The following is a 165,632-nucleotide window of genomic DNA, read 5'->3' as shown; positions in this document are numbered from 1 at the left end:
GTGTCTTATGCTCTAGCGGCGAAGTGGACACGCCTCAAAGAATAAGGATTGCTTGAAGCAGTCAAACTTCTTTGGAAGCCTCCACTTCAAATTTTCGCTAGAAAATTAAGTGGGGGTAGTTCACTCCCGTAAACGACCGAGTTTCGTCGCAAAGACCAATAAACTGAATGACAATCCGATCGTGACCGCCACCCATGCCCACGCGAACTCCATCCGCCCCGATTCCATGGCCATGTAGACGGCGGTCGGGATCGTTTGCGTTTTTCCCGGAATATTGCCGGCAAACATGAGCGTTGCGCCAAACTCCCCGAGGCTGCGGGCAAACGACAGCACTGCCCCGGATAATAACGCGTGTCTGGCAAGCGGCAGCGAAATATACCAAAAGACTTGGCGCTCATTCGCCCCATCGATGCGCGCCGCCCCTTCAATAGTTGGATCGACCGCTTCAAGCCCGGCTTTGGCCGCCTGATACATGAGCGGGAATGACACGACCACGGCGGCCATCACCGCGGCACCAGGCGTAAACAGTACGGTCGTATGAAACGACGCTTCGATCCACCGGCCGATGGGGCTATGTCGGCCAAACAAGACGACGAGCAAAAAACCGACGACCGACGGCGGCAACACGAGCGGCAACATAAACACCGTCTCCACCACTGTCTTGCCGCGAAACCGGCGGCGCGCCATCCGCTTCGCCGCCGCTGTCCCTAAGACCGCGACAATCAAGCCGGCGAGGAGCGATACTTTGATCGATAACCAAACCGGTGACCAAAACGTTGTCATGGGTCAGCCTCTCTTTGTTCCATCTCCATCCTAACGATACGAAAACAAGCAGGTAAACGCTGTGATGCTGCTTACATTGATTGTATCATATGGGCGGGGAAATCCGGCTTAGAAAAATTTGTGACAACCTGAACAAAAAAGCGACAAACGCTGATTTTTTTCACGCTGTCCCCACCGTGATGTTGTTTACAATAGAAATAGCCGAACAAATGGAGTTGTCGATCATGGAACGGCAGCGAACCACGATTTTTCCCGCTTGCGCTCCCCTAATCCTCGAAAATATGCGGCTTTATTTGTACTTCCATCATACACAGGTGAAGGAAACGGATTTGTGAGGTTGATCACATTCTTGTCTGTTGTCACCATTTTGTCACCGTCGTTGCCACGGTTTTGTCACCTACAAAAAAAGTCCGTCCCCCAAAAGGAACGGACATGATCGGGCAGAACGGTTTTCCCATACGAACGAGCAGAAACGCTGTTGGGGCGCACACACGTCTTTCCAAACAGCCTGTTCCCTCACCCGCTCGCCCGTATCTCTTGTCTCATAAACAACCAATAAGCGATCGCAAAGCAGACGAGAGTGGCGGCAATCAGGGCGGTCGCTTGCGGCCAAATGAGCAAGACACTTTGCGAGAACGGCAGCGGGGCGGCAACAGCGCCGGCCGTTTGTTCCACGGTGACGATCCCTAGCGTCCGAACGTCCGGCGAAAGCAAAGCGGTCGTGGATTCGTTGAACAAGTAGCTCGGCGACAATCTCATGAGACCAAGCACCAACTCTTGACGGCCGACCGCCTGCTCAACGGACGTAATCGCATCAGACTGCAAAAACGACTTCGCAAATACTTCCACGATCATCGCGTAAAAAAGGTTGAAAAACAGCCAAACGGCCAGCGCTGACAACGCGGATGTCGCCGCCTGGCGGAAGATGACGGAAAACAAAATGCCGAGATTCAGCCAAAAGGCGATATACACAAGGCATAACAACAAAAAGCAGACCATGCGGGCAAACTCTTCGAAAGTAGGCGGAATCCCCAAGACCAAAATGCCTAATGCCGTCACAAGCAGGCCGAGCGAAAGAAACAACACCGCATTCAACAACAAAGCGGCGACAAACTTGCCGTTGATGACGTAATCGCGCGGGATCGGCTGCGCCATGAGCCGGCTCAGCGTCCCGCGATTCCGCTCCGAATTGATGGCATCAAATCCAAGCGCGATGCCAAGCAGCGGTCCGAGAAAACCGACAAACGTCACAAACGATGGCAGCGTTCCGTCCGAGACAGTGAATAATTTTAAAAACAAGTAGGCGCCTTTCGCGATTTCCTTGGCCTCTTCCGACGAATCGAGCGCGTCCCGAATCGTCGTCATCGCCGTATACAGCGACCCGAAGCAAGTGAGCAAGATGAGAGCGATCAAAATGATCATGCGCCAACTCGTCAAATAATCGGCCAGTTCTTTTTTGACAATGGCCGAAAAGGCGCTGCTTGCCCCTCTTGTCCGCTTCTTCTCATCAAGCGCCCCCGCCTTCAGCCGTTCACCCCATCTTTTTGCATATGAAAAACCACCGTTTTCCCATCGCCCCTTCTTACGGGCCTTCAACGTCCATCCCTCCCTTCAAAATAGCGGTGATAAATCTCATCGAGGCCGAAATGGCGGCGGCTCAGGTGGAACAAGGAAGCGTGGGATTCGATGATGGTTTTGCTGATGGCGGCGCTCACATCCGTTTGGCAATACACATCCCATCCATTTTCCGTTTGCTCCACTTTATTGACGCCCGGAATCGCCTCGATTTTGGCCCGTAAGGAAGCGTCAAGCGGTGAAGCGGCCACATGGATGACATAGGCATCCTGCAAAAACAACTGTTGTGCGAGACGTTCCATATTCCCTTCGGCCAGCAGTTTCCCATCAACGAACAAACCGACCCGGTCGCAAATTTGCTGAACATGATGCAATTGGTGTGAGGACAGCAGTACCGTGATGCCTTCATTGCGGCTCAAATCGCGGATCAGCCGCAGCAGCTCACGCACTCCTTCCGGGTCGATGCCCAACGTCGGCTCATCCAAAATGATCACTTCCGGATGCTTCATCAACACATCGGCCAAACCGAGCCGCTGCCTCATCCCCCGCGAGTATTTCCCCGCTTTTTTATGGGCTGCATCAGTCAAATTCACCTTCTCGAGCAGCTCCCATGCCCGCTTTTCCGCCTCAGTGCGAGGGATGCCGTTTAACGCCGCCGTATACAGCAAGTTTTCCAAGCCTGTCATGTGATGGTAAAACCCGACATCATCCGGCAAGTATCCGACTTTCCGTTTGACGTCAATTGGATTTCGCACCGGATCGATGCCGCATACGCGCACCGAGCCGGATGTCGGCTCGGTAAGCCCGAGCATCATTAAAATCGTCGTCGTCTTTCCGGCCCCGTTCGGGCCAAGAAGGCCAAAAATTTCCCCCTTTCGAATGGAAAGCGACAAATGGTCAACCGCCCGATGGTCGCCATACGTTTTGCATAAGTTGTTCAGCTCGATGACGGCGGGTGCTGCCATGCTTACCTCCTCCCGTATGTTTTGATCAAATAATACAGCCCTCCGGCCACCCCGACAATGATCAACACCGCCACCACGCCCCAAACGGTTGACGTTTTGACTGAGACGCGAAACGCCGCCTCCGCCGACGTTTCCGCGGTTTGCGCCTGGAAGTTGACGACATAATCCCCGGCAATCGCTTCATCCGACGCTTTCACTTTCGCCTTGACGGTTTTGGAATCGCCTGGGTTCAGCTGGGCGATCGTGCTTTGATCGAATTCCACTTCCCAGTCAGGCGGAGCGTCAGCCGTCATGTTGATGTTCAAAAGCGGGGCGCTTCCGGTGTTTTTAACGACCAGATCGATCACCCGTTCATTCCCCGCCGTCACATCGGTGCTCAAGTTTCCTGACGGCGTCGTCAGTTTCAGCTCATACGTGCCGGTGATGACCGCCTCTAATGTCAGCTCGGCCGATGTGTCGCTCGTTTGCGCTTTGATCGGGATTTTGTACGTGCCCGCTTTCACATTTTCCGGCGGTTTGACCTCTACGGTAATGTCTCTCGATTCATTCGGCTCGAGTTTGACCGATGTCACGGAATTGCCTTCCGATTTGAACGTGACTTGCCACCCTTTTTCCGCCGCCGAACTTAACGCGTAATTTTGCGTCTTGGCGGTTCGGTTTTTCAGCGTGACATCATACGTGAAGCTCGAATCGGCATGCCCCTCAAGGTTCGTTTGATCCGACGTCAGTTCGGTTTTAAATGACCCTTGTTCCGTCACGCGGACAAGCAGCGGCAATTTCGCTGAACCGCTCTCCCCGTTGGCGACAAGCCAAAAGCGGTAATCCCCTTTGTCGACATCCAGCGGCACGTTCACTTCCAGCGTGACCTCTTCTTCTTTCCCGCCTCGGATGGAAAGCTGTTCAATCGTTCGCCCCTCCGCGGTAATCGACGTCGACCATCCTTTCGGCAGGTGGTCAAACGAGAAGGTGACGTTTTCGATGCTGGAACCGTTGTTGATGACATTAACTGTATAGTCGATCGTCTCCCCCGGCGTCACGGAAAGCCCGGTGTACGGCGTGAAAAGAACAACGCCGCTTGCCGCCGAGGCTGGACGGATCGGAAGAAAAAGAGAAAAGAGAGTCAAGATCATGGCAACCATCGCAATCATCCTGCTTCGCACGACATTCACTCCCTCCTTCTGTTTTCACTTCGTATACGCCAGAAATGGATCAATGGATTTGTTTTGCAGGAGAAAAATTCAGTTGTAGAATAGATGCAGAGCAACCATTCCAAGCATGCGTCGGGAGGTGGGCAAGATGGAAGACCGACGGGAAGACCTCGAACTGCTCGAGAAGATCGCCGAAGGCTCGCGCACCGCCTTTGGCCGTTTTTACGAAAAATACGCCCCGATGGTCTATCATATCGCTCTTCGGATCGTCGGCGACGAGGCGGAGGCGGAAGATGTCAGCCAAGATGTGTTTCTCGAAATCTTGCAAAAACCCCATCAATTCGACCCGAAACGGGGAAGCGTTCAAGCCTTTCTTGCCGTGAAAACAAAAAGCCGGTCGCTCGACCGCCTGCGCAAGAAACGGGATTTGTTAGTGAACCGCCTTGAGGAAGCGGCTTTAAAAGAAAACGGGGCGGAATTCTATTTTCTCCGCCAACTGGAACAACAAGTCCTCATCGACGCTTTGACCCATCTCCCCGAGGAGCAGCGGCAAGCCATTATTCACTTTTATTTTCACGGGGAAACCCAACGGGAAATCGCTGCCGCCATGAACAAACCGTTGGGCTCTGTCAAGTCGCTCATCCGCTACGGCTTGCGCAATTTGCGAAAACAAAAAGAGCTGTTCCGCTGGATGGAAGCTGGCCGAGGTGAAAAACAGCATGAAGCATAGCCATATTTCTGAAACCAAAATCGTGGACTGGCTGTTAGACAGGCTGCCAGAGCGAGAAAAAGAAGACGTATCGAGCCATCTAAAGCAGTGTCTGGAATGCCAACGCTTGCTTGAAGCGTGGAAAGGCATCGGGCTGAAGGCAGAAGCTCACTATGAAGCGCCTCCCCTTTCCCGTCCAGAGCGAATTTGGGCTCAGGCGGAAGCGCAAAAACAAACCAAGCGGATGGGGCGCGGTCTCCGCTTGGCAGGCGGGTGGATCGGCGCAGCTGTAGCCGTCTTCCTTTTCACCTTGCGCCTTTCCGCTCCCAACGACGGACCAGCCGCTTCCCATGACCGATCGGATGAGCCATATCGATACATGATTGTCGAACAAAAGGCCGACATTCCGATCGAGCGAATCATCCATAATCCAGAAACAAAACAAATTCCGATTGAGCCATCGGCGCTCTTTCAACAACTGGACGGCACGATTTGGCTCAACGATGATACGAAGGAAATGCTGATGGAGCTTGAAGGGTTGCCGCCGTTCACGGCTCGCGATTATCAGTTGTGGATCATTTACACCAACAACGAAGTCAAAGGGGAACTGTTGACGGTCCGCCATGGAACAGCACGCATTTTGATCACCGGCGAGGATGTCAAACGGTTCAAACAAATTAAAGCGAGCCTCGAACCAAAAGGGGGAAGCGCGACGCCGACCGGGCCGGAAACGTTTATTGTCGATCTCGAACACGAATAGACGCCAAAGCCCCCCTTTTGCCACAGGCCAGCGGCCCGTGTCGCTCGCGATCCATCCGCCGCCGCAAAAAAAGCCCCCGCTGCGTTCGAGGGCGGCAAGCCAAGCCGGGGACAGCCGCCCCATTGCCGGTGTGTTGACAGCCACGGACAAGTTTATTGACCCGTCATACGCCCAAAAAGTAAAGGAGTGGATGAAAATGAATAAAGTTTTTCGTTTACTCGTAGAAGATCTAGGAGGCTGGTGATTTAATCGTGGATACGGCTTTACGATGTTATTTCTCAATTAGAAAAACCTTGTTGCATCGGTCCTGTTTTTCACTCATTCTCCCATTGATTAAGGGAATCAGCCGTTTTTCACCAGCCTTCTAGAACAGGAAAAAGAGAAAGCGGTCAAACAAGCCGAAAAACAGAAAGCCATCGAAATTGCGAAAAACTTGCTCGACGTCCTGCCGATTCACGAAGTCGCGAAACGAACGGGGCTGACTGTCGCCGAAGTGGCGGAATTGGCGAAGGAAATGGACCAAAATCAACCTCCAGTCCAATAACGCAAAAGAGCCGAGGTCGTTCGGTTCTTTTTTTTTCGCACTGTTGCCGTTTCATCATTGACCTTTCATTGACAATGGAACGTTATTGGAGAGACAAAATGATTTTTCATCATGAGCGTCTTTCTGTATCAAGTACATTTGGTGGTGAAGAACCGGGTGGTCAAGGATCGCTCTTCCGATCAGCAAAAGATGTATCTCCCCATCTTAACGATACTCTTCCTCCGTATTGACATTGCGCCATACGGTTTCATCCGCGGCAAGCTGTTGGGCGTCAACATAGCGGACGCGGGCGCCGTCAAGAAGCGAAACCATCCGTCGTTCGCCGGCATCAAGCAGCTTGGCGATCATCGGGCGAAGCCGCCGGTGGTACAAGGCGACCAATGGCTCCGGGCGGCCGTCATGGAGCGGGACGACGGCGTCAAAGGATGGATCGGCATAGGCGGCGAGCCGTTCCGTTACGTCTTTGTCCATATACGGCATGTCGCACGGCAGGATGAACACCCAATCGGATTGGCTCCGTTCCATGGCGGTATAAATGCCGGCAAGCGGCCCAGAACCGCGGTAACGCTCCACATCAAGCAGCACCGGGATGTCCGTTCGCCGACGAAACTCGCTGACAAGCGCTGGATGGCTGATGAGATACAACTCATCGGCAATCGGAGCCAGCGCGGCGACAGACCAAGCGAAAAACGGCGCGCCTTGATGCAACGCGAACGCCTTCGGCCGCCCAAACCGGCGCGACTGGCCGCCGGCCAGCACCACTCCAGCAATCGTTTGTTTCATCACACTCCCCCTTCCGGACCTCGTCTGTTCCTACCGTACCATACGAACCGGCGAGAAAAAAGATATCCGTCTGTCGCGACAAATCTTAGACTAGGCGAACAGCCATCACCCGTTGGCGAAGAAGCATGTTTGTCGTTCCGCTTCTGAAAACGATCTGTTAATCAGCGATTGATAACGCCCGTAGTGGACCAAAAAACGTTCTCCATAAAGTCTTGACTGACTCTTAGCAGCAAATTTGCTCATAACATTAGCCTTCTTTGTAGTATAATGAATTATATACTTGCATCATAACCGCTGGAGCCTTAGGGTGCGATGGCGAGCGTCGCAGCCCGAAGGTGAACATGTGCAATCCCCATGAAAGGAGAAATGGCGGTTGGAAGAGCTTGTTGGCTTTTGCGCGCAATGCGGCAAGCCGATCCATTGTTTGCATGGGTTTTTAAACGGAGTGGTCAGTCGCGAAACAGAGATGTTGTACTGCTTTCCATGCCATGACAAACAAAAGGAGAACGAACACGCTAAGCCAGACAAATGCCACCAGTGATTGAAAACGTTCACAAAAGCTAGGCACAGCGGAATGCCGCTGTGCCTATTTGTTCTTTTTCCGCTACAGCTCTTCCCCTTCGCCGCGCGTTGAAGACAAACGTTCAACAGCCACGTCAACAAAGGAACGATGACAAAGCAGGGCAATGCGATGCACCCAAAATACCGAATCCACCTGGGAAATCCCGACTAATCGAAGACTTCCCGCTTCATCGCCCCCTCCCGCTGCTATGCGGTCCCACTCTTCGGTCAGCGAAAATACCCGATCATCCATCCGTTGTCTCTCTTCTCCCCATGGTGTTTCGTACCTTGCGTTGCTTTTTCATAGTCAGAGACCATAATGCCTCCTTCCATAGACGCCATCCTGAACCGTTTGACTTGACTAGCCGCCGCTCTCTTCACGAGCATGCGAGAGGACAAAGATCCGTTCCTCGCTGGCCATAGCCCCCTCTCATTCCTTCACCCGCAACAGGCGCATGCTGTTGAAGGTCACCAGCAATGTGGCGCCCATATCAGCGAACACCGCGAGCCAAAGGGTGAGCCAACCGGGGATGGCGGCCATGAGCGCTAACGCTTTTAACCCTAAGGCAAAGGCAATGTTTTGCTTGATGATCGAAAGCGTCCGGCGACCGAGGCGAACGGTGTACGGCAATTGGCGCAAGTCGTCGGCCATCAGCACGACGTCCGCCGTTTCCAGAGCGGCATCCGTCCCCGCTCCGCCCATCGCCACGCCGATATCGGCCGCGGCCAAAGCGGGGGCGTCATTCACTCCGTCGCCGACCATGGCCGTTATGCCATAACGTTGTTTCAGCTCGCGGATGGCCGCCAGCTTCTGCTCCGGAAGCAGCCCAGCGCGAATGGCCGACACGCCCGCTTGGCGGCCAATGGCTTGGGCGGTTTGTTTATGGTCACCGGTTACCATGGCGATCTCTTTGATCCCGAGACGCCGCAATGCCGCAATGGTCGCCGCGGCAGACGGCCGCAGTCGATCAGCCGCCGCGATCAATCCTAACAGCCGACGGGCCATGCCGATCGCCATCACCGTTTTTCCTTCTTGGCGGAAGGCGGCGATTCGCTGTTCCGCTTCATCCGACAAACGGCCGAGCACCTCGGCGAGCAAGGATGGGCGGCCGATGTAGTACGTTTCGTTCCCAACGACCGCCCTCACCCCTTGACCCGTTAACGATTGAAACTCATCCACCGGCACGTCAAAAAACGGCACCCCATCTTCTTCCGCCAGGCGGACGATGGCGGAAGCGAGCGGGTGCTGCGACCGTTTTTCGATGGCCGCCGCCACCGCCAGCAATTGTTCACGGCCCCCTTCGTACACGACGACATCGGTCACGGACGGTTTCCCTTCCGTTAACGTCCCGGTTTTATCAAAGGCAACCGCTCGCAGCCGGCCGATTTGTTCCAAATATACCCCGCCTTTGATGAGCACGCCGCGCCGGGCCGCATGGCCGAGAGCGGTGACAATTGCCACCGGTGTCGAGATGACGAGCGCGCACGGGCAGCCGATGACGAGAACAGCGAGGCCGCGATACACCCAATCAAGCCAATTGCCGCCCGCGACAAGCGGTGGAATGAAAGCGACAAGCAGCGCCGCAATCATAATGAACGGCGTATAATAGCGGGCAAACCGATCGATGAACGCTTGCGACGGCGCCCGCTCCGCCTGCGCCTCTTCAACGAGATCGATCATTTTCGCCAACATCGTTTCATCGGCCCGCTTCGTCACTTTCACTTCCAGGAATCCTTCCCCGTTCAGCGTCCCGGCGAACACCGCATCGCCCACCGTTTTTTCCGACGGCACGCTTTCGCCGGTCATCGCCGCCTCATTGACCGTGGACGCTCCGCTGACGACAACGCCGTCCAGAGGAATTTTCGCGCCTGGTTTCACGATCATGACCTCTCCAAGGCGAACGTCTTCGACCGGAACGGTCACTTCCTCCGCACCGCGCCGGATCGTCGCTTGAGCGGGCGCCATTTCCAGCAGCGACGCGATCGACCGCCGCGCTCGGTCCATCGAGTAGCGCTCGAGCGCTTCGCTTATGGCAAACAAAATGACAACGACCGCTCCCTCTTGCCATTCGCCGATCGCCGCCGCACCGAGAATGGCGATCGTCATTAACGTGTTCATGTCCAACTGCCAGCGGGCCAAATTCCGCAGCCCCGTCCAAAACAAGGAATAGCCGCCGAGCGCGATCGCCGCCAAATACATCGCGACCGCCATTCCCCCGCTGTCCGCCGCATCGGCCGCAATGCCAATCAGAAGCAATGCAGCAGAGACGAGGACGTTCCCGTTCTCTTTCTTCTTCCAAAACGGCTCCCGCCGGATAGTGCGCTCGCGTTCTTCGCGAATTTTCAGGCGTTCAAACGCTCCGGCTTGTTCCAGTTCTTCCACCGTCGTCTCGCCCCAAACCGTGATTTTGGCGGCGCCGAAGTTGACTTTCGCTTCTTTGACGCCGGGCAAAGCTTTGACGTTGCGCTCAAACTTGGCGGCGCAATTTGCGCACGTTAACCCTTGCACGCGGTATGTTTTGGCCTCGATCCGCTCCAATGTTTGTTCATTCGCCACGGTGATCCCCCTCTTTCTGGTGGGCGAGCGCGACAAGCAACAGCTCGCGAATATGGTCGTCATCGAGCGAATAAAAGGCGAGTTTTCCCTCTTTCCGATATTTCACGATGCCTTGTTTATACAAAATGCGCAAATGATGCGACGTCGTTGCCACCGTCGCCCCGATGACGTTCGCTAAGTCGCAGACGCACAACTCTTCCTCGCCGCAAAGCGCATAGACGATTTTTGCCCGGTTTTCGTCGGCCAACGCCTTGAAAAACGGCACAATCGACGCCATGTTTTCCTTATTCAGCCGGCGCTGAATCCGCCTGACCTTCTCCTCGTCATAACAGTAGACGTCGCATACATCTTGGCGATGCATTCCGTTCCTCTCCTTGCCAACATTCAAATAGTTGTTTGAATATAGAATATCATATCCCTTTTTGATATTCAAATATTCATTTGAGCGAAAAAAGTTCCCTCATGACAAAAATCCGCCTTCGTCGCAGCGAAAGGCGGATTTCGTCTGATGAATGCGCCGCAGCAATGAGGCCCATTGCCGTCGGGTTCACCTATACGTATTCGCGAAACCAACGCACCGTCTCCAAAAACGCTTCGCGCGTCACTTTATGGCCGGCGTGCGGGTCGGTGATGAATTGCAGCCGGTCTTCGTTCCCTTCATAAAGTGGTTTAATTTGCTTATAAAACTCATATGTATAAGCATACGGGACGACTTGGTCGGCTTTTCCGTGCCAGATGAACAGCGGCCGCCCGGCGAGTTTTTCCGGTTGTTTCGATAAATCATAGCGGGCAAGCTTTTCTTTTTCCAACGCCAACAACGCCGGCGGCATCGGAATGTCGATTTGGCGCCGCTTCCCTTCTTCAATCATGGCATCAAAAAAGGCGCTGAAATTCGGGCAGCCCATCAGCGCCACTGCCGCCCTCACCCACGGATAGACGGCGAGCGCTCCGAACGTGACGATCCCGCCCATCGACGTTCCGGCAAGCCCAATTCGTCCCGAGTCAGCCAGCCCGCGGCTCACAAGGTCGTTTTTCATCTCGTCGATTTCACTGATCGTGCGCACCACAATGTCCCAAAACGACAACTGCAATTTCCGTTCGCTCAACCCTTCGTCCCGCTCGCCGTGAAACAGCGCATCGGGAAGCACAACGCGATAGCCCGCCTCGGCGAGCAAGTAGCCGAAATGCAAATTATGTTCTTTGGCGCTCGTAAAGCCGTGAATAAAGAAAATGAGCGGAAGCGGTTCGTCCCGTTTTTCCGGCTGAACGACATGTAGAACGGGCACGCCGGCCAACTGTTGTTGTTCAATGATCACCATCGCTGCACAAACTCCTTTTCTTTTTCCATCGCTGTATAGTGTACCATATGGACAGCGATTTTGGAAAAGAGTTACACTATGTAATGAGAAAAACAAAGGCAAAGGAGTCAGACATGAAGCCATATTTAATTGCTTTGGATTTGGATGGAACATTGTTGAGAGAGGATAAGACGATTTCCCCGCTGACCAAAGATGTCATCCGCCGCGCCATTGACGCCGGCCATGTGGTCGTCATCGCCACCGGTCGGCCGTATCGGGCCAGCCGCATGTATTACGAGGAACTGAACCTCACGACACCGATCGTCAATTTCAACGGCGCGTTTGTCCACCACCCGCGCCAACCGTCATGGGGAATCCGCCATGTTCCGTTGCCCTTGCCTGTCGTCAAAGACATTGTCGAATTGGGAGAAACGTATCGAATCAAAAACATTTTGGCGGAAGTGATGGACGACGTCTATTTTCACGAACATGACGAAGTGTTGCTGGACATCGTTCGCCTCGGCAACCCGACGGTGAAAATTGGCGATTTGCGCCGCTCGCTCGGCAAAGATCCGACGAGCGTGCTCGTGTATACAGACAGCAGTCATGTCGAACAAATTCAATCATATCTGTCCGACGTATACGCCAACGTATTGCACCATCGGCGCTGGAATGAGCCATGGCATGTGATTGAAATCATCCGCCATGGGGTTCATAAAGCGGCCGGCTTACAACAAGTCGCCGATTCCTTGGGCATCCCTCGGGAGCGAGTGATCGCCTTTGGCGACGAAGACAACGATTTGGAGATGATTGAGTGGGCCGGATTGGGCGTCGCCATGGGCAACGCCATCGAACCGCTGAAAACCATAGCCGATGATGTGACCAAAACGAATGAAGAAGACGGCATCGGCGTGTATTTGCAAGAAATCCTGGGCTTATAGTCCCCCTTCTCCGCCTTTTCGCCGCATCCAGCCAGCGTTGGGGACAGCAGTTTGCATCCCATTTCCTAACTACCGTTCCGTGAAAATCCCGTCGGCAAGCGGTGATTTTCATCCCCGGGTGGAGGGCAGATCCCTTGCCATGGATCGTTTCCGTGAAAATGCCGTGTCGATGGGCTGCGATTTTCATCCCCGGGGAGGACAAAACCGTTGCCCGTGAACCTTTTTCGAAACAGGCTGGGCACGCACGAAACGGCGCTTTTCGTTTGTAACGAATTTCCTTACTACTGTTCCCTGGCCGCGGTTACACTATACGTGACGCAACGTGCGTCTTCACTTTTTAAAGGGGGAATCCGTCATGGGCAAACGAAACAAATCGAAGCGTTTCGTCCAGCAAAGCGTCGATGCAGTCGAACGGCATGACAAACGAATCCCTTACCATTTGACGTACGCCGAAGCGGAAGCGCGCAAAGCCGAAAAAGCGGTGGAAACATCGCTCGGAGGAGCGTAGCGATGGGCAATCGTCTATTTCAAGAGGCGCGCAAAGCGGTCGCCCAAGCGAAGCAAGCAGCCAGCGGCGAAATCGACATGAGCGTCGACCGCGCCATCGCCATTGCCAAAAACGCCTTGTCATCAGCTTACGCGCATTCCAATACGGCGGAAAAAGCGCAGTTGCGTCAATTTCAAGCTGAGCTTGATGAGCTCACCCAATAACCGCTGCGGGCTTCCCGCAGCTCTTTTTTTCGCCCGCTCCCGATTTTCCGTTGTATTCCGAACCGAAACCCGCTACACTGAACATAGAAACATGAATCGCTGTTCACCTGCGGAAACGGTTGGTTCATCCGATCGAGCCACCGGGAACGCGGAAGGAGAAAAGAGGAGGACGAAAGATGTCCATTCAAATCATCACCGACAGCGGCGCGGATTTGCCGCAATCGTACATCCGCGAACATCATATCGCCTTTTTGCCGCTCGTCGTCCATTGGAACGGCCAAGACTACGAAGATGGGGTGACGATCGAACCGAAACAAGTGTATGACGCCATGCGCCAAGGACAGGCGGTGAAAACGGCCCAACCGAGCCCGCTGGCGATGAAGGAGCTGTTTTTGCCGTACGCCAAAGAAAATCGGCCATGCCTGTACATCGCCTTTTCCTCGAAATTATCCGGCACATACCAGACCGCCATGGCCGTCCGCAGCGAACTGCTTGAGGAATACCCTGAGTTTCGCCTGACGATCATCGACTCGAAATGCGCCTCGCTCGGCCAAGGGCTTGCCGTCATGAAAGCGGTCGAGTTGGCTGAAAACAACACACCATACAACTTGCTTTGCGAAACAATCGAGGCGTACTGCCGGCATATGGAACATATCTTCACCGTCGACAATCTCGACTATTTGGCGCGCGGCGGCCGCATCAGCAAAACCGCCGCCGCCTTCGGGGGCTTGCTCAACATCAAACCGCTCCTCCATGTCGAAGACGGCGCCCTCGTTCCGCTTGAAAAGCTGCGCGGGCGGAAAAAAGTGTTGAAACGGATGGTCGAGTTGATGGGCGAACGCGGCGACGATCTTCAAAAACAAACGATTGGCATCAGCCATGCCGATGACGAAGAAACAGCGCTTGAACTGAAGCGGATGATCGAAGAAACGCACGGCTGCACGCGCTTTTTCCTCTCCGACATCGGCAGCGCCATCGGCGCCCACGCCGGACCGGGGACGATCGCTCTGTTTTTTCTGAATCGATACATTGAAATCTGACGAGAAACGAAACAGAGGCGCCTGCCCAGAACAGGCGCCTCTCCCTTCTCATTGACGACGGCCCACACTCGCCCTATCCTCCTGCGTCCCCCCCATCGCTTAAAGCCTCTCCCTTCTCATTGATGACGGTCCCCTATTCATTACAGATCCGCAAGCGAGCCATTGGTGGGGGAAAACCTTTCCGTTATTTTCCCAACAACTCCCCCTATATTTCATTTTCATTTGCTCATACTAATACTACACGATCGGAATGCAGGGAGGGCTGGTCCATGCCAAACACAAGCGACAACGACAAAAAAGCGCGCGACAACCAAGCGAAGCGCCATGAAAAAAACATGATGCGCGAGAAAAACCGGGAAGCCGGAAAGTTCGCGTATTCGAAGAAGACGGATCATCTATAAGCGAACTGACAAAAAGGCGGCCGAACGACCGCCTTTTTACCTTTGTCTTTCCATGTGCTTTTCCTCTTCGTTGACTTGAAACTGACTCATTGCCTCACGCAATTCATCTGTCAACTCGCGGAGCGTTGTTGCTTTTTCCTTCATCCGTTCAAATGCGGCAAGCTGTTCAGTCATCGATGCGGCGATTTGTTCACTGCCGGCAGCCGATTGTTGAACAACGGCACTAATACTTTCCACATTTTTGAACACTTGTTCCTCACGCCATTTTAAGTCGGAAAAAGCATCGGCAAGTGCTTGGAGATCAGTGGAAATGCTTGTGACGGTCTCGTCAATTTTCGCAAACGCCTTTGTTGTTACTTCGGCCGACTCCGATTGCTCACGCGCCATCTCCATCCCGTTGGTCACTGCATCGGTGACGGACGCAACACCGCGCTCAATCAATGAAACGGTCGCAAAAATTTGCTTCGTTGCTTGAGCCGATTGTTCGGCTAGCTTTCTCACCTCATCAGCCACAACGGCAAATCCTTTCCCCGCTTCACCGGCGCGGGCTGCTTCAATCGCCGCGTTGAGTGCCAACAAATTCGTCTGTTCGGCGATCTCAGCGACTGATGCTGCCATTTGTTGAATGTGGCTCGCATATCCAGCCAATTGTTTTGTCGCCTGTTCAATCAAGCGAGTTGCTTCTACGCTTTGGTGAATAAGGCGCATTTGCTGCTCCATGGCCGCCCGGCCGCTTTCGACCGCTTCTAACGCCGCGCTGCCATAACGGGCCGTTTGCTCGGTCCTCTCTGCCGTTTTGGCAAACGTTTCATCCATTTTTTCGATTTGTTCCACCGCTTGCTGTAATTCTTCGGCGATATTTTGTGTCCCCGTGGAAAGTTCATTGACCGACACCGTGACTTGTTCATGAATGGAAGTGAGCGTTTGTTGCTCAGCTTCCATCTCTTGAGCAAACTGTTCGACTTGTTTACTTGCTTTCCCAACTGATCCTAGCAATTGCTTTAGTTGCTCCGCCATTGCGGCAAACGCCTCGTTTAATGAGCCGAGCTCATCCTTGGCCCGATAATCGACACGAGCGACGATCAAGTTTCCGCTCGCAATTTCCCCCGCATTGGCCGCCAACTGTCGGAGCGGAGACGTAATCGAACGAGTAAGACGCCAGCTCGCCAATCCGGAGATCAGCATCAACAAGACGCTGCCGATCACAGCCGTCCCAATGACCGTTTGAATTTGTTGTTTCAAACCGCGCTGGACGGCCTGATAGTGGTCATTCGTCTCCCAGCCGAGAACAACGACATCGTTGATCGCCCCTTCAATGCGCATGGCTTGGCGCCGCACCTCTGCCGCATCCTTTTTCGCGAACGCTGTTCCGACCGCCTGTTTCACAGCGGCAAATTTCGTGCCCGCTTTCTCGATCAAAGAACGAAAACGGGGTTGTCCACCCGCTGTTTTGAGCTCCTCCAACCGTTGATCCACGATGTGAAGCTGCGCCAACGCCTGTTGTTTATTTCCTTCCGTCATATTGTAGGAAGCGCTGTTTAAGCTTTGCTTTGCCCCCTTCATATCAGCTTCCAACTGTCTTACAGAAAGCAGCACCGGAACGATATCCTCGTTTTTCTCCTGAATCGATAACATGGTGGCAATGATGTAACCAATGATGCCGATGGCGGCCACGAGTGCAACGAAAGCATGCAGCCATAGTTTTTGGCGAATCGTCATGGTCCTCCCCTTCTCTTTTTAGTTTGTTGCGATTTGTCCGTCGATGATTTTTTGCGCCCAACTGTCGACCAGACGTTGCTTTTGTTCATCCCACGGAATGACTCGGATCGGTGCCAAACCGACTCCGTCTTTGGCCAATCCTAACGTGACCGTGCCCTCGGGCCATTGTTTTTGCTTCACATAATGCTTGATCACTTGATAAAGCGCAACATCAATATTTTTCACCATCGAGGTGATCACCGCTTTTTCCGCGTAAATATATTGGTCACTGTCGACACCGATCGCATACTTTCCACGCGCTTCGGCCTCGCGAAGCGCGCCAATGCCGGTAAACCCAGCCGCTGTATAGATGACATCGCACTGCTTGGCAAACAGCGTCTTCGCCCATTGTGCGCCAAGATCATCATTGCCAAAATCACCTGCATAGACGGTTGTCACCTTTGCTTGCGGCTTGACAGACCGCACCCCTTTCTCAAATCCGTCAGCAAACTTCCGGATTAACGGCACATCGGCTCCGCCGATAAATCCGACATGATTTGTTTTCGTTGCCAATGCCGCTACCACTCCAGCCAAAAAACTTCCTTCTTCCTCTTTAAAGGTAATCGATGTCACATTGGGCAGCATCGATTCCGCATCAATCAGAATAAACCGTTGTCTTGGGTATTGTTTCGCAACGTTTTCCAAATCTTTTTGCACCATAAATCCCAGCCCAATGACCACGTCATTGCCGGCGGCGATCAATTCTTTCAACCCTTGCTCATATGTCTTTGTTTCACTAAGCTCACGATAGTCAAACTGAACACCTAATTCGTCCCGCGCCTTGATCAAACCGCGAAACGCGGCATCGCTGAACGACTGATCCCCCAGTCCGACGTCTGACAACATAATACCGACTTTTACTCTTTTTTTCTGCACAGCGGGGGCATGATGCGAACAGCCGGCTACCAATACCATAAGCCCCAACAAAAAATACCATAGTCGTCTGCACCGATTCATCTCCCTGTCTCCTTCCCATGATGTCCATTAACATATATCGGCGGAATTGGAGGATGTTTTAGCGTTTTAACCAAAAATGGCTCATCACCACAACATGTACTTGACAGACGGTTCACTTCTCTGAACAAGTGTATGCAAAACATGATTGGTTTCCTGTTCTTTCTTGGTTGAATAAGTAAGGTACGTGATGAAAAAATCAAGTACAACTTTTGGTGAAGAGCCCCAAAAATCTTCTTATTGTTCTCTTCTTCCATTTGCTGATGGTTGTGTTCGCTGCCACCTTTTTCTATAATGAAAGTACATCACACGCCCGGGAGGTTTTGTATGTCGAAGGAAAGTTCGTTTGATATCGTCTCGAAAGTCGATTTGGCTGAGGTGGCGAACGCTATCAACATCGCGATGAAAGAAATCAAAACGCGCTATGACTTTAAAGGAAGCAAAAGCGACATTTCGCTCGAGAAAGACGAGCTCGTTCTTATCTCCGACGATGAGTTTAAGCTGGAGCAGCTGAAGGACGTGCTCATCGGCAAGCTCATTAAACGCGGGGTGGCGACGAAAAACATCCAATACGGAAAAATCGAGCCGGCCTCAGGCGGCACGGTGCGCCAGCGCGCCAAGCTTGTCCAAGGAATCGACAAAGAAAACGCGAAAAAGATCAACACGATCATTAAAAACACGGGGCTGAAAGTGAAAAGCCAAGTGCAAGATGACCAAATCCGCGTCAGCGGCAAAAGCAAAGACGACTTGCAAAAGGTCATCGCCGCCATTCGCGAAGCGGATTTGCCAATTGAGGTGCAGTTTGTGAATTATCGTTAAGCGGATGAGGGAATCCTCGATCCGCTTTTTTGGTTTACAGCGGGAACGATCGAAGGCCGTGATTTCAGAAAAAATGGGGGTCTTCCAATCCTTTCTTTTGGGAGAAATAAGAACCGCACCGTTTTCTGTTCTTGCCAGCCGCACCGAGCAGAGCAAAAAACTCGTTTTTGACCAGCCTTACAGAAAAGGTCCATGGACAACTGTTTGCCCTCCACCTGAGGATGAAAATCACCACTCGCCGGCGCGGGATTTCCACCGAAAGTTTGAAAGAAAAGCTAGACGGCACGTTTCCTTTATTGCGAGGATGGATCGTCCTGGAATTGGGCAAACAACGGTCGCATGATATCGGCCACTGAGCCGGCAGACGACCCCTACATGCCAACGGCCGCCCGCCCGATCAGTACGCCAAGAACAATGATGACCAACGCCGCGCCCGCGATCGGACCGACAAGGCGCATCGCCTCTCCTTCCCCACCGGGGCGGCCGAGTGTTGAGGCAACGAGCGCGATTCGCGCCGGGGACGCCATCGTCATATTCGAAGCGGCGACGTTTTGTGCGGCGGCGTACCAGATGGCTGGTTCATGCAATTGGTCGGCCATCGCCCGCTGAAACGGGGAAAACATGGCGTTCGCCGCGCTGTTGCTTCCGCTCATCCAGCCGCCGAGCGCCCCAACGAGCGGCGACACGGCCAAAAACGCCGAACCGGTCCAGGCAGCGGCTTGTTCGGCCAATGCGCCGGTCATTCCCGCTCCGTCCATCACCGCTGACATCGCGATAAACCCCGTTGTCGCCACCGCGGCTGGGGTCACTTGTTTGACCGTTTTCTTCACGCAAGCCAGCACTTCCGCCGCGCTCAGGCGATAAAGCCAGCACGCGCTCAGCGCCGCCAGCCATAACGCAAACCCGGGGCTGTATAACAATTCAAGGCGAACACCATATAGGGGCCAGTGCAAAACGCCGAACGTCGTGGCCATACGTTGAACCCCATCGAAAAAATGAGTGATGAAAATATAGCCAATCAATATCGCATACGGCCATAATGCTTTGCCAAGCGACGGACGGACCGCTTCTTCTCCCGCTTCCCTCACATGGCCGCGGACGCGCGCTTTCAGCTGCCAATAGCCAACGAGCAACACCGCAGCGAAGCCCCCAGCCGCCGCGCCGGCCAACTCGACGGACACGTATGCGCTAGCGGCCCATGTCATGAACGCTAGACTCGCTGACACGATCAGCATATCATCGAAGTGCTTTCTCACGGAACGCCGCCCTTCGCTCACCGCAACAACCGCACCAACGTAAAACAAGGCAAGCGGAACATGAAGCCATGCGCTATATTCGCCAAGCTCCCGAAGCGAAACACCTGACAGTTCGGCATTGATCACCGTGCCGATCGCCAGCGCCCCCCACGGGACGGCGGATTGGGTCAACAGCGCCAACACCATCGCCTTGCGGGCCGGAAACCCAAGCGCCGCATACAACGGAGCGACAATCACGACCGCCAGTCCAAACCCGCTCACTGCCTCTAAAAATGGGCCAATCGCCGCCGACAACAAGAGCGCCTGCTCAGCCGGGGCCCGCCCAAAGCCGGAAAGCCAAGCAGAAAGAGCACGGACCGCCCCGCCCGCTTCCAACACATTGTGTAACAGCAAGCCAAATATGAGCACATAGACGACAATCAGCGCCAACAGCACGCCGCGGATCGTTCCGTGCATCACCTCTCCTGCGGAAGCATGAAACGGAAAAACAGCGAGCACGGCCGCCAGCGCATAACAGCGCAGCGCCGCATGCATCGCCGGCATTTTCCGCCACCCGATGGCTACACATGCCCAAGCGAGCGGCAATACAGCCAACAGTGAATGAATGATTCCCCCCATCGTTTTTCCTCTCCCCCAAACCGTTCACTATAGTGTATATAACCATCATATTTTTCCACCAAAGAATATGTCAAGACAAAATTTCCACTATGGTGTACGATACAACTAAAGAACGGGTGATTTACTGATCACCTCTGCTCTCCAACAGTATTTCTCACATCGAGAACGCTGACGAAATCAGTCTCTTCTTTCGTGAGGTCTTACATCAACTAGCGAAGAACTCCGTTTTTCACCAACTTTCGCGAAAGCTGCTGAAACATCAGCGTTGCTTCATTTAAGAAAGAGAGTGGATTGGTCCAAGCTGTTCTAATGGATCACTCGTTAGGATACGCTGCCTTTTTCACTGACATTACAATGCTGCTTAGAAGGAGGCAAAGGATGATGGATTTTGGCCAAAATGTCCGAACAGCCCGCAAACAGAAAGGTCTATCGCTGCAGGCGTTATCAGAGCGGTGCGGCGTCAGCCGATCGATGCTGTCGCAAATCGAGCGCGGCGAAAAAAATCCGACCATCCAAGTCGCCTGCCAAATCGCCGCTGGATTGGAAGTGACACTATCCGAACTGCTTGGCGAACACGAACCGAAGGAAATCATCATGATCAAAAAAGAGGAACGGTACGTGTACCGCGATGAGCAGAGCGGCTTTGAGCGCCATCTTCTTTCCCCTGTCTTTCCGGGGCAACCGATCGAATTCGTTTTGAACTTCATTCCGCCCGGCAAACAATCGGGAGTGTTTCCGCCCCACCCGAAAGGCACGAAAGAATATATTGCCGTCGTCAACGGAACATTGCGCGTCGTGTTGGGGGATCGGCACTATGACTTGCGAGAAGGAGACTCTCTCTATTACGACGCTGCTTGCGAACATCAATTTATCAACACAGGCCAAGAAGAGTGTCGCTATTATTTGATTATTCACTCGCCTGCTTCGAAAACATGATGCGGAATGATGGGCGTTCAAGGTGCTGCTGTTTTTGATTTTTTTCGTCACACGACAACGCTAGCCTCCCCAGCAAAAAGCGGGGGCGTGTCAAGTTTTTTCAGACACGCCCTCGCTCATCCGGCAATGGTTTATTTTTGCTGCATCTTAAACTGCAAAAACAACTCATTATAGTAGGCGAGCATACGTTTCCCTAAGTTTTCGTACACTTCCAAGCGCCCTGCCGAATCCAAATCCGGGTAAAAGCGCCGGTCATTGGCAATGTCTTTTGGCAAATAGCGAAGCGCCGCCCGATTCGGCGTCGAGTAGCCGACATATTCGGCGTTTTGCGCCGCGTGTTTCGGGTCAAGCATAAAATTAATAAACGCGTGCGCGCCTTCGATGTTTTTCGCTGTTTTCGGAATGACCATGTTGTCAAACCATAAATTGGATCCTTCCTTGGGCACGACATAGTCCAACGCTTCGTTTTCGGAAATGATTTCCGCCGCATCGCCCGACCAGACGACACCGACCGCCGCCTCTTCGTTGGCAAGAAGCAGTTTGATTTCATCGCCGACAATGGCCTTCACATTCGGCATAAGCCGGTCGAGCTTTCGTTTCGCCTCTTGCAGATGCTGCTTGTTTGTATCGTTGAGCGAATAGCCAAGGCTGTTTAACGCCATCCCCATCACTTCGCGCGCCCCGTCAACAAGCAAAATTTGATTGCGCAAATCCGGGTCCCATAAGTCGTTCCAGCTGGTGATCGTTTTGCCGCCCAGCATCCCGCGGTTGTAGACGATGCCGACCGTTCCCCAAAAGTACGGCACCGAATAGCGGTTACGCGGGTCAAACGACAAATCGAGAAATCGCGGGTCGATGTATTTTACGTTCGGCAGTTTGCTATGGTCGAGGGGCAAAAGCAAGTTTTCCTCGATCATCTTGCTGATGGCGTAATCGGACGGAACGGCGACATCAAACGTCGCGCCGCCTTGAGCGATTTTCGCCATCATCGCCTCGTTTGAATCGAACGTTTGGTAAACGACTTTCCAGCCGGTTTCTTTTTCAAACTTCCGGATCAGCGCCGGGTCGATGTAATCGCCCCAATTGTACACGCTGACCGTCTTGCCGCCTCCGTACCCTTCCGCTTCGTTGAGCCGATAGGTCATGAACATAAGGGCGAACGCGGCGATGAATATAGCGGCAAACCCTTGAACGAGACGTTTCATCTACTTTCGCCCCCCTATTCCGTACATGCGGCCGCCTTTTTGACTGAGCACGTAATAGCCGACGACCAGCAGCATCGTAAACAAAAACAACAGCGTTGACAGCGCGTTGATCGATAAGGAAATGCCTTGGCGCGCCCGCGAATAAATTTCGACCGACAACGTCGAGAACCCATTTCCTGTCACAAAAAACGTCACGGCAAAATCATCGAGCGAATACGTGAGCGCCATAAAAAACCCGGCCCAGATGCTCGGCGTCAAAAACGGGAGGATCACCCGCGACAGCACTTGCCGCGATCCTGCCCCCAAATCGCGCGCCGCATCGATCCATGTCGGGCTCATCTCCTCAAGCTTGGGCAGCACCATCAGCACGACAATCGGCACGCTAAAGGCGATATGGGACAACAGCACGGACACAAACCCGAGCTTGATGCCGGCCAGCGTAAACAACAATAAAAACGAAGCGCCGATGATGACGTCCGGGCTGACGATCAGCACGTTGTTGAGAGCAAGCAACGTATTTTTCATCCGCTGCCGCTTGACATAGTAAATGGCCAATGCCCCGATGACGCCCAAAATCGTGGCCACCGCCGCCGACAATAACGCGATGACCAGCGTATTGAGCACAATGATCAACAAACGGTCATCCGATAGCACCTCGCCATACCATTTCAACGTGAAGGATTGAAAATCGTGCATCGTCCCGCCGCTGTTGAACGAATAATACATCAAGTACCCAATCGGCGTGTACATGATGGCAAACACGACAAGCAAATAGACGCGCCCCCACCGATGTGTGCGTTTCATCGACTTCCCTCTTTCCTTCCGCTTCCTGTCAAAAAGACAATGACCGCCATCGCGATCATGAGCACAACCGCAATCGTCGCCCCCATCCCCCAATCTTGGGTGACAAGAAAATGCTGCTCAATGGCCGTGCCAAGCGTAATGACGCGGTTGCCCGCAATGAGGCGCGTAATCATAAACAGCGACAACGCCGGGATAAACACCGCCTGGCAGCCGGCCTTCACCCCACTGAGGGTGAGCGGGAACACGACGCGGCGGAACGTCGTCCACCCGGACGCGCCCAAATCGCGGGCGGCATCAATGAGTGACGGCGGCAATTCTTCCAGCGCATTAAAAATCGGCAGCACCATAAACGGAATAAAAATGTACACGGAGACGAACACAAAGCTGAAATCGGTGAACAACAGCTGCCGCGCCCCGAGGCCGATCGCCTGCAAAAAAGCGTTGGCCAATCCATATGTGCCGAACAGCCCTAAAAACGCATACACCTTCAGCAACAAATTCACCCACATTGGCAAAATGAGCAACAGCAGCCATAGCTGCTTATGCCGCGTTTTCGTCAGCCAATACGCGGTCGGATAGCCGATCAGCAAGGAGGCGAGCGTAATCAGCAGCGCGTACCAAAACGAATACGCCATCATTTTCAAATAAATGGGCGTCAGCACCTTTTCATAATTGGCCAGCGTCCACTGTCCATCGATATCCAAAAACGACTCATATACGAGAAAGACGAGCGGCGCAATGACAAACAACACCAGCCATGCCGCATAGGGGATCAAATACCAGTTTCGCCATGCCCGTTCCATCCTTCGTCCCCTTTCCTGCGCTCGGCTCGCATGACATGAATCGCTTCCGGTTCAAAGCGAAGCCCGATCGTTTCCCCGACTTCCGCTTTTTTCGTTGAATGAACGAGCCATTCATTGCCGTTTTCATCATAGCCGCAAATTTCATAATGAACGCCGCGGAACAGCAGCGAATCGACGCGAATGACGATTTGGCTGTCTTCCGGTGCGGCGAGCTCCAAATCTTCCGGGCGAATGACAACATCAACCGGTTCGTTGGGCGCAAAGCCGCGGTCAACACATGCAAAACGCCGGCCCGCAAATTCGACGAGAAAGTCTGCGATCATGCGCCCCGACAAAATGTTCGATTCGCCGATGAAATCAGCAACAAACCGATTGACCGGCTCATCGTAAATCTCTTTCGGCGTCCCAAATTGCTGAATTTTCCCTTTATGGAGAACAAAAATATAGTCGGACATCGCCAGCGCTTCTTCTTGATCATGCGTGACGAAAATAAACGTGATCCCCAGCCGGCGCTGCAATTCGCGAAGCTCGTACTGCATTTCCGTGCGCAGCTTCAAATCCAGCGCCGAGAGCGGTTCATCAAGAAGCAGCACTTCTGGCTCGTTCACGATCGCCCGGGCAATCGCGACGCGCTGCCGCTGGCCGCCGGACATTTCCTGAATGCGGCGGCGTTCATACCCTTCCAAGTTGACAAAACGGAGCGCTTCCTTCACCTTTTGGCGAACGTCCGCTTCTTTCATTTTTTTCACCCGCAAACCAAAAGCGACGTTTTCAAACACATCCAAATGCGGAAACAAGGCGTAATCTTGAAACACCGTATTGACTTGCCGCTTGTTGGGCGGAACGTGATTCATCGGCTTCCCGTGAAAATAAATCGTCCCTTGCGTCGGTTCAATAAACCCGGCGATCAGCCGCAAAATCGTCGTCTTTCCACATCCGGACGGACCTAGCAGCGTATAAAATTTGCCTCGCTCCATCTCAAAACTCACATCGTCCAATACCGCTGTCCCATCGTATTCCTTCGTCACATGGTCAAAGCGGATGATTGCTTGTCCGCTCACCTTCGCCCCCCCTACTCCACCTATTTCCGTCATTTCTAATGAAAGCATACTCAGCGTAAAAAAGGCAATAAAAAATCATGACAACCATGAACCGAAAGTCGCCAAAAGGAACAAAAGCCGCCGCCAATCGAGCGACAGCCCTTCCTTACCTTGAAAGCTTCACCATTCCAATCAACAAACAAATCGTCCCTGTCCCCCACGCCACTCCCGCCTGGCCGAGCAGCAGCGAAATTTCTTCCGAAGCCTGCACGTCGGTAAGATCAAATCCCGTGATCCTCCATGCCAAATAGGCAGCGACAGCGTGCAGCAGAAAATGGGCGGTTATCCATAAAAACGCCGAACGCCGCGCCCGATATTTCCGCCAAAGAAAAACAACCGTCACCATGGCGATCAACATAACAACAGAAAAACCGCCGATCAGTAGCTCCATCACTTCTTCTTCCATTGGCAGACGCTCAGGCATGTCTTGTCCCCCCATATCATTATGAGCGTTCCTTTTCCTATCTTTTTCTCCCTCTCTATGCCGCTCCCTTCTTGCTTCCTTGCATTTTTTCAAATTTTCTTCATTTACTGTATTGAACAATTTCAGAAAATGCATTAAATTATATAGTAATAATCAAAACAAGGCCTAATAATTGCATACGAACATTCTTATCAAGAGAGGGGGAGGGACTGGCCCGGTGAACCCTCAGCAACCTGGCGGGCGGCCAAGGTGCTAAATCCAGACAGGCAGCAGCCTGGAAGATAAGAAGAAGCGAACGGAAAGTCTTCTTCTTAGAAGGCTTTTTTCTTTTACTTGCGGAGAAACGGGGGAAATGGAACGTGGGATTGCTTGATGAGCTGAAACAACGCGTGCTGATCGCCGATGGGGCGATGGGGACGCTTCTCTATTCGCATGGCGTTGACCGTTGTTTTGAAGAATTGAATCTATCGAAACCGGAAGACATCGTCCATATTCACGAAGCCTATATCGCGGCAGGCGCCGACGTCATTCAGACGAATACATACGGCGCCAACTATGTGAAACTCGCCCGCTACGGCTTGCAAGATGAGGTGCCGGCCATCAACCGGGCGGCGGTGCGGCTCGCCAAACAAGCCGCCAACGGTCGGGCGTATGTGCTCGGGACCATTGGCGGACTGCGCACGTTAAACAAAAGCGCCGTGCCGCTTGATGAAGTGAAGCGGACGTTCCGCGAGCAGCTGTTTGTCTTGCTCGCCGAGGGGGTCGATGGCGTGCTGCTCGAGACGTATTACGATTTAGAAGAGTTGGAGACGGTGCTCGCCATCGCCCGCAAAGAGACCGATTTGCCGGTCATCGCCCATGTGTCGCTCCATGAAGTGGGCGTCTTGCAAGACGGCACGCCGCTCGCTGACGCCCTGGCCCGCTTAGAAGCGCTTGGCGCCGATGTCGTCGGGCTCAACTGCCGGCTCGGGCCGTACTATATGCTTCAATCGCTCGAGGAAGTGCCGCTGCCAACGCGCGCCTTTTTATCGGCGTACCCGAACGCGAGCCTCCCCGACTATCGCGACGGCCGGCTCGTCTATGAGACGAATGCCGAATACTTCGAGGAAACGGCGAAAGCGTTTCGCGACCAAGGGGTGCGGCTGCTCGGCGGATGCTGCGGCACGACGCCGAACCATATTGAAGCGATGGCGCGGGCGCTGCAAGACCGGACGCCGGTAACGGAAAAAACCGTCAAACGGCGCGCCGTGCCGGTGTCGGTCCAATCCGACGCACCATCGGCAGCGACGCCGCTTCCCGAACTTGTCCGCGCCCGCCGCTCGGTGATCGTCGAGCTCGATCCCCCGAAAAAACTGGGCATTGACAAATTTCTCGCCGGGGCGAAAGCGCTCCATGACGCCGGCATCGATGCGCTGACGCTGGCCGACAACTCGCTCGCCACGCCGCGCATCAGCAACGCTGCCGTCGCGGCCATCATCAAAGAGCGGCTCGGCGTTCGCCCGCTCGTGCATATTACGTGCCGCGACCGCAACTTGATCGGCCTACAGTCGCACTTGATGGGCCTGCATACGCTCGGCATCACCGACGTGCTCGCCATTACCGGCGACCCGTCAAAAATCGGCGACTTTCCGGGAGCGACATCGGTGTACGATTTATCGTCGTTTGATTTAATCCGCTTGATCCGCCAGTTTAACGAAGGATTGTCGTATTCGGGCAAACCGCTCGGGCAAAAAACGAACTTCTCGATCGGCGCGGCGTTCAATCCGAACGTCCGTCACTTAGATAAGGCCGTCGAACGGATGGAGAAAAAAATTCAATGCGGCGCCCACTATTTCTTGACCCAACCGATTTATTCGGAAGAGAAAATCGTGGCCGTGCACGAAGCGACGAAACATTTGGATGCGCCGATTTACATCGGCATTATGCCGCTTGTGAGCGCGCGCAACGCCGAGTTTTTGCATCATGAGGTGCCGGGCATTACGCTGTCCGACGACATTCGCGCCCGCATGGCCGCCTGCGGCGACGACCCGGTGCGGGCGGCGCGCGAAGGAATCGCCATCGCCAAAGCGCTCATTGATGCGGCGTTCGACTTGTTTCACGGCATTTATTTAATTACACCGTTTTTGCGCTACGACATGACCGTGGAGCTCGTCCGCTACATTCACGAAAAAGAAGCGGCCGCGAAAGAAAGGAAGGTTGTTCATGGCTGACCTCATCTTCGAACAACAGCTGCAGCGAAAAATTCTTGTCATCGACGGCGCCATGGGCACCATGATCCAAAGCGCCAACTTATCAGCCGCCGACTTTGGCGGCGAGGCGTATGAAGGGTGCAACGAATACTTGACCATCACCGCTCCGCACGTCATCCGCCGCATTCATGAAGCGTACTTGGAAGCCGGCGCGGACATCATTGAAACGAACACGTTCGGGGCGACGCGCATCGTCCTTGATGAATACGGGCTTGGCCATTTGGCGCTCGAGCTGAACATCGAAGCAGCGAAGCTCGCCAAGCAAGCGGCCGAGGCGTTCGCGACGCCCGACTGGCCGCGCTTTGTCGCCGGTTCGATGGGGCCGACGACGAAAACTTTGTCGGTCACGGGCGGAGCGACGTTTGACGAACTCGTTGCCGCCTATGAAGAACAGGCGCGCGGACTGCTTTTGGGCGGCGTCGACCTTCTCCTTTTGGAAACGTGCCAAGATACCTTGAATGTCAAAGCGGGATTCATCGGCATTTCCAAAGCGTTTGAAGCGGTCGGCCGCCGCGTGCCGCTCATGATTTCCGGCACGATCGAACCGATGGGCACGACGCTTGCCGGGCAGGCGATCGATTCGTTTTTCATCTCGATCCGCCACATGAAGCCGATCGCCGTCGGCTTAAACTGCGCGACCGGCCCGGAGTTTATGACCGATCATTTGCGCACGCTCGCCTCGCTTGCCGACACGGCGGTCAGCTGTTACCCGAACGCCGGCCTGCCGGACGAAGAAGGGCATTACCATGAAACACCGGAGATGCTCGCGGAAAAAATCCGCCGCTTTGCCGAAAAAGGATGGATCAACATCGTCGGCGGGTGCTGCGGCACGACGCCGGACCATATCCGGGCCATCGCCGAAGCGGTGCGCCACATTCCGCCGCGGGCGATCCCGTCTTCATTCGACGTCCACGCCGTCTCCGGCATTGAAGCGCTCATCTACGATGAAACGATGCGCCCGCTTTTTGTCGGCGAGCGGACGAACGTCATTGGCTCGCGCAAATTTAAGCGCCTCATCGCCGAAGGCAAATACGAAGAAGCCGCGGAAATCGCCCGCGCCCAAGTGAAAAACGGCGCCCATGTCATCGACATTTGCCTCGCCGATCCGGACCGTGATGAGCTTTACGACATGGAACAGTTCGTCCGCGAAGTCGTCAAAAAAGTAAAAGTGCCGCTCGTCATTGACTCGACCGACGAGCGCGTCATCGAGCGCGCCCTCACGTATTCACAAGGGAAGGCGATCATTAACTCGATCAACCTTGAAGACGGCGAAGAGCGCTTTGCCAACGTCGTGCCGCTGCTGCACCGCTACGGCGCCGCCGTTGTGGTCGGGACGATCGATGAACAAGGGATGGCGGTCACCGCTGAACGGAAGCTCGAGATCGCCTTGCGTTCGTATGACTTGCTCGTGAACCGCTACGGCGTGCCTGAGCGCGACATCATTTTCGATCCGCTCGTCTTCCCGGTCGGCACCGGCGATGAGCAATACATCGGCGCGGCGAAAGAAACGATCGAAGGGATCCGCCTCATTAAAGAGCGGCTTCCTCATTGTTTAACGATGCTCGGCATCAGCAACGTCTCGTTCGGCTTGCCGCCGGCCGGGCGCGAAGTGCTGAACTCGGTCTTTTTGTATCATTGCACGCAAGCCGGGCTCGATTACGCCATCGTCAACACCGAGAAGCTCGAGCGGTTCGCTTCGATTCCGGAAGAAGAAGTGCGGATGGCCGAGGCGCTTCTTTTTGCCACCAGCGACGAAACGTTAAACGCCTTTATCGAATTTTACCGAAGCAAAATCACCGCCGCCAAGCCGGTGCAGACGAACTTGAGCTTGGAAGAGCGGCTCGCCCGCTACGTCATTGAAGGATCGAAAGACGGGCTCATTCCCGATTTGGAACAGGCGCTGGAAACGTACTCCGATCCACTGGCGATCATCAACGGCCCGCTCATGGCCGGCATGGACGAAGTCGGGCGGCTGTTCAACAACAACCAGCTCATCGTCGCTGAAGTATTGCAAAGCGCAGAAGTAATGAAAGCGGCCGTCGCCTTTTTAGAACCATATATGGAAAAGAAAGAAGGAAGCACGAAAGGAAAAGTAATCCTGGCGACGGTGAAGGGCGATGTGCATGACATCGGCAAAAACTTGGTCGACATTATTTTAAGCAACAACGGCTATGAAGTGATCGACCTTGGCATCAAAGTCGCCCCCCAGCAGCTCATCGAAGCGGTGCGCGAGCATAAACCGGACATCATCGGCCTGTCGGGCCTGCTCGTCAAATCGGCGCAACAAATGGTCGTCACCGCGCAAGACTTGCGGCAAGCCGGTGTTTCGACCCCGATTTTAGTCGGCGGCGCCGCCTTGACGCGCAAGTTTACGGAAAACAAAATCGCGCCCGAATACGACGGCATCGTCTTGTACGCGAAGGACGCCATGGATGGGCTCGCCCTTGCCAACCAAATCCAGCAAGGCGAGATCGACTATCAAAAAAAAGAAACAGTTGGACACGAACCGGCGCGAACGGCGGCTGTCGCCGCGGCCGCCAAATCCAACGTTTCGACCGACGTCCCGGTCTACGTGCCGGCCGATCTCGACCGCCACGTGCTGCGGAATGTGCCGCTTGACCACGTGTTGCCGTACGTCAACTGGCAAATGGTGCTCGGCCATCATCTCGGCTTGAAAGGAAAAGTGAAGCGGCTGTTGGAAGAAAAAGACGAAAAAGCGCTCGCCTTAAAAGCGGTCGTCGATGAACTGATCGCCGCCGCCAAAACACACGGCTGGATTCAGCCGGCCGGCGTCTACCGCTTTTTCCCGGCGCAAAGCGACGGCAACCGCGTGTACATTTACGACCCGACCGACCGGCAAACCGTGCTTGAGACGTTTGACTTCCCGCGCCAGCCGCGGGCGCCGCACCTTTGCCTCGCCGATTACTTGAAATCGAAAGAGAGCGGGGAAATGGACTATGTCGGCTTTTTCGCCGTCACCGCTGGGCACGGCATCCGCGAACTCGCCCAACAGTGGAAAGACGAAGGCGAATTTTTGAAAAGCCATGCCATTCAGGCGTTGGCGCTCGAGATCGCCGAAGGGTTCGCCGAACGCATCCATCAAATTATGCGCGACCGCTGGGGCTTCCCAGACGACCCGGACTTCACGATGGAAGAGCGCTTCGCCGCCAAATACCAAGGCCAGCGCTACTCGTTCGGCTACCCGGCCTGCCCGAACTTGGAAGACCAAGAAAAGCTGTTCCGCCTCCTTCATCCGGAAGATGTCGGCATCCGCTTGACCGACGGCTACATGATGGAGCCGGAAGCCTCCGTCTCGGCGATCGTCGTCGCCCATCCGGAAGCGCGCTATTTCAATGTGCTGTAAAGAAAACGAGCTGGCTCAAACGAGTCAGCTCGTTTTCCTCTCTTCGTTTTTCACGCAACAAACCTCGGCCATGCCATCGTCTCGGAACAAAAAGACGAGGGGGAACGAAATCATAAAAATCCGCGATATTGGTCCACATACTAGCTTTGAGCCATTCCAATGATGGACTCCGGCATATAGCACTCCCCGCCAAGTCGACGAAAATCTTTTTCGTTCCAAGTGATGATCCCTTGAATGGATGAAGTGTGCCTGGTCAACGCCGAAAGATACGCATCAGCAAAATCGACACCGCAGCGGGCGTAATCATCCAATGCCTTTTCAACCACTTCTTGATCGATCGTCTTCACGCAAGAAGCCTCTATCATTTGCTTCAACTTGCTTGCGATTTCTTCTTTCGCATACCCATACCGTTTCGACTCCAGCACCCAACAACATTCCGCTACGACAAGAGGATGCAATAGGAACAAAAGTTCACCGTTGACCGCCTTTTCAAATAACCGATAGGCAATGGAAGATTGTTGCTCGTCGTCATTTGCTAAAAAACGAATAATTATGTTGGTGTCTAAAATATACACGTTCCATCCTCTTCTCCCGATCATCTACTCCTTGTTCTTTTCCCTCTTAACCATCCGTTCCTCTTTCGCCTGTTTGCGAATATCCGCCCATGCCATCGGACGGCTGTCTCCCCTAGGCGGCATGGTGCCGAACAAAGATAGCAACGCATCTTTCTTTTTCACCTTTAACGTTACCTCTTGATTTTCTCCATAAACAAACGCGACTTGGTCTCCCGGTTCTGCCCCAAGCACTTCTCTAATCTTCATTGGAATCGTCACTTGATTTTTCGAAGAAAGTGTAGAGTAATACGTGTGCGTTTCATGTGAGGATCGCTTCATCACGATTCCTCCTTTCCTCTTTGCTCACTATTTTATCTTTACTCAATCAAAAAGTAAAGATCATCTAACCCCCAAAGACTTTTATGGCAAGAAACGAAAAAACGAAAGAGGAAAAGAGCATGTTCCCTAAATTTCCAGATCTGCTGAACAGCGCGGTCAACCGCCCGAAACAAAGCGCTTTCGGTCAGGACGCTTCCCCCCCTTTAGCTGAAGGAGGCAGCGTTAGATGCCATCCTCTTCCAAAACCATCCGTTTCATCACGCCAATCAATGAACAAGATTCGCCGCCTTGAACCCGTTCCTTTGGCTCAACGACTATCGCCTTACCGCTTCAGAAAAAAGCATATACCGTGATCGTCGTGACCGACAAACGATCTCGATGGAAACGTGGGCGGAAAAACGATAACCGCCGGCTCCTTCATCGCCTCTCTGCACATATTTCCGCCCCTCCGTTCCATACTAACGATGACAATACCCACCAAGGAGGAGAACATATGGTCACAAAGCAACAAGCCACGCTGCCGCCGCAGCACCAGACGCGCCAGCCGGGCCTGCAAACGGAGATGAACCCGCAGCCGGTCACGATCAAAGACTCGTATCAAGGAAGCGGCAAATTGGCGAATAAAGTCGCCATCATCAGCGGCGGCGACAGCGGCATCGGCCGGGCGGTCGCGGTTCATTTCGCCAAAGAAGGGGCCGATGTCGTCATTTTGTATTTGAACGAACACGAGGACGCCGCGGAAACGAAACGGCTCGTCGAACAGGAAGGAAAACGGTGCTTGGCCATCGCCGGCGACATCGGCGATGAAACGTTTTGCAAAGAGGCGGTGAAACAAACGATCGAGACGTTCGGCAAGTTGGACATCGTCGTTAACAACGCCGCTGAACAGCACCCACAGCCGAACTTTCTCAATATCACTGCGGCACAGCTGGAAAAAACGTTCCGCACGAACGTATTCGGCTACTTTTTCCTAACGAAAGCGGCGCTCCCGCACTTAAAAAACGGCAGCGTCATCATTAACACCGCTTCCATCACCGCCTATGAAGGTCATGAACAGCTGATTGACTATTCAGCAACAAAAGGAGCGATCGTCGCCTTTACCCGCTCGCTTGCCAAAGCGCTCGTCGGTCAAGGCATCCGCGTCAACGGCGTCGCTCCAGGTCCGATTTGGACACCGCTCATCCCGTCGACATTCCAAAGCAGCCAAGTCGCCACGTTCGGCGCCAACACCCCGATGAAACGGCCCGGCCAGCCGAGCGAAGTCGCCCCGTGCTACGTCTTTTTGGCGAGCGACGAATCATCGTACATGACCGGGCAAATGCTTCATGTCGACGGCGGCAAATTCATTAGCGGCTGACCACAGCAGCCGCTGACGACAAACCTTTTACAAAATCACGTTACCTTTTCTTACAAAAATATGGCATGATGGGAAAACATCGCGTACGATAAAGCTACGATGTTCCCTACTTCTTGACAAGGTGCCCCTCTTCTCTCTGCCCGTCCCGGATGGGGCGGGTGTTTTCTTTGACTGTGAAAGGCGAACAGAGAATGCCCCTGACCAATTGAGCTTTTGTGAATCGTCCCCATCTCTCCTTGAGTGTACGTTGTCTATGACCGAGGCTTCATTTTTGGCAAATCGGATCATCAATCGAAAGAAACATAACGTACCAATCTCCACATCGTGAAAAACTTGTGGCAACAGTGGACCAATAAGCAAATGTTGATCCGCATTCCCATTGTTTGCTTTTTGCTTGGTCTGCTCCTTTATCCGACAACCGCACTGTCAGAGCGAACGCCGCCCTTGACCTCAGGCGTGGCGCTCCTTTGCTGGCAAATCGGGCATCTTTTCTACGGAGTCATAGTAAGTTTTTTCTATATGAAAAAAGACCGGAAGATCCAACGATAACTAAATGATCATACGGGAAAATCCCCCTTCTCCTCCCCGCAAAACAAGGATTCAACATTGGATTAGATGGGTATTAGATGGGTGTAGGGGGATCAAAATTCCGGTTCCTTCTGTTCCGTTTGTGCAACAAATTGTTTCTGTTTTTGATGACCTTAATACAGCTTGGGAAAAATATCAATAAAATTTAGCACACAAAGCAAAAGGAGAATTTGTACAACAATCAACAATAATGGAAAAGCAATACGGGTAGAGGAGGACCTTCTCTACCTGTATTGTTTTATCTTAATTAGGCGAGAAGACCCCCACTTCAACGAAGCGAAGCGGAGTAAGTGGGAGATGAATCGCCTTAACTATATTTTACCAATACTGAAAAAGAAGGTGACGGTCATGAAGGATCTTCACGAAACGCAAGCAACGGAGGAATATCCGAAAACAGATGACGATCAAATTTTTTCGCCCATTGAAGATTTTGAAAGAATCGTAACAGGCGGAGCATGGAAACGAGAGAGCTTGAAAGTAAAATCCGCACCCAAATGGCTTCGGTATTTCAGTTATCTTATATTAGGCTTTGTGATCGTCATCCCTTTGATTGTCTGGATCTTGAATGCATGGTTATGAGGCAAGGTTTCTCAAATGGAGAAAGGCAGATCGCGCGCTGATTGTCTTAACACATCACCGGCCTTCTAAAAGGCTGGTGAAAAACGGCTGATTCCCTTAATCAATGGGAGAATGAGTGAAAAACAGGACCGATGCAACAAGGTTTTTCTAATTGAGAAATAACATCGTAAAGCCGTATCCACGATTAAATCACCAGCCTCCTAAGCTCTATGTAGAAATAGAAAAAGATGCCCGTCTATGCGACGGACACCTTTCCCCAATAGCGCTTCCCTGATCTAGCGCCTTGCACACGACCCCCGCTCCACAAGCCGGTGCGGGATGATGATGCGCTTGATCGGTTCGGCTTCGTTTTCGATTTTTTCAATTAAACTTTTCGCCGCTTCGTAGCCGAGCTGGAAAATGCCGATGTCAATCGATGTGAGCGGCGGGCGCGACATTTCGGCGAGCAAGGTGTTGTTAAAGCTGACGATCGACACGTCTTCGGGGACGCGCAGGCCGATTTCATCGAGCGTCTTCAGCATCCCGAGCGCCATGAGATCGTCGGCGACCACCAGCCCGGTCGGCGGCTCGGGCAAAGAAAGCAGCTCTTTCATCGCCTCTTGGCCGCCTTCTTGCAAAAACTCCTCATGGATGACGTATTCCGGCCGGTACGGCAGCCCCGCTTCGCGGAGCGCCTCTTCATAGCCGGTTTGGCGGTCGATGGTCACCAAATATTGCGGATTGCCGCCGACAAAGGCGATGCGTTCATGGCCGTGGGCGATTAAATAGGTCGTGGCGTCTTTTCCCGCCTGCACGTTGTCGTTGTCGACATGGGTCACTTGTTCGGCCTTTTGGTGCGGCTTGCCGATGACGACGAATGGGAAGTCATGTTTTTGCAAGTATTTCATCAGCTTGTCGTTTTGCCTTGAATAAAGCAAAATGACGCCGTCAACGCGCCGCCCTTGCAGCATCTCGACGACCCGCTCGTAAATGTCGCTCTCTTTTTCCCCGGTCGACATTTGCAAGGCGTACCGCTTTTCATGGGCGGCTTTGCTGATGCCGCGGATGACTTCCGGGAAAAACGGGTTTTGCAGCGCTTGGTCCGCCGAGCTCGGCATGACGATGCCGATCACTTGCGTCGCTTGGCTGGCGAGGCTGCGGGCGATAAAATTCGGATGATAGCCGAGCTCTTTCATCGCCTCGCGCACCCGCTGCTTCGTTTTCTCGCTGATGCGCGGGCTGTCGGCGATGACGCGCGATACGGTCGACGGCGCGACATTGGCCCGCTTGGCGACATCTTTAATTGTAACGGTCATACGCTCCCTCCTTTCTATTTATTCATGGATCCGTTTTGCCCGTTTTTTCACCAAATATAAAAACAAAAGAAACAGCACGTAAACCGATACGATGGCGGCGATAAACGGGATGTTGATCCCCGTTTTGTCCCGCAGTTTGTACACTTCTGCCGTTTCGCGGTCCAATACAAGATCGTAGCCGTCCTCATCGCCGCGGACGAGATCGTCCAATAAAAAGCCGCGCAGCTCTTTGTTTTTCGGCAGCTGATCGTTCGTCAAATGAACGTGCTGCGTTTTGCCCGTATTGTTGATGGCGATGACAGTGGTTTCATCCCGGTAGCGCCGCTTGAACACCGCCATGCCGTCTTTTTCATACAAGAGCGTAAAATCGCCGCGCCGCAAGGACGGCAGCTGTTGACGGAGCGGGCCGATTTTTTTCAAGTAATCGATGATTTCCGGGTCGGCGCGGAAGTCCATCAACCGGCGGTTGTCCGGATCGGGGCCGCCGTTCATCGCGATTTCCGTTCCATAATACATGATCGGGATGCCCGGGGCGGTGAACAAATACGTCATGGCTAGTTTGATGCGCGAAATCGGGTTGTTGCGGTTGTCAATCGCTAGCTTCGTAAACCGCACGGTATCATGGTTGTCCAAAAACGTCCCGAGCCAATACGGGCGGTCGTAAAACGTTTTGTTGTATTCCCAGACATCATACAGCGGGCGGAGCGAGGCATCGCGCCTCGCAAGCGACTGCTTCACCGCGCCATACAGCGGGTAATCGACAAACCCGTCGATGCCATACTTCCCGTAATCGGCGATATAGCGCGGATCGTCGCTCCACACTTCACCGAGAAGGAAAACGTCTTTTTTCACCGCCTTCACTTCTTTAGAAAATTCCTGCCAAAACGATTTCGGCACATGACGCACCGTATCGAGCCGGTAGCCGTCAATGTCGGTCTCTTTGATCCACCATTTGGCGGCGTCAATGAGGTATTTTTTCACTTCCGGGTTTTCCTGCGCCAAATCGGGAAGCCCATACACCCAGCCGTTTTCTACTTGCTTTTGATTGTTCCAGTCAAAAATCTCTTTCTTCGGGTGGAACCAGTCTTTTTTCGCCGGATCCTGGAGCCACGGATGGTCGTAGCCGACATGGTTGGCAACAAAGTCCAAAATGACTTTCATGTCGCGCCGGTGCGCCTCTTTGACCAGCGTTTTCAAGTCATCGAGCGTGCCGAAATGCGGGTCGACGCGATAAAAATCTTTGATCCAATACCCATGATAGCCGCCCGGCATGTTTTCAAAAATCGGCGTCAGCCAAATGGCGGTAAACCCCATTTCCTTGATGTAATCGAGCTTCGCTGTCACCCCTTTTAAATCCCCGCCAAAATATCCTTTTGGGTCGTTGACATTGACGTCTTGGTCGTTCGTCGGATCCATATTGTTGAAACGGTCGACCATGATGAAATAAATCGCTTCGTCTTGCCACGTCCGTTCTTCTTTTTCCGCCGCCGCAGCCGGCATGGCATAAAAAAGAAGGAACGGAAGGATGAACAGCACCATCAGCCGGTTCCCCATTTCCGTTTCCCTCCTTTACTGTCCGTTTGTCTGTGTGGAAACGGGTAAGCCCACTATTTATGATAGCGGTTCTTACCCTTTTGTGCCACCCGCTGTTAAACCGGAAATCAAATATCGCTGCAAGAACAAAAAGACGATGGCAATCGGAGCGGCAATCAAAATGGAGCCGGCGGCAAAGCGAGTGAAATTGTTGGCAAACCGGTCGCTGATGAAATTGAACAACCCGACCGCCAGCGTAAATTTGTCCGGATCGCGCAAGACGATCGACGGCAGCAAAAAGTCGGTAAACGGCGCCATGAAGTTAAACAAGGCGACAACGGCCAAAATCGGCTTGGCTAACGGGAGCATGATGCGGAAAAAGACGCCGAAATGACCGGCGCCATCGATGCGCGCCGCCTCGTCCAACTCGCGCGGAATCGTGTCAAAATAGCCTTTCACAAGCCAAGCGTTAAACGGGATTTGCCCGCCGACATAAATGAGAATGAGCCCCCAGAGCGAATCGAGCAAATGGAGCATGTCAAGCAAAATATACAGCGCCACCATCGCCATGAGCGAGGGGAACATTTGCAAGACTAAAAACAAGTACAGCCCCGTTTTCCGCCCGACGAATTTGTAGCGCGAAAACGCATAAGCGATGAGCGCCGTGAAGAAAACGGATAGCGCCGCGTTCACCGCCGCGACAAACAAGCTGTTTTTATACCAAAGCAAATAATCGCTTTGCGGGCTGGTAAACAGCCATTTGTAATGCTCGAGCGTCCATTTTTCCGGAATGAGCGATGCCGAGTACAAACTTGTGCCCGGATTGAGCGACATGCTGATGGTCCAAAGAAGCGGATAAGCGATGACGACAAACATGAACGCGATAAACAAGTAAATGAGCGTGACTTCGATATGCGATTTCCATTTGCGCTTCATTAAATGTTCCCCTCCTCTTTAAAGGAACGGGTGCGCCGAAACTGATAAACAGCAAACCCGCACACAATCAAGCCGATGATGAGCGAAATCGCAGCCGCCATATTGTAGTTGTTCGTCGTAAACGTCAAATCGTACACCCACGAAATAAGAATGTCCGTTCCGCCGGCGTTTTGCCCGCGCACGGCCGGACCGCCATCGTTGAACAAATAGATGATGTTGAAGTTATTGAAGTTCCCCGCGTATTGCATAATCAACAGCGGAGCCGTGGCGTACAGCACATGCGGCAAGGTGATCGATTTGAACTTTTGCCAGCGCGTCGCCCCGTCGATATCGGCCGCTTCGTACCAATCGCGGGAAATGCTTTGCAAAACGCCGGTAAATAACGCAAACACAAACGGGAAACCAAGCCATGTCTGAATCAAGATGAGCGCCACTTTCGTCCAAAACGGGTCGGTCATCCACGGAACCGACAACCCGAACAAACTCAACACCTCACGGTTGATCGCCCCGAATTTATCGTTAAACATCGCGGCAAACACCAAAATCGTGACAAACGCTGGCACGGCCCACGGCAAAATGAGCACTGTGCGGATGAATCGTTTCAACTTAATGCGCGGATCGTTGACGAGCAGCGCCAAAAACAGCCCAAGCGCGATTTGTATCGTCGTCGCTACAACCGTCCAGACGATCGTCCACGCGAGGACGCTGAAAAACGTGCTTTTCCAAATCGGGATGGAGACTAAGTTTTTGAAGTTGTCAAATCCGACCCAATTCAACAAATGCCGCGGCGGTGAATGATACAAGTTGTAGTCCGTAAAGGCGAGCGACACCATGAACAACAGCGGCAGCACAACGATAAACAAAAGCATGACAAGCCCAGGCGTGACAAAAATGTACGGAAACCCTCGGTCCCATGCGTTCCGGCACGACTCAACAAGCGAGGGAAACGGCTCGCCGCGCTGCCGCCGACGGGCGTCGTTGCGGGCGTCAATGACGTTGGCAACGTGCAATGCAACGGCAAAAGCGATGATGATCACGGAAACAAGCCCTTGAATCAACAAGAAAATCGAGTGATCGAGCATCGGGATTTCGCCGAGGGTCACCAGTCCCCACAGCCCGATATTCAAAAAGTTATAAAAGGTGATAAGGAATGCCGCTTCGATGATGAGGAACAAGATTCCTTTGATATAGCGGCGGTTGTACAATTGTCCAAGGCCGGCAAACAGCAATGACAGCGCCATCGCCACCGCCGGCCGATGACGGACGTTCGCCTCCGGCATCGGAACTCCCTCCTATCGATGGATAAGAACGGTGGATAGGGATGATCCTATCCACCGCCATATGACGTGTTATTTTCCAGCACCGCTGGCCGCGATTTTGTCTTGAATCGTTTTGACCGCTTCGCTGAGCACCGCTTTCGGGTTATCGCCTTTCGCGATGAATTGCAGCGCGTTGCCCATCGGCTCCCATACTTGCGACATTTCCGGCACGTTCGGCATCGGTTCGCCGTATTGGATTTGCTCAGCAAAGCCGGCGATCAGCGGGTCGTTCGTGATTTTTTCGTTCGTCAACGCTTTTTCGTTTGCTGGCATTTCGCCGGCCACTTCATAGTAGTGGAGCGAGTTTTCTTCGTTCGTCACGAATTTCATGAAATCGACTGCCCACTCTTTGTTTTTCGAATAAGCGGACAACATCCATGTTTTGACACCCACAAACGATTTCGGATGTTCACCGTTGTCGAGCACCGGCAGCGGCGCCGTCGCCAGCTTGTCGCCTAACGCTTCCTTGTACGAAGCAATGTTCCACGGGCCGGTGATGGCGACCGCTACGTTCCCTTTCGTAAACAGCCCGTTCATAATATCGCCGGTGATTTCTTTCGGGATGTAGCCGTTTTTAAACCACGATTGGACGAGCTCTGCCCCCTTGACGGCTCCGTCGTTGGCCAAACCGATGTCGCTCGTATCGTATTTGCCGTTTTCATTTTTGAACACATAGCCACCATAGCCGGCGAAGAACGGATAAACGAAGTAGAAGTTCGCCGCTTCCATTAAAAAGCCGTATTGGTCTTTGGCCGCATTCGTTTTTTCTTTGGCGATCTTCATCAACTCATCCATCGTTTTCGGCGCTTCCGGCACTAAATTTTTGTTATAGAACACGCCGTATGTTTCCACGACCGCCGGCACACCGTACGTTTGGCCGTCATACGTCACCGCATTGACAGCGGTCTCGCTGTACTCGCCTTTCGCATCGCCAAGGTCAACCGGATCGGCCAGCCCCTGCAACACAATGTCGCCGATGCGGTCATGCGGTTGATAGAACACGTCCGGCCCTTTGCCGGCTGGGCCGTCAAGCGCCAATTTTTTCGTTTGGTCAAGCATGCTGACGGCTACCATTTCAATTTTGATTCCGGTTTTTTCCGTGTACTTTTGGAAAATATCCTTCAATGCTTGTTTTTGTTTTTCATCATCGTTCACCCACACGACGAGTTTCTCTGGCTTTTTGTCCTGTTCTGCCGTCTTTTGGTCGTTTCCTTTCGGCTGCTGGACATCGCGCTTAGGACCGCAGGCACCCAGCACGCCAATCAACAACACGGCCATGAGGAATAAAAATAACGCTTTTCTCATAATCCCCCTCCTGTCATCTTTCCGTTTTCGCAGCACAATCAAAAGGAAATCGTTTGCACAAACAAAACAATGAGCCCTTCTGTGAAAACGATTGCACCGCTTAACTCTATTATATCTTCTATTTCATATTTTACAAGTTTTTTTCTATAAAATTTGACTTTTCTCTCTGTTTTGCGTACTCTTTAATCGAAGGAATCCATTGGTGCAAACGATTGCCTTTATAAGGAGGTCAGGCTTCCATGTTCAAAGAAGCGATCTACCACCGTCCGACCGACCACTTCGCCTATGCCTATGACGAAAAAACCCTTCATCTTCGCCTGCGCACAAAAAAGGGAGATGTCGATCACGCGGAACTGCTTTTTGGTGACCCGTACGAATGGCACGATGGCACCTGGCAGTTTCAAACGATGCCGATGCGGAAAACAGGTAGCGATGGGCTGTTTGACTATTGGCTCGCCGAAGTCAAGCCGCCATATCGACGGCTGCGCTATGGGTTTGTGCTTCGCGCCGGGGACGAGAAACTGGTCTATACGGAAAAAGGATTTTACCATGAAGCTCCGAGCGACGACACCGCTTACTATTTTTGCTTTCCTTTTCTCCATCAGGTCGACCTATTCCAAGCGCCAGACTGGGTAAAAGACACGGTTTGGTATCAAATTTTCCCCGAGCGATTTGCCAACGGCAACCCAGCCATCAGTCCGAAAGGGGCGCGGCCGTGGGGAAGCGAGGACCCGACGCCGACGAGCTTTTTCGGTGGCGACTTGCAAGGAATCATCGATCACCTTGACTATTTGGCTGATCTCGGTATTACCGGCATTTACTTGACGCCGATTTTCCGCGCGCCTTCGAATCATAAATACGACACTGCTGATTATTTTGAAATCGACCCGCATTTTGGGGACAAAGAGACATTGAAAACGCTTGTCAAACGTTGCCATGAAAAAGGAATCCGCGTCATGCTCGATGCGGTCTTCAATCATTGCGGCTATGAGTTTGCCCCGTTTCAAGATGTGTTGAAAAACGGCGCAGCGTCTAGGTATAAAGATTGGTTCCATATTCGTGAATTTCCGCTCCAAATGGAGCCGCGCCCGAATTACGACACGTTTGCGTTCGTGCCGCAAATGCCCAAACTCAACACCTCCCATCCGGAAGTGAAGCGCTACTTGCTTGATGTCGCGACGTACTGGATTCGCGAGTTTGATATTGACGGCTGGCGGCTTGATGTTGCCAATGAGATTGACCACCAGTTTTGGCGCGAATTCCGCCAGGCGGTAAAGGAGCTAAAACCAGAGGTGTACATTCTCGGCGAGATTTGGCACGATGCGATGCCGTGGCTGCGCGGCGACCAGTTTGACGCCGTCATGAACTACCCGTTGGCGGACGCGGCGCTCCGCTTTTTCGCCAAAGAAGACATGAGCGCCAGCGAGTTTGCTGACCGATTGATGCATGTGCTTCATTCCTATCCAAAACAGGTCAACGAGGCGGCGTTTAACTTGCTGGGCAGTCACGATACCCCAAGGCTGCTCACTGTTTGCGGCGGCGACGTCCGCAAAGCGAAGTTGTTGTTTTTGTTCCAGCTTACTTTCACCGGTTCGCCGTGTATTTATTATGGCGATGAAATTGGCATGACAGGTGGAAATGATCCGGAATGCCGGAAATGTATGGTGTGGGATTCAGAGAAGCAAAACAAAGAACTGTATGAACATGTCAAGCAACTGATCGCGCTTCGCAAGCAACACCGGGCGCTTCGGCGCGGAGACATCACGTTCCACACGACCGATGGCGAAATCAATCGTCTCATTTACGAAAAGACGGACGACGGCGAATCGATCATCGTCATCATCAATCGGAGCAACGAACCAGCCGACATCCCGCTCCCCTTTGACGCGCGGAGAAAATGGCTCGTCAACTTGCTGACAGGTGAACGATTCTCCGCTGAAGCAGAAACACTTTGTGTCTCCTTGCCACCGTACGGGTTTGAGCTTTACGCGGTTGAGAACTGGCAAGTTGGCTGAGCGGGCGGTTACGGATCAGCATATCGGCTGCCGGTGCAGCGGATAAGCTGCACCGGTGTGATCTTTTGCCGGCCGTCTCCGAAGACGGAAAACGTTCGGCGAACATGTCGCTTTCCGGCTGAAAACACACTTTCCGCCCCTTTGATGAACACCGGCAGCGGCGGCATGGAAAATGCGACCGTATCCATCGGCCTCTCCCCTCTTTTGTCGGAAATGTGCAAGCAAAATCGCTTCTTTCTCTTTCCATTATGCAACAAACTAGCTAAACTGAATATATCGTTCAAGTCGGAATAAGAAAAGGAGTTGTCTCAACATGCGCCGTGAGGCCAAAACGCGATCATTGTTTTCCTTGACGTGGCCAATTTTTATTGAAACGTTGCTCTATATGGTGATGGGCAACGCCGATACACTGATGCTCAGCCAGTATTCAGATCACGCGGTTGCCGCCGTCGGGGTGGCGAACCAAATCATCGCTTTAACCATCGTGCTGTTCAACTTCGTCGCTTTAGCGACGACGGTGCTTGTCGCCCAATATTTAGGCGCCCGCCGGGAGCAAGAAGCCGTTGACGTATCGCTTGTATCCCTCGTGGCCAATTTGTTGTTCGGATTGTTGTTAAGCGCCATTCTTGCCGCATTCAGCGAGCCGATTTTGCGAATGATGGATTTGCCCGTCGAGCTGCTTGATGAAGGAACCCGTTATTTGACAATTGTCGGGGGATTTTTGTTCATCCAAGCGCTGATGATGACGATCGGCGCCATTTTGAAAAGCTATGGCTTCACCCGTGACACGATGTATGTGGCGGTTGGCATGAACGTTTTGCACGTCATCAGCAACGCGGCCCTCATTTTTGGTTTGTTCGGCCTGCCCGCCCTCGGCATCCAAGGGGCTGCTATATCGACCGCCGCCAGCCGCGGTATGGCCTTTCTCGCGCTTCTTACTTTGTTGTGCAAACGAACAAACATTCCGCTCGCACCAAGGGCGTTTCGCTGTCTTCCGTTTCACTATTTGCGCTCACTGCTGAAAATCGGTATTCCGGCAGCCGGGGAGCATCTTTCGTACAATACAGCGCAAATGGCCATTACATATTTCATTACATGGCTTGGCGCTGAGGCATTGACCGTCCGTGTATACACGCAAAACATTATGATGTTTGTGTTTTTATTCGGCATCGCTGTCAGCCAAGGAACGCAAATTCTCGTCGGCCACTTCGTCGGCGCCGGGCGATACGAGGAAGCCTACGCCCGCTGCTTGAAAAGTTTGTACAGCGCCATCGTCATTTCAGTGCTGCTGGCCGCAGCCGCCTATTGGTTTGCTGAACCGTTGCTGTCGCTCTTTACCGATGACCGCTCGATGATTGTTCTTGGCCGCAAACTGTTGCTGTTAACAATCATTCTTGAACCAGGGCGCTCCTTTAACTTAGTGATTATCAGTTCGCTTCGTGCCGCTGGCGATGTGCAATTCCCTGTCTATATGGGCATTTTGTCGATGTGGGGCATCGGCGTGACCATTGCTTACGTATTTGGCATCGCCCTCGGATTTGGCCTCGTCGGCATTTGGCTGTCGTTCATCGCTGACGAATGGCTGCGCGGACTGTTGATGCTTTGGCGCTGGCGGTCGCGCGTCTGGATGAAAAAAACGATGGTGCCACACGCCAAAATGGCGTAGCGCCACCAATCGACAAAGAGCTGCGCGTAGGCGCAGCTCTTATTCTTTAATGCGAATGCCGTAATAATCGAACCAAACGTGTACTTGGCCAAGGTAAGCGAGCAGCTGCGGACCGGTCATAAGCTGCCCGAACCACGGCACTTGGAACGACCTTCCTTCCGTTTCAACAAGCGATGACAATTTTTCTCTATCGAAAAACTCATGCAAAATCGAAGAGCGGTCATGGAGCAGCTGCTCAAGCCATTGCTTGACAAGTTTCGTATATAACGGATGGTGCGTTTTCGGATATGGGCTTTTTTTCCGGTAGAGCACCTCTTCGGGAAGCAATCCCTCGAGCGCTTTTCGCAAAAGACCTTTTTCTCGACCGCCGTACATTTTCATATCCCATGGAATATTCCAAACGTATTCGACAATGCGATGGTCAGCGAACGGCACGCGCACTTCCAAACTCGCCCCCATGCTCATCCGGTCTTTCCGATCAAGCAGTGTTGTCATAAACCAAATCATATTTAAGTAAAACAGTTCACGCCGCTTTGCCTCCTCGGCGCTTTCCCCTTCCAGGCGCGGCACTTCGGCGATCGTTTGTTCATAACGCATTTGCACATAGTCGTCAAGGCGAAGCTTTTGCCGCCACTCGTCCTTTAATAGGCCCATACGCGCATCGATCGAACGCATCCAAGGAAACCCTTTCCGCGACAAATCGTCCGGCCGATGGAACCATGGATAGCCGCCGAAAATTTCATCGGCGCACTCCCCGGATAAGCTGACGACAAACTGTTCGCGAATTTGTTTGCAAAACCAAAGAAGCGAAGAATCGACATCCGCCATGCCTGGAACATCGCGGACGATGACGGCTTCATGCAAATGGCGGAACAGTTCTTCTTGCGTGATCACGCAGCGGTGATGAATCGTTTGAAATTGATTGGACACCTGTTCGATAAATGGTGCATCCGTGTTTGGTTGAAAATCGTTGGCTTTGAAATACTGGTCGTTTCCTTCATAATCGATCGAGTAGGTGTGGAGCGGCCCTTTTCCATCTGCCGTGAAGACATTGGCGGCAATCGCCGTAATGGCGCTCGAATCAACCCCGCCAGATAGAAATGTGCAGACCGGCACATCGGAAACGAGCTGACGCGTCACCGCATCCGTCAACAGAAAGCGCAGTTTCTCGACCGTTTCCTCAAACGAATCGCGATGAATGTCGCTTTCGACATTCCAATACCGCCAAATGCGAAGTCCTTGGCGGGAAAAAGTGAGCGCGTGTGCGGGGCGCAGTTCCCGAATGCCGTCAAACACGCCGTGCCCCGGCGTGCGCGACGGTCCGAGCCCAAACACTTCGGCGAGTCCTTCATAATTGACTTCTGCCTTTACATCAGGATGGGCCAAAATGGCTTTCACTTCCGAACCGAACAGCAACCCCCCGCCATCTTCTCGATAAAACAAAGGTTTTACTCCGAGCCGGTCGCGCGCCATAAATAATAGCTCGCGCTCCTCATCCCAAACGGCAAAAGCAAAAATGCCGTTCAGCCAATCAACGCATTGTTCCCTCCACTCCATGTACGCGGCAAGCAGCACTTCTGTATCGGAGTGGCCGTCAAATCGATAACCTTTGCGCAATAGTTCCTTGCGAATCTCTTCTGTATTATACAGTTCGCCGTTGTAGACGATCGTATAACGGCATCCATTTTTTTGCCGGAGCATCGGTTGTTTGCCGCCGGCCGGATCCACAACGACGAGCCGCTTATGACCGAAAGCGACGTGTGTATCCAGCCATGTATTGGTATCATCCGGTCCACGTTTGGCGAGCGTCTCTGTCATGCTGTCAATAATCGTTCGCTCGCGGCGCAAATCGCGCCCGAAATGGACCCAGCCAGTAATGCCACACATACAAACCAATCCTTTCTTTTCATCAAAGATGGCAAGTTTTCATCCGTTCCCATCATTTCACCCGTTCTTTTTTCACAACCGCTTCTAGCGGTCGCTCCTTTGATTCACGATGGTTCTCCACATCGGCATGATTCCATTTTATGCACCCCCCGTCATTTCGATGAATTGTCCGACGCCGGTCGCCGCACGAATAAATCAGCAAAAAAATGGAAAAACAGAGGAGTACAAGGAGGATGAGGGACATTGAACATCGAAGAACGACTGCGATGCATTGCGGAACAGCCACGGGCGTATATACAAGGAACAGTGGAGTTTGTCAACAACGAATGGATCTTTTTTGATGAGGAAGAAGAGGAAGCATCCTTGATGGAAGAGATGGCGGAGCAAGACATCGAATGGTTTCATTGCGGGCATTGGCTGTCCGGGCAATGGCAGGATCAGGGCGCGGTCGCCACGGATCTTGGCGTCTTTCCCCTCGAAAACGGAGATCGCATCCGTTTCCGCAAGCGGCTGACTTATGCCTACCAACAATGGCTCGCCGCGCTTCCTGATTCAACTTTTTTCCAGTTTGTTCAATGGCTGAACAGCCTCGGATTTTCGCTGTATGACTGCTTATATTGCTACAATGGCCTATTGTTTGCCAAATCGTCTGGCGTGAATTTCATCATTTACGACAACACTGAACAAATCGGCAGCATCCACCACTATTACGAGCGCGGACGGGCATCAAGCGATCGCTTTGAAATCACATTGAACAGCGGTGAGCGAGCCATTTGCGCCCAAATCGGCTGAACCACCTGTTGATCCTCACGTCGTTTAAGTCCAACGGCGAGCTGTCAATATTTTTTACCATCCTTCCGCCCGAATCGATGATCGCAGCTGTTTTGCTTTAGGCGGAGTGCCGACGGGCGACGGCTGTCAACCGACGCGGGCGGGGGGATCACTTTTGCTTTTCCGCCACATACCGCATCACTTCTTCAGCGAGAAGCGGCGGACAAATCACATATCCTTGCGCATACGTGCATTGCAAATCACGAAGCCGGTTGAGCTGTTCCAGCGTTTCCACCCCTTCGGCGATCGTCTCAAGCCCCAACCCTTGTCCCATCGTAATCATCGCCTTGACGATGGCCTCATCGGAGGCGTTGGCATGCAATTGTTCAATAAAGGCACGGTCAATTTTCAATATTGTCGCTGGCAACCGTTTTAAATAATGGAACGAGGAATATCCGCTGCCGAAATCATCGACGGCGATGCCGACGCCAATCTTTCTTAACTCGTCCATCGCCCGCAGCGTGCTGGACAGATGGCGGAGCATCGAATGTTCGGTCAGTTCGAGATGCAGGCACGACGGCGACAGACGCGACTGCCGAAGCGCTTGTTTGACATCATCCACAAACCGCTCATGCTGAAACTGAACAGGGGATACATTGACAAAAATCGCAAGCTGATCATCCCCCGTCATTTCCTGCCACCGCTTTGTCTGTTTGCAGGCCGTTTTCAACACCCAGCGCCCAATCTCATGAATCAACCCGGTCTCTTCCGCCAAAGGGATGAATTCATCCGGCCGCACCAGCCCAAGCGTGGGATGACGCCAGCGGATTAACGCTTCCATTGCTCTTACCGCACGAGTATGTACATCCACAATCGGCTGATAGCAAAGAAACAGTTCATTCTCTTCAATCGCTTTGCGCAAATGGCCGCCCATTTCCAATCGATACATTGCTTCCTCGTTCATTCGCGCGCAGTAGCGCTCCACGCGGTTGCCGCCGCCTTTTTTCGCCATGTTGACAGCCATATCGGCGTGCCTAAGGAGCGCGTGTTCGTCCTCTCCGTCATCTGGAAACATCGCTAGACCAACGCTTGCTGTAACGAAAAATTCCTTTCCGTCGTACACAATCGGCCGCGCCACTTCGCGCACGATGCGGAGCGCCGCTTCCGTTGCCGCCTCGACCTCTGTTTTGAGCGGGAAAAGCAAGCAAAACTTGTCGCCATGAAATCGGCCAAGCTCCGCACCAAGCGGCAAGGCGCGGCGAATACGCTCGACAAGTTGACGCAAAATGTCATCTCCCGCGTAATGGCCGACACTGTCGTTAATCCATTTAAACCGGTCCAAATCGATCAAGGCAACCGCCGTCTTCCGCCGCTTCCGCTTCGCTTTTTCCAAATGCTCAGAAAGCAGCTCCATCCATTTTGTCCGATTCGGCAAATTCGTATCGGGATCGTAGTAGGCTAAATACGCAATTCTTTTTTCGGCCCTCTTCTGCTCGGTAATGTTATGGCCAATGCCGTAAATGCCAACCTTTTTCCCATCGACAATGATCGGGATGTTTTTCATTTGGAAAAGAAGTCGTTCGCCCGATTTCGTCGGCAGTTCCAAATGATATGTCTGCACATTTCCACGCAGCGCCCGGTAAAAATAGCGGGTGACGCGGGGAATATCATTCGGATGAATATACTTGAGCGAATTCGTATACAGAATTTCTTCTTTCTTGTAACCCAGCACTTGTTCAAAGGCAGGATTGACGCTTGTCAAACGGCCGTGCAAGTCCATCGAATAGACAATATCGGTGTTATGTTCAAACAACGACTTATATCGTTGCTCGGACATCTGCAGGCGAATATGCAGCTGCTCCATATCGCGTGAGGACGTGGACATGAGCCGGGCCAGCGTCATGATTCCTTCCGGTGGCGCCGGCAATGGCAATGACAAACCGTTCTCCGCTGATGCCGCTGTTTCCGTCAGCGAAACAGCGGCAAACGCAGCCGGCCGCACAGCCGTATACGCATCTTTCATCAACACCTCGACGGCTGGAAACAGCGCTGCCTGTCCAAGCGCGGCAGCCACGCCGTCCAACAGCGGGCGCGTATACCCGCTGAGCGCCGCGCTGTAGTAAAGCAACATTCCCCGAGCTGGCTGCTTGGCCATTTGCATCGCTGCATCACGCACGCTCCAGTAAAAGGACGGAGCATGAACATAGGCAAACCGAACCTTTTCTCCATTATGGACATGGCCCCTTACGACAACCGAGCCATCCCGGTTGACAGCGACAATTGGCAGGCAGACATCGCGTCCGCTCCGTTCGACAAGAAACGGGAATTCCACTCCGGAAAGCGGCAGACGTTCGATAAATTCTTTGCCTAAATATCGTTCTAAATAAAGCGACGCTTTTTGCCCGTTGAGCTCGTCAATCTGCTGATCACGGCTTTTCGTGATGGAAAACGCCAAACCAATCGGCTCCCATAAGAATGGTGCGACACAGTGGCTGCGAAGCGCTGTTCCACTGAAAGAGACGGCGATCCCTCCGCGCTTAAGCCGACCGTCGGACGAAAATAACACGCTGCCTTCGGGAAGTGCGCAACCGACGATAGCCATTCGTTTGTTTGCAAGGGGCAAGTGGCGAAGCAGGGAAGGCAAAACCGAGCGGTGATTCGTAAACAACAAAAGCAACGTCGTATCGTGATGGATGACCGCTTCCGCAATCAACGCCGCCATTCCATCCGGGCAGTCAAACTCATCGGCTGGCAGCACCAACGACGAAACGGTTGAAGACATCATCGACGCGATGCCAACAGCGAGATTCGTCTCCCCAGCCATTGGCAACGGTCCTGCCATCCCCATCATATGGGCACGCGGCCAACGACGGGCTACCGCGGCCATCGCATGGCGCACCGCTTCCTCATCGTTGCCTGCGACTTGGACAAACAACGTCTCATCCAAGGAAGAACTATGCTCCCTGATCCAACGATCCAGCTCCTCGGCGCGGCGGCAGCAGAACCAACGCATAAACGATCATGCCCCCTCCGCTGACCAATCAGGCCAGAAAATTCAAAAAATGATATTTCTTTTACCATACCATATTTTCGTCTTTAACGTAATTTCCGACAGAAGTCTCCCCCCTCAAGGAATGTGCAGGGCAAAGCCCAATGAGTAGGTGGGAGATGAATGTCGGTTGGCGATCGCCGACGGATGTGGTAATTTATTGTTAGAACGGACGCCTTCGGAGCGAAGGAAAGCGTAAAGGGTTCTTGTGTGTGGCTTACCGTTCGGCGAACACGCACAAGTCGCTTGAAGCCTCCACCTCTAAGCGAAGCGTAGGTGGCGGGTAGTTCACCAAAAGCGGCAACCAATAGAAGGCTGCCGCTTCGCTTTAGAATAAGTCAAAACCAAGCGGCAGCAACAAACCAAGAAACAGCGTCACCGCAAGGGCAATGACCCATTGCGTCCATCCTGCCGCCGCGCTTTTCCCTTTTTTTTCAGCTGCTAAAACCATTTCCATCGCTCCGATTACCCACAGCCCGGCAAGCGCCTTTAGCCAATAAAGTGCAGATATCGAAGCAATGCTATGCAGCAAAAGCCCCCCCGTCGCGATCGTGAGGATGTAAAACAGCCGCAACACCATTTGTACGATCTTGGCTTTGTCCGCCCTTTGCCGCTCCATCGACACCGCAAGGAAAAACAAAACAATCGTGATGAGCCAGCTCGTAATGTGGGCATGCGTCAACGTCCATCCCTCCAACCATTCCTTGTTCCTCCCCATCATAGCACGGCGGGCGGACGGTTGACAAACTTCGTGAAAACGAAAGCCGCCCTTTCTTTCAAGAGAGCGCCTTTCGAACACCAGTGGAAGCTTTCTCGCTTTCGCCGTTTACTCTCCCACTTTGTTGCGCAGCGTGCCGATGCCTTCCACCGTCACCTCAATAACATCACCCGTTTGCAAAAAACGCGGTGGGTTCATCCCTTTGCCAACCCCGGCCGGCGTTCCTGTAGCAATGATGTCGCCCGGCTCAAGCGTAATGCCTTTGGAGATCGTCTCGATGATCGATTCGATGGAAAAAATCAATTGTTTCGTGTTCGCTTGCTGGCGCACTTCGCCGTTGACCTGCGTCTCGATGTGCAAGGCGTTTGGATTCTTCATAAATTTACTCGGCACGATCCATGGCCCCATCGGACAAAATGTATCCAAGCTTTTGCCGAGAAAATATTGTTGATGCCGATCCTGCAAATCTCTTGCTGTCACATCGTTGATGATCGTATAGCCAAATACGTAATCTAGCGCATCCTCACGGCGGATCCCTCGCCCTTGTTTGCCGATGACCACCGCCAGCTCCCCTTCATAGTCCAGCTCATTGGTGACACCGGCATGGCGCAAAATCGTTTCCTCATGACCAATGACTGTTGTCGGCGCTTTCGTGAAGACAATCAAATGCTCCGGCACATCGGCGCCGCCGAGCTCCAACGCGTGATCCACATAGTTTTTGCCGATGCAAAAAATATTTTTTGCCGGCCGCGGAATGGGAGCCAAAAGGCGGACATCGTTGAGGCGGTAAACATATTCCGGCGTCGGATGGGCTAACGCCCAGTCAACCACTTCTTGCACCCGGCCGAGAAACTCCTCTCCTTGAGCAATTGCCGCGAGCATCGTCGTCGGCATCATCTCCGTTCCAGCCATCGCTCGTTCGGCGCGGCGCAAATGGACAACGCGGTCATCTCCTTGCGGCACGGCTCCGACAAACGTTTCTCCATCGAAAAGTGCGGTGGTCAGTTTCATCGTATCTCTCCCTTTCTTTGGTTATGCAGCAGTCGCTTCTTGGACTCTTCTCTTCCGCGCGCCTTAGCCATTTTGGCGCGTTGAGGATGATATTCGCCATCGAGGCGAAAAAGCCCTGTTTTTGTAGAATTTTGTCTAAATTAGGAAATTTATCACTTATTTTCCCGAATCGCTTCCTTTTTTCGTCATGATATGTATAATAATGTTTAGTTTCCGCTAGTGTGTCGATTGCGACTTTCGTCATACAACAAACGTCTTTTATCGACGCGTCATGCCTCAACCAACATTTCAAACGAATTGATGGTGAAGGAAATGGTTCTCTTGCAAATTGAAGAAAAACGACAACAAATGATTGAATTGGCGCTCACCTATGGATTCACGGCCAAAGAGACGATCGAGTGCAGCCAAGAGCTGGACCAATTGATCAATCAATATTTGCAGCAAACGAAGACTTTTGAATCACCATCTCCGTCCGTTCAGTAAGCGGCGGATTTTTATTGCCCCGGCCGGCGGCGAAACGGCGGCCGCGCTCCGTATGTCCCCCACCTCCACAGCCACTCGATCGGTCCGCAGCAAAACCTTGTAAACCAGTGGCGGCTCACCCATACTTCAACCGCATACAAGGCAAACGCGAGCATCGTCTCCTGCCATGCGCTTGTGCGCCCGTACCACCCAAGCCCATAACTGTAAAACAGCGAGGTGCAAACAAGCGATTGCGCCAGGTAATGGGTGAGCGACATTTTCCCAACGTCTTGCCACCACCGCCAAACACGCCTCCAACTTGGTTTCCCACAGACGAACACGGCAGCAGACGCGTAGAACACCGCCAATGCGGCTCCACCGAAGCTGTCTTGGATGTACACGGTCAAGTCGTTGGCCGCAGCCCAATACGGAATGGTTTTCAGTGCTAAACCAAAGCATAGCGCCCACCCCATCAGGCGGCGCAGCTTCGCAGGCGGGTGACGGTCGGCTTCAAGCCAACGTTCGTAAGCAGCGTAGCCGCCAAGCAAACAAAACGGCAGCACGGTCAACACCGTAAGTAGCAGCCCACCATCGCCGTTGATATACATCCAGTCGCTCCACCGTTGCCAAAATACATCACAAAACGCTCCGTTTCGATAATGGCGAACCGCCGCGGCCGCCACGGTCTCGTGGCCGCCAGCTGTCTCCATTCCTCCGGCCAACACATCGAGAGTTAACAACAGCACCATGAGGCCGTGAAAAAGAAAAAAGAACGCCGCGGCCGCCGTCCGCCACCAACGAGGCGGGGCGGCGAAAAAGAAAAGCATAATCCCCCCTGTAATTGCGTAGGGAATCAAAATATCGCCAAACCAGAGGCCAAACGCATGAACGAGGCCAATCCCAAGCAAAAAAAGGAAGCGGCGCAAAAGAATCGGAATCGGCCGCTCCCCGCGGCTGCTGAGCCGACGGAACATCATCACTGCGCTGAAGCCGAATAAAAAGGCAAACAGCGGATACGCGCTTGCTTCAAACAACACGTCGACGACCGCCGCCACCCCCGGTCAAGGGCGCTTCCCTTGGCGCCGTCGTCGTATAACGCCGGCGAGGAAAAATAACGCATGTTGACAAGCAAAATGCCGAGCAAGGCGAATCCACGCAGCACATCCGCCGCGACGATTCGCTCGGGCGATCTGATCATCACTTTCTCCCTTCTTTCCACCGACTTGCCGCATACGAATCCGAAGATGCCCCACCACCTTGCCAGTGCACGCTTGATTCATTTCACTCCATGCTTTCTCCTCTGCTCGTCTGAAGGCGCATGCCTGTATCATCAGTTGACATAGCGGCCTGATTTTCCAATTGCATCCCAATACTGGCGACGCAAATGTACTTTTTGAATTTTTCCGGAGGCTGTTTTCGGCAGCTCATCGACAAACGTGACGCCTTTAATGGCTTTGAAATGAGCCAGTTTTTCCCGAGAAAAGGCGATCAGCTCTTCTTCTGTCACGTTGTGCCCTGGACGAACGACGACAAAGGCATGCGGCGTTTCGCCCCATTTTTCGTGCGGTGCGGCAATGACAGCTGCCTCAAGCACAGCAGGGTGTTCATAAAGCGCACCTTCGCCTTCAATTGACGAAATATTTTCCCCTCCGCTAATAATAATATCCTTTTTCCGGTCAACGATATCAATAATTCTCCCATCCCCCTGTTTTATGTTTTAGAAAATTCATAATTGTATTATATAACAAAGATGGCATAAAGAAAAAGAGGGCCGTCCCAAAAGTCGTAAAATGACTTTTGAAGCCAGCCCTCTTTCTTGGCTAGTCCACTCCATTGCGCCAAAAAAGAACCTGGTTTCCTCTTTTTTCAAAAACGAACGCTAGGGGAGTCGTCTCGACAACCGCTAGTTATTTCCTTTCACCCCGGCGTCCAAGACATCCGGATCAACCGTATTCGTGACGTTGCAAAACGTATTCGTTTGCAAGAAATCGCCAGTATTTCCGCCTCCGGCACCTGAATTTGACTTCGTGGTGCTTTTCGGAGCGATTTGCAGCACATCCCCCATGTTGACGGTGCCATTGCCGCTTACGTTCGTCACTTTGATCCCACCAATGACGATTGCTGGCATCCTCTTTCCCCTTCCTTTCTGCCCGTTCCCTTTCTTTATCATACGCGGGAGCTGCTTTCCTCACTTGGACTCTCGCCCCGCATTGAACCGTTTTTTCTCTGTTTTCATACAATAACGATAGCGACACGACAAAAAAGGAGGGGGCTCTTCATGCCTTCATTTATCAGCGGTCCAATTAAAATCACCCATGTCAGCGGCGACGGCACGGTAAATTTCGGCGACGTCTTGCAAATCACACCAAAGAGCACGTTGAAATCCAACACCGGCTCAGGCGGCGGCAACAACGGCGACTTCCTGCAGACGAATACGTTCGTCAGCTTTACGAACACCGGTGATCCAGATGTGTTCGACTCAAATAATGCTGCCAACAATTAAAGCGAACGTTTCGCACCTTGCGCCCATACACTAGAGTATCATCGAAGAAAACAAGGAAGGGAGCATGCCCACATGCCGGCTTTTGTCGGAGTCGTCAAACTGAACAGCATCGGAAGCAGCGGCGTGTTCCATATTGGCGATGTGTTTGCGATTTCTCCGCAAAGCGTAACGAAAACGTTCGCTGGCGCCGGTTCGTTTAACACCGGCGACGGGCTTCATATTTATAACTATTACAGCAATACGAATACGAATGACGCCGATGTCGCCGATGAAAATGTCGTCGGAAACGTTTGAAGGAGGAGAAGAGGGTGCACGTTTACATCAGCCAAAGCATCTGCATCCACCAATTGCGGATCGGCTCGGTCACCAATTCATCCGTTTTGCAAATCGGCAGCGCCGGAAGCATTCAAGCGCTCTCGACGCTTGCCAACACCGGCGGATTCACCGGTCCGGCTCCACAGGCGACCGTGCCGCCCGGTGCATCCGCTCCTCTCGTTCCTCTCCATTCAGCCACCCGCTAAATTTAGCGAAAAAAGTGATGAGAGCGAAAGGCCGTCCATATATTGAAGTAAGAGGGCTCTTTGGAGAGGATGATGGTGCACGATGAGTGTTTACCAGTATTTCGTCCAACTGCACCGCTATTTGTCATGGCAAACAAAAAAAATACGGGGGTTGGAACGCCGCCTCCACGCACTTGAAGCCCGGCTTCGGGAAATGGAGGCTCAACCGCGTACATCGATCGAACGAATTGAATATAAATTTGACCAGCTCAAAGTAGAAACGCTTGAAGGAACGCTAAACATCGGGATCGCTCCGCCTGGAGCCGGCGGCACGATTGAAGACTTTGCCGTCGAACCGGTCAAAACGGTGATTCCAAAGCCGGAACCGGTGCTCATGCGCCCGATTCAAGAAAAAGTGGCCGCCTATCTCAACGGGGAAGCGCCGGAAACGTTAAAACGCCTTGAGCAGCAATACGGCCGCCGCCTCGACGATACGTATCGACAGTTCATTTTGCAAGACATCGCCCGGCAAACGGACGAGCGCATCCGCTTCTACTTGCAAGAGAAAGCCAACCATGGCTACGTTCCATCCGGTGACCGTGATGAGGCGGTCGAAAATGAAATTTTTCAAAAAGTGAAAGCCGATATCGAACAATCACTCGATGCGTTTTTAAAACATTTGCCTTCAGGGGAGGGAGAGACGTGAATTATACAGTGATCAATCGCCATCTGCATGTTGGCGACATCCGCCTCGTGGCCGTCGCCAGCGCCTCACTGTTTTTAATCGGCGACGCCGATGCGATCCATTTATCATCAGCGTTTGACACGCCACCCGAATCGCTCATCATCGGTCCGTTTGTCCCACTTGTGCCGACCCGAGGGGAAGCACCGTGAAACGAACGTCAGTTGTGCAAACGTTCCATGCTGAAACGCTTATCATTAGCTCTGTCCTGCAAATCGGCGACTCAGAGCGAATTTCCGCCCGCACGCGCGCCTTTGCCGTTCAGCGGCAATATGAACTGTTTTTTGGTCCAGAAGGAGAACAAATATTCCCTGTTTTTACGAAGCCGATTCCGCGCTGGACTTCTCCATCGCCGGTAGCTGCACGCCAAACGCTCCATGAGTCCCCGGTCATTTCCGTTCAGTCTGTGCGCGTGCTCGCCGTTTCTTCGTCCGCTATCATCCATATCGGCTCGACTTCGACAGCGGAGGCAGAGGCAAGAATTAAACATATCCGTCAGCTGGCCGGTTCTGAGTCAAGCGCGTCAACGAGAGGGAGGGATTCATAATGCCTTCGTTTGTCGGCCCGATTAAAATCAATAACGTTAGCAGCGGAGCTGTCGTTCAAATGGGCGACTGTCTGTACATCGCGCCGAAAGTCGCCACAAAAACGCAAGCCGGATCCGGTGGATTCAACACCGGCGATTTTGTGATGACGAACAACGCCATCAGTTTTACAAACTCATTTGATCCGGATGTGTTTGACCAAAATGTGGCCGCCAACAACTAACTGCAAAGGATGAAACCCTTTCATCACCTTTCTTCAACACGGCAAAGAGACCGCCGCATTAACGACCAAATGGGAGAAATAGGAGATCAGCCTTATCAGAGAAGGCCACCGAAACAAAAAAGAGCAAGGGAGCTGACCCAAAACGCGAATGCGTTTTGGATCAACCCTCCTTTCCTTATACATATACGCGCAAAACGCTGTTAGAACGGAGCGAAAGAACCCCACCCTCTTGAAACAGCTTTCTTTTGCCTAAAGCCCTTCCTGTTCGACGGGCACGTCAATTTACATCATTTCCAGTCGGACGCGCGTGCCGCGGCCGGACGGTTCAGCCGGTTCGACGATAAGCCGTCGCGGCAGACGGTTGCGAATTTCTTGAACATGGCTGATGACGCCGACCGCCAGCCGCTCGGTATGCAGTTTTTCCAAGGCAGAAATGACCGTCTCAAGCAGCTCAGCATCGAGGGTGCCAAACCCTTCATCCAAGAAGAAAAAGCGGAGCGGATATTCGCCGCGCAGCTGAATTTGCGCCGATAACGCCAGCGCCAACGACAGCGACGTCAAAAACGTCTCGCCGCCCGAGAGTGTCGATACGGGGCGTCTGACGCCGCCGTTGGCATCATCACGGATCAGAAACCCCCCCTGCGAATCCAATTCGAGCGAATACCGATGCCGTGTCAGCCGTTGCAGCCGTTCCGAAGCCATGGCGGTTACGTGCTCGAGCTGCTCTTCAGCCATAAATTCGACAAAGCTGTTGCCGCGAAGCAGCGCCTGCAGCTGTTTATACCGTTCGATGCGCCGGCTGAGTTCCGCCTGCTTCTCCTCAAGTTCAACAAAGCGGCTATGTTTTTTTCTCATCTCTTCCACCTTCGCTTGAGCCGCCCCGAGCTGCTGCGTCATCGCCTCCACTTGCTCCTTCAACTCGGCATATACACGTTGCATCGTCTCCCATTGTTCGGCGCTCACCGTCTCCCCCCCGATGGCGGCGGCCAGTTGGGCGAGGCGATGTTCGGCTTGCTCGATTTGGCGCCAATAGCGGCGGATCGCCTCATCCCATTCATCCCGTTGCGCTTTTTTTGCCTTCGCTTGCTTGACTTGTTCGGCATCGGCAAACATGGTGTCCGAAAGCGCGCCGCGCCAGCGAGCGAGCGCCTCTTCTTCGCGGCGGGCGCTTTCTTCCCACGCCTGCTTGGCCGCTTTGGTTTCGCTTTCAAGCATTTGATATTCCCGCTGGACCCGCTGCCAGGCCTCATACGCCTGTTGCTCGCCGTTTTGCAATCGACGCCATTCGGCCTCCACCTTCTGAAGCTGCACGGCCGCTGGGTCTGAGCCCACCTTCTCGCCCCGCTGCCGCTCATATTCATTCCATTGTTGCTGTTTGGCGCCGATCAGCGAGTCAAGACGCACCTGCTCTGTCTCAAGCTGACGCCGCTCTTCGGCCGCTTCCTCTTTCGCCCGCTGTTTTTCCTCTAAAAACGGCACGCTGTCCTCCAGCCGCTTTTGCACGTCACGCCGCATTTTTTCCCGTTCGCGCAGCTGTTCATACACTGCATCAATCGTCTCAAGCGAAAGCGAAGGATACGTCTGCCGCCATTGCTGTTCAAGTTGCCGCCGCTCTTCCTCCAGCCGCTGTTTTTCAACTTGCAACGCTTCAATGTCCGCCGCTGCCCACTGGCACGCTTTCTCTGCTTCGCGCCGCGCTGACTCAGCTTCGTTCCATTGGGCAAGCGCCCGGTAGACCGCTTCTTTCAATTCGATGACATCTTGGGCAAGCGCCCGCACTTCCACAGTGAGATCGATCGCCTCCTCCGCCGAGCGGTTTTCGGCAAACACAGGCGGCGCTTCATGTCCTACTGCCAGCTCGGCGAGTTGCTCGAGCTGCGCCTTGAACGAAATGATCGTTTGCCAATCTTGTTCATACCGCTGTCGCTCTGCCTCAAGCTCGGACAGACGCTCAAATTGGACATCGCGCGGCGCAGCGGCTGGATGCGGATGCTCGCACGATCCACACACTGGACACGGCTCACCGGGACGGAGCCGCTCAGCCAAGGCGGAAGCGAGGTGCGCCGTCCGCGCTTCTTCAGCTCGCTGTCGCTCCGCCTCTATGGCTTTCTGCAAAGTATACAATTGTTTTTCAGCGTCCTGCTGCCGCCAGCAGACGAAACGATACGCCCGCTCCACACGCCGGAACAGCTCTTGGAGTCGGGAGCTGGCAGCCGCTGATCGGCGTTCCCGCTCCAACTTTTCCTCTTTCGCCCGTCGCCAAACGCTTTCTTTTTGCCGAAGCTGAGCATCAATGCGAGCAATGGCTGATGCCGTTTGCTCAATATGCTGCTTCTGCCTGTATGCCTGCTCTACCTCATCTTTTCCAGCCAGCGCCTCCTCATGCCGTTTCAGTTCCTCTTTCAACTCCCGCTGCCGCTTTACGCCGCGCTCATACCAGACCGACGCCTCTTCAAACCGGCGGGCGGCTGCCTTCTCCCGGGCAATGAGCCGCTCCCTTTCTTCACGAAGAGCAGCGAGTTCCTGTCCAAGCACTTCCATTTGTTGCTCAAGCTGCGCCGCCTGCCGCAGCCGTTCCATCTGAACAAGCAATTCCGGTTCCCGCTGCGCCTTTTCTTGGCGCGCCCGTTCATAACGTTGCGCTGCTTCTTTATAGCTCGATTGGACTTCCTCTAACCGACGAGCGAGTCCTTCATACCGACGAAACGCCTCTGCCCGCAAACGGCTCGCCTGCTCGCACTGCTCCCAATACGGCCAAATGCGCTCCGCTTGCTCGGCGCGCTCCTTTTTCTCCTCAAGCTCGCGAATGCTGGATTCGCGCCGCCGCAGCACGGCAAGCTCTTGTTCAACCTCTTCTTTTTCTTGCTGCCGCACCCATCGTTGTTTTGTTCGTTCCACATCTGCTTCGACTTCTTCTAGTTCTTTTTTTCGCTTGGCCAACAGCCCCGCGAGCTCCCGCACGTCCATCTCTGCCTGCTCGAGCGCTGCTTTTGAAGCGTCACCGAGCCCCGCTTTTTCCGCTTCGATTTTTTCCCATTCTTGCTCAGCGGCGGCAAGCCGGTCTTTCAACTTTTTGTTCAACTGATCGCCATACCGCTCAAGATGAAAGAGGCGCTGCAGCATTTGCCGCCGCTCCGCCCCTTTAAGCGACAGAAATTCGGCAAATTTTCCTTGCGGCAAGACGACCGCCCGGGTGAAATCCTCCATCGTCAAGCCGAGCAATTGCTCGATTGCCTTGTCCACATCCGATAGTTTATCGGCGAGCACGACCGGCTCGGGCCGGTGCTCGATCAGGCGGCAAACAGCGCTGCGCGTCCGCCACTCATCCACTTTTTTTAAGCTTCGTTCGACTGTATACCGTTTCGCTCCTGCCGCATTTTCCAGTTCAAACGTAAACGAAACGAACAACCCTTGCTCCGCGTGGTTGATGATCGCCTGCGTACGGTTAGCCGCCCGCTCGACGCAGCCGAACAAGGCAAGCGTCATGGCGTCTAAAATCGTTGATTTGCCGCTTCCAGTCGGCCCGAAAATGCCAAACACCCCACCCTCGCACAGCGCAGTGAAATCGATCGTCTGCTTTTCACGAAAGCTATGAAGCCCGGCGATCGTCAGCGAGATCGGCTTCATTCTTCCTCTCCTTCCTTCTCTTCTTCCGCCGCCAGCTCCAAAAAGAGGCGGACGAGCTCTTCATCCGGCGTTTGTCCCCCGGTCTGCCGTTCGTAAAATCGGTGAAACATTTCTTCGAGTGAAAGCGGCTCGCGGCTCATTTCCATCATCTCTTCCGCCCGATCGGGAAACACCGGGCGAATGTTGACAAATCCGGGATGAAGCTTACGCAGCCGATCAATTTCTTCCATTGTCAACGGCTCGGTCACATGAATCTCCAAATCGATCCAGCCGGATCGGTCTCTTCCCTCCTCGCACCAACGATGCACTTGGGCGAGCCCCTCTGTCGCCTTCCAGCGGATAAGCGGCTTGCCCGCGGAAAGCGGGATTTCCTCCACCTTAGCCGCTTCCCTCGGATGCACGTCGACGACCGTGACCGATTTGGCATGGCCGGCTTCGGAAAAGCTGTACGCCAAAGGCGAGCCGGAATAGCGAGCCGCCGTCTTTGCCCGCTTGACGTCCTGCGGCCGGTGCAAGTGGCCAAGCGCCACATATTGCGCGGCTTTCGGCAAGCTCTCCGCCGCCACCGTATAAGCGCCGCCGACTTCAATCGGCCGCTCGGAATCGGACGTATGTCCGCCGGCGACGTAAAGATGGCTCATCGCGATATTGACGGTCTCCATCGTGAACGAGGCAGCCATCGCCGCTAATAGGGCGCGGATGCGTTCATCGTACCGATCGCGCATCGTTGTTTCCTCGCAGTCGGACGACAACAGCTCGGCAAGACGCGATTCGGACGGATAGGCCAACGGAGCGAGCATCATCGTTTCGCCGCACGATGGGACATCAATCCGGCAAACAACCGCTTGCGGGCGACCGAAAAGAAAAATATTGTGCTCAGACAGCAACGGCCGGGCGGCGCTGATCCGGTCGGGATGGTCGTGATTGCCGCTGATGATCGCCACGGGACGGCGTCCTTTGTCGGACAGGCGGGCGAGGCTTTCATAAAACAGCTGTTCCGCAGCCGCCGGCGGGTTGACGGAGTCGAACACATCGCCGGCCACAAGGATGACGTCGATTTGTTCTTTCTTGACAATCTCCACAAGCTCATCAACAAACGCCTCTTGCTCGGCCATCCGACTTCGTCCCTCAAGCGTTCGCCCAAAATGCCAGTCCGCGGTATGCAAAATGCGCATTCCTTCTCCTCCCTTGCATCACTCAACAGCCACAACAAATCTTCCATCAAACGAATACAAATAGCATTCCGCCACCGGCGCGCGCCAAATTTGTTCGATGGCCCGCCGGTACAAGCGCATTTGCGTCCCGTAGCGGCCGAGCAGAAAACGAGCCGCTTCATCCTGTTGTCCGGCAAAACGGCGGGCGACTTCATCCGTTTTATAGTCGATCATCACATAGCCGCATTCGTCGACAAAGATGCAGTCGATCACCCCTTGCACGAGGACGCACCGGCCGTTTTCCGTCCCTTCGCGGCCGTACAGTTCAGCCGCTGGAAGCCCTAAACTGAACGGCACTTCACGGTGTACTTCGCGGGCAGCGCAAAGGCGGCGGCCAAGATCTGAAGCGAAAAAGGCAGCGATGGCTGCTGGATCGACCGCCTCAGCCTGTTCTGTCGACAGCAGCTCTTTGTCAACAAGGCGGACGATTTGACTGCGGATCGACGATTCATCAAGCGGCGCCTGCAAATCGAGATGGCGCATGACGATATGGAGGGCCGTTCCTTTTTCGGCCGGCGTCAACGTTTTCCCCTGCATGAAACGCGGCCGTGAAAACACCGGAGCTGTCCCTTGGCGCGGCCGCCATTCGTCCGCTTGCTCGCCAAAAAGTGCGCGATGTTCTTTGAGTTCTGACACCGATTGCTTGGCGCGCACGGCCGTTTCTTTCTCATACGAATACCGCCACAACAAGCGGCGTTTTGCCTCCTTCTGCCACCCTCCTTCCACGGGAACGGGTCGGCCTTGTTCGAGGGCAAGAAGCACGTCGCTATTCATCTCCTCTCTTGCCGCCTCTTCGCCGCACAAATCGGCAGCCGGCACGATGGCGATGCGCCACACAGACGGATGGGAAGCGACCTCTTCAGGCGCTTTCGTTCCCGCAAGCGCTTCTCCATCGCGATGACGAATGAGCGCCCGGCCGATCCAATCCAAGTAGGAGCGAGCCGAAGCCCGCACATCGTCAGGGAGAAGCCATCCGCGTTCTGAAACAACGCTTTTCCATTTTTCAATCTCCTTGGCCGCATCGTTGACCGACGCCAGCAAATACAGCTTCTCTTTTGCCCTTGTAAGCGCGACATACAAAATGCGCATCTCCTCAGCGAGCAACTCGAGCCGCTTTTTCGCTTGAATCGCCAACAACGGCAGCGTCGGATAGCTGATGCGCAGCCGTGGGTGGACAAAGCGAGCAGCGAAGCCCAGCTCTTTATCAAGCAAATATGGGTGATGCAAATCACGTGTATGAAACGAACGCGCAAGCCCGGCAAGAAACACGATCGGAAATTCCAATCCTTTGCTGCTGTGAATCGTCATGACGCGCACAACGTCTTCCTGCTCGCCGAGCGGACGAGCTGCTCCTAAATCGTCGCCGCGCTCTTGCAGCCGCTCGATGAAGCGAAGGAAGCGGAACAACCCACGAAACGACGTCGACTCATACTGTCGTGCGCGGTCGTACAAAGCGCGCAAGTTCGCCTGTCGTTGCCTGCCGGCCGGCAGTGCGCCGACAAAATCATAAAATTGCGTATCGCGGTACAGCTGCCAAATGAGATCTGCTAATGAACGGCGGCGCGCCATCGTGCGCCAGCCGTCAAGACGGTCCAAAAAAGCCGACGCCTTTCGTTGAGCTTTGGCCTCTTCTTCCGTTTCCGCCCGTTTTTGCCGAAACGAACAGAGCGCTTCATAAAACGTGCCTTTTGGATCGGCGAGACGAATCATGGCGAGCTCATTCTCGTCAAAACGAAAGAGCGGCGACCGGAGCACCGCGGCGAGCGGAATGTCTTGGTGCGGGTTATCGATCACTTTTAACAATGAGAGCATGACGGAAATTTCTGTCGCCTGAAAGTAACCGGATGATAAATCCGCAGCCGCCGGGATGCCTTGCGCCTGCAGCTGCTCGATCATCTGCGGCGCATGCGTCATCGAACGGACAAGGATGACGATGTCACGGTACATGGCGCGCCGCGGCTGCCCGCTTGAACGATCGTATACATAAAACGGCGCAGAAACGATCTCTTTGATTTTTTTCGCCATCAGCCGCGCCTCGAGCTCCGCCGCTTCCCATTCCGCCGCTTCCTCTTCGTCCTCTTCCGACGCACGCTGCCGGTTGATGATCATGACTTCCGGCGCCGCATCCTCCCCTTCCGGGTAATCGGCTCCGTATTTCAACTGCGCCGCTTCGTCGTAAACCATTTCGCCGACGGTTTCCCCCATGAGCTGCGCGAACAGAAAGTTCGTTCCGTCCAACACCTCGCGGCGGCTGCGGAAGTTGCTCGCGAGGTCGATTTTCATTCCCCCTGCTTCCCCGTCGACGGTGAATCGTTTGTATTTGCCCAAAAACAACATCGGCTCGGCGAGGCGGAACCGGTAAATGGACTGTTTGACGTCCCCGACCATAAACAAATTGCCGGTCCGTTCACTCCCCTTTTTCACCAGTTGCAAAATCGCTTCTTGAACGAGGTTCGTATCTTGGTACTCGTCAACGAGCACTTCATCAAACTGCGCTTGGTATTCCAAGGCGACAGGAGAAGGTTGCCATGCGCCCGTTTTCGGGTCGCGCCGCCGCAAAACATGCAAACAGTAATGCTCCAAGTCGGAAAAATCGACGATGCCTTTTTCCCGTTTCGCTGCTTGGAACATGGCGGCAAAACGACGGACAAGGTTGGCAATCGTTTCAATGATCGGCTTCATCTCCCGCATATGGCGGAGCCAGACGGATGGATCAAGCGAAAATACATTGTCGCGCAGCCCCTCTATTTTCTTTTTTGCCTGATCGCGCAATGATTTGGCCTCATCGATCAGCCGCTCGTCATAATCCTTGCCGCGGCAAGCCGGAAGCCGCCCAAACGACAGCGTCTTGAGCGCGTGATGCAGCTCGACCCACGGTCCAGAAAGACGCGCTTCCAAATCAGCGATCAGATCTTGATCTTCGCGCAACCGCTCCGCATACGGCCCCGGTCCACCCGGTTCTTCTGCAAGCTCAAGCGCCCTTTCGATCAGCCGTTTGGCCGCCGCCATCTCCATCGCGGCATGTTGCGCGATATAGCGGGCTGCTGGCAGCGTCTTGATATCTGTTCGTTCGTCGACATCATACATCGCAGTCAAGCCGTCCAGCCATTCGTCCGGCTCGGGATGGGAGCGGGAAAATTCATAAAGGGCGATAATCATCTCCTGCAGCTCTGCATCGCTCCGGTCGCCCGTATAGGCATCCACCACAGCGAAAAACCGCTCGTTGTCCGGCTTTCCGTATTCCTCCTCAAGCAGCTCTTCAAGGACATCCTCTTTCAACAGCTCGATTTCCGTTTCATCCGCGATGCGAAACGATGGATCCAAATCGAGCAAATAGTAATGCTTGCGGACAACATCCAAACAAAAGGAATGAAGCGTCGAGATCGCCGCTCGGGGGAGCAGGCTGAGTTGACGCCGCAGATGGAGCGAATGCGGCCGCTTGGCGAGTTCGCGTTCAAGCGCCTCGCCGATTCTTGCTTTCATCTCCGCGGCCGCCGCATTGGTAAAGGTAACGACAAGCAATCGGTCGATATCGACTGCTCCTTCTTCCGCTGTCACTTTTTGAATGATCCGCTCAACAAGAACGGCCGTTTTCCCGGATCCGGCCGCCGCAGCGACAAGAATATCGCGGCCGCCCGCGACGATCGCCTTCCATTGTTCATCCGTCCATCGGCTCCCAGCCGGCTTCGGACGAATCGTGACGTTCATTTATTCTTCCTTCCCTTCCGCTAGTTTTTCCATCACCGCTTCCTTCGTTTGCGGAGCAAGCTTCCGGTATTCGTTGCCGGAGAGGGCCTCATCAAATTGGCAGACCGGTTTAAATGAGCAAAAATCGCATGCCGTTTTATCTTTCAACTTGTACGGGGCGATCGACACGACGCCGTCGACGATTTGTCCGCCGATGTCGATAAACAAACGGCGGACATGCTGGCGAAGCGCGGCAAAATCGGATGGACTCGCCACCGACGAACGCGAATGGATCGACCCGCTTTTCGTAAGCTGAGCAGGCACAATCAGCGACCATTGTCCGTCTTCCGTTCGGCTGTCCATCAGTCGGATCGCCTCGACATCAGCAAGCAGCAGCCCGCGCATCCGAAACGGTTCAAGCAACTTTTTTGCCATTTCGATTTCGTCATCCACCCATTGCTTCGCTTGAACGATCGGATTGTGGATATGAAAATAAAGCACCCCGGCCGGCAAGGCTGGCTGTCCGACAAGCTGTTCGGCATACGTCAGCACGATGTCCAAGTAGGTGAGCATTTGCAGCGCCAAGCCGTAATATACTTCCGTTAAATCGAGCGTTTTCGCGCTCGATTTGTAATCAATAATGCGAAGAAGCACTCCTTGGCTGCTTTCCGCCTTATCGACGCGGTCGATCCGCCCGATGAGTTCCATCACAGTGCCATCGCGAAGACGAAACCGAAGCGGCGGCAGGTCGCCGTTCGGGCCAAACGAAAGCTCAAGTCCGATCGGAACGAATCCGCTCGCCCGCGCATGCTCACTTAACACATGGGTTGTACGAGCAACAACATGTTTTAATTTTCGTTTCATATATTCATAGCGATGAGAGCTTGAGAGCACTTGCTGCTGGATGAGCGGGGCGATTCGCTCGACCGCTTCGGCCGACAGCCGTTCGCAGTCTGGTCTTGACAGTTCGCGCCAATCAAGATGCTGTTCACGCAACCGATCGGCGATTTGCTTGATGGCGGCATGGAACAATTGCCCCACATCCGGTGCCTCAAGCCGGAAAACGTTGCGCTCTTTCAACCGCAGTCCGTGCGATGCGAAATGGGCATACGGGCATTTTTGAAACTGCTCCATGCGCGAGACGCTCGCCTGAATTTTTTTGCCGTACAGCCGCTGGCTCCACTTTTTTTTGAGCGGCTTTGCTCCGTTTGTATAAAAGAGCGCGGAAACAGCATGCCGCACCTGCTCCTTCCAGTCCCGGTGGCCGATGAACGTGTTATATACATCCCACCAAAGCGGATCGATGCCGTAGTTGCGCTTCCATGCTTGGAGTTGGCTGATTAAATACGTTTGCGTCGCCCGCGGCGCGGTCACGAACGCCTCTGCTTTTTCTGCCGGGGCGTCGAACGGGTCGTTGCCGCACAGATGCACCGGAGCATGCGGAAACAGTTCAGCCAGCTGCCTGATGAGCGGTGAAGGCATCAGCGCCTTCCCTTCGCCATCAGCAAGCGGATACGTGACGTACAGCCGGCGGCTTGGGCAAACGAGCGCCAAGTAAACAAAAAACGGATCGTAAAACAGCTGCTCCCGTCCCCCCGGAGCAAGCGCTGCCCCCAGTTCGCGCAGCTGCTCGCGCTCCATTTCGGCCATCAGCCCGTCGTCCTTCACTTTCGCTGGAATAACGCCCTCATTGGCGCCGATTACAAACGCATAGTGCACCCCAATTAAACGCGAGCGATCAAGCTGTGCGACGATCACCTGGTCCATCGCCGGCGGCACGAGGGAGAATTCGAGCCGATCGAGCCCAGCCTCAATAATCTTGGCAAACTCGTTGAGCGACAGCGATTCTGTCCCAAGCATTTCAACATATTGATCAAGCAGATCGATGACAGCGTTCCATGCCTGTTCATGCTGGCGCGCTTCAACGAGGCGGCCGTCTGCTTCTGCTTGCGCGCTCATTTTCTCTAGTTTTTTTGGAATCTGCAATTCTTCCAAAAACAGATATAATGCCATGCAAAACCCTTGTCCGTCCTCTGCCCGGCGCAGACGGCGCTCCAACCGGCGGAGCGGGGCGGCCAGCGCCTCGCGCCATTCATTGAGCTTGTCCTCAAACTGGCGCTCCTCGTCTGTCTGCGGCACGTTCAAACCGTCAAGCGCCTGATAGCGCCGATACGTCCAACGCTCATTGTTTGTCCACTTATCCCCTTTGATTCCGTAAGCAAGCACATAATTTTCAAGCTTGTCGGCCGCCTCGCGCCACATATGCAGATCACCGTCCGCTGGAAAAAGCAAATCCGTTTTCACCGCCCGAAACACCGCTTCATATCGCCAACGCGTCACGACCGTCTCTAAGGCAGCGCGCACGAGTTCAATGAGCGGATGGTGGTGCATCGGCTCTTTTTCATCCATAAAATACGGGATCCCAAAATCAAAAAACACCGTTTTCACCAGATCACGGTACGCCTCCGTCTGGCGAATGATCAGCGCAATGTCGCGATAGCGGGCCCCTTCATCACGGACAAGGCGAATAATTTCGCGTGCGACCGCTTCGATTTCCGCTCGGCGATTGGACGCCTCATAAAGATGGATGGCATCGGTCTCTGCACGATATGGAAGCAACGGGCGGCGATGAAATTGCGCCTCAAGATGTACGAGAGCCCTGTCCTCATGGCGGCGGTTGGCCGAAAGCACGATCGGCTCTTCGATCGCAATATCATTGCTTAGCGCCAGCTCGCACAACTGACGGTATGTTTGCGCCGGCAAATAAAAGAGATGAAGTTCGTCCGGCATTTCGTCGTCATACGGCCGGTCGATCGTCAAACACACGGTGACGCGCCGGCAATGGCGAAGAAGCTGTTCGATGATCATATATTCTTGCGGCGCGAAATGATGAAAGCCATCGATATAAATGTCAGCATCCCGCAAATAACTTGAGCGCGGAATATGTTCAGCCAGCAGACGCAAATAATCTTCCGAATCAAGATAGTGGCCGGCAAGGCCTTTCTCAAGCTCCTCATAAACGAGCGCTACATCGCTCAACTTATCAGCCAGCAAACGGCGCCCCGGCTGGCTTGACCCGTTCTCGAGCGCTTCGGCATGACGGCGGAGTTCATCGGGCGTCAAGCAATATCGCTTACATTCAGCGATCATTTCGTTCAGCTGCTCAATAAAGCCATGTTTGTCCGCCGCGCGCCCAAACAGTTTCAGCTCTTGTCTGCGTTGCTCAATAATTTTGCGGATCATCATCTGCACGCCAACATCATGAATGTGATACCGGGTTATACCGCCTGTTTCCTGCAGCACGCGCCAAGCGAGGCGAGTGAAACTGAACACTTGAGCCCGAATCATTCCGCCCACTCCATCGGTATGTATCAACGCGTATTCACATTGAAACGTCATTTGCTCTGGAACGAGATAGACGATCACCCTTCCTTTTGGATCCTCTTGCAGCTGACGGCGAATTTCTTCGAGGCAGACAGCCGTTTTCCCACTTCCTGACCGCCCGAGCAAAAACCGCAGCGACATTGTATCCACCACCATTCGTTTCCTCTATTTGTTTTATTTTAGCACGTATGTTCGTTTTTAGGAAGAAAAAAACGCCTTCCGGCTGTGGGTTATATGGAGGCAATCTGAAACGTTAACGTTTATTTCTTTTTGTGGAGCGAGCCGACATGTCAGCGACTGTCGGACGGCTGAACAACCTCGCTTCGAAGGATCCCATTTATTGGTCTGCGAAGCTTCACTTCGTTATAGAAGCGGAAGACTTCTTTCGGACAGAGGTTAAAACTGAAAGGCGAACTGTTTAAACGGCCAGTAGCGAAAGTCCACTTTGCCGACAATTTGGTTGATTTTGACAAACCCAAAATGGCGGCTGTCCCAGCTGCTAAGCCGGTTATCGCCAAGAACGAAAATGCAGCCGGGAGGCACCCGTGTTTTCCCAGTCACCTCCTCAAGCGTAAAATCCCCGGTCAGCCTGCCATCAAGCAACTTTTGCTTATACGGGCGCAAATACGGTTCGTCAACTCTTTTTCCGTTGACATACAAGACGTCGTTTTTGTACTCGATCCGATCGCCAGGCAGACCGATGACTCGCTTAACGTAATCTTCCTTTTTGTTGGCGTGAAAAACGACAATGTCAAACCGGCGAATAGGCCCTATGTCGTAGGAAAGTTTATTGACGATCAACAAATTGCCGCTCTCTAGCGTCGGCATCATCGATTTCCCTTCCACCACGTAATTGCTGAACACGAACAACCGGAGCGCGGCGACAATGCAAGCAGCAACAAACCAAAGCCATCGGCGGCCTCGTTTTTCTTTTTCCTTTTGCTTTGTCACTCCCCGCCCTCCTCGCCGCCTTGTTTTTCCGTCAATGAAAATCGCGCTTCCACCCGTTTTCCGGCATACCAAAGCAACAGAACGACTACGGCGATCATCGCCGTGCGCAACGGCTGACGGATGAGCGCCTCTAAGTCATAGCCGATAAAACTGATGGTAAACACCATGATCATCTTTCCTAGCAGCACCGCCAATACAAACTGCTGGCGGCTGATGCGCGACAGCCCAGCAACAATATTGACGAGCGCCGATGGGGTGAACGGAAAGCAATACAACAAAAACAGCGGACCAAATCCGTGTCGCTCAATCCAATGCATAAATTGCCGCACTTTCGGGTGGCGACGGACAAAGTGAAAAAAACGCTTCTGCCCCACTTTCCGCGTCAGCCAAAACACAATGAGCGAGCCAAGTGAAGCGCCTAGCCAAGAGATCAGAAACCCTTTCCATAGTCCGAACGCCGCTGCGTTCGCCATCACGAAGACGAACATGGGCAAAATGGGAAAAAACGACTCAAGCAGCGTCGCTGCGATGCCGGGAAGCACGCCGAAAGAGCGGTATTGTTCGAGCAGGGAAAGGATGCTGTCGAGCGTGAACCATTGTCTGATTGTTTCCATATCCATGTCTATTCCCCATTCAAATGCCGTTTATATCTTTATTTTACACGTCCAGGCGCCTAATTTGAACTCATCTTTAGGAAAATCCATTTTTATCAATTTGTTCAGCTAGCTCTGTTTTTCTTGCTGCATGCGAAATATGTATTGGAGTTTGCGCTCCCTCGCTTCCATCCGCTCGGATAATTTTGTCCGAAGTTGAGCCGTTCGGTATAGCTGGTTGATGAACGATTTGCAGGAAACATCGAGGGATATGCTTTTTCCGTTGCGGAAATAAACGATGGTCCGCTCATATTTGGCAGGCTCATACCGATAGACGTGCATGTGCGAGAGCCAAACGCAGCGGGAGTCACGCGGAGAGGCGGTTGGAAATACGTAAATTTCATTGGCTGGTTCAATGGCGATCGGCGCTTTATGAGTAATGCCAATGACGGCTTTTGTTCCTTCTTTTCTTCCTTGAAAGCTGCTTCCGTAATAATCACAACTATGTTTAATAATGTCAATCGGCGTTTGTTTGATGATATATTCGCCGTCCTCTTCAATGACTTTCGCATACACATCGCTGTTTAAAAAGTATGGGAGAATCGCCATCGTATAACGGCTTACGATGAATTGCTCCAATACAATGAATTCATTGACTTTCATCCGTTCATCTCCTCTCTTAATCAACTCGCTCACTACTCCTATCATACCATCAGCAGTTATATTTTTCTATATTTTGCAAAAAATCTAATGAAAAAACCCATGACAATCGTCATGGGCGTTCTAGGAGTTTTCGAACGTTTGGCCGATTTCTTTGGATGCTAAATATTCATTCGCTTGTTCCAACGCGGTATGCTCGCCGACCGAGTCGCCAGCATACGTCTCTTCATTCATCGACCATTGCTCAAAATGAAGATCCGTGCTGACACGAAACTCGGCAGGCATCAGCTCCGGCAGGTTGCTTTTGTTTTTTTCCATCCCATCGCCTCCCTACGCCTATAGGATGCTCCATCTTTTTCCTTTTATACACAAAAAAGATCCATGGGCAACCTTTTGCCCTCCACCCGGGGATGAAAATCCGCGTCAGTCCTGCATTTTCACGGAAAAAGCCCGGTCAAGCCGGGCTTTCGTCTTCGTTTGCGATCGGTTTGCATTACGCTGTCGTAAACTGTTCCTCTTCGGTCGATCCTTTCAAAGCGACGGTTGACGATTGGCCGCCAGAGATCACTTGGGCGACTTCGTCGAAATAGCCCGTGCCGACTTCGCGCTGATGGCGCGTCGCCGTATAGCCATACTTCTCGGCGGCAAACTCCGCTTGCTGCAGCTCGGCGTACGCCGCCATGCCGCGCTCTTTGTAGCCGCGCGCCAGTTCGAACATGCTGTAGTTGAGCGCATGGAAGCCGGCCAATGTCACGAATTGGAATTTGTATCCCATTTTGCCGAGCTCTTGCTGGAATTTGGCGATCGTTTCGTCGTCCAATTTTTTCTTCCAGTTGAACGACGGCGAGCAGTTGTACGCCAGCAGCTTGCCGGGGAATTTCTCATGGATGGCTTCGGCAAATCGGCGCGCCTCATCCAAATTCGGCTCGCTCGTCTCGCACCAAATGAGGTCGGCATATGGCGCATAGGCAAGCCCGCGGGCGATCGCTTGATCCAAACCAGCTCTTGTGCGATAAAACCCTTCTGGAGTCCGTTCCCCAGTGATAAACGCTTGATCGCGCGGATCGATGTCGCTTGTGATCAAATCAGCAGCGTTCGCGTCAGTTCGTGCGATGAGCACCGTCGGAACCCCCATGACATCGGCGGCCAACCGCGCCGCGATCAAGTTACGAATCGCCGTTTGCGTCGGCAAAAGCACTTTGCCGCCTAAATGGCCGCATTTTTTCTCCGACGACAGCTGGTCTTCAAAATGGACGCCGGCCGCTCCGGCCTCAATCATCGCCTTCATGAGCTCAAAAACGTTCAGTTGGCCGCCGAATCCCGCCTCGGCATCGGCCACGATTGGTACAAAGTAGTCCACGTCCCCGCTTCCTTCTAAGTATTGAATTTGATCCGCGCGCTGCAACGCTTGATTGATTCGCTTGACGACATGCGGGACACTGTTGGACGGATACAGGCTTTGGTCCGGATACATCTGTCCGGCGAGGTTGGCGTCGGCCGCCACTTGCCAACCGCTTAGATAAATCGCCTTCAAGCCTGCTTTCACTTGTTGCACCGCCTGATTTCCAGTCAGCGCGCCAAGAGCCGCGACGTAATCTTCTGTATGAAGCAGCTTCCATAATTTTTCCGCCCCACGTCGAGCGAGCGTATACTCGATGTCAAGCGAGCCGCGCAGTTTAATGACATCCTCCGCGCTGTACGGACGGACGATTCCTTTCCAGCGCTCCTCGTTTTTCCAGGTTTCTTCTAATTGTCGGACACGTTCAGCAAATGACGCCATTTTTCCTTCCCCCATCTCTCTATTGTTATATTACATTATTTTATTTACGATTTTATTATATAACAGAGAAACAAAAGTGCAAGCATTTTTTTGAAACTTTTTTCAATTAGGAAAATGGTCTTATATTGTTCATCAATACCGCGATTTTTTCCTCATCTCGATTTCATGTCGATGAGGTATACGAGGCGATTATGGAGGAATTGTCATAACCAAGCAGCAGGTTTGCATACCTGTCGCAAAAGGAAAAGGGGGCTAACCCAAAACGCACTCGCGTTTTGGATCAGCCTCAGGTTCATGCAAAGAAAGAATACAGGCTGAGCGCCGCAACCGCCGCGAGCACGACGATCATGACGTTGGCCCCCAACCAGGCCGTGATGACGGCCGCCGCAAAGCCGACAACGCCGAACAACAAATCCTCTTGGATGAAAAATACATCCGGAATAATGAGCGCCCCAAGCACCGCATACGGCACGTTTTTCAGCACTCCTTGCCAAAACGGCGGCAGACCGACGCGGCCGAGCAACACAAACGGCAACAAGCGCGGCAAATACGTCACGATTCCCATGCCGATGATCATCCATACGATCGTGCTATTCACCGCCGTTTCCCCCTTCCTTCGTCAGCCATTGAACGATGACCGACGACAACAAGGTAGCCAACACGATCGACCAGCCTTTCGACAAGTGAAGAGCAAACGTGCCGATCGAGTTGAATAAAGCCGACAGCCCCGCCAGCCAGACGATTTTCCGCTGTTTTTTCAACGCTGGAACAAGCAGGCCGATAAACATGGCATACAAGGCAATGGACATGCTTTCTTGCAAACTTTCCGGCAAACCGGACCCAGCGGCATAACCGATGCCCGAGTTGACGATCCAACTGCCATACGCCATGGCAATGAGCCCGAACATATACGAGGCGTCGATCGTTCCTTCTTTCATCGCCGCCACCGAAAACGTCTCATCGGTAATGCCAAAGGCGTACAACGCTTTTTTCCAAAGCGCGTCCGGCTCAGCCTTTTCATTAAGGGACGCCGACATTAAAAAATGACGAATGTTTAAGATGAATGTCGTCAGCACGATTTCAAACACCCCGGTGCCAGCGGCAAGCAGACTTAACGCGATATATTGCGAGGCGCCGGCGAAGACGACGATGCTCATGAGCACGGTCTCGGCGAACGTCAGTCCGGTTGTTTTGGCGAGCAGCCCAAACGCCAGCGCGATCGGCATATAGCCGATGGCGATCGCTACTCCTGCTTGCACCCCTTGGCGAAACGGCGCCATTTTGCCGGCTGCCCATGTCGTTTCCATCCATTCATCCCCTCCATTTGACTAGATTGATAACTTTATTGTCTAAAAATTCGTCTCATTTCGCAACCCGAACGTCCATCCATTGTTTCCGCTCACGCCAAACACGAGATCAACGCCGAAAGAGACGAATCTATGATATAATCAAACTGATTCATGATTGATGGCAACAGAAAAGATCCATGGGAAAGGTGTTGCCCTCCACTCGGACATGAAAATCACGGCTTACCGATGCGGGATTTTTGCAAAAAAGGAGTGCACGTCCATGTCAGTGAAACGGTATGTATTGACCGATCGCGGCATTCTCCGTTATGAACAAGTAACGTACCCGATGGAAGAGCGCGGCTTGCAATTCGGCGATGGCGTCTACGAAGTCGTCCGTTTATATAACGGGATATACGTTTGGCTTCGCGAGCATCTTGATCGGCTGTACCGTTCAGCGGCCGCCATTCGCCTATCCGTTCCGTTTGGCTGCGAAGAGCTCATCGAACAGCTTGAGGAGCTTCGCCGCCTCAACGATGTGCAGGAAGATGCGATTTTGTATTTGCAGGTGACGCGCGGCAGTTTCCCACGCCATCATGCGTTCCCAGCCGAAAACCGGCCGAATTTGTACGCCTACATCCAGCCGATGGCGCGGAAAACCGAGGAAATGACACATGGGGTGCGCGCGATTTTGACGAAAGATGTCCGCTGGGAATACTGTTACATTAAAAGCTTGAACTTATTGCCCAACGTATTGGCCAAACAAGAAGCGGTTGAGCGCGGGGCATTTGAAGCGATTTTCCATCGCGACGGCATCGTGACCGAAGGCAGCTCATCAAACATTTTCCTTGTCAAAAATGAAACAGTGTACACCCATCCAGCCACTGAGCGAATTTTAAACGGCATTGTCCGCACGAAAGTGAAGCAGTTTTGCGCTGAGCTCGGCATCCCATTTGTCGAAGAGGCGTTTTCCACCACCGACCTTGCCAAGGCGGACGAACTGTTTTTAACGAGCACGACGTCAGCCATCACCCCGATCATCCAAGTCGACGAAACGGTAATCGGGAACGGAATTTCAGGAACGGTGACAAAGGCGTTGCAAGCCGCCTATCGGCAAGCAACGAAAACGACTTGATCAGTTTTTCCAACAAACAGAGGGAGTCCCAAAAGGATCGGGACACCCTCTTTCATCACTGTATATACGCATCGGCTTCTTGTTTCACACTTTATGTTGTGTCTGTCTTGAAGATAGACGACCGTTTGGGTCAGCCCCTCGCCTCGTTTACGAGCTGAGCACGGCGCGATCGCTCGCGAACTGGCTGCCGCGGATGCGTTGGAATGCCTCAAGCAACCGCTCGACCGTCAGCTCCTCTTTCTCCTTTCCTTCTGCAGCAAAAATGATTTGCCCGCCATCCATCATGATCAACCGATTGCCAAGGCGAATCGCCTGCTCCATGTTATGTGTGACCATGAGCGTCGTCAGGCGGTGCTCCTCCACAATTTGCTTCGTCAGCTCGGTCACAAGCTCCGCCCGCGCCGGATCAAGGGCGGCGGTATGTTCATCGAGCAACAGCACATCCGGTTTTGTAAACGTCGCCATCAACAAGGAAAGCGCCTGCCGCTCCCCGCCGGAAAGAAGGCCGACTTTGGCTGTGAGCCGGTCCTCCAATCCTAAATGGAGCGTGCTTAGCGTTTCCCGAAACCATTCGCGCTTTTGCTTTGTAACACCGAAGCGCAGTGTGCGCCGCTTCGTCCGATTGTAGGCGAGCGCCAAATTTTCCTCAATCGTCATATGCGGAGCCGTGCCGGCCATCGGGTCTTGAAAGACGCGGCCGATGTATCGGGCGCGCGCGTGTTCCTTGAGCGCCGTGACATTGCGGCCGTTGATCCACACTTCGCCGACATCCGGGGACAATCGTCCGGAAATGATGTTCATCAGCGTCGACTTTCCCGCGCCGTTGCTGCCGATGACGGTGACGAAATCGCCGGGAGCCAACGTCAGATCAATGCCGCGCAAGGCGATTTTCTCGTCAGCCGTTCCTTCGTTAAACACTTTTGTAATTCGTTTCAACTCCAGCAACGGTCTCCCCCCTCTCAAGCTCCTTGGTCCTCCGCTTTCTCCGCTGCCGTTCTTTTTGCGCCGCCAACAGATTGGGCACGATGAGCGCCATCATCACAATGAGCGCGGTAATCAATTTCACATCGCCCGTCTCCAAAAACTCGACGCGCAACGCAAGCGCCAAAATGAGGCGATAGACGATGGCGCCGCCGATGACCGCCCATGTTGCGCGTGTGACCGAACGGGCCCCAAACAGCGCCTCGCCGATGATGACGGAAGCGAGCCCAATGACGATCATCCCGATTCCCATCCCGACGTCGCTGAATCCGCCATACTGGGCGACGAGCGCTCCGGAAAGCGCCACGAGTGCGTTCGACAGTCCAAGGCCGAACACGATCAACCAATCGGTGTTGGCGGAAAAGCTCGCCACCATCGGCTTGTTGTCTCCGGTCGCCCGCAAAGCGATCCCCACCTCCGTTTTCAACAGCCAATCCACCAGCCATTTGACCGCCAGCGCCACGACCGTCATGGATACAAGCACCGCCCATGTCCGCGGCGCAAAGCCAGTGAAGGAAATGAGCTGATTGAGCGCCGCATCCAACCCAGCTTGCTTCCAGAGGGCGGTGATTTTGGTGATGACCGTTTCCTGCTGCAAGAGCGGCACGTTTGATTTGCCCATAATGCGCAAATTGATCGAATACAAAGCGATCATCATTAAAATGCCGGATAACAGTGGATTGATTTTCCCTTTCGTATGCAAAAGCCCAGTCAACACCCCAGCGGCAAATCCGGCCAACAGCGCCGCGGCTGAGGCGGCAAACGGGTTGGCCCCATTGACAATGAGCACAGCGGCGACGGACGCGCCAGTGACAAAGCTGCCGTCAACAGTCAAATCGGGAAAATCTAAAATGCGAAACGATAAATAGACGCCGAGCGCCATGACCGCGTAAATCAATCCTGCTTCAACAGCGCTAAACATGGCTGTCCACACGAACTTCACCCACCTTTTGAAGACGAGAGGGGTGTCCCAAAGCAACGGAACACCCTTTTAGATCATCGTTATATGTGCGCAAGACATATTCGCAAAACAATACATCGCATCATCCTTGAGAAAAACGATCTTCTCGATCAACCCTGTTTATTCAATGTATTCCGCTAGGGAATCCCATTCGGGATTGAGCTCGATGCCCATTTCTTTGGCGGCCTTTTTGTTGATGACAAGCTTCAATTTTTGTGGATATTGCACTGGCAAATCGGCTGGCTTTTTGCCGTCTTGCAAAATTTGCGCCGCCATTTCCCCAGCTTCGTAGCCGATGTCATAGTAGTCAAACCCGTACGCCGCAAAACCGCCTCGCTTGACGGAATCGAGTTCGCCGACAAAAAGCGGAATGTCGTGCTCATTCGCCACTTGAATGACGGACTCAAGCGCCGAGACGACGGTGTTGTCGGTGATGATGTATAGGCAATCGACTTTGCCGACGAGCGATTCGGTCGCCTGTTTCACTTCTGCCGACGTCGACACGGACACCGGGACAATTTGCAAATCTGTTCCTTGCATCGCCTTTTTCACCTGCTCGATTTGAGCGACGGAGTTTTGTTCGCCGGCGTTGTAGACCATGCCGACGCGGTTGCCTTTGATATATTTGTCAATAAACTGCACCGTTTTCGGAATGGCCTCCGGATGCGTATCGGTCGTTCCCGTCACATTGCCGCCCGGCTTTTCCATCGATTGGACAAGCTGCGCGCCGACTGGGTCGGTCACCGACGTGAACACGATCGGAATGTCTTTTGTCGCATTGAGCGCCGCCTGCGCGCTTGGCGTTGAATTGGCAAAAATCAAGTCGACGCCGTCTGAAACAAAATTGTTGGCGATCGTTTGGTTGTTGCTTTGGTCGCCTTGGGCGATTTGCACGTCATACTCAACGGACAGCCCTTTGTCTTTTAACGCTTGCTGGAATCCTTTGCGCGCCGCATCGAGCGATGGATGCTCAACAATTTGTGTCACGCCGATTTTGTACGTCTTTTCTTTCTCACTCTTCCCATTGCTTCCTTGGCTGCTTCCCGTCTCTTTCGCGCCGCTGCAACCGCTAAGCAGCAAAAAGCTGGCCGCACACACTGCGGCGAACCGCCGAATCGATTGACCCACGATCCCATCCCCCTATGTAGTGAAATTTAGTCCTTTTAAACTTTTATGCATTAAATTATATAAATTTCTCTTCTTATTTTCAATATACTATTCAAAAAAAGAAAAAAGTGCTGAAAATTCAGCACTATCAAGCATACGAAGAAGCGAACCGTTCTTTTAACGCTCTCCGCAAAATTTTTCCTGTGGCGTTTTTCGGCAGTTCGTCCAAAAAGTCAATCGCGCTCGGCACTTTATATTTCGCCAATCGCCCACGGCAGTAAGCGATCAGCTCTGCTTCCGTCAACTCTGGATTTTTCGAGACAACATACGCCCGCACCGCTTCGCCGTAGTCCGGGTCCGGCACGCCGATCACGGCGGCTTCCACGACATCTGGATGGCTGTACAGCACTTCTTCGACTTCGCGCGGATACACGTTGTAGCCGCCGACGATAATCATCTCTTTCTTTCGGTCGACGATATAGAAATAGCCGTCCTCGTCCATGCGCGCCAAATCACCGGTGTGCAGCCAGCCGTCGCGCAAGGCAGCCGCCGTTTCTTCCGGCATTTTGTAATACCCTTTCATAACGTTTGGCCCGCGGACAACGAGCTCTCCGACTTCGCCGACGGGCACTTCCTCGCCGTACTCGTTGACGACCTTATTTTCAACATTTTTAATGTTCGTTCCGATCGAACCAGGCTTGCGCGGCCGATCAAGAGGATTGAAACAGGTGACAGGGGACGCCTCCGAAAGCCCATATCCTTCTGAAATGATGACGTTGAACTTTTTCTCAAAGTTTTCAAGCAAAGCGACCGGCATTGAAGCGCCTCCTGAGATGCAAAGGCGAAGCGTCCGCAAATCGTCCGCGCTTCCACCTTCATACTGATAAAGGAAATTGTACATCGTCGGCACGCCGGCAAAAATCGTCGCCTTTTCCTCTCGGGCTAGCTGAAACAACTTTGCTGGGCTGAACTTTGGCATAATGAGCACCGTTCCGCCGTTCATTAGCGGGGCGTTGAGCGCCACAGTCAAGCAAAACACATGAAACATCGGCAACGCAGCGATGACGCGGTCATTTTCATTGATGCCTAAATAATCGGCCGTATCTTGGGCATTGCTGTATATGTTTTTATGAGTGAGCATCGCTCCTTTTGGCTTGCCGGTCGTCCCTGATGTGTACAAAATGACGGCAACATCATCATCATCCAGTTCAGGGCCGGTAAAATCCGGGCTGCCGTCCGCTAACACTTCTGCAAACGATTTCATTCCTTCCGACAGGGAAATGGCTTTTTCCTTCCCTTCCGGTGTTTCACAAACGATCACGTGCTCAAGCAGCGGAAGCCGCTTCTTCGTCTTCGCAAACAACGGGGCGAGCAGGTCGAGGCCGATCACCGCTTTGACATCGCCGTTATGCAAAATATAAAAAATTTCTTCAGGCGTGTAAATGGGATTGATGGGAATGACGGTCGCCCCAAGCCGCAGCGCCCCGTACAAACCGATGACGAACTGCGGCGAGTTGCCAAGCAGCAAGGCGACATGGTCGCCCCGGCGAATGCCAAGCTGCGCCAGCCCGTCGGCAAAACGGGAAGCCGCTTCATTCAATTGTTCGTACGTGCACCGCTCCTTCATGAAGACATACGCTTCCTTCTCCGGCAACTGTTTGGCGATTTGCGCCAATCGCGTCGTGACGTTCATATGAGCTCCTCCCCCAAAATGAATGAATGACCATTCATTTTATAAGTAAAAAAATTCGAACTATATCCATTATAAAAAAAAGAACAGCAAAGGACAAGAGAAAGCGTTTCCTTTGCTGTTCCTTTCCTGAATGCTGCTCTATTGCGCCCACGTCAATCCGGTGCGGGCGAGGCGGATGACGCCGCGAAACGTCCGGCCAGCCTCCTCAACCAGCTGCTCGTGCCGGCCAACGTGCGGCAAATGCGTCAACCATAATTCTCCGACACGTGCTCCCACCGCAATGGCCGCCGCCTCCTCGCTCGTCATATGCCCGGCCGGCGCTGCGTTTTGTCCGGCGTAAAAGTTGCACTCACAAATGAGCAAGTCGGCTCCTTTAGCAAACGGAAGAAACTCCGGTATATAGCTTGAATCGGCCGTATACACAACCGTCTTGCCGCCGGCAGTAATGCGCATGGCGTAGCATGGCACGGGATGGACCGTTTTCATAAAGGTGAGCGAAAACGGCCCGACAGCCAGCTCTTTGTCCGGATCATAGGCGATCCCCTCGGTGATGCCGCTATGCGTCAAGCGGGCAAACGCCGTCTCGTCTTCCGCATGGCCGTAAATCGGCAAAACCGGCAAGTCGGCTCCTAAATTTTTTTGAATGAGACGCGCGTATTGGAGCGGGCCGATATCAGCGATATGATCGTAATGGTAATGGGAAATGATGACGGCATCCAAATTTTCAACAGCCGTGTAATTTTGCAGCTTGGCTAGTGCTCCGCTCCCACAGTCAACGAGCAGACGAAACCCGTCATGCTCTAACAAATAGGCAGAAGTCGCTTCATTCGCCGCAGGGAATCCTCCCCAATAGCCGATGACCGTCAATTTCATGTTCCGTTCTCTCCTTCCATTCGTTTTGTCTTCATCATACACGACCACACCCATTTTTTCATCTTTGTTGATTTTTGTTTTAAAACACATATTGACATTTTTCCTTGTGTTATAATACAATGAACTTACCAAGACAACGGAGGGGATTGGAATGTTGATCAAAGTGTTAGAATTTTTCAGAAACTTACCACCTAAAAAATGCACGCACTGCGGCAAAGAGATCGACGAGCAACATGAATGCTACGGCAACACATGCTCTGACTGCCTTGGCACCGCTTACCGCCAATAGGTAAGCGGGGCATCTCTTGCGTCACGACGTCAGCTGCCCCGCTGGCGTGAAGGCTGTTCCCAATGCAGCCTGCCTTTTTTCTTGGCTGTCTCCAACAAGGAGGCATTTTTTTTGCCCCGTCTTATGGCTGTCCTTTCTTTTTTAAACCTAATCCAAACCAAACAGTCCAGATGCTTCTCCTCTCATCCGATGCAGTGAGAATTTCTTTTAAACGAAACGCTTCGCGTTGTTCCTTAATACGTCTTTCCAAATAAAAAGGTGTCCCATCGTTTTAGGAACACCTTCTTCAAACTTTATTGCGCTTGTGCGGTCTGTTCCATTTGGGCCGATGCTGTATAACGGCGGCGATACAACAGGCGGAAATACAAGAGAGTCGCAAAAGCAAAAGCTGCCGCTGTAACTATTAAGATCGCCGCTTCCTTCCACATGACCGAGAAATCTCCGCTTGAAATGACTGCTCGCAGCCCACGGATGGCATGTGTCATCGGCAACCACGGATGGAGTGACTGCAATGCACTCGGAACGAGCTCGATCGGGTACGTGCCGGCGCTTCCAACTAACTGGGCAATCAATAGCAAAATGGCAAGAAATCGCCCCGGGTTGTCAAACACGGTGACAAGGAATTGAACGATCATCATAAACGTCATGCTGATGATCCAAGTGAACAGCAGAAAACGTCCGACGCTTTCTACATGCAAATCAAGCCCATACAACAGCCATGCGTCGGCCAAGAGCGTTTGCGCCGCTGCAGCCAAAACGAGCACGCCCCATTTGCCGAAAAACCAGGCAGCGCCCGACGACGGACGTTCAGCCGGCTCGCGCAGCGGAAAGACGATCGTCAGCAGCAAGGCGCCGACAAATAATCCAAGGGATAAGAAATACGGAGCAAATCCGGTTCCATAATTGGGCACGTGATGAATCGGCTCTTTTTCTTTTTTCACAGGGTCGGCAATCATCTGATAGACATGTTCATTTGCGCGAACATTTGCCGCTTCTTTGGCGCCTTGATCCAAACGATGCGAGAGCTCGCCTGACCCTTTCTCGAGTTTCGCCAACCCCGATGATAATGACTGGCTTCCGTCAAGGAGACGGCCCAATCCTTGGTGAAGGGATGACGCGCCTGTTGATAATTGTTCGGCTCCATCGGTCAGCTTGCTTGCCCCTTCCGCCAATTGATGAGTCCCAGAGACGAGCCGTTCAGAGCCTTTTGCCAGCTTATTCATCCCCTCTGACAATTGCCCACTTCCTTGAGCAAGAGTCTGAGCCCCTTGGTAAGCGCGATCAAGCTGGCTGGTTAATTGGCTTGTTCCATCCGCTAAACGTTGTTGAGCATGTATCAGTTGATCAGCTCCTGCCGCGAGCTGTTGTTGCCCATCGGTAAGCTTATCGAACGCCGTCTGAACAGCTTGTTGACCACTCGCGAGGACTGATGCCCCATTGGCGAGCTGAGACGCACCGTCTCGCAGCTGTCCGGCAGATTCGGATAACTTTCCGATGCCGGCCGCCACCGTTTGGCTTCCTTCCAAAATGGGTTGCAACTGTTCTTCTAATGACTTCAGCACCGCTTTTTGCATCGGATCATTTGATTTTTCTTCAAGAGCCTGCAAGGCAGCATCATATCTCTGCAGACCTTCGCTCACCTTCGTTGCCCCCGTTGCCGCTTCTCCTGCTTTTTGCTGCCAAACTTCCATTCCTTGAGACAATTGTTTGGCCCCGTCTCGAAGTTGGCTTGCTCCCTCCCTTAACTGTGGAAGGCGCGATTGCAATGTTTTCATGCCATTTAACGACTCATGAAGTCCTGCAGCGAGGCGTTCTGCGCCAGCCTGCGCCTGTTGTTGCCCGTCGGTCAAACGTCGGCCTCCGTCGGCAAGTTTTCCTAAGCCATCCCGCAATGTTGTTATGCCGTCTTGAACTCGCCCGGCTCCATCAGCAGCTGATTTTAAGCCATTTTCAAACACAATGGACTGCTCGGAGAGTTCTGTTACATATTTGGCTAGTTGGGCAGAACCGTCTTTTACCTGATTGGCTCCCGCCTCAAGGCGGGCGCTTCCTTGATTGGCCGCACTCACTCCATTTTTTAATTTTTTACTCCCTGTTTCCGCCGATGCAATTCCATCGTGCAGCCGCGTTGCTCCATCACTCGCTTCCTGCAATCCCTTCCCAGCCTCTTTCATTTTCGACAATAAGGCTTCCGCATACGCTTTTGTTACATGTTTGGCAATCTCTTCTTTAATAGCAGCAATAGCCGAATCGCCAATTTTTCCGACGAGATAGTTTGCCCCTTCGTTTGGAATATACATGAGGCGAAGCGGCTTCGGCGCTTCATGTTGCACCGTCGTCGCATTGGCGGAAAAATCGCTGGGAATGATGATGGCCATGTAATACTCTCCATTTTTCAAACCTTGAAGAGCTTGTTTTCGGCCGACGAAATGCCATGCAAATGAATGTTTTTCCTTCAGCCGCTTGACGACATCATCGCCAAGATGCATCGGTTCGCCGTCAAGCTTAGCTCCTTGGTCTTCATTGACGACAGCGACCGGCAGGCGGTCCAAATGACCGTACGGATCCCAAAACGCCCATAAAAATGACCCGCTGTACAGAAGAGGAATGAGCAGAACAGCAAGGATCGGGATCAACACTTTCGGCCGGAGCACGATGGCCCGCAACTCTTTTCGCAGCATATGGCGCTCCCTCCCTTGAACATATGACCAAATTGTCCATATGGTCAATTTCCAACAAAAAAAGAGGATCATCTACCTCGACAACCCTTGCAAAAAATAAAGCGTAAACAATTCCGCAATTTGTTCTTTTGTCAACGGTTCATGATCTTTTTCCCAATCGACGATCAAGGCGATGTACGTCTTGAGCATCAAAAACGCCATAATTTCCGAATTGCACGGACGAATCTCCCCTTTTTCCACCGCCGCATCAATTTTTTGCCGAATGAACTCGACCATCGCCCGATCCAGTTTAGCAAGCACGTCTTGCACCGCCGCCGTACCGATATTGCGCACTTCTTGAAGCAGCTTCGCCGTCAGCTGATGGCGTTGACGGACTTCTAAAATGCGGTACAAAGCGCGATGGACGTTTTCGGAAAACGGCAGCGATGAATCCATCGCCATCTCTGCCTCGGCCTTGATTTCCGCAATCAGTCCAGAGACGATTTCATCGAGCAGTTCCTCTTTGCTTTTAAAAAACGTGTAGATCGTCCCTTTGCCGACATTGGCGAGCTTGGCGATCTGTTCCATCGTCGTCGCCTTGTAGCCAAACTCAGCAAACGATTGGGCCGCCGCTTCAATGATTTGCCGTTTGCGGTCGCTTGCCATACTCCTCATCCTTCAAACTGACTAAATGAACAATTTGGTCAATCCGTATTCATTATACTATCAAACAACATGGATGTAAAGGGCCGTCGCATTAGGGGAGGGAATTTCTTCCTGACCCCCGTCCTTTCCAAGCAAATGGGTAGAAGCGCCGTTCAAGCCTCTCCCTCATTCTTTTCACATCCCTTTTGCGGCGGAAACCACTTCCACGAACCAAAAGAGACAAACAAGCCATCCGCTGCTTTTCACTTCAAACGGCGGGCGGCCGCACCGATGTCCAAATGTGAGCGGCAAACGGACCAGGGCGTTGAAAAACCGTCGATTAACGGACGCTGCTGTACAGATCGGACGTCTGTTGCACTGGTGCTTGCTGCAAATACAGAAGCACGTCACGCACCGCTTTTTCGCCTTGGTCAATGCAATCCGGCAAGCCAAGCCCTTCGTACGAGCTGCCAGCTAGAAACACTCCAGGCAGCTCAGAAGCCATCTGCCGCTTAATGTGCGCCAGCCGCTCGCGGTGCCCGACCGTGTATTGCGGCATCGCTCGCTTCCAGCGCGAGATGACAGCGAACTCGGGGGGGCCGGCAATGTTCATCACTTTATTTAAATCATCCAATACGATGCGGACGATCTCATCATCAGGCTGGTCAACAATCTCCTCATCGCCCGGGCGCCCGACGTAGCCGCGCAAGAGCGCCTTTCCAGGCGGCGCGGTGTGCGGCCATTTTTTATGCGTCCATGTGCACGCCGTCATCGTGTAATCGCTGCGGCGCGAAACGACAAACCCGGTGCCGTCCATGTCCTGGCGGATCGCCTCTGCCGGGAATGCGAGCGCCACCGTCGCCACCGACGTCAACGGCACTGAACGGAACGGGGCAAAAAACGGATAATCGGCAAACAGATCCGGGACAATATGGTGCGGTGTCGTGACGATGACGCTGTCCGCTTCCCACGTTTCCCCTGTGCTTAGCCGCAGTCGATACATCGAATTCACGCGGACGATGCGCTCAACGCGCACTCCTTTGATGACGCTGCCCGGCTCCAGTCGTCTTTCCATTTCATCAACGAGCGACTGCAAGCCCGTTTTTAACGTCTGGAATGCCCCTTTTCGCTCTTTTTGCTCTTTCGGCATCGTTCGTCTCGCTCCACGGACAAGGCTTCCGTATTTCTGCTCGAGCTGAAAAAACTGCGGGAATGTCGCCATTAAACTCATCTCATCGATGTCGCCAGCATAAATGCCGGAAAGAAGCGGCTCGATGAGATTGTCCACCACTTCATCACCGAGACGGCGGCGGAAGAAGCGGCCGAGAGGCATATCACCATCGACTTTCACCGGCGGCAGCACGAAGTCAAGCGCCGCCCGCAGCTTTCCGATCGGGGAAAACAGTCCGGTCGTTAAAAACGGGGCGAGGCGCGTCGGAATGCCCATCACCGCTCCACCTGGAATTGGATAGAGTTTGCCGTTGACCAAAATGTACGATGTTCCGATCGCGTTATGAACAATCGCATGTTCAAGGCCGACTTCCTTCACAAGGCGAAATGCGCTCGTTTTCCGCGCCAAAAACGAGTCGGGGCCGCGTTCAATGACAAAGCCGTCGCGGACGACCGTCTGCACTTTTCCACCGAGCCGGTGCGTCGCCTCAACAAGTTTGCATGTAAGTGGGAGGCGTTGCTCTCGAACCGCTTTTTGCAAGTAGTAAGCGGCCGTCAAGCCAGTCATGCCGCCGCCGATGATGACGACCGTCCGTTGCCCTTCATTCATGTCGATCGCCTTCTTCCGCCCACCGCTTTAACACAACCGACGCCAATGCATCAATAAATAATGGATTCGTGTTGGGCATCTCCAGTCGGTAATAACGGGCGCCGATCTCTTCGGTCACTTGCTTGCATTCAATGTCGTTATCGTACAGCACTTCCAAATGATCGGCGACAAAACCGACGGGTGCATAAACGAACGACGTATAGCCGCGCTCTTGATGAAGCTGGCGCGTCAAGTCTTGTACGTCCGGCCCAAGCCATGGCTCCGGCGTCTGACCGGCGCTTTGCCAGCCGACGGCATAGTGGGCGACGCCGGCTTGCTCAGCGATTCGTTTCGCTGTATCTTCGAGCTGTGTTGGGTACGGGTCACCGGCTTGAATAATTTTTTCCGGCAAACTATGTGCGGATACGATCAGAACCGCTCGCTCCCGCTCATGTTCCGGCATGGCGGCAAAAGTCGCTCGCACTTGTTCCCCCCAATATTGCAAAAACTTCGGCTCATCATACCATTGATCAATCGTGTAAATGACCGGCCCACCGAGCTTTTCCGCTGCCGCTTTCGCCCGCTCATTGTACGAGCGAATGCTGAATGTGGAATAATGAGGGGCTAGGACGATCCCGACGGCTTCATGGATGCCGTCATCATGCATGCGCTCAACCGCCTCTTCAATGAACGGCTCAATATGTTTCAACCCTAAATACGCACGAAACTCCACTTCGTCCTGCATTTCGTTTAGCCGCTCCTCGAGCCTTTTCGCCTGCTCTTCCGTAATTTTCGCAAGCGGCGACAATCCACCGATCGCCCGGTAGCGCGCTTTTAAATCCTCGATTTGTTCTTGCGGCGGCTTGCGCCCATGGCGAATGTGTGTATAATACCGTTCAATATCATCTTCCCGGTACGGCGTTCCGTATGCCATCACGAGCAATCCCACCGTTTTTTTCACCATTGTGCCACCCCCTCATTTAGTTCATTGACGTATATTCGTGGATAAAAGCGGTCAGACGCTTCAGCGTCGCCGGCTGAACATCCGGAAAAATGCCGTGGCCTAAGTTGAAGATGTAGCCCGGCCGTTCCATCCCTTCGTCCAAAATGCGCTTCACCCGTTCTTCGATCACGTCCCACGGCGCAAGAAGCACCGCCGGATCCAAGTTGCCTTGAATCGCTTTCGCAATGCCTTGACGGCGCGCTTCGCGAATCGACAGCCGCCAGTCAAGGCCGATGACATCAAGCGGCAAATCGTTCCACTCATGCACCAAGTGACCGGCGCCAACGCCAAACATAATGAGCGGAGCCCCTTCTTCCCGCAAAGCGGCAAAAATGCGCACCATCGCCGGCTTGATAAACGTCCGGTAATCGTCAGCATTGACGGCGCCAACCCAAGAATCAAAAATTTGCACGGCGCTTGCCCCTGCCCGAATTTGCGCCCGCACATAACGGATGGTCATCTCAGCGAGCTTGTCCATTAAAGCGAACCACGCTTTCGGTTCAGCATACATGAACGCTTTCGTCTTATGATAATTTTTCGATGGACCGCCTTCAATCATGTAGCTCGCCAACGTAAACGGCGCCCCGGCAAACCCGATGAGCGGCACATCCAACTGTTCATTGACAAGGAGACGAATCGTTTCAAGCACATACGGCACATCATGTTCTGGATCAATCTCCCCAAGCCGCTCGACATCTTGAAGCGAGCGAATTGGATTCGCGATCACCGGCCCGACGCCGCCCTGAATCTCAACGTCCACGCCAATGGCCGGCAGCGGCGTCATAATGTCTTTATATAAAATGGCGGCATCGACGCCATATTGCTCAACTGGAAGTCTCGTGACGTACGCGCAAAGCTCCGGTTGATGCGTAATGTCAAACAGCGAATATTTTTCTTTCAGCGCCCGATACTCCGGCTGCGACCGTCCGGCTTGCCGCATATACCAAACCGGCACATACGGCGTTTGTTCGCCGCGGCAGGCGCGCAAAAATGTATCGTTGATCTGTCTTGCCATCTCCATCCGCCTTTCTATCCTCACAATCCCGTCAACGATTTCGCCTTTTCTTGCCTTCAAACATTGCCTATCTCCTTTTCACTATACAGCTTTCCGTCGCCAATGTATAGAGAAGAAGGCGAACTGTCAAAAAATCGACCGATTTTTCAGCTCATGCCCATTATAGCAAAAAAGCTGCCCCGGCCGCACGGGACAGCTTTCTGTTCAGATGAGAAACATGGCGACAACGGTCGTAACCACCAAACCGACAGCAACAGGGATGAGGTTGCGGCGCGCCAGCTCAAACGGGTCAACCCCGCAGATCGCTGCCGCTGGAATAAGCGCCCACGGAACGAGTGTGCCGCCGCCAACCCAAATGGCAGCGATTTGGCCGAGCGCCGTCAACGTCGCCGCTCCGCCGCCAATCGCTACAGAAAACAAATGAGCAACCGAACCGGCGAGCGAGATGCCGGAAAATCCGGAACCGTCAAGACCAGTAATGGCCCCGACGATCGTGAGCGTAACCGCCCCCACCTCATTGTTCAGCGGCACCGCATGAGCCAAGGCAACCCCTAAATCGTTGACGATGCCTTGCGATGCCTGCGGCAAATAGTCGCCGATGATTTTCACAAATCCCGCATCGCCAAGATAGAAAAACGCGGCGATCGGAATAACAGGTCCGAACACTTTAAACCCGAACTGAAACCCTTCAATAAAGTAATTGGTCACTTCCGCAAAACTTTCTTGCCGATGGGCGAGAACAGAGATGAGAATCAAAATGAAAATCGCCGTCCCACCGACCAAGGCGGTCGCTTCCCCGCCTTGCAATCGCAAATAAAACATCGCGATGACATCAAAGGCGAACAAAATCGGAATCAACAGCGCGAGCCATTTTTTCGTTTGCCCCGTCAGTAAATGGCCTGTTTTCTCCAGCGTCGAATCGACCGTTGCAGCCATTTCCGCCTCTCCGCTTGCAAGTCGCCCTCGCTTCATGTCACGACGCAGCAAGTAAAACGCAGTGACCGTTGTGACGGCCCCCATTACAAAAACAAGCGGCACGCTGGCAGCGATGACATCGCCGACCGGCAGCCCGGCGGCATCGGCCGTTAATTTCGGCGCCCCTTGGATGATAAAATCGCCGGAAAGCGCGATGCCATGCCCGAACAAGTTCATCGCCATCGCCGCTCCCAACGCCGGCAGACCGACGCGGACCGCTGCCGGCAACAGAACTGCCCCCATGAGAGCAACAGCTGGGGACGGCCAGAAAAACCAAGAAATGATCATCATCAAAATTCCGATCGTCCAATACGCCCAAGCTGGCGTACGAATGAAACGGACAAACGGCGAAACCATGACATCATTGATGCCGGTGGCCGACAATACTTTGCTCATCGCCACAATAATGGAGATGACTAAAATCGTCGGCAATAGCTCCGTAATGGCGTAAATAAAGCTGTTAAACACTCCGCTCACCGCTGCGCTCAACGAATGGGTAGCAACCGCCGCCAACAAAAAGATGCCGACAATGCAAATGAGTGATGTATCTTTGCGGGCGACCATAAACCCAATAATGAGCACAATGAACAGCAAGTAAATCCAGTGCAGCGCTACAAGCTCTACACCCATGAACCATTCCCCTTTCTTCCCAACTTCGAGTCCGACCCTACGGACATGCGCCCAGGCCGGCGTACTACAGCATATGAAGCGGGAAAAAAGGTGTGAAAGCTCGCATCGTCTCACGCCAAAAGAAAAAAGCAGGCGAAATCGTCGCTAGCGTCCGGCCTTCTGCCCATGCCGCAAGCGCACGTACCGCCCTGCCGACCAAAGCCCCCATATGTTTCCGCCAAACCAAGTGGCGAGCCAAAGAAGACCTGGGGAAACAGCCAACAGCACGAGATGGAATACCGTGTTCTGCCCAATGAGCAGAATGGAGAGCAACCGAACGGCCGCAGCATCGGATTGCTCCTGCGGCAACGGGTACAGCTGCGGCCATAGCGAATAGCGATGATGGGAAGGCAGCGCGGCCAGTTGAACAGCGGTCGCATAAAGAAACAGAAAGGCGATCGCCGCCCGCCCGTATTCGTGATCAACTACAGTGAGCAGAACACTTCCGAGCGCGGTGAGGCGGACATACAGGCCAATATACCCACCCACGCGCAAAAACGTGCGGGCATACAAATGAAAAAACACATGCCGCTTGTCGTACGGAATCAAAGCGAGCAGCGGATCGAGCCAGCGCCGACGCTTCGCCGCCTCCCGCCATTCCGAAACGTCGGTAAACAAGTTGGCCAGCCGATAAAACGCCGTTGCCGCTCGCTGTTCTTCGGCGATGATCCGTTCCCATTTCCACGTTTTCCCTCTCACCAGCCGTGACAAATAGATGGAAAGAGCCGCCATGAGCCCGACGACAACGACAAACAACGGCCATGGCGCCGCTGCCAGCGCCAAATAAACGAACACCGCCGCTAAGCTGAAGCGCGCGAATGCGCTAAAGCGATGAAAAGACGGATCAGCAATATAGCTCCCTTTCCAAGCGACCCATAAGCTCCATCCTTTGAAGCAGAATAGACCAAGCAAAAAAAGCGGCCATGACACCGGGGAAAAGCGAGCATGCAGTGGACCAGCCAACAACAAAAGCAAAGAAAGGCCGTACGCCTGCCATAACCATGAGACGAAAAACGCCCGCTGAATATACGGCCCCAGCCGTTCTTCCATCGGCAATAAAAACACCGTATCCGCTTCGCGGAACAACGTGCGCACCGACCCAGCGGCCTCCGCCCAACCGAACACAACAGCGGCAATAGCCGGATACGGAAACGAGTGGGGAAGCCCGGCCGCCCAGCGCTCGTACATGACCGCTAGACCACCAAGCACGACGAGCGAGCCGACGAGCAAATGGTCATTGAACATATAGCGCAAGTAGCGAATCCGTTTTCGCCATTCCGCTTGGAAACGCTGTTGCCAAAGGCGGCGTGCGTCAATCATGACGCATCATCCCTTGTCAAGGCAATATACAGTTCATCAAGCGACGCCCCCCGCAGCCCGAACTGGCGGCGAAGGTCATCGAGCGTTCCTTTTGCCCTGACACGGCCGTTGTGCAAAATCACAAACGAATCGCAATAGCGCTCTGCCGTCGCCAAAATGTGCGTCGACAACAAAATGCCCGCTCCCTTCGCTTTCTGTTCATTCATTCGCTCAAGCAGGGCGTGAATGGCAAGCGGATCGAGGCCGAGAAACGGCTCATCGATGATATAAAGCGGCGGTTCAAGCAAAAAGGCGCATACAATCATGACTTTTTGCTTCATTCCTTTCGAAAAATGAGCCGGAAACGAGGAAAGCCGCCGCTCCAAGCGAAACTCACGAAGCAACGGCGGAAGGCGGCGTTCATACTCCGCTTCGCTTAATCCGTACGCCATCGCCGCTAGACGCAAATGTTCCTCAAGCGTCAATTCTTCATACAACACCGGTGTTTCCGGGATATAAGCAAACTGCCTCCGATACGTTTCCGGTCCGTCCGCAAGCCGATGGCCGTTGATGGAAATCGTGCCGCGGCGCGGTTCCATCAAACCGATAATATGTTTGATCGTCGTGCTTTTGCCTGCTCCATTTAGGCCGATCAAGGCGACCATTTCGCCGCGATCGACCGCAAACGTCACGTCTTCAAGCACGTTTTGCGCCGTGTAGCCTCCGGATAGATCCTTCACCTGCAAAAGCGTCATCGTCTGCTCCCTTTCCGTTTCGGCGTTTATCCCCATTGTACCAAACCATAGCCTCGCTTACCAAAAAAAGATCACGCCGTTCTTTTGCATAAACTCACTCAAGCCGGGCATGATAAATAGCGAAGAGGGGATGAGGGATCAAAAAGTCGATGGACGATCCATCTGAAATGGGGTGTTCGTCAAAGACACCGTTGTGAGCCGCAAAACGTTGTAAACGTTCCTAGGGAGCGACCATCACATTCGTTGCTGGGAAGCAACGAGCCTTTCCAAAGGGGATGGTCACGTTGAACAAAGGAAGCGCTCACGCCGAAACGACTTTTGCTGCAAATGGGGTGTTCATCAAACGCACATTTGCTTGAGCCATCCTCTCCCCTTTTCACCAACCGGGATGGATCCTGCGTTGCGGGATTACATCCCGGTTTTTTTATGGTAAAATGGAGAAAACGGGAAGGAAAGGGTGACCACAGTGAGCGATTGCATTTTTTGCAAAATCATTAACAGCGAATTGCCCGCGGCGAAAGTGTACGAAGATGACCATGTGCTCGCATTTTTGGACATCAGCCAAGTGACAAAAGGGCATACGCTTGTCATCCCGAAAGTACATACGGAAAACATTTTCTCCCTCACACCAGAGGCGGCCGGCCAACTGTTTCGCGTAGTGCCGACGATCGCCAATGCGCTCAAGCGAGCATTTTCTCCGGTCGGGCTCAACTTATTGAACAACAACGGTGAGCAAGCGGGACAGACGGTGTTCCATTACCATCTTCACCTCATTCCTCGCTACGGCAAAGGGGATGGGTTTGGCGCAGTCTGGAAGTCGCATGCGAGCGACTATACGACCGCTGACCTGCAGGCGATCGCTGCCACAATCCGCGAACGGCTCGGGTGATCTCCAACAGCAGAAAGGCCAAGCCCACAAATAAAAAACGGAAGCAGGGATGTCCCGCTTCCGTTTTTACTGTTTTCCTTGCTCCCCGATCACATCTTGCAAATCTTTGTCTTTGATCTCAACACCGGCGTCTTTCACCAGTTTGTCCACTTTTGACTGCATCGTCGCAGGATCAAGCTTGTTCCGTTTGACTTCAAACGCAATTTCGTCTTTCATTTCGTTGAACGATTTTTTCTTTTCTTTGTCCGTCACTTTAATAATATGGTAGCCGTAATCCGTTTTCACCGGATCGCTCACTTCGCCGACTTTCAGCTTATAGGCGGCTTCTTCAAACTCCTTGACCATTTTCCCAGGGCCAAACCAGCCTAAATCGCCGCCGTTGGACGCCGAGCCCGGATCTTGGGAATATTCTTTAGCCAACTTGGCGAAATCCTCGCCTTTATCAAGCTTCGCCTTTACTTCTTTTGCTGTTTTTTCATCTTTGACCAAAATATGGCTGGCGCGAATTTTCGGCTTGTAGTTGTCATAATACTCCTTCAGTTCTTTCTCCGTCACTTTTATGTCTTCAACAGCCGCTTTCGTCCGCAGCAAATCGAGCTTGACCATTTCGCGGATCACTTTTTCTCCGTTCTGCTGCACGGCCAAATCATATTGCGTTCCATACGCTTCCTTGATCCGTTCGATTTCGCGGTCGATCTCTTCATCGGTTACCTTGTATTTTTTGCTCAACACTTTTTCGTCGATCAAATCACGAAGGACGGACTTGCCGACGCGCTCTTTCATCTCATTGTAAAATTCGTCTTTCGTAATATTGCCGTTTTTCGTTTCCACAATCACTTCGGAACCGTCGTTATTGCAGGCCGACAAAACCATGAGCGAAACGACGGCAGCGGCCATCATCCATTTTTTCATTCGTTTCACAACTCCTACATCTTTTTTCGATTGAACATTCCCGCGCTTTCAAGCGGCGCAGATCGAATGGCGCCCACGGAACAACATGTTCGCCTCTTCAACCACGACAATAACTATACCATATTTCCAGAGAAAAAAAAACCTCTTTCCGTTTTAGTCATCCGCCCATAACATGCACGCTTGCCATACATATGATGAGGATGAAGCGCTCGACAGGCTTCTTCTTGCCGAAAGGGGGTGTTACAATGAGCGCACCTTACTCCGGAGGCTTTGCGTTGATTGTTGTGCTGTTCATTTTGTTGATCATCGTCGGCTGCGCCTGCGTCATTTACTAAACGAAAGCGGGTGCTCCCTCAAAAAGGGAGCACCCTTTTTGCCGCCTTCCTTAAAGAAAACGGCATTGGAGCTTTCTGCGCCAGCACCGCCGCACCCACCAAAAACATCATGTAAACAACACTTCAAAGTAAGAAGAGATTAATAAAATCGTAATAAGGACATTGATCGTGCGAAAAACCGCCGGCTGCTGCTCTTCGGGGATGTCACGCTGCGCGCAAAGTGAGTGTGTGAGCTGGTTGATAAAAAATAAGACCGTAACCGCCAGGAGGATGAAATAAAACACCAAAGCTGTTCCCCTCCTCTTCGATCTTCGCCAAACGCCGCCCATGGCTTTAACTTTACATCGTTCACGTCTGGAAATCAATCATTTTTCGTTTTCCGGACCCAAACCGATTTTTCTATTGGTGAATGCGCACAAATTCGGTAAAATATACGTAAAAACGGTCACATTTTCGTCACCAAAAGGAGAACGATATATGGAATCGTTGGAAAAGCGAGTGGCCAAACTGGAATTTCACCAGTCCCTGTTGATGGAAATGATCGACGAAACGAAAAAACCATTTTATTCCCTTATCATCCGCGCTGATTTGACCAAAGAAGAAGTCGACGCCCTCCTGGCGTTTTGCCAAGAGCTTGCCGACCAATACGAACAGCAAAAAGCGGAAGGGTTGACGATTTTCACTCCCCTGCTCGTGCAGTTTGCTGGAATGCTTCATCCGAACCTTCCGCTGGAACAGACAATTGACGCTCTTTTGGCCCAACAAATGTTTGTCCCGCTGATGACCGAGCTGAAAACGCTCATTCGCACCATCAGTTAGCCTGGCTGGCCAATTCTTTCTCATGCTCTTCCGTTTTCGGCTTTCGCTTGACAAGTTTGCCGTCCTGCTCGATAAAATCTTCTTTAATGTTTTCAAACGCCCGCTCGAAAATTTCCATGAAATCATCGCCATAAATGTTGCGGACGATGCACATCATTTCTAAAATTTCTGGAAACTTCCCGTACAACTCGCGCAACGGCAACGCCCCATTGAAAACGGCATTTTTCGTCGGGTCATACGTCTCCATCAGCTTCATCAACACTTCTTCGCCTTTTTCCGTCAACTCAATGTACGTATTGCGCTTGTCATCCTGTTTTTTGGAAAACGAAAGCAATCCTTTTTCTTCTAATTTTTTTGAGAAGTTGAACGCCGTCGATACGTGCATCACGCCAAACTTGGCGATTTCCGAAATCGAGGCTCCCTTGAAATGATAGGCGATCCATAAAATGTGATGTTCGTTAATGTTCAAGTCAAACGGCTTGATCCACCGTTGCCAATCTTTTTCAATCGATTTCCATAACGCTTTGCTCAACTGGGCAATTCGTTGGCTGAATAACATCGCCTCTTTGATGGAATAATGCTGTTCTGTCGCTTTCATTGTTCCACCCACTCTTCCCTCACCGTATTTTTTACTCTCCATTATATCAATAAAACAAAAAGGAATAAAGACAAAAGTATTTATTTTTATGATTTTTTTTGCATATTCATAGTAGTAAACATAAGGCGCTTGGCGCATACAGGAGGAGAATGCCATGGTGTATATACAATGGCTGCTTATCGTCTTCGGATTCTTATTTTTCTGTCTTTTTATAAACGCATTTGTTACCTTATGGAAAGCGCGGGCGTACCCACCGAAAGCATTGCTGAAAGAACGGACTTTGCGCTATATTGGAATAGCGTCCATTTGCTTGCTCACTGCTTGGCTTCTCAGCTATGTCTAATATATATCAGAAATGAATGGAATGGGAGGAATTTTTTTCTTATCCCCTCTCTTTGATAGCAAAAAACCCGACCAGCAATGATCGGGTTTTTCGCCGTCTACACGTGCGCTGTAACGTTCATCCGTCGGAAAATCGATGATGCGATCGGATAGATGATGGCCATCGCCACTGCGTTCAACGCCGCTGTCGGCAGCACGATGGTGACAAACAGCGCCGAAAACGTCGCTCCGCCTGGCAACCCGACAAACAAGAGCGCTGCTGCCAAAAACACTGCGCCGGAAATCGCTGTGCCGACGGCTGCCAACACCGCGGCCCCGATGACCGTTTGGCTATATGTTTTCATCAAAGCCGCTAAGGCAAACACAACAAGGGCGGTGATGATTTTATCGATCATATTCGGCAGCTGCCCACCCGGAAACGTCGTCGTCATGGCTGAGATCAAACCGGTGACGACACCGACAAGGCCGACCGCTTTGACGTTTGGAAAAAGCAAAATCGCCAAAAACATCATCGCCAGCATCATATCCGGCTTCATTCCGAAAAACAATCCCGGAATAACCGCATGCAACACGGCTCCGATTCCGACTAACAGCGCCATCGATACTAATGCTCTCACATTCATGCTCATCTCTCCTCTTCTCTCCTCATCTATATGCTCAAGAATTTTTTTATCATTATATCACTTTGCAGTGTAAAAGTGAAGAAGAAATTTTCAGGCAAAACGGCGGCGGAACTCGTTCATAAATGACGCAAGCGCTTCGCACGCCTCAAGCGGCACCGCGTTGTAAATCGACGCCCGGCAACCGCCGATCGATCGGTGCCCGCCAAGCCCGACAAACCCACGTTCTTTCGCCTCGGTGAGGAACGTTTTCGTCAGCTCCGCATTGGGAAGCGTAAAGGTGACGTTCATAAGCGAACGGCTTCCCTTTTCGGCGTGCGGTTTGTAAAAGCCGCCGCTTTCATCAATCGCCTCATACAGCACGGCCGCCTTTTGCCGGTTGCGCTCTTCCATCGCCGCCACACCGCCTTGCTCTTCGACCCATTCGAGCACGAGCGACAGCATGTAAATCGCAAACGTCGGCGGCGTGTTGTAAAGCGAATTGCTCTTCTGGTGCGTCCGGTAATCGAGCATCGTCGGCAGCCCGTCCGGGATGCGTTCAAGCAAGTCATTGCGGAGAATGACGACCGTGACTCCTGATGGGCCGAGGTTTTTTTGCGCCCCGGCGTAAATGAGGGCAAACTGGCTGACGTCAAACGGGCGGCTTAAAATATCGCTCGACATATCCGCGACCAAGTCAACCGGTGTGTTCGGGAACGCCTGCCATTGGGTGCCGAAGATCGTGTTGTTTGACGTGATATGGACGTAGGCGGCGTTTTTCGGCCATTGGACGTCGTCAAGCGACGGAATGTATGTGTAGTTCGCTTCTTTGCTCGAAGCGACGACCGTTGTCAAACCGATTTTTTGCGCTTCCTTCAGCGCTTTTTCCGACCACGCCCCCGTCAGCACATAACAGCCGATTTTCCCTTCCGTCAGGAGGTTCATCGGCACCATCGAAAACTGCAAGCTCGCCCCGCCTTGCAAAAATAAAATGTCATAGCCGTCCGGCACGTTGAGAAGCCGCTTGAGCCGCTCTTTCGCCGCATTGTGCACAGCCTCGTATTCTTTGCTCCGATGGCTTAATTCCATGACCGACATGCCGGTGTTTTGAAAATTAAGCAGCTCTTTTTGCGCCCGCTCAAGCACCGGAAGCGGCAGCGCTGACGGGCCGGCGTTGAAGTTGTATGCGCGTTTCATCGTCATCCCTCACTTTGCCTCCTGGTAGTCCATGATATTATTATCCTAACACGATTCGAAAAAAAAGAAAGGGAATTTTTCGAAAAAAGCGCTTTCAAACGAAATCTTCCAAAAAAGAAAGCCCCTGCTATTGCAAGGACTTGGCCTGTTTCCGCCGTTCCCGTTCCTGGCGGATGCGTTCCATGTAAACTTCGCCTTCTTTTTCAATGAACGCCTCGTCAATTTCCCGCTCGCGCGCCGCCGTTTTTACGGTCATATAGCCGCTGAAAATAATGCCGGCAACGACCAAATACACCCACCAAGGCAAACTGAGCATCGCCATTCCCCCTTGTATGCTTGTCTTAGTACACTATACGCGCAAAAAGGGGGCAGTATGCATGGAGAAAGAGGCGGGAATGCCGCCTCTTTCTCAGGGACAACGCTTATGCATCGTTTCGTTTTGGCTTCTTTTCCACCTTCGCCTTCTTCCATTGACGGCGCAACTCTCTCAACTCTTCTTTCGCCTGTTCGTATTGGGTCTTCGGGACGATTTCAATGACCGGTTCGATCATGATCCATCCCTCCTTTTCCGCCCCTACTCTTTACTACCCGCGTTTTTTGGCTTTGAAACAGACAAAAACGCTGGTTTGTAAAACGAGCGGTTGTCAAGGGCAAAAACGCGTTCCGTAAACTCGCCCGGCTTCACCTTCTCGAGCGCGCGGTCGATCATCGTAATTTTCGCATCCAAATTGTCAATGTAATGAAGCACCTCAGCTTCTTTGACGAGCGGCGGCTTCGGGCTGCCCCACTCCGCCTTGCCGTGATGCGCGAGCACAAGATGCTGCAAAATGACGACTTCTTCACCTTGGATGCCGAGCTGCTCCGCTGCCTTGCTGATCTCGCTCACTATGATCGAAATGTGTCCGAGCAAATTTCCTTCAAGCGTATACGCCGCCGATACCGGGCCGGACAACTCGATTACTTTGCCAAGGTCATGCAAAATGACGCCGGCATAAAGCAAATCTTTATTGAGCGAAGGATACAGGCGAACGAGCGCCTTGGCGAGTTCAAGCATCGACACAACATGGTACGCTAGTCCGGAGATGAATTCATGATGGTTTTTCGTCGCCGCTGGGTACTCAAAAAACTCCTTTTCATATTTTTTTAACAAATGACGGGTAATGCGCTGAATGTTTGGATTTTCCATGGCAAATATGTATTCCATCACTTTCGCCTTCATTTCCTCACGGCTAATCGGAGCCGTCTCCAAAAAGTCATCGACGCGCACAGCATCGCCTGAATGAGCGGGACGGATCGAACGGATGCGCAGCTGCAGTTTTCCCCGGTAGTTATGAATATCCCCTGCCACTTTGACAATGCACTCCGGCACATAGCGCTGCTCATCGTCCGGAGAGACGTCCCATAACTTTGCTTCAATGTCGCCGCTTTTATCTTGCAAAATCAAAGTTAAAAACGGCTTGCCGTTGCTGGCAATGCCTTTCGTCGCCGATTTAATGAGAAGAAACAAGTCAACTTGTTCCCCGACTTCATAGTGAATGATCCCTTTTGCCACTTCGTTCTCCTCCGTTTCTCCGTACGTACCTTCTAGTATATCATAACGGGTAGAGGGCAAAAAGAAAGCCTTGCCGAAACGGCAAGGAAACATTGGTCCAAGCGTCCTGCCATGCTGTTCATTTTTTTGTTAACTGAACAGCCTGTCTCATATCCTTAAAAATGTTCATTCGTCCATACATCAGCACGCCGCCTCGATACACTTTGGCGCCAAAGTAGATCAGCAAGGCAATCGTCGCCGCTAAAAGCGCGAGGCTGAGCGCCACTTCCCATCCCGGCACGGAAACGAGGCCGATGCGCAAAAACATGAGCATCGGAGCGAAAAAGGGGACAAACGAGGCGCCGGTCACAAACGCCGACTCTGGCACATTCAAGCCAAACATCGCGATCATAAACGCAGCGACAACCAACATCATGACCGGCGTAATCGCCGGCTGCACATCTTCAACCCGGCTGACGAGCGAACCGAGCACGGCAAATAACACCGCGTACAAGAGGTAACCGAGCAAGAAAAAAACGAGTGCGTACACAAATAGCGATGCCGGCACGTGGTCAAATCCGAGAAAACGCCACACTTCCCGCCCACTCGTTTTCAACGCGGCGAAAGCGACGGCAAAAAAAACGAAGAATTGCGTCAAGCTGACCAAAGCAACGCCGATGATTTTGCCAAACAACTGTTGAACCGGGGAAACGCTCGAAACTAAAATTTCCATCACACGCGACGATTTTTCCGTCGCCACCTCCGTCGCGATCATTCCTCCATACATCAAAACAAACATATACATCGCGAAAAGAAGGACATAAACAAGAGCGCGTGCTTGATTCAACTCCTCTTCCGTCTTCGCGTTTTTTTCCAATGCCACCTTCTGGAACGGAACTGGTTTGTAAAGCTCAGCCATTTGTTCATCCGTCAGGCCGAGCTTAGCGGCTGAAAGCGCCGTTTTCAACTGGCTCAGCGCTCGTTCCAGCTCCTCCGGTGTCTGATTGTCCACAATCGTATTGGCATAATACACCGCTTCCGGCAATCCTTCCGCATCCATGGACAAGACGAGCAATCCGTCCCATTTGCCTTCTTTGACGGCTTCTTTCGCTTCGTTTTCCATATCAGTAATTTTCGTCAACGCAATTTGGTCATGGCTTACCTGCTTCTCAAGCGGACCATACAACGATCCCGTGCGATCAATGACCGCGACATGAGTCATTTCATCACCGCTGAAAAACTCGATGATCGACTGAATATTGGCCAGCCCGATGATCAACAGGCAAGTGATGGCGGTGGTCACAAGAAATGCTTTCGCCCTCAGCTTCGTTCCATACGTATGCCCCAACACAAGGAAAAACTTATTCATACGCCGCACCTACTTTTTCAATAAAGATATCATTCAGAGACGGTTCCTCCAAGGCAAACAGGCGAACCGCGACTTTTCCTGCTATATGGCCGAGTATCGCTTGTGCCGTCTCCTCATTGGCAATTTGCAGCCGCACCCCTTCCGCCGTCCGCTTCCACTGCAAAATGCCAGGAAACCGCGCCAATTCTTCAAACGGCCCATCTCCTTGAATGACAAGGATTTGTTTGCCAAACGAACGTTTCAGTTCACGGAGCGCTCCAGCCACCACCGCGCGGCCGCGGCGCAAAATGCAGACATGCTCGCACAACTCTTCCACATGTTCCATGCGATGACTCGAGAAGACAATGGTCGTGCCGTTCCGTTTTAAATCGAGCACCGCTTCTTTCAACAGCTCAACGTTCACTGGATCAAGGCCGCTGAATGGCTCATCCAAGATTAACAGCTTCGGTCGATGAAGCACAGCAGCGATAAATTGGATTTTTTGTTGGTTGCCTTTCGAAAGCTCCTCCACTCGCTTGTTGGCATAATCGCGGATATGGAAGCGCTCAAGCCAGCGGTCGATTTCCGGAAGAATATCCGTCTTCTTCATTCCACGCAACCGTCCTAAATACAAAAGCTGCTCTTGCACTTTCAGCTTCGGGTACAACCCGCGCTCTTCCGGCAAATAGCCGATCAGATGGCTTTTTGAGTAATCAATCGGTTCGCCTTGCCAACGGATCACCCCTTCCGTCGGGAGCAGAAGGCCTAAAATCATGCGAAAGGTCGTCGTTTTGCCCGCACCGTTCGCCCCGAGCAATCCGAACATCTCCCCTTCTGGAACCGTCAACGTCAAATGGTCGACGGCCGTCGCCTGACCAAACCGTTTCGTCACCTCAATGATCTCTAAACTCATCCACATTCCCCCAAAGTAAAACAAATTTTCCACTCACACTATTAAAACGTGCAGTCTCAAAAAAAGTTTCAGACAGAGGCAGGAATTTGCCGATCCGATCTCTAATGAAAGAGAAATGAATGATGATTCAGCGAAAGGAGAGGATCGCATGCCGACATATACGTTAACCGCTTTTGAACGCGACGGGGAAAAATTGCTCGATGAAACGTTTGAAGCGGCCAATGATGAAGAAGCGAAAAAAATTGGTGAACAAAAGCTGCGCGAGCGCGGCTGTTGGGACAAAACACACCGCTGCGTCAATGCCAGCGGCAAGCTCATTTTATTTCACCGCTAATCCAAACACCCCGGGGTTGTTCCCGGGGTGTTGCCATTCAACCAAATATTTCCTTTAACATATTGATTTTTTCTTCCGTATATTCAGCGAAATGCTCATTGTACACTTTCGGCTCTTTCGGGTTCGCCTGGCGAGTGATTTTCCGCGTTTTCGGATCAACGAATTTGCTTGACGCCCCGCAGCCAAGGCCGATGATCGACTGCTGCTCTTCCATGATCATAATGTTGTATATGCTCTCTTGCCCTGGCAGCGCGTAGCCGACGTTTTCAAGGTTGCCGAGAATGTTTTTTTGTCGATACAAATAGTAAGGGACATAACCGTGTTCCTTTGTCCATTCTTGGGCCGCCTTCATCATCGCCTGCACTTCCTCGCGGCTGGCGACTTTGTACTTTTGTTTGTTCTTTGTCATTTCCGACGCCCGCTTAAACGACAGCGTATGGATGGTGAGCGATTCCGGCATGAGCCGCTCCGTCTCGGCGAGCGTATGCGTAAATTCCGCCAGCCCCTCGCCGGGCAGTCCAATGATTAAATCCATATTAATGTTGTTCATCCCCATTTGCCTTGCTAAATGAAACTTGTTGATCGTCTCTTCGACCGTATGATGGCGGCCGATCGCTTTTAATGTTTCCTGAATGTAGGACTGCGGGTTGATGCTGATGCGGTCGATCCGCCATTTTTTCAACACGTCAAGTTTCTCTGGTGTAATCGTATCCGGACGCCCGGCTTCGACCGTGATTTCGCGGACGCGATCGACATCTGGAAAGACGTCATACATATGGGCGTACAGCCGATCCATCTCGTCGGCCGTAATGCTCGTCGGCGTCCCGCCGCCGTAGTAAATCGTTGTGATGCGGATGCCGCGCTCGCGCAAAAAGCGGCCGACTGCCTCCATTTCATAATGGAGGCCAGCCAAAAAGGCGTCAACCGACCCTTGGCGGCCGTTGATGGCGTACGCCGGAAATGTGCAATAGGCGCATTTCGTTGGGCAAAATGGAATGCCGATATAGATGCTCACTTCATGGGCCAAATCGTATAAATCCGGAACGACCGCGAGCTGACGATCCACGATCGCTTGCATTAATTCGATTTTTTCGTTTGTCACTAAATACTCTTCAGCCAGCTTCCGGTGCGCCTCTTCTTTCGAAAGGCCTGAGCGCAAAAGCTGATGAAGCAGCTTGACCGGACGGACGCCGGTCAGCACGCCCCACGGCTGAATGAGGCCGGTAAATCGCTCCAACAGCGTCAAATAGACATGCAAAACGGCGTTTTTCAGCTGCTTTTCGTACATTTTCCCGTCAGCGCCCGCCGGCGCGCTTCGTTCATGGCTCGCCTCTTCGACGCGCCCGGACGTCTTGTCGAGAAGCGTCCCAAAAACAGCGATGCACCCGTTTTCTTTAACGGAAAACATAGCGGCCATATCAGCCTCGGGAAGCGGCTCCAACGACAGCTCCGGCGCTTCGAAAAACAGCTCAGTCATCACTTCGAGCGGGCGCTGAAATCGTTCCGGATGCGGCAGTCCTTGAATTTCGATCCGCACGTTCATCACCTTTTCTTTCAAACTTCTTTCAGTGTACTGAACGGCTGTTTCCTTCGTCAAGCGGAAGAATGCACCTTTCGTCGACTTTACGGAAATGCCTCCAGCCCCACCAACCAAATAAAAAAGCCGGGCATTCGCTCCCGGCCTCATTTTGAAACAGTCAACTCCCATCGACGGCTCACCGTTTTGTTTTTAGTTTTTGCAAAAACTCGATTCGCTGTTGTTTGCGAAAATGCTCTTTTACCATATAAGCAACGCCGAGCTGTTCATTCGAACGCGTCACCCAATCGGCCGCCCGCTTTACCTCGAGCGGCGCATTGCCCATGGCAACGCCAAGCCCAGCCGCTTCAATCGCCGGCAAGTCATCAAGCCCATCGCCAATCACCACCGTTTCTTTCAACGATACGCCGATATGTTGAGCAAGCCGGCGCAATCCAGCAAGTTTGGACACTCCTTGGGGGACAACTTCCATTTTTCCGTTTGACTGCATAATCATATCAATGCCGGGAATCGCTTTGCCCAGCAGGACCGCGGCTTCATCCCGTTCGGCATCGCTGGCAAAATACACATCTATTTTCGGAACGGCAATCGGTTCGTCCATCAACACGTCGCCAAGCGAGTCGACAAATTGGGTCGGATAGAAAAACGGATCGCTTGAGGAGAGAACCGTCTGCACAACAAGGTTTTTTTTCACTTTCTTCCGATTGCCGAGCGAATACCGCTCATGCATGAGACGGATGTTGCAGTTGAAGTTCTCCAAAATTTGCACAATGTTAAACGTTCTTTCTTCAGGAATCGCGGCGTCAAACAGCCGATCATCAAGCGTTCGGGCAATCATCGCTCCTTGGAATGCAATGAGCATCCCATCAAGCCGCAGTGCTTTCGCCACTTTGCGGGCGGAAAGTAAATTGCGGCCCGTGATTAACGTAACATAAACGCCTTTTTTCTTGACGTAGTCGACCGCCTCTTTCGTTTCGCGCGGCAGGCGGCCGTTGTTTTTTAAAATCGTTCCGTCAATGTTGAGCGCCAACAGCTTATACACGGCTGTCTCCCCCTTTTGTCCGTCTCAACCTCTCTTGCCGCCGCAAGCTTGCTGGCGGCTTTGCATTCCTTATCATTTTCATGACTATGATGAGACAGACAAAAAAAGAACACCCGACCGGGTGTTTTTCCTATCTTCTTTCCATGAATGAACGGTGCAACTCCTCAAGCGGCTTCATGGCGATTTGCTGAACCTCGGCGATGGTCATGCTCATCCGCTGCTCAAGCGCCATCAGGCGGGCGAGTTTCTCATGTTGCTGGGCGAGCGCCATCGCCTTTTGCGCCTGATCGATTTCATCCGGCGAAATGGCCGCTCCGCGCATCTGTTTTTCATGGAGCCGGAGCTGGATGTCGCGGACATCAGCGAACATCCGATAAGCGGTTTCATCCCGTCGGACGTCCTCGTACGCCCGTTTCAGCTGCTGAAACGGCTCACTTGCCCGAATCGCCTGCTCGAGCTGCCTAGCGAGCGCATGAAGGGTTTCAGACATAAAAAGTGCCTCCTATACAAATATCATTCACGTTCTAACGTATGCACCACCCGGCGGAGATATTACAGCCATAAGCTGATGAGCCCTTGGACAGCGCCGATCAGTCCGCCAAGCAAGGCGCCCAAATACGTAATCATCTTTAGTTCACGGCGGGCGATCGATAAAATGATCGCTTCCAACCGTCGCAACGAAAATGACTCTACTTGTTCACGGACGATATCTTCAAGCTCAAGCTGCGCCACGATTGCCTCAATCTTGCCGCTAAGCAGGCGGCTGACTGCTTCCGCCGCCTGCGGGATGAGACGACCAAACAAGGGCTGTTCGTATGGGGCGAGCAGTTCGGCAAGCGGACGGTTCAGCCATCCGCCGCTTTGCACCAAGCGGCGGACAGCGGACCGCACCGCCTCATCGATGCGCCGGCGACCGATCATCTCTTCCACGGTGGCGAGCGGACAGTCTAACCATTTGTTCCACTCCGTCCAAAGGAGGCGGGAGAGCGCCTCTCTTGTGGCAGCATGGCGTAAAACTTTATCGAGCTCCGCCTGCACTTTGTCGACGAAATTGACATTGCCAAGCAACATTTGCAACATATTTCCAACCATCCCGCGCTCTTGGAAAAAGCGCTGAATCATGCCGGAAAGCTGTCGTTTTCCTTCCTCTGTCCGAAAATAGTCCAACGCCCGGTCAGCCAAATAGCCAGCCAAACTCTCGATGCGCACTTCCATCGTTTGTTTCAACTCCGCCGGCAATACATCGCGGATCGGCCGCAAACGCCACGTTTCGCTCCACCGCTCATACACCCGCTCGGCTTGCGCAGCCGCCAATGCCTCCAACCGCTCAGCCGGAGAGCGGACACCAAAGCGTTCAAGCAACTCGACCAGCGTTTCACGACGCGCCAGCCACTGCCGAAGCCGCTCCTCTCCCCAATCGGCCATATGCGCCGTAAAGGATGGATCCATGAGTTTGCGCCGCAATCCTTCCGGCGTCACCAAATGCTCAACGACCGTTTTCCCGAGCTGTTCGGCAAGCTCCCGCCGCCGCTTTGGAATCAATCCCGGCGTAAACGGCAATCGTTTTCCAAACACGTACATCGGCTCATATGGGCGAAACAGCATCACGATGGCGATAAAGTTCGTCACCCCGCCGATGAGCGCCCCGACCGCCACCATAAACAGCAAATAAACGAATGTTTCCATCCTCTTCTCCTTCCGTCTCCGCCGCTGTCACCAAACGGCGTGCGTCATCATACGATGGCGATATAAACGTTTGCCTAATTGTTCATTATAGATCTTGCCTGACGAATGCGCAAATGAGGGACTGCGATGAGCAAACAACGAACGATGGCCGTGCTGACGGAAATCCATGAAACAAGGGAACGGGCTGCCTTTGGATCCATCCATCATTTTTGTGAGGAATTGGCAGAATATGCTAGAAAGCGTGGTCTCTTTTTTTACGTGTCTTCGCCGCCGCTTTACTTAGAGGGAGTCGGCTATCAGTGGACCGGAAGCGGATGGGACAAAGGAGACGTGCCTCCAGCCGATGTTGTTTACAATCGCCTTCACTCGCGCAAGTTCGAACGCTCCCCTTTGTTTGCTGAGCTGCTCGCGCGACTGGCTGAGGAAAACGGAGTAATGTTCAACCATCGCTTTTTGCATAAATGGGAAGTACATTGCCATTTTGAGCGGCACGAGTACTTGCACCCGTACTTGCCGAAAACGGCGCTCTGGAGCGGTCCAAATACGCTTGAGGCGTTTCTTGACGCTTTCCCATCCGTCTTTCTCAAGCCGATCTATGGCAGCCAAGGGCGAGGGATTTTCTGCCTCCAACATTCGGACGACGGAATTTGTCTTCGCCATTCCACTTCTGCTTCAATGGCCGTATATCGTTCGCTAGACGCTTTCGTCTCCGCTTTGCGGCAACAAATCCGAACGCCGATGATCATCCAACAAGGGCTTGAGCTTCGCACCCTCGACGGCCGACCGGTCGATTTTCGCCTGCTTTGTCATCGCGTCCGCCACAATGATTGGCGCGTCACTTCCGCCGTCGCCCGCGTAGCGCCGCCCGACCAGTTTGTCGCTAACCTTGCCCGCGGCGGAGAACTGATGGCGGTTAATGATGTCTTGCGAACGTGGTATCCGAGAGCTGACGCGTTCCAGCAAAAACAGCTTTTGAAAGAAATCGCACTGGAATCCGCCGCCGTTCTCGCCTCGGAAGCGGAAGGACTGTATGGAGAGTTTGGTGTTGATCTTGCCATTGACATCCATGGCCAGCCGTGGATCATCGAGGTGAATACGAAGCCGTCGAAACAGACGGATATGACCGCTTCCTACCAATCAGTCCGCCCGTCGGCGAAGGCGATCATCGACTATAGTTTGACATTGATGGAAGAAAAGGAGTGAACCGTTTTGCTTTCACTCGGTTTTGTCACCCTTGAGGAACAGCAAGACTACACGTATTGCACTGAGGTAGCGAAACGCGCCGGACGCTACGGTATTTCCGTCTGCCGCTTTTCACCGCTTGACATCGATCCACAGACGGAAAACGTCCGCGGCTTTCTCTTTCAAGAGGAAACGAACGAATGGACAAACGCCGTCTTTGCCATTCCGCCATTTTTATATGACCGCTGCTTTTACGGCAATGATGAACGGTCCAAAAAAGCAAAACCGATTATGAGCTGGTTGAAGCAGCGACCTGACCTCACGTTTTTAGGCTATGGCCTGCCGGGCAAATGGGACGTATATGAAGCACTCTCCTCACACCCGCTCTTGTCCGCATACGTGCCGCCGACTGTCCGTCTTGAGCGCGCCGGTGATGTGCTTGCGCTTCTCCGCCGCGAACAAGCCGCCATCGCCAAGCCGGTGCACGGCTCCGGGGGACGCGGTATTTGCATCTTTCAAAAGAAAGGGAAGGCGCTGTCCGTCCAAGACAGCCACGGTCAAGAACAGGCCGTCATTGCCCGCCGAAGCGAGCTGGAACAGCTCCTCGCCTCTTGGATCCGCCGCGGCGAGTATGTTCTGCAGCCATTGCTTCAGCTATCGACCCCGGATGGTGAACCGTTTGACTTCCGCATTCTTTTGCAAAAGGATGAAAACGGACGCTGGGTGGAACGAGTGCGGGCCGTGCGAGTCGGCCGACCGGGGGCATGGGTGGCCAACGTCCGTGCCGGGGCGGACATTCGTCCTTTTGCCGAGTGGCTCGATCGCCTTTCCTCTTCAAAACGCCTCTTCGTGCTCGATGGTGTTGAGACGATCATCCGCACACTGCCAGCTTATGTAGATCGCACGTTCGGTCCTTTGTTCGAAATCGGTTTGGATCTTGGCGCGACCGACAACGGGGCGGTGTGGATTTTGGATGTCAATTCCAAGCCAGGGAGAAAAGTGGCGCATCTTCTCTCCACAGAGCAACAAAACGAACTGTACGAAGCGCCGCTTCGATATTGCCTGTTTTTAGCCAGAGGAGTGAAAAGTCAATGACCTACACGCTGATCATTGACGAACAACAAACGAATACGGTGATCCTTCCCGCCACGATCCAAGCATCTGGGCAAACATCGGCCGCGTTCGGCAGCCTTGTCGCCCCATGCCGGGTCATTTCTTCCCCTCGCCTCACCGACCGTGTGATTGTGGCACATGACGTCGCTCGATGCTTGTCGATCCCGTTTGCCGCTGATGTCCATGTCTTTTTGACCGATGAGGTCGTTCACTTCGGTCCGCTTGTCGGCATTTTGACCGCCGGATTCACAAAGTCGTCCCACCGACCGGTTGGCAGCCGGAGCTTCTTTTTCGCCAAGCTGCTGGCGCAAGAAAAGCAAGTCGGCGGATTTGCCTTTTTGTTTGGCGCGCCCCATATTGATTGGGAAAACGGCATGACGAACGGCTATTTTTACACAGAGCGCGGTTGGGAACGCCATACGGTGCCGCTGCCAAATGTTGTTTACAATCGTCTACCGAATCGACGCATTGAAAAAGAAGAAACGTTTCAGACGATGACAAAGAGGCTGCAAACCATCTACGGCATCCCGATCTTTAACGAGTGTTTTTTCAACAAATGGGACATTTACCGCCGGCTCGCCGCCCATCCGAAGGCGCAGTCGTATTTGCCGGCGACGTCCGCCCACGTGACACAACACACCATTGAGCAGTTTCTTGCCCGCTACCGTGAAGCGTACATCAAGCCGGCCGATGGCAGCCTCGGCCGCGGCATTTATCATTTAGCGAAAAAAAACAATGCCTATGAATGTCGGTTTCGCGACGAGAGTGGAGAAATACAAACAGCGCTGTTTCCGACCTCCATGGCGGCGTGGCATCATTTGCTCGCCCATGCGCCGCTTCACCGCTATGTCATCCAACAAGCGATTCCACTTCTTGCCGTCAACGGCCGACCGGCTGATTTCCGCGTTCACGTTAACAAAAACGAACACGGCATATGGCAAGTGAGCGCCATCGCCGCCAAAATCGCTGGAAAACAAAGCATCACGACCCATATGAACAGCGGAGGCATCGTCAAAACGCTGGAAGAAATTTTCCCGGATGCCGCCGAGCGCGAAATCATGCTCGTCCGTCTTTCCGACGCCGCCCTTACGCTCAGCCGTTCCCTTGATGAAGCATCAGAAACGTTGATCGGCGAAATCGGTTTTGATCTTGGCGTTGACCAACAGGGAAGGATTTGGATGTTTGAAGCCAATTCGAAACCTGGACGGTCGATTTTTAAGCATCCAAAATTAAAGGACGCAGACGAACGAACAGCGCGGCTGCCGCTCGCTTACGCCGTCCACCTCAGCAAAACAGCCATCACCGAACCCGGGGCGCTTTGGCCATGCTGACGATCGGCTACCATCCCGACACCAGCGAGTGGGTGTGCAACAGTCCGGGCGGCCCTTATCGGTTCGGCTGCGGTTGGGTGGCTCCCGCCGCTTCCCTTCCCGATCTTGTCTTTCCCGTCCGCGAGCAAGACGGACGGGTGGGGCCGCTCGTCGGCGTGCTGGTCAGCGCCTCGTCCCTTTCCGCTTTGTTGGCTGGGAAAAAGCCGTGGCTTGAAACCGTCATCCGCTCCATCCACGCCGCCGGCGGCATCTCCGTCGTCAGCGCGGCCGCCGGCATTAGAGAGAAAAGGATCTGCGGATATGTATTCGTTCCAACGCTTCATCGTCTCATCGAAGCGGTCGCTCCACTGCCTGATGTCGTCTACAATCGAGTCAAAAGCCGCACAGAAGAAGAAAGCGAGCTGTTTCAAACGGCGGCTGCCCAGTTGAGCGCCCATGGCGTTCCACTTGTCAACCGCTCTTTTTTCCGCAAATCGGACGTTTACGACGCGCTGCGGTCCGACCGCCGGCTTTGGCCGCATCTATTGCCGACGTCGCCTGTCCAAACAGTGACCGATATTCGCGCTTGGCTCCGCCAATACAGCTGTATTTATTTGAAACGAGATGACGGTTCCAGAGGAATGGGGCTGTTTCGTCTCACCGCCTTGTCGGAGACGAAGGCCATTTGCGAATATCCGGGCGGCCAAAAACGGCTCTGCTCGCTCGATGCGCTCGCATCCCTCATTGAGTCTGGCCGCTACATCGCCCAAGCATTGGCTGAAACGGACGAGTGGAACGGACGCCGCTACGATTTGCGCGTGCTCGCCCATTGGCAAAACGGCCGCCATACGATCACCGGCATCGGCGTTCGTTCGGCCGACGTCGAGTCGGTGACGACCCATGTGTTTCACGGCGGGACCATCCTGCCGTACAAAGAGGTCAAGGAACGCATCGATGAGGCGGCGCTCGATCGGCTTATTGCCTTGAGCGGCGCGCGCCTTGGCGAACGATTTGGCTTTGTCGGTGAGTTTTCCGTCGACATCGGTGTCGGAAGCGAGCGGCAACTTTACATCTATGAAATCAACGCCAAGCCGATGGTGTTTGACGAGCCGGAGATTGAGGCACGGCGGCTCGAGAGGCTCAATCAGCTGTTTGCTGAGCTCGCTCATCGTGCGCCATAGCTAGAAACTGGCCACTGTAACGGAGCGCCTGGCGGAACACAGCATCTGCCGCTTGTTTGGCGGCTCCATTTAGGCTTTGGCAGACGTTCTGGCATAACATCGCTTTTTCCCACTCAGCCGCCGCCATGGCTTGCAAGAGCTCAAAACGAGATGTGCCTGCTTTGCTTTGCTCTCTTTCCACTCGACCGTCAGCGTTAGCCCCAGCGGCTAAATAATACACGTACTGCCAAAGTTTACGCTGCCGCTCGGCTTCAGCCAAGTAGACCGCCCATGTTTCATCCGTTTCCATCCCAGCGAGCTGACGGGCTTTGTCTTCCGCCGCGGCGGTCGTTTCGAGCAATCTTTTGATCAGCATGATCATCTCTTGCCACCCCTTCTTCCCGCTTGTCCTCTTTCATCCATATGAATGGAATGGATAGTGTATGCCTCTTTTGGGCAAACTTTAGGAAAAACGACGAGAGGAAGGAGCGAGATGATGGAACGAAATGAAGCCGAGCGCCGGGATTCGTTGTACGAAGGGCGCGATGAATACTATATGGACATCGACCGCATGATCAACGAAGGAATGGCTGGAGGTGCCGTGTACGGCCACGGCGACGACGTCAACATTGAGGAAGCACGCGATCTTGTCAAAGAAGAGCCGCCGTACGAAGCCGGCCAGTAAACGGAGCCGATTTTCCCTCCTCGGGAAAGTCGGTCTTTTGTTCTATGGAGCCTCTCGGCCGATGCGCTGGAAGGCTGGTGAAAAACGGTTGTTTCTTTTGAACGATGGGGGAGCGTGTGAAAGGCGATCCTGATGCGACAGGGCTTTTCTATTTGAGAAACGAAGGCTGATAAGCGGCCTGCTTCCTTAAATCACCGGCCTTCTAGGCAGAGATCGTTCGAAACGACCGCTGTTGACCACGCCGCCCGTTCATCCCGCGGTTGGGCCGCTTTCCTCCATTGTCTTTCTTTCCATTCGCGAGGATTTGGTATAATGAAAACAACGCTGATTCCTTTTCGGCGTGACATCCATCCTTGACGAAAAGGGGTGCGCCGCAATGCTAAAAGAGCTCGAATCGCTTTATGAAGGGGACATCATCATTAACGGTCAGCCGGAACACCCCGAAGATTACGAATGGTTTTATACCGACGATGGTGATGAGATCGGCATCGCCAAACATCGATTGACAGAACAGGAGCGGCGATTGCTGTCGCTTTTTTTCACCCCCGCCGAGCGCCGGCGCGAACCGGAAAGCGAAGAGGAGCGGGCATGGAAACGATGGATGGCAACCGGCGATCCAGCCGCGCTCGCTCGGCTCGCTGCTCCGTATTGCCGGTTCATTCATTTTACGGCCAGCCGGCCGATCGCCAACAAAGAAGAGTTCACTGACGCTGTTCGCGGCTTGTTTTCCTCCCCAGTCACCATCGTCTGGGAGCAAGATCGGCGCGGGCTGATCGTCGAAGCGAAACAAAAGCAGACGACGGATCCTCCTTCGTTAGCGGACATGGCTGAGGCGCTCGCCGCTGATTTTTATACTGCCATTCATTTATTGATCGGCCCGATCCGCCCCGTCGATGAACGGCTATATGAATCATTTCTCCTTGAAAAAGAGTGTTTTTCCGCCGCTCGGCGCTTTTGGCCGAAACGAACGGTGTACGAATGGGAAGACGTCATTCCGCTTCCGCTCTTTGAAGAAGGGGCAGTCAGTGAGAAAGCCCACCGGACCCTCTCGTTTCTTGACGAATTCGACGAGGAGGAAGTGCGGGCGATGGAGACGTTTTTGCAATGCAACTTAAACGTCTCGATGGCGGCGAAAAAGCTGTATATGCACCGCAACAGTTTGCAATATCGAATCGATAAATGGACGGAGCAAACCGGAGTCGACATCAAACGGTTCAAAGGGGCGGCAGCCGTCTATTTGGCCATCTTGCACCGGCGCCATTCGTAATCCCCCCGCTTTTTTGTCATGTCGCCGAAAATCGGCGGCATTTTTTGTGCATCTCGTCCATTTACGAATGTTGCCATTTTTCTATACACTAATGACAAGAAAACGATTTCGGCGATAAGGAGGATGGTTATGGCAGAACTCATTCTTGATCATATTTACAAAATTTACGACAACAATGTGGTCGCCGTCAAAGACTTCAATTTACATATTCAAGACAAAGAGTTTATCGTCTTCGTGGGCCCGTCCGGCTGCGGCAAATCTACAACGTTGCGGATGATCGCCGGCCTTGAGGAAATTTCCAAAGGTGATCTTTACATCGACGGCAAACGAATGAACGATGTGCCGCCGAAAGACCGCGACATCGCCATGGTGTTCCAAAACTACGCTCTGTATCCCCATATGAGCGTCTATGACAACATGGCGTTCGGTTTAAAACTGCGCAAATTCCCGAAAGCGGAAATTGAAAAACGCGTCCGCGAGGCGGCGCGCATTCTCGGGCTGGAGCAATATTTGGACCGCAAGCCGAAAGCGCTCTCCGGCGGGCAGCGGCAGCGCGTGGCATTAGGACGAGCCATCGTCCGCGATGCAAAAGTGTTTTTAATGGACGAGCCGCTCTCGAACTTGGATGCGAAATTGCGGGTGCAAATGCGCTCGGAGATCGCGAAGCTCCATCAGCGCTTGGAAACGACGACGATTTACGTCACCCACGACCAAACGGAAGCGATGACAATGGCCACCCGTCTTGTCGTCATGAAAGACGGCGTCATCCAGCAAGTCGGAACGCCGCGCGAGGTATACGAAAAACCGGAAAACATTTTTGTCGGCGGCTTTATCGGTTCACCGGCCATGAACTTCCTCCGCGGAACGTTGCAAGACGGCAAGTTTGTCGTTGGCCAAACATCGTTTGGCGTTCCCGAAGGAAAAATGAAAGTGTTGCGTGAGCAAGGGTATGTCGGCAAGGAAGTGATTTTAGGCATTCGTCCGGAAGACATTCACGACGAACCGCTCTTCCTTGAAGCATCGCCGGCGACGAAAGTTACCGCTCTCGTCGAAGTCGCCGAGTTGCTCGGCGCTGAATCGATGATCTATTTTAGCATCGACGGCCAAGAATTGATCGCTCGCATCGATGCCCGCACGGAAATCAAGCCGGGCCATCGGATTGACCTAGCGCTTGATATGAACAAAGCGCACTTCTTTGACGTTGAAACGGAGCGGCGCATCCGGGCGGCGGATGAAAAGTAACCCCCCATTGTTGTTCATATAGATTCATTCGAAGGCGTTCCGAAACAAATGGAGCGCCTTTCCTTTCCACTCCATCAACAGCCTTATTCCTTGATAAAACGCACTTCCTCCTCATGGCAGGACGGACAGTAAAACAAATGAACACATTCATGATTCGTATACGTTCGCAAATAGCCGTCGACAAGTTTCATGACATCCGCATCCATATACGGGCTGTAGTCATCGAAATAATCCGTCACTTTTCCTTTATCCTCCATTGGTTGCCGACAGTAGCTGCAATACACCGTCACCCGGCGCAACCCGTTGCACAGCGGGCATACATTCATGCTGCTTCCTCCTCTAAGCTGTTCCTTATCTTTACATATTCCCTAATGGTGACAGGAGTAAAACGTTAAAAATTTCCACATTATCACCATGAATAACAGGCAAAAAACGTCCCAAACTATGAGTACCGCCAGCGAAATCACCCATCCGTTCCGTTGCGACGGGGACGCTGGCGAAGCCAAAAGCGGGTGGGCCGGTGGGTTCAGCCAAGCTTGGCACACGCCTTGTAGCGTGAAGTGTTAGTGCAAATCCAACCACCCCAACCATCAAAAATTTTTAAGAGGAGATGATCAACGATGGCACGCAACAATAACAACAACCAACTGTTAGTCGCTGGTGCTCAACAAGCCATTGATCAAATGAAGTACGAAATCGCCCAAGAATTTGGGGTGAACCTCGGCGCTGACACGACTTCTCGCGCGAACGGTTCGGTCGGTGGCGAAATTACGAAACGTCTTGTCGCCATGGCTCAGCAACAACTTGGCGGCCAATTCGGCAACGCTCAATAACCGTCTTACGAACAACTTTATATAGATGGCAAACGCCCCGGGCAGTCAGCCCGGGGCGCTTTCATATGGGAACGGGGAGCGCATCAGACGCCTCCCGCCTGCTCGGCAAGCGGTTGGCTCAATGAGACAAGCACTTTGCGAATGCGCCGATTGTCGACTTGGCGGACGGTGAACGTCAGCGGTCCATATTGCAGCGTTTCGCCGACGGCTGGAATGCGCTCAAACATCTCAAAAATCCAGCCGCCCAACGTATGCGATTCACTCTTTGGCACGTCGATGTTCATCACTTCGCAAAACTCATCCAACGGCAGTTCGGCGCTGAACTCGAAGCTGTGCTCGTCGATTTGGCGCACCGTTTTCACCGCCTCATCATGCTCATCCCATATTTCGCCGACAATTTGCTCGAGAATATCTTCGAGCGTAATCAAACCGGCGGTGCCGCCAAACTCGTCGACGACGATCGCCATATGCACTTTGCTTTTTTGCAGCTCCGGCAGAAGATCGGACACTTTCATGGACTCGACAACGAACAACGGCTGGCGCAACAAATCGCGGATGCGCACCTCCCGCTTTTGCACAAGCTCGCTGAAAAAGTCGCTTTCCGACAAAATGCCGATTACGTTGTCAATATCCCCTTCATAGACCGGGATGCGGGAATATTTCTCTTCCAAAAACACGTCGCGAATCTCTTCAATCGGCTGGTTCACTTCCACCGCCACCATATCAGCGCGCGGGGTGAAAATTTCTCCGACCAAAATTTCATCAAAATCGAGCGAACGTTGGATCAATTCTTTTTCTTTGTTGTCAATGACCCCTTCTTCTTCACTCAGCTCAACCATCACTTTAATATCTTCCTCTGTCACAGCCGGCACGGCCACCCCATTGGCGAACCGCCTGGTGATTCGATCTTTTATGGCTTGGAGCGACGCCGTAACCGGCGTCATCAACTTCATCAGCCCATAGGCAAGGCCGGCGTATCGGATGGCGAGCTGCTCCGCATGCTCTTTCGCCATCGATTTTGGCAAAATTTCACCGAAGATGACAAATAACCCTGTCATCACCGCCAATGTGGCAAACAAACCCATCTGTTCCCCAAGCAACGAAACGGCGATGTCCGTAAAGAGCACGACCGCTACGACGCTGGTAAGGCGGGTGGTTACAGCAAGCGCCAACAACACGCGGTCAAGCTGACCGATCACCGCCTGGAGGCGCTTATTGTGCAGATGCTCTTCCGCGTAATGCCGCAACCGTGTCTTGCTTGCCGAGGAAAACGCGGCTTCCGCTGAAGCGAACAGCGCATTCGCGAGCAGGGAGAGGAAAAACCACCCGAACAACCTTAACGGCCACTCTTCCAACGAATCTTCACACTCCTATGGATGGTGACTATGTTATTCATATCCATTTTTCCGCCGAATCATGCTTTTGACACTCCACACGGCTAAAGCCGCGGGATTCTTGGGAGCACTCCCGCACCCGGGAGTTCTGCCTTACGGCGCCAAGCGATCCCCGTGTGTCCCACGGTTGAGCCGGCTTAAGCGAACAACATACGCAATCCTTCGTAGAGAATGTTTCTTGCAACATTGACATCCCGCTCATGAGTCTCGCTGCACACCGGGCGCGTCCACTGCCGGACAGACAGGTCTTTCATCCCGGTGTTTCGGTGTCCACAGCAGGAACAAAGCTGGCTGGACGGGAAAACAGACGACACAATCACCACCTGCGACCGTACCACTTCGCTTTGTACTCCAACTGCCTCTGGAATTCCGACCAACCGGCGTAGGCGATGCTTCCCGCCAGCCGGTGGTTCTTTTGCATGTTTCGCACCTGCAGATTCTCCAGGGCCGATCACTTGGTTTTCGCGAATCAGCCGGGAGGACAGCTTGTGCAGCAAGTCCAGCCAGGCGCTTTTCACCTTCTCATGAAGCCAGGCCGCTTTTAGCCGGGCCTTCTTCCGGTTCTTCCCACGCGGCTCCCAGCGGGAAAGAATCTGTTGCCAGCGTTTCAGTTTCTTTTTCTTGTTTTCGCAGATGCCGGGGATTCGGGATCATTTCCCCGGTGCTGAGCACGACGATATTCTTGTCCCATACCATGATTGTATCAGTTTGATGAAGAAACGGCAACGCGCTTCATCCCCCTAAAGAGCGGGCTTTCGCGCGGGATTTCTGTAAAAACCACACTTGCCGCGCTAAGCGGAAACAAAGCGATGCGGCCGGCAGCAGCCGTTTTCGCTCTTCCTATCTTAAATATAACAAATTTTTCGCCAACTGACTATAGCTGGGGAGTTGTCCTTCCATATAAATCCAGACAACCAAAAAGAAAAATGCGCCGGATGAACGGAGGCGCATCATGATTCAAGCCAACAGGAACCAATCAAATACAAAAGAACAAGCAATGAGGCAATGTTGAAGGTCACCGACCACTCGGCCATTCGTCTTCCCCTCCCTTTTCTTCCCCTCTTTCATTGTACCCTATTGACGGCGGGAAAAGCAGGAGGAGAAGGGGGGGTTTTGACCGTTTGCTGAACAAAACAAGGACGTCCTCCCATCAACAAACGCGCTCATTTCCTGTCTTTTCAACCTAAATAGCGGTAATAGATCGCCTTTGCCTCCTGCACATCTTTCGTGCCGTGCACAAGCGCACGGCCATCACGAAAGACGACCAACCGTTTTTCGCCGAGCGAAACGGAGACAAGATACGGGTTCGCTTCCGCTTGAAGCCCTTGGCGGCGAAACAGCTCCGCCACTTCATTCAAGTCGTACTCGCGTCGGGCAGGCGGACGGATTTGCACAGAATCGCGCCCGCACAAGACGGCCGTCTTCGTCCGTTGTTCATACGAAAGAAACGGATAAGATGGATGACGTCCGCACGTCGGGCAATCATCCTTTTTCACTCCGTCAAGGCGAATGGCGGCATATTCGTTCGTCCAAAGGTCAAACGAAACAAGCTTGCCGCGGAGCGCCGACCAATCCCCCACTAACATTTTTAACGCCTCAGCCATCTGATAGCTGACAACCATTTGCACCGCTGGGCTGATAATGCCGGCCGTATCGCACGTCAATCCCCCTTGCGGCACCGTTTCAAGCAAGCAATACAAACAAGGCGTGCGGTTCGGAATGAAGGTGCAGCTTAAACCGTAACTGCCGACACAAGCGCCATAAATCCACGGAATGTTGTACTTGTAGGCAACGTCATTGATGACAAGGCGCGTATCAAAATTGTCTGTCGCATCGATCCATAAGTCAGGGCGTTGCTTGACAGCGATCGTTTCCAATTCTTCCGGGCCGGCGTCGCCGACAATGGCCTCGATCTCAACTTCGCTGTTGATTTGTTCAAGACGCCGTTTGGCGGCGATCGCCTTTGGCAGCCGCTCCTTCGCATCCGCTTCGCTGTACAGCTGCTGGCGCTGCAAGTTGCTCCATTCGACGTAATCGCGGTCGATGATTGTCAATTTGCCGATGCCAGCGCGCACGAGCGCTTCGGCATTGCCCGTGCCGAGCGCTCCAGCGCCGATCAGCACGACATGTTTTTCTCGTATTTTCTTCTGCCCTTCTTTGCCAATCGGCGCAAATAGTTGCTGCCGGGAATATCGTTCGTTCAAACAACACTCATTCCTTCCATCGGGCTGCTCGCTGACGCGTACCGTTTTTTCGGGATGCGTCCGGCTTCATAGCCGAGCCGGCCCGCTTCTACCGCCAGCTTCATCGCTTTTGCCATTTTCACTGGATCGGCCGCACCGGAAACAGCGGTGTTCAAAAGCACCCCATCCGCACCAAGCTCCATCGCCAGGGCCGCGTCCGCCGGTCCGCCGATGCCGGCGTCGACAATGACCGGCACGTTCGCCTGCTCAATGATAAAGCTCAAATTGAGCGGATTGATGATGCCTTGTCCGGACCCGATCGGCGAGGCGCCCGGCATGATCGCATGGCAGCCAAGCTCCTCTAGCCGCTTCGCCAGCACGACATCATCGGATGTGTACGGCAACACGATAAATCCTTCCTCAAGCAGCATTTCCGCCGCTTTCAACGTCTCGATCGGGTCTGGAAGGAGCGTTTTGTCGCAGCCGATCACTTCTACTTTTATCATATCACACAATCCGGATGCCTTGGCGAGCCGGGCGATGCGCACCGCCTCTTCCGCCGTTTTCGCCCCAGCGGTGTTCGGCAAAAGCTTATATTTGCTTAAATCGAGCTGCTCTAAAAAGTTCGGCTGCTCCGGAGAAAAGATGTTCATCCGCCGGACAGCGAACGTTAAAATTTCCGCCCCTGATGCTTCCACCGCTTCTTTTTGCACGTCCAAGCTCGGATATTTGCCCGTGCCGAGCAACAGACGCGAAGAGAATTCATATGGACCAATTTTCAACATCTCAACCGCCTCCTACAAAATGAACGATTTCCACGCGATCGCCATCGCGCAACGCCGTCGTCCCATACTCATGTTTTTGGATGATGCGGACATTGACTTCGACGATGCAAAGCTTATTCTCAAGCCGGAAATGGGCAAGCAAATCGCCCACCGTTTTCACCTCGTCGGGCACGGCGACCGTCTCCCCGTTAATCACTAACGTCATTCCACCCCCACCTTTCCGATATGGCGTGTCAACGAAAATGGCGCAAGGTCAAACGCCGTTTTTTTCCGCTCCACTAAGTCGGCGACAAGCAGACCGGTCAACGGGCTGAGCAAAATGCCGTTCCGGTAATGGCCAGCAGCGACAAATAAGCCGCGCCGCTCCGGATGCTCACCTAGATAAGGCAAACCGTCTTCGGTCTGCGGCCGAATGCCGCTCCATGCCGTTACCCACTCCGCCTGTTCAATGTTTGGAACAAGGTGGGCGGCGCGATGCAACAAACTCATCACCCCGCCGACCGATACGCGCCGGTCAAACGTGTTGGGCGTGGACGTCGCTCCGATGAGCAGCCGGTTTCCCGATTTTGGAACGATATAGCAGCCGTTTTTCGCAAATACCGTCGTTTGCAACAGCGGAACCGGAGTGCGCACCATGACGCACTCCCCTTTGACCGGATAAACGGAAAGCGAAAGCCCGACCCGCGCGCCAAGCCGCGCCGCCCAAGCTCCGGAAGCGATGACGACCGCCTCGGCGGAAAACGTTCCGCTTATTGTGTCTAACACATGACCGCTGCTGTCAGAACGAATGTCGAACACTTCCGTATACTCGTACAGACAAGCGCCGGCGGAGGCGGCGGCATAGGCGAGAGCGGCGGCGAAATCCGAAGCGCTCACTTGCCCATCGCCGGGAATGTACATCGCACCGGCAAGCGCTTCCGTCGCAAGACGCGGCTCGATGTCAAGCGCCTCCCCTTTCGTGAGCCACTGCACCGGTTCGCCTATGCTCCGCCAAAATGCATAATGGCGATAAAGATCGTCCGCTTCCTCCTCCGTTGTCGCTAGTTTGATCATTCCTTTTTCGACAAGGCCGATATCAATGCCGGTTCTCTCCTTCAGCTCTTCAGCCAAGGACGGCATGAGCGCCCGGCTTTGCAAGGCAAGCGGCACGAGCGGGCTCGGCGCCGAAAACTCCGATTGCGCCCCGAGCATGCCAGCCGCTGCGCTTGATGCCCCGCTTCCCATCGTTCCTTTTTCGAAAATGGCGACGCGGTGCCGCCGTTTGGCGAGTTCAAAGCCGATGGCCGCCCCAATCACTCCGCCGCCGATGATGGCGACGTCATACCGACGCGTCATCCCCTATCCCCTCCCTTTCACTATGTCTGCCAGCCGTTTGGCCTCAGCAACGGGGTCGGCGGCGAAAAAAACAGCCGACAATACCGCCACCCCGGCTGCGCCCGCTTCCAGCACCCGACGAGCGTTGCCGGCGTGAATGCCGCCGATGGCGATGACTGGAATGGACACGGCGGCCACGATTTCCGCAAGCGAGTCCAGACCGCGCGGTGGCAAACCGGGCTTGCTGTCCGTCGGAAAAATATGACCATACAAACAAAAGTGAGCGCCATCCTGTTCGGCTTGTTTCGCCTCCTCCGACCCGTGCACCGAGCAACCAACCGTCAAGTCCGGAAACGAGCGGCGGACGGCGCGCACCGGCAGGCTGTGATAAGCAAGCTGCACACCTTTGACACCGTAGACAGCGGCGACATCAACCCGGTCATTGACGATGATTTTTTGGGGCGGCACCCCGACGCGAAGCAGTGCCGCGACAAACGCCGCCGCTTCGCGCGCTGTCTTTTCCTTTTCACGAATATGAATGAAATCGGCGTACGGATGAACATGGGCGCAAATCGCCGCGAACTCGTCAGCTGTCTGCCGTCCCGTCGAAATGAAATGAAGAATCCCCATTGCCATCCCTTTCCCTCTATCGGACATCGCTGATCGGGATATATGGATAATGCATGCCGGCATAATAAGCCACCAACATCAAGGCGGCGAACAGGGCGACAAACAGGACATCATATTTGCCAAACCCCATTTCATAGTAAAACGTGCGCCGTCCATCCCCGGAAAATCGCTTTGCCTCCATCGCGACCGCAATGCGCTGGGCGCGGCGGATGCTTTGCGACAACAGCGGAACGGCGTAGCGCTTGATTTTGCCAAGGCCGCCCTTGTTCGGCACGCCGCGCACGGTCAAGGCGTAGCGGACTGTTTGAAACTCTTCGAGCATCATCGGCAACAACCGAACCGCCGCTAAAAAGCTGTATGCATACTTTGGTTTCAACTTTAGCTGCTGCATGAGCGAATAAAACAGATGCACCGGGCGAGTCGTCAGCGAAAAAATCAGCCCGAGAAGCCCAAGCGCCAAAGCGCGAACCCCAATGTGCACCCCGCGCCAAAAACTTTCCGCCGTAATATGGATGAGCCCCCAGCGAAACCATGTCGTCGTTCCTTCACCAAACATCATCATCGATGAGGCCGTCGAAACAAAGACAAGAAAAAACGGCAAAAACAACCAAAACAACACGCCCGCCGGATAGCCGGTGCCAAAGCAAAACAAAGCAAACAAAGCGAGCGAAACATTGATGAGCACGTTCGGATTGTGAATGAACAACACGGCAAAAAAAAGCACAACAAGCACAATGAGCTTTAAGCTCGGGTTCGTCTCATGAAGCCATGTCTTGCGGCAGCGAACCTCCCATTTCATCGCCCTGATCCACCTTCCGCCAACACGGGCTCTCGGATGTCAAGCCGTTCGTCCCGAACGAGCGCCCCATCTTCAATCACCCACCGTCTCGTCGCAAAGCGGCGGACGATTTGTTCATCATGTGTGACCATCATGATCGCCGCCCCTTGTTCACGGTATGCTTCAAGCATTTCGAGCAACGCGAACGTATTTTTTGCATCTTGCCCAAATGTCGGCTCATCAAGCAAAAAGAGGCGCTGGCCGGCGACGATCGACGCTGCGACGCTCAACCGCCGTTTTTGCCCAATCGACAGCTGATACGGGTGTTGGTCTTGTTGTCCAACAAGGTCAAATTCACGCAACAGACGGTCGACGATTCCCTCAATTTCCTCTTTCGGCCGCCCCTCAAGCCGAAGCGAGTAGGCGAGTTCATCACGAACCGAATGGGTGACAAATTGCCACTCCGGGTTTTGAAAAACAAAGGCGATATGGCGATAAAGCGGCCGCTTCTTTTTCACGTCCTCCCCCAACAGCGCATACTCGCCGTCTGTAAAGATGAGCTGCATGAGCGCGTGCAGCAGCGTGCTTTTGCCAGCGCCGTTCTTTCCCGTGATGGCAATCCATTCGCCGGCGTACACCGCTGCTTCAGGAACATAGATTTTCGCCTCCCGGCCGCGGAACCCGCGAAAACAGCTGAGGCGAAGAAGCTCCTCGCCTTGATGGCGAGCTTGCCGCCTTGCCGTCCGGTCATAGTCATCCCAGACGCCTGGATACCAAATCCCTTCAGCGGCAATGACGTCTTTATAATCGGAAAACACCGCCTTCGCCTCGCCGTCGGCGATGATGCGCCCATCGCGGTCAAACAACACGATCCGATCCACAAAGTCGAGCACATGTTCAATTTTATGCTCGACGATGATGATCGTTTTGCCGCGGCCCACCTGCTTCACCGTTTGCCATACCGCCTTCGTCCCTTCTTCATCGAGCAGCGCCGTCGGCTCATCCAAAAACAAGACATCCGGCTCAAGCGCCAGCACCGAAGCGAGCGCCAACCGCTGCTTCATCCCGCCGGAAAGCGTATGAATATCCGTATGCGGGGCGATCTCCAAACCGACCTGGTCCAGCAGGGCGCGGATGCGGGCGGGCATCTCGCGGCGCGGCACGCCCTGATTTTCAAGGGCAAAGGCGATTTCCTCGTCCGCATACGGCATGCAAAATTGCGCATCGGGGTCTTGAAAGACATAGCCCCACCGCTCCGGCCTCTCAAGGCGCTCCGCTTTCATTGGCACATCGATCGAGTGGGGAATGATGCCGGCCATCACTTGCAATAATGTCGACTTTCCGCATCCCGACGGACCGAGGAGAAGCACTTTCTCTCCCTCGGCAATCGAAAGCGACAAATCGCGAAACAGCAGTCTGTCGCCCCCGGGAAATTTCAGGCGAAGCCGGTCAACCGCAATTGCTTGTTTCATCGCCATTCGCCGCCTTACCGGTTCAACGCATCGTAATCATCTTTTGAAGCCGACCGCCACATTTGCGTCACTCCGGTTTTTTCGAGCGCTTTTGCCAATGAAACAGCAAACACACCGGAGATGAGGATGGCGCCAATAAAACGCGCCAGCAAAAAGAGCGCCATATTCCATGGAGCAAGCGCCTCAATATAGCCTTTGTAAAAGTCCATGATGAGCGAGCCGACCGTCGCCCCGACCGCACCGAGCGAGACAACGAACGCATCGAAGCGCCGATAGCGGAAGGCGGCAAAGACAAGCTCGGCCAACAGCCCTTGTACAACCCCGTAAATGAGCACTTCAAGCCCCCATTGCGATCCCATGATCAGCTCGCCGGACGAAGCGGCAATCTCCGCGAGCAACGCCACCCCTGGTTTGCGGATCAACAAATAGGCAAGCGAAGAAGCGATAAACCACATGCCGTAAATGAGTTGATCGAGATGAAACCCTACTGCTCCCACCGCGCTATATAGTGGGCCCCATAATTTGTAAATCACGCCAAACACAATCGCAATGACGATCGTCGTTAAAATATCCGCCAATTTTAACCCTTTTGCCTTCGCTTCCATCCTGTTCTCCTCCTTGTCTCACGTCAACGGCTTACCGCCAATTCAACCGACGGCCACTGCTCAAGCCGGTACGCCATCTCCCAAAACTCGTACTCATATTCGCTGCTGATGAGGAAATGCCGCTTCATCCGATGGCGATCCTCTTCGGTGACCGCGTCAGCGATGGCGTCAAGCCGCGCGATTTGCTCTTCTACAAGTGAGCGGAACCAGTCGGAACTGTAGGTGCTGATCCATTTTTCATAAATCGGATCATTCGGGCGGCACGTTTTCAAACGCTCGCCAATTTCGTAATACAGCCAGTAGCATGGCAAAATGGCGGCGATGACATCACCGAGATGCCCTTCATACGCAGCACGGTACATGTGCGACGTATAGGCGTACGCCGTCGGCGCCGGAATGAACGCCGCCCTCTCTTCCTCCGTAATGCCTAGCAGCTTGGCGAACGTTTCATGCAGCGACAGCTCGGCTTCGCACGTGCTTTGTGCATGGTGCGCCATCCGGGCCGTTGTCGCCAAATCCGGCGATTTCGCCGCTCCGATCGCCTGCACGCGGGCAAAATGGCGCAAATAATAGGCATCTTGCATCACGTAATAGCGAAATTTCTCGCGCTCCAGCGTCCCCTGGCCAAGCTCCTGAACGAACGGATGGCGAAAACTCGCCTGCCAGATTGGATCGGCCGCCTGGCGCAATTGTTTGGCAAATGACATTCGTCCTCCCCCTTTTTGGCAAAATAAAAACGCCGCTTCCTTTGCCCTTGGGCGTAAAGAAAGCGGCGTGGGCATGCGACGACGTTGGCAAGGCAAAGCCTAGCCTTACTGTGCTGCTCCTCCACTTCCCTACGCTGGCATTACCCAGATCAGGTGCTAAGGGTCTCAAAGGCACACTTTGATCTCAGCCTTTCTAAAGGCCCCCCTAGTGGATGATGATGGTGCAATTTTCAGTTTTCTTTACCACTTATCATACCACGACGGCGGCGGTTGTCAATCTTTTTTTCGCCGACGTTGCGCCGCACGTTTCAATCCGCTATGATAAAAACGCAGCAATTGACGATTGGATGGGAGTGGAAACGATGGCGAAAGTGATCCTAAAACGGAAACGGAAAAAACGACTTGAGCAAGGGCACCCATGGATTTTTCAAAGTGAAGTCGACCGCATCGAAGGCGATGTAGCGCCGGGCGACTTCGTTGACATTTACAATCATCAAGGGTATTGGCTGGCGAAAGGATATATCAACCCTGCTTCGCAAATCATCGTCCGCGTCTTGACACAAAACCCAAACGATGAACTCGATGAGCGCTTTTTCATCGACCGCATCCGTCAGGCGTGGGCGTACCGTGAACGGATGATTCCCGGCGTTCGCTCCTGCCGCGCCGTCTATGGCGAGGCCGACTTTTTGCCCGGATTGATCGTCGACAAATATGAAGATGTGCTGGTTGTGCAAATTTTGGCGCTCGGCATGGAAAAACGGAAAGACTGGATCTTGCGCGGCTTGCTTGACGTGTTTGCCCCAAGGGCCATTTATTTGCGCAACGATGTATCTGTTCGGGAGCTTGAGGGTCTCAAACAAGAAAAAGGCTTTTGGTACGGGGAATCGGAAACTGAAATCGAAATTGAGGAAAACGGCGTGAAATACATCGTCGATATTGAGAACGGGCAAAAAACGGGCTTTTTCTTCGACCAACGGCAAAACCGCGCTGCCCTTCGTCCGCTCATCGGTCCGGAGACGACGGTGCTCGACTGCTTCACCCATACCGGCTCCTTTATGCTGAACGCTTGTCTGTATGGAGCAAAACATGCTACTGCCGTCGATATTTCTGAACATGCCATCGAGACCGCGAAACGGAACGCTGCGTTAAACGGATTCACGAACGTTGAATTTGTCGTCGCCAACGCCTTCGACTATTTGCGCGAGTCGGTGCGCGCTGGCAAACAGTGGGATGTCGTCATCATCGACCCGCCGGCGTTCGCGAAATCGGCCCATGCCGTCCCGAAGGCGCTGCGCGGCTATAAAGACATTAACTTAAACGGTTTGAAGCTTGTCAAAGACGGCGGCTTTTTCGTCACATCAAGCTGCTCGTACCACGTCCGCCCGCACCTATTTCAAGAGATGATTGCTGATGCGGCATTTGACGCGAAAAAAGTGCTTCGTCAAGTATATTGGAACGGCGCCGGCTACGACCACCCGAAACTCCTTGCCGCGGAAGAAGGCGACTACTTAAAATTCGCCATTTACGAAGTGTATTCCCGGCGGTGACGAGCCGCGCTCAAAGGCCGTTTCGATGCGCCGCTGGGCAGAAAAAACGCCTAGGGGCTATCCCTAAGCGTTTTTTCGTTCCCTGGGGCGAAGCGATTGTTTTTTGTGCAAAACCGACAAATAGACAAGCATCGAAAGGAGCACCGAACCGCTAGCAGCTAAATAAATGCTCGGATAACCGAACCAATGGCTGATTTGCCCAAACACCATCGCCCCGACGCCGACCCCTAAATCAAAAAATGAGAAAAATGTCGCGTTCGCCATTCCCTTGCGGTGGGCAGGAGCCCGCTCGACCGACCACGCCTGCAGCCCCGGCTGCACCATGCCAAAGCCGAAACCGTACAGCACCGCCGCCAAAAGCAACGCCCATTCTCCCGGCAGCCAAGCGAGAAGAAGCATCGCCAACAAAATCAGCCCCGCGCCAGGGAGAAAAACGGCCCGATGCCCTTTTCGGTCATACAACTGGCCAGCGAACGTTCGCGTCACCATCAAGGCAAGCGCATAAAGCAAAAAGTACAGCTGCAGGCCACCGATCTGTTTTTGCGCCGTATACAGAGGCAAGAACGAGGCGATGCCGCCGAACGTCACCGTCAAGAAAAACAACAATACCGACGGAGTCAAGGCACTTTTTTCGTACAAATCCCATTTATTCATTCCTTTGCCATGCACGGCTTCCGCTTTTTTATACGTAATCGCGGCGGCAAACAGCACCGAAGCCACTCCAAGCGCTGCACAAATGGCAAACAGATGGCTAAACGAAATCATGGCGGCAAGCACAAGTCCAAGGGACGGACCAAACGCCAAGGCGATATTCCCAGACAGCCCGTAATAGCCCATCCCTTCCCCGCGTCGGCTCGCTGGAATGATGTCCGTCGCTACCGTTCCGGATGCGGTTGTCGAAAACCCCCAGCCGATTCCTTGGACGATCCGCATCAAAAAGAGAAGGAAAATGCTTGAGATCAAGCTGTAGGAGCCGACAGAAATGACGAAAATGAGAAGCCCTAATAAAAACACAAACCGGCGCCCTTTCGTCTCAAGCGCATGGCCGGCGAACGGACGGACGATGAGCGCCGAAAACGTAAACACGCCGACGACAACGCCAATCAGCTGATCGTTGCCGCCCAAATGCTCGACAAACAGCGGAATGGTCGGCAGCGTCATTTGAAACCCAAGAAACACAAAAAAATTAGCCAAACAAATCAAAACGAAATCTTTCGTCCATATTTTTTCTTTTTGTTCTTCAATAAGCGGCTGCTGCTCCGCTCCCATACCGATCCCCCTTGCGAACTATGTATTTCGTGTCCCTTAATATTTGTTAGTATAACATAATCATATGCCGCCATTTAAGCAAAATGCTATTTCATTGTTCTCCCGGCAGGATGACGACAAAACGGCCGCCCAGCCGACAGGGTTCCCGGTGTTGTTTGCGCAGCATCATCCTTCCATTGTGCGTAAGAAAAAAGCCGCCGAAGAATCGGCAGCCTTTACCATCCTTTTCGTTTGCGCAACGACGTAATTTGCGCGGTATGATGTTTCCCATGCCATGCATACAACGCGGTCAATACATACAGAGGCATCTCACCAACCGCCCCTTCCGGCCGAACGGTTCGGTGAAAATCTGCTTCCGTCATCGATTCAAGCAACGCCGTCCATCGCGCATGCAGCCCGTCAAGCATTAAAAGCGACGGTTCAATGGGCAACGAGCGGGCATCAACTGTTTTCGCCCATTCGCTTTCTGCAAACGACTTCACCGTCGGGCCGTCTTCCGTCATCCCCCATTTCGTGCGCAAAAACGCATTCATGCTTGCATCAGCCAAATGATGGACGACTTGGGCGACCGTCCAGCCGCCGGCGCGGTACGGCGTGTTCAGCTGTTCATCGTTCAAGCCGGAAACAGCGGTTCTTAAGGCATTCGGCAACTCGCGCACAGCGGCGATCCATTCTTGCACTTCCTCGGAGCGAAACCGCTCCGGCGCTTGAAACGTTCCGATCGGGTAGCGAATCGGATCGACCGTTGCCATGTTGATCATCTCCCTTCCGTATTCATTCATTCCACACGGAAAGGCCAATTCCTTCTTATTCTTTCCAGATGTATACGCGCGCCTCGTACGGCTTCAACTTAAAGCGCGTTGCGTTTTGATGCGGACGAACCGGGTAGTTCGAGAGCGCCAAATCGCTTGACTGAAGGCGGAAGCCGTCATAGTGGTAAAACGAAGGTCGATCGGATACATTGACAATGACAAGCGCCCGATCGCAGCCGAGCGTTCTTGTGTACGCATAAATGGATGGGTGGTTTTCCAAAAGCAGATCGTACGTTCCGTAAATAAACAGCTCGTTCGCTTTCCGAAGCTGAATCATTTTCCGATAAAACGACCACACCGAGTTCGGGTCGCGCCGTTCGGCCTCGACATTGATCGTACGATAATTTTCGTTCACTTTGATCCATGGCGTACCTGTCGTGAATCCAGCGTTCGGGGCATCAGACCATTGCATCGGGGTGCGCGAGTTGTCGCGCCCGGTTTTCCAAATGATCTTCATCACTTCCTCATGCGTCCGGCCGTTCGCCCGTTCGAGCTCATACAGACGCAAGGCAGCGACATCGCGGTAGTCGCGAATGTCGGAAAATTGCACGTTCGTCATCCCGATCTCCTGCCCTTGGTAAATGAACGGCGTCCCTTGCATGAAAAAGTAGAGCGCCCCGAGCGCCTTCGCGCTTTCCGTCCAATACTCGCGGTCGTTTCCCCATGTCGACACCGATCGAGGCAAGTCGTGGTTTTCCAAAAAGAGCGCGTTCCACCCACGGTTTTCCAATCCTTTTTGCCATTTCGTCAACGTCCGCTTCAACCGGCGGACATCGATCGAACCATCCGCTCGCCTTTTCCATAGCCCTAAATGCTCGAACTGAAAAATCATATGAAATACGCCGTTTTCTTCTCCGACCCATTGTTCGGCCTCATCAACCGTTACTCCATTCGCCTCGCCAACCGTCACAATGTCATACCGCGCAAACGTTTGCTCTTTCAACTCTCGCAAATACTCCATAATCCCCGGCTGGTTCATATGGGCGGCAAACGACGGCACATACTTCAACCCTTTCGGATTCGGAAGATCAGGAAGGCCTGGCTTTTTCTTAATATGGGAAATCGCGTCGATGCGGAATCCATCGATGCCTTTATCCAGCCACCAGTTGACCATCTCGTACAACGCCTGGCGCACTTCGTGGTTTTCCCAGTTCAAATCGGGCTGTTTCACATCAAAAATATGCAAATAGTACTGTCCTGTCTGCTCGTCATACTGCCATGCCGAGCCGCCAAAAATGCTTTCCCAGTTGTTCGGCTCGCGCCCATCCTTGCCGTCGCGCCAAATGTACCAGTCGCGCTTTGGATTGTCCCGCGATGAACGCGATTCAATAAACCACGGATGCTCATCACTCGTATGGTTGATGACCAAATCCAAAATGATTTTCAACCCGCGCCGATGCGCTTCAGCAAGCAATTCATCGAAGTCGTCCATCGTTCCAAACTCGTCCATAATGGCATAATAGTCGCTGATGTCATATCCATTATCGGCGTTCGGCGATCGGTAAATCGGACAAATCCAAACGATGTCAACCCCTAGTTCTACCAAATAATCCAATTTTTCTCTGATGCCACGAAGATCGCCAATGCCGTCGCCATTCGCGTCCATGAAACTACGCGGATAAATTTGGTAGGCGACGCCCTCTTTCCACCACGCTTTTTTCACCGCAGTTCCTCCTCTGTGCACACGTTTTCACTATTAACTGTACACTATATTGGTGCGGCAAACAACTTCTCTTTTTCTCAAAAAAACAGCCGTCTGGCGGAGCTGCACGCTCCTGCCAAACGGCTGGGATGGATCAACTTGTTGCGCGGCCCGCTTCATAAATTTTTAAATTGTGATACACCGCCTCAAGCAGCGGAGCCTCGATGCCGCACCGCTTCGCCAACGTCAACAAATACCCTTGTAGATGGTCGGCTTCGATGAGTTGCCCTTTTTCCATATCACGCTGCATGGACGATTTCATCGTCGGGGCGATTTGCTCCAGCTGAGCACGCTGCCGTTCAGCCATTTCATCCGTCAACGGCGCCCCATGTGCCTGAATGATCGTTTTGATTTCTCGAAACAGCCGATCGATGATGACGCTCCCGTACTCGCCGGAACGAATCGGCCCGATCGGGGCGCGGAACAGCGTCGTCACGCCCGACATCGTCGCAATGAACAAATATTTATTCCACATATCAGCGGCAATTTGTTCACTTAGGCGAAAACGAGCATTGGCGCCGGCAAACAGCGATTCGAGCAACTCGACTCGTTCAGTCCGTCCTGCAGGCCATTCGCCGAAACGCACCTCATGCACCGGGCTCGTTTGGATGATCTCCCCTCTCTCGTTTAGCGTCGTTTCGATAAAGCAAAGCCCGCCTAAGACATTCTCTCGGCCGAACGCTCCCCACAACGCATCCATATGAGCCATGCCATTTAGCAGCGGCAAAATCATCGTTTCCTTGCCGACATATCGTTTGGCGTCGGCGATGGCACCGTCTAAATGGTACGCTTTGCTTGAGAACAAAACGAGATCAAACGGCTCGGCCGATTCGCCAGCAACAAGCAATTTCGGCGCCAATACCGCATCACCATGGACGCTGTGGATGACAAGTCCGTATCTCTCCAATTCCTGTTTTCTCCGCTCGCGGACAAGAAACGTTACGTCCACCCCTTTTTCAAGGAGACGGCCGCCGAAATACCCACCGACCGCTCCCGCTCCGACAAACAGAACGCGCATCGTATGTACCGCTCCCTTCTCCACTGAGGGTTGATCCAACGCTCCCAACGTTTTTCGCAAAAACCATGCCGCCAACCGAACATTTTCCCTAGCGATGATGAACAAGAAGAAAAAAGGAAGAAGGGGACGCGCCCCTCCTTCCTTCCCGGCCGCTAGCAGCAACGCGACACTTTGCCGCCTTTGGCATTGTAGCGCGCCTCTTGCGCCTCGCAGAAAAACTCTTTCCGCGACTTGATCGGCTCGCCAGGATGATGGGTTTTCATATGCTCCACATATTTTTCATAACTCGGCACGCCGACAAGCAAGTCAAGAAACTGTCGGCGATAAGCCAAAACGTTTTGCAGCCATTTAGGCATAGTGCTTCGCTCCCTCTCCATTGCGCGGCACATACGGCGCTTCCTTGAGCGGCACATGTTTGTTTTGCAACACTTTGATCCAGATGTTCAACGCCGAGATCAACATCGCAATAACAACGAGCATGAAAATCGCGCACAATGTCGCATCAATGTAGTCGTTCATAATAATTTGCCGCATTTGCGCCTCATTCGTTGCCGGCGCTAAAATTTTGCCTTGGCTCAAGCTGTCTTGGAACAGTTTCGCATGCGACAAGAAACCAATTTTGACATTTTCATGGAACAGTTTTTGATACCCGGCCGTCAGCGTGACGACAAGCAGCCACGTCGTCGGCACGAGCGTCACCCAGACATACGCTTTTTTCCCCATTTTGAACAGCACCGTCGTAGCAAACAGCAAGGCGATGCCAGCCAACATTTGGTTGGCGATGCCAAACAGCGGCCATAGCGTGTTGATGCCGCCGAGTGGGTCGACGACACCTTGGTACAGGAAGTAACCCCATGCCAGTACGCAAAGGGTCGTAGCGATCAAGTTCGAGACAAGCGAATCCGTTTTGCCGAGCGGTTTGTAGAAGGTACCCATAATGTCTTGGATCATGAAACGGCCGACGCGCGTGCCGGCGTCAATGGTCGTCAAGATGAACAGCGCTTCAAACAGAATGGCAAAGTGATACCAGAACGCCATAAGCGCCTTGCCGCCGATGACGCTTGATAAAATGTGCGCCATCCCGATCGCCAACGTCGGCGCCCCGCCCGTGCGCGACAACACCGTTTGCTCGCCGACGTCTTTCGCCAGCTGCGCAAGCATATCCGGCGTGACGGTGAAGCCCCATGACGATACCACTTTTGCCGCCTGCGCCACATCGGTTCCGATGACAGCCGCCGGGCTGTTGATGGCAAAATACGCCCCTGGCGTCAAGACGCAAGCCGCCACCATCGCCATGACAGCGACGAACGACTCCATCAGCATCGCACCGTAGCCGATCGGCCGCGCATGGCTTTCAAGCTCAATCATCTTCGGCGTTGTGCCGGATGAAACGAGCGAGTGGAATCCAGACACCGCGCCGCAAGCGATCGTAATGAACAAGAACGGGAACAGATTGCCGGCAAACACCGGCCCAGTGCCATCGATAAATTTCGTCACCGCCGGCATTTGCAAGTCCGGCATGACGACGAAAATGCCAAGCGCCAGTCCGACGATCGTGCCGATTTTCAAGAACGTGCTCAAATAGTCGCGCGGCGCCAACAACAGCCATACCGGCAGCGCCGAAGCGACAAAGCCATAAATGATCATTAAGATGGCGATCGTTTCCCCTTTTAGCGTAAACATCGCCGAGAGCGTCGGGTGCTCCGCGACATATTGCCCGACCACGATCGACAAAATCAACAGCACAAATCCTCCAAGCGACGCTTCAGCAACGCGCCCCGGACGGATGAAGCGCATGTAAATGCCCATCAAAATCGCAATCGGAATCGTCGCGGCGATCGTAAACATCCCCCACGGGCTTCCGATAAGCGCTTTCACAACGACGAGCGCCAACACAGCCAATAAAATAATCATAATGCCCAAAATACCAAGCGCTGCGATAAAGCCCGTCACCGGACCCATTTCCTCTTTAATCATCTCGCCGAGCGACTTCCCGTTGCGGCGCATCGAAGCAAACAAAATCACAAAGTCTTGCACCGCTCCGCCGAGCACAACGCCGATCACAATCCAAAGCGTCCCCGGCAAATACCCCATCTGCGCGGCCAAAATCGGCCCGACAAGCGGTCCAGCGCCGGCGATGGCGGCGAAGTGATGCCCGAACAACACCCATTTGTTTGTCGGAACATAGTCTTTTCCGTCATTGAACACTTCCGCCGGCGTTTTCCGGTTATCATCAAGACCAAACACGTTGCGGGCGATAAACCGGCTGTAAAATCGATAGGCGACCGCATAGGTGCAGACGGCAGCGACGATCAACCACATGGCGTTGACCGACTCGCCGCGGCTTAAAGCCAAAATGGCAAACGCTGCGGCCCCAAGGACGGAAATCAGGCCCCATAACAAAATCGATTTTAGCCCTTTCACACGGCTTCCTCCTTTTTGATTTGTCAAAATTCTTTACGCTATTATTATATTCATTATTCTAAAAAATTTAAAGTATTTTTTCATCTTCAGCTAATGTATGGTTTGGTTCGATAGGGAGGTTTTTCTGCATTCCTATTTCACAAAAGTATAAAACAAGTCTTTGGCGCAAAAAATGTAATTGCACCCATCGGCTTAACCAGCAACTGACCAATGAAGCACCCATCGATTGTCCCCAGCTCCATCTGACGGTGCAACGGACGAAGCAACGATCAACTAATATTATCTCAGTAAAGGGTTCGAGAAGGTGAAGGCGATCGAAGCGTTGTTATGGAGCATTGCTTTGCCTGGATTTGGGCAACTGTTGAACAAAAAATATATAAAGGGAATTTTGTTTATCGCGTTGGAATTTGTGATTAACACCCAATCCCGATTCAATGAAGCCATCCGCCTCAGCTTTTTGGGACGTACGGATGAGGCCGCCCGCATTGTCGATATCGGATGGCTGATGTTTTATCCATGTTTATACTTTTTTGCCATGTGGGATGCGTTTAAAGACGCTGGCGGCGGGCGAACGCCGTACTCATTTTTGCCGTTTGTCGTCTCCGCCTACTTTGTGACGGTCGGCTTGATGTATTCATCGCACGTGACGATCGGCAGCGTGTTGTTAGGGCCGATTTGGCTGCCGATCTTATGTGTCATCCCCGGGCTTTCCATTGGGTGGCTGCTGCAATTTCTGCTGCTGAAATGGAAATAGCCATCCACTTAGCGATGGCTCCCACTACAAAAGCCGCCAATTATTCATTGGCGGCTTTCGGTTGCGGCTCTTTGGCGCTTTTTCGTTTTCTCATCTCTCCCGCCGCAATGACAACCACAACAACGAGCAGCTCAAATCCATACTTCACGACAGGGTTAGCAAAATACGCCTTTAAAAACGGCTCATCGACAATCATTTTCGCCGCCGTCCAGGCGAGGACGCCCGCTCCGATCGTAATGATGATCGGGAAACGCTCGATCCATTTTAAAATGAGCGTACTGCCCCACACCATGATCGGAACGGAGATGAGCAACCCGAGAACAACAAGGAAAAAACTTCCATGCGCCGCACCAGCGACCGCCAATACGTTGTCCAGCCCCATCAACGCATCGGCAATAATGATCGTGCGGATCGCCTCCCATAAACTTCCCCCAGCTTCGACATCGTCGTGGCTCTTTCCCTCGATCAACAGCTTATAGGCAATCCAGACAAGCAACACGCCACCGACAAGCAAGAGGCCCGGAATTTTCAGCAGCCAGACGACGAAGATCGTCGCCAACGCCCGAATGACAACGGCGCCGACCGTCCCCCAGACAACGGCCTTTTTTTGCTGGTGTTTAGGTAAGTTGCGGGCCGCAAGTCCGATGACAATCGCATTATCCCCTGCCAACAAAAGATCAATAATGACGATCGACAGCAACGCCGTCCAAAACTCTGCTGACAACAGATCCATGGAGGAATCCCCCTTTACAGATTATATTTTTCTTTTAATGAAATCGGAGCCATCTTCATGATTTGCTGCAAAATAAATAGGAAGACGGCCAAATCATCGATCAAACCAAACAACGCAAGCCAATCGGGAATGAGGTCAAGCGGCAGCGCTATATACAAAAGCAGCAAACCGACGGAAAACAATTTTTTTCGCCTTGGCACTTCATGTGAAACGAAAAATTCGAACAAAAACGGAAGAAAGCGCCGGACATGAATGATGAAGCGGAGCCGTTTCCACCATTTGTGCATGCCATCCCCTCCACTTTTTGTTCTTTTGAAACCGAACCTATCTTCCTTTACGATTATCTTCCCCCCTTTTGTTTCATGAAATGAAAGAAGGCCCTTACCATCCTTGGTAAAGGCCTCCATAAATAAAATAGACCTTTACCAACATCGGTAAAGGTCTCGCTAACAACGTCGCCGTTGCCAACAAAGCCGAGGGTGTGCACCCTGAACTGACGACTTTGCTGTTAAAGCTACTCCCCTTTAACAAAACGATATCGCTTTGTTCAACTTTATCATATTCAATGTTGATACGCCCTGTCAATCCATTTGTGCCGAAGCATCACACAAAAAAGGCGATGTTTCCACGCCGATCAAGAGCCAACATGGTGTTGCACGTTTGACGTCTCCCATTTTTCGCCTTACTGCCCAGCGGTGAATTTCAGCCCTATGATCCCAACGAGGATCAACACTAAAAAGGCGATCCGCGGCGCGTTAACAGGCTCATGTAAAAACAGCATGCCGATGACGACCGCCCCGAGCGCTCCGATTCCCGTCCATACCGCGTAGGCAGTGCCGATGGGCAATGTTTTGGTGGCCATCGATAAAAAGTAAAAGCTGGCGACCATCCCTAAAACGGTGACGACAGAAGGCCAAAGGCGAGTAAACCCCGCCGTATATTTCAGCGCAATGGCCCAAACAACTTCAAATACGCCGGCGACAACTAAGTATATCCACGCCATGTTCCATTCCTCCTTTCGAAAAAGAAAAAAGCCGTGAGAAATATCAACATGATACTCCTCCTGGGCTTTTGTCCCTCCGTGCACGCGGCGATGCCGCGCGTTTTCTCTCGGTCGCAGGCCGGCCGCAAAGCAGCCGCGGAACCCTAGAAAACCTGTTTCTTCGTTTTTCCGCTGTTATTGTACCATGTTTGTGGCCAATCGGCTACTGATTTGACCATCGTGCCGCCCGCACAGCAAGAAAGCAGATGGGACATTCCCACCTGCCTCATACGGGATCGTTATCAACATCGCTGTACGACTCAATCGCTTGATCGAGCGCCCGATAGGCTTCAGCGAAAGCGTTCGTCGCCGATTCATCTCCCGCCTCGGCAAGCTCCATTCGCGCATTGCGCGCGTGAGTCACCGCACGGATGACATCCTCAATCATTTGTCGTTTTTCTCCGGCGTTCGCTTTCAACTGTGCAAGCTCATGGAGCGCCCCGTCCAGGCTTGTCGAGCGCGGTTCGCCAAACGCCTGCTCGAGCTGTTCCTTTACCCGTTGCAACACTTCTTTCATGATCACCCATCCTTTCTTCACGTCTTGTCATCCGCTAGTGTGGGCGATTGGCGGCAAACTATGCATTGCTAAGACGCTGGCATTGTGTTTATTCATTTACGTGCACATCTCTCCAACCAGCCCAAAACGCGGCGATGATCGACAGGGCGACGATGATCGCCGCCGCACATGACCCAAAAGCTTGCCTCCCCTTTCCGTCCCGTATTCCTTTGATGGACCCTTTATGGCGGCAAACAAAAAAAGCAGGATGTCCCTGCCTTTCGTCATCACAAATATTTTCGATGCACCGTCTTCCCGTCATACGTAAACAACATCGGCTTTTCCTCGACGACCGTCTCCATATGGACCGGACGGCCCCACAACTGATAAATGTATGGGAGCACTTTTTCTAAATACTTCAGATCGAGTTCAATCCCTTCATACCAATGTTTTAAATACAACTCTCCGTTGCGCATATAATCGCCGTCATTGACCGTGATATACGGGAATCCGCCGTTGACCCGCATGCTGACGAGTTGGTCGCGGATATGCTCCCAGTTTTTGTCGACGATTTTATATTCTTTTCCTTGTTTCTGGAACAAATACATATCTTCGCGCATGACGAGCTCTTTCGTCAAATAGTTGCGCAGAAACGAAATGTCCGACTCCAGTTCGCGAACTTCAAAAATTTTCGCCCGCCCCGACCCCGGCTTGACGCCGTATTTTTTCATCTCTTCGGTCGGGTTGTTCCAACGCTCTTCAATGTCTTCGAAAATTTTCAACCCCAAATAGTAGGGGTTAATGCCCGTGCGCGACGGCTGCACGACGTTGGCGTTCAGTTTCGCAAATTCAATCGCCTCATCGCTCGTCAAATCCATCTCGCGCAAAATGCGCTGATGCCAATACGTCGCCCAGCCTTCGTTCATGATTTTCGTCTCGAGTTGGGGCCAAAAATAAAGCATTTCCTCACGCATCATCGTTAAAATGTCGCGCTGCCAGTCCTCAAGCTCACGGCTGTATTCTTCAATGAACAACAGCACATCTTTTTCCGGCTGCGGCGGGAATTTGCGCCGTTTTTTTCGCGGCGGCGTTTTCAGCTTGTTTCGCTCGTCGAGCGACCATAAATCATCGTACGGCGTCGATGTCTTCGGAGGCTCTTCCTCTTCGTACACTTCCGTATCTTCCCACGTCCATGACAGCTTCGGCCGCAGGAGCGAGGGGTCGATATGCTCTTGAATAGCCAAGACAGCATCCAAAAATTTTTCCACTTCCAATTTTCCGTATTGATGTTCATAATGCTTGATCCGCTCTGCTGTTGCCGCCATGCTTTCCACCATATCGCGCTTCGTGTTGCTGAAGCGGACGTTGTTTTTGAAAAAGTCGCTGTGCGCCAACACATGGGCGACGATCAGTTTATTTTGGATCAGCGTATTCGTATCAAGCAAAAATGCGTAGCAAGGATCCGAATTGATGACGAGTTCGTAAATTTTGCTTAGCCCTAAATCATAATGGAGCTTCATTTTGTAAAACTGTTTCCCAAAGCTCCAGTGGGAAAATCGCGTCGGCATTCCATAGGCGCCAAACGTATAAAGAATGTCCGCCGGGCAAATTTCATAACGCATTGGATAAAAATCAAGGCCAAATCCTTCGGCAATTTCCGTAATCTCCGCAATGGCCCGTTCCAGCTCTTTCAGCTCGTCCTGCCGCATCACAATCCCCCCTTTTCTCCTTTATCACAATGTATGAGGGAAAGGACATTTTGATACGTTCAATCACCGACGCTTTCCCATCTTGCGTCGCCTCCCATTTCCATTCGGCGTTGAATGGATTATAATGATAATGATTTGGACACGACATCGCAGCAAAGCGTGGTGATCATTTGCAACATTATTTGCATCATCTTATCGAACACTTCGGCTACATCGGCATTATGGTCGCGCTGATGCTTGGCATCATCGGGCTGCCGATTCCGGACGAACTGCTGTTGACCTATGCCGGCTATCGCATCTCAACCGGCGCTTTTTCGTATCCACTCGCCTTTCTTGCGTGCTGGATCGGCGCCATAGCGGGCATTTCGCTTAGCTACGTTCTCGGGATTACGCTCGGGCTGCCGTTTTTGCATAAATTCGGTCCCAAGCTCCATCTTACGGAGAAGCGGCTCGAGCAAACGAAAGCGCTGTTTGCGAAACTCGGCCCAGCGGTATTGTTCATTTGCTATTTCATCCCCGGCGTTCGGCATCTCGCCGCCTTTTGGGCCGGCATGAACGCCTACAGTTGGAGAAAATTTGCTTTGTTCGCTTACAGCGGGGCCATGATGTGGGTCGCTGTCTTTTTGACGATCGGCGCCTATTTCGAAAGCCGCTGGATGGCCGTCAAGCAGTACATCCATGCCTACCGCCCATTCTTATTTCCTGCCTTTCTAGCCGTTCTCAGTTTCGCCATCTTCTATTGGTACATCCAACAAAAACGAAAAACACCGGAATAATCACCGGTGTTTTTTATTTCGTTACGTGCGCCATACATTCTCGCGCGGGCCGCGATGGTACGTTTCCGTCAGCAATCCCATAAACAAGCCGAATCCAAATATCACCATCGACGCCCCCATAATTCCCAAGCTGACGATCGTCAAGAAAAAGTCTTTGTTGTAAGCGTTTGCGATAAAACTAAGCAAAAACAGTGCAACTCCGACAATCAATCCCACTGACGCCATCCATTTGCACATGTTGATCATTTCTTGCCCTTCATGCCGTTTGTTCATTCTCATCATCCCCTTATTTTGAGGATACTATCCTTGTCACAAAATTGCAACATTTATTTTTCCTTTTTCGCTTTCCTTTCGGTTATAATTTATATTTTGCCTTCTGTCGCAACATTTACAGGGCAACAAAACGCCCTGCCGTCATACACTAACAGTGACTCCTTCTCGATAAAGGAGGCATGCCGCTTGAACACCGTCGACTATGATAAGGCGCTCTATTACACGCATCGCTCCGAATGGGACAATTTGCTCATTTTAATGGTGCGTACACCTGATGATATTTTATCGAAAAAAATTGAAAAATTTCTCCACGCTTACAATTTTGAGCACGACTACTCCGTCATTCAGGAACGGCTGCACGCTTTGCTGCGCTACATCGATCATGCGCTGGAAGTGAGCGAACAAAAAATGGGAGTCGAGCAGTACGTGCAGTTTTACTCGTAAAATAAACGGGGAATTGGCATCATCCAATTCCCCGCAGATTGTGCTGATCATTGCGCATAAGAAGGCGAAACGGTACTGAGCACGTCCTGAACGCGTTGCATGACGGCGTCTGCTAAGCGCGCTAGTCTTTCTTCGCTGTCCTCCAGCGACGTCCCTTTGACGCCGAAATACACCTTTATTTTCGGCTCCGTCCCTGATGGACGCAGACAAAACCACGAGCCATCCTCCAAGATATACTTGAGCACATTGGATGCTGGCAAATCAATGGCCGTTTTTTCGCCGGTCAACGTGTTCGTCCGCTCTTTCGTTTTGTAATCCTCAATCACCGTCACCTTTTTCCCCGCGGCCTCCACCGGCGGCTGTTGACGGAACGAGGTTAAAATCGCGGCAATCGCCTCTGCTCCTTCCTTGCCTTTCAGTGTGAGCGATCGTTGTCCCTCGCGGTAATAGCCGTACTGGTCAAACAATTGCAAGAGCGCCTCATACAGCGATAGCCCTTGCTTTTTATAAAACGCGCACACTTCCGCCGCGAGGACAGCCGCCTGCACGGCATCTTTGTCGCGGACAAAATCGCCGATCAAATACCCATAGCTTTCCTCATATCCGAACTGGAACGCATATTGCCCTGTTTGCTCATATTCCTTGATTTTTTCCCCAATGAATTTGAATCCCGTCAGCGTATCGATCGTCTCCAAGCCGAACGAGGCGGCAATCGCCCGCCCGAACTCGGACGTGACAATCGTCTTTAAGACGACCCCATTGGGTGGAAGCAAGCCCTTTTCCTTGCGCTGCGACAATAAATAATGAAGCAGCAACGCGCCCGTTTGGTTGCCGGTTAAAACGATGTACTCCCCGCTCCCATTTTTTACCGCAATACCGAGCCGGTCAGCGTCCGGATCGGTGGCGATGAGCAGATCGGCGTTCACTTGTTCGCCAAGCTCCATCGCCATGGCAAACGCCGCATGCTCTTCCGGATTGGGCGAAGCGACAGTTGAAAAGTTCGGATCCGGCCGCTCCTGCTCTTTGACAACAAAGACGTTTTGGTAGCCGAGTTCAGCGAGGGCGCGGCGCACCGGTTTGTTTGACGTGCCGTGAAGCGGCGTAAACACAATGTTGATCGCCGTTTCCCTTGCGAGCTCTGGATGAATGGACATCGTTTTGACCGCATGGATATAAGCATCATCGACTTCGCTTCCGATGATGCGAATAAGACCTTTTTCTCTTAACGTTTTCTCATCTTCCACATGAATGGCGAGCTCGTTTTCGACTTCATTGACATAGCGGATCACTTGGTCGGCGACAGCAGGGGGCAGCTGTCCCCCGTCCTCTCCATACACTTTATAGCCGTTATATTCCGGCGGATTATGGCTGGCGGTGATGACAATGCCGGCAAACGCCCGCAAATAGCGAACAGCAAACGACAGTTCCGGCGTCGGGCGCAATTCATCAAACACGTATGTTTGAATGCCGTTCGTGGCCAACGTTTTCGCCGCCTCCATCGCAAATTCCGGCGATTGATGCCTCGAGTCGTAGGCGATGACGACCCCGCGCCGCTTCGCCTCATCACCAAACGATCGTATGTATCGCGCCAATCCTTCCGACGCTTTGCGAACAGTATAAATGTTCATTCGGTTCGTTCCCGGGCCGATCTCGCCGCGCATGCCGCCGGTGCCAAATTCGAGATTTTTGTAAAAGCAATCCTCCAGCCATCGTTCATCATCGCGGCGTTGTTCCAGCATCCGTTTCAATTCCGGATCGAGCTGCGGCTCACGCAGCCATTGTTCATATTTTTGTCTCCATTCCATGGCTGTTCCCCCTTGCTTTTCATCTTCCCTGTTTATGTATTCGCTCCCATCATACAATATACCTGCCAAAAGAAAAAGGATGTCCGGGAAAAGATGGACATCCTTTTTCTTCCATTACCCTTGCGGCTGCGAAGGCTCAGAAATGTTTGTCAACGCTTGTTCAGCCGCTTCGTTTGATGCGCTGTTCGTCGCAATATCGCCTAGCGCAACAATGCCTTGAAGCTGGTTGTTTTCCACGATCGGCAAACGGCGAACTTGATGTTGGGCCATGACATTCGCGGCTTCCTGTACGCTCATATTCGGCGTACCGGTGACGACTTGGTTCGTCATGACCTCTGCTACTTTGACGGTCGACGGGTCTTTTCCTTGGGACGAAACACGCAACGTAATATCGCGGTCCGTAATCATCCCTTTGACTTGCCCGTTTTCCACAACCGGAAGCGCACCAATATTTTTTTGGCTCATGATTTGCGCTGCTTCTTGCACCGTTTGGTTCGGCGAAATCGTTGCGACGTTTTTCGTCATAATGTCCTGCACTTTGTTTCCGCTGTTGTTCGTCAATGTGATCCTCCCCTTTCACCGATTAGTATGGCTCGTTTGTTGAGCGATATAGATAGAAAATGTTGTTTTCTTTCCTGCCCTTTGCCGGTTATGAATGGACGCGCCGTTTCCCATCCCTTATAATGAAGCTGAACAGTGTAAGATCGGGCAACGGTGTCTGCAACAGAAGAAGGGGAGAAGAATGGAACAAGAAAAACGCGCGGAACACTTGCTTTTGGCCGCATGGGCGACTGCGCTCATCGCCACCCTCGGAAGCCTTTATTTTTCGGAGGTGCTTGGGTACATTCCGTGCGACCTGTGCTGGTTTCAACGCATTTTTATGTATCCGCAAGTCATCATTTTAGGAATCGCCATCGTGTGCAAAGACGCTGCGGCAGCTCGTTATAGCTTCACACTGTCATTGATTGGCGGGGGCATTTCCTTGTATCATTATGGACTGCAAAAAATCCCGCTTCTTCAAGAATACGCCATCAGCTGCGGCCGCATTCCGTGCACAGGGCAATATATCAACTGGCTTGGGTTTATCACCATTCCATTCTTGGCGCTAACTGCCTTTATGATCATTATGTTGCTAAGTTGGACCATCATGCGCCAACAAAGAAAGGGGAGCGAACATTGAAAAAATTGCTCACATTTGGCGGCATCATCATCGCCCTATTTGCCGCCATCGCCTTTGTTACCTCCTATGAGCAAAACGAAGCAGCAAAAGGAAACCCTTACCATAAAAACAAGCTGCATCCGGCCACCATTGCCCAACTTGACGACCCGAACTACCGCAACATTATTTTGCCCGCGGAGTTGAAACAACAGCTGGCTGAGAAAAAGACGCTCACCGTTTACTTTTACAGCCCGACATGTCCACACTGCCAGCGGACAACGCCGATCGTCGTGCCGCTAGCAAAGGAGCTCGGCATCGATTTAAAGCTGTTCAACTTGCTTGAATTCGAAGACGGATGGGATGCATACCATATTGAAGCCACCCCGACCATCGTCTATTACGAAAACGGAAAAGAGAGGAAACGCATCGAAGGATATCATGATGAACAAGCGTTCCGAAACTGGTTTTCCTCATTGCACAGTGACAAGTGAAGTGGGATAAAAGCGAGCATTTTTATATTGAATGCTTCTGAAAAAATGGTAGCCTGCAATCTGGAACCGTCAAACAAGGGACAGCAAAGCTCTACAAAAAGAGAAAGAAATGGTATTTCGCCATCACCATCACGTTTGAAGTGGAACCGCGACACGAAACCAGGGTGATGGGTGTTGACTTGGGACTTCGCTATATTGCCGTTGCCAGCGTAGGAACGAAATCGTTGTTTTTCAAAGGGAATCAATGCGCCTTCATTCGCCGACGATATGCGGCTCTGCGGCGAACATTGGGTAAAGCCAAGAAGCTCCAGATGATTCGCAAAATCGGCCATAAAGAATCCCGCTGGATGAAGGATGTGAACCACAAAATCAGCTGTCAAATTGTCTATTTTGCCCTCGCCAACGGTGTTGGCGTGATTCGGATGGAAGAGTTGACGGGGATTCGAAAGCGGGCAACATCGGCCAAAGAAGCCGGTCGAAGCCTTCATTCATGGGTGTTTCATCAACTGCAAACGATGATTGCCTACAAAGCCGAAATGGTCGGCATCCGGGTGGAATGGGTGAATCCGACCTACACAACTCAAACATGCCGATGCGGGCATCGAGAGAAAGCGAACCGAAACGGCATCCGCTTCCGATGCCAAAAGTGCGGATACACCCTCCACGCCGACTTGAATGGCGCGATCAACATCGCCAAAGCGATTTCGGGCTTCGCCGCCTAACCTAGCGCACTGGTCGCAGGTGCGCCGCCCATTGGGGTACATCCTAACCCGATGGGACGGGGTGATGACACACCCCCGAACTTGGGCGTTGTCCGAACCAGAAATGGATGAGGGCGTTAACGACCCAAGAATCCCACACCTTTAGGCGTGCGGATTGTCAAATCACCCATTGGCTCGTCGCAGGCGCATACACGCTGCACGGCCAAAGCCGCCTGCAAGTGAATTGCTTGGCATGAAAAGGAAAGGCAATGCCATGGCGAGCCAAAATCTTTTGATTGCGAACAAACAGCCATTCATACTGTTCCAAATCCCCATGCTCCCCGATATATTCGATGACGGTAATGAGCGACTGCAACGCCGAAATGATTTGGAAAGCCTCTTTCATCGTTCCATTATATTTAACGTGTTCGTGGTCCAGTGAAAGAATGCCCCATTCCTCAAATTGACGGATTTGTTCATCATCGAAGTAATACGGAAACACATCGGTATAAAAGTAGTTGAGCAAATACTGCATGTAATGCTCTTGCTCTGGAGTCGCCGCATACATCATTTTCAACGTCCATACCACCTTTTCTCGCCGCAATGCTTGCGTTCTCCATCAGTAAGACGATACTATGAGTGTACCATATCTCGCGCAAGGATAGGGGTAGAAAGTGTTTCCACAGCTAACAAACAATTGGGAGTGTGACAACTTTTGTGGACAAGAAAAGGCGATTGGCTGGAATGCATCATCCCTAGCTGGTGGAGCGGTTTGACGATTGAACAGCTCCTGAAAGACGTATGGGCCGCCTCGAAAAAGCTCGCCCACCGTTGGCGGATGGAACACGGCGTCAAACTGAACGGCCAGGCTGTTCCCTGGAAGACGGTGCTCAACGAACGCGACCGGCTTCAGCTTTACGCATATGAGCCGGAGCCGTCGTTCATCGTTCCAGAATATCGGGAGCTTTCGATTTTATGGGAGGACGACCATCTGCTCGTCTTGAACAAAGAAGCCGGCATCGACATTCATCCGTCCGAACCGGGGCAAACCGGCACGCTCGCCAATGCGGTCGCGTTTTATTTGCAGTCGCAGGCAATTTTAACAAAAGTGCGCCACATTCACCGACTTGACCGCGACACGTCGGGAGCGATTTTATTTGCCAAACACCCGCTCGCCGGTGCGACGCTCGATCGGATGCTCGCCCACCGCGCCATCAAGCGGACGTACGTCGCCCTTGTTCACGGTCGTTTGTCCCCGAAATCAGGAACCATTTCCGCGCCAATCGGCCGTGACCGCCACCATCCAACGCGCCGTCGCGTCTCGAAAACGGGAGCAAAAGCGGTGACACACTATCGCGTCATCAAAACATTCTCGTCAACATCGCTTGTCGAGCTTTCTCTCGAGACCGGACGGACGCACCAAATCCGCGTCCATTTGGCCCATCTCGGCCATCCACTCGTCGGCGATGTGCTTTATGGCGGCAAACCAGTGTTTCACCGCCATGCGCTTCATGCCGCTAAGCTAACGTTCCGCCATCCGTTTACAAACGAAGAGGTCATTTGCCTCGCGCCAACAAGCGATTTTCCCACCGACCTTTCGCGCATTTACCATTGATCTCCTCCGCCCTCCTTCGATGGGGGAGGAGATTTCTCGCCCAAAAGAGAAAAGGCAGACATCCCTGTCTGCCTTACAAACGCAATCCCTCCTCTTCGACGCCTGCCGCCTCCTCCTCTTTACTGAGCTCTTTTTTTGCCACTTCCAGCGATTTCACATGATGGCCGTCCATTTCCTTCACCGTAAACAAGTAGCCATCGATTTCTACACTCTCGCCTGGTTTGATATCATAATGCTTCGTTAAAATCCAGCCGCCGATTGTATCGACGTCATCATCATCAATGTCCAGCCCAAGCAAGTCATTCACTTCGCTGATCAGCACTTTGCCATCCAAGACAAATCGATCATCGTCCATTTTTTGAATCAGCGGCGTTTCATCAATATCAAACTCATCTTGGATTTCGCCAACGATCTCTTCCAAAATGTCCTCAACTGTAACCAGTCCAGACGTGCCGCCGTATTCATCAACCAAAATCGCCATATGGATGCGTTCTTTTTGCATTTTGACCAACAAATCGTGAATGGCGATCGATTCAATCACTTGAATGATTGGGCGGATATAGTCTTTCATTTGCTTTTCGTTGGACGGATTGGCGATAAAGTCCGTAAACACCTCTTTGACGTTGATGAGTCCAAGCACATGGTCTTTATCACCGTCAATGACCGGATAGCGCGTATACTTTTCTTCGCGAATGATGTCCATGTTTTCCTTGACGCTTTTGTTAATATCGAGCGCCACAATTTCTTTGCGCGGCACCATAATTTCTTTCGCTATGCGGTCGTCAAAACGAAAAATGTTATTGACATAGCGGTACTCTGACTGATTGATCTCCCCGCTCTTGTAGCTTTCCGATAAAATTAGGCGCAACTCCTCCTCAGAGTGGGCGATTTCATGCTCCGAAACCGGCCTGAGGCCAAACAGGCGCGTCACAAGCCGCGCAGAGTTGTTGAGTGTCCAAATGAACGGATACATGATTTTGTAAAACCAGATGAGCGGCTGAGCCGTAAACAGCGTAATCGCTTCCGCCTTATGAATGGCAAACGTCTTTGGCGCTAATTCACCGACGACGACATGCAAAAAGGTGATGAGCGAAAACGAAATGATAAACGCTAAAAAATGGGAGACGGATTCCGACAAATGGAGGCGTTCAAACAGCGGCAGCAACATCCGCGCCACCGTCGGCTCCCCAAGCCAGCCAAGGCCAAGCGAGGTGAGCGTAATGCCCAGCTGGTTCGCCGATAAATAGCCGTCCAAATTCGAAATCACTTTTTTCGCCGCGACCGCCCGTCGATTCCCTTCATTGACAAGCTGATCGATGCGCGAGCTGCGCACTTTGACGATCGCAAATTCCGAAGCGACAAAAAAGGCGGTGCAAGCGATGAGAAACGCCACCAACAGCAAACTGGCTATATCCAATTCGTCTCCGAGCGCGGATGAAGCGCCCAGGTTACACCTCCTGCACACAAAAGTTTCCATTGCAGCTGATAGACGATGATGCCGCTGGGCTGTCTTAGACAGCCCAATATGTTACGATTCCTCATTATTGTTCCCTTGGGTAAAAATGAGCACATATTTCAGCAGTTCAAACACGGCGATCAACGTTGCCGCAACGTATGTCAGCGCCGCCGCGCCAAGCACTTTGTTCACGCCGCGCGTTTCGTTTGGAGCGATGATCCCTTCAGCGAGCATAAATCGTTTCGCCCGCGCGCTCGCATTAAACTCGACCGGCAGCGTAATGACTTGGAACGCCACCGCCAGCGAGAAAAACAAAATGCCGAGACCGATCAATGAAAATTGATGGAGCAAAAACCCAACCAGCAGCAAAAACGGAGCCACGCCGGAAGCCAAGTTCACAACGGGAAACATCCGGTGGCGAAGGACGAGTGCAGCGTAGCCTTGCTGGTGTTGAACAGCGTGGCCGACCTCATGAGCGGCAACAGAAATAGAAGCGATCGAACGCCCATAAAAGACCGGCTCCGACAAACGGACCGTTCGGGAAATCGGATCGTAATGGTCCGAAAGCCGCCCTGGCACGACCTCCACCGGCACATGGTGCAACCCATGACGGTCTAAAATCATGCGCGCCACTTCCGCCCCCGTCAATCCCGATGAGGCTGGAACTTCAGACCAGGCATTGAAATTGCTTGATACCTTCCACTGCGCCCAAAGCGAGATCAAGAAGGCGATAAAAATGAAAATATCCATCGGATGGAATAGCATGGCAGCACCCTCCGTTTTTTCGTTTGTCAAATGTGTATACTATTATTTATTGTACTTGCCCGCTATTTCATACGTCAAACGGCCCGCTCCGGTTTCAAAAAAAAGAGCGCCTGCATCGAGGCGCTATTTAGCTGATGGGGACATCAAAAATTGAAATTGTCTGGGTCAGGACCGACCCGTTTGTTCAAGTTCAACGCGTCGATCTGTTTCATTTCTTCATCGGTCAGCGAGAAATCAAAAAGATCAGCGTTTTCTTTGATCCGCGCCGGCGTCACCGACTTTGGAATCGTGACAACGCGGTGCTGCAAGTCCCAACGCAGCACGACCTGCGCCGGCGTTTTTCCGTATTTGCGCCCGATGTCAACGATCGTCGGCTCGTTTAAAATTTCCCCGCGCATGAGCGGTGACCATGCTTCAAGCTGGATGCCGTTTTCTTGGCAAAACGCATGCAGCTCTTTTTGCGTCAGGCGCGGATGGTACTCGACCTGGTTGACCATCGGCTTGATTTCACAATCGGCCAATACATCTTGCAAATGGTGAATATGGAAGTTGCTCACTCCAATCGCACGCACATAGCCGTCTTTATACAGCTTTTCAAGCGCCCTATACGTTTCTTTGTATTTTCCTTTCACCGGCCAATGAACTAAATACAAGTCGACGTAATCAAAACCGAGCTTTTTCAAGCTTTTGTCAAACGCCTTTAGCGTCGTTTCATACCCCTGATCGGTGTTCCACACTTTCGTCGTCACAAACACTTGCTCACGCGGGATGCCGGATTCTCGGATCGCTTGACCGACCCCTTCTTCGTTTTCATAAAAAGCGGCTGTATCGACATGGCGGTAGCCAACCTCGAGCGCGGTGCGCACCGCGCTTCTTACTTCCTCCCCTTCTTTGACTTTATAAACTCCAAGGCCGACCCAAGGCATTTTCACCCCGTTATGCAAGGTGGCACAATCTTGCAGACCGTTCATATCCTCTCCTCCTCGAGCGTCATTATAGTTTCATTATGGGAAAAGAGGGAAAGAAAATCAAAATATATGCTTGCTATCCTTTCTCACTTTTCCACGTCCTTCTTGTTCTTTGCTTTAGGGGAAAATCAACGAAAAAACGAGGGGAAACGTTCCCCTCGCGCTATCATTGCATCCCTTTTTCATCCACTCGGCAATTGGCGGCGTGCGGCGCCTTTCCTGACACAGCCAGAAACGTGCGGACGGAAAAGCTGTCAATTGGACTTGCAGAGCGCTCCTGCCACTTATTTGGCCACGCTCACCGAGGAGCGCTCCACTTCAGCTTCGTTCGGATGAAACTCGTTTTCCATTTTCGAAACAACCACCGTCGCTACAGCATTGCCGATAATATTCGTAATCGCCCGCGCTTCCGACATGAAGCGGTCAACCCCAAGGAGCAAGGCGATGCCTTCAACCGGAATCATCGGGAACGCCGCCAAAGTCGCTGCCAACGTAATGAATCCCGAACCGGTAACCCCCGCTGCCCCTTTCGAGGTGAGCATTAAGACGCCAAGTAACGTCAACTCTTGCCAAATGGTTAAATCAATACCGTACGCTTGGGCGATGAAAATAGCTGCCATCGACAAGTAAATCGATGTGCCGTCTAGGTTGAACGAATACCCTGTCGGAACGACAAGACCGACAACCGATTTGGAGCACCCATATTTTTCGAGCCGCTCCATCAGCCGCGGCAGCGCTGATTCAGACGAAGAGGTGCCCAAAACAAGCAACAATTCCTCTTTAATATAAGCAAGAAACTGAAAAATGTTGAATCCGTAAAACTTGGCAATCCCGCCAAGCACGACGAAAATGAAGAGGGCCATCGTAATGTAAACAGACCCCATCAATTTGCCGAGCGACACGAGCGAACCAAGGCCGAACGTGCCGATCGTGTACGCCATCGCGCCGAACGCAGCGATCGGCGACACCTTCATCACCATGTTGACGACGCCGAAAAAAATTTCCGCCAGTCGTTCAAATAAGGAAATCACTGGTTTTGCTTTTTCCCCAAGCGCGGCAGCCGCTAAGCCGAACAACACAGCGAAGAAGAGCACCGGAAGCAGTTGGCCGCTCGCCATCGCGGCAACGACGTTGTCGGGAATGATGCTTAAGATGAAATCAACAAAACTGTGGCTGGTTTCTGCTGCTTGTTTTGTGTATTGCGAAATGTCGCCGCCTTTTACTGCATCGGTATGAAATCCGACCCCTGGTTTCACAAGGTTGACGACGACAATCCCGATCGCCAACGCAAACGTCGTTACAATTTCAAAATAAATAAGCGCCTTGCCGCCGATGCGGCCGACCTTTTTCAAATCGCCCATGTTGCCGATTCCGATGACGACGGTGAAGAAAATGATCGGGGCGATCACCATTTTAATCAGCTTAATAAATCCGTCTGCTAATACTTTTAATTTCGCGCCAAATTCCGGAAATACAAATCCGACGATAATCCCCAAAATGATGCCGATGATGACTTGTACCGTCAAGTTTTTCAGCTTTCCCCGCATTTCTCCCACTCCTTTCAATGTATTGACAACGCTTTCAATACTATCATAAAGAAAAATCATTGAAATCAAAATATTATGGTGATAATGGTCGTTTTGGTCTTTTTGGTCTTAACGCTCGCATGGGTGTTTCCCTTAAACGCCCCTTCCGCCTGCACCAAAGGCGCAGCGGGGAGAGAGTCTTGGAAACATCCGTCCCGCGACAAACTGTCAGCCAAGCTCTCCCCATGCGTCCGACGATTCAGCCGCCTTACAAAGACCACTGATTCATTTCCTGCCTGCGCTGATTGCGTGGAAATGAGGGCTTTCTTAGCTGGAGATGATCAAAAGAGGCTGATTCAAAAATTTGGTGAAGGAAAGTTACGCATTTATACGTTGATAAGAAAAGGGCGTCCCGTTATTTTTCGGACCCCCTCATTCACACGATTGTTTCACTTCATTCAACAGCTTGGAACCAAACTGCCGCGTAAATTCCTCATACAGCGGCGTAAACGTTTGCTTCCATTTCTTTTTGTCCATTTCCGACAACATGTACAGATGGACCCCGCCCCGCCGTTCAAGCTGCCTAAGCTCCTGTTCGTTTTGTTCCGTTGACTGTTGCCAATTCCAATGCGTCGCTTCAGCCATGGCTTCCTCAATGCTTCGTTGGATATCTTTCGGAAGATGATCCCAAAACGATTGGTTCATCATGACGACATAACCGAGATACCCGTGGTCGCTGATCGTAATATACGGTTGGAATTTGTAAAACCCTTTCGAATAAATATTGGAAATCGTATTTTCCTGTCCGTCAAACTTATGCTGTTCAAGCTCCTGATAAACACGGTCAAATGAAACGGCAACCGGTTCACCGCCAAGCAAACGAAACTGCTTTTCGATCACTTCGCTTGGCATAATGCGAAAGCGCAAGCCTCGAAAATCGTCCGGTTCAATCAACGGGCGGTTCGTGCCCATCATTTGCTTAAACCCGTTGCTCCAAAACGCCAACCCTTTAATCCCTTTCGCCTCGAGCATCTGAAGCAGCTCAACTCCCACCTTGCCGGTAAGCACGCAGCGAACATGTTCATCATCGCGGAACAAAAATGGCAAATCGAGCACTTGCCACTCAGGGATCAACTCCGTCACTTTCGAAAACGATGGCGCGATCATTTGCACGTCGCCGCGCAGCAGTGCATCAAGCTCTTCCCCATCCGAATAAAGCGAGCCGTTTGGGAACACTTCGACTTTGACGCGGCCGTTTGTTTTTTGCTCAACGAGTTCGGCAAACTTTTGCGCCGCCAGCCCTTTTGGCGTATTCTCTGCTACCACATGGCTGAAATAAATAATGATTTGCTTTTTCAACCCCTTTTGCTCGTCGTCATAAACCAGTGGTTCACGTCCCAGTTGACGGCTCGCTGCCCAGCCGATCAGACCGAAGCCGACAAACAAAAGGATTGCCCATGGTCTCCATCTTTTCCCCATTGTTCACACCGTTCTTTCATCCATCCTATTGCTAAAATGGCACTTCAGCACAATGCTCCCCGCCGACTCGAATCATTGGAGCAAAAAAGCAGCTGGAGCTCACGGATTCGGTTTGAGAGCAGCAATCGCCACGCCTTACGTATGCCCCATCTGCGATGCTGGCGGGAAGAATATTTGTTCCCCACCGCCATTTTACACCTTTCGTTTCTTCCTATTCAAGAAGATTTGGTATAATGAAAAAAACATTGATTCATTCCTTTCCCATTCATATGGCATGACCAACAGCCATCACGACTGACAAAAAGGAGTTCCGCCATGAGCCGGCTGCCGATTCGCTGGAAAATTACGATTTTAATTTTCACCATCGTCAGCTTTTCCCTGTTGCTGAGCGGTGTATTCATCATCAGCGACTTTTTCCATACAAAGGAGGAGGAACTCAGCCAGCGTGCCTTATTGACCGCGCGCACCGTCTCCGAGCTGCCTGAAATCAGGAGCCATATGGTCGGAAACAAACAAAGCCGGGCGCTGATCAATCCGGTCGTCGAACGAGTGCGCGTCATTCACAACGCCGACTATATCGTCGTTCTCGATATGAACAAAGTGCGCCTCTCCCATCCGCTTCCGGCGATGATCGGCACGATCTCCCACGGCGCTGATGAAGGGCCGGCGTTTGCCGAACATACGTACACTTCCAAAGCCCGTGGGGAAATCGGTACAGTCGTTCGCGCCTTCGTTCCAATTATGAACAGCCATCACGAACAAATTGGCGTCGTCATCGCCGCCTACCGGCTGCCAACGTTTTTTGAAGCCATTGATTCTTTGAAAGAAGAAGCTGCCGTAGCGGTTGTTTTGTCGCTCGTTGTCGGTGGAATTGGTGCATGGCTGCTGGCCTCTCATATCAAGCGGCAAATGTTTGAGTTGGAACCACATGAGATCGCCAAGCTGCTGATCGAACGGACGGAAGCGTTTAACGCCATGCACGAAGGTGTCATCGCCATTGACAGCAATGAAAAAATTACCATTTTCAATGACCGGGCAAAACAAATGCTCGGCGTCAAAGGGGATGTCATCGGCCGTTCGATCCGCTCCATCATTCCGGACACACACCTTCCGGAAATCTTGGAAGTAAACAAACCGATTTACAATAAGGAGCTGCAGATCGGCAACTTAACAATTTGGAGCAACCGCATTCCGATCAAAGTCAACGGAAAAACGGTCGGCGCCATCGCCATTTTCCAAGACCGCACGGAAGTGAAACGACTGGCTGAAGAACTGACGGGCGTAAAGGCGTTTGTCCATGCCTTGCGCGTGCAAAATCATGAATACATGAACAAGCTTCACACGATCGCTGGCCTTATTCAGCTCGGCCACATCGAAAAAGCGCTCGAGTACGTGTTTCAAGTTACAGAGGAACAAGCAGAACTGACGCAGTTTTTAAGCCGCAACATTAAGGACGAAAGCATTTCCGGGTTGCTCTTAAGCAAAATCCGCCGCGGCAAGGAGCTCGGCATTCGCGTGACGATCGACCGACATAGCCGGCTGCACCGCTTTCCGCCGCATCTCGATCACCATGATTTCGTTGTTCTCCTTGGCAATTTAATTGAAAACGCCTTCGACGCGTTCCGTGATGTAACCGACCGAGAAAAAGAAATTTACATCAGCATCGAACAAAACGAAGACCTTTGTTCCCTCTCGGTCGAAGACAACGGCCAAGGCATTGCCCGCGAGCATATTGACCGCATTTTTGATGAAGGTTTTTCGACCAAAGGGGAGAACGGACGAGGCATCGGCTTGTATTTGGTGAAGCAAATTGTGGAAAAGGGAAACGGGCGCATCGATGTGCAGTCGGAAGAAGGAAAAGGAACGGTGTTTACTGTTACCTTTGACATGTGATCCCCATTCATGCAACGGCGGCCGCGAAAGTCCCCCACCGAGACGAAGGAGGTACAGGCTATGTATCGCGTGTTGTTGATCGAAGACGACCCGATGGTGCAAGAAGTAAATCGGCAAATGATTGAACAAATAGACGGTTTTACCGTCATCGGCCTCGCTCGAAACGGTGAAGAAGGACTCCGCCTCATTCAAGAGCTCCGTCCGGATTTAGCGATGGTTGATATTTACATGCCGCAGTTAGACGGCCTTGAAACATTAAAACAAATCCGCGCCCACGGCCATGAAGTTGATATCATCGCCATTACCGCGGCAAGCGACATTGAAACGGTGCGCCGCGTCCTGCAAAACGGCGCGTTCGATTACATTGTGAAACCGTTTAAATTTGAACGGCTCAAACAGGCGTTGGAGCATTATCGGACGTTCCGCCGGTCGCTTGCGGAAAAGGAATCGCTCACCCAGGTGGAACTCGATGCCCTAAGGCGGGCGACTGAACAACCGGCCGGACCGTCCTCCGAGCTTCCGAAAGGACTGAATGAGGTAACATTGGAAAAAGTGATCGCCTATTTACGCCAACACCGCTTCCCCGTTTCCGCTGAGGAAGTGGCCGAAGGAGTCGGCATCGCCCGCGTTACCGCCCGCCGCTATTTAGAGTACCTTGAGAAAACAGGGGAAGTCGTGCTCGATGTTCAATACGGCGGCGTCGGACGCCCAGTGAATCGGTACCATCTGAAAGCAACATAACACGATGCCATTTCGAGCGGCTTCAAGCTAATTGTCAGAGACGGAAAGCCAGGCCCTATTATGCCGTATCCCGCACCAACAACCGGGCAGGCAGTTCTTCCTGCTTTCGCGTCACATTGCCTGTCTCCCGCCAATGGTGAAGAAGGCGGAACGCTCTTTCTCCGAGCGTAAAATGGGGGAGTGCCACGGTTGTCATGCCCAGCATTTCAGCCAACGGATCATTATCAAACCCAGAAAATAAAGGAAATGAGTCTGTTTGTTTCCACCGTTTCAACTGCTATAATGAATGGTATATGGAAAGCAAGGAGGAATCAAGATGCTTCGATATTGGAAATCGTTTTTCTCCATCGCTGTCACCGCCGCCTTGCTTGCCGGTTGCGGTACAGAGACACCTGCATCAAAAGAGACAGAAGCGAAAACCAAACAAACGGCAAGTTCAGACGAGAATCCCAGCAACGCGCAAACAGCAGAGCCAGCCGCTCAAGAAACTCCCCCTGCTGACGAACAAAATCAAGCAGGAAGCGGACAAAGTGGGTCGACAGGGGATGAATCCGCTTCTTCCCGTCCAACAACTTCCTTGTCTTACCAAATGGGAAATCAAACAGTCACAGGGACAGCAACGTTGACCACAAGTGACAACCAGCATTTCTCGCTCTATGTCCTAGACGGGTGGACGCTCGATGCTGAAGAACCGCATTCTGATGTATTGCTCCATGGGGACACGTTCGCCCGCATCCGCCTTCTTCATAACGAGGAGACGAACTATGAGCAGTTGGCCAAAGAACATGCCCAAGCGGTCGATGCCAATGCCGCCCGCCAGCAAACGGATCAACTTCCAAAACCGTTCGCTGATGCCGTTTGGTACACTGCCCAAGCCGATGGCGTTACCGTTCACGTCATCGCCAGCGCTCACCCAGCGCCGATGCTCTTGACAGTGCACGCTCCTAAAGAGCGCGATGTACTTGGCGCTGTGCTCGCCATGGTGGCGACGCTGCAAAAGCAATAACTTATTTTAGGGAGGGCCATCGCCCTCCCTTTCCAAAAAGAAAAACCCCCTTTTTTTCAGCTGCAAGAGGGTCAGACGAGCTGTTTGCTCTCTTCTTTGCGGAAAAACGTTCTCATGGCATGAAAGACATCCGATTTTTGCTTTAGGATATAATAGCGGAACTTCTCATCTTTAATATTGCGGTACGCCGACATGAGCGTGGAATGGCGATTATACTGGTTGACTTCCCCGTACCCAAACATGTTCGATACTTTCATCAGCTCCTGAACAAGCTTGACGCAGCGGGCATTGTCCGATGTCAAGTTGTCGCCGTCAGAGAAATGGAACGGATAAATGTTGTAGCGCGACGGTGGATATTTTGTCTCAATAAGTTCAAGCGCCTTGCGGTAGGCCGATGAGCAAATCGTTCCACCGCTTTCCCCTTTCGTGAAAAACTCTTCCTCACTGACGACTTTCGCTTCCGTATGATGGGCGATAAAGGCGATGTCCACCGTTTCGTATTTCGTACGCAAAAATCGGGTCATCCAGAAGAAAAAGCTGCGTGCCATATATTTTTCCCACATGCCCATCGATCCGCTTGTGTCCATCATCGCCAAGACGACCGCCTTCGATTCTGGTTTGACGACTTCGTTCCACGTTTTAAACTTCAAATCTTCGCGGTAAATCGGATAAAATCCTGGTTTGCCGTTCATGGCATTGCGCTTGAAGGCAGTGAGCATCGTCCGCTTTTTATCGATGTTCCCCATCAGCCCGGTGCGACGGATGTCGTTAAATTCGATATGCTGGGCTACATTTTGATCCAGCTCTTTTCGTTGCAAATTAGGCAGCTCCAATTGGCTAAAGAACGCTTCCTCAATCTCCATCAGCGACACTTCAGCTTCGTAATAATCTTGACCCGGCAAATCGCCAGCACCTTGGCCTTTTCCTGGCCCCTGCCCCTCCCCGCTTCCATCTCGGGCCACCACATCACCGACTTGGCTGTCTCCATCTCCTTGGCCGACGTGCTTGTTTTTCTCATAATTGTAGCGGATTTTGTATTCATCAAGCGAGCGGATCGGAATTTTAATCACATCGCGCCCGTTGGACATGATAATGCTTTCTTCGGTAATTAAGTCGGGCAAATTGTTTTTGATCGCTTCCTTCACTTTTTCTTGATGGCGCTTTTGATCATCATATCCTTTGCGGTGGAGGGACCAATCTTCTTTCGATACAACAAAATTCCCCTTCATGTTTTCCCCTCCTTTGAAAAAATCATTTTCACACTTTTCGCTTTCCCGCATATACTTATGTTGGCGTCATCAAAACGGACCATCGCTATGCCAAGTTGGTTTATTTTATCGTATGCAACAATTTAAAATAATTGACAAATGAATGTGGAAAACAAACAGGTGGACAAGCCCGATTGTCGATTTCACATCTCCTTTAAGCAAAAGCACCGCTCCTAGGGCCGTCCTCTTCTTCGCATGAAGTGCGCTAAAAAGAGGAGAAAAAGCATGCCTCAGCGCTTGAGGCATGCCTAGCGGTTCAACAAGCTGCCGACATAGCGGAGCAATTCGTTGGCTGACGTGGAATTGTACCCGTATTCATCAATGAGGCGGGCGACGACTTCGTTAATTTTTTTCAACTGCTGCTCATCCGGTGTTTTTGTCGACGTTGTAATTTTTACAATATCTTTTAAATCAGCGAACAGTTTTTTCTGGATTGCCTCGCGCAGCCGTTCATGCGAGTTGTAGTCAAATCGTTGCCCTTTGCGCGCATAGGCGGAAATGCGGATTAAAATTTCTTCACGAAACGCTTTTTTCGCATTTTCGGAAATGCCAATTTGTTCCTCGATCGAGCGCATCAGCTTTTCATCTGGATTCATTTCCTCACCCGTAAGCGGGTCCCGCAATTTCGTCTTGTTGCAGTACGCCTCGACGTTGTCCAAATAGTTATCCATCAACGTTTTCGCTGACTCTTCATACGAATAGACGAACGCCTTTTGCACTTCTTGTTTGGCGATTTCATCATACTCTTTGCGCACGAGCGAAATGAAATTCAAATACCGCTCACGGTCTTCCTTCGTGATCGACGGATGCTGATCCAATCCTTCTTTCAACGAACGAAGCACGTCAAGCGCATTGATCGACGGCACTCCTTTGCGGATGATGCAGGCAGAAATGCGGTTGATGACATAGCGTGGGTCGATGCCGCTCATCCCCTCATCCGGATGCTCCTTTTTCAGCTCCTCCACATCGACCTCACTGAATCCTTCGATCATTTCGCCATCATACAAGCGCATTTTCTTCAATAAATCCACATCCGGCCGCTTGGATTCTTTCAGCCGCGTCAAAATCGTAAACATAGCTGCAATCCGCAATGTATGTGGAGCGATATGCACGTCGGCGACGTCGCTTTCGCGGATCATTTTTTCATAAATGCGCTCTTCTTCCGAGACGCGCAAGTTGTACGGAATCGGCATGACGATGATACGCGAATGGAGCGCCTCGTTCTTTTTGTTAGCAATGAACGACCGATATTCCGTTTCGTTCGTATGCGCGATGATCAATTCATCGGCGCTGATTAAAGCAAACCGTCCAGCTTTGAAATTGCCTTCTTGCGTCAGCGATAACAAATGCCAAAGAAATTTTTCATCGCACTTTAGCATCTCTTGAAATTCCATAATCCCGCGGTTGGCTTTGTTCAGTTCGCCGTCAAACCGATACGCGCGCGGGTCAGACTCGGAACCGTATTCCGCGATCGTTGAAAAATCGATGCTTCCCGTTAAATCGGCAATGTCTTGCGATTTGGGGTCAGACGGACTGAACGTCCCGATACCGACGCGACGGTTCTCAGAGAAGAAAATGCGCTCCACTAGCACGTCTTCAATGCGTCCGCCGTATTCTTTCTCCAGCCGCATCATATTGAGCGGCGACAGTTCACCTTCAATGCGAATGCCATACTCACGGTAAAAATCTTCGCGCAAATGGTGAGGAATAAGGTGAAGCGGATCTTCATGCATCGGGCATCCTTTAATGGCATACACCGCGCCGCGCTCTGTTTTTGAATACTCTTCAAGCCCGCGCTTTAGCAAAGTCACAAGCGTCGACTTTCCGCCGCCAACTGGTCCCATCAGCAGCAAAATCCGTTTCCGCACATCCAACCGCTTCGCCGCCGGGTGGAAATATTCCTCAACGAGCCGCTCAAGCGCTTCCTCGAGCCCGAACAAGTGCTGGCTGAAAAACGTATATCGTTTCCGTCCATTCACCTCTTCGACCCCAGCATCTTTGATCATATTATAAACACGCGAATGAGCCGACTGGGCCACCCACGGCTTTTCTTTTAAAATCTTTAAATACTCGGCAAACGTTCCTTCCCATTTCAACTTTTCTTCTTCTTCCCGATATCGGGCGATTTTTTGCAAAATATCCATAAAGGACCTCCTCACCCTTGGATGTCTAACAGCAAGATTATTACAATTTATGCGAGGATGTCCCGTATCATTCGCCGCAAAAAAAATTTTGTCTCCTAACAACCAGCTGCGGTCATTCACATGCTTGACGATATTCGCTATAATAAAGAGGGAAACGCCTGCCACTTTCATGATGAAGGAGGAACAAACGATGCGCACTTTGCTTGTGCTAGGGGTCATCATTGCGTTTTTGACGGCTATTTTCACCGCTGGTTACGAAGACAAACCAGGTGTCAGACAATAATCCCAAAAAAAAAACGACCTCCGATGCGAAGGTCGTTTTTTTGTTTACGACAGCCCGTGAAACCGCTGTTGGCGCAGCGCTTCGTACACTAAGATGGCTGCCGTGTTCGACAGGTTTAACGAGCGCACTTTGTCATTCATCGGGATGCGAAGGCAACGGTCCATATTGGCCTCAAGCAGCTCCTTTGGCAGTCCGGTTGTTTCGCGTCCGAACACAAAAAAAATGTGTTTTTCTGTATCGCTGAAATCAAACGAATCATAATACCGGCGCCCGAATTTCGTAATGAAATAAAACTCCCCTTCCGGAAAGCGGGCGAATAGTTCGTCAAGCGAGTCATAATACGAAATATTAACATATGGCCAATAATCAAGCCCGGCGCGCTTTAACATTTTATCATCCGTAGAAAAACCGAGCGGGCGGATCAAATGGAGCGACGTATCGGTCGCCGCACACGTACGGGCGATGTTTCCTGTATTGGCTGGAATTTCTGGTTGGTATAGTACAACATGGAGTGGCATTGGCTTCACCTCAACAACATTTATTTGCCATCGATGATGTGAAAAAACTTATAGCGAATGTTCGGCGTATAAGCACTTGAGTCTTCATACGACCAATAGCGCATTCGGCTGTTTGTCGTATGGGCGTTCACAAGCGGCATCCCGTTCTGATCCTTCGCCACCACAATCGTCGAATGGTCGAAGCGTCCGTCCCCTTGAAAATCATAACAGATGACATCGCCTGCCATCAATTGCTCTGGCTCGGCCACTTCCACCGCCTGCAAGCCAATGCGCGACCCGCTCAAGTACCAACGAAAGGCATGAGCGACAGCCCAGCTGTAACTCCAACTTCCATTTTGACACCACCATCCCCTCGTCCGGTTCGGATAGCCCGTCATCGGCGCCCCACCCGCATACAAGCATTGGGAGACAAAATTCGTGCAATCCACCGGAAACGATGGAAACGCCGGGTTGTGTCGATTCCACCACGTTTCCGCATACCGCACCGCCCGGGCGCGGTCATACTGGTAAGAAAGACGCTCCCCCGTCCATTGCTCTCGTTCGACGCGCGGCGCCTCCATATAGCCCCCCAACTGGCTGATCGGTTCATCAGCGACAAGTTCACCGCGGACAAAACAAGCGCATCTCTCCTCAACCTGTTCTTCCATATATAATGAAGCCCCTTGCTTAATTAAAAATTGATGGTGGGCCATATACATGACTTTGGCTTCCCGCTCGATAGTCTGCCTGCCGACAATACGCCCGTGGATCGTGCAACGAACAATCTCCGCACCGCGCTTTTGGCAAAGCTGTTGCTTTCTTGCCGCCTCTTTGTTCCGGACGTTGCTTTCCGATACAAATGAGCGGGCCCGCTCATCCAACCATGCGCGCAACTGTTTCTTCATGCTGCTTTCCACCACTTTCGTTTTTGTTACTACCTTATGTGGGGAAGCTGCGTTTTTTTCCCTATTCTTTTGCCTCGGCCAACAGTTTCAATCCTTTTTCAATCTCCTCAATCACACCCTCATCCGTCTCCGTTTGGCGTGCAGCCTCTAAATAAGGTTTGGCGCTTGGATCCCCAATTTTCCCGAGCGCCCACGCCGCCGTTCCGCGAATAACGGGACGGCTATCCTCTTTCAGCAAACGCAGCAAATGCGGCACTGCGGTCCGATCTTTGTAATGAGCCAGCGCCAAAATGGCATTGCGCTGAATCGGTTTTTTTCCACGCCATGAACCCGCCATGGCTCCAAATTTCTCTTTAAACTCGCGGTTGCTCATCCGAAGCAATGGAATGAGCTTTGGTTTCACCGCTTCTGGATCTGGCTCGAATTCCGGATGCAAATGGAAGTCTTTCCCCTTATTTTCCGGACAAACTTGCTGGCATGTATCGCAACCGTACAGCCGGTTCCCGATTTTCTCCCGAAACTCGTCAGCCAAAAAGCCTTTCGTCTGCGTTAAAAAGGAAAGACATCGCTGCGCGTTCAGTTGTCCCCCTTGCACAAGCGCCCCTGTCGGACAGGCGTCAATGCATTTCGTGCACGCGCCGCATCGGTTTTCAACCGGCTCATCAGGGGGAAAAGGAATATTCGTAATCATTTCTCCCAAATACACATACGATCCAAATTCCGGTGTAATAATGGAGCAATTTTTACCACTCCAACCGATCCCTGCCCGTTCCGCCACCGCCCGATCGGCGAGCTCTCCGGTATCCACCATTGAGCGAACGCGAGCATGGGGCACTTTGGCCAACAAAAACGCCTCAAGTTGCTGCAAACGTTGCCGCAACACATCGTGGTAGTCCTTTCCCCATGACGCGCGGCAAAAAACGCCGCGTCGTTCCGTTTTTGTCCCCCGTGGCGCATTTTTCATTTTGGACGGATAGGCAAGGGCAATGGCAATGATCGATTTGGCTTCCGGAAGAAGCAATGAAGGATTGGTCCGTTTTTCAATATCCGGTTCCTCAAAACCCGACTGATAGCCAAGCTCCTGCTGACGACGCAATCGTTCCTTTAATTCGACAAACGGATCGGCGCTTGCAAAGCCAATTTTATCAATGCCGATTGACCGACTGTACTCGATGACTTCCTGCTTTAATGCCATAACATCCATCGTTTTCCCTCCTTTCGTCATATATGGTAAAATGAAACCCGAGGTGATCAAGATGAAATGCGTGATATCGGAACAACTAAAGCAACGCCTTCCTTCTGGTAAATTCGGCGTCATCCGCTATCATCATATCGAGATCAGCGATTCACCGCAAATGTTGAGAGGACGATTGGAGCTGTTTCAAGAATCTCTTTACATTGAGCTGCAGGAAAAGCCGATTGCCGACATTCCTGAGATCGCCGAATGGCGCCGTTCGTTCAAACAAATCGGAACGGACCCAAGCCGCTATCGACCATCAAGTGAAAGCCTGTACCGACGCATCCAGAAAAAAAGCTTCATTCCGCCTATCCATTCAGCGGCGGACATAAACAACTTTTTTTCACTCTATTATAAAATCCCGCTCGGTATCTATGATCTAGACCGCATCGACGGAACAGTGACGCTCACGATCGGCGCGGAACAAGACGAATACACCGCGTTAAACGGCCGCACAGTCAACTTTGCCAACAAACTTGTCAGCAAAGATGAACGAGGGCCGTTTGGCAGTCCCATCGTCGATTCAGAGCGAACCGCTGTGACGAGAGAAACGAAAAACGCTTTGCAAATCGTTTACTTTCTCCCATCAATGCCAGAAGAAACCGCCAAGCGCCAACTTCAAGCCATCCAAACGATGTTTGTGCAAATCCATGGCGGTGAAGCCGAGGCGCAATTGCTCGTTTGATCCCCCGCTTGCCTACCGTGGAAAACGGGGGACTCCTCCCTACATAAACAAAAAACGCAATGCCTCGTTCTTTAACGAAACGAAACACTGCGTTGTCCCCAACTTCGTAATACCATTTTGAAACTAACGAGAAACATTATAACAGATTTCCACACGCATCACAAGAAAAAACGCAAAAATCGACAAAAGAAATTGTATAAAAGGGCACCAGAATCTCTGGTGCCAGCAACCAGTGACCCGTACGGGATTCGAACCCGTGTTACCGCCGTGAAAGGGCGGTGTCTTAACCACTTGACCAACGGGCCATCATGGCGGAGAAGGCGGGATTTGAACCCGCGCGCCGCAAAACTGCGACCTAACGGTTTAGCAAACCGTCCCCTTCAGCCACTTGGGTACTTCTCCGTGACATGGCTCCGCAAGTAGGATTCGAACCTACGACCTACCGGTTAACAGCCGGTTGCTCTACCGCTGAGCTATTGCGGAATAATTAAGAAACATTCTTCAAACTTATTCTATCCCTTCCTCTACCAGCTGATTCAAGGATAACGGATGCGTCGGAGCAATAATGCAAATGCTCGTCGCCCGCTGTTGCTGTGGAACGATGGAACATTATTCGCACACTATTATAACAAATAGTCAAAAAACACTCAATGGGAAATAATGGGCCTAAGTGGACTTGAACCACCGACCTCACGCTTATCAGGCGTGCGCTCTAACCAGCTGAGCTATAGGCCCACCATCAAAAGCGGGTGATGGGAATCGAACCCACGACATCAGCTTGGAAGGCTGAGGTTTTACCACTAAACTACACCCGCACATGATTTTGATTGAATACCCACCACGCTTTTTCCATGCCTCTTCCTCTTCCAGCCTATTCAAGAAAGCTGGATGCGTCGAGGCAACTCGAAGCCAATTCGATGATGCCGATGCTCGTGGCTGAGGTTTTACCACTAAACTACACCCGCATATAACGAATAAAATATAAAGAAAAGGGCGACTAGTGGGAATCGAACCCACGCATGCCAGAGCCACAATCTGGTGCGTTAACCACTTCGCCATAGTCGCCGTAGCCGTATACTGGTGCCGGCTGCAGGACTTGAACCCGCAACCTACTGATTACAAGTCAGTTGCTCTACCAATTGAGCTAAGCCGGCATGATTCAAACACATTCACACTTCATCCGACACAAAGCATGGCGGAGGAGGAGGGATTCGAACCCCCGCGCGCCTTGCGGCGCCTCTCGGTTTTCAAGACCGACCCCTTCAACCACTTGGGTACTCCTCCAAAAAAGCAACAATAATAATGGTGGACCTTGTAGGACTCGAACCTACGACCGGACGGTTATGAGCCGTCTGCTCTAACCAGCTGAGCTAAAGGTCCGACAATAGTGGCGGTGGAGGGGATCGAACCCCCGACCTCACGGGTATGAACCGTACGCTCTAGCCAGCTGAGCTACACCGCCAAATTGAATAAGGTTAAAAGGTGGAGCCTATCGGGATCGAACCGATGACCTCCTGCGTGCAAAGCAGGCGCTCTCCCAGCTGAGCTAAGGCCCCATGATAAATCGGGAAGACAGGATTTGAACCTGCGACCTCACGGACCCGAACCGTGTGCTCTACCAAGCTGAGCTACTTCCCGATAAAACGCGCTCGAGAGGATTCGAACCCCTAACCTTCTGATCCGTAGTCAGATGCTCTATCCAATTGAGCTACGAGCGCACAAGTGCCGAGGGCCGGACTCGAACCGGCACGGTAGTTACCTACCCCAGGATTTTAAGTCCTGTGCGTCTGCCAATTCCGCCACCCCGGCGGAAGTGGAGCGGAAGACGGGGCTCGAACCCGCGACCCCCACCTTGGCAAGGTGGTGTTCTACCGCTGAACTACTTCCGCAAGACGATGAGCCATGGAGGACTCGAACCTCCGACCCTCTGATTAAAAGTCAGATGCTCTACCTACTGAGCTAATGGCTCGTGGTTAGGTATACACTTCAGATATTTGACGATGTCCCTTCCTCTGCTAGCTGATTCGACGGTGTCCAGTGCGTCGGGACAACTCGAAGCAATCCCGAAGATGCATCGCTCGTTACTGAGCTAATGGCTCACGATTGCTGGTTTAATGGCTTAAGGATTTAGTAAGGAATAGAATGCCGGCTGCAGGACTTGAACCCGCAACCTACTGATTACAAGTCAGTTGCTCTACCAATTGAGCTAAGCCGGCATGTATATCTTATATGGTGGCTCGGGACGGAATCGAACCGCCGACACAAGGATTTTCAGTCCTTTGCTCTACCGACTGAGCTACCGAGCCATATGTTATTTTTTAACTCGCTCGTTGAATTTCTCTGTGCCTCTTCCTCTACTAGCCGATTCAAGGAAGTGTAATGCGTCGAGGCAACTCGCAGCTGACTCGATGATGCTGATGCTCGTCTCTACCGACTGAGCTACCGAGCCATATTTTCCTTTTCATCGATTGCCGAGTCAATTCTCCATCTTTCACGATTTTGAAGCAATGGCGGTCCCGACGGGACTCGAACCCGCGATCTCCTGCGTGACAGGCAGGCATGTTAACCACTACACTACGGGACCATATTGGTTGCGGGGGCAGGATTTGAACCTGCGACCTTCGGGTTATGAGCCCGACGAGCTACCGGACTGCTCCACCCCGCGACGATAAAAGATAAATTTGTTTCGATCATGCACTGAGTATCGTTTAAACGTTTGTTGCCTCTTCCTCTGCCAGCTGATTCAAAGATGCCCGATGCGTCGAGGCAACTCCCGGCATATTCGATGAAGCAAATGCTCGTTGCTCCACCCCGCGACGATAGAAGATGAACTTATTTCAATAATGCGCTGAGTTTTGTTTTGTATGTTTGAAAGTGGTGGAGGATGACGGGATCGAACCGCCGACCCCTTGCTTGTAAGGCAAGTGCTCTCCCAGCTGAGCTAATCCTCCACATGATTGCCTAGCAGCGACCTACTCTTGCAGGGGCGCTGGCCCCAACTACCATCGGCGCTGGAGGGCTTAACTTCCGTGTTCGGGATGGGAACGGGTGTTTCCCCTCCGCCATAGCCACTAGGCAACGATGATCATCTTGGACAGTCATTATTATATCTATCCTGTTGGATTTGTCAATAGGAATAATTCATTCCCTCAAAACTAGATAACCGTCGGAAGAAGCCGCTCGCCTGCGCTTTTCTATTGTCCAGTTCCAGCGCCTAGCTCTCTTCTGCCAAATAACCTTCCCCCTCGGGGCGCGAGCGCCCCTGCGGGTGAAGAACATTTGGCTTCGAGAGCGAAACGCGGC

The 165,632-nt window shown here is 52.5% G+C and carries 157 protein-coding genes, 21 tRNA genes, 1 rRNA gene, 7 pseudogenes and 3 riboswitches; of the genes and pseudogenes, 53 read left to right on the top strand and 133 right to left on the bottom strand.

Annotation, left to right across the window (positions count from 1 at the left end):
* Positions 1-120 precede the first annotated feature (120 nt).
* From modB to ETC05_RS10405, 4 genes are all read right to left on the bottom strand, one after another.
* The gene (modB, locus tag ETC05_RS10420) at positions 121-783 is read right to left on the bottom strand and encodes a molybdate ABC transporter permease subunit (protein ID WP_171660955.1); all 663 of its coding nucleotides are present in this window, start codon (positions 781-783) and stop codon (positions 121-123) included.
* Between the two features lie 516 nt (positions 784-1,299).
* The gene (locus ETC05_RS10415; protein ID WP_171660954.1) at positions 1,300-2,379 is read right to left on the bottom strand and encodes an ABC transporter permease; all 1,080 of its coding nucleotides are present in this window, start codon (positions 2,377-2,379) and stop codon (positions 1,300-1,302) included.
* A complete protein-coding gene (locus ETC05_RS10410; RefSeq protein WP_031405172.1) occupies positions 2,376-3,323 on the bottom strand; it encodes an ABC transporter ATP-binding protein in 948 nt (315 codons plus the stop codon). The genes ETC05_RS10415 and ETC05_RS10410 overlap by 4 nt, the downstream gene beginning before the upstream one ends.
* Before the next feature lie 2 nt (positions 3,324-3,325).
* Entirely contained in the window at positions 3,326-4,492 is a 1,167-nt protein-coding gene (locus ETC05_RS10405) for a COG1470 family protein (RefSeq protein ID WP_171660953.1), read from the bottom strand.
* A 127-nt stretch (positions 4,493-4,619) separates the two neighbouring features.
* On the opposite strand from ETC05_RS10405, the gene ETC05_RS10400 reads away from it, so the two are divergent.
* The 4 genes and pseudogenes from ETC05_RS10400 to ETC05_RS18305 all read left to right on the top strand — a co-directional run.
* Positions 4,620-5,201, top strand: a complete 582-nt coding sequence (locus tag ETC05_RS10400) for a sigma-70 family RNA polymerase sigma factor (RefSeq protein ID WP_171660952.1) — start codon at positions 4,620-4,622, stop codon at positions 5,199-5,201.
* Positions 5,191-5,940, top strand: coding sequence for an anti-sigma factor domain-containing protein (locus ETC05_RS10395; protein WP_171660951.1), 750 nt, complete (start codon positions 5,191-5,193; stop codon positions 5,938-5,940). The genes ETC05_RS10400 and ETC05_RS10395 overlap by 11 nt, the downstream gene beginning before the upstream one ends.
* Positions 5,941-6,061: 121 nt before the next feature.
* Positions 6,062-6,169 (top strand): annotated as a pseudogene (locus ETC05_RS18310) (transcriptional regulator); the annotation flags it as partial.
* 138 nt (positions 6,170-6,307) lie between these two features.
* Positions 6,308-6,484 (top strand): annotated as a pseudogene (locus ETC05_RS18305) (transcriptional regulator); the annotation flags it as partial.
* Positions 6,485-6,688: 204 nt separating this feature from the next.
* Here ETC05_RS18305 and ETC05_RS10390 read toward each other — a convergent pair.
* The 5 genes from ETC05_RS10390 to ETC05_RS10370 form a co-directional block, all read right to left on the bottom strand.
* Positions 6,689-7,267 (bottom strand): molybdenum cofactor guanylyltransferase, encoded by a 579-nt coding sequence (locus ETC05_RS10390; RefSeq protein WP_171660950.1) that lies wholly within the window; start codon positions 7,265-7,267, stop codon positions 6,689-6,691.
* A 604-nt stretch (positions 7,268-7,871) separates the two neighbouring features.
* A complete protein-coding gene (locus tag ETC05_RS10385; protein ID WP_253263993.1) occupies positions 7,872-8,081 on the bottom strand; it encodes a hypothetical protein in 210 nt (69 codons plus the stop codon).
* A gap of 177 nt (positions 8,082-8,258) precedes the next feature.
* Complete coding sequence (locus ETC05_RS10380) at positions 8,259-10,385, bottom strand: heavy metal translocating P-type ATPase (protein ID WP_368668035.1); 2,127 nt, start codon at positions 10,383-10,385, stop codon at positions 8,259-8,261.
* Positions 10,375-10,746 (bottom strand): ArsR/SmtB family transcription factor, encoded by a 372-nt coding sequence (locus ETC05_RS10375; protein WP_171660948.1) that lies wholly within the window; start codon positions 10,744-10,746, stop codon positions 10,375-10,377. The genes ETC05_RS10380 and ETC05_RS10375 overlap by 11 nt, the downstream gene beginning before the upstream one ends.
* Before the next feature lie 190 nt (positions 10,747-10,936).
* On the bottom strand, positions 10,937-11,704 hold the full coding sequence (locus ETC05_RS10370; RefSeq protein ID WP_031405191.1) for an alpha/beta fold hydrolase: 768 nt from the start codon (positions 11,702-11,704) through the stop codon (positions 10,937-10,939).
* 113 nt (positions 11,705-11,817) lie between these two features.
* Between ETC05_RS10370 and ETC05_RS10365 the strand changes: the two genes are divergently transcribed.
* The 5 genes from ETC05_RS10365 (at position 11,818) to ETC05_RS10345 (ending at position 14,776) form a co-directional block, all read left to right on the top strand.
* Positions 11,818-12,624, top strand: a complete 807-nt coding sequence (locus tag ETC05_RS10365) for a Cof-type HAD-IIB family hydrolase (protein WP_031405194.1) — start codon at positions 11,818-11,820, stop codon at positions 12,622-12,624.
* 355 nt (positions 12,625-12,979) lie between these two features.
* Complete coding sequence (locus ETC05_RS10360; RefSeq protein WP_015374103.1) at positions 12,980-13,132, top strand: hypothetical protein; 153 nt, start codon at positions 12,980-12,982, stop codon at positions 13,130-13,132.
* A gap of 2 nt (positions 13,133-13,134) precedes the next feature.
* Positions 13,135-13,335: a DUF3813 domain-containing protein gene (locus ETC05_RS10355; protein WP_031405196.1), complete on the top strand. Its 201-nt coding sequence runs from the start codon at positions 13,135-13,137 to the stop codon at positions 13,333-13,335.
* A 176-nt stretch (positions 13,336-13,511) separates the two neighbouring features.
* Positions 13,512-14,375, top strand: coding sequence for a DegV family protein (locus tag ETC05_RS10350; protein ID WP_171660947.1), 864 nt, complete (start codon positions 13,512-13,514; stop codon positions 14,373-14,375).
* 269 nt (positions 14,376-14,644) lie between these two features.
* Entirely contained in the window at positions 14,645-14,776 is a 132-nt protein-coding gene (locus ETC05_RS10345) for a DUF3941 domain-containing protein (RefSeq protein ID WP_008879040.1), read from the top strand.
* 36 nt (positions 14,777-14,812) lie between these two features.
* Here ETC05_RS10345 and ETC05_RS10340 read toward each other — a convergent pair whose 3' ends face one another.
* Positions 14,813-16,495, bottom strand: coding sequence for a methyl-accepting chemotaxis protein (locus ETC05_RS10340; RefSeq protein ID WP_171660946.1), 1,683 nt, complete (start codon positions 16,493-16,495; stop codon positions 14,813-14,815).
* Positions 16,496-16,513: 18 nt separating this feature from the next.
* A complete protein-coding gene (locus tag ETC05_RS10335) occupies positions 16,514-17,491 on the bottom strand; it encodes a BMP family lipoprotein (protein ID WP_171660945.1) in 978 nt (325 codons plus the stop codon).
* Positions 17,492-17,815: 324 nt separating this feature from the next.
* On the opposite strand from ETC05_RS10335, the gene ETC05_RS10330 reads away from it, so the two are divergent.
* Positions 17,816-18,307, top strand: a complete 492-nt coding sequence (locus tag ETC05_RS10330; protein WP_033843246.1) for a YajQ family cyclic di-GMP-binding protein — start codon at positions 17,816-17,818, stop codon at positions 18,305-18,307.
* A 371-nt stretch (positions 18,308-18,678) separates the two neighbouring features.
* Here the strand turns inward: ETC05_RS10330 and ETC05_RS10325 are convergent, their stop codons facing one another.
* Positions 18,679-20,181, bottom strand: coding sequence for an L-lactate permease (locus tag ETC05_RS10325; RefSeq protein WP_171660944.1), 1,503 nt, complete (start codon positions 20,179-20,181; stop codon positions 18,679-18,681).
* A 381-nt stretch (positions 20,182-20,562) separates the two neighbouring features.
* Here ETC05_RS10325 and ETC05_RS10320 point away from each other — a divergent pair, with 381 nt between their 5' ends.
* The gene (locus tag ETC05_RS10320; protein WP_171660943.1) at positions 20,563-21,117 is read left to right on the top strand and encodes a helix-turn-helix domain-containing protein; all 555 of its coding nucleotides are present in this window, start codon (positions 20,563-20,565) and stop codon (positions 21,115-21,117) included.
* 131 nt (positions 21,118-21,248) lie between these two features.
* Here ETC05_RS10320 and ETC05_RS10315 read toward each other — a convergent pair whose 3' ends face one another.
* The 5 genes from ETC05_RS10315 to ETC05_RS10295 form a co-directional block, all read right to left on the bottom strand.
* On the bottom strand, positions 21,249-22,322 hold the full coding sequence (locus ETC05_RS10315; protein ID WP_171660942.1) for an ABC transporter substrate-binding protein: 1,074 nt from the start codon (positions 22,320-22,322) through the stop codon (positions 21,249-21,251).
* Positions 22,323-23,126, bottom strand: coding sequence for an ABC transporter permease (locus ETC05_RS10310; protein WP_171660941.1), 804 nt, complete (start codon positions 23,124-23,126; stop codon positions 22,323-22,325). It abuts the gene before it with no gap.
* Positions 23,123-23,929 (bottom strand): ABC transporter permease, encoded by an 807-nt coding sequence (locus tag ETC05_RS10305; protein WP_031405231.1) that lies wholly within the window; start codon positions 23,927-23,929, stop codon positions 23,123-23,125. Before ETC05_RS10305 ends, ETC05_RS10310 begins: the two co-directional genes overlap by 4 nt.
* Entirely contained in the window at positions 23,899-24,990 is a 1,092-nt protein-coding gene (locus ETC05_RS10300; RefSeq protein WP_171660940.1) for an ABC transporter ATP-binding protein, read from the bottom strand. Before ETC05_RS10300 ends, ETC05_RS10305 begins: the two co-directional genes overlap by 31 nt.
* A gap of 145 nt (positions 24,991-25,135) precedes the next feature.
* Complete coding sequence (locus ETC05_RS10295) at positions 25,136-25,453, bottom strand: hypothetical protein (protein ID WP_031405235.1); 318 nt, start codon at positions 25,451-25,453, stop codon at positions 25,136-25,138.
* 185 nt (positions 25,454-25,638) lie between these two features.
* Positions 25,639-25,741, top strand: a riboswitch (SAM riboswitch).
* 71 nt (positions 25,742-25,812) lie between these two features.
* On the opposite strand from ETC05_RS10295, the gene ETC05_RS10290 reads away from it, so the two are divergent.
* Entirely contained in the window at positions 25,813-27,663 is a 1,851-nt protein-coding gene (locus ETC05_RS10290) for a bifunctional homocysteine S-methyltransferase/methylenetetrahydrofolate reductase (RefSeq protein ID WP_171660939.1), read from the top strand.
* Positions 27,656-31,066, top strand: a complete 3,411-nt coding sequence (gene metH / locus ETC05_RS10285; protein ID WP_171660938.1) for a methionine synthase — start codon at positions 27,656-27,658, stop codon at positions 31,064-31,066. The genes ETC05_RS10290 and metH overlap by 8 nt, the downstream gene beginning before the upstream one ends.
* A gap of 140 nt (positions 31,067-31,206) precedes the next feature.
* Here metH and ETC05_RS10280 read toward each other — a convergent pair whose 3' ends face one another.
* Entirely contained in the window at positions 31,207-31,641 is a 435-nt protein-coding gene (locus tag ETC05_RS10280) for a type II toxin-antitoxin system VapC family toxin (protein WP_171660937.1), read from the bottom strand.
* A gap of 24 nt (positions 31,642-31,665) precedes the next feature.
* Positions 31,666-31,959, bottom strand: coding sequence for an AbrB/MazE/SpoVT family DNA-binding domain-containing protein (locus tag ETC05_RS10275; protein WP_171660936.1), 294 nt, complete (start codon positions 31,957-31,959; stop codon positions 31,666-31,668).
* A gap of 493 nt (positions 31,960-32,452) precedes the next feature.
* Here ETC05_RS10275 and ETC05_RS10270 point away from each other — a divergent pair, with 493 nt between their 5' ends.
* Together ETC05_RS10270 and ETC05_RS10265 are read left to right on the top strand one after the other, a co-directional pair.
* Complete coding sequence (locus tag ETC05_RS10270) at positions 32,453-33,316, top strand: SDR family oxidoreductase (protein ID WP_171660935.1); 864 nt, start codon at positions 32,453-32,455, stop codon at positions 33,314-33,316.
* 885 nt (positions 33,317-34,201) lie between these two features.
* Entirely contained in the window at positions 34,202-34,483 is a 282-nt protein-coding gene (locus ETC05_RS10265) for a hypothetical protein (protein ID WP_171660934.1), read from the top strand.
* A 275-nt stretch (positions 34,484-34,758) separates the two neighbouring features.
* Here ETC05_RS10265 and ETC05_RS10260 read toward each other — a convergent pair whose 3' ends face one another.
* The 5 genes from ETC05_RS10260 to ETC05_RS10240 form a co-directional block, all read right to left on the bottom strand.
* On the bottom strand, positions 34,759-35,778 hold the full coding sequence (locus ETC05_RS10260) for a LacI family DNA-binding transcriptional regulator (protein ID WP_171660933.1): 1,020 nt from the start codon (positions 35,776-35,778) through the stop codon (positions 34,759-34,761).
* Positions 35,779-35,796: 18 nt separating this feature from the next.
* Complete coding sequence (locus tag ETC05_RS10255) at positions 35,797-37,332, bottom strand: alpha-amylase family glycosyl hydrolase (protein WP_031405337.1); 1,536 nt, start codon at positions 37,330-37,332, stop codon at positions 35,797-35,799.
* A 72-nt stretch (positions 37,333-37,404) separates the two neighbouring features.
* Positions 37,405-38,247, bottom strand: a complete 843-nt coding sequence (locus ETC05_RS10250; RefSeq protein WP_033019707.1) for a sugar ABC transporter permease — start codon at positions 38,245-38,247, stop codon at positions 37,405-37,407.
* Complete coding sequence (locus ETC05_RS10245) at positions 38,247-39,527, bottom strand: carbohydrate ABC transporter permease (protein WP_171660932.1); 1,281 nt, start codon at positions 39,525-39,527, stop codon at positions 38,247-38,249. The genes ETC05_RS10250 and ETC05_RS10245 overlap by 1 nt, the downstream gene beginning before the upstream one ends.
* 69 nt (positions 39,528-39,596) lie before the next feature.
* Entirely contained in the window at positions 39,597-40,871 is a 1,275-nt protein-coding gene (locus tag ETC05_RS10240; protein WP_171660931.1) for a sugar ABC transporter substrate-binding protein, read from the bottom strand.
* A gap of 239 nt (positions 40,872-41,110) precedes the next feature.
* On the opposite strand from ETC05_RS10240, the gene ETC05_RS10235 reads away from it, so the two are divergent.
* Positions 41,111-42,886, top strand: a complete 1,776-nt coding sequence (locus ETC05_RS10235; RefSeq protein ID WP_171660930.1) for an alpha-glycosidase — start codon at positions 41,111-41,113, stop codon at positions 42,884-42,886.
* Positions 42,887-42,966: 80 nt separating this feature from the next.
* On the opposite strand, the pseudogene ETC05_RS10230 reads toward ETC05_RS10235, so the two are convergent.
* Positions 42,967-43,101, bottom strand: a pseudogene (locus ETC05_RS10230) (AraC family transcriptional regulator); the annotation flags it as partial.
* A 98-nt stretch (positions 43,102-43,199) separates the two neighbouring features.
* Here ETC05_RS10230 and ETC05_RS10225 point away from each other — a divergent pair.
* Entirely contained in the window at positions 43,200-44,552 is a 1,353-nt protein-coding gene (locus ETC05_RS10225) for an MATE family efflux transporter (protein ID WP_171660929.1), read from the top strand.
* Between the two features lie 39 nt (positions 44,553-44,591).
* On the opposite strand, the gene asnB is transcribed toward ETC05_RS10225, so the two are convergent.
* Entirely contained in the window at positions 44,592-46,439 is a 1,848-nt protein-coding gene (gene asnB, locus ETC05_RS10220; RefSeq protein ID WP_171660928.1) for an asparagine synthase (glutamine-hydrolyzing), read from the bottom strand.
* 243 nt (positions 46,440-46,682) lie between these two features.
* Here asnB and ETC05_RS10215 point away from each other — a divergent pair, with 243 nt between their 5' ends.
* Complete coding sequence (locus ETC05_RS10215) at positions 46,683-47,231, top strand: DUF2777 domain-containing protein (protein WP_031405354.1); 549 nt, start codon at positions 46,683-46,685, stop codon at positions 47,229-47,231.
* 148 nt (positions 47,232-47,379) lie between these two features.
* Here the strand turns inward: ETC05_RS10215 and ETC05_RS10210 are convergent, their stop codons facing one another.
* From ETC05_RS10210 to ETC05_RS10200, 3 genes are all read right to left on the bottom strand, one after another.
* Complete coding sequence (locus ETC05_RS10210; RefSeq protein WP_171660927.1) at positions 47,380-50,223, bottom strand: EAL domain-containing protein; 2,844 nt, start codon at positions 50,221-50,223, stop codon at positions 47,380-47,382.
* A 364-nt stretch (positions 50,224-50,587) separates the two neighbouring features.
* On the bottom strand, positions 50,588-50,941 hold the full coding sequence (locus ETC05_RS10205) for a YisL family protein (protein WP_171660926.1): 354 nt from the start codon (positions 50,939-50,941) through the stop codon (positions 50,588-50,590).
* 144 nt (positions 50,942-51,085) lie between these two features.
* Positions 51,086-51,988 (bottom strand): fumarylacetoacetate hydrolase family protein, encoded by a 903-nt coding sequence (locus tag ETC05_RS10200; RefSeq protein WP_171660925.1) that lies wholly within the window; start codon positions 51,986-51,988, stop codon positions 51,086-51,088.
* Between the two features lie 312 nt (positions 51,989-52,300).
* On the opposite strand from ETC05_RS10200, the gene ETC05_RS10195 reads away from it, so the two are divergent.
* Positions 52,301-52,471, top strand: coding sequence for an aspartyl-phosphate phosphatase Spo0E family protein (locus ETC05_RS10195; RefSeq protein ID WP_031405362.1), 171 nt, complete (start codon positions 52,301-52,303; stop codon positions 52,469-52,471).
* 11 nt (positions 52,472-52,482) lie between these two features.
* On the opposite strand, the pseudogene ETC05_RS10190 reads toward ETC05_RS10195, so the two are convergent.
* The 3 genes and pseudogenes from ETC05_RS10190 to ETC05_RS10180 form a co-directional block, all read right to left on the bottom strand.
* Positions 52,483-53,648, bottom strand: a pseudogene (locus ETC05_RS10190) (DUF418 domain-containing protein).
* A 132-nt stretch (positions 53,649-53,780) separates the two neighbouring features.
* Positions 53,781-54,140 (bottom strand): annotated as a pseudogene (locus ETC05_RS10185) (AMP-binding enzyme); the annotation flags it as partial.
* Positions 54,141-54,353: 213 nt separating this feature from the next.
* Entirely contained in the window at positions 54,354-54,578 is a 225-nt protein-coding gene (locus ETC05_RS10180; protein WP_171660923.1) for a spore germination protein, read from the bottom strand.
* Positions 54,579-54,728: 150 nt separating this feature from the next.
* Between ETC05_RS10180 and ETC05_RS10175 the strand changes: the two genes are divergently transcribed.
* The 7 genes from ETC05_RS10175 to ETC05_RS10145 all read left to right on the top strand — a co-directional run bounded on the left by ETC05_RS10175 (position 54,729) and on the right by ETC05_RS10145 (position 56,963).
* Entirely contained in the window at positions 54,729-54,953 is a 225-nt protein-coding gene (locus ETC05_RS10175; RefSeq protein ID WP_011230194.1) for a spore germination protein, read from the top strand.
* A 72-nt stretch (positions 54,954-55,025) separates the two neighbouring features.
* The gene (locus tag ETC05_RS10170) at positions 55,026-55,247 is read left to right on the top strand and encodes a spore germination protein (RefSeq protein WP_011230193.1); all 222 of its coding nucleotides are present in this window, start codon (positions 55,026-55,028) and stop codon (positions 55,245-55,247) included.
* Between the two features lie 14 nt (positions 55,248-55,261).
* A complete protein-coding gene (locus ETC05_RS10165; RefSeq protein WP_013146201.1) occupies positions 55,262-55,474 on the top strand; it encodes a spore germination protein GerPB in 213 nt (70 codons plus the stop codon).
* Between the two features lie 82 nt (positions 55,475-55,556).
* Positions 55,557-56,159 (top strand): spore germination protein GerPC, encoded by a 603-nt coding sequence (gerPC, locus tag ETC05_RS10160; RefSeq protein ID WP_031405372.1) that lies wholly within the window; start codon positions 55,557-55,559, stop codon positions 56,157-56,159.
* Positions 56,156-56,347, top strand: a complete 192-nt coding sequence (locus ETC05_RS10155; protein ID WP_020755034.1) for a hypothetical protein — start codon at positions 56,156-56,158, stop codon at positions 56,345-56,347. The genes gerPC and ETC05_RS10155 overlap by 4 nt, the downstream gene beginning before the upstream one ends.
* Complete coding sequence (locus ETC05_RS10150; RefSeq protein ID WP_171660922.1) at positions 56,344-56,742, top strand: spore germination protein GerPE; 399 nt, start codon at positions 56,344-56,346, stop codon at positions 56,740-56,742. The genes ETC05_RS10155 and ETC05_RS10150 overlap by 4 nt, the downstream gene beginning before the upstream one ends.
* Positions 56,742-56,963, top strand: coding sequence for a spore germination protein (locus tag ETC05_RS10145; protein ID WP_031405378.1), 222 nt, complete (start codon positions 56,742-56,744; stop codon positions 56,961-56,963). The genes ETC05_RS10150 and ETC05_RS10145 overlap by 1 nt, the downstream gene beginning before the upstream one ends.
* A gap of 282 nt (positions 56,964-57,245) precedes the next feature.
* Here ETC05_RS10145 and ETC05_RS10140 read toward each other — a convergent pair whose 3' ends face one another.
* The 11 genes from ETC05_RS10140 to ETC05_RS10090 all read right to left on the bottom strand — a co-directional run bounded on the left by ETC05_RS10140 (position 57,246) and on the right by ETC05_RS10090 (position 74,166).
* Positions 57,246-60,590 (bottom strand): AAA family ATPase, encoded by a 3,345-nt coding sequence (locus ETC05_RS10140; protein ID WP_171660921.1) that lies wholly within the window; start codon positions 60,588-60,590, stop codon positions 57,246-57,248.
* Positions 60,587-61,765 (bottom strand): exonuclease SbcCD subunit D, encoded by a 1,179-nt coding sequence (locus ETC05_RS10135; RefSeq protein WP_031405382.1) that lies wholly within the window; start codon positions 61,763-61,765, stop codon positions 60,587-60,589. The genes ETC05_RS10140 and ETC05_RS10135 overlap by 4 nt, the downstream gene beginning before the upstream one ends.
* Positions 61,766-61,783: 18 nt before the next feature.
* Positions 61,784-65,512: a helicase-exonuclease AddAB subunit AddA gene (gene addA, locus ETC05_RS10130; protein ID WP_171660920.1), complete on the bottom strand. Its 3,729-nt coding sequence runs from the start codon at positions 65,510-65,512 to the stop codon at positions 61,784-61,786.
* Positions 65,513-69,016, bottom strand: coding sequence for a helicase-exonuclease AddAB subunit AddB (gene addB / locus ETC05_RS10125; RefSeq protein ID WP_305792249.1), 3,504 nt, complete (start codon positions 69,014-69,016; stop codon positions 65,513-65,515).
* A gap of 255 nt (positions 69,017-69,271) precedes the next feature.
* Positions 69,272-69,826, bottom strand: a complete 555-nt coding sequence (lepB, locus tag ETC05_RS10120; protein WP_031405388.1) for a signal peptidase I — start codon at positions 69,824-69,826, stop codon at positions 69,272-69,274.
* Positions 69,823-70,446, bottom strand: coding sequence for a TVP38/TMEM64 family protein (locus tag ETC05_RS10115; protein WP_031405389.1), 624 nt, complete (start codon positions 70,444-70,446; stop codon positions 69,823-69,825). Before ETC05_RS10115 ends, lepB begins: the two co-directional genes overlap by 4 nt.
* A gap of 102 nt (positions 70,447-70,548) precedes the next feature.
* Complete coding sequence (locus ETC05_RS10110) at positions 70,549-71,082, bottom strand: competence protein ComK (protein ID WP_031405391.1); 534 nt, start codon at positions 71,080-71,082, stop codon at positions 70,549-70,551.
* Between the two features lie 120 nt (positions 71,083-71,202).
* Positions 71,203-71,397: a hypothetical protein gene (locus ETC05_RS10105; RefSeq protein WP_031405394.1), complete on the bottom strand. Its 195-nt coding sequence runs from the start codon at positions 71,395-71,397 to the stop codon at positions 71,203-71,205.
* A 175-nt stretch (positions 71,398-71,572) separates the two neighbouring features.
* On the bottom strand, positions 71,573-72,859 hold the full coding sequence (aceA, locus tag ETC05_RS10100) for an isocitrate lyase (RefSeq protein WP_031405396.1): 1,287 nt from the start codon (positions 72,857-72,859) through the stop codon (positions 71,573-71,575).
* A gap of 292 nt (positions 72,860-73,151) precedes the next feature.
* On the bottom strand, positions 73,152-73,457 hold the full coding sequence (locus ETC05_RS10095; RefSeq protein ID WP_031405398.1) for an AzlD domain-containing protein: 306 nt from the start codon (positions 73,455-73,457) through the stop codon (positions 73,152-73,154).
* A complete protein-coding gene (locus tag ETC05_RS10090; protein WP_031405400.1) occupies positions 73,450-74,166 on the bottom strand; it encodes an AzlC family ABC transporter permease in 717 nt (238 codons plus the stop codon). Before ETC05_RS10090 ends, ETC05_RS10095 begins: the two co-directional genes overlap by 8 nt.
* 262 nt (positions 74,167-74,428) lie before the next feature.
* Here ETC05_RS10090 and dat point away from each other — a divergent pair, with 262 nt between their 5' ends.
* Positions 74,429-75,280, top strand: coding sequence for a D-amino-acid transaminase (gene dat, locus ETC05_RS10085; RefSeq protein ID WP_031405402.1), 852 nt, complete (start codon positions 74,429-74,431; stop codon positions 75,278-75,280).
* Between the two features lie 147 nt (positions 75,281-75,427).
* On the opposite strand, the gene ETC05_RS10080 is transcribed toward dat, so the two are convergent.
* From ETC05_RS10080 to ETC05_RS10060, 5 genes are all read right to left on the bottom strand, one after another.
* Positions 75,428-76,225 (bottom strand): ABC transporter ATP-binding protein, encoded by a 798-nt coding sequence (locus ETC05_RS10080; RefSeq protein ID WP_031405404.1) that lies wholly within the window; start codon positions 76,223-76,225, stop codon positions 75,428-75,430.
* Positions 76,191-77,183: an ABC transporter permease gene (locus ETC05_RS10075; RefSeq protein WP_171660958.1), complete on the bottom strand. Its 993-nt coding sequence runs from the start codon at positions 77,181-77,183 to the stop codon at positions 76,191-76,193. Before ETC05_RS10075 ends, ETC05_RS10080 begins: the two co-directional genes overlap by 35 nt.
* 159 nt (positions 77,184-77,342) lie before the next feature.
* Positions 77,343-78,350 (bottom strand): ABC transporter substrate-binding protein, encoded by a 1,008-nt coding sequence (locus tag ETC05_RS10070; RefSeq protein WP_031405409.1) that lies wholly within the window; start codon positions 78,348-78,350, stop codon positions 77,343-77,345.
* A 127-nt stretch (positions 78,351-78,477) separates the two neighbouring features.
* The gene (locus ETC05_RS10065; RefSeq protein ID WP_171660918.1) at positions 78,478-80,022 is read right to left on the bottom strand and encodes a fatty acid--CoA ligase family protein; all 1,545 of its coding nucleotides are present in this window, start codon (positions 80,020-80,022) and stop codon (positions 78,478-78,480) included.
* Positions 80,023-80,160: 138 nt separating this feature from the next.
* Positions 80,161-80,895 (bottom strand): MBL fold metallo-hydrolase, encoded by a 735-nt coding sequence (locus ETC05_RS10060; RefSeq protein WP_031405412.1) that lies wholly within the window; start codon positions 80,893-80,895, stop codon positions 80,161-80,163.
* Between the two features lie 151 nt (positions 80,896-81,046).
* On the opposite strand from ETC05_RS10060, the gene yhfH reads away from it, so the two are divergent.
* On the top strand, positions 81,047-81,184 hold the full coding sequence (gene yhfH, locus ETC05_RS10055) for a protein YhfH (protein ID WP_071880150.1): 138 nt from the start codon (positions 81,047-81,049) through the stop codon (positions 81,182-81,184).
* A gap of 293 nt (positions 81,185-81,477) precedes the next feature.
* Here yhfH and ETC05_RS10050 read toward each other — a convergent pair whose 3' ends face one another.
* The 8 genes from ETC05_RS10050 to ETC05_RS10015 form a co-directional block, all read right to left on the bottom strand.
* Positions 81,478-83,865 (bottom strand): YhgE/Pip domain-containing protein, encoded by a 2,388-nt coding sequence (locus ETC05_RS10050; RefSeq protein ID WP_171660917.1) that lies wholly within the window; start codon positions 83,863-83,865, stop codon positions 81,478-81,480.
* Positions 83,866-83,937: 72 nt separating this feature from the next.
* Positions 83,938-84,510, bottom strand: coding sequence for a TetR/AcrR family transcriptional regulator (locus ETC05_RS10045; protein WP_031405416.1), 573 nt, complete (start codon positions 84,508-84,510; stop codon positions 83,938-83,940).
* Positions 84,511-84,829: 319 nt separating this feature from the next.
* Complete coding sequence (gene hemY / locus ETC05_RS10040) at positions 84,830-86,269, bottom strand: protoporphyrinogen oxidase (protein WP_031405418.1); 1,440 nt, start codon at positions 86,267-86,269, stop codon at positions 84,830-84,832.
* A complete protein-coding gene (gene hemH / locus ETC05_RS10035; protein ID WP_031405420.1) occupies positions 86,262-87,212 on the bottom strand; it encodes a ferrochelatase in 951 nt (316 codons plus the stop codon). The genes hemY and hemH overlap by 8 nt, the downstream gene beginning before the upstream one ends.
* 16 nt (positions 87,213-87,228) lie before the next feature.
* Complete coding sequence (gene hemE / locus ETC05_RS10030; RefSeq protein WP_171660916.1) at positions 87,229-88,266, bottom strand: uroporphyrinogen decarboxylase; 1,038 nt, start codon at positions 88,264-88,266, stop codon at positions 87,229-87,231.
* A gap of 204 nt (positions 88,267-88,470) precedes the next feature.
* Complete coding sequence (locus ETC05_RS10025) at positions 88,471-89,871, bottom strand: hypothetical protein (protein ID WP_171660915.1); 1,401 nt, start codon at positions 89,869-89,871, stop codon at positions 88,471-88,473.
* Between the two features lie 144 nt (positions 89,872-90,015).
* A complete protein-coding gene (locus tag ETC05_RS10020; RefSeq protein ID WP_031405427.1) occupies positions 90,016-91,230 on the bottom strand; it encodes an ABC transporter permease in 1,215 nt (404 codons plus the stop codon).
* Positions 91,227-91,964, bottom strand: coding sequence for an ABC transporter ATP-binding protein (locus ETC05_RS10015; RefSeq protein WP_031405429.1), 738 nt, complete (start codon positions 91,962-91,964; stop codon positions 91,227-91,229). The genes ETC05_RS10020 and ETC05_RS10015 overlap by 4 nt, the downstream gene beginning before the upstream one ends.
* 466 nt (positions 91,965-92,430) lie before the next feature.
* On the opposite strand from ETC05_RS10015, the gene ETC05_RS10010 reads away from it, so the two are divergent.
* Entirely contained in the window at positions 92,431-92,853 is a 423-nt protein-coding gene (locus ETC05_RS10010) for an HIT family protein (RefSeq protein ID WP_171660914.1), read from the top strand.
* Between the two features lie 66 nt (positions 92,854-92,919).
* Here the strand turns inward: ETC05_RS10010 and ETC05_RS10005 are convergent, their stop codons facing one another.
* Complete coding sequence (locus ETC05_RS10005) at positions 92,920-93,765, bottom strand: peptidylprolyl isomerase (protein ID WP_171660913.1); 846 nt, start codon at positions 93,763-93,765, stop codon at positions 92,920-92,922.
* Positions 93,766-94,010: 245 nt separating this feature from the next.
* On the opposite strand from ETC05_RS10005, the gene ETC05_RS10000 reads away from it, so the two are divergent.
* Positions 94,011-94,100, top strand: a complete 90-nt coding sequence (locus ETC05_RS10000) for a YjcZ family sporulation protein (RefSeq protein ID WP_021322511.1) — start codon at positions 94,011-94,013, stop codon at positions 94,098-94,100.
* Positions 94,101-94,207: 107 nt separating this feature from the next.
* Here the strand turns inward: ETC05_RS10000 and ETC05_RS09995 are convergent, their stop codons facing one another.
* The gene (locus ETC05_RS09995) at positions 94,208-94,387 is read right to left on the bottom strand and encodes a hypothetical protein (protein WP_031405435.1); all 180 of its coding nucleotides are present in this window, start codon (positions 94,385-94,387) and stop codon (positions 94,208-94,210) included.
* A 190-nt stretch (positions 94,388-94,577) separates the two neighbouring features.
* Here ETC05_RS09995 and ETC05_RS09990 point away from each other — a divergent pair, with 190 nt between their 5' ends.
* Positions 94,578-94,919 (top strand): YhaI family protein, encoded by a 342-nt coding sequence (locus ETC05_RS09990; RefSeq protein WP_031405438.1) that lies wholly within the window; start codon positions 94,578-94,580, stop codon positions 94,917-94,919.
* On the opposite strand, the gene ETC05_RS09985 is transcribed toward ETC05_RS09990, so the two are convergent.
* Positions 94,912-95,517, bottom strand: coding sequence for an HTH-type transcriptional regulator Hpr (locus ETC05_RS09985; RefSeq protein ID WP_011230156.1), 606 nt, complete (start codon positions 95,515-95,517; stop codon positions 94,912-94,914). The genes ETC05_RS09990 and ETC05_RS09985 overlap by 8 nt on opposite strands.
* 154 nt (positions 95,518-95,671) lie before the next feature.
* On the opposite strand from ETC05_RS09985, the gene yhzF reads away from it, so the two are divergent.
* The gene (gene yhzF / locus ETC05_RS18220; protein ID WP_031405440.1) at positions 95,672-95,860 is read left to right on the top strand and encodes a membrane protein YhzF; all 189 of its coding nucleotides are present in this window, start codon (positions 95,672-95,674) and stop codon (positions 95,858-95,860) included.
* A gap of 97 nt (positions 95,861-95,957) precedes the next feature.
* Here yhzF and ETC05_RS09980 read toward each other — a convergent pair whose 3' ends face one another.
* From ETC05_RS09980 to ETC05_RS09950, 7 genes are all read right to left on the bottom strand, one after another.
* A complete protein-coding gene (locus ETC05_RS09980) occupies positions 95,958-96,482 on the bottom strand; it encodes a tryptophan transporter (protein WP_031405443.1) in 525 nt (174 codons plus the stop codon).
* A 90-nt stretch (positions 96,483-96,572) separates the two neighbouring features.
* The gene (serC, locus tag ETC05_RS09975) at positions 96,573-97,655 is read right to left on the bottom strand and encodes a 3-phosphoserine/phosphohydroxythreonine transaminase (RefSeq protein ID WP_031405444.1); all 1,083 of its coding nucleotides are present in this window, start codon (positions 97,653-97,655) and stop codon (positions 96,573-96,575) included.
* A 127-nt stretch (positions 97,656-97,782) separates the two neighbouring features.
* A complete protein-coding gene (locus tag ETC05_RS09970; protein WP_031405446.1) occupies positions 97,783-97,971 on the bottom strand; it encodes a sporulation YhaL family protein in 189 nt (62 codons plus the stop codon).
* A gap of 106 nt (positions 97,972-98,077) precedes the next feature.
* On the bottom strand, positions 98,078-98,206 hold the full coding sequence (locus tag ETC05_RS09965; RefSeq protein ID WP_031405449.1) for a hypothetical protein: 129 nt from the start codon (positions 98,204-98,206) through the stop codon (positions 98,078-98,080).
* Positions 98,207-98,229: 23 nt separating this feature from the next.
* The gene (yhaM, locus tag ETC05_RS09960) at positions 98,230-99,207 is read right to left on the bottom strand and encodes a 3'-5' exoribonuclease YhaM (RefSeq protein ID WP_171660912.1); all 978 of its coding nucleotides are present in this window, start codon (positions 99,205-99,207) and stop codon (positions 98,230-98,232) included.
* A 118-nt stretch (positions 99,208-99,325) separates the two neighbouring features.
* Positions 99,326-100,555, bottom strand: coding sequence for an ABC transporter permease (locus ETC05_RS09955; protein ID WP_031405453.1), 1,230 nt, complete (start codon positions 100,553-100,555; stop codon positions 99,326-99,328).
* A complete protein-coding gene (locus tag ETC05_RS09950) occupies positions 100,548-101,447 on the bottom strand; it encodes an ABC transporter ATP-binding protein (RefSeq protein WP_031405455.1) in 900 nt (299 codons plus the stop codon). Before ETC05_RS09950 ends, ETC05_RS09955 begins: the two co-directional genes overlap by 8 nt.
* Before the next feature lie 148 nt (positions 101,448-101,595).
* Here ETC05_RS09950 and ETC05_RS09945 point away from each other — a divergent pair, with 148 nt between their 5' ends.
* Complete coding sequence (locus ETC05_RS09945) at positions 101,596-101,781, top strand: YhzD family protein (protein ID WP_015374028.1); 186 nt, start codon at positions 101,596-101,598, stop codon at positions 101,779-101,781.
* Between the two features lie 37 nt (positions 101,782-101,818).
* On the opposite strand, the gene ETC05_RS09940 is transcribed toward ETC05_RS09945, so the two are convergent.
* The 4 genes from ETC05_RS09940 to ETC05_RS09925 form a co-directional block, all read right to left on the bottom strand.
* Entirely contained in the window at positions 101,819-103,324 is a 1,506-nt protein-coding gene (locus ETC05_RS09940; protein WP_031405461.1) for a coproporphyrinogen III oxidase, read from the bottom strand.
* A gap of 172 nt (positions 103,325-103,496) precedes the next feature.
* Entirely contained in the window at positions 103,497-104,360 is an 864-nt protein-coding gene (locus ETC05_RS09935) for a Cof-type HAD-IIB family hydrolase (RefSeq protein ID WP_031405462.1), read from the bottom strand.
* Between the two features lie 130 nt (positions 104,361-104,490).
* Positions 104,491-104,850, bottom strand: a complete 360-nt coding sequence (locus tag ETC05_RS09930; protein WP_031405464.1) for a YlbF/YmcA family competence regulator — start codon at positions 104,848-104,850, stop codon at positions 104,491-104,493.
* 62 nt (positions 104,851-104,912) lie between these two features.
* Positions 104,913-106,046 (bottom strand): DUF445 domain-containing protein, encoded by a 1,134-nt coding sequence (locus ETC05_RS09925; RefSeq protein WP_031405466.1) that lies wholly within the window; start codon positions 106,044-106,046, stop codon positions 104,913-104,915.
* A gap of 126 nt (positions 106,047-106,172) precedes the next feature.
* On the opposite strand from ETC05_RS09925, the gene ETC05_RS09920 reads away from it, so the two are divergent.
* The 4 genes from ETC05_RS09920 to ETC05_RS09905 are packed head-to-tail and all read left to right on the top strand — an operon-like array spanning position 106,173 to position 110,832.
* Positions 106,173-107,249, top strand: a complete 1,077-nt coding sequence (locus ETC05_RS09920; protein WP_031405468.1) for a YheC/YheD family endospore coat-associated protein — start codon at positions 106,173-106,175, stop codon at positions 107,247-107,249.
* Between the two features lie 6 nt (positions 107,250-107,255).
* A complete protein-coding gene (locus ETC05_RS09915) occupies positions 107,256-108,323 on the top strand; it encodes a YheC/YheD family endospore coat-associated protein (RefSeq protein WP_031405470.1) in 1,068 nt (355 codons plus the stop codon).
* Positions 108,320-109,672, top strand: coding sequence for a YheC/YheD family endospore coat-associated protein (locus ETC05_RS09910; RefSeq protein WP_031405473.1), 1,353 nt, complete (start codon positions 108,320-108,322; stop codon positions 109,670-109,672). Before ETC05_RS09915 ends, ETC05_RS09910 begins: the two co-directional genes overlap by 4 nt.
* Positions 109,666-110,832, top strand: a complete 1,167-nt coding sequence (locus ETC05_RS09905; protein WP_031405475.1) for a YheC/YheD family endospore coat-associated protein — start codon at positions 109,666-109,668, stop codon at positions 110,830-110,832. The genes ETC05_RS09910 and ETC05_RS09905 overlap by 7 nt, the downstream gene beginning before the upstream one ends.
* Here ETC05_RS09905 and ETC05_RS09900 read toward each other — a convergent pair.
* A complete protein-coding gene (locus ETC05_RS09900; protein ID WP_031405477.1) occupies positions 110,792-111,193 on the bottom strand; it encodes a hypothetical protein in 402 nt (133 codons plus the stop codon). The two genes, ETC05_RS09905 and ETC05_RS09900, sit on opposite strands and share 41 nt — an antisense overlap.
* A gap of 114 nt (positions 111,194-111,307) precedes the next feature.
* On the opposite strand from ETC05_RS09900, the gene ETC05_RS09895 reads away from it, so the two are divergent.
* The 3 genes from ETC05_RS09895 to ETC05_RS09885 all read left to right on the top strand — a co-directional run bounded on the left by ETC05_RS09895 (position 111,308) and on the right by ETC05_RS09885 (position 114,005).
* The gene (locus ETC05_RS09895) at positions 111,308-111,496 is read left to right on the top strand and encodes a hypothetical protein (RefSeq protein ID WP_011230137.1); all 189 of its coding nucleotides are present in this window, start codon (positions 111,308-111,310) and stop codon (positions 111,494-111,496) included.
* Positions 111,497-111,872: 376 nt separating this feature from the next.
* Entirely contained in the window at positions 111,873-112,763 is an 891-nt protein-coding gene (locus ETC05_RS09890; protein WP_031405480.1) for a PucR family transcriptional regulator, read from the top strand.
* A 129-nt stretch (positions 112,764-112,892) separates the two neighbouring features.
* Positions 112,893-114,005, top strand: coding sequence for an ABC transporter ATP-binding protein (locus ETC05_RS09885; RefSeq protein ID WP_031405482.1), 1,113 nt, complete (start codon positions 112,893-112,895; stop codon positions 114,003-114,005).
* Positions 114,006-114,088: 83 nt separating this feature from the next.
* Here ETC05_RS09885 and ETC05_RS09880 read toward each other — a convergent pair whose 3' ends face one another.
* Positions 114,089-114,331, bottom strand: coding sequence for a hypothetical protein (locus ETC05_RS09880; RefSeq protein WP_031405483.1), 243 nt, complete (start codon positions 114,329-114,331; stop codon positions 114,089-114,091).
* A gap of 294 nt (positions 114,332-114,625) precedes the next feature.
* Here ETC05_RS09880 and ETC05_RS09875 point away from each other — a divergent pair, with 294 nt between their 5' ends.
* The gene (locus ETC05_RS09875) at positions 114,626-114,838 is read left to right on the top strand and encodes an alpha/beta-type small acid-soluble spore protein (protein ID WP_031405485.1); all 213 of its coding nucleotides are present in this window, start codon (positions 114,626-114,628) and stop codon (positions 114,836-114,838) included.
* 83 nt (positions 114,839-114,921) lie between these two features.
* On the opposite strand, the gene ETC05_RS09870 is transcribed toward ETC05_RS09875, so the two are convergent.
* The 12 genes from ETC05_RS09870 to tenA form a co-directional block, all read right to left on the bottom strand.
* Positions 114,922-116,193, bottom strand: coding sequence for a hemolysin family protein (locus ETC05_RS09870; protein ID WP_031405487.1), 1,272 nt, complete (start codon positions 116,191-116,193; stop codon positions 114,922-114,924).
* 176 nt (positions 116,194-116,369) lie between these two features.
* The gene (locus tag ETC05_RS17860) at positions 116,370-116,825 is read right to left on the bottom strand and encodes a zinc ribbon domain-containing protein (RefSeq protein WP_237746936.1); all 456 of its coding nucleotides are present in this window, start codon (positions 116,823-116,825) and stop codon (positions 116,370-116,372) included.
* Positions 116,755-116,958 carry a hypothetical protein gene (locus tag ETC05_RS17855; RefSeq protein WP_031405489.1) on the bottom strand — a complete coding sequence of 68 codons (204 nt, stop codon included), beginning with the start codon at positions 116,956-116,958 and terminating at the stop codon, positions 116,755-116,757. The genes ETC05_RS17860 and ETC05_RS17855 overlap by 71 nt, the downstream gene beginning before the upstream one ends.
* A 452-nt stretch (positions 116,959-117,410) precedes the next feature.
* On the bottom strand, positions 117,411-118,436 hold the full coding sequence (locus tag ETC05_RS09855; protein WP_171660911.1) for a thiazole biosynthesis adenylyltransferase ThiF: 1,026 nt from the start codon (positions 118,434-118,436) through the stop codon (positions 117,411-117,413).
* Complete coding sequence (locus tag ETC05_RS09850; protein ID WP_014194971.1) at positions 118,433-119,200, bottom strand: thiazole synthase; 768 nt, start codon at positions 119,198-119,200, stop codon at positions 118,433-118,435. Before ETC05_RS09850 ends, ETC05_RS09855 begins: the two co-directional genes overlap by 4 nt.
* 1 nt (position 119,201) lies before the next feature.
* The gene (thiS, locus tag ETC05_RS09845; RefSeq protein WP_171660910.1) at positions 119,202-119,405 is read right to left on the bottom strand and encodes a sulfur carrier protein ThiS; all 204 of its coding nucleotides are present in this window, start codon (positions 119,403-119,405) and stop codon (positions 119,202-119,204) included.
* The gene (gene thiO / locus ETC05_RS09840) at positions 119,402-120,535 is read right to left on the bottom strand and encodes a glycine oxidase ThiO (RefSeq protein WP_031405497.1); all 1,134 of its coding nucleotides are present in this window, start codon (positions 120,533-120,535) and stop codon (positions 119,402-119,404) included. The genes thiS and thiO overlap by 4 nt, the downstream gene beginning before the upstream one ends.
* Positions 120,536-120,538: 3 nt before the next feature.
* Entirely contained in the window at positions 120,539-121,144 is a 606-nt protein-coding gene (gene tenI / locus ETC05_RS09835; protein ID WP_031405498.1) for a thiazole tautomerase TenI, read from the bottom strand.
* A 16-nt stretch (positions 121,145-121,160) separates the two neighbouring features.
* Entirely contained in the window at positions 121,161-121,943 is a 783-nt protein-coding gene (locus ETC05_RS09830) for an energy-coupling factor transporter transmembrane component T family protein (protein WP_031405500.1), read from the bottom strand.
* Positions 121,940-123,394 (bottom strand): ABC transporter ATP-binding protein, encoded by a 1,455-nt coding sequence (locus ETC05_RS09825; protein WP_171660909.1) that lies wholly within the window; start codon positions 123,392-123,394, stop codon positions 121,940-121,942. The genes ETC05_RS09830 and ETC05_RS09825 overlap by 4 nt, the downstream gene beginning before the upstream one ends.
* Before the next feature lie 14 nt (positions 123,395-123,408).
* Positions 123,409-123,999, bottom strand: coding sequence for an ECF transporter S component (locus ETC05_RS09820; protein WP_031405504.1), 591 nt, complete (start codon positions 123,997-123,999; stop codon positions 123,409-123,411).
* Between the two features lie 23 nt (positions 124,000-124,022).
* The gene (gene tenA, locus ETC05_RS09815) at positions 124,023-124,706 is read right to left on the bottom strand and encodes a thiaminase II (RefSeq protein WP_031405506.1); all 684 of its coding nucleotides are present in this window, start codon (positions 124,704-124,706) and stop codon (positions 124,023-124,025) included.
* Between the two features lie 109 nt (positions 124,707-124,815).
* A riboswitch (TPP riboswitch) is annotated at positions 124,816-124,923 on the bottom strand.
* 145 nt (positions 124,924-125,068) lie between these two features.
* On the opposite strand from tenA, the gene ETC05_RS09810 reads away from it, so the two are divergent.
* Positions 125,069-126,253, top strand: coding sequence for a class I SAM-dependent rRNA methyltransferase (locus tag ETC05_RS09810; protein WP_031405509.1), 1,185 nt, complete (start codon positions 125,069-125,071; stop codon positions 126,251-126,253).
* A 63-nt stretch (positions 126,254-126,316) separates the two neighbouring features.
* On the opposite strand, the gene ETC05_RS09805 is transcribed toward ETC05_RS09810, so the two are convergent.
* The 6 genes from ETC05_RS09805 to ETC05_RS09780 form a co-directional block, all read right to left on the bottom strand.
* A complete protein-coding gene (locus tag ETC05_RS09805) occupies positions 126,317-127,522 on the bottom strand; it encodes an MFS transporter (protein ID WP_171660908.1) in 1,206 nt (401 codons plus the stop codon).
* Positions 127,523-127,737: 215 nt separating this feature from the next.
* Positions 127,738-128,274: a YfiT family bacillithiol transferase gene (locus ETC05_RS09800; protein ID WP_031405513.1), complete on the bottom strand. Its 537-nt coding sequence runs from the start codon at positions 128,272-128,274 to the stop codon at positions 127,738-127,740.
* 55 nt (positions 128,275-128,329) lie between these two features.
* Positions 128,330-129,997, bottom strand: coding sequence for a glycoside hydrolase family 13 protein (locus ETC05_RS09795; RefSeq protein ID WP_171660907.1), 1,668 nt, complete (start codon positions 129,995-129,997; stop codon positions 128,330-128,332).
* A gap of 133 nt (positions 129,998-130,130) precedes the next feature.
* Positions 130,131-131,054 carry a ketopantoate reductase family protein gene (locus ETC05_RS09790; protein WP_171660957.1) on the bottom strand — a complete coding sequence of 308 codons (924 nt, stop codon included), beginning with the start codon at positions 131,052-131,054 and terminating at the stop codon, positions 130,131-130,133.
* Between the two features lie 152 nt (positions 131,055-131,206).
* On the bottom strand, positions 131,207-131,410 hold the full coding sequence (locus ETC05_RS09785; protein WP_011230117.1) for a YbdD/YjiX family protein: 204 nt from the start codon (positions 131,408-131,410) through the stop codon (positions 131,207-131,209).
* Positions 131,403-133,478 carry a carbon starvation CstA family protein gene (locus tag ETC05_RS09780; RefSeq protein ID WP_171660906.1) on the bottom strand — a complete coding sequence of 692 codons (2,076 nt, stop codon included), beginning with the start codon at positions 133,476-133,478 and terminating at the stop codon, positions 131,403-131,405. The genes ETC05_RS09785 and ETC05_RS09780 overlap by 8 nt, the downstream gene beginning before the upstream one ends.
* 304 nt (positions 133,479-133,782) lie before the next feature.
* On the opposite strand from ETC05_RS09780, the gene ETC05_RS09775 reads away from it, so the two are divergent.
* Positions 133,783-134,232, top strand: coding sequence for a hypothetical protein (locus ETC05_RS09775; RefSeq protein ID WP_171660905.1), 450 nt, complete (start codon positions 133,783-133,785; stop codon positions 134,230-134,232).
* A 40-nt stretch (positions 134,233-134,272) separates the two neighbouring features.
* On the opposite strand, the gene ETC05_RS09770 is transcribed toward ETC05_RS09775, so the two are convergent.
* From ETC05_RS09770 to ETC05_RS09750, 6 genes and pseudogenes are all read right to left on the bottom strand, one after another.
* Positions 134,273-134,965, bottom strand: a complete 693-nt coding sequence (locus ETC05_RS09770; RefSeq protein ID WP_171660904.1) for a TerC family protein — start codon at positions 134,963-134,965, stop codon at positions 134,273-134,275.
* A gap of 14 nt (positions 134,966-134,979) precedes the next feature.
* Complete coding sequence (locus ETC05_RS09765) at positions 134,980-135,252, bottom strand: YkvA family protein (RefSeq protein ID WP_171660903.1); 273 nt, start codon at positions 135,250-135,252, stop codon at positions 134,980-134,982.
* 395 nt (positions 135,253-135,647) lie between these two features.
* On the bottom strand, positions 135,648-135,968 hold the full coding sequence (gene sugE, locus ETC05_RS09760; protein ID WP_031405526.1) for a quaternary ammonium compound efflux SMR transporter SugE: 321 nt from the start codon (positions 135,966-135,968) through the stop codon (positions 135,648-135,650).
* A 55-nt stretch (positions 135,969-136,023) separates the two neighbouring features.
* A riboswitch (guanidine-I (ykkC/yxkD leader) is annotated at positions 136,024-136,126 on the bottom strand.
* A 107-nt stretch (positions 136,127-136,233) separates the two neighbouring features.
* Positions 136,234-136,524, bottom strand: coding sequence for a hypothetical protein (locus ETC05_RS09755; protein ID WP_171660956.1), 291 nt, complete (start codon positions 136,522-136,524; stop codon positions 136,234-136,236).
* Positions 136,525-136,612: 88 nt separating this feature from the next.
* Positions 136,613-136,690: pseudogene (locus tag ETC05_RS18300) on the bottom strand (cytochrome bd oxidase small subunit CydS); the annotation flags it as partial.
* A gap of 100 nt (positions 136,691-136,790) precedes the next feature.
* On the bottom strand, positions 136,791-138,212 hold the full coding sequence (locus tag ETC05_RS09750) for a SpoVR family protein (RefSeq protein WP_013523016.1): 1,422 nt from the start codon (positions 138,210-138,212) through the stop codon (positions 136,791-136,793).
* A gap of 170 nt (positions 138,213-138,382) precedes the next feature.
* On the opposite strand from ETC05_RS09750, the gene ETC05_RS09745 reads away from it, so the two are divergent.
* Positions 138,383-138,988 (top strand): DedA family protein, encoded by a 606-nt coding sequence (locus tag ETC05_RS09745; RefSeq protein WP_031405531.1) that lies wholly within the window; start codon positions 138,383-138,385, stop codon positions 138,986-138,988.
* 21 nt (positions 138,989-139,009) lie between these two features.
* Here ETC05_RS09745 and ETC05_RS09740 read toward each other — a convergent pair whose 3' ends face one another.
* Positions 139,010-139,267, bottom strand: a complete 258-nt coding sequence (locus ETC05_RS09740; RefSeq protein ID WP_031405533.1) for a hypothetical protein — start codon at positions 139,265-139,267, stop codon at positions 139,010-139,012.
* Positions 139,268-139,447: 180 nt separating this feature from the next.
* Here ETC05_RS09740 and ETC05_RS09735 point away from each other — a divergent pair, with 180 nt between their 5' ends.
* Positions 139,448-139,705 (top strand): YhdB family protein, encoded by a 258-nt coding sequence (locus ETC05_RS09735; RefSeq protein ID WP_031405535.1) that lies wholly within the window; start codon positions 139,448-139,450, stop codon positions 139,703-139,705.
* 47 nt (positions 139,706-139,752) lie between these two features.
* On the opposite strand, the gene ETC05_RS09730 is transcribed toward ETC05_RS09735, so the two are convergent.
* Both ETC05_RS09730 and ETC05_RS09725 read right to left on the bottom strand, forming a co-directional pair.
* On the bottom strand, positions 139,753-141,510 hold the full coding sequence (locus tag ETC05_RS09730) for a phospho-sugar mutase (RefSeq protein ID WP_171660902.1): 1,758 nt from the start codon (positions 141,508-141,510) through the stop codon (positions 139,753-139,755).
* A gap of 114 nt (positions 141,511-141,624) precedes the next feature.
* Positions 141,625-142,071, bottom strand: coding sequence for a CBS domain-containing protein (locus ETC05_RS09725; protein WP_011230073.1), 447 nt, complete (start codon positions 142,069-142,071; stop codon positions 141,625-141,627).
* Positions 142,072-142,252: 181 nt separating this feature from the next.
* Between ETC05_RS09725 and ETC05_RS09720 the strand changes: the two genes are divergently transcribed.
* The 3 genes and pseudogenes from ETC05_RS09720 to ETC05_RS09710 form a co-directional block, all read left to right on the top strand.
* The gene (locus ETC05_RS09720) at positions 142,253-142,690 is read left to right on the top strand and encodes a disulfide oxidoreductase (RefSeq protein ID WP_031405541.1); all 438 of its coding nucleotides are present in this window, start codon (positions 142,253-142,255) and stop codon (positions 142,688-142,690) included.
* Positions 142,687-143,160 (top strand): thioredoxin family protein, encoded by a 474-nt coding sequence (locus ETC05_RS09715; RefSeq protein WP_031405543.1) that lies wholly within the window; start codon positions 142,687-142,689, stop codon positions 143,158-143,160. Before ETC05_RS09720 ends, ETC05_RS09715 begins: the two co-directional genes overlap by 4 nt.
* A 53-nt stretch (positions 143,161-143,213) precedes the next feature.
* A pseudogene (locus ETC05_RS09710) lies at positions 143,214-143,882 on the top strand (RNA-guided endonuclease TnpB family protein); the annotation flags it as partial.
* Between the two features lie 157 nt (positions 143,883-144,039).
* Here the strand turns inward: ETC05_RS09710 and ETC05_RS09705 are convergent.
* Entirely contained in the window at positions 144,040-144,438 is a 399-nt protein-coding gene (locus tag ETC05_RS09705) for a YhcU family protein (protein ID WP_031405547.1), read from the bottom strand.
* 138 nt (positions 144,439-144,576) lie between these two features.
* On the opposite strand from ETC05_RS09705, the gene ETC05_RS09700 reads away from it, so the two are divergent.
* Positions 144,577-145,476, top strand: a complete 900-nt coding sequence (locus ETC05_RS09700; RefSeq protein ID WP_171660901.1) for an RluA family pseudouridine synthase — start codon at positions 144,577-144,579, stop codon at positions 145,474-145,476.
* Positions 145,477-145,549: 73 nt separating this feature from the next.
* On the opposite strand, the gene ETC05_RS09695 is transcribed toward ETC05_RS09700, so the two are convergent.
* The 5 genes from ETC05_RS09695 to ETC05_RS09675 all read right to left on the bottom strand — a co-directional run bounded on the left by ETC05_RS09695 (position 145,550) and on the right by ETC05_RS09675 (position 151,670).
* Positions 145,550-146,893 carry a hemolysin family protein gene (locus tag ETC05_RS09695; protein ID WP_031405551.1) on the bottom strand — a complete coding sequence of 448 codons (1,344 nt, stop codon included), beginning with the start codon at positions 146,891-146,893 and terminating at the stop codon, positions 145,550-145,552.
* Positions 146,894-147,004: 111 nt separating this feature from the next.
* Complete coding sequence (locus tag ETC05_RS09690; protein ID WP_031405553.1) at positions 147,005-147,697, bottom strand: zinc metallopeptidase; 693 nt, start codon at positions 147,695-147,697, stop codon at positions 147,005-147,007.
* 143 nt (positions 147,698-147,840) lie between these two features.
* Entirely contained in the window at positions 147,841-148,668 is an 828-nt protein-coding gene (locus tag ETC05_RS09685) for an aldo/keto reductase (protein ID WP_171660900.1), read from the bottom strand.
* A gap of 281 nt (positions 148,669-148,949) precedes the next feature.
* Entirely contained in the window at positions 148,950-150,212 is a 1,263-nt protein-coding gene (locus tag ETC05_RS09680; RefSeq protein ID WP_031405558.1) for a dicarboxylate/amino acid:cation symporter, read from the bottom strand.
* 411 nt (positions 150,213-150,623) lie between these two features.
* Entirely contained in the window at positions 150,624-151,670 is a 1,047-nt protein-coding gene (locus tag ETC05_RS09675) for a TRAP transporter substrate-binding protein (protein ID WP_171660899.1), read from the bottom strand.
* A gap of 315 nt (positions 151,671-151,985) precedes the next feature.
* Here ETC05_RS09675 and ETC05_RS09670 point away from each other — a divergent pair, with 315 nt between their 5' ends.
* Both ETC05_RS09670 and ETC05_RS09665 read left to right on the top strand, forming a co-directional pair.
* Entirely contained in the window at positions 151,986-153,563 is a 1,578-nt protein-coding gene (locus tag ETC05_RS09670; RefSeq protein WP_171660898.1) for an ATP-binding protein, read from the top strand.
* Between the two features lie 60 nt (positions 153,564-153,623).
* Positions 153,624-154,304: a response regulator gene (locus ETC05_RS09665; RefSeq protein WP_031405566.1), complete on the top strand. Its 681-nt coding sequence runs from the start codon at positions 153,624-153,626 to the stop codon at positions 154,302-154,304.
* Between the two features lie 58 nt (positions 154,305-154,362).
* Here the strand turns inward: ETC05_RS09665 and ETC05_RS09660 are convergent, their stop codons facing one another.
* Positions 154,363-154,518 (bottom strand): hypothetical protein, encoded by a 156-nt coding sequence (locus ETC05_RS09660; protein WP_237746865.1) that lies wholly within the window; start codon positions 154,516-154,518, stop codon positions 154,363-154,365.
* A 102-nt stretch (positions 154,519-154,620) separates the two neighbouring features.
* Here ETC05_RS09660 and ETC05_RS09655 point away from each other — a divergent pair, with 102 nt between their 5' ends.
* The gene (locus tag ETC05_RS09655; RefSeq protein WP_171660897.1) at positions 154,621-155,310 is read left to right on the top strand and encodes a hypothetical protein; all 690 of its coding nucleotides are present in this window, start codon (positions 154,621-154,623) and stop codon (positions 155,308-155,310) included.
* A 71-nt stretch (positions 155,311-155,381) separates the two neighbouring features.
* On the opposite strand, the gene yhbH is transcribed toward ETC05_RS09655, so the two are convergent.
* The 5 genes from yhbH to queG form a co-directional block, all read right to left on the bottom strand.
* Positions 155,382-156,539 carry a sporulation protein YhbH gene (gene yhbH / locus ETC05_RS09650; protein ID WP_031405571.1) on the bottom strand — a complete coding sequence of 386 codons (1,158 nt, stop codon included), beginning with the start codon at positions 156,537-156,539 and terminating at the stop codon, positions 155,382-155,384.
* A gap of 287 nt (positions 156,540-156,826) precedes the next feature.
* The gene (locus ETC05_RS09645) at positions 156,827-158,722 is read right to left on the bottom strand and encodes a PrkA family serine protein kinase (protein ID WP_171660896.1); all 1,896 of its coding nucleotides are present in this window, start codon (positions 158,720-158,722) and stop codon (positions 156,827-156,829) included.
* Between the two features lie 327 nt (positions 158,723-159,049).
* Positions 159,050-159,523, bottom strand: a complete 474-nt coding sequence (gene trmL, locus ETC05_RS09640) for a tRNA (uridine(34)/cytosine(34)/5-carboxymethylaminomethyluridine(34)-2'-O)-methyltransferase TrmL (protein ID WP_031405575.1) — start codon at positions 159,521-159,523, stop codon at positions 159,050-159,052.
* Between the two features lie 20 nt (positions 159,524-159,543).
* Positions 159,544-160,407 (bottom strand): amidase domain-containing protein, encoded by an 864-nt coding sequence (locus tag ETC05_RS09635; protein WP_031405578.1) that lies wholly within the window; start codon positions 160,405-160,407, stop codon positions 159,544-159,546.
* Between the two features lie 61 nt (positions 160,408-160,468).
* Positions 160,469-161,611, bottom strand: a complete 1,143-nt coding sequence (queG, locus tag ETC05_RS09630; protein WP_171660895.1) for a tRNA epoxyqueuosine(34) reductase QueG — start codon at positions 161,609-161,611, stop codon at positions 160,469-160,471.
* Positions 161,612-161,663: 52 nt separating this feature from the next.
* On the opposite strand from queG, the gene ETC05_RS09625 reads away from it, so the two are divergent.
* On the top strand, positions 161,664-162,329 hold the full coding sequence (locus ETC05_RS09625) for a B3/B4 domain-containing protein (RefSeq protein WP_031405581.1): 666 nt from the start codon (positions 161,664-161,666) through the stop codon (positions 162,327-162,329).
* Positions 162,330-162,562: 233 nt separating this feature from the next.
* Here ETC05_RS09625 and ETC05_RS09620 read toward each other — a convergent pair.
* The 22 genes from ETC05_RS09620 to rrf all read right to left on the bottom strand — a co-directional run bounded on the left by ETC05_RS09620 (position 162,563) and on the right by rrf (position 165,405).
* A tRNA-Glu gene (locus tag ETC05_RS09620) sits at positions 162,563-162,634 on the bottom strand.
* 4 nt (positions 162,635-162,638) lie between these two features.
* Positions 162,639-162,731 (bottom strand) — tRNA-Ser (locus tag ETC05_RS09615).
* A 6-nt stretch (positions 162,732-162,737) separates the two neighbouring features.
* Positions 162,738-162,812, bottom strand: a tRNA-Asn gene (locus ETC05_RS09610).
* Positions 162,813-162,990: 178 nt separating this feature from the next.
* Positions 162,991-163,064 (bottom strand) — tRNA-Ile (locus ETC05_RS09605).
* 9 nt (positions 163,065-163,073) lie between these two features.
* A tRNA-Gly gene (locus ETC05_RS09600) sits at positions 163,074-163,144 on the bottom strand.
* A 177-nt stretch (positions 163,145-163,321) separates the two neighbouring features.
* Positions 163,322-163,394: transfer RNA gene (locus tag ETC05_RS09595), tRNA-His, on the bottom strand.
* A 13-nt stretch (positions 163,395-163,407) separates the two neighbouring features.
* Positions 163,408-163,483 (bottom strand) — tRNA-Thr (locus tag ETC05_RS09590).
* Positions 163,484-163,522: 39 nt separating this feature from the next.
* Positions 163,523-163,613: transfer RNA gene (locus tag ETC05_RS09585), tRNA-Ser, on the bottom strand.
* 19 nt (positions 163,614-163,632) lie between these two features.
* Positions 163,633-163,709, bottom strand: a tRNA-Ile gene (locus ETC05_RS09580).
* A gap of 8 nt (positions 163,710-163,717) precedes the next feature.
* Positions 163,718-163,791: transfer RNA gene (locus ETC05_RS09575), tRNA-Met, on the bottom strand.
* Positions 163,792-163,812: 21 nt separating this feature from the next.
* A tRNA-Ala gene (locus tag ETC05_RS09570) sits at positions 163,813-163,885 on the bottom strand.
* An 8-nt stretch (positions 163,886-163,893) separates the two neighbouring features.
* A tRNA-Pro gene (locus tag ETC05_RS09565) sits at positions 163,894-163,967 on the bottom strand.
* Positions 163,968-163,973: 6 nt separating this feature from the next.
* Positions 163,974-164,047, bottom strand: a tRNA-Arg gene (locus ETC05_RS09560).
* Positions 164,048-164,052: 5 nt separating this feature from the next.
* A tRNA-Leu gene (locus ETC05_RS09555) sits at positions 164,053-164,138 on the bottom strand.
* A 5-nt stretch (positions 164,139-164,143) separates the two neighbouring features.
* A tRNA-Gly gene (locus ETC05_RS09550) sits at positions 164,144-164,218 on the bottom strand.
* Between the two features lie 7 nt (positions 164,219-164,225).
* Positions 164,226-164,298: transfer RNA gene (locus ETC05_RS09545), tRNA-Lys, on the bottom strand.
* Positions 164,299-164,472: 174 nt separating this feature from the next.
* Positions 164,473-164,545: transfer RNA gene (locus ETC05_RS09540), tRNA-Thr, on the bottom strand.
* A gap of 14 nt (positions 164,546-164,559) precedes the next feature.
* Positions 164,560-164,635 (bottom strand) — tRNA-Phe (locus tag ETC05_RS09535).
* A 202-nt stretch (positions 164,636-164,837) separates the two neighbouring features.
* Positions 164,838-164,913: transfer RNA gene (locus ETC05_RS09530), tRNA-Asp, on the bottom strand.
* A gap of 4 nt (positions 164,914-164,917) precedes the next feature.
* Positions 164,918-164,994 (bottom strand) — tRNA-Met (locus tag ETC05_RS09525).
* A 210-nt stretch (positions 164,995-165,204) separates the two neighbouring features.
* Positions 165,205-165,280 (bottom strand) — tRNA-Val (locus tag ETC05_RS09520).
* Between the two features lie 8 nt (positions 165,281-165,288).
* A 5S ribosomal RNA gene (gene rrf / locus ETC05_RS09515) occupies positions 165,289-165,405 on the bottom strand.
* Positions 165,406-165,632 lie beyond the last annotated feature (227 nt).

The organism is Geobacillus sp. BMUD, from assembly GCF_013096845.1.
In the GTDB taxonomy this organism is placed as follows: Bacteria; Bacillota; Bacilli; order Bacillales; family Anoxybacillaceae; genus Geobacillus; species Geobacillus vulcani.
This window is presented reverse-complemented; position numbering and strand designations above follow the sequence as displayed.

Excerpts from the sequence above, each read along its gene's own strand:
- ETC05_RS09665 (WP_031405566.1), top strand. The coding sequence starts at position 153,624 with ATGTATCGCGTGTTGTTGATCGAAGACGACCCGATGGTGCAAGAAGTA.
- serC (WP_031405444.1), bottom strand. The coding sequence starts at position 97,655 with ATGAAACGCGCATACAACTTCAACGCCGGCCCGTCAGCGCTGCCGCTT.
- ETC05_RS09925 (WP_031405466.1), bottom strand. The coding sequence starts at position 106,046 with ATGGAAACATTCGTTTATTTGCTGTTTATGGTGGCGGTCGGGGCGCTC.
- ETC05_RS09885 (WP_031405482.1), top strand. The coding sequence starts at position 112,893 with ATGGCAGAACTCATTCTTGATCATATTTACAAAATTTACGACAACAAT.
- ETC05_RS09820 (WP_031405504.1), bottom strand. The coding sequence starts at position 123,999 with ATGGAAGCGAAGGCAAAAGGGTTAAAATTGGCGGATATTTTAACGACG.
- ETC05_RS10265 (WP_171660934.1), top strand. The coding sequence starts at position 34,202 with ATGAATCGCCTTAACTATATTTTACCAATACTGAAAAAGAAGGTGACG.
- ETC05_RS09680 (WP_031405558.1), bottom strand. The coding sequence starts at position 150,212 with ATGCGGGGAAAGCTGAAAAACTTGACGGTACAAGTCATCATCGGCATC.
- ETC05_RS10345 (WP_008879040.1), top strand. The coding sequence starts at position 14,645 with ATGCCAAACACAAGCGACAACGACAAAAAAGCGCGCGACAACCAAGCG.
- tenA (WP_031405506.1), bottom strand. The coding sequence starts at position 124,706 with ATGTCATTTGCCAAACAATTGCGCCAGGCGGCCGATCCAATCTGGCAG.
- ETC05_RS10170 (WP_011230193.1), top strand. The coding sequence starts at position 55,026 with ATGCCGGCTTTTGTCGGAGTCGTCAAACTGAACAGCATCGGAAGCAGC.
- ETC05_RS10195 (WP_031405362.1), top strand. The coding sequence starts at position 52,301 with ATGGTTCTCTTGCAAATTGAAGAAAAACGACAACAAATGATTGAATTG.
- ETC05_RS10045 (WP_031405416.1), bottom strand. The coding sequence starts at position 84,510 with ATGGCAAGCGACCGCAAACGGCAAATCATTGAAGCGGCGGCCCAATCG.
- ETC05_RS09950 (WP_031405455.1), bottom strand. The coding sequence starts at position 101,447 with ATGAGTTTAGAGATCATTGAGGTGACGAAACGGTTTGGTCAGGCGACG.
- ETC05_RS09825 (WP_171660909.1), bottom strand. The coding sequence starts at position 123,394 with ATGAAACAAGCAATTGCGGTTGACCGGCTTCGCCTGAAATTTCCCGGG.
- ETC05_RS10375 (WP_171660948.1), bottom strand. The coding sequence starts at position 10,746 with ATGCATCGCCAAGATGTATGCGACGTCTACTGTTATGACGAGGAGAAG.
- ETC05_RS09930 (WP_031405464.1), bottom strand. The coding sequence starts at position 104,850 with ATGTCTGAAACCCTTCATGCGCTCGCTAGGCAGCTCGAGCAGGCGATT.
- ETC05_RS10075 (WP_171660958.1), bottom strand. The coding sequence starts at position 77,183 with ATGTTTAGCGCTGTTGAAGCAGGATTGATTTACGCGGTCATGGCGCTC.
- tenI (WP_031405498.1), bottom strand. The coding sequence starts at position 121,144 with ATGGGGATTCTTCATTTCATTTCGACGGGACGGCAGACAGCTGACGAG.
- ETC05_RS09990 (WP_031405438.1), top strand. The coding sequence starts at position 94,578 with ATGGAATCGTTGGAAAAGCGAGTGGCCAAACTGGAATTTCACCAGTCC.
- ETC05_RS09900 (WP_031405477.1), bottom strand. The coding sequence starts at position 111,193 with ATGATCATGCTGATCAAAAGATTGCTCGAAACGACCGCCGCGGCGGAA.
- queG (WP_171660895.1), bottom strand. The coding sequence starts at position 161,611 with ATGGATGTTATGGCATTAAAGCAGGAAGTCATCGAGTACAGTCGGTCA.
- ETC05_RS09675 (WP_171660899.1), bottom strand. The coding sequence starts at position 151,670 with ATGGGGAAAAGATGGAGACCATGGGCAATCCTTTTGTTTGTCGGCTTC.
- ETC05_RS09635 (WP_031405578.1), bottom strand. The coding sequence starts at position 160,407 with ATGAAGAAACAGTTGCGCGCATGGTTGGATGAGCGGGCCCGCTCATTT.
- asnB (WP_171660928.1), bottom strand. The coding sequence starts at position 46,439 with ATGTGTGGCATTACTGGCTGGGTCCATTTCGGGCGCGATTTGCGCCGC.
- trmL (WP_031405575.1), bottom strand. The coding sequence starts at position 159,523 with ATGCCACTCCATGTTGTACTATACCAACCAGAAATTCCAGCCAATACA.
- ETC05_RS09890 (WP_031405480.1), top strand. The coding sequence starts at position 111,873 with ATGCTAAAAGAGCTCGAATCGCTTTATGAAGGGGACATCATCATTAAC.
- ETC05_RS09800 (WP_031405513.1), bottom strand. The coding sequence starts at position 128,274 with ATGGCAACGGTCGATCCGATTCGCTACCCGATCGGAACGTTTCAAGCG.
- ETC05_RS09625 (WP_031405581.1), top strand. The coding sequence starts at position 161,664 with ATGAAATGCGTGATATCGGAACAACTAAAGCAACGCCTTCCTTCTGGT.
- dat (WP_031405402.1), top strand. The coding sequence starts at position 74,429 with ATGTCAGTGAAACGGTATGTATTGACCGATCGCGGCATTCTCCGTTAT.
- ETC05_RS10135 (WP_031405382.1), bottom strand. The coding sequence starts at position 61,765 with ATGCGCATTTTGCATACCGCGGACTGGCATTTTGGGCGAACGCTTGAG.
- ETC05_RS10360 (WP_015374103.1), top strand. The coding sequence starts at position 12,980 with ATGGGCAAACGAAACAAATCGAAGCGTTTCGTCCAGCAAAGCGTCGAT.
- ETC05_RS10350 (WP_171660947.1), top strand. The coding sequence starts at position 13,512 with ATGTCCATTCAAATCATCACCGACAGCGGCGCGGATTTGCCGCAATCG.
- ETC05_RS09690 (WP_031405553.1), bottom strand. The coding sequence starts at position 147,697 with ATGCTATTCCATCCGATGGATATTTTCATTTTTATCGCCTTCTTGATC.
- ETC05_RS10025 (WP_171660915.1), bottom strand. The coding sequence starts at position 89,871 with ATGGGTGTAGAGCTTGTAGCGCTGCACTGGATTTACTTGCTGTTCATT.
- ETC05_RS09655 (WP_171660897.1), top strand. The coding sequence starts at position 154,621 with ATGCTTCGATATTGGAAATCGTTTTTCTCCATCGCTGTCACCGCCGCC.
- hemH (WP_031405420.1), bottom strand. The coding sequence starts at position 87,212 with ATGGTGAAAAAAACGGTGGGATTGCTCGTGATGGCATACGGAACGCCG.
- ETC05_RS10065 (WP_171660918.1), bottom strand. The coding sequence starts at position 80,022 with ATGAACGTCACGACGCGATTGGCGCAAATCGCCAAACAGTTGCCGGAG.
- ETC05_RS09955 (WP_031405453.1), bottom strand. The coding sequence starts at position 100,555 with ATGAATAAGTTTTTCCTTGTGTTGGGGCATACGTATGGAACGAAGCTG.
- sugE (WP_031405526.1), bottom strand. The coding sequence starts at position 135,968 with ATGGCGTGGATATACTTAGTTGTCGCCGGCGTATTTGAAGTTGTTTGG.
- ETC05_RS09830 (WP_031405500.1), bottom strand. The coding sequence starts at position 121,943 with ATGAAATGGGAGGTTCGCTGCCGCAAGACATGGCTTCATGAGACGAAC.
- ETC05_RS09785 (WP_011230117.1), bottom strand. The coding sequence starts at position 131,410 with ATGCCTAAATGGCTGCAAAACGTTTTGGCTTATCGCCGACAGTTTCTT.
- ETC05_RS09985 (WP_011230156.1), bottom strand. The coding sequence starts at position 95,517 with ATGAAAGCGACAGAACAGCATTATTCCATCAAAGAGGCGATGTTATTC.
- ETC05_RS10245 (WP_171660932.1), bottom strand. The coding sequence starts at position 39,527 with ATGCCGGAGGCGAACGTCCGTCATCGGCCGGCGGTGGCGATGGCGCTG.
- ETC05_RS10365 (WP_031405194.1), top strand. The coding sequence starts at position 11,818 with ATGAAGCCATATTTAATTGCTTTGGATTTGGATGGAACATTGTTGAGA.
- ETC05_RS10325 (WP_171660944.1), bottom strand. The coding sequence starts at position 20,181 with ATGGGGGGAATCATTCATTCACTGTTGGCTGTATTGCCGCTCGCTTGG.
- ETC05_RS10320 (WP_171660943.1), top strand. The coding sequence starts at position 20,563 with ATGGATTTTGGCCAAAATGTCCGAACAGCCCGCAAACAGAAAGGTCTA.
- ETC05_RS09880 (WP_031405483.1), bottom strand. The coding sequence starts at position 114,331 with ATGAATGTATGCCCGCTGTGCAACGGGTTGCGCCGGGTGACGGTGTAT.
- addA (WP_171660920.1), bottom strand. The coding sequence starts at position 65,512 with ATGAACGTCACGATTCGTCCGAAGCCGGCTGGGAGCCGATGGACGGAT.
- ETC05_RS10340 (WP_171660946.1), bottom strand. The coding sequence starts at position 16,495 with ATGACGATTCGCCAAAAACTATGGCTGCATGCTTTCGTTGCACTCGTG.
- ETC05_RS10175 (WP_011230194.1), top strand. The coding sequence starts at position 54,729 with ATGCCTTCATTTATCAGCGGTCCAATTAAAATCACCCATGTCAGCGGC.
- ETC05_RS10060 (WP_031405412.1), bottom strand. The coding sequence starts at position 80,895 with ATGAAATTGACGGTCATCGGCTATTGGGGAGGATTCCCTGCGGCGAAT.
- ETC05_RS09645 (WP_171660896.1), bottom strand. The coding sequence starts at position 158,722 with ATGGATATTTTGCAAAAAATCGCCCGATATCGGGAAGAAGAAGAAAAG.
- ETC05_RS10410 (WP_031405172.1), bottom strand. The coding sequence starts at position 3,323 with ATGGCAGCACCCGCCGTCATCGAGCTGAACAACTTATGCAAAACGTAT.
- yhzF (WP_031405440.1), top strand. The coding sequence starts at position 95,672 with ATGGTGTATATACAATGGCTGCTTATCGTCTTCGGATTCTTATTTTTC.
- hemY (WP_031405418.1), bottom strand. The coding sequence starts at position 86,269 with ATGAATGAAGGGCAACGGACGGTCGTCATCATCGGCGGCGGCATGACT.
- yhbH (WP_031405571.1), bottom strand. The coding sequence starts at position 156,539 with ATGAAGGGGAATTTTGTTGTATCGAAAGAAGATTGGTCCCTCCACCGC.
- ETC05_RS09875 (WP_031405485.1), top strand. The coding sequence starts at position 114,626 with ATGGCACGCAACAATAACAACAACCAACTGTTAGTCGCTGGTGCTCAA.
- ETC05_RS10270 (WP_171660935.1), top strand. The coding sequence starts at position 32,453 with ATGGTCACAAAGCAACAAGCCACGCTGCCGCCGCAGCACCAGACGCGC.
- ETC05_RS10235 (WP_171660930.1), top strand. The coding sequence starts at position 41,111 with ATGTTCAAAGAAGCGATCTACCACCGTCCGACCGACCACTTCGCCTAT.
- ETC05_RS09720 (WP_031405541.1), top strand. The coding sequence starts at position 142,253 with ATGGAACAAGAAAAACGCGCGGAACACTTGCTTTTGGCCGCATGGGCG.
- addB (WP_305792249.1), bottom strand. The coding sequence starts at position 69,016 with ATGTCGCTGCGGTTTTTGCTCGGGCGGTCAGGAAGTGGGAAAACGGCT.
- ETC05_RS09905 (WP_031405475.1), top strand. The coding sequence starts at position 109,666 with ATGCTGACGATCGGCTACCATCCCGACACCAGCGAGTGGGTGTGCAAC.
- ETC05_RS09920 (WP_031405468.1), top strand. The coding sequence starts at position 106,173 with ATGAGCAAACAACGAACGATGGCCGTGCTGACGGAAATCCATGAAACA.
- aceA (WP_031405396.1), bottom strand. The coding sequence starts at position 72,859 with ATGGCGTCATTTGCTGAACGTGTCCGACAATTAGAAGAAACCTGGAAA.
- ETC05_RS09790 (WP_171660957.1), bottom strand. The coding sequence starts at position 131,054 with ATGCGCGTTCTGTTTGTCGGAGCGGGAGCGGTCGGTGGGTATTTCGGC.
- thiO (WP_031405497.1), bottom strand. The coding sequence starts at position 120,535 with ATGACGCGTCGGTATGACGTCGCCATCATCGGCGGCGGAGTGATTGGG.
- ETC05_RS10355 (WP_031405196.1), top strand. The coding sequence starts at position 13,135 with ATGGGCAATCGTCTATTTCAAGAGGCGCGCAAAGCGGTCGCCCAAGCG.
- ETC05_RS09740 (WP_031405533.1), bottom strand. The coding sequence starts at position 139,267 with ATGAGAATGAACAAACGGCATGAAGGGCAAGAAATGATCAACATGTGC.
- yhfH (WP_071880150.1), top strand. The coding sequence starts at position 81,047 with ATGTTGATCAAAGTGTTAGAATTTTTCAGAAACTTACCACCTAAAAAA.
- ETC05_RS10255 (WP_031405337.1), bottom strand. The coding sequence starts at position 37,332 with ATGGGGAACCGGCTGATGGTGCTGTTCATCCTTCCGTTCCTTCTTTTT.
- ETC05_RS09945 (WP_015374028.1), top strand. The coding sequence starts at position 101,596 with ATGCCGACATATACGTTAACCGCTTTTGAACGCGACGGGGAAAAATTG.
- ETC05_RS10370 (WP_031405191.1), bottom strand. The coding sequence starts at position 11,704 with ATGGTGATCATTGAACAACAACAGTTGGCCGGCGTGCCCGTTCTACAT.
- ETC05_RS09670 (WP_171660898.1), top strand. The coding sequence starts at position 151,986 with ATGAGCCGGCTGCCGATTCGCTGGAAAATTACGATTTTAATTTTCACC.
- ETC05_RS09895 (WP_011230137.1), top strand. The coding sequence starts at position 111,308 with ATGGAACGAAATGAAGCCGAGCGCCGGGATTCGTTGTACGAAGGGCGC.
- ETC05_RS09810 (WP_031405509.1), top strand. The coding sequence starts at position 125,069 with ATGGCGAAAGTGATCCTAAAACGGAAACGGAAAAAACGACTTGAGCAA.
- gerPC (WP_031405372.1), top strand. The coding sequence starts at position 55,557 with ATGAGTGTTTACCAGTATTTCGTCCAACTGCACCGCTATTTGTCATGG.
- ETC05_RS09980 (WP_031405443.1), bottom strand. The coding sequence starts at position 96,482 with ATGAATGTGAGAGCATTAGTATCGATGGCGCTGTTAGTCGGAATCGGA.
- ETC05_RS10275 (WP_171660936.1), bottom strand. The coding sequence starts at position 31,959 with ATGAAGCGATCCTCACATGAAACGCACACGTATTACTCTACACTTTCT.
- ETC05_RS10110 (WP_031405391.1), bottom strand. The coding sequence starts at position 71,082 with ATGAAAGTCAATGAATTCATTGTATTGGAGCAATTCATCGTAAGCCGT.
- ETC05_RS10145 (WP_031405378.1), top strand. The coding sequence starts at position 56,742 with ATGCCTTCGTTTGTCGGCCCGATTAAAATCAATAACGTTAGCAGCGGA.
- ETC05_RS09750 (WP_013523016.1), bottom strand. The coding sequence starts at position 138,212 with ATGCGGCAGGACGAGCTGAAAGAGCTGGAACGGGCCATTGCGGAGATT.
- ETC05_RS10330 (WP_033843246.1), top strand. The coding sequence starts at position 17,816 with ATGTCGAAGGAAAGTTCGTTTGATATCGTCTCGAAAGTCGATTTGGCT.
- ETC05_RS10400 (WP_171660952.1), top strand. The coding sequence starts at position 4,620 with ATGGAAGACCGACGGGAAGACCTCGAACTGCTCGAGAAGATCGCCGAA.
- ETC05_RS10210 (WP_171660927.1), bottom strand. The coding sequence starts at position 50,223 with ATGCGTTGGTTCTGCTGCCGCCGCGCCGAGGAGCTGGATCGTTGGATC.
- ETC05_RS10335 (WP_171660945.1), bottom strand. The coding sequence starts at position 17,491 with ATGAATCGGTGCAGACGACTATGGTATTTTTTGTTGGGGCTTATGGTA.
- ETC05_RS10240 (WP_171660931.1), bottom strand. The coding sequence starts at position 40,871 with ATGAGAAAAGCGTTATTTTTATTCCTCATGGCCGTGTTGTTGATTGGC.
- ETC05_RS10225 (WP_171660929.1), top strand. The coding sequence starts at position 43,200 with ATGCGCCGTGAGGCCAAAACGCGATCATTGTTTTCCTTGACGTGGCCA.
- ETC05_RS10310 (WP_171660941.1), bottom strand. The coding sequence starts at position 23,126 with ATGAAACGCACACATCGGTGGGGGCGCGTCTATTTGCTTGTCGTGTTT.
- ETC05_RS09940 (WP_031405461.1), bottom strand. The coding sequence starts at position 103,324 with ATGAACGTGCGGATCGAAATTCAAGGACTGCCGCATCCGGAACGATTT.
- thiS (WP_171660910.1), bottom strand. The coding sequence starts at position 119,405 with ATGACGTTAGTGATTAACGGGGAGACGGTCGCCGTGCCCGACGAGGTG.
- ETC05_RS09965 (WP_031405449.1), bottom strand. The coding sequence starts at position 98,206 with ATGATCGAACCGGTCATTGAAATCGTCCCGAAGACCCAATACGAACAG.
- ETC05_RS09805 (WP_171660908.1), bottom strand. The coding sequence starts at position 127,522 with ATGGGAGCGGAGCAGCAGCCGCTTATTGAAGAACAAAAAGAAAAAATA.
- ETC05_RS10390 (WP_171660950.1), bottom strand. The coding sequence starts at position 7,267 with ATGAAACAAACGATTGCTGGAGTGGTGCTGGCCGGCGGCCAGTCGCGC.
- ETC05_RS09730 (WP_171660902.1), bottom strand. The coding sequence starts at position 141,510 with ATGGAATGGAGACAAAAATATGAACAATGGCTGCGTGAGCCGCAGCTC.
- ETC05_RS09755 (WP_171660956.1), bottom strand. The coding sequence starts at position 136,524 with ATGAAAGAAGTGTTGCAACGGGTAAAGGAACAGCTCGAGCAGGCGTTT.
- ETC05_RS10005 (WP_171660913.1), bottom strand. The coding sequence starts at position 93,765 with ATGAAAAAATGGATGATGGCCGCTGCCGTCGTTTCGCTCATGGTTTTG.
- ETC05_RS10315 (WP_171660942.1), bottom strand. The coding sequence starts at position 22,322 with ATGAAACGTCTCGTTCAAGGGTTTGCCGCTATATTCATCGCCGCGTTC.
- ETC05_RS10015 (WP_031405429.1), bottom strand. The coding sequence starts at position 91,964 with ATGACGCTTTTGCAGGTGAAGGATCTATCCGGAGGCTACACGGCGCAA.
- ETC05_RS09970 (WP_031405446.1), bottom strand. The coding sequence starts at position 97,971 with ATGCTCAGTTTGCCTTGGTGGGTGTATTTGGTCGTTGCCGGCATTATT.
- hemE (WP_171660916.1), bottom strand. The coding sequence starts at position 88,266 with ATGGCAAGACAGATCAACGATACATTTTTGCGCGCCTGCCGCGGCGAA.
- ETC05_RS10105 (WP_031405394.1), bottom strand. The coding sequence starts at position 71,397 with ATGGAAAAAAACAAAAGCAACCTGCCGGAGCTGATGCCTGCCGAGTTT.
- modB (WP_171660955.1), bottom strand. The coding sequence starts at position 783 with ATGACAACGTTTTGGTCACCGGTTTGGTTATCGATCAAAGTATCGCTC.
- ETC05_RS10140 (WP_171660921.1), bottom strand. The coding sequence starts at position 60,590 with ATGAAGCCGATCTCGCTGACGATCGCCGGGCTTCATAGCTTTCGTGAA.
- ETC05_RS10395 (WP_171660951.1), top strand. The coding sequence starts at position 5,191 with ATGAAGCATAGCCATATTTCTGAAACCAAAATCGTGGACTGGCTGTTA.
- ETC05_RS10305 (WP_031405231.1), bottom strand. The coding sequence starts at position 23,929 with ATGGAACGGGCATGGCGAAACTGGTATTTGATCCCCTATGCGGCATGG.
- ETC05_RS09850 (WP_014194971.1), bottom strand. The coding sequence starts at position 119,200 with ATGTTGAAAATTGGTCCATATGAATTCTCTTCGCGTCTGTTGCTCGGC.
- ETC05_RS09770 (WP_171660904.1), bottom strand. The coding sequence starts at position 134,965 with ATGGATCTGTTGTCAGCAGAGTTTTGGACGGCGTTGCTGTCGATCGTC.
- ETC05_RS10050 (WP_171660917.1), bottom strand. The coding sequence starts at position 83,865 with ATGCTGCGAAAAGAGTTGCGGGCCATCGTGCTCCGGCCGAAAGTGTTG.
- ETC05_RS10295 (WP_031405235.1), bottom strand. The coding sequence starts at position 25,453 with ATGCCTGAGCGTCTGCCAATGGAAGAAGAAGTGATGGAGCTACTGATC.
- ETC05_RS09910 (WP_031405473.1), top strand. The coding sequence starts at position 108,320 with ATGACCTACACGCTGATCATTGACGAACAACAAACGAATACGGTGATC.
- ETC05_RS10250 (WP_033019707.1), bottom strand. The coding sequence starts at position 38,247 with ATGAAGCGCAAATGGAAATCGCATATCGAAGTCACGCTCATTTACTTG.
- ETC05_RS10180 (WP_171660923.1), bottom strand. The coding sequence starts at position 54,578 with ATGCCAGCAATCGTCATTGGTGGGATCAAAGTGACGAACGTAAGCGGC.
- ETC05_RS10020 (WP_031405427.1), bottom strand. The coding sequence starts at position 91,230 with ATGATTGACGCACGCCGCCTTTGGCAACAGCGTTTCCAAGCGGAATGG.
- ETC05_RS09765 (WP_171660903.1), bottom strand. The coding sequence starts at position 135,252 with ATGCACAAATGGTGGAAACGGCTCCGCTTCATCATTCATGTCCGGCGC.
- ETC05_RS10260 (WP_171660933.1), bottom strand. The coding sequence starts at position 35,778 with ATGACCGTTACAATTAAAGATGTCGCCAAGCGGGCCAATGTCGCGCCG.
- ETC05_RS10385 (WP_253263993.1), bottom strand. The coding sequence starts at position 8,081 with ATGGATGATCGGGTATTTTCGCTGACCGAAGAGTGGGACCGCATAGCA.
- ETC05_RS09685 (WP_171660900.1), bottom strand. The coding sequence starts at position 148,668 with ATGAACGGTCTGCAAGATTGTGCCACCTTGCATAACGGGGTGAAAATG.
- ETC05_RS10000 (WP_021322511.1), top strand. The coding sequence starts at position 94,011 with ATGAGCGCACCTTACTCCGGAGGCTTTGCGTTGATTGTTGTGCTGTTC.
- ETC05_RS10090 (WP_031405400.1), bottom strand. The coding sequence starts at position 74,166 with ATGGAAACGACATGGGCAGCCGGCAAAATGGCGCCGTTTCGCCAAGGG.
- metH (WP_171660938.1), top strand. The coding sequence starts at position 27,656 with ATGGCTGACCTCATCTTCGAACAACAGCTGCAGCGAAAAATTCTTGTC.
- ETC05_RS10115 (WP_031405389.1), bottom strand. The coding sequence starts at position 70,446 with ATGGATATGGAAACAATCAGACAATGGTTCACGCTCGACAGCATCCTT.
- ETC05_RS10200 (WP_171660925.1), bottom strand. The coding sequence starts at position 51,988 with ATGAAACTGACCACCGCACTTTTCGATGGAGAAACGTTTGTCGGAGCC.